The following is a 230,686-nucleotide window of genomic DNA, read 5'->3' as shown; positions in this document are numbered from 1 at the left end:
AGGACTGGAGCACAGAATATCTTGCTCCGATCCTGTCGATTAAAGTCGTTGCTGACATGGATGAGGCGATTAGCCATATCAATGCCTATGGCTCTCACCATACGGATGCCATCGTGACAGAAAACTATACGCTGTCGCGTCGCTTCCTGCGTGAGGTGGATTCCAGCTCGGTGATGATTAACGCATCGACACGCTTTGCAGATGGATTTGAGTACGGTTTAGGTGCTGAAATCGGTATCTCTACTGATAAGATTCATGCTCGTGGCCCTGTTGGGCTGGAGGGTTTGACCTCGCAAAAGTATGTCGTTCTTGGTGATGGGCACGTGCGTAAGTAACGGATGAAAAGCCCTTACGTAATGATGGGTGGGACCTTCGATCCTATCCATCATGGCCACTTGCGCACGGCGCTAGAGATCCAGCAATGGCTGAATGTTCCAAAGGTTAACCTTGTGCCTGCCAAAGTACCGGTGCATCGAGAATCACCCGGTTCTTCGGCTGAGCACCGCTTAGCGATGGTTCAACACGCGGTTGCAGACGAACCTGCGTTAGGCTGCAACGCGCTCGAAATTGAGTCCAGCCATGACTCCTACACAGTTTTAACTCTGGAAAAACTGCGTAAAGAACATGGCGAAGATACCCCTTTAATTATGATTGTCGGGATGGACGCGTTCCTGAAACTCCATACATGGTTTCGGGCTAGCGAGCTGCTGACGTTAGCCAATATTTTGGTGGTCGCTCGGCCCGGATATCAGGCGCGCTTTTGTGAGGTGTTGAAGGCGCTGGTGGATGGCCATATTACGGCTGATAAAGCGCTTTTGCTGGCGCGCCCACAGGGCGTGGTGTGCTTTCATGAGCTAACACCGTTGGCGATATCAGCAACACAAATAAGGAACCTGATTGACGATGGGTTGTCTGCCAGATACCTGTTGCCAGAATCTGTACGTCGTTACATCGATGACAATCAGCTTTATCGAACAACTTAAGAGTAAAGAAAAAATACATGCAAACTGAGCAACTGATCGAAATCGTGCGTAATGCACTAGATGATATGAAAGCACGTGATATTGATGTAATCGATGTACGTGGTAAATCGAGCGTGACGGACTACATGATGATCGCCTGCGGGACATCCAAGCGCCACGTGATGTCGATCGCCGAAGAGGTTGTGGTCAACGTTAAAGAGGAAGGCCTGCAGCCCATCGGTACAGAAGGCCAAGGTGTAGGTGACTGGGTGCTGGTTGATCTTGGTGATGTGCTTTTGCACGTGATGATGCCAGACGCACGCAGCTTCTATGACCTAGAGCGCTTATGGCGCTTTGATCCAATGGATGATGAGCAAAGCGCGGAGCAAGCTTAATGAAAATTCGCTTACTCGCTGTTGGCGGTAAAATGCCCAAGTGGGTTGAACAGGGGTATCAAGAGTATAGTAAGCGCTTACCGCGCGACCTAACGCTTGAGCTCGTGGAGCTACCTTTGGGGCATCGTGGCAAAAGCAGCGACAAAGCGAAAGCGATTCGCCAAGAGGGCGATGCTATGCTCGCGGCGATCGGTAAGAACGAGCGCGTTGTGGCGTTAGAGGTGCTGGGTAAACCTTGGTCGACTGAAGATCTTGCTGAGCACCTTAGCGGCTGGCAGATGGATGGCCAGAATGTGGCGCTGTTGGTGGGTGGGCCTGATGGGCTTGATCCACGTTGCAGCGCACTCGCTACCCAGAAGTGGTCGCTATCACCATTAACCTTGCCGCACCCTTTAGTGCGCGTGCTGCTGGCTGAGCAGGTTTATCGCGCTTGGACCGTCAATCAAGGTCACCCCTACCATAAATAACTATGTCTCGACCGGAACGCTTTAAAGATCACCATCAAGAGGGGCGCACATTCCGTTTTCGCGCCGTGCTTGCTTTCCTGTTTGTCTTGCTAATGATCGGCGTCCTAGTGGGGCGGATGTACTATTTGCAGGTGGTCGAGCATGATCGTTACGCGGCTATGTCGGACAACAATCGCGTGCAACTAAAGCCCGTGGCGCCAACACGGGGCCTGATCTACGACCGCAACGGCATTTTGTTGGCCGATAACCGGCCTAGCTACAGTGTCACCATCCTCAAAGAGGAGGTGGGTAAAGCGCTGGAGCCTACACTCGCAGAGCTGCGTAAACTGATCCCTATCACAGATAAAGAGGTTGAGCGCTTTCGTAAGCGTCTTAAGCAGCGCCGCCGCCCTTACGAGAGCGTGCCGGTGCGTTTTCGCCTCACTGAGGAGGAGATAGCACGCCTCGCTGTGAACTACCATCGCCTTCCCGGTGTGCAGGTGGAAGCAAACCTGATTCGCTACTACCCCTATGGCGAAAGCTTAGTGCATGCGCTCGGTTACGTTGGCCGGATTAACCAGCGTGAGCTCGCAACGGTAGACCCAGATAACTACGCCGCTACCCACTACATCGGCAAACTGGGTGTCGAAAAGTTCTACGAGCCGACCCTACATGGTGAAGTGGGTTGGCAGAAGGTAGAGACAAACGCCCGTGGGCGCGTGATGCGTGTCCTAGAGAGCACGGACCCTGTGCCGGGTGAGGATCTGCAGCTCACTATTGATCTGCGCTTACAGCTGATTACCGAAAAGCTGCTGCAAGGCGAGAAAGCCTCTATTGTGGCTATTGAACCGAAAACGGGTGATATCTTAGCGCTTGTTTCGACCCCCGGTTACGACCCGAATCTATTTGTTACGGGTATCTCTACAAAAGACTACAGCCGCTTACGTGACTCTCCGGATCTACCGCTGTTCAACCGAGCTTTGCGCGGCGGATATCCGCCGGGTTCGACTGTGAAGCCGATTACTGCGTTGGCGGCGATCGACAGTGAATCTGTTCCTGAAACCCACACCGTGCGTGATCCCGGCTGGTATAGCCTACGCCCGGGCGGGCGTCGTTATCGCGACTGGAAGCGTGGTGGCCACGGCAACAAGGTTGATCTGAAACTGGCGATGGCGCAGTCGTGTGATGTCTGGTTCTACGATGCTGGCTACAAAACGGGTATCGATAATATGTCTGACTACCTTGGCCGCTTTGGCTTTGGTCAGGTAACCAGTTTAGATCTACCAGAGGCGCTGCCCGCAGTGTTGCCGTCTCGTGAGTGGAAAAAACGTACGCGTCGCTTACCTTGGTATCCCGGCGATTCGTTGAACCTAAGTATCGGGCAAGGGTTCTTGGTGGCTACACCGTTGCAGTTAGCCACAGCGTCTGCTGTGTTGGCTAACCGTGGTAAGTGGGTGCAGCCAAAAATGTTGAAGGGCGTGCGCACACAGTTGGATGACGGTGGAGTAGGGCTTAATATGCCGGTGCTGGATAACCCCCAATCGCATCCTAAAGATGTTGAACTTAACCATCCTGAGTTTTGGGATTTAACGGTCGACTATATGGTTGAAGTGGTACACGGCGAGCGCGGCACTGCCCGTAAGATCGGCCTTGACGCGCCATACACTATCGCCGGTAAGACGGGAACTGCGCAGGTTGTCGGTATCAAGCAAGATGAGCGCTACGATGCAGATAAACTTGAAAAGCGTTTCCATGACCACGCGCTCTTTATCGCCTTCGCGCCCGCTGAAGATCCAAAAATTGCCTTAGCGGTGATCGTCGAGAATGGCGGAGGCGGCTCAAGCACGGCTGCGCCGTTGGCGCGCAAAGTGATGGATGCGTACCTGTTAGGTGATGATCTAGAGCCTAAACCGGAGGTGGCGAGTGAGTAGCCGCGATTTCGAACGCTCGATGCCTGAGTCTGGGCATCACCTTCAACGTAAGCCTAGTTGGTGGAGCTACACTCACCTTGATGGCTGGATGTTGGCGCTGTTGGCGCTGCTGTGTGGATTTGGTTTGTTTATTCTATACAGTGCATCTGGCAAAGATGTGGCTTACGTCTCACGTCAGGCGGTGCGCATGGGAGCAGGCTTCGTTGCGCTAGTAGTTTTGGCTCAGTTTAGCCCTCGTCTAATGGCGCGCTGGGCACCATGGGTGTACGGCATCGGCGTTCTGCTGCTCGTTGGCGTAATACTGTTTGGGGTTGGCGCAAAAGGAGCACAGCGCTGGTTGGCTTTACCCGGTTTTCGCTTCCAGCCCTCTGAAATTATGAAACTGATTCTGCCGCTGATGATCGCTGCTTATCTTGCGAAGCGGCCGTTACCACCGAGTTTGAAGCACTGTTTCTGGAGCCTGGTGATGATCGGCCTGCCTACGGTGCTGATCATGAAGCAACCGGATCTTGGTACATCACTTTTGATTGCCGCATCAGGCATTTTCGTGCTGTTGTTCTCCGGTATTCGTTGGCGCTATATCTTTGCGGCATTGGGCGCAGCAGGGGCTGCGTTGCCAGGCCTTTGGATGGTTATGAAAGATTATCAGCGCCAACGTGTACTGACGTTCTTAGACCCGGAAAGCGACCCATTGGGCTCAGGTTGGAACATTATCCAATCGAAAACGGCGATCGGTTCGGGTGGTGTTTGGGGTAAAGGCTGGCTGTCTGGCACTCAGTCGCAACTCGACTTTTTGCCCGAGTCTCATACTGACTTTATTATCGCTGTTATTGCCGAAGAGCTTGGCATGATCGGTGTCATCCTACTGCTAGCGGTGTATATCTTGATCATCGGCCGTGGGCTGTGGATGGCTGCGCAGATTCAGGATTGCTTTGGTCGATTAGTTGCTGGCAGTATCGTGCTCACGTTTTTTGTCTATGTTTTTGTCAACATTGGTATGGTGAGCGGGCTGCTCCCTGTTGTTGGGGTGCCGCTTCCGATGGTGAGCTACGGTGGTACGTCCATCGTGACCTTGATGGCGGGTTTCGGTATTTTGATGTCGATGCATACCCATAAACAGATGCTATTACGCTAGTGCGAATAAGGATGAATAGGATGTTGCAACGAGCAGGATGGTGGATTGGTGTATTGATGGCCTTTGCAAGTGGCGCGCAAGCGAGCTACCTGCAGCACCCCGAAGCTAAAGCTTGGATGGATACGTTAGTCTCTCAAGGTATCGAGAAGACAGAGGTCGAGAAAGTACTATCGGTGGCTAAAAAGCAACAATCGATTCTTGATGCGATGAGCCGACCTGCTGAGAAGCGTCTAGACTGGGGCGGCTATCGTAAGATCTTTATGACCAAGAAGCGGATCAGTCGTGGTGTGACTTTTTGGCAACAAAACGCTGCAGCATTGCAGAAAGCCGAGGCAACCTACGGTGTGCCTGCTGAGGTGATCGTCTCTATCATCGGCGTTGAGACCCATTATGGTCGCATCATGGGCAACTACCGCGCAGTGGATGCGTTGGCCACGTTGGGTTTCGACTATCCGCGTCGTGGTGAATTTTTTCGTGGCCAGTTGAAAGACCTGATGACCGTCGCGGCTCAAGAGGGCAAAGCTATTGATAGCTTTAAAAGCTCCTATGCCGGTGCCATGGGGTATGGCCAGTTTATTCCTTCAAGCTTCTTAGCGTATGCGATCGACTTTGACGGCGATGGTAAGCGCGATATGTGGCGCAATACTACCGATGCTATCGGCAGCGTTGCGAACTATTTCAAACAGCATGGCTGGGTCTCGGGTGAGCCAGTTGTGTTACCGGTAACAGTGCCGCGTGGCGAGCCCACTGATATTAATACGGGTTTAAAGCCGAGCCGTGCACTGGCTCATTGGTTGGCTGAAGGAGTCGTCATTGAGCAGAGCGAGATCGCCAACGATCCGGCGGTTTTGTTGGCGATGCGCAGCGGCGAAAAAACCGACTATTACCTGGGTTTTAACAACTATTACGTCATTACACGCTATAACCGCAGCCGACTTTACGCGATGGCGGTACATGAGCTTAGCCAAGCAATCGCACACGCTTATCGCGGAGGTTAGAGATGATTCGTTATGGAGTTTTGGTAACACTGATCGCCGTTGTGCTGGCGGGTTGTTCGAGTAAGCCCAAGAGTCGCTATAGCGTTGAACATGACTACGGGCCTAAGAGTCCTGTAGATGTGTCACATGTAAAGGACGCGGTGCCTCGCGTTGAGTCGAAGAGCCGTGGTGGTAACAAAAGCCCTTATCGTGTGCTTGGAAAAACCTATCACATCATGCCGTCATCGCTTGGTTATAAAGAGCGTGGCGGGGCCTCTTGGTACGGTAAGAAGTTCCATGGGCACCTCACTTCAAACGGCGAGCGTTACGATATGTATGCGATGAGTGCTGCTCACAAATCGTTGCCGCTACCCACGTTTGTCAAGGTGACTAACCTTGCCAATGGGCGTCAAGTGATTGTGCGTGTTAATGATCGTGGCCCGTTTCACCCCGGACGTATTATTGATCTCTCTTATGCCGCGGCTTCTAAGCTAGGTATGCTTGCTCAGGGAACCGCACAGGTTGAAGTCGAGGCGATCGATCCTGCGCGTTGGCAATCGAGCCAGCAAGTATTAACTGCAGAGCATCCTACACCAGCGCCCACGTTGGGCCGGTTCGTTCAAGCGGGCGCTTTTTCCAATGAGGTCAATGCACGGGCTTTAGCTGCGCGGCTTGAGCAGCAACTGGCCTTGCCTGGCAAAGTTGTTTCGACGCAAGCGGCACAAGGTTTGTTGTATCGTGTCTATGTGGGTCCGCTGAAATCTGACCCGCTTATTGAGCAAACATTAAAGCGCTTAGCAACGTTGGGTGTCACTGGCGCGCGTCTGGTGGACTTACCCCAATGACGCCGGTAGAGTAGAACTTTTCGCGTATTTCGCCGTCTATCTGAACTAATTTTGGTAAATGAATCAGGAATTTATTGTGCAACGAATGCCTTCTGCCTTGTTGAGTTTCTTCCTTTTAATCGTGTTTGCTGGGCATCTGCATGCGGCGACTGCGCTCATTCCGTCTGCGCCTACTGTTGCTGCGCGCTCGTACCTTGTAATGGATGCTGATACTGGCAAAGTCATTCTTGATGAAAAAGCGGATGAGCGTTTTGCGCCAGCCAGCTTAACGAAGATGATGACCAGCTATATCGTTGAGTATGAGCTAACGAAAGGCAATGTCAGCGAAGAGGATCTGGTACTGGTCAGCGAAAAAGCATGGCGCACACCGGGCTCGCGCATGTTTATTAAAGAGGGTACTCAGGTCAAGCTTGGGGATCTTCTGAAAGGTATCATCATTCAGTCTGGTAACGATGCATCGGTTGCTGTGGCAGAACATATTGCGGGTAGTGAGTCAGCTTTCGCAGACCTCATGAACCAGCATGCTCAGCTGCTGGGCATGACAAACACTCACTTTGCTAACGCAACGGGTTTGCCAGCGGAAGACCACTACTCATCGGCGGCTGATATGGCAATCCTAGCCAAAGCGATTATTCAGCAGTTCCCACAACACTACGGTATCTATTCTGAGAAGTACTTCACGTACAACAAGATTCGTCAGCCAAACCGCAACAAGTTGCTGTGGCGTGACCGTACGGTTGATGGTATCAAAACAGGCCATACTGAAGAGGCGGGTTACTGCCTTGTAGCCTCTGCCAAGCGTGATGGTATGCGTCTCATTTCGGTTGTGATGGGCACCTCTAGCGAGGAAGCACGCGCCCAAGAGAGCCAAAAGATCTTGGCGTATGCCTTCCGTTACTACCGTACTCACAAGCTTTACAATGCTGATGAGGTATTAAACTCAGCTCAGGTTTGGGGTGGTTTGCAAGATAGCGTGCGCTTGGGCCTTGGCAGTGAGCTTTCAGTCACTATCCCTCGTGGTCAGGCTGATCAGTTAGAAGCAACACTGGATGTGGACAAAGTCATCAAAGCGCCGGTGGTTGCAGGCGAGAACTATGGTGTTGTGCGCGTGATGCTCAATGGTGAAGAAGTGTCTGCGGTGCCATTGATTGCACTGGAAGATGTATCTGAAGGCGGTCTGCTGAAAAAGATCTGGCACTCGATCATGCTGTTCTTCATAAATCTGATCGGCTAAGTTAAATCCCTTATTGATTTTGCTCTTAGATGCCCACATCGTATGATGTGGGCGTTTTTATTTATGAGGGCTGCACTATGGAAATCGTCTATCTGGACGGTGCATTTCTGCCCGCTGATCAAGCGAAAGTATCGGTCTTTGATCGTGGTTTTCTGTTTGGTGATAGCGTGTATGAGGTTATCCCTTTTTATCAAGGCGTTGGTTTTCGTCTTGAGGAGCATTTAGCGCGTCTGGCGCATAGCCTTGATGCACTGCAAATCCCTCACAGTGACAACCTGGATGAAGCGCTCAATAAGCTTGTGGCTCAAAACGGCGGTGGAAACGTGTCTGTCTATGTGCAGATTACGCGCGGTAACGCAGGTAAGCGTAGCCACGCGGTAACAGCAGATATCACGCCTACGGTGTTTGCGTGCTGTCAGCCGATAGCGCCTATTTATGAAACCGGCCCTGAGGTGATTGAAGGCGCTCGTGTCATCGTAACCGATGACCTGCGCTGGCAACGTTGCGATATTAAAGCCAATGGCTTGTTGGCGAATATTTTGGCAATGCGACAGGCGCATGAAGCGGGAGCGGCTGAAGCGCTATTGCAGAAAGAGGGCTGGATTAACGAAGGCTCCAGCAGCAATGTATTTATCGTGGAGCAAGGGCATGTTATTACGCCGCCTCTGCATAAAGGAATACTCAGCGGCACAACGCGAGCGCTCGTATTGGAGCTTGCCCAGCAGCACGGCGTACAGGTTACAGAGAGTAACATCAGCTATGAGCGGCTGATTGGCGCGGATGAGGTATGGATTACCAGCTCAACACGTGGCGTGTTACCTGTGACCGCAGTTGACGAACACCTCATTGCTGGCGGCCAAAAAGGGCCACTTTGGTTACAAATGTTTAAGTTATTTACTCGTTATCAACAAGGCCTGATGACGGGGGAGTCCCTATGACAAATCAAGAACCACCAAAAATTGAATTTCCATGTGAAAACTACCCAATCAAGGTTGTGGGTAACAAGTCTGATGAGTTGCATGTTCTCGTTTTAGATATCGTGCGCAAGCATGCTCCTGACTTTGATGAAACCACCGTTACCTTTCAAGATAGCAGTAAGGGCAGCTTTCGGTCGGTACGCTTCTCCATCACCGCTACCGGCGAAGCGCAGTTAAAGGCGATGCATGAAGAGCTGATTGCTCATGACAGCATCAAGATCGTTATCTGATGGATAGCCAAGTCATTATTCGTCAGCTCGGTGTTGAACCTTATGAACCGACTTGGCAGAAGATGCAGCACTTTACTGATCAACGCGATGAAAGTACGCCTGATGAGATATGGCTGCTGGAACATGAGCCTGTGTTTACGCAGGGACAAGCTGGTAAAGCGGAGCACCTGTTAAACCCTGGCGATATACCCGTTGTGCAGGTCGATCGTGGCGGCCAAGTGACTTACCATGGCCCGGGGCAGCTGGTGGTTTATCTGTTATTGAATCTACGTCGCCACAAATTTGGCGTGCGTGATGCGGTTACGATGATGGAAGAGGCCGTTGTCGAAACATTGCGTAGCTTTGGTATTGAATCCTATGCCAAGCCTGACGCACCGGGTGTTTATGTAGATGAGCAAAAAATTGCATCGCTTGGGCTAAGGGTGCGTAAAGGGTGTACCTTCCATGGATTGGCTTTGAACATCGATATGGATATGGAGCCTTTTTTGCGTATTAACCCGTGTGGATACGCAGGTATGCAGATGGCCCAACTTGGGGCGTTGGTGCCTGGCGTTGATCCCCAAGAGGTGCGCCGCCGTATGATCGATTACTTTGTGAGCAGAATTGGTTATACTTTAGTATTGAATAAGAATAGTTTGGATGTGTAAAGCTTATGGCGAATTCTCTTGGTAAGACGACACCCAAAGGAACAGCAGAACAGGGAGTTAAGTTACGCGGTGCAGAAAAGGTAGCGCGTATACCCGTAAAAGTTATCCCCACTGAAAAAGACGAAATGCCGCGCAAGCCTGAATGGCTGCGGGTTCGAATGGGTTCGAGCCAAGAAGTAAAACGTATTAAAGATAAGCTGCGCCACCATAAACTATCTTCCGTTTGTGAAGAAGCTAGCTGTCCAAATATTGGCGAATGCTTTAGCCATGGTACAGCGACTTTCATGATTATGGGTGATATCTGTACACGCCGTTGTCCGTTCTGCGATGTGGCCCATGGTCGTCCTAACCCTCTGGCTGAAGATGAGCCACGTGAGTTGGCAGAAGCGATTACCGACATGGGGCTGCGTTATGTGGTCATTACCTCGGTTGATCGTGATGATCTACGCGATGGTGGAGCGCAGCATATCGCCAACTGCATCATCGAAACGCGTAAACGCTCAGACAGTATTCAAATCGAAACACTGGTGCCAGACTTCCGTGGCCGTATGGATGTAGCGCTAGAGATTCTCGCGGCAACACCACCTGATGTGTTCAACCATAACCTTGAAACAGTACCGCGCCTTTATAAGAAAGTGCGCCCGGGAGCTGATTATCAATGGTCGCTGGATCTGCTTAAAGGCTTTAAAGAACGCCAGCCAGAGATTCGCACCAAGTCGGGGCTTATGGTGGGTGTTGGTGAAACCAACGAAGAGATTATTCAAGTGCTCCACGATCTGCGGGCACACAACGTAGATATGCTAACGATTGGTCAGTATCTGCAGCCAAGCCGTAACCACTTGCCGGTTGATCGTTTCGTGACACCGCAAGAGTTTGATGAGTTCGCAGCCATCGCTAAGGAGCTTGGTTTTAGCCATGTCGCCAGTGGCCCATTGGTGCGCTCTTCCTACCATGCCGATCTACAAGCTAAAGGCGAGAAGGTAGGCTAACGGTTGTTTTAGCATCAATAGAGGAGCTTCGGCTCCTTTATTTTTAGCTTTTATATTAAATTGTACTAATTTAATATATTGCGCTTTATTCTAGAGACGAGGTTCCTATGTCAGTACTAAAAACAGTGCGTATTGAAGCGCAAATGACCGATTCATTTAAAGTAGCAGCCGATATTCGTGGTCATCAGATGACGATCGATCAGCCTGCTGCCGGTGGTGGTACTGACCTTGGCCCAACGCCGCTAGAGATGTTTCTGTTCTCTTTAGGTGGCTGCATTGCAACGATTGGCCGTATCGCCGCTAAACAGCAGAAGATTGAGCTGCGCCACTTTGCGGTTTCTGTTGAGGGTGATTATGACCCTGCTGCGTTATTGGGGCGTGAAACAGAAAGCCGTGCAGGCTTTCAAACCTTGCGTGTAACAGCTGAAATCGATGCTGATTTGAGCTCTGCGCAAAAACAAGCGTTCTTAGATGAGGTGTGTGATCGCTGCCCGCTGCATGATAACATCAAGCTTGCGAGTGAAGTGGTTCATACGCTCGCTGAGTAGGCTATTTAAACCTGCTCACGTACTCGGCAATAGCGTCCGTTTGTTGTTCAGTGAGATGTGCAAACATCGGTGTTCGATGCGCTGCAATTTTGTTGTTGCCGTAAGTCATTAAAAGCAGTACTTCGTGACTCTTTAACGGGGTATTGCTGCTACGTTTGGCAAGTTCTGCTCCCACCCCCGACTCCACATGGCACGCTTCACAATAGTAGGCGTACAGGTCATCGCCTTTACGTAAGGTGTTAGGGTCCTGTTCCCAGCATCCACTTAAAAGGATAGCAGTGGCCAAGAAGGCGAGGGGTTTAGCTAAGCGTGACATAGGATCACCCGTAGTCAGTGGAGGTGATCTAAGTATAGGAGAGTCTGTCTAATGGGGCATAGGGAGTTTAATCGGCCCACCACATAAGCGCACGCTAATATCGTTAAGCAATAACCAAGGTGAGCCTTGGCTGATGCCTTTAATAATACGATCCAACTCGTGGCAAGAGGTAATAAGCTGGTGCAGTGTTTGTGTGCTTAAACGATCAGCGCAGCGTTTCATTACCGCTTTCTTTTTGCCCCAAATACGCTCTTTCTTGCACAGCATATCGTAGCTTTGGCCGCGCTCGAGCCCCTGTTTAATGGCATATAAGGAGCGAATCTCTTTGCTCAAGGCCCACAGAATAATGGGCGGCTCTGTACCTTCTTGGTGTAGCACATTGATGATCTTGATACAGCGCTCGCTTTGGCCCAGCGCGATAGCGTCCATAAGGCCATACACATCGTAGCGCGAGCTATCTGACACGGTGGCGATAATATCGTCAGCCGTTAGCGTGCTTTGTGGGTGCAGTAGCGCTAACTTCTCAAGCTCTTGTTTGGCTGCGAGCAGATTGCCCTCAACGCGGTCACACAGTAGTTGAATGGCGCCATCATCAAGGCTGAGTTGTTGGCTTGCTGCACGATGGCGTATCCAGCCTGGCAGTTGGTTGATCTCAACCGGCCACACTTCAAGGAGTACCCCAGATTTTTCGATCAGCTTATACCAAGCCGACTTTTTGGTATTCGCATCTTGTTTATCCGCAATAATAAGCAGAACATTGTCTTCAGGTGCATGGGCGGCATACTCCTGAATGATCTCGCTCGCTTTTTTATTCACCTTTTGAGAGCCCAGGCGGATCTCGATCAGCTTTTGACTAGCAAATAAAGAGAGCGCATTGGCACACTCGAGCAGATACTCCCATGAAAACTGCCCGTCCACATGCAGGACCTCACGCTCTTCAAATCCTTTTGCGCGCAGCGCTTGGCGGATAAGATCGCAAGACTCTTCGATGATAAGGGGCTCATCTCCTGTGACTAGGTAGATAGGCGCAATGCCGCGTTTCAGCTCTGCACCTAGCTGCTCAGCGGAGAGCTTCATTAACGCGTCGCTTCTAGCTGGCGTATTTGGGCGATATATTGACGCAAGATCCGCGTCGAAAGGGTTTGCCACATCTCTTGCTGAATCTGCTGCTCTTGCGCAAGGCTGGCGGTTGCAGCATCGGCATCGTAGTCATAGATACGTTCCGTGCGTGCTTGCAGCTTCGTTGCAATAACCTTCTCTTCGCGATCCAGTATCTCAAAGCTAACGAGCTTCAATAGCTCGTACTCATCTACGTTCGCTTTTTCATCCAGCGTGATGGAGCGGCGATTCTCATAGATTTTGTCGATCTTGATCTGGTAATCCGCATCGCCTGTGATGCGGATACCTTGCTCAGCAATGGTGAGCATTAAAAAGTGCTCAAAGGCATCAGGTGTATTTTTGGGTAGCGTTAACCTTAGCTCGGTTGCTGCAATAGGCACATCGAGCGCCCCGCGCAATTTAAAACCGCAGCCTGCGATGATCGCGGTGATCAGCACCAGTGCGCTAGCCTTTAACCATACACCTGTCCTTTGCACGCTTTTTCTCCTACTTAACCGACAACAATGTTGACCAGCTTACCTGGTACAACAATTTTCTTACGGATCGTTTTGTCACCCATAAAGCGCTGTACGTTCTCGTTACCCAGCGCAGTATGTAGCACGATATCTTGGTCAGCGTCTGCAGCCACTTCGATCTTGGCGCGAACCTTACCGTTTACCTGTACCACCATCTCGATCGAAGAACGAACGAGCGCTGCTTCGTCAAAAGCAGGCCATGCTGTGCTAAGCAGGTCATCTTGATGACCAAGCTCGTGCCAAAGTTGGTGGGTGATGTGCGGCACAATAGGTGCTAGCAGTTGGATTGTTGCCTCCAGTGCTTCACGCATCACAGCGCGGCCTTGTTCGCTGTCATCAACGAACTTCGTAACGGCGTTTAACAGCTCCATGACCGCTGCAATAGCTGTATTGAAGGTTTGGCGACGCTCGATATCGTCAGAGACTTTTTTGATCGTCTCATGAACTTTACGGCGTAGCTCTTGCTGGGTGTTGTTGAGTTGCGCAGTGTCCAACGCGGCTACGTCCGCTCCGCCTGCTAGGTGGTCGTTCACCTGCTTCCATAAGCGACGTAGGAAACGGTTTGCACCTTCAACGCCTGAGTCCGACCACTCCAGCGATTGCTCTGGTGGGGCTGCGAACATCATAAATAGACGCACGGTGTCCGCACCATAGCGATCGATCATCACTTGTGGATCGATACCGTTGTTTTTGGATTTCGACATTTTAGTCACGCCAGCTGGCATCACTGCTTCGCCGTCGTCTTTGTGATGAGCGTTGATGACACGGCCCTTGTCATCTTTTTCAGTGATAACATCGGTTGGCGCAATCCAGATTTTGCCGCCCTTATCATCTTCGCGGTAGTAAGTATCGGCCAGTACCATGCCCTGACAAAGCAGACGAGTGAATGGCTCATCAGAGTTTACGAGGCCTTCATCGCGCATCAGTTTGTGGAAGAAGCGAGAGTAGAGCAGGTGTAAGATGGCATGCTCGATACCGCCAATGTATTGGTCGACAGGCAGCCAGTAATTAGCGGCTTCTGGATCAAGCATCGCATTTTCAGTGTGGCGGCTGGCGTAACGTGCGTAATACCAGCTCGATTCCATGAAAGTATCGAACGTGTCAGTCTCGCGTTCAGCAGCGCCGCCGCATTTCGGGCAGGTTGTTTCGATAAAGCTCGCCATCTTCTTGATAGGCGAACCGCTGCCATCAAACTCAACGTCTTCTGGTAGCACGACTGGCAGCTGATCTTCTGGCACAGGTACCGAACCACAGCTTGCACAGTTAATGACTGGGATTGGCGTACCCCAGTAGCGCTGGCGAGAGACACCCCAGTCACGTAGGCGGTAGTTGATCGTTACCTTGCCTTTCTTTTGGCGCTCGAGCTCAGATGCAATCGCTTTAAAGGCTACATCGAACTCTAGGTCATCGAAATCGCCCGAGTTGATCAAGGTGCCTTTGTCAGTGAAAGCCTCTTTGGTAAGGTCAACTGCGATGTTTTTATCCGTTGGCTGGATAACTTGCTTGATCGGTAGGCCGTATTTGGTCGCAAACTCCCAGTCGCGTTGGTCATGGCCCGGTACTGCCATCACGGCACCTGAGCCGTAGTCCATCAAGACAAAGTTGGCTGTCCATACCGGTACGTCTTCGCCGGTTAGCGGGTGCTTAGCGGTGAAGCCTAGCGCCATACCGCGCTTCTCCATTGTCGCCATATCGGCTTCTGCAACTTTGACGTTTTTGCACTCTTCAATGAAGGCCGCTAATTCAGGGTTATTCTGCGCAGCTTTCAGCGCCAGCGGATGCTGCGCTGCAACGGCTACGTAGGTGACGCCCATCAACGTGTCTGGGCGCGTGGTGAAGACTTCAAGGTCGCTGCCGTCTTCAACGTGGAACATCAGTTCAACGCCTTGGGAGCGTCCAATCCAGTTGCGCTGCTGAGTACGAACTTGCTCGGGCCACGCATCGAGTTTGTCGATGTCGTCTAACAGTTGGTCTGCATAATCTGTGATCTTAAGGAACCACTGTGGGATCTTTTTGCGCTCAACGAGTGCGCCAGAGCGCCAACCGCGACCATCAATAACCTGCTCGTTAGCAAGTACGGTTTGATCGACTGGGTCCCAGTTCACTTCCGCTTCTTTTTTGTAAACCAGCCCTTTTTCCATCAAACGCGTGAAGAACCACTGTTCCCAGCGATAGTATTCTGGGTGGCAGGTTGCAAGCTCACGGTTCCAGTCGTACCCAAAGCCCATCTGTTTGAGCTGGTTGCGCATGTACGCAACGTTCTCGTAGGTCCACTTGGCAGGAGCGACATTGTTGTTCATGGCCGCGTTTTCAGCGGGTAAGCCGAATGCATCCCAGCCCATTGGCTGTAGTACATTTTTACCCAGCATACGTTGATAGCGTGAGATCACATCACCAATCGTGTAGTTGCGAACATGTCCCATGTGCAGTCGGCCGCTTGGGTATGGGAACATAGACAGGCAGTAGAACTTCTCTTTACTGGTGTCTTCGGTGCATTTGAAGCTGTCGTTCTCCTCCCAGAATTGCTGTGCCTGGGACTCAATATCTTGCGGGTTATATTGTTCGTTCATGTTCGCTTTATTGATCTCTTGCCCATCTAAGTGGAAAGATTTTTTCACTTCAGAGGGGACTGCTGGAAAGTTAAAGTTATGGCGCATAGGATACATTATAAGGCCCGCCACAAACAGCGGCAGGCTGCTCAATTTTGAGCTGTTCCGGAGGTAATCATGGATAAAGATGACAACAAAACCCCCGTTTCTGAGGGGCAGGCAACCAAAGCATACCGGCGCGCTTTAGATCGCTTAACGGAGCGCTTGGAGAAAGCGGAGGAGCGATCGTGGGAGTTTATTCAGCAGCAGATCGAAGAGGCTGTTGAGATCGAGTTAACTGCGCAAGAGATGACGCGTGATGAAGTTGATCTCCTAAAAGCTTACCTCACAAGGGATTTAAAGCAGTTAGGTTATTACGCGCATGAAACCGGTGAAGGTATCGCGGCATGGCTGAACTTTGATCTGAATATCCTTGAGTCGGAGCTGGTGAACCGGTTAATTGCATTGGCGGATCAGACGCGGGTGGATCAAGAGCGCCTACGCGAGCAGCTTGCCAATGATAATGACGAGTACATGGCGGGCGAGATCGCGGCGATGGGCACCATGGAGTGTCAGCAATGCAAAGCGCAAGAGCAATTGCTCGATATCAGCTTACTGACGCCGTGCTCATCATGTGGAGGAACACTGTTTCGTCGTGTCTCAGATACATGGGCAGGCTAGCGCTGCTTCTATTGGCGGGGGTATGGCTGAGCGCCTGCCAGCCGCAAGGCGATTATCAACCTCTGTGGGTGCAGATCGCGAATCAAAGTAGCCAGCGTTTGGCGCGTGTCGAAATCCAGCACGGCAATGCGAATACGCAAGAGCAGATTACGCTATTGCAACTCGAATCTGGGCAGTCGCGGATGTTGGCACTGAACCATCAGCCCGGTCAGGGGTTTAGCTTAACAGTGGTGTATGCAGATGGGACATCATTTGAGATGTGTGTCGGGAAGTATATCGATGCACCCGTTATTACGGAGGTGATAACTGATGATGGTCTTGATGAGAGAGCAGGGCGCTAAAGTTGGTGTATCAAAAATTTGGGGGCCATTCGGCCCCAAATTCTTTGCCGGTTCAGCTTTAGTGATGCGCTGGACGGCGGATCTCGATGCTCGGTGTGCTGATGTGCAGTAACGCCTTAACTTTTTTCACGATAGCTGCAAATAGCTCAGCATGGTATTCAGCGCGCAGTTCACGTGCTTGATCCATGTAGTATTGTGTGTCGATTTGGCCTGAAGCGTCGGTTTTGATCTGAAATTCGTCGTTCATCTTGAACCTCGGTGGTTAATGGGTTGTTTTGATGGGTTTATACTAAGGTCGAATCGCGATTTGCACAAACGATCAAAATTCACCAAAATGCTGAGAAAAATTCAGCAATGGTGTTTTTATGCGTCGTTTACCTCCGCTCAAGGCTATTCGTATGTTTGAGGCTGCTGCACGGCACCAGTCGTTTGCTGCGGCTGCCGATGAGTTACACGTCACAGCATCAGCGGTTAGCCACCAAGTGAAAGCGCTTGAAACCTATCTAGGGATCGCTTTGTTTCGGCGTAACAAACGCCAAGTTGAGCTGACACCCGTGGGCGAGCAGTACCTGATTCCCATTAAGCACGCGCTTAACGAGATAGAAGTGGCGACGCAGCGGCTTGTTACCACAAGTGATCCCGCGCTGGTAACCATCAGCGTTGCGCCCAACTTTTTGACGCGTTGGCTGATGCCCCGTATGAACCGCTTTCAGGAGCAAAACCCTGATATAGAGCTACAGATCAGTGCTTCAACAGGCTTGATCGACTTCTCCACATCCAACACCGATATGGCGATCTACTTTGGCCATGGAGACTGGCCGGATATCGATATCCACTTCCTGCGCGATGTATTGCTGGTACCGGTTTGTAGCCCGGATCTTTTAACTGGGCGCAAACCGCTCGCCACGCCCGATGACCTGCGCCAGCACACCTTGATCAGTGTGTCGAAGCGCCTGCATGAGTGGCCTGAGTGGTTGCAGCTAGCGGGGGTAGATAGCGCGGGTCTTGGGCGCGGCTTGCAGCTTTCGAGTAGCCAGTTGGCAACTGCCGCAGCACAAGAGGGGCTTGGCGTTGCATTAGCGGATAGTACGCTGACATCCCGTGAGATCGAGGAGGGCAAGTTGGTTGTCCCCTTCGATATCCAGATGGATACCAATAAGAGCTTTTACCTCGTCTATCAGAAAGGCCGCTCGTTAACAGCCGGTATGAAGGCGTTTAAAGACTGGGTGATGGAGGAGATGCAGCACAGCGTTATTTGAGCTATTGGCAGTAAAGATCGATGCGTTGCTGCATCCGCTCCAGTGCCGGTTGTGCCTCAGGGCCGTCAACGCGAATGATTTTTCCTGTCGAAGCTTGATACGCTTTTACGCCATTGGCGCGCGCATTACGATACTGCTCCCGCGCTGCACGGCACGCGTTTTCATCATACGTATCGTGTTGGCGTGTGCGGTAATGAGAAGAGCGCTGCTGACGCTCTTTCAAGCGCTCTTTGCGGTTCAATTCATGCTTCAGCTTGCGGTTAACACGGTCGGAGTTGATACCGTGATGTTGCTTGGGAAGGTCCACCGCTTTTGCCTCGCCGGAGACCTCTTTGGGCGGCACTGTCGAAAAGTGTAGTTTGCCGTTCTCATCGCGCCACTTGTATACCTGCTCTGCCAAGGTATTGGTTGCAGGCAGTGCAATTAACATCATAGAGATAAGAACAAACGGCTTAAACGTCACAACTACAGTTCCCTTTGAAGTATTAGCGATAGATTGTGCCTCAACTAAGGCAAGAGTCTAAAGTTTACTGTCTCTCATTGATTACGCAAAATTTAATTCATCGGGCTTTCGTCCTATGAGTTGGCTCGGGCGCGATCGTTATTGGTATCGAGTAGCGGTGGCCGGTTATCCGCACAAATGGCGATCAGAAGGATTATCTATTGACTTTTTGTACTTTCATACTAGTATACTAGTACATGAGTACGGAAAAAGAATACATATCAGATTTAGTGACGCACCTGTTGCAGCAGCAAGATCCTGATGCGATGGAGTCTGCATTGCGCGCTTTACTAACCCCAACTGAGTTTACGGAGGTCACGAAGCGTTTGCAGATCTTCCGTATGCTTGAGCAAGGCGTGCCGCAGCGGCAAATTGCAGAAACCTTAGGTGTTGGTATCGCCACCGTGACGCGTGGCTCCCGTGCCTTACAAGGCAAATAGAGTACCGAAAGAGATGACTATGAAGGCCAAGCCAGAGCGCATTGATTTAGCGCGCAAACCCCATTACGTCACAATGTCAGCCGACTGTGACTTTTTTGCTCTTTTTAAAAAGATCGAGAAGCGCTTTAGCACCTGCTTTATGCTCGAATCCCTAGGTGAAGAGAGCTATATATCGCGCCACTCCATTATTGGTTTTGATCCCGAGAAAACCCTCTGGGCGCAAGGTAAAACGCTGTATATCGCTGATCGTGACGGTAATACCGAAAGCTATGAGAGCGATAACCCCTACTATCTATTGCGTGAGTTAGTACCGCAGGATGTTATCTCGCGTAAATATGCGGGTGGACTAACGGGTTACCTTGGCTACGATGCGATGAATTATTTCGAACCATCGCTCAGTCTGCAAAACAGTGAAATGTTCGATGCGTTCCGTTTTGGGCTTTATAAAGATGGCCTGATTCTAGATAAGATGACCGGTGAGGTGATCTACTTCTATTACGATGAAAACCGTTTGCCTCTGGTGGAGGAGATTCTTACCCAAGAGTACGAGGGCAACGGCGAGCTTAAGATTACTAACCTTGGTGACACCATGAGCCGCGCAGAGCATGAGCAAGCGGTTTTGAAAGTGAAGCAGGACATTATCGAAGGCAAAATTTTCCAGACAGAGGTGGGTTTTAAGAAGCGCTTTCACCTAGATGGCGACACCATCAACATCTATGAGCAGCTGCGCGACGTGAATCCGTCGCCACAGATGTACTACGTCAAGTTTGATGATCAAAAGCTGATCGGTGCTAGCCCTGAGCTGTTATTCCGCTTACGCCAAGGCGAGATGGAAACCTTCCCGCTAGCGGGTACGGCTAAACGTGGAGCAACCGAAAAGGAAGATCGAGCGTTGGCGCGTGCGCTTTTGAATGACCCTAAAGAGATTGCTGAGCACAACATGATTGTTGATCTGCACCGTAACGATATCGGCCGAGTGGCGCGCTTTGGTACGGTAAAAGTGCGTAGCTTGATGGATATTAAACGCTTTAGTCACGTACAGCATATCTCAAGTGAAATTGTCGGCATCATCTCTGAAAAGCACGATATGTTCTCGGCATTGGCGAGTAACTTCCCTGCCGGCACTCTCACCGGTGCACCAAAAATTGAAGCGATGAAGATTATTGATGATCTTGAAGCGGATGGCCGTGGCCCATATGGCGGAGCAGTTGGGCATTTCTCGTTTAACGGCGATTGCACCTTTGCGATTCCGATTCGTACTGTGTTTGCTAAGGGTGAAGACGCTTATGTGCAAACCTGTGGCGGTAACGTGTTTGATTCTAACCCAGAGGATGAGTACGAAGAGATTCGCCGTAAGTTCGCGGGTACGAAGAAAGTGCTGGATCAGTTTATGGTAGCGGAGGGTGAGGCATGAAAGTCCTGATTATCGATAACTACGACTCTTTCACCTACAACCTTTACCAATTTATTGGCGAAATCCTCAGCGCTGAACGTGGCCGCGGGCATATTGAAGCATTTGATGTGATTGTTAAGCGCAACGATGAGGTCACACTTGAGGATGTCAAAGCGATCGCTGCGGACCGTATTATCATATCGCCAGGCCCTGGCAACCCCGAAGATGCGCACTATTTTGGTGTATGCGCTCAAGTGATCAAAGAGGTAGGTAAGACGACACCGCTACTGGGCGTGTGTTTGGGTATGCAGGGTATTACGCACGTTTTTGGTGGTCGTGTTGTTAAGGCCGCGTTGCCGATGCATGGCAAAGTGAGCCCAATCACGCACGATAGCTCAGGTATTTTTGCCAGTATTCCTGATCAGCTTGAGGTGATGCGCTATCACTCGTTAGTGGCAGAGCCTGCTGAGTTACCAGCATGTTTGCGCTTAACGGCGGTAGTAGGAGAGCTAACAGCGGATCAGTTTGAAGATCGTCAGCGCGTTGCTGCCGGTGACGTGTTTGAAATTATGGGCATTCAGCATCGCGATTACCCCATCACAGGGATTCAGTTCCACCCAGAATCCTTTGCGACTGAGGGCGGTAAAGAGCTCATTAAGAACTTTTTGTTCGGCGCAGCCTAACAGCGCTAACGAGTACCAGTGCCAAGCTGGCCAGCAGCGTTGGCATGTTGCCCCACCGTTGATACGGCGTGAGTCCTTCGCGCCGTTCAATCTCCCCACGCAGTACCCCTTCTTGGTAAGAAGGAATGCTCTCAGTGATCTCACCATGGTGATTAATCAGCGCAGTAATACCATTGTTGGTGCTACGTACAATCCAGCGGCCATTTTCTAGAGCGCGCAATTGTGCAATTTGCAGATGCTGCGCCGGTGCGAGCGTATGGCTGAACCAAGTATCGTTCGAAACCGTTAAGATCCAATCCGCTTGTTGTGCCGATGCGGCGACTAGCTCCGGATAAGCAATTTCGTAACAGATCGCTGCGGCAATCTTATGTTGCGATGTGAAGAGCGGTTTTTGGTCGGCAGGTGGTAAGCTAAAGCTCGACATGGGTAGATCAAAAAACGCCGTGAGGCCACGTACCTGCTTCTCAAAAGGGACATATTCACCAAACGGTACAAGGCGCTGCTTATGGTAGGTGTTCATGATGCCAGTCAGCACCGATAAGCTGTTATGTACACGGTAGCCGTCTGGGTGGCTGCGGTCGAACTCAATGGAGGGGATACCGCTGATGAGGGTACGGTCTTGTGACTCGAGTGCCGATAAGAACGCCGCTAACATCGGTTCTGCGTTGTAGATGATTTCGGGCACCGCGGTCTCGGGCCAGATGATTAACTCTGCATCGGTGTGCTCTGCTGTAAGCTGTATATAGCGGTCAATAATCTCTGGTAGGTAGCGCTTATCCCACTTCATATCCTGTGGGATATTTGCCTGCACAACCGCAACAGAGTGGGGATTACCAACGGACTGAGTCCAGTTGCTTGGCAACAGGAAGGTCCCTAAGCAAGCGGATAATCCGAGCGCTATCCAGCCGCGTTGTCGGCGGCTTTTGGCGTTGTATAAACAAGCACAGGCAACAGAGATCGCCACCGCGATGAAACTGAGTAACCAGATGCCGCCAATGGGCGCCCATGCACGCAGGGGTGAATCCAGCAGAGGGTAACCTTGTAGCAGCCACGGAAACCCCGTAAATAACCAGCCGCGTAGCCATTCAAAGAGCACCCATAAGCCAATAAAAGTGAGAGCACCATATCGGTAAGGTTGGTTTAGACGTGCGTACAGCCAGCTTTGAGTCGCAAAGAACAGCGCCAGTGTTGCGACGAACACCGCCGTCATAGCCGCTGCGAGCAGTGCAGGTGTTGCGCTAAATTGACTGATACTGACGTAAACCCAGGACACCCCTGTGCCAAACAGTCCGGCGCCAAAGCTCCAGCCGGTCCAGAAGGCGGGTGTCGGTGCTTGGTAGCGAATGAGCCAGAAAAGGATGGCAGGGCTAATGAGCGCAATTGGCCAGAGGTGAAAAGGTGCGAATGCCAGTGGTGTGATTGCTCCGGCAAGCAAGGCAAAACCACACCTTTTGTTCAGCAGCCATTTGCGCATAGGATCAGGAGTCGAGCGGGTTACGTTTCACTTGTAATAAACGGATACGGCGGTTATCCGAAGAGAGCACCTTGAAGGTAAAGTCTTCGATATGCACCTCTTCATCCTTGCGCGGCAGGTGCCCAAACTGCTGTGTCACAATGCCGCCAATGGTATCGAACTCATCGCTTGGGAAGCTGGCATCGAAGTATTCGTTAAAATCATCGATCTCGGTGAGCGCTTTTACGATGTAAGCGTTGTCATCGAATGGGCGAATATTGCCATCATCCTCTTCAACGTCATGCTCATCTTCGATCTCACCAACGATCTGCTCTAAGACATCTTCGATCGTGACAAGGCCTGCGATACCACCGTACTCATCAACCACGATAGCCATGTGGTTGCGGTTAGCACGGAACTCTTTGAGCAGCACGTTGAGGCGTTTGCTCTCTGGGATGAAGGTCGCTTTGCGTAGCTTGCTATAGATATCAAACGCTTGATCGCCATCTTCGATAATCAATGGCAGCAGATCTTTAGCGAGCAGTACGCCGATCACTTCATCGGGTGATTCGCCAATAACAGGAAAGCGCGAGTGGGCGCTGGAGATAATAACGGGGAGGAACTCTTTTGGGGTTTGCTCGGCCTCAACAACGACCATCTGTGAGCGTGGGATCATAACATCGCGAACTTGCATCTCAGCGACTTGTATAGCGCCTTCAATAATGCTCAGGGCCTCGTGATCCAGAACGCTTTCTTCTGCTGCATCGCGCAAAACCGTCAGGACTTCCTCACGTGTTTTAGGCTCATCAGTAAACGCCTGGGCCAGACGCCCCAGCCAACTTCGCGGTTGGCCCGATCGATCTTCGCTCATGGTTGTTTCTTACTCTCCGTTTTCATAGGGGTTGGGAATATCCAAAGAGGCAAGAATCTCAACTTCGAGCGCCTCCATGGCTTCAGCATCTGCATCCTTTATATGGTCGTAGCCAATTAAATGCAAGACGCCATGTATGGTCATATGCGCCCAATGGTTGCGCAGCGGTTTACCTTGTTCTTGCGCTTCGCTGGCAACAACATCCGCGCAGATCGCTAAGTCACCTAGTAGGCTGACAGGAACCTCAGGCGGTGCTTCAAAGGGAAACGAAAGTACGTTCGTCGGCTTGTCTTTACCGCGGTAGTCATTGTTGAGCTGCTGGCTCTCCTCTGGCGAGACGATGCAGATGCATACCTCGCCCTCGGTTTTACGGCCCGTGAGTGCACAGCTGACCCACTGCTCGAAGTCGGCATTGGAGATAGCTTCGAGCTCAACTTCACGCTGTACATCAACGACGAAGCTCATGACTCGTTGCTCTCTTGAGTTTTCTCGAAGCGGTCATAAGCCTCAACGATATGCTGTACTAGCGGGTGACGAACCACATCTTTCGAAGAGAAATGGGTAAAGCCGATGCCTTTCACGCCATCGAGTACATGCAAAGCGTGCTTGAGGCCAGACTTGGTACCCTTTGGTAGATCGACTTGCGTAATATCGCCTGTGATGACTGCTGTAGAGCCAAAACCGATACGCGTCAGGAACATTTTCATCTGCTCGCGAGTGGTGTTTTGGCTCTCATCTAGAATAACAAACGCGCCATTGAGCGTACGGCCACGCATGTAGGCAAGTGGAGCTACTTCAATGATGTTACGCTCAATCAGCTTGCCCACTTTCTCAAAACCCAGCATCTCATACAGGGCGTCGTAGAGCGGGCGCAAGTAAGGGTCCACCTTTTGGGAGAGATCGCCCGGCAAGAAACCGAGCTTCTCACCTGCTTCAACGGCGGGACGAACCAGCAAGATGCGTTCAATCTCTTCGCGCTCTAGCGCTTCCACCGCACATGCAACTGCCAGGTAAGTTTTACCTGTACCGGCGGGGCCAATCCCAAAGTTGATGTCATGGCTCCAGATTGAGCGTACATATTTTTGCTGGTTGGGACCACGAGGCTTGATAAGTGCTTTGCGCGTGCGAATGGCGACTTCCATCTTTTCGTTGCCCGCGCTGGTGGCCGTGCGTTGTTCAACGCCAGATTGCTGCAGCAGCAGGTGAACGCTTTCTGGTGTGATCTGTGCGCCATCCAGTGCGTCTTGATAAAGGTGCTGTAGGATCTCTGCAACCGATGTTGCGGTGGCTGTGTCACCGCTTACATGAAATTCGTTGCTGCGGTTGTTGATCGTTACTTTAAGGCGTGATTCGATCAGCTTTAGGTGTTCGTTTAGCTGACCGCAAAGGCCCGCGAGGGCCTCTGCATCGAAGGGGCTGAGCAGGAATTTAATATCCTGCGTTTGCTGTTGGGTCATATAGGTTTGACGATCCTTGGTTACTGGAGCGTATCCAGTTCGGAGCTTTCCAGCTCACCGCGTAGGGAGTTAGGGAAAGCTTCTACAATTTTTACGTTAGCGAAACGGCCAATCAGGTCTGGATTATCGCTACGGAAGTTTACAACGCGGTTATTCTCGGTACGGCCAGAGAGTAACCCCGGATCTTTCTTGGAGTAGCCGTTTACCAGAATGCGTTGAGTGGTGCCTACCATACGGCGGCTAATCGCTTGTGCTTGCTGGATGATGCGGTTTTGCAAAATCGCTAGACGCTCTTTTTTCGTCTCTTCGCTGACATCATCGGGCAGGTCTGAAGCAGGTGTACCCGGACGGCGGCTGTAGATAAAGCTGAATGAGTTATCGAAACCGATCTCTTGAATCAGGTTCATCGTTTGCTCAAAGTCGAAATCTGTCTCGCCAGGGAAGCCGATAATAAAGTCGGATGACATGGATAGATCTGGGCGGGCCTTCATCAGCTTACGAATCTTGGATTTGTACTCGAGTACGGTATGGCCGCGTTTCATGGCCATCAGAACACGGTCTGATCCTGATTGTACCGGCAGATGCAGGTGGCTAACGAGCTCAGGTACATCAACATATGCTTCGATCAAACTATCGGTAAACTCAACCGGGTGTGACGTCGTAAAGCGGATGCGGTCGATGCCGTCGATCGCTGCAACCATGCGAATAAGCTCGGCAAGATCTGCGGTATCGCCATCGTGAGTAGCACCACGGTATGCGTTAACGTTTTGGCCTAACAGGTTTACTTCACGTACCCCTTGTTCGGCTAATTCAACGCACTCGGTGATCACGTCGTCTAGTGGGCGGCTGACCTCTTCACCACGGGTGTAAGGTACAACACAGAACGTGCAGTACTTGCTGCAGCCTTCCATCACCGATACAAAGGCTTCAGCACCCTCTACTTTCGGGGCTGGCAGGTGGTCGAATTTCTCGATCTCAGGGAAGGAGACATCCACAATACCAACCGAGCCTTTCTTCGTCTCTTCGATCATCTCGGGCAAACGGTGTAACGTTTGCGGGCCGAAGATCATATCAACGTAGGGCGCTCGGCCAAGAATCGCTTCACCCTCTTGGCTGGCAACACAGCCGCCCACGCCAATTTTTAGTGCTGGGTTTGCCTCTTTCAGCTTGCGCCAACGACCCAACTGGTGGAATACTTTTTCCTGCGCCTTCTCCCTGATGGAGCAGGTGTTGAGCAGTAAAACATCGGCCTCGTCCGGGTTGTCCGTCAGTTCCAATGCATGACTCTCGCCTAGTAGATCAGCCATACGGGCCGAATCATACTCGTTCATCTGACAGCCATGAGTTTTAATAAATAGCTTTTTAGCCATTACACACCTTAGTTGGATCGTTTAAAAAAAGACCGAAAATTATACAGCAGCCTTGGCGGTAATCATAGATTTGCAGGGCGTTGTAATTTCCGATTACGTCCCCATCAATGCGATCATAAGCTATCGATTTCAACCCTTTTAGAGAGCAGCTTGTTATGTCTAAAGACGATCGTATCTATCGCGTGATGTTCGTCAATCAAGATCAAGTGTACGAAGTGTTTGTAAAGCATGTTTTTCAGAGCGATATATGGGGCTTTTTGCAGCTTGAGGATTTTATCTTTGGCAGCCAATCCGATTTGGTGGTTGACCCGAGTGAAGAGAAGTTAAAACAGCAGTTTGCAGGCGTGGAGCGTAGTTACATTCCGATGCAAGCCGTGATTCGTATTGATGAAGTGAAGCAGGAAGGGGTGGCCAAAATTACCGATGCCAAAGGTAATGTGGCGGCTTTTCCTATCATGCCGCCACCCACTAAAAAGTGATCACTAGAGCCCCTGCTTGATGCGGGGCTTTGCCTTAGAAGCAAGTGCTGGTTGTAGCGTTCGCTAGCATCTTGCCTTGTGCCATTTCGATGCTGCCATCTTCAAAGATGATCTCGACCTGATCAACATCGATACACGCAACTTGATTGCCTGCCCAGGTGTTGTCCCAACGATGATTATCAACAACGGTTCCCGGCATAATCGGGCCCGGAACGCGCAGGTAGGCGCGCTCATCTAAGCTCTTGCGTGGTTTGACTACATTACCGTTCTTATCAAAAGCGGTCGCACGGAACAGTAAATACTGATAAGTCGCTGCAGAGGTGTTCGTAAAACCAATTTCAGCACCAGACGCCTTCGAGCGTTGCTTCAGAACTGGTGCCATGTTGTTTAAGCTGATCAGAGGCTCAGGCGCAGGTGGCGGCGGTGGCGGTGGTGCAACAACCACTGACTCGCGGCTACAGGCGGCAAGCAATGTTGCCGTTGTGATGATGGCGAACCATCGTGTCAGTTGCATCGTGCGCATGAATCCAAGCCTCTTCGTTTTTATCCTCGGGGTAGGATGTACTGTATAGCAAAAAGTTCCTTAACGGCACACTAAGGCGTATGAGCACCTAGCAGTGTTTTGGAGGGTCTGCCGGGTATCTCTCTGGCTAGGCGTGGCAGTAGGTAGCCCGGAACTTCGCGCTGGAGTGCTTGAACTAGCTGGATCGCTTCGCTGTCCGGTATATCAAAATGAGCGGCACCTGCCACCGCATCCAAAACGAATAGGTAGTAAGGTAAAACGCCTGCACTGAACAGCGTTTGGCTGAGCGCCTTTAGTGCCTCCACCGAATCATTAACACCCCGCAGCAGCACCGCTTGGTTAAGTACGGTTGTATTGCTGTTTTTTAGCGTTGTGATGGCAGCCACTACTTGATCATCCACCTCTTGGGCGTGATTGGTATGCAGCACCACAACCTTATTCAGGCGGCTTGCCTTTAATGTGTTGGCGAGTGCTTCGGTGATGCGGTTTGGAATCACAACGGGCAAGCGGGTATGGATACGCAGTGTTTGCAGGTGTGGGATCGCATCGAGATCCTTAATCATCCGCTCAAGTCGTGCGTCGCTGGTGGCCAGCGGGTCCCCTCCTGAAAAGATCACCTCGTTGATATCGGTTCGCTCGGTTAAATAAGCCAACACGTGCTGCCATTTCTCGCCGCCAAGCTGGTTGTCTGCATAGGGAAAGTGGCGCCGGAAACAGTAGCGGCAGTTGATAGCACAGGCACCGCTTAGCACCAACAACACGCGGCCGTGATACTTATGGATCAGACCGGGCAGTGGGTTGGAGGCCTCCTCCTCTAGTGGGTCTTGGGTATAACCTGGGTGGCTTTCAAGCTCCGCCGCTGCGGGTAAAACTTGTAGCAGGAGCGGATCGTTTGGGTCGCCTTTGCGAATACGCTTGAGATAAGCCGGAGGCACTAGTAGAGGAAACTGATTCGCCGCAGCACTTGAGGCGCTAACAGCGGCGCTGGTACCGGTTAACTCAAGATGTTCAAGGAGTTGCTGAATGCTGAGCTGTGACTGGCGTAGCTCGGTTTGCCAGTTCGCAGGATAAAGTGTTGCTTGCGGTGTCATGAGGCTGGTCTGCAATTGAATTGGCTCGCATTCTGCTTTCAAGTAGAATGACTGTCAATTTTCGGGCTAAGGCCCACTAATGAATCAGTTTTAGGACAGAAATATCATGGCAAATTACTCCGCAAACCAGCTGAAAAATGGCCTTAAGGTAATGATCGATGGTGACCCTTGCGCCATTATGGATTTGGATTTCGTAAAACCCGGTAAAGGCCAAGCGTTTACGCGTGCGAAGATGCGTAACCTGCTTACGGGTCGCGTTTGGGAGCGTACTTTCAAATCCAACGAAAGCGTTGAAGGTGCGGATGTAATGGACCGTGACATGGAGTATTTGTACTTCGATGGTGAGATGTACAACTTCATGGTGCCAGTAACGTTCGAGCAATACGCCGTTGATAAGTCAGCGATCGGTGAGGCTTACAAATGGATGAAAGAGAACGAAACGTGCATGGTGACCCTGTGGAACGATAATCCGATCTCTGTTCTGCCGCCTAACTTTGTTGAGTTAGAGGTGACAGAAACAGACCCAGGTCTGAAAGGTGATACGGCGCAAGGCGGCTCTAAGCCAGCAACACTGAGCACCGGTGCGATTGTTCGCGTACCGCTATTTATCGACCAAGGTGAAGTGCTGAAAATCGACACCCGTACAGGCGAATACGTGAGCCGCGCGTAATATCGACGCAACGCTTAATTTACGGCAGCTTCGGCTGCCGTTTTTGGTTTTAGGAGCATCAATCATGAGCTTGCACTGGCAGCCTTCCACAACAGTAGCCGCGCTGCACCAACGCGCCGCGATACTGGCACAGATTCGCCAACACTTCGCCAATGAAGCGGTTTTAGAGGTTGATACTGCGGTGCTGTCACAATGCGCCGTGAGCGACCCTTTTATCGACTCTTTTGAGCTGTCGTTTCGTAGCCATCCAGACAATGCCGGTCAAGCTTGTTTTCTGCAAACATCGCCAGAGTATGCGATGAAACGCTTACTCGCCGCAGGCAGCGGTTCCATCTATCAATTGGGTAAAGTATTTCGCAATGGCGAGGCTGGCCGCTTTCATAACCCTGAGTTTACAATGCTGGAGTGGTATCGCATCGGGTTTGATGAGCACGCGCTGATGGACGATATCGAGCGCCTGCTCACGCCGCTTCTACCAGACTACCGCTTTGAGCGTATCAGCTATGATGCGCTGTTTGAGCGCGAGCTTGGCATCGAGTTGGCGAGTGCCTCCAATGCCCAGTTAGCTGCGCAGATGCGCCAACATGTGGACGTGGAGCACCCAATGGATGATCGAGATGGTTGGCTCAACCTGCTGATGTCCCATGTGATCGAGCCGCGGCTGCGCGGTAGCGCTGTGTTCGTTACGGACTATCCAGCCAGCCAAGCTGCGCTCGCGCGTTTGAAAAGGTTACCAAACGGGCAACAGGTTGCGGCGCGCTTTGAACTGTTTGTTGATGGTATTGAGCTTGCAAACGGCTACCACGAGCTAACCGACGCCAACGAGCAAGAGCGGCGCTTTTTGCAGGATAACGTGCAACGCAAACAGCTTGGCTTGCCGCAACGGCCCTTAGATATGCGGTTGGTTGCTGCGCTGCAATCAGGGTTACCCGATTGTGCAGGTGTGGCTTTGGGGGTGGATCGGCTCGTGATGTTGGCTACAAAAGCTGCACACATAGAAGAGGTGATCCCTTTTATGTTTGAGCAGGCCTAGCGGCTATTGGCCCCCCTAAGAGGGCCAGACAGGTATTACGCAGGCAGGTGATTGAGCAGCGCTGTGCGAATGCGTTTTACGGCTTCCTCAAGGAGGGGGCGGGAGCAGCCAAAGTTAAGGCGCATAAAGCGGTCATCGCCAAAATCACGCCCCGGTGACATACCGACGCCTGCTTGTTCAAAGAAGCGTGCAGGGTTTTCCAGCTTCGCTGCAGATACATCAATCCATGCAAGATAGGTCGCTTCAATCGGTTTCAGGCTGAGGCCCGGAATCTTATTAATCTCTTGCAGCAGGTAATCTCGGTTTTCGCGCAGATAGTCGAGCTGTACCTTGTTCCACTCATCACCGGCTTCGTAAGCACCGATCGCAGCAGTGTAACCTAGCAGGTTGACGTCGGGCACAATGCCTTTGCGAACCCGGTTAAAGCGTTGGCGCAACTCCGCATTCGGAATGATAGCGAATGAGCAACCCAAGCCTGCAATGTTGTAGGTTTTACTCGGTGCCATCAGTGTAATTGTACGCTGCGCAATCCGTTCGTTCAGGCTGGCCAAGGGGATGTGTTTGAGATGAGGCTCCAGAATAAGATCACAGTGGATCTCATCAGAGCAGATAATCAGATCGTGGCGCTCGGCAAGTGCGGCTAACTGTTCTAGCTCGGGTTTGCGGTAAACCGTGCCCCCTGGGTTATGAGGGTTACAGAACAGCAGCAGCTGCGTTTGTGGTGAGATCGCCTCCTCAAGCTTGGTAAAGTCGATCACCATCCGGTCAGCCACTTCAGTCATCGGCACCTGTGTGACCACTCGGTCTGAGAGGTGTGGGCCAGTAACAAAAGGTGGATAGATCGGCTGTGGCGAGATCACGCGGTCGCCGGTTTCTCCCACCGAGCGGCAGGCTAGGTGTAAGCCGCACACCAAACCGGGTAGCCACACCAGCGCGTCTTTTTCAATCGACCAGCTGTAGATACGCTCCATGCGTTGCACCACCAACTCTTCTAAGCGCTTAGGTGTATTGGTATAGCCGAATACTCCGTGAGATACCCGTTCTTGGAGCGCTTCGATCACGCTTGCAGGCGCCATAAAGTCGGTATCTGCAACCCACATAGGCAGCACTTCGCTATCTTGATAGCGTTCCCACTTTTGGCTGGCGGTGTTACTGCGATCGATAGGGGTATCAAAGTCGTTAAATGTCATAACGTTTCCTGTTCTGTACCGGTGGTAAATTATCAGCTGATACGGGGTGTTTGCTTGCATCTAATCACACATGGCGGAGCTTGCAAATGGACCGAGCCGCTTTATAGTGACGCTTATTAGATGACGAAAACCCGTGAGAGTGCGCCTTGTGCTGATAAGTCGCGCTAATAGTGGTTACTAAAGGCGGCTGTTATCAGGATAGTTAATTCCGCAGCCGCTCATAATTACGATAAAATAGAACGCTTCGCACAGTGTTAAACATAGACTGTGCTCAGTGGGAGTTGGTTCAATGAGCAATAATCAGGTTATTATTTTCGACACAACCCTTCGCGATGGCGAGCAGAGCCCCGGCGCATCGATGACGCGCGATGAAAAGCTGCGTATTGCTAAGCAGCTTGAGAAGATGCGTGTTGACGTTATCGAGGCGGGGTTTGCAATCGCCTCTCCGGGAGATTTCGCCTCCGTTAAAGCGATCGCTGAAGCGGTGACAGAGAGTACCGTTTGCTCATTGTCTCGCGCGCTCGACGCCGACATCGATCGTGCTGGTGAAGCACTGCAGAACGCAGCTTCTGGCCGTATCCATACCTTTATCGCAACGTCGCCTATCCATATGAAGTACAAGCTACAGATGGAGCCAGATCAGGTGATTGAGAATGCGGTACGTGCGGTGCGTCGTGCTCACAATCTGATTAGCGATGTGGAGTTCTCATTAGAAGACGCGAGCCGCTCCGAGCTAGATTTTATGTGTCGCATCATTGAGAAGGTGATCGATGCAGGTGCCCGCACCATTAATATCCCAGACACTGTGGGTTACGCGGTACCAGAGGAGTTTGGTTACACGATTCGCCAACTGTTAGAGCGCATTCCAAATGCAGATAAGGCGATCTTCTCGGTGCACTGCCATAACGATTTGGGCCTAGCGGTTGCTAACTCATTGGCGGCAGTCTCTGCGGGTGCCCGCCAAGTGGAGTGTACGATCAACGGTTTAGGTGAGCGTGCTGGTAACGCATCACTGGAAGAGATTGTGATGGCGTTGCGCACGCGTCGAGATCATCTTGGTCTTGAAACGGGAATCGATACGACGCAAATCGTACCGGCTTCGCGTTTGGTTTCTAGTGTGACAGGCTTCCCAGTACAGCCGAACAAAGCCATTGTGGGCGCTAACGCTTTTGCGCATGAGTCCGGTATTCACCAAGATGGTGTGCTGAAACACCGTGAAACCTACGAAATCATGACAGCGCAGGATGTGGGCTGGAATACCAACCGCATGGTGATGGGTAAACACTCAGGCCGTAATGCGTTCCGCTCCCGTCTTGAGGAGCTAGGCACCAGCTTCAGTTCCGATGCTGAACTCAACAATGCGTTTGCACGCTTTAAAGACTTGGCTGATAAGAAACACGAAATCTTTGATGAAGATCTCGTGGCTTTGGTGTCAGATACCCGTGCTGCCGATGCGTATGAGAAGTTCAAACTCTCATCTTTGAATGTGACCTCCCAAACCGGCGAAACCCCATTGGCGCAGATCACCATGATGGTGGATGGCCAAGAGCACAAAGCTGAATCAACCGGTGGTGGCCCAGTGGATGCCGCACTGTGCGCCATTGAGCAAGTGGTGGCATCAGGTGCATCGTTAGAGCTTTACTCAGTGAATGCGATTACCAGCGGCACCGATTCCCAAGGAGAGGTCACCGTGCGTCTTGAGAAGGGCGGCCGTATCGTAAATGGCGTGGGTGCTGATACCGACATCATTATTGCTTCGGCGAAAGCTTACATTCACGCACTGAACCTGCTGGATGCGAACGTTCAGAAAGCGCACCCACAGGTTTAATCGCCCGTGCATTCTCAGCAGCGGCGCCACCAGTATTTAGCAGCGCTCGGTGTGACCAGTTGGTTACCCCGAGCAGAGCTTGCGGGTGCCAAGCGCTCGGCGGATTGGGTACATACCTTTTTACATCAAGATATTCCGTGGGATGAGTCCGATTACGAAGAGAGCACGCTAGCAGAGCCTGCCTCGCATACCGCTCCGGCGCCGGTCGCAAAATCAGCTCCGGTAACGGCAGCGTCTTTGCAGTTGACCGAACCGAGCCCAATTACTGCGCGTGTGGCTGAAGCATCCAGTGCTAAGCCTAATCAGCCAGTGGCGGATCCATCGCAGGGCTTAGCACCTGTCGCGCTTACGGCGCGCCAAACAGGTACGCCCGTTGCGCCATTTAGGTTGTGCTTTTGGCTGTTTAAGGAGCTTTGGGTGGTGGACAGTATGCCGCACCAAGGGCGAGGGCAGCAGGACCCTGCTTATCAGCGCTTGTGCGCTAACCTTGTGCGTGCTCTGGGTAAAGATGCAGCGTTAACTGTGCCCGCTTATACCCTGACGTGGCCGATGTTAGCGGGTGCTACGTTGGATCAAGGTTTGGAGCAGGCGCGTATTGCGGTGGAGCACAAGCTTAAAAAATACCGCCAAGCTCAGCCCACTCCAAAAGCGATTGTGCTACTCGGAGAGGCCGCTGCGCAGCTAGTTATGCAGCGGGATGAACCCTTGGACCAACTGCGTGGTTTGGCGTTTAGCTATACCAGCGATATCAATGCCATCGCGTCGCTGAGCCTTACCGAGATGCTACGCATCCCCGAGTGCAAGCGTGATGTTTGGCATGATCTTCAGCCGGTCTATCAAGGCTAACTATGGATGTTAAACGCGTCGTAACGCTCACGGAGGAGCAGCTACCTCAACTGTTGGCGTTGGGGGCTGACGCTATGCAAGAGGATGCTTGGAGTGGGACGCAGATCGCCCAGCAGCTTGCTCGGCCACGCAGTATCAATATTGGTGTCTTTGTTGAAGCGCAACTGGTGGGGTTTGTGTTTGCCACCTACCTCTTTGATGAGGCTGAACTTCTGCAGATCGGTACGACAGGCTCGATGCGTGGCAACGGGTTAGGCAAGGCGCTGTTATCGGCGCTGGCAGAGCGGCTGCAGGCAGAAGAGGTGACACGTCTAATGCTTGAGGTTCGATCTTCTAACACTGCGGCACTGGCACTTTATCAACGTGTTGGCTTTGCTCAGGATGGGCGGCGTAAAGGCTACTATGCGGCGCCAAATGAAAGTGGCGAGCGCGAGGATGCTGTACTCATGAGTAGCCCTGTTAGCGCGGTGTTAACGTCTCTTGGAAACTAACGATTCGGTTTCTGCCTTCGCTCTTGGCGTGATAAAGTGCTTCATCGGCGAGCTTAATCAGCTCGAGTGCCGTTTTCGGATTATCCTGTGTTGATGCGATCCCGATGCTGGCAGTGACTAAACCGTTGTGTGGTGAGTGACTATGGGGCAACTGAGCTTTTTTTAATGCCAGCACAATACTGCGGGCAATAACAAACGCACCCTCGGTTTTTGTGTTGGGTAAGATCACCAGAAATTCTTCACCGCCAAACCGAGCCAGCGTATCGGCTGGGCGTTTGAGTTGCTTTTTGATAATGTCACAAAACGCAATTAAGCACTCATCGCCTTGCTGGTGGCCATAGTTATCGTTGTACTGCTTGAAATAGTCGATATCGAAAAGCAGCACACAAAGCGGCGACTGTTCGCGCTGGAATAGTTTCCATGTGCGTTTGAGCTCCTCCTCCATTCCGCGCCTGTTGAGGACGCCTGTTAGAGGGTCAAGTTGCGTTAGCTGTTTTAAGCGGCGGTTGGCTGCATCGAGCGCGTGTTGCATCTCTGAAATACGCGCCATCGCTTTAATTTTCGCCTGTAATACGATGGCATTGACCGGCTTGGTTAGGTAGTCGTCGCCGCCTGCATTGATCCCATCCACGAGGTGCTGCGTATCTGTTTGTGCGCTAAGAAAGATAATTGGAATCCAACGGCTACCCATATCGGTCCGTATTTTTCGGGTAAGATCAAAGCCGTTAATTTCAGGCATCTCAACATCCATGAGGATCAGGTCTACATGTTTGTCGGCGAGAATTTCGAGGGTTTCTTGAGCACCTGATGCGAGCAAGGCCGTGTGGCCGACTTCATCTATGATTGCCGCGACGAGGTCCCGAATGAGCTGGTTATCATCAATGACCAATACTTGCATACGACTGACTGACCTGTATCAACTTGGCTGGGCGAACGCATACAATTGTATGCGCTTGGCGCTACAATACCAAGCTTCGTGCGAATTCGATCGTTTCTGGATGTGTTATGAGTATTACAACTGATCTTTTAAGTGGACTGTGGTTGTGGCTTGCGCATCTGCTCTTCGCGGGTGTTCTGGTGATCGCTGCATGGCGCGCACCATGGCGCGTTATCGTTGAGAATCGCGGTTTGCAGCACCTTTTTTTAGGTGCGACGGTTGTTCTGCTCGTGATGTGGAGCATGCGCGCTGGGATCTCTCCCGGTTTAAGTATCCACTTCCTAGGTTTAACGGCTTTGACTCTGATTTTGGGCTGGGATTTGGCGATCTTATCCGCCACGCTTGTGTTACTTGGAATGACAATAATCGGTACTGAGAGCTGGCAAGGTTTCTCGGTAAACGGTTTATGTTTGGTGGCAATACCTGCGCTGTTAACCCACGCTATTCAGCGGTTTGTTGAGAGTCGTTTTCCGAAAAACTTTTTCGTCTATCAGTTTTTATGCGGCTTTGTTGGCGCAGGTATTGTGATTGCCGTTTCCGGGCTATCAATGATGGCCGTGCTGTGGCTAAGCGGTGCGTACACGTGGGCCAAAATTACGGCAGAGTACATTCAATACTTGCCACTGATCATGTTCCCCGAGGGCTTGATGAACGGCATCCTGATGACCGGCATTATGGTGTTTTATCCCGATTGGATTCGCACATTCGATGCGAAAGTTTACATCGACGATCAGTAGCCGCTTATTTGCGAACGGGGTGCTTGGCCAACTTACGCTGTAGCGTGCGCCGATGCATCCCCAGCGCGCGGGCGGTGGCCGAGATATTGCCATCGTGCTCATTCAGAACTTTATTGATGTGCTCCCACTCCAGCCGGTTCACTGACATCGGCGTCTCTTCGATCTCGATATCGGCATCTCCCTCGTTTTGTTGAAGTGCGCTGAGAATATCATCAGCGTTGGCGGGTTTTGGCAGATACTGAGTAGCTCCGAGTTTGATCGCTTCCACCGCTGTTGTGATGCTGGCGTAGCCGGTAAGCACAACGATCCGAATCTCAGGATTGATCGCTCTAAGGTGCTCAATAATTGTGAGCCCCGAAGCTCCGTCCATTTTGAGATCGAGAGTGGCGTAGTCCGGATGCCATTCCGCTGTTAGCTCCAGCGCGCTTTCAGCGCTGCGGCACACCTTGGCATCAAAGCCCCGTTTGGTCATCGCACGTGACAAAACACGTGTAAAAACAGGGTCGTCATCAACGATCAAAAAACGCTCATTGTTATCCATGCACAGCTCTCCTCGATAAGCGCACCTCGGTGATGGTGCCTTGATGCTCGGCGTTATAAAGTTTCACGTCACCATCCAGTCGGGTGATGGTGGTGGAGGTTAGAAAAAGGCCGATACCTAGGCCGCGCCCTTTGGTGGTGATAAAGGGTTGTCCTAGTTGATTCACCTTGTCGATGGGTAAGCCTGGGCCGTAATCCCGAATCAGAATCCAGATGCTCTTATCGTCCCAATGAATGCTGATCTCAATCCCGTTGGGGTTGGCATCGGCGGCGTTGTTAAGCAGGTTCAGCAAGGCTTGGCGCAGCATTGTGGTGCTGCGCAGGTCCGGTGGTAGATCATCTTGCAGATGCAGCGTGTAACTGACATCAGGGCGTGCGATCTTCCATTGCTCGATCACCTCATTGATGAACTCACCAATTAAGCAGGTGCGCTCACTTTGGTACTCCTCCTGAACCGAGCGCGCCATCTCCTGAAGCTTCGCCGCACAGAGATTAACTTGCTGCTGAAGTAGCGCGATATCCTCCAGGTGCTCGTCGCTAAGCTCTGTATCCAATGACATGTCATGCAGCAGTACATCCATTGTGCTCAGTGGTGTGCCAAGTTCATGTGCCGTGCCGGCGGCAATCGTACCTAGTGCCAAAATTTGTTGGTTCTGAACTTTGCTCTCGCGTGCTGCAATAAGGTGCTCGCGGTGCTTTGCGAGTGTACGATTCATCGTGTAGACAAAGTAGGTGATGACTCCAACGGTCAGGGTAAAGTTTAGCCACATGCCCATCATGTGCAGGTTGAAGAGGGCTTCAACGGAGATGTTATGATCAGAGCGTGCCAGAGAAATGGGCACGTAGTACACGAGCAACGATCCATATATGGCGATCACTGTTAGGGCCATCAGCCATATATAACGCCGATGCAACGTAGTGACCGTGATAATGAGCGGAATTAGCAGCATGAAGATAAATGGGTTAGTCCCGCCACCCGTATGGTAAAGGATGAAGCCGTAGATGATGGTGTCAGCGAGCAGTTGAGAGAACAGTTCTGGCTGTGTCACCGGCCAGTGTGAATGTAGCCGTGCGTATGTGATGAGGTTAAGTATACCCAGCAACGCCAGTGCTGAGCCGGTATGCCATGGGTTAAGGTCTGCGTGCAGATACCAAAGCGCAAAGAGGATAGCCGCGCTCTGTCCAACCAGAATGATGAAGCGAATATAGGTTAGCTGCAGTAGCTGTTGATGATTTCCGTTCACAGTAAGCTCAGATCTTGATGCCGACGGGCAAGTATAACGCACAAGGGTGGTTTAGATCGTGAGGCAGATTGTCGCAGTAGAAACAAAAATGCCCCAGCTAAGCCGGGGCATTATCACAGGTGCTGCTAAATTATTTAGCCAGCTTCTGCATCTCTTCCATTGTGTTTTGACCAGCTTCAGTTGCTAGTGCAGTGAATGCTTCACCTTGGCTTTTCAGTAGTTCGAACAGCGCTTGGTTAGATTCAATGTTAAACTTCACAACTTCTTCAGGCGACTTCAGATCTTTCGCTTTTTCAACGCCGCTTTGGAAGAAGCTTGCTAGCTCTTCACCTGATTTCTTTTGCAGCTCTACTGACTTGTTCAGTGTAGCAGCTTGCAGTGCCATCAGAGTTTTCATTGCTTCAACTGGTTTTTGGAAATCAAGAGTGTTTGTCATGGTGTTTGGTCCTTTATGTTGCAGTGCACAATATTGGTTATTTTATAGCCAAATATATTAAAGTCAATCTTTTTTGTGCGGTGCACAATGAGATAATCCCTAATCTCTCATAGTAATATGACGAAGAGGTTAAGCCCTGATCGCTAGTGTGATTCACTAGATCAACAGTACCCCTTTCACACCCTATGAGCAGGCAAATTGTTAACGAAGCCTTGGGTAAGTTCAAGCTTATTGTTGGGTATATCTGACAAACCCTGCGCTACGGCAGTACTAGGAAATAGAAGAGGAATTATGCGCGTACTATTGCTATCAGCTTACGATGCTCAAAGTCATGCTCAGTGGCGGCGCGCATTACAGGCGATGCTTCCCCACTGGCAGTGGACTGAGGTTTGCTTGCCTGCACGTTACTTCGCGTGGCGAGTCCGAGGGAATAGCTTGTCGCTGGCGTTTGGCGAACATGCCGACACTTTGCGCGAGCCTTATGATCTAGTGGTGGCCACCTCGATGACTGATCTCTCCGCACTGCGTGGCTTTGTGCCCGAATTGGCACGCATACCAACGGCTGTCTATTTCCATGAAAATCAGTTTGCCTATCCGACCTCTTCGCACACGCACAACTCCGTTGAGCCGCAAGTCCTTAATCTGTACACCGCTTTGGCAGCGGACTATGTGCTTTTTAACTCTCACTTTAACCGGCGTTCGTTTTTGCAGGGTGTTAGTGCATTACTGAAGAAGCTGCCAGATTTAGTGCCGAAAGGATTACCTGAGAGACTTGAGAAAAACAGTGAAGTACTGCCGGTACCCTTGCCTGATCTAACCGATGCATCGGCATCAGACGCGTGTTGGTCTGAACAGGAAGATCCATTGCGGATTGTGTGGGCAGCACGCTGGGAGTTTGATAAGGATCCTGAGTTACTTAATGCCATTCTTATGGCGCTTGATAAGCGCAACATTGACTTTCGACTGGCACTTTTGGGGCAGCGTTTTAGGCACACTCCGCGCGTGTTTGATGACATCATTCAACGCTTTAGTGATCGTATTGATCAGCAAGGGTTTGTTGAAAGTCGGGCAGCCTACCTAAGCTGGCTAGCATCGGCTGACTATATCTTATCCACAGCGCAGCATGAGTTCCAAGGCCTTGCGGTGTTAGAGGCTGTGGCACTGGGTTGTTGTCCCTTGCTGCCGCAGCGGCAGGTATATCCCGAGTATTTCGCGCATGAGCACCTTTACAGTACAACCGGTGATGTAGCCCAGCAGGCTGAATCTGCTGTGGATAAGCTAGATGCCCTGCAAGCGATGGCGACTAAACCTGAGATATCGGTGGCGTCTTTTGCAAGTCAGCATCTGTGCCACACGTACGAAAGTGTCTTAACGCGTGTCGCGAATCGCTAGTGCCATAGTGGTATGTTGGAGTGCTCGTTATTTATTCGATTTAGGAATACACTTAGATTAGATAATCATAATAAAAGGAGTGTGTTATGCGAGCGGTTTTTTTAGCGTGCCTGCTGTTCAGTGGTTCTGTCAGTGCCGAAATTATTCCTGATAAATATCCCGAGTCCTTGCTCTATAGTGCGCCGGTCAAGGTGGCAGATGGCGTTTGGTCGGCGATTGGTCAGACTCAGTACTACAACTATGAAAATGCCGGTCACAATAACAATTTGAGCTTTGTTATCGGTAATGAAGCCGTGCTGGTCGTAAACGGAGGCTCCTCCTATCTGCTCGCAAAAGCGCTACACGATGAGATAAAGAAACATACCGCTTTGCCGGTGAAGTATGTGGTGGATGAGAATGGCCAATCCCATGCGGCATTGGGAAATGGATACTGGAAAGCATTGGGTGCCGAAGTGATCGCCCACACAGACGCGGCCGACGAGATCGAGAGCCACGGCTTAGATGGATTAACTAATCTGCAAGCGATCTTGAAAGAGCGCAGTGACGGCACCGAGGTTGTGGTCCTTGATCGTACTTTTGATGATCAGCTGGTGTTGGATCTTGGGGGGATAACCGCTGAACTGCATTATTTAGGCGCAGCGCACTCGCCTGGGGATATCTCGGTTTTGATTCCTGAACGCAATGTTGTGATCGCGGGTGATATCGCGTTCCATGAGCGGATGCTGCCCATTTTTCCAGATACCGATACGGCAGCATGGTTAGAAACTTGGCAGCAGAGCTTCACCGAGTTTGCTAAAGGCAAAGTGATTGTACCCGGGCACGGTGGCCCAACTGATTTTGCCACAGTAGATCGCTATACACGTGGTTACTTAGTGTTTCTGCGCGGTAAAGTGGGTGAGCTGCTGGAAGAGGGTGGCACATTGGAAGATGCGTACGCGATTGATCAGTCTTCCTACCGCCATCTTGAAACATTCGAGGAGCTAGCGGCGAAAAACGCTGGGCGCGTATTTGAAGCGATGGAGTTTGAATAGCCCCGCCGGCTGCTAACCATGCGGGGCTTGTAAGGCTACTTCAATAGCGAGCCGAGTAAACCTCGTACTAGCTTTTTGCCAATACTGCGCCCAAGGCTACTGCCGACGCTGCGAGCAACACTCTTGATCAGTGCTTCCCCAATGCTCTGGCGGTTGCTGCTGCGGCGTGGCTTCTGCTTCTCCTGTGCGGCGCGTTCAGCTGCTTCGCTTTCGGCAGCTAAGCGCGCTTTGGTGCGCTCCTCTAAAACTTCATGAGCTGAGTGTGGATCAACTGCCTGTGCATAGCGCCGTTGACAAGGTGAGCGGCTGATCAATGTCGTTCGCTCGTCTGCTGTAATGGGGCCCATACGTGACGAGGGCGGGCGCATTAGCGTACGTTGCACAATGGAAGGGACACCGTTCTCCTCCAGCACGGAAACCAGCGCCTCACCAACCCCCAGCGTTGAGATCACACTTTCCACATCTAAGTTAGGGTTGCTGCGGAAAGTCTGCGCGGCAACACGTACCGCTTTTTGATCTTTGGGTGTATAGGCTCGCAGGGCGTGCTGCACACGATTGCCAAGCTGGCCTAAAACGCTATCGGGTACATCGCTTGGGCTTTGGGTAATGAAGTAGATACCCACGCCTTTGGAGCGGATCAAACGCACCACTTGCTCAATCTTTTCTAGGAGGACTTTATTGGCGTTTTTAAAGAGCAGGTGGGCTTCATCGAAAAAGAACACCATGGTGGGTTTTTCTGGGTCACCAACCTCAGGAAGTTGTTCGAACAGCTCAGAAAGTAGCCAGAGTAAAAATGTGGAGTAGAGGCGCGGGCTCTGGACGAGGCGATCGGCGGCCAGTAAGTTAATCACGCCACGGCCATCACGAGCCACTTGCAAGAAATCATCGAGCTGCAGTGCGGGTTCACCAAAGAAGTGCTCGCCCCCTTCGCGCTCTAACATCAAAAGACGACGCAGTATTGCGTTAACCGAGGCTTTGGAAACTTTTAGCCCAGTATCAATATCGCCGCCGTGCTCAGCGATAAAGGACAGTGTTGAGCGCAGATCACTGAGATCAACAAGCAATAGCCCTTCATCATCCGCGTACTCAAATACCAGCGTCAGAATACTCTCTTGGGTCTCATTCAGGTCTAGCAGACGTGATAGCAGCTGCGGGCCCATCTCCGAGATTGTTGCCCGCACGGGTGTACCTTGCTCGCCAAACAGGTCCCAAAGCTCGACGGGATAACTGCTCTGTTGGTAGTTATCGATCTGTATTTGCGTTACGCGCTCAGCGATCTTGGCGTGTGGTGCACCTTTTTGGCTTAGGCCTGCAAGGTCCCCTTTGATATCGGCGAGAAATACCGGCACACCCAGATCAGAAAAGCCCTCAGCAAGGCACTGCAGGGTAACGGTTTTACCGGTACCGGTGGCGCCTGCGATGAGGCCATGGCGATTTGCATAACGAGCATTGAGAAAAATTTGGCCCGACTCATGCCCGCCCAATAGTAGCCCAGATTTCATAACACATTCCTTGCCGTTAGAGGCCTTGAGTCCGGCGTGAGCCGGTGCATCGACATTAATTTAGGTATATCGCATCTATTGCGAGATTAACACTATCCATGTGAGCCGCGTATTAAGATATGCTCAAAAAATAAGCGAATGATAATTCAGGTATTGTTGAAAATGATAATAAATATCATGTATTGTTTGGCGCGAATTGAACTTTGGAGAGTTTTAGATGTATCGCCACTCATATTTAGCTGTATGCATCTGCGCGGCAAGCCTAGGCGTAGCACCTAGTGCGCTGGCGGCTGATGCCGCTCATGTTGAGCAAACCGACAAGTTAACGATCGTGGGCAGTGATGGTCTGGCTGATGCGCCTGCCCTGATTAAACCTGCCTCGGTGGCAAAATCGGGCGCGCCCGTGAAAGAGCTGCCCTATTCGGTATCAGTGATCGACACTGAGTTTGCTATCGAGACGGGGGCCAAGAGTGTGCAGGACGCGTTGCTGTATAACGCAGGTGTCTATGCCGGTGGTTTCGGTATCGATACGCGTGTTGATGCTAGCAAAATCCGCGGTGCAGACCCTATCAAATACGTTGATGGCTTACGCTCGCACTACGGCAGCTACAACAATGTGCGCCCGAACCTCTTTGCTATGGAGCGTGTTGAAGTACTAAAAGGTCCGGCATCTGTGTTGTACGGCCAAGGCTCAGTGGGCGGTGTTGTCAATACGATCACCAAACGACCACAAGCGGAGCAAGCGGGTGAGTTCTGGGCGCAAGCGGGCTCATTTGAGCGTAAACAATTAGCGGCGGATTGGACCGGTGCGCTCGATGCTGAAGAGCGAGTGCTGGTGCGTATGGTTGGTTTGCTGCGTGATAGCGGTACCCAAGTTGATCACGTTGATGACGACGAAATCTTGATCAATCCATCGTTAACATGGCGCATTTCCGATGCGACTGATCTAACCCTAATCTACAACTATCAAAAGCGTGAAGGCGGTATCACTGCGCAGTTCTTACCAACGCAGGGTACGCTGCAGCCGGGCCCGTTGGGTTATCTACCCACTTCAACATTTATCGGTGAGCCGGGTTGGGATCGTTATGATCGCGAGCAGAACGCGGTGACACTCGATCTGCAACATGAATTCAACGATAGCTGGAAACTGGCCGCTATTGCGCGCCATGTTGATGCAGAAACTGAAACTCGAGAGCATTGGGCGAACATTGGCTATGCCCCAACGGCTGATGGCACGATTGGCCGTACCATCTATCAAGGTGACAAGAGTACCGAAGGGCTCAATCTAGATCTGCGCTTGCAAGGGCAAGTGGTGGTAGGTGAAACAGAGCACCGCTTATTGTTCGGCATTGATCGCCAAGATGTGAGAACGGACGAGAGTAACTTCTACCGCGGCGCGGGTACGCCAATCAATGCGTACAATCCAACCTATGGCAGCTTAGCTGTGATACCAGGCACCATCGATCGACCTTTCGTCGATACCGAGCAACTTGGCTTTTACGCAAGTGATCATATCAATTGGGGTGCATGGGTGCTGTCGGCTGCGCTGCGTCACGATACGGTGAAAACAACACTGGAAGGTAGCGACACCGCAGAGTCGAGCGCCACCACCGGTCACCTTGGCGTGATGTACCAGCTAGAGAACGGCTTATCACCTTACGTCAGTTACTCCGAATCCTTTGAGGCCAACACCGGTAGCGATGGTTTGGGTGGCACGCTAGATCCAACCGAAGGTGAGCAGGTTGAGGTGGGTATTAAATACCTCTCGGCGGATGAGCGCACCATGGTGACGCTATCGCGCTTTGATATCGAGCAGAAAAACCGTGTGATCAGCGGCAATATTCCGGGTGGTTTACAGCAGACAGCTGCCACGATCGATGGCTGGGAGCTTGAAGCACAGCAGAAATGGGACCAGCTGGATCTGCGCGTGAACCTATCAGCGCTAGACGCGCGTGACGGTGCTGGTAACCGCCTGCCTTACTTAGCAGAGCACCAAGCCTCGTTCTGGGGTACGTATAAGATCGATAACCACTGGCGTGTTGGTTTGGGTGTTCGCCGCACCGGTGCCAATGTTGGCTGGGGTGGGGCACCTGTCGTCGATGGTGTGACGTTGGCTGACGCTATGATTGGCTACGATATCGAAAATTGGCGCTTCTCCTTAGATGTGAAAAACCTAGCGGATAAGCGTTACATCGCATGGTGTCGTTCCAATGGCACCGACTGCGGCTTTGGTGAGCGCCTCAACGCAACGCTAAACGCACGTTACTCATTCTAAGAAGGGGTCATCCCGCACAAAGCCTTGTCGCTATCGGCAAGGCTTTTCTATTTACAAGGACAAGGGCATGACGATCGCTGTAAACCCCGAAACACAGCCTAAAGTGAGCCGCCGTCGACGCAAACTATCGCTGCAGTATAGCGCTTACTTTATCCACAGCCTGATGGGCTTAAAACTGACGTTATTACTCACCGTTGTGCTGTTAAGCGGCGCGTTGGCGACTGTGCAGCAAGAGATTGACTGGCTGCTCTACGATGAGATGCGAGCACAGGTGCAGCAGGAGCGCCTTGGCGCAGGTGAACTCTTGGATAAACTACAAGCCGCGTATCCTGATAACGGCATGTTCTTTTTCCGCACCGCAGAAGATTATCCACATCTCAATGCCTATGCTCGTTATATCGATAATCAAGGCGGCTGGCGTCAAGCATGGATTGATCCTTACAGCGGAGAGGTCACTGGCGATACCGTACTGTTAACGGTAGGACAGTTTATCGGTTTCCTGCACGCGACCTTGTTCCTACCTGCGATTGGTAACAGTGTGGTGAATGCGCTGGGCCTGCTGGTGCTGATCTCTCTGATTACCGGGCTCATTGCAGTACCTAAGTTTTGGCGCTACTTCCTAGTGTGGCCGCGCCGTGGAAATTTACGTGTTTTTCTTGGGGATTTGCACCGCTTAGTTGGGCTTTGGAGTCTTTGGATTGTATTGATTATTGGCGTGACTGGCAGTTGGTGGTTCTATCAAGACCCGTTTGTGAAGTACTTTGGCGTGCCTGACGTTGTGGCTGCTCATCGCGAGGCACCGGTGTTAGAGCCAAGCCAACTCAGTGAACTTGCGGTGGCAGGTGTCCCTGTGGCGTTAACCGCTGCGCAAGTTGTGGAGCGGGTAACGGCGGCTTATCCCGATCTGCAAATTAATGTGATTAATCCGCCAGAGCATAATGCTGAACCCTACGAGGTGATCGGTAAGCGCGATGAGTGGCTGCTCAGTGAGTGGAAGGGTGATCGTGTGTTTGTGCACCCTTATACCGGCGAGATCATAGTGACATATGCAACGGCGGAGTTCTCGCCAGTACAGCGCTTTGATCTGGCAATGCAGCCGTTGCACTACGGCACATGGGCGCATAAGAGCGCAGATATCACCGTGAAAGTGATCTACCTTATCGGCGGTCTCGCGATGAGCTTTCTGGCGATCAGTGGTTTGATCGTCAGCTATAAGCGTGTGCGCCGTGCTGCAAAAAAAGCACAGCGCTATAGCCTGCTGCGCAGGCGGCTGTTGGCTCTCTGGAAAGTTGTGCGCCCGTGGGGTGGTCCAATGGGCGTGTTCAAATATTTCAATCTGCTAGCACTCATTGGTATTTGCTACGGCACCAGTGTGGCGCTGACGTTGAGTGAACAGGGGACCCGTGGCAGCGGCTACCTTTATGCCGAACAATCCGTGGGGCCTTGGCAGGTATCCATGAATGCGGTGGCGGGTTTGCTAGAGAAAGACCTACCGCCCATTCGGCCAGGTGTCAGTACCGTTTTGAATGCATCGCTCTCTAGCGAAGCGTTGCAGCAGATCCAGTTTATATACGCCAATGTTGGTGAGCCGCTGGCGCTTGAGGAGGTCGAGGAGTTTATCCACGGCCCCATTGGCGCAAAGCATATGGAGCTGGAAGTACCGGAGCAGATTGATGAAGAGACGCTGCTTTGGGTCACCGCAGTGGATTGGCAAGGGCAGGTCTATCGTCGAGCATGGCCTTTGCTGCCAAACGGTGAGTTAACCTATAAAGCTCAGCAAAATTAGGTAAGAACGGAGCCTGCTTAGCAGGCTCCGATGGGTTTTAGGCGGCTTCAGCAAGCTGGGGTTGGATCAGTTCACACCATGCAGCGACACGCTCATCTGTGAGCTCACGTTGCGTATCTTCATCAATGGCTAGACCCACAAAGTGCTGTTTGTCTTGGGTCAGCGCTTGAGATTCATCGAACTCGTAGCCGGTGACAGGCCAGTGGCCAATCACATGAGCACCACGCGCCACCACCTTGTCGTGCAGCATGCCCATCGCATCTACAAACCACTCGGCGTAGCCGAGCTGGTCGCCAAGGCCAATAAACGCGGTTGTTTTGCCATTGAAGTCGTAGTTATCGACCTCCTCCCACACCTCTTCCCAATCTTCTTGGACTTCGCCGTAGTCCCACGTTGGAATAGCGAAAATGAGCTGATCAAAGGCATCGATAATTTCGAGCCCTACGTCTTTGACATCGAACAGCTCGACGTTTTCCGAGCCCAAGTGTTGGGCGACCTTCTCTGCAATATCTTGTGTATTGCCTGTTGTAGAACCATAGATAATAGCGATCATCGTTTCACCCTTGCGATATCAACATAGAAAACTTAACTAGACACTAAAACATACAAACAGCATGTAAATGCAATTGCATATGATAATGATTTGCATATAGTATTGTACCCCAGCGGGGCGGTTCAAGTCTGGAACGTGCTTTTCGCCGTTTTTTCCGTCTCTATTTTTGACAGCGCCGCATGGATGTAACAGATGTAAAGAGCGTTGCTTCTGTAAGGATATTTTTGATAATCATTCGCAATTAGTTTTGCTTTTAAAGTTGTTTGCTATGAATCTACTTCCCAAAGTTTTTCTAGCGGCGAGCCTATTTGGGCTGTCAGCCGCCGCGCCTGCTGTGGTTTCAGCAAATGAGCTGAGCCGCAGTGAAAAAGTCGCAAAAGACACCCATGAAGCGGCAAAGCGTTCGCAAACGCGTATCGATCAAGTTGACCTTGCTTCAAGTGAAGCGCGGGAAGAGTACTTGAGCAATGAGCGTTCTGCCGATGTGACCGAAGCTTACAACCGACAACTGGCGAAGCTAGTGGAATCGCAAGAGGCGGAACTGGCGGACCTAGATAAGCAGTTACTCTCACTGGAAGAGACAGATAAAGCCGTACTGCCGATGTTGGGACAGATGGTTGCAACGCTCGATAAATTTGTAGCAGCTGATTTGCCGTTTCTGCCTGATGAGCGCATCGAACGGGTTGAAAAACTGCACGGCTTACTGAATCGCGCAGATGTTTCTGTTGCCGAAAAGTACCGCCAGATCCTCGAGGCTTACTTGGTCGAAGCACAGTATGGCCGCACATTAGAAGCGTACAGCGGCCGTGTTGAACAACAAGGTGCCGAGCGCCAAGTGACATTCCTGCGCATTGGCCGTACAGCGCTTTACTATCAAACCCGCAGCGGAGATCAAAGTGCGCTTTGGGAACCGTCGCGTGGGGAGTGGCGCACGTTGAGCGAAGCACAGAATCTAGCGCTGAAAACAGCCATTGCCGTGGCGCGCCAACAGCAGGTGCCAAGCCTATTAGAGTTGCCTATGCCGAAGCAGGAGGCGCGATCATGAAATCACTCCTGGTCATTGGATTAACGGCTTCGCTACTCGGTGCGAGCGTCACCGCAGCCGCTGCCCCAGAAACCTTGAATGGCTTGTTAGAGCAGGTGCGAGGGTTTAGTGCTGCGGACAAGGTCACCAATCAAAAACGTGAGCAAGCTTTTAATCAAGACCTTGCCCAAAAGCGGGCCTTGTTAAGCAAAAGCCGAGATCGCTTAGCACTGGCCGAGGCCGAGCAAGAGCGCTTGAAAGAGGCGTTTGATGCAAACGATCTACTGCTGGCTGAAAAGGAAGCACAGCTCACTCAGCGTGCTGGCCAGTTAGGCGAGGTCTTTGGTGTTGCCAAAGAGAAAGCCGCTGAGTTGCGCCCACTGCTAGCGGATTCGCTCGTGAGTGCTCAACACCCCGACCGTGATCAGGTGTTGACCTTCGCAGACTCCAAGCGTGTCCCAACATTGCAAGACCTAGAAGCACTTTGGTACCAGTTGCAACTGGAGATGACGGCATCAGGCCAGATCAGCCAATTTAGTGCGCCGGTCATTGGCCAAGATGGTCAGCAGCGTGAGTTGGCAGTGACTCGCTTTGGGGTGTTCTCTGCTGCAGCCGAGGACCTGTATCTACAGTGGGATGCAGAACAACAAACATTGGCAGCGCTGCCAACGCAACCGCGCCAGGCGGCGTCTCAGTTAGCGGCGTATGCCAGTGGTACCGCGGCGCAAGTCACGATCGATCCATCACGAGGACAGCTATTTATGTTGCTGGATCGTGAGCCTCGCTTACTGGAGCGTATCCAGCAAGGCGGTAACGTGGGTTATCTAATTCTTGCGCTAGGCGCTCTGGGGTTATTAGTCTCGCTTTATCAGGTGTTGCGCATGGTGATGAGCGAGATCAAAGTGGCAGCGCAGCTGCGCCGCCCAGAAAAATTGAGTGTTAAAAATGCGCTGGGCCGCGTCTTGTTGGCCGCGCAACAAACCGGTTCAGCCGAGCAGCGCGAGCTGAAAGTGGATGAAGCCATCCTGCAGGAGCTGCCCGCTATCGAGCGCGGCCAAAGCTTTGTGAAGCTGCTGGCGGCGGTGGCGCCCTTGCTTGGGCTGTTGGGCACGGTGATCGGCATGATCGCTACGTTCCAGAGTATTACCCTGTTTGGCACCAGTGATCCTAAGCTGATGGCCGGTGGTATTTCGCAAGCGCTGATGACCACTGTGTTGGGGCTCGTGGTGGCGATTCCGCTGCTGTTTTGCCATAGCTATCTCGCGACTCGCTCACGTCGCTTAACCCAAATTCTGCAAGAGAAGAGCCTTGGCTTGTTAGCCGAGCCTGTTGCTGCAGCGCCGCAGCAGGAGTTGCCTCGTGCCGCTTGAGATGCCAAGCCTGCATGATTGGTTATTTGCACTGGGCCAGTTTTTCCAAACCGGTGGCTGGGTGTTGTACCCGATCCTGTTGATCGCGATTTTGATGTTCATCTTAATTACCGAGCGGTTGCTATATCGCTTAGTGAGCTACCCAAAGCAGAAACGAGCGACCTTGGCGCAGGTTAAGCAAGAGCCCACAACTGGCCGCCGTTTAGCGGTGTTGTGTGATCTGGATCTTGCCCTGAAAAAACAGTTCTCTTTGATCAAAACCTTGATCACGCTCTGCCCGCTGGTAGGGCTGTTAGGCACTGTGACCGGCATGATTCAGGTATTCGATAGCCTCGCGCTGTATGGCACGGGTAATCCTCGCTTGATGGCAGCAGGGGTGGCGAGCGCTACCTTCCCAACGATGACAGGGATGGCGGTGGCGGTGGCGGGTCTGCTGTTTCATAACCGTTTATTCCGCTGGTCCACAGCGGAACAGTATCAACTTTTATTGCTGCGTAGCCCGCAAGAGGGAGAGCCATCATGCGTCAGCGCTTAAACCTGACCCAAGCCCAAGAGGAAGCCGAGATCAATATGACACCGATGTTGGATGTCGTGTTCATCATGTTGATCTTCTTCATTGTTTCGACCTCGTTTGTGCGTGAAGCGGGTATTGACGTTAACCGTCCAGTGGCTGATAGCGCCAACAGCCAGAGCAAAACCGCGGTGATGGTTGCGATCTCAGCGGAGGATCAGATTTGGCTTGATCGTAAGCCGCTCGATCTGCGCATGGTACGCCCAGCGATTGAGCGCCTGCGTAGTGAGCAAGCCGAGATCAACGTGGTTGTGCAAGCCGATGAAGAGGCCTCAACTGGGCAGCTCATCAAAGTGATCGATCAGCTTCGTTTGGCGAATGTTCCCTACACTGTGGCAACAAAGGCGAGTGAGTAAGTCATGTTGCGGATGATGTTGGCTCTGCCGATTGGTGTTTTGCTCGCCAGCTTGCTGTTCTACTGCTTGGCGCTGACCACCACCATGGCTGCGCAGTGGGATGATACGCCAGCAGACACCGTGAACTTCGACTTCCTGCTGGTGGAGCGTAACAGCGAGGTGGAGGTGCGTCGCCGCCAGCGTCCCCCCGAGCCTGAGCAGGTGCTCGAACAGGTACAGCCTGATATCCCGCCGCCACCGAAGCCACCGCTACCGCAAGTCAGTGCGACCCGGTTAGATGTATCGGTTCCCGATATTGATGTATCGGTCAATGTCAGTCTAAACACGATGAATGCGTTGCCTGTGCCAGCACCTGCACCCGTGGTAGCCGCTCCTGCGCCGGCAATCAGTCTTGAGGCAAACCCCACCATTACACGGCAAGTGCCGCCCCGCTATCCGCAGCGAGCTTTGCGACGCAAGCAAGAGGGCCGCGTGGTGGTTGAGCTATTGGTGACAGCCCAAGGCACTGTGGAGCCGGGCAGTATCAAGATTGTTTCATCGACTCCCAAAGGGGTGTTTGATCGTGCCGTTCAGCGCGCCGTGCAGCGCTGGCAGTTCCAAAAGAAAGTGGTGAATGGTCAGGCGGTCCCGTTTCGGGTGCGTCAGGAGCTAGAGTTCAAACTGGAGAGATAATATGTGGCGTTTTGGAGTCGTTGTTCTATTGTTGGCATCTACCCTGAGTCATGGTCAGGAGAAGTTATCGCAGCATGATTACAAACAGCTAAAGAAAGCGTTTGATCTGATTGAAGCCTCGCAAACGCAGGCGGCGAAGCAGCAGCTGTTATCAGCCAGTGATAAAGTCACTAGCCCCTATGCCAAGGCGCTTGTGTGGCAGAACCTTGGCCAGCTTGAACTGCGTGCTGAGCGACATCGCACGGCACTTAAGTATCTGCAAAAAGCTCATGTTCTTGAAGCATTACCCGCCACTCAACAAAGTAACCTGTTAAAAACGATCGCCCAGTTGCATTGTATGGCGGAGCAATGGTCGGCATGTAGTACAAAGCTGAACCGCTGGATTAAGTCGGCCGGTAAGCAGGTGCGTGGTGATGATCATTTACTACTCGCACAGGCGTATAGCCAGCAAGAGAAGTGGCGCGCAGTCTTGCCATCTATCCGTGCTGCCATCGCGACTCGCAAAGTGGCACCGCGTAGCTGGTATCAGCTTGAAACCGGTGCTCAGATCCGTCTGAAGCGCTGGGCTGCAGCTGCAAAAGCGCAACAGCGTTTGGTGCGTATCTATCCAAAACGCAGCGCGGACTGGCGCCAGCTGACAGCGTTGCAGCTGCAAGCCGGTCAAAATAAGGCGGCGCTGGCCACTCAGCGCATGGGGTTTGAAAGCGGTTTACTGACCCAAGGGAAAGACTACCGTCAATTGGCGCAAATGCTGTTGCGCCAAGGCGCACCCTACAAAGCCGGTGAGGTTTTGGAAAGTGGGTTAAAAAGAGGTTCGCTAAAGGGGACTGCACGGGAGCTAACGCTGCTCAGCCAAAGCTGGCAACTGGCTAAAGAGAAACACAAAGCGATTGCCGCGCTGACGCAGCTCCAAAAGGTGACGCCAAGCGCGAAAAACTTGGCACGCATCGCTCAACTGCAGATCGATTTAGAGCAGTGGCGCAGTGCACAACGAACCCTCAGCGCTGCACTAAAAAGTGCGAAAGGCGATGACCGTGCCTCTTTGCAGCTGTTGTTAGGCATCACGCAAGTGAAGCTGGAGCAGTTTGTACTAGCGCGCAATGCGCTAAAAGCGGCGGCAGACTTCCCGTCTGTGTCGGGCAGCGCAAAAAGTTGGTTACGCTACCTTGAGCAGGTGGCTCCGAACGAGCAACTGGCAGTTGCTGGATAAGCAAATCATCACTATCGAGTGAGAGCCTGCTAGGTGCAGGCTCTCATTTTCGTTAGTCTCCTTTTCTGCGCAGTTTTACCTCCTTCATCACGCTGCGACAGTAGCGAGTAAAGTTTCTTTCTTGTTCGCGACGTTGAGCAATGGTTGCCGTATTGAACGCCTGCTCACGCAGGAGCTTTTGATAGTTCGCTAGGCGCCGTGCCTCTAGGCGGCCATCATCTATCGCGTTGAGTACCGCACATCCTGGTTCATTCGAATGCGTACAATCAGCGTATTTGCACTGTTGCGCGAGTGCGTCTATATCGGCAAATGCTTGTTGTACGCCCTGTTCGCAATCCACTAACTGTAGCTCGCGCATGCCTGGCGTATCTAGGATGAGTGCGCCAGAGCGCGTAGGGTGCAGTGAGCGTGATGTGGTGGTGTGGCGTCCCTTGCCATCATTCTGGCGTATCGCACCGGTGGTTTGCTGATCGACTCCGCTGAGTGTATTGACCAACGTGGATTTCCCCACGCCTGAAGAGCCGAAAAATGCGACGGTCTTTCCCTGTTTGCACCACGGCCGCAACACCTCGATGCATGTGCTGCTGCGTGCATCGACCGTCTCTACAAGCAATAAAGCATCGAGTTGTTGTACCTGCTCTTGGTAGTGCGCTGGATTATCACAAAGATCGGCTTTGGTAAGCACGACCACTGCTTCGGCATTGGCAGCCTTAACAAGTGCGAGGTAGCGTTCGATCCGATTAAGGTTGAAATCCTCATTAAGCGAGCAGGTGATAAACACGGTATCCACATTCGCTGCAAGATACTGTAACGAGGCTTGGCGACCCGCGGCTTTGCGAGTGAATTCTGATAGCCGCGTTAGCGCGCGATATACCTGATCTTCTGAGTCGAGCAGTAGCCAATCGCCAACGGTGATGGTTGGTAATTGTGAGCTGACGGCAAGGTTGATGTGGCCCTGTTCAGTCAGGAGTTCAAAGTGAGATCGGTGTTGCGCGGCGACTCTTGCCGGGCGGTAGTGTTGCCACTCATCAAGGGAGAGTTGTTGTTGAAAAAATGCTGACCATCCCAATTGGGACAGAGAATAGATCGTAGTCATAATTACCCCAGGCACAACAGTGCCTACGCTGTTTAAGCATATCGTCAGGGGGCATTGGCAGCCCCGGCTTAGCAACCGGGAGAGGCGTTATGGGCGAGTTAAATACCCGCAGCCTGCAACCCGGCAGGGATAATTACAATCATCAAATCCTCCGGTGTTGGTTAGTGAATCAACTACAGCAGCCGATGATAACAGCTTATGCACCATGGTGTTAGTTGCGGCGTGGGTTGTGGCTTAGGTTGTGGATTGTTTAGCTGGCTGTGAGGGGCGGCTCCAAACAAAAACCAGCGCAAAAATCACAGTTGCGCCGGCTGCTGCCTTGAGGCCCGGGTGGAAATCGCGAAAGATGAGCGGGTAGCTAACCATGATAATCATCATGCTGGTGGCCAGAATCTTTGCTTTTAATGGGATCACGCCATGCTGCTCCCAATCGCGAATTAAGTGGCCTACATAGCGGTTATTGAGCAAGGCTTGATGTAAGCGCTCGGAGCTACGCGAGAAGCAAAAGGCCGCCACCAGTAAAAAAGGGGTTGTAGGAAGCAGCGGCAATACCACACCTACCAATCCCAGCAGCACAAAGAAGCCTCCGGCGATTAGGTACAGTGTTTTAATGACAGTTTTTCGCAAGCGCGGCTCCTTGGGTCACCCTGTTTTAAGGCAGGTGTTGTTATCAAGATAGCAGATATCCGCACTTGAAACGATTTAGCCCGCGGCGATCAGTTGGTTCAGTTCCGGGATGCAGGAGCCGCAGTTGGAACCACACTTAAGCTGAGCCGCGAGGCTATCGAGGTCCTTACAGCCTGCTTCAATTGAGTTTTTGATCGCGTTTGCGCCAACCTGAAAACAGCTACAGATCATCGCGCCGCTATCGTCTTGGCTCCCGCCGCTGAGGCTCAATAACCACTGTTCCTCTTCGTGAGTGAGCTGAGGTTTCGCGAACTGTTCTGCCAGCCAGTCGGTGGGGGGAATTTGATCATAGGGGAGTACCGCTAGCAGCCATTCTAGCTGCCCATTTTTTACAGCCGCGGCTCGATAGATATCGTTATCGCTGCTCTCGATCACGCTGGTAGCGGGGCTCAGCTGAGCCGATAGTGCTGCGATGGTGGCATCCAGCGGTTGCTGATCGGCTAAGTAGTACTGATTGGCAGCGGCTTTCGGTACCCGCGCCCAATAGCCGGTTGTGGGCTGATATTTACAACCAGAACGCACCATCAAGAGGCCTTGCCACTGTGCAGTAAATGGCTTTAATGCCGCGCGACCATGCTTGGACTCAGGCTGTCCTGAGTAGGGGTCGACAACCGGTTCGATGAGGTTGCTGATATTGCCTTGGCTGGCAAATTGGCGGTTCCAGTGGATCGGGGCAAAGAGCTCCCCTACGCGTTGATCGTCGCTCACCTGCGCCCGCGCAATATAAACCCCTTGTGGGTGGCGCAGCTCAATGAGATCGCCGGTCTTGATCTGTTCTTTGATCGCATCTTGAGTGGCGATCTCGATAAAGGGTTCACTGCGGTGCTGAAACAAACCCTCAGCGCGGCCGGTAATGGCCATTGTGTGCCATTGATCACGAATACGCCCTGTGTTGACGATGTAGGGGAGTTCGGAGGTGGGTTGTTGTACGGCAGCGTGTTGGCTAGTGGGTATGAAGCGCGCTTTATGGGATGGCGTGAAGTATCGATGATCGGTAAAAAGGCGCGCGGTGCCTGTTGGAGACGTCGATGTCACAGGCCATTGAATAGGGGTTAAGTGCTCGTACTCGTGATCACTTAACTGAGCGAGTTGGCTGATGTTAAAGCAGCGTTGGCCGTGGTTCTCAAACCCCGATAGCGCTGCATGCTCGGTGAATATCTGCCTTGGGTTCTTGTAGTCAAACGCGTGTGAAAAGCCCATGCGCTTGGCAACGGAGGAGATGATCCACCAATCGGGCTTTGCTTCTCCGAGGGGTGGCAGCAGCGCACGTTGTCTGGATATGCGCCGTTCGGCGTTGGTCACCGTACCATCTTTTTCACTCCAGCCGGTTGCCGGTAAACAGATATCCGCATAATCCTGCGTGTCAGTGTGGGCGATACAGTCGGATACGATCACCAGCGGGCACTGCTTCAGTGCTGCACAGATTGCATCGGACTTGGGCAAGCTCACTGCGGGGTTGGTGCCCATGATCCAGATCGCTTTGATTTTCCCGCTCGCCACCGCATCGAACATATCCACCGCTTTTAGCCCCTCTTGGGTGGCCATATTGTAAGCGCCCCAAAAACGGCCCACGCGATCGACATCTTGCTCGTTGAACTCCATATGCGCGGCTAACTGGTTGGCTAAACCGCCGACTTCCCGCCCACCCATTGCGTTGGGCTGCCCTGTGATTGAGAAGGGACCGGCGCCTGCATAGCCCAAACGCCCAGTGGCGAGGTGGCAATTGATGATGGCATTGGCGTTGTTACTGCCTTGGCTAGATTGGTTAACGCCTTGCGAGTAGAAGCTCACCACTTTATGGTGCGTCAAAAATAGCTGATAAAACTGTTCAAGCGCGGCAAGCTCGACACCGCATGTTTGTGCCACGCTGGGTAGGTGTGCAGCGGTATCGTTAGCGATATTGAGTGCCGCGTCGAACTGCTCGGTATGTTGCTTGATAAAGGTCTCATCCAGAGCATCGTGTTTGGCTAGGTAGGCCAGTAGGCCCGTAAAGAGCAGTACATCTGTACCGGGCTGTATGGCTAAATGTAGGTCGGCAATATCGCACGTGGCCGTGCGGCGCGGATCGATTACAACAATACGCATTTCAGGGCGTTGTGCTTTCGCGTGGCGCATTCGCTGAAAGAGAATCGGGTGATTCCATGCTGCATTTGAGCCCACCAGCACCAACAGGTCTGCGCGCTCTAAGTCTTCGTAATTGCACGGCACCGCATCGGCACCGAAAGCCCGCTTGTAACCAACCACGGCCGATGACATACACAGGCGTGAGTTGGTATCGACATTTGCACTGCCGATAAAGCCTTTCATCAGCTTATTGGCGACGTAGTAGTCTTCGGTGAGTAACTGCCCCGATAGATAGAAGGCAATCGCGTCGGGCCCGTGCGTCATCATAGTGCGTAACAACTGTTCAGCGACCTCATTCAGCGCACTGTCCCAGTCGGTGGTGACACCATTCACCTTCGGTTGAGTTAAACGGCCGGTAGCGCCGAGCACCTTATCCAGTGATGAGCCCTTAACGCAAAGTTTTCCTGAATTGGCCGGATGAGAGGTATCGCCTGCCACACTAGCAACATGGTTGTTTTGGACATCGGCGACTACGCCACAGCCCACACCGCAGTAAGGGCAGGTGGTTTTATTCTTCATCAGTCTCTCCCATTTATTGGCCTATTCAGGCGGTACTGCCCAGCGCTTACAAAAGGCCGCTGCAATACCTGTTCTTGTGTGCAACTCCAACCGAAAGGTCAACGCGCCAGTGCGTAGGAGGGGCTCCTCTCGTGACGCTTCTTACGTGATCACCAGCAAAGCGTATGCCAGCTACGGAGGTGGAACGGGATTTGCTCAAAGCCCTTACGATTAAATAAAGATGGGCTCGTTATGGGTAAAAGAGTGAATTTACGAGTGTTGCTCGTTGATGGTGACGCACAGCGGATCAGGCAACTGACGTTAGCGCTGCACCAGCAAGGGCACCGCGTTATCTGTCACACCGCCGATATCGCTAGCTTGAATCAGCAAGTTGCTAAGGAGCAGCCCGATATCGTCATTATCGATATGGACTCGCCTGATCGAGATACGCTCGAGAGTATGGCGATGATGAGCCGCGAAAACCCGCGTCCCATCGTGTTTTTTGCCGAGCAGCAGAACGACCACCAAACGATGGCCGCGGCTATTAATGCAGGCGTGAGTGCCTATATCGCTGACGGTGTCCAGCCCGATCGAGTGACGGCCATTATCGATACCGCTATTGCCCACTTTAGTGCTCACGCGGCACTGCGTGAGGAGCTAGCGGAGATCAAAGGACAGTTAGCTGGGCGCAAAGTGGTTGAACAGGCCAAGGGGCTATTGATGAAGCATCAGGGCTGTGACGAAGCAGCAGCGTTTAAAACACTGCGTAAACTCGCGATGGATCGGGGTCAAAAGCTACCCGACGTTGCAGCGAGCGTAATTGACATTCTAAAGACGACCTAGGAGCAGATCATGGTAACAATAGATGCACTGGAAAAAACCGAACTGCAACTAGGCTTTGTGGCACTGGCGGATTGTGCCCCGTTAGTGGTGGCACGTGAGCAGGGCTTTTTCCGCCAGCAGGGGTTGCAGGTGGTGTTGAGTAAAGAGTCTTCGTGGGCATCGCTACGCGATAAGGTGAGCTACGGTTTGCTGGACGGTGCGCAGATGCTTGCTCCGCTGCCATTAGCGGCGACACTGGGACTCAATGGCAAACCGCAAAAGATGGAGACCCCCTTAGTACTGAGCCAAAATGGTATCGCGATTACGCTATCAAGCGCGCTACAACGCAGACTCAACATGGCTTGCGAGCCTGGGGAGGATCAACACGCACAAGGGAAAGCCTTTAAAGCGATGTTAGCCGAGCTTGGTTACCGCCCCATTATCGCCACGGTCTATCCCTTCTCGAATCACTACTATTTGCTGCGCTTCTGGTTGGCGCAGCATCAGATAGAGATTGGCCGTGATGTGGAGTTAATTGCCGCACCGCCTGGCAAGATGCTCAGTCTATTACAGCGCGGCGACATCGATGGCTACTGTGTGGGTGAGCCATGGAACAGCCTAGCGGTGCAGGAGGGTGCTGGTGAGCTGCTCGTGAGTAGTTACACGCTATGGGGAGCGCATATGGAGAAAGTTCTCGGGGTTACCAGCGAATGGGCGCGGTGCCATCCTAATACCTATCGGGCGATGACGCAGGCTATTTATCAAGCGTGCCAGTGGATTGGGCTGCCAGAACATCGGGACACGCTACTCAACTGGTTAGCTTTACCTCCTTATCTGGATGCTAGCCCGCAACAACTGCGTTCTGTGGCGTTACTGAGCACCTTAGAGCAGCGTTTTTCTGGGCGTGAGGTAAACCGGCCGAGTTTGCAACATGGGGAGTTTTTGTTGCAGCAGATGATGCGCTGTCAGCAGTTGAGTGCCTTGCCCGCTGATGCTCAAGCGCTGGTATCGAGCGTCTATCGAGAGGATCTTTTTACGTTATGGTGTGAACCTGCGGTAATCGATCAAAGGCTACGGGCAGCGCAATGATAAGCACTTTGTGCAATGCACCATGAGTGCGCACCGGTGCAGAAAATTGGCTTGTTGTTGTGCACCAGCTAAAGCATGAAATAGGACAAAATGCTGCTGGTTTTTTATTAAACTGTTGTTATTAAATGTTTTTTAATTTCTGGCACGTAGCCTGCTAGCTACCTAGCAACGGTAAAACGTTACAATCTTATCATGCTCATTATTAGCGTATAGGCAAAGGCGCCTGACTATCCTCTTCGGAGGTATGTCAGCGCCTTTTTTTTTAGCTGGAGGGTTAGATCGTGTTTAAACCTAAACAACGTGGAATGGCAAAGTTGGTCGCAACGGCCGCGCTAGGTTCGGTAATTGCAAGCGGTGCTGTGTGGGCCGAGATCGGCGAACCAGAAAAAGAAGATCTCAAGTTTGGTTTTATTAAATTGACCGATATGGCGCCTTTGGCGGTGGCTTATGAAAAGGGCTATTTTGAGGATGAGGGCCTCTACGTAACGCTGGAAGCTCAGGCAAACTGGAAAGTGCTGCTTGATCGGGTGATCGATGGTGAGCTTGATGGTGCGCATATGCTTGCAGGACAACCGTTGGGTGCGACGATCGGTTTTGGTACGCAGTCGCACATCATCACTGCGTTTAGTATGGATCTTAACGGCAATGCGATCACTGTATCGAACGATATCTGGAACCAGATGAAGCCTCACGTCCCTAAGGGTGAAGATGGTAAACCGCTGCACCCGATCAAAGCGGATGCACTGAAACCGGTTGTGGATAAATATAAAGAGGAGGGTAAGCCCTTCAACATGGGGATGGTCTTCCCGGTCTCTACTCACAACTATGAACTGCGCTACTGGCTGGCCGCAGGCGGAATCAACCCGGGCTACTATGCTCCGCATAAAGGCGATACTTCAGGCACTATTGATGCCGATGCGCTGTTGTCCGTGACGCCCCCGCCGCAGATGCCTGCCACAATGGAAGCCGGTACTATCTATGGCTACTGCGTTGGTGAACCTTGGAACCAACAAGCGGTATTTAAAGGGATTGGTGTACCGGTGGTCACCGATTACGAGATCTGGAAGAACAACCCAGAGAAGGTTTTTGGTGTCGCTAAGAACTGGGCTGATGAAAATCCCAACACACATATTCGCGTCGTGAAAGCGATGATCCGTGCGGCAAAATGGCTGGATGATAATGACAACGCTAACCGCCCTGAAGCCGTTGAGATCCTCTCGCGCTCTGAGTATGTCGGCGCAGACTATGACGTTATCGCCAACTCAATGACGGGCACCTTTGAATACGAGAAAGGTGACAAGCGCGCCGTGCCCGATTTCAACGTCTTCTTCCGCTATAACGCCACCTACCCATACTACTCCGATGCCATCTGGTATCTAACGCAAATGCGTCGTTGGGGACAGATCTCTGAGCCGAAATCTGACCAATGGTTCATGGATATTGCTAAGCAGGTGTACCGCCCTGATATCTACGCACAAGCGGCCCAAGCGCTTATCGAAGAGGGCAAAATGGATGCGAGCATGTTCCCTGACTTTGCAACGGAAGATGGCTTCAGAGCACCGCAAACCCACTTCATCGACAACATCGTTTACGACGGCACTCAGCCAAACGCTTACCTGCAGCAGTTCAAAATTGGCCTGAAAGGTGAGCAGGTCTTGCTATCGGATAATTAATCGTCAGCGCCCGTCTGTCGGGCGTTTCCTGTTCCCAAAAGGAAACCTGTTATGAGTACCTCAACATTAAGCCACCGCGTGTCTGATTCTATGGCTTTTGTCGCCCAACAGAGTAAACAGCTGGTGATTCCGCTGATCGGCTTACTCCTCTTTCTATTTATTTGGGAGGTTGGCGCTAAAAATATCCACACATCGCTGGGCACGTTTCCAGGCCCTGTTGCGGTCTATCAACAAGCGACCAACCTCATTGGTGAACATCAGCGCGAGCGCCAAAAAGAGCAAGCCTTCTATGAGCGCCAAGAGCAGCGCAATGCTAAAAAACTGGCGAAAAACCCTGATGCGGTGATTAAAGTCCGACCATACACCGGCAAGCCGACCTTCTTTGATCAGATCGGAACGAGCCTAGTCACTGTGATGGCAGGGTTCTTTTTCGCTTCACTGATTGCGATTCCTGCTGGCATCGTTATCGGACTTAATCAGACTTTGTATAGCGCATTTAATCCACTGATTCAGCTTTTCAAGCCGGTCTCTCCATTGGCGTGGCTGCCGCTAGTAACCATGGTTGTCAGTGCGGTTTATGTCAGTAAAGACCCGATGTTCGCGAAGTCCTTTATCACCTCGTTGGTGACGGTATCGCTGTGCTGTTTGTGGCCAACCTTATTGAACACGGCGGTGGGTGTCTCGGGAATCAGTAAAGACTTACAAAACGTCTCGCAGGTACTGCGTCTTAGCTGGCTCACTCATGTGATGAAAATCGTGTTGCCCTCTGCGATTCCCATGATCTTCACTGGCCTGCGTCTGTCATTGGGTATTGCTTGGATGGTACTGATCGCTGCTGAGATGCTGGCGCAGAATCCGGGCCTTGGCAAATTTGTATGGGATGAATTTCAAAACGGCAGTTCAAACTCGCTAGGCCGCATTATGGTGGCTGTATTGGTGATCGGTTTGATCGGCTTCCTATTAGACCGCTGTATGTTGATGCTGCAACGCAAAGTGTCGTGGGATAAGAGTGCAGTGCTGCGCTAATACCGTTGCTGAAAATGTTGCTGAATTAAAAGGAGAAAGGTTATGTCTCAGCCTCCGAAACACCTTGAACTAACCCAAGTTGATATCGACTTTCCAACCCCAAATGGACCGTTTAAAGCACTGAGTAATGTGAATCTGACGATCAACAAAGGGGAGTTTGTCTCCCTGATTGGCCACTCTGGCTGCGGCAAATCCACCGTGCTGAATATTATTGCAGGTCTTTACCAAGCCACGGAAGGTGGCTGTTTGCTCGACGGTAAAGAGGTGAACTCACCGGGGCCAGAGCGCGCTGTGGTGTTCCAAAACCACTCATTGCTGCCTTGGCTGAATGCCTATGAGAACGTTGAGTTAGCGGTGAAGCAGGTCTTTGGTAAGCGGATGAATAAAGCGGAAATGCGCGACTGGATTGAGCATAACCTCGCATTGGTGCATATGGACCATGCGCTTGATAAACGGCCCGACGAAATATCGGGTGGGATGAAGCAGCGGGTTGGTATCGCCAGAGCATTGGCGATGCAGCCAACGGTGCTGCTGATGGACGAACCCTTTGGTGCACTGGATGCGCTAACACGTGCCCATCTGCAAGACTCGTTAATGGAGATTCAGGCTGACCTCAACAACACCGTTATTATGATCACCCACGATGTGGATGAAGCGGTCCTACTCTCAGATCGTATCGTCATGATGACTAACGGGCCTGCAGCAACGGTGGGCGAGATTCTTAATATCGATCTACCGAGACCGCGTGATCGCATCGCGCTGGCAGATAACCCCGAGTACAACCAATATCGTCATCAGGTACTGAAGTTCCTCTACGAGAAGCAGCGCTCCCCCGATGCGCAACAAAGCACTAAACCCGCGTCAGGTGCGGCGGTTACCCTTGCGCTGACACCAAATCAAACGAACGACGATACGGAGCAAGCGGCATAGTTTGCACCATCATGGCACCGATGGTGTGAAAGGGTGCAAAAACAGCCCTAGGTTGCTGTTTAGAACGGCCTTTTTGTTTTTTAAATATTTGAAAAATAACAACATTTAATATCTGGCACACCATCTGCTAAAGATCTGTGTAGTCGCAATATAAAAATAATAACAGCGCCTAAAACAACTAGAACGAACACAATAAAAATAAGAACTGAACACGGCTTTAGTTAGCCTCGGACATAACAATTAGGCAGCGATGAACAAAGGCGTTCGTCACCACAGGTTTAAATGCCTGTGGTGCGTGCGCCTTTTTTATTGGAAAGAGCAATGAAACAACGACTGATTATCATCGGTAATGGCATGGCGAGTGGACGCTTGCTGCAGCTACTACAAAAAGCCGCGCCTGAGCGCTTTGCCATTAGCGTATTTGGCGAGGAAGCGGGCGGTAGCTATAACCGTGTGCTGTTATCGCCGCTGCTGGGTAAAGAGTTGAGCCTCAGCGATATCATGACGCTCACGCCGTCATGGTACGACGCAGCAGGGATCGCCCTGTATCAGCAGGAGCGTATCGTCGCGATCGATACCCAAGCGCGCCATGTGGTTAGCGACCAGGGGCGCACACTTGAGTACGACCAGCTTGTTATCGCAACAGGTTCTCACCCGCTGGCGCTAAACGTGCCGGGTGAGCAGTTGGGCAACCTCTATCGGTTTCGTACTCTGGCTGATGTGGATGACCTACAGCAACATGCGCAGCACCAGGGTAAAGCGGTGGTTGTGGGAGGCGGCTTTTTAGGTTTGGAGGCGGCTGAGGGGCTGCGTCGGCTAGGTATGGACGTTACCTTGGTCCACCGCAGCCGATACCTGTTAAACCGGCAGCTAGACGCCCAGTCAGCCCAACTGCTGCAAGAGACACTCGAAGCCCGCGGTATCCGTTTTGCGTTGGAAGCGCAGGTTAGCGAGTTTGTCGGTGATGAGTGTGTAACGTCTGTGCAGTTGGACAACGGCTTATCGTTAGCTGCGGAGTTAGTGGTAACAGCGATTGGGATTCGGCCTAACTGTGAGGTTGCCGCGAGCACGGAGCTGACCGTTAAGCGCGGCATCGTAGTTGATCAGCAACTGCGTACCTCTGATGCCAATATCTATGCACTGGGCGAGTGCTGCCAATTTGGCGACCACACCTACGGGTTGGTTGCACCCATCTGGCAACAGGCGCAGGTACTTAGCCAAGTACTGCTGGGCCAGCCGGCTGCTTACCAAGAGCAGCCTGTTGCGACGCAATTAAAAATCAGTGGTGTGGAGCTGTTCTCTTGCGGGGATATCGCACCGCCTCACGCAGAATTTCTTGTCTATCACGACCAGACTCATCGGGAGTATCGCAAGCTGTGGCTGCGCGATGGTCGTCTAATCGGCGCTGTACTTTATGGCGATGTCCGCCATGGTCAGTGGTATTTCGAACAACTTAATGCACGCACGGATTTAAACCCATGCAAGCAGCACTTGCTGTTTGGCGAGGCGCTTTGCCGTGCGTCACTGCAACCGGAAGATAAGAGGGAAGCAGCTATGAATGAGCAACAGAAACACCGCATCGTTGTGGTTGGTAACGGCATGGTAGGGCAGCACTTTGTTGAGCAATTGGTTGCCACCGCGAGCGACCCTACTGAAGTTCACGTACTCTGCGAAGAGCCTTGTGCCGCGTATGACCGGGTGCACCTCTCTGAGTATTTTTCGGGTGCGAGTTACGATGATCTTTGCTTGGTTGAGCCGGGTTTTTATGATCAACCCGGTCTGCACCTTCATTTAGGCCAAGCGGCACAGCGTATTGATCGTGAGAACAAGGCCGTGGTCACCGCATCGGAAACCTTCCCTTACGATACATTAGTGTTAGCAACGGGTTCTTATCCCTTTGTGCCGCCTATTCCGGGCAATGACGGTGAGGCCTGCTTTGTTTATCGCACCTTGGAAGATCTCGATAACATACGGGCCAGCGCGAGCGATGCTCAGGTTGGGGTGGTTGTGGGCGGGGGCTTGCTGGGGTTGGAAGCTGCCAATGCGCTGAAGTCGTTGGGGTTAAAAGCTCACGTGGTGGAGTTTGCGCCACAATTGATGCCTGTGCAGCTAGATCGTGATGGTGGGCAGTTACTCAAGCAGAAGATCACTGAACTGGGCGTGGATGTCCACTGTGATAAAGCCACCGCAGAGATTATTGCGGGTGAACAGCACCGTTACCGGATGAATTTTGCCGATGGCTCCTATCTTGAAACCGACCTGATTCTTTTCTCAGCGGGTATACGACCGCAAGACACGTTGGCAAGAGAGAGTGACCTACGCGTGGGTGAGCGTGGCGGCATCACGGTGAATGATCAGTGCCAGACATCTGATCCATCGATCTATGCCGTAGGTGAGTGCGCGCTTTGGAATAACCAGATTTTTGGGCTAGTCGCGCCCGGCTACACAATGGCGAAGACTGCAGCCGCCGCGATTGCTGGCCAACCGGCAGCCTTTACTGGGGCTGATATGAGCACCAAGTTAAAGCTGTTGGGCGTTGATGTCGGCTCTATTGGCGATGCGCACGGGAGAACCCCTGGTAGCATCAGCTATCGCTACTGGGACGAAGATGCGGTGGTCTATGCACGTATTGTTGTATCGGAAGATCGCACTAAGTTACTCGGTGCAGTGCTGGTGGGGGATAACAGCCGTTATGACACCCTCTTGCAATATGCGCTGAACGGCTTGGCGCTGCCTGAGCAACCACAGAGCTTAATCTTGCCCTCGGTTGAAGGCTCTGAGCCGGTGCTGGGTGCTGACGCTCTGCCAGATAACGCGACGATCTGCTCCTGCCTTAACGTCACCAAAGGCCAGATTTGTGGGGCGGTGTCTGAGGGCGCTCTCAACGTGGCAGATGTAAAAGCCGCTACGAAAGCGGCGACCGGCTGTGGTGGCTGTGCTGCGATGCTGAAAAACGTTGTCGATGCCGAGCTCACCAAACAGGGTATAGAGGTGAGCAATGACCTTTGCGAGCACTTCGCACATACCCGCGAGGATCTATACAACATTGTCCGAGTCGAAGGTATTCGCAGCTTTCAAGATCTGATTAGCCGCCATGGTCAGGGGCTCGGTTGCGATATTTGTAAGCCGGTTGCGGCCTCGATTTTAGCATCGTGTTGGAATGATCATATTCAAGAGACGCCGCTTGTGAGCTTGCAAGATACCAATGATACCTTCATGGCTAACATGCAAAAAAACGGTACCTATTCCGTTGTTCCGCGGATCGCGGGTGGAGAAATTACCCCAGATAAACTGATTTTGCTGGGTGAAGTTGCCAAAAAATATAACCTCTACACCAAAATTACGGGCGGCCAACGCGTGGATCTATTTGGTGCTCAGCTACACGAGCTACCGTTGATCTGGGAGGCGTTGATCGAGGCTGGATTTGAAACCGGCCATGCCTATGGTAAGTCTTTGCGTACCGTCAAATCCTGTGTCGGCAGTACGTGGTGCCGTTACGGTGTCAACGATAGTGCGGCCATGGCGATCTATCTTGAGAACCGCTACAAAGGGTTACGTGCGCCCCATAAAATCAAGATGGCGGTATCGGGCTGTACACGCGAATGCGCGGAGGCTCAGAGCAAAGATATCGGCGTTATCGCCACTGAACACGGTTGGAATCTATATGTGTGCGGCAACGGCGGTATGAAGCCCCGTCATGCCGACCTGTTTGCCACCGACTTGGATGACCAGACGCTCATCGCCTACATCGACCGTTTACTGATGTTCTACATCAAAACGGCTGATCGCCTGCAACGAACCTCGGTGTGGATGGATAACTTAGAGGGTGGCTTAACCTATCTGCAAGGCGTGGTGATTGACGATCGCTTAGGTCTTGCGAGTGAACTGGAGGCACAGATGGCGCACGTTGTTGGCACGTATCAATGCGAATGGCGTTCGACCTTAGCCGATCAAGAGAAGCTAAAACGCTTCCGCACGTTTGTTAACAGCGATGATCAGCAAGACCCGCAAATTGTTCACATCATGGAGCGGGATCAGATCCGTCCTGCCCCTTAATATCTGATAAGGAGATATCGCATGACTCAATCAGCTGCAACACAATGGATCACGCTGTGTGATCGTACTGACTTGATACCCTTCTCGGGCGTCGCTGCAAAGTGGGAACAGCAACAGGTGGCTTTGTTTTATCTGCCAGACTTTGAAAACGAGGTGTATGCGCTCTCAAACAATGATCCTTTCAGCCGTGCGAATGTGTTAGCTCGGGGCCTTGTTGGGGATCTGCAGGGGGAGCCTTGTGTGGCATCGCCGTTGTACAAACAGCACTTTTCACTGCGTACCGGGGCGTGCTTAGAAGATAGCAGTGTGCAGGTAACTCGCTGGCCAGCTCGTATCAGAGAGGGGCGCGTAGAGATCGGCCTTTAGCGGCGAATTGCAGGGCGGCAACGGTGGTGTTAGAAAGTGGCGCTTCCATAGGGGAGTCTGGAAGCGCCTTGGTCTGTGTCTAGCGGCCTAGCGCTTTAACTGACTTACCTCCAATACCGAAGTGTTGCTTGGGCATCTCATCGATAATGACACGGACGTTTTCTACGGGTGCATCGAGGGATCGCGCAATAGCTTGGCTCACCTCATCAATGAGGCGCTCCTTCTGTGCATCGCTACGGCCCTCAATAATGTTAATTTGGGCGATTGGCATAGTAGCCTCCTGATTATGTTCGATCTAGAACACCTTGGTGAGTGCGAGCCTAAACTTCATGCCTTCAAAACCATTATCGACGCTGACTTCATCATAAACACCCACATCAACTCCCAGCATCGCTTGTGGCCAGAAATAACCAACGGAAGCACCGACAGCATGTACCGACGCATCGCCGCTTTCGACATCCCAACGGCTGTAGCCCACGATACCAAGATCCAGTAGGCCTTGGTGTTTACCTAGTCCCCACTCGAGCACAAACTCATCGTTGGCTTTATCGGTATCGGGGATTTCATAGCGGGTCAATATGGACATGGATAGGTCTTTTTCGGGACGTAAGTAGTAAGTTCCGCCCAGCGTTAGCATCAGTTCAGCATGACCAAAACCGGGATCTGCTGGGCTGTCGCTGCTAGCGGTGTCGCTCCAGATGCCCGCAGCTGCAACACTATCCCAGCGCTCACCATGCCACCCGATCAAAGCCCCTACGAATAGGTCACCCACGCCGGTTTGCTTATCTTCCACGATACCGCCGCCAATATTGAGGTCGGTTTGCACCATCGGGAGGATCGCTTCAAAGCCGAGCTGACCGCCCAGCACCTCTTTTTCTGTTACCCAGATTAGGCGGTGTGCTAGGGCGTTAACCGTGACGCTGCTTTGTGGCGGCAGGCCGTCGCTTTTATCGGCATCGTAGTGAACGGCGTAGCCTCGATAGTAGACACCCGGTGGTGGCACGACAGCGGCTTTTACACCCTCGATTCCCGGCACATATTCACCGGCGATTGCGCCTGATGAGAGACAAGTTAACAGCGTCGCAGCGAGTGTTATTTTTATATTTCGCATCATTACTTCCTTTCTATAGATCTGTCATTGAAAACGTATTTTTAACTACACAAATCGGCCTGATAAACTGCCCAAACCCTGATAGCGCACGGTAAAGGCATCACCTTTATTGACGCTGACCGCGGCTGTGATGGCGCCAATCATCACCAGCGTTCCTGCCTCGAGATATTCATCTCGCTCGCTCAGCATATTGGCAAGCATCGCAACAGAAGCAGCAGGATGGCCAAGCACCGCAGCACCTGCGCCGGTTTGGACGACCTCGCCATTGATCTCCATAACAACACCCAAAGTTTTTAGGTCCAGCTCCGATACAGGAGACATCTGTCCACCAACCATGAAGCGGCTTGAAGAGGAGTTGTCCGCGATCACACTTTTGAGATCGAATCTGAAATCTTTATAGCGGGAGTCGATGACTTCGACAGCGGGCATTACGAAGTCGGTTGCTCGCAATACATCGCCTATGTGGACGCCAGGCCCTTTAAGATCCTCTTTCAGTACAAAAGCTAGCTCGGCTTCGATTTTAGGGTGAATGAGCTCATCGAAGACAAAGTCGCCACCTTCTGGCACGCTAAAATAATCAGCGAGGAAACCATAACACGGCTGCTCGACCCCCATCTGCGCCATTTTAGCCCAAGAGGTCAGGCCCATCTTCATACCAACAATTTTATTTCCGCGGCTCTCCTTGCGCTGTCGAATCTGCCACTGGATATCAAATGCATCACGATACGACATTTGGGGGAAGTCGTCTGTGATTTTGGTAATTTCATAGGCATTGAGCTCGGCGTTTTCGCAGTGGATCGCCAGCTCTTGAATCTGTGCCTCGGTCAGATGGTTTGTGTATTCGCCACTCATGCGGTTACCCCTTTCTCTTTCGCCATCGTTAGTGCGAGATCTTCGATCATATCTTCCTGTCCGCCCACTGTTCCGCGGCGGCCAAGCTCCACAAGAATGTCCCGCGCGGGGATGCCATATTTCTTTTCAGCGCGTTGCGCAAACAACAGAAACGAGGAGTAAACACCGGCGTAGCCGAGTGTCAAAGCATCGCGGTCAACCCGTATCGGCTGATCCATAATAGGGAAGACTCTGTCCTCGGCCACATCCATTATTTTGTAGAGATCGACACCGGTCTTTACGCCCATTCGATCCAGCACTGCACAGAAAACCTCTAGCGGTGTGTTACCTGCACCCGCCCCCAAGCCCGCTGCTGAGCCGTCGATACGCGTGGCGCCTGCATCAATCGCGGTTAGCGAGTTTGCGATGGCCATGCCCATGTTGTGGTGGCCATGAAAACCGATCTCGATACCGTCGGGGAGTTCGCTGCGCAGTAGGCCGATCTTTTCACTGACCTCATCGGGAAGCATGTAACCTGCCGAGTCAGTGCAGTAGATGCAGTTTGCCCCATAATCAGCCATCAGCTTCGCTTGTTGGAGTAGGGCTTCTGGCGTCACCATGTGGGCCATCATCAAAAAGCCCACGGTGTCCATCTCCATCTTCGCTGCCATACCGATATGTTGGGCGGAAACATCCGCTTCGGTACAATGTGTGGCGACACGTATGGTAGATACGCCAAGATCCTTCGCCATTTTCAAATGGTCCACTGTGCCGATGCCAGGCAGGAGCAAGGCTGAGACTTTGGCGCGTTTCATTTTTGGCACAACAGCGCTGAGGTATGCCTCGTCTGTGTGGGCTGGGAAACCATAGTTTAGGGAGCTGCCGCCGAGCCCATCTCCATGCGTGACCTCGATGAGCGGCATTCCCGCTTCATCCAACCCTGTAGCGATGTTGACCATCTCTTCTAAACTGATTTGATGGCGCTTCGCGTGCATACCGTCGCGAAGACTCATATCGTGTAGCGTGACCTGTTTATCTGTTAAGTTCATGATCTGATCCTCTGTTTAGCCACGCTCTGGCAAGGTAATAGAACCGGCTGCTGCTTTCTCTGCAAACATCTCTGCGGTACGAAGGCCAGCAGCCGTCATGATATCTAGGTTGCCTGCATACTTTGGTAAGAAATCACCAAGCCCCTCTACCTCCATAAACACGGTGACACGGTTACCATCAAAAATAGGGCCGTTCACCAGTGTGTAACCCGGGACATATTTTTGAACATCTTCAACCATCGCTTTTATGGAGGCGGTGATCGCCTCTTGATCGGGAGCGGTTTCAGTGAGGCAATGGATGGTATCGCGCATGATTAACGGTGGTTCTGCGGGGTTGATGATAATAATAGCTTTACCTTGTTTTGCACCACCGACGCGCTCTACGGCACCCGCGGTGGTGCGGGTAAACTCATCGATGTTCTGTCGCGTCCCCGGACCAACGGACTTGGACGATACCGTTGCAACGATTTCACCATATTCGACGGGCTGTACACGTGAAACCGCCGCCACCATTGGGATCGTTGCTTGGCCTCCACAGGTGACCATATTGACGTTCATTTCAAGGTTATCGGCATGATCGCTTAAATTAACGGGAGGAACGCAGTAAGGGCCGATGGCCGCCGGTGTTAGGTCAACCATGATGACCCCCAGTTCATTGAGCTTGCGGCTGTTCTCGGCGTGAACGTAAGCGGATGTCGCATCAAAAGCGATACGAATATCATCAGCTACAACGTGAGGTAAAAGGCCATCAATGCCGGTTGAGCAGGTTTTGATACCAAGCTCTTCGGCGCGTTTCAGCCCTTCAGACTGTGGATCGATCCCCACCATCCAGACAGGTTCTATCCACTCAGAACGCTTCATTTTCATCAGCAAGTCGGTGCCGATATTGCCGGGCCCAATAATGACGGCTTTCAGTTTCTTATTCATATTCTTATCCTTCTAATCGTCACGGCGCTGCTAAATGAAGCGCACCGACGCTTGACCAATGCCACCGATACTGACTTGCATAAAGTCACCTGCTTGCACCGGCTCTAGTGGAACCAGAGAGCCAGATAGGATGACCTCTCCGGCTTTGAGTGGAATGCCGAACTTGCCGAGGGTGTTGGCTAGCCAGGTAACGCAGTTCACGGGGCTGCCCAGCGCTGCGGCTCCAGCTCCGGTGCTAATTACGGAACCGTTTTTTTCAACAACCATGCCGCAGGTGGCTAGATCCACTTTACGTGGATCCACTGCTCGATCACCGAGTACAAACAATCCGCATGAGGCGTTATCCGCTACGGTGTCTTGAATTTTGATTTGCCAATCTTCGACGCGTGAATCCACAACTTCAAAGCAGGGGATTACGCAATCGGTGGCGGCGAGAACATCAGCGGCTGTAATGCCGGGGCCGAGTAGATCTTTTTTTAAGATAAACGCGATCTCCCCCTCTGCGCGTGGTTGAATTAAACGCTCGGAGATGGGCATCTCTTGGCCTTGGCTAAATGCCATATGATCGGTTAAGTAACCGAAGTCGGGTTGGCCAACTCCGAGCGTGTTTTGTACTGCTTTTGACGTTAAACCAATCTTTTTGCCAATGATGCGCTCGCCTGCGGCCAAGCGTTTTTCCAGCATATGCAGGGAGATGTTGTAGGCATCTTCGATGGTAATATCGCTGTAGCGCTCGGTTAGCGGGTGCGTCGGCGTGCGTGTCAGCATCGACTGATAGAGCTCATCACCGCACTGTTGAATGAGTTGCTTATCCATGGAAGCTCCTTATAGCTTGATGCAAATATTCTTCGTTTCGGTGTAGAACTCTAAGCCGTGCACACCGCCTTCGCGTCCAATACCTGACTGTTTTGCGCCGCCAAAAGCGGTGCGTAAATCACGTAAGAACCATGAATTGACCCACGCTAAGCCCACTTCCATTTGTTCCGCAACGCGCACGGCACGTGAGCTATTCTCTGTCCAGATCGCACAGGCCAATCCATAGTCGGTATCGTTAGCAAGTGTGATGGCCTCCTCTTCGGTGTCGAAGGGACGGATGTGGCAGCACGGGCCGAAAATCTCTTCGCGAATGACGCGGGCATCATCCGACAGGCCGGTCCAGATAGTGGGTTCGATCCATGCACCTGCATCGAGGTTGCCCCCCATTGTTGGAATGCCACCGCCGATCTCGACCGTGGCACCCTCTTCACGGGCGAGATCGTAGTAGCGTTTCACCTTTTCTCGATGCTCTAGGCTTACTAATGGCCCGAAGTTGGCGGTGGCATCATCGGGTGGGCCAAGCTTCAGTTTGGCAACTTCCTCTTTCATGCGCTTAAGAAAGGCGTCATAGATGGGGCGCTCCACGTAAACACGCTCGGTGCCGAGGCACACCTGTCCACAGTTCACGAAAGCTGAGCGCATAGTGCCTTCCACCGCTTTTTCGAGGTCGCAATCGGCGAAAACAAGGGCGGGATTTTTGCCGCCGCACTCCATTGATATATTCCGCAAACCCACAGAAGCCGCGCGCATAATCGCTTCTCCTGTGCGAGTTTCACCGGTAAAGGTGATGGCGTTAACCAGCGGGTGGCTAGTTAGAAACTCGCCTGCAGAGTTGGGCCCGAAACCGTGCACAACATTGAATACGCCGGGAGGAACACCGCACTCATTCATAACTTCACCGAGCAGTGTCGTGGTGGCTGGCGTTTCCTCAGAGGGTTTAACCACGACCGTATTACCGCAGGCAAGCGCGGGGCCGACCTTAAAGGTCATTAGTAGCAGTGGGAGGTTCCAAGGGGATATCACGGCGATAACGCCTTTTGGCACACGATGTCCCACATTTAGCGCGCCACGTCCATCAGGCGTATCTAGACGAAAACTCTCAGTCGGGTGGTTTGCCAGCGTCTCTGAGAATGCGGTGAAGTTGGCTGCACCACGCGGGATATCAATATGCTGTGCGATGGAGCGGGGCTTACCAGTATCAAGGCATTCTGCCTCAAGAAACTCATCAAAACGTTCGTTGATCCGTGCAGCGACTTTGTTAAGCAACGCCGTGCGTTGGGCTTGCGTGAGCTTCCCCCATGGGCCTGTGAGCGCTGCTTTTGCAGATCGAACCGCAGCATCGACTTCAGTCTCACCGGCTTCATGCACGATACCGATGAGATGGTTATCGATGGGGCAGCGGTTTTCAAAGGTTTTACCAGTGGCTGACGAGGTATACTCGCCATGGATAAAGTGTTTGAACTCTTTCATAGTCATACTCGAAACGGGTCGGAGCAGAGCCGTTAAGCAGCCCTGCTCGATGGACGTTAGGTTAGGGCGGTTAGGAAGCGCTCATTGAGCTGACGATCGTGATAGAAGATCGCCTTACCGAGCTTTTCCGTTGTCCAAGTCACTGGCTCGTGGTCGGGGTAGTGGTAGTCACCACCACAGAACACCTCTGAGCGATTGCCCGATGGGTCGAAGAAGTAGATGGTTTGGCCGTGAGTCAGGCCATGTCGAGTGGGGCCAATATCAAGGGATGTATCAGTCATTGAGATCAGGTCAGCGGCTTTCAAAACCTCTTCCCATGTATCTAAGTAGAATGATGCATGGTGGAACTTGTCTTTTTCTGGGTGCTTGATAAACGCAATATCATGCGCCTTCATGGAGGCGGTTAAGAACTGGGCGGCGCGTTGGTTGTTTTCATCCAACACTTGCTCGGCTAAGTCAAAACCGAGTACCTCGCAAAACAGGGTCAGCGTGTTGTCTAAGTCATCGCCGTATAAGAGGCAATGATCGAAACGTGTGGCTTTCATGCCCTTAAGATCCATCGGCCATGCTTCGGGGTTGACGTTAGATAAGCCCCATTTACCGGTTTGCTCTTTGGTCGCAAAAAGTTCAAAGGTGTGGCCTGTCGGCGCATCAAAGCGTACGCGGCGGCCGCAGCCTTTTAGCTCGCCCACCGGTATCTCTTGGACTTGACAACCAAACTCAACCAGATCGTTTTTAAGATTGTCGAGCGTCTCTTCGTTCAGACACTTGAAGCCCATGAAGTCCATGCCGGGTCGGTCGGATGGATTTAGTACTACGGAGAATTTATCGACCTCCGTCCATGCTTTCAGGTAGACGCGGCCTTGATCGTCGCGGTCTACTTCGATTAACCCTAGTAGGTCTCGATAGTGTTTGAGTGCCTCTTCGACATCGAGTACGCGAAGCTGCACGTGTCCTGGTCGCATTACACCTTTTCTCATGATCAGTACCTCTATATGTTGTTATTTTTGTATCAGGTTGTTGGGCCACTTCGGTTTTGGAAGTGATCCGATTCGATTTGCAGTGCGCTGGTGGGCCGTAAACGGCACGCCAGAGCAAAGCCTGCATGCTGTTCTGCCTCAGATACTTGGGCGCGACTCATCGGCAGGGTTTCGTATGTCCCCACTAACACGCGAACTTTGCACATTCCGCATCCACCTTTGCGGCAGCCCACGGAAATAGCTCGTTTACCTGCGCGCTCCATGGCAATCAGTAGGAGGTCCCCTTGGCGACAAGCAAAGTGTTCGCCCCGGTTACTCACTTCGATCAGAAATGTTTCTGCTTCCATGGTGTGTTTACCTGTATCTTGGTTTGGTGGCCTAGATGGCCCGAAACAGCGCGGATCGTGTTTCCCCGCTTTGTGCATCTGCCGCAGTGAGGAACTTTTCCATATGGATATCTCGCTCGAACAGGCGTCCAAGCATCAGCGCCGTCGTTGCCGCATCAATCATCGGCGGTGGCCCACAAAGGTAGGCTTTGTGGCCGCTGAACTTGCCTGAGAACTGTTCTGTGGCAGCGTCATGCACGTAGCCGTTGAAGCCCTCCCATTGGTCGCTTTCCCGCGCGGCGCTCAATGCTGGTGTGTAGTGGAAGTTGGAGTACTGGGTTTCTAAGTCTTCAAATAGTGAGCGGTTATAAAGCTCATCCAGCGTACGTGCCCCGTGAAACAGGTATATTTGTCGGCTATCTTGTTGCTCGAGCAGGTCAAGAATCATCGACTGGGGGCTCGAAAGGCCGGAACCACCGGCGATAAAAATGACATCTTTCGTATCGCTGGTGCGCACAAAGAACTGCCCGTATGGCCCGGAAACCTCGACGTGATCACCCACTTTCAACTGCGTATGAATATGCGTTGTCATAAGACCATCGGGAACATGGCGTATGTGCAGCTCTATCTGATCCGCTTGGCTAGGAGGGTTAGCGATAGAGAAGGCTCGGCTTCCCTCAATACCCTCGATCGATAGGTTCACGTACTGCCCTGCTTGAAACTCGATGGGCTGGTCTAGTGTTAAAACAACGCGTTTAATGGTGGGTGATAGGTCTGTGATCTCTGCAACGCTAGCCGAGAAATCGGCAACAGCGTAGCCCTTGAAATCGGGGTCGACATCGATATCTGCTTCGATCGTGAGGTCGGACTCGGGCATTGCGCAACAGGCGAGCACTTTGCCCTCATCTCTCTCCATATCCATCAATGCAAAAGGTGACGCGTTACCTTGATCAAACTCGCCATCCGTAACCTGTACTTTGCAGGTGGCGCAAGTGCCGTGACCACAAGCAAAAGGTAACCAAACACCTTGACGCAATGCGGCATCTAGAATGGTTTGCCCCTCTTCGACTGAGATTACATCGCCAGTGGGCTCAACAGTGACTTCATAGGTCATAGCAACCTCCTTAAACGCCCGCGCCTTGAAAGCCTTTCAGCTCGGGGGTGTGAAAACGTAGCAATGACTTATGGCCGATACCCTGTTGGTTCATCGGTAGGTCGGGCTGTGGCTGGAACGGTTTCCCATCCAAGAGCCACTCTGTTTTGCTCCAGTCGATCTGTTCCCATTCTGGGTGCTGGCCGAAAGCGTCTGGCATTACTTCAGACAGCAGTGCACCGAATGGCATCTCTGGCGGTAGGGGATAGGCGAAGGCTGCGCAAAACATCAGATGATGATCCCACCCGACATACACCACTTGGTTGCCATGGAAGTTAGCGAACTGGTCCTTCATTTCGCCTCGATAGTCGGGAGATAGAGCTTTGACAGGCATAATAGATCCTCTTCTTTCAGGGCAAGCCTCACGTTCATTCAGAGGCTTGCCGATGAAGTCGTTGTTGTTTTTATCGGGATAGAGTGAAGCGGCCTGCTTAAGAGGCGGCTTTCTTCCAGTCACGCCAGCGCAGATCGTCTGGGGAGCCGTCGAAATCCATGTTGTCGGCGCCAAGATTCATCTGGTAGTAGTCTTTCAGGATGTCTTCAACGCCCGGGCCGCCGCAGTTACCTTGGAAGATCTGATGTACAGGCAACCAGGATTGAATGTACTTTTCAGGCTCGTCATCAAAAATATGTTGGCAACCATCAGAGCAGAAGTGGTAGGTCTCCCCTTCGTATTGGCTGCTGCGATAGGCGATCTGGGTAGGGTCATCCATCTCTGTGAAGAGCATTGGAATTTGGCAGGTGGTGCACAGCTGCGGTAAGGCTTTGGTGTAGAAGCGGTTACCCTCGGCTTCCATCTTTTTCGCAAGCTCCCAGCGCGGGCGATAGTACTTATCGAAGGTGTCAGGATACTGCGCAGATAGCCAATCTAGCTCCTCATCGGATGGGATCCATGTGTGGAAGCCAGCTGCATGTCCATGGGTATAGAAGGTCCACCATGCTTGGTGCGAGATATGTTCTTTCTCTTTTTTGGCCAACTCAGCACTTTCTGGCATTTTGATGCCGTAGCGCGCTAAGTCTTTGAATAAGGCACCACCTGCTTCTTCAAAGTAGACCTCCCAAGCCTCTTTCCAAGACATCACTTTGTTAGGCAGCATGTAGTCCATCATCATCGCAACAATCGACAGCAGACGCGTACCCCGCCAGAACCACTTATCGATCCACTTCTGAATAACCGGTAAGTTGTCTTCGTGTTGCTCCAATAGGAACTTGATCACCTCAAGGCCTAAGGTCATATGGCGTGCTTCATCCGATTGAGCTGAGAAACCAAAGGTCACAGTGGCCATATCGCCATTGTGGGCCGCGCCAGACATAAAGGGCACGAAGAGCAAGTTAGTGAGCACATACTCGAAGCTGAAGCCTATCGCGATCATGAATTCGAACGGCCCTGCGGTACGCGCATCATTGAAGAACGACTTCGGCACCGAGAGGTACCAGACGCGATCATGCATGTGGCTAAAGTCTTGGAAACCATCGAAGAAACGGTTGTAGTGGCTCATCGCATGGATTTGCGTTTGCACGTGGCGTAACTCATCCAGAGATTGCATCTGACACGCAACGCGTGCTCCAACCCCGCCGAGTTGACGCCCAGTGTGGGCAAAACCTTGAAATGCTTGATACTCCAGAGGAGATACGCCAGTGAGAAAGAGCTTGAGAGCGTTAACATAGCGCGCATCCGTCACGTTAAGATGGCCATTGTTTTGCGCAAATGCATCAAAAATGGCATAGAGCTTTTTCTCTTTTTCAGCTTGGTACTTCCAGTAGGTGTCCATTGTTAAACGGAAAGGGTCTTCCCATTTGGACCAATCGGTAATTTTGATGCCTTCAAACTCTTCAAAGGGAAACGCTGCTTTGCGGTCGTGGTAGCTGAACTCCCAGTCCAGATCGCGCGTTAGAAGGCGGTATTTGTCTTTTAAGTTAAGCTTCTTGGTAGCCATGTTTCGTACCTTTTTATTCTTGTTCACTGTGCGGCTGAGTGCTTTAGTTCCACGTTAACGAGAGCTGCTCTTCATCTTCATCTACATTCCCACCGAGGGTAATCAGGTTGAGATGTAGCTCTTGAACGTCCCAGTCCCGCCCCAGTTTTTCTGTAACGGTATCGCGCTTAATGATGAGCGAGTTGTCTGCCTCAATTCGGATCAAGGCTGGCATGTATTGAATCGAGATATCAGGGTTATCCTCTTCGATTGCTTCAACGATGTAGCGGGAGACGTCGTTTTCTTGTAGAGCGATATAAACTTTTGACATGCTGAACCTCTATTGGCCTAGTCCGGCCTTCGTTAAGCGGGCTGATAGGCTAGTCAGTGCAGTGTCTAGGTCAGCTTGGGAAAGCACAGAACCGATTAGTGGCTCTAGTGCTTGCGTGGTTTTTTGTTGCCAAGTGCTGGCCCACTCAGTGAGTAGAGCGGCGTTTTCTGGCGACTCTTGGGCTGCAATTTTCAAGACGCTGTCACTCCAACGGGAGTTGTCTTTGAACCATACCTGCATTAACTCCGTCAGCATGGCGATATCAGCGCCGTTCATCTCAGACAATGTGTTGTCTAGGGCTTCGAAAAAGAGTGAGTAAACGAGGGTATCGGCAACCATGTTTTGTGCGATAAATAGCTCGAACCAATCCTCGGTTGTGAGCATCTCTTCGCAGAGTGCGCGCATCGGCTGCCAAGCCTTATCTTCCATCCATATCGTTTTTGCTTGGGTAAGGCTGTCGCCGGTATTACCGTCTAGTAGTAAGCCAATTCGTGATAAATACTGTGCAATGCCGAGTCGATCTGAGCCGCAAAATAGCATCGCTTGAGTGATGGCGGTTCCGTAGCCATAAGCGGAGCAATAGACATTGTTGAGGTTGGCGGTATGCTCAACATGGCGTAGTGGCAAAAGGTAGCTGATAACAATGTCGCGCACAGCGTTAGGGAGTTTCTCGGCTAAGCCACGCTTCTCAAAAAAGGCATAGTTACTCTCTGCGCTTTCCTGCATTTTGGCGCGCTGCTGCACGTAAGTGCCGTAGTAGTACTGCCGTGGATCTTTAAATGCGTACCAGTCGCTCATCTTAATCGCAGTACGGCGTGTGTCGCTTAACTCATACTCCGGTTGCCACAGCGGACGGTAGTGAAAGTTTTCTTCGGACTGTACATCATATGTTGCTTCTTGGTAGCGCGATGCCGGCTTATCACCAAAGCGCCGCTCGATATGAGCATAGGTGTTGCGTACGGGGTCCAACGTTGCTGTCTTGATTTCGATACTCATTGTTGCTTCCGGTATTTGTTTTTGTTGAAGGAAGTATTTGGTGAGCTGTTTGTTCTAGAAAAAACGCACTTCAGCAGCTCGTCCTATCGTGATTACTTGCCATAAGGGTTTCCTCGCCATAGCGCCATTTATTGAACTCACCATCGACAAGACTGGCTTGTTCTTCACTCATCATCTGAACCTGATTACGCTCACAAAATTGTTTGAATGCTTCGCGAGGCAGAATCAGCTCCACAAACAGCCGTGGATCATCGATGGCAAAGTCAAATTCCACAAAGCGCGCATCTGAGGCGCTTCGAACGCGAACCAGCTTTACTAGGCGCTCGATAGGTTGCTCAGAGGTGGAGCTAGCTGGATCTAGACTCCGGAGGTTCTGGGACATATCTGGATCTCCGCTTGGTTAACATGCCGACGAGGGTGTTTACACAGAGGGAGACATTGCAACTGGGGGGCCAACTAACAGAGGTTAAGTTTTATTTTTATTTAAGTGTTTGATTTTTATTTGTTTCTTTTTTTTGTTCTGGGTTAGCGTCTGAGTTTTTATCACTGTGGCGAGTGATCATTTGGTGAAGTGGAACTTTGGAGTTGATCAAATCATTAAATTTTGGGCTCGCAGATAAAATTGGGCTGTTGCGAGGGAGGACGACGTTATTGCCCGATGGTCTCAATAAAGGGGTAAAGCCGTGCAGATAAGGTGCTGATATGGTACAGATAGATCGCCTTTGCACTGTGAAAAACAAATATAAAAACGGATTTACACCATGCAGACACTTAACCCTCAGATGGCTCTGCCTGATCGCGAAGATCTGCTTCAGCACCTGCGCTTTCTGCCAGAAACAGGAAAAATCTGGCTTTCAGAGCACCGTTCGTTGCTACTTGATATCGCCGCAATGGGTAGCTTTCGTAAGGAGATTATCAATACGATGGGGTTAGAGCGGGCTAAGGGTTTTTTTATGCGCCTTGGCTTCTACTCAGGCTTAAAAGACGCCGAGTTTGCTCTATTAGTGAGGCCAGATAGCTCGCCCGAGGAAGCGTTTCTAACTGGCCCGCAAATGCATTGCCTTAGAGGCATGGTGAAAGCAGTACCGTTAAAACTAGAGATCGATCTTGATAATCAAGCGTTCTATGCGGAATTTGAATGGGAAGATTCGTTCGAGGTTGAGATTTGTCGCAGTAGCTTAGGTCAGCTCAGCGAGCCGGTGTGCTGGATGCTGCTGGGTTATGCATGTAGTTATTCATCGCATTTCTTGGGGATTGAAATTCAGTTTCGCGAACTAGAGTGCCGTGGTAAAGGTGATCACCGCTGCCATATTGTCGGCAAGCCGGCTCAGGAGTGGGATGATCATGAGTCTTTTCGTGCGCTATTCAGAGAAGCCCCTCTCATTGATGAGGTCTACGCTCTGCAGTCTCAGATAGCTGAGCTAGAGGAGCGTTTACCGGTGGAGGAAGTTGAGGGTGATGCACCGACGGCTATCGGTATTGCACCCCCTTTTACGAGTGCGCTCAAGATGATTGATCGTGGCTCGGATTCTGATGTCACGATGCTCCTGTTAGGGGAGACAGGCACGGGCAAAGAGGTATTAGCGCGGCGTATCCACAGTTTAAGTCCGCGGCGGGATAACGCATTTGTGGCGGTTAACTGTGCCGCCATTCCCCCTGAGCTTATAGAGTCTGAGCTGTTTGGCGTGCAAAAAGGCGCTTTTACTGGTGCCACGCAAGATCGAATAGGGCGTTTTGAAAGGGCGCATGAGGGCACCATTTTTTTAGATGAGATCATTGAGCTATCGCCGCGTGCTCAAGCTGCATTGCTGCGGGTTCTACAAGAGGGTGAGCTGGAACGCGTAGGTGACAGTAAACTCAGAAAAATTGATGTGCGCGTTGTTGCAGCGACCAACGAGAGCCTAGAAGAGGCGGTCGCGCAGGGGCGTTTTAGGCAAGACCTTTTCTATCGCATTAACGCCTACACCGTGATCATTCCGCCACTGCGTGAGCGCACAAATGATATTCCGCTGCTGGCGGATCACTTTCGTAAGCGCTACGAAGCGCACTATAAAAAGTGCACGTTGGGTTTTACAGGGCGAGCGATGGCAGCACTACAAGCCTATGAATGGCCGGGTAATATTCGCGAGCTAGAAAATACGATTGAGCGTGGTGTGATTCTGACGGATCCTCGCCAATCGATCAGTGAACAAAATCTATTTCATATACGTTCCCCTCTGGCAGAGGAAGCACATCAGCAGCTCAATCAGCATAGCGGCCGTGTGGAAAGCCAGCAGACGAAGTCAGCAATTGAGCAGTTTGCTGAGCAAGTGGTTGAGGAGGGAATCGACATGAATGAGCTGGAAAACGCGATTTTACTTAAGACCTTGGATAAATATGATCAAAATGTCTCGCAAGCGGCGCGTGCACTTGGCCTGACGCGCCCTGCCATGGCTTATCGGTTAAAGAATAAAGTGGATGCTAAAACGTAATTTTATTTGTGCGACTGCTGGGCAGGTCTTTTAGCAGAGGACAATTCTTACGGTTCGATTGTGTCTATCGGCAAGATCAGGGAAAATAGCTGCCATATTCAATTCATATGGTTAGGCAGCGTTTTCCTCGGTAAGGCGTTGCTGGCTCCTGCGCAACGCTAGAAGATAAACACAATGACAAACGGTACCACCGCTCAAGAGGTCGCTACGCGACGCACCTTTGCAATTATCTCTCACCCGGATGCGGGTAAGACGACGATCACTGAAAAACTGTTGTTGCTCGGCAACCTTATCCAGAAAGCGGGTACGGTTAAAGGTAAGAAAAGTGATCGCCACGCGACATCAGACTGGATGACGATGGAGCAGGATCGAGGCATCTCGATCACCTCATCGGTGATGCAGTTCCACTGGAATGATCGCGTCGTTAACCTACTCGATACCCCCGGACACGAAGACTTCTCCGAAGATACTTATCGTACGCTTACCGCGGTTGACTCTGCCTTGATGGTGGTGGATGGCGCAAAAGGTGTCGAGGACCGTACCATCAAGCTGATGGATGTCTGCCGTTTGCGTGACACGCCGATCTTCTCGTTTGTGAACAAGCTTGACCGTGATATCCGTGATCCTATCGAGTTGCTCGATGAGATCGAGGAGGTACTGAAGATTGAAGCTGCGCCCATCAACTGGCCGATCGGTATGGGTAAGTTCTTTAAAGGTGTTTATAATCTTTATACGGATACAATCCATGTGTTCAAACCGGGGCAAAATGCCGTATTACCGGACGATATTCAGATCCAAGGTCTTGATAGCGACGCAGCACGAGAGCTGCTAGATGATCTATACGATGACTTTATCGATGAGGTTGAACTGGTGCGTGGCGCTACTCATCCTTTTGATGAGCAGGCGTTTTTAGCGGGTAAGCTGACACCGGTCTTTTTCGGTACGGCACTAGCTAACTTTGGTGTGCGCGAAATGCTGAACAGCTTCGTTGAAGCTGCACCCGCACCGATTAGCCGTGCGACGACATCGCGCGAAGTTGCCGCTGATGAAGAAAAGTTCAGTGGTTTCGTCTTTAAGATCCAAGCAAACATGGACCCCAAACATCGTGACCGTATCGCTTTTATGCGTATTTGCTCGGGCCGTTATACACGGGGGATGAAGATGCGCCATACGCGTATCAATAAAGATGTGAAGATTGCCGATGCCGTCACCTTTTTGGCAGGTGACCGCTCTAACGTTGAAGAGGCGTGGTCGGGCGATATTATCGGGTTACATAACCACGGTACGATTCAGATTGGTGATACCTTCACTGAAGGCGAAGAGCTTAAATTTACCGGTATCCCTCACTTCGCGCCCGAGATGTTCAAAGCAGTACGTCCAACTGACCCGCTGAAGATGAAGCAGCTGCAAAAAGGTTTGCAGCAGTTATCAGAAGAGGGTGCGGTGCAGTTATTTCAGCCACTCAAGAACAATGATTTGATTCTTGGCGCGGTGGGTCAGCTGCAGTTTGAAGTGGTTATGTTCCGCCTTAAAGATGAGTACAAAGTGGAGTGTAAGTACGAGCCGATCTCGGTACAAACGGCACGTTGGGTCGAGTGTGACGATCAGCGCATGGTGGATGACTTCCGTAAGAAAGGTTATGAGAACCTTGCGATCGACGGAGGTGGTTTGCTGACCTATCTTGCTCCAACACGCGTGAACCTGAGCCTCACCGAAGAGCGTTGGCCCGATATCCAATTCCGCGCAACACGCGAGCACTAATCGGTGCCGAATAGAGGAGGCAGTGGAATATGTTGGTTGATACTCATTGCCACCTCGATTTTCTGATCTTAGCTGATCAAATCGATGCCGTTGTTGCCCGTGCGCAGCGGTGCGGCGTCACGCGTTTTGTCGTACCAGCGGTGGCGGCGGAGCACTTTGAGCGGGTCGTTACGTTGGCCAGCCACCACGCCTTTGGCTTTACGCTGGGCCTTCACCCCTGTTTTCTATCTGAGCACTCAGCCGCTTCTCTTGAAGCGTTAGAGCAAGCGCTGCAAACCTATCAGCCGCTAGCGGTGGGTGAAATTGGCCTCGATTTTTATCATGGTCTTGATACGTCCGAGCAACAGCTAGCGCTTTTTAAAGCACAGTTGAGGTTGGCAAAACGTTTTGAATTGCCCGTTATCTTGCATGTCCGTAAAGCGCACGACCAAGTATTAAAGGTGCTGCGGGAGCTACAGTTTCAGCAAGGTGGCGTTGTTCATGCGTTTAGTGGCAGTGCAGCACAAGCCGAGCGCTATATAGGCTTTGGCTTTAAGTTAGGTGTGGGTGGGGTTATCAGCCACGAGCGCGCTATGCGGGTCAAAAAGCTGTTTGCAGCACTACCGCTCGATGCATTGGTTTTGGAAACGGATGCCCCTGATATGCCGCTGCAAGGCGCTCAAGGTAAGCCTAACGAGCCGGCTGCGGTGGCGAGGGTTGCGCAGTTATTGGCGGATCTTCAAGGAGTGTCAGTTGAGGAGCTGGCACAGCGCACAACGGCGAATGCGTTAGCGCTGTTTCCGGGATTGCCGACTACATCTTAATAGCTGTCGTAGATACGGTTATAAAGATTGTTAAGTGTGGTCCAAGCCTTGTCTGTTTTGGCGTTACGCGGCAGCGCATAGCGCTTACCACTCTCATCCAGAGGCTTAGCAGTATAGCTACCGTCCTTAGGTGCAAGGAGCATGTTCATCAGACTGCGAGGGTAGTTTGGCCCGACGATACGCTGCCCGTAAGCACTTTCCACCGGAGCAAGAGAACCATTCTGGCTTGCCACAATGCTCAGGCGAATACACTCCCGTGAGCGTTGTTGGCAGATATGTCCTGAGCGAGTATCAATAACATAGTACGCCTGATTAGATACGGTTGGCTGGGACTGGCTTCCCATACAACCGCTCAGAATTGCTGCTGAAAGCAGTGTGGCTCCAATCGCGTGATACGTCATGATCTTTATCCCTATTAGTCCATAAAGTCGCTGAATGGGTTCTCTTCGGCCAAACTGATGCTGTTTGTATAGCCTGGGAGTTTGATACGCTCGGCGGTAATATCCAAGTCATATCCCTCCAGCACGTTGTTATCGTAACGATAGATGGGCAATGCTAAACCATGAGTTGCTTCATAGTTATACTGCTCCGCGCACTCGAGTGTCGCGGCACGTTTTTGTTCCCAAGCGGTGTAGCGAGCTTCACCGTATTTCTTACGCAGGAGTGCCTTCGCTACATGTGGCCCAAAGACTGGTGCACTGGCGTTGTTACCGCCAAAACCCTTGGAGTTGAGGATAACGGTGTCCATGCCGGTTTGGCCAACTTCAACGTGCTCTTGAGAGAAACGCAAGTTGCTTTGGTAAACATCATCCGCGATATGCGTGGTGGTTTGAATGCCCGGGATATAACCGTATGCCCAAGTACCTAGCGATGTGGTGAGCTGATCGCCACCGGCGGTTCCTTGGGAGTGCCCTAAATAGCATTTTACGGCAGCCACTGGCCACGCAGGAATATCGAACGCTGTGGCGATTTCGTTAATAACGTGCGATTCAGTAACGCGGTTTTGTGGGGTGCTTGTACCATGAGCTTGCACAAACGAGCGCTGCTGCAAAGACTCTTCACCCAGCACACTCTTGACCAACGACGCTGCCTTACCAAGGGTCATATAGTTACCGATACCCGGCGCGGAGATCGATTTTTTATGGCCATCTGCATTGACGAACACATCGGGTACTAGGCCGTAGACCTCAGCACCAAGCTCCATTGCCAGATCATCGCTCATGAGTAGGACAAACTGGCTCGATTCGCCGATCGTGAAGCCGCAGTTATCACCAAACGGACGACACGCCTTGCGGTAGTCCTCAGGTGTCAGCTGCTCTTTTTTGTCGAGCGCTTTTAAGTCTTTGTCTTCGGCAAGTGCACCCATGGCGCGGAAGCCTTCGATGACTTCGGGAGTCACAGGAGCATCACTGCCGCCAACCAATACCACTTTGCGCTTACCGCTGCGGATATCTTGTACGGCACTGCGTAAGTTATAGAGGAACGTAGCGCAGGCACCGAGTGCGCCACCGGTAGTACCGACGTTGCCAAGGATGTAAGCGTTAACAAAGTCAGCTGGCATCTGAGCATAGCCCAGCGGCATCTGCTTGGATGAGGTGCGTTTCCCGATAGAGGGGTATTTCGTTAAACCACCAAAGCCTAAGTCATCTAATTGGCCAATTGAGTTGCTAGCATAAACAGCCACTTGATCGGGCGCGACTTGGTTGAGGATCTCTTCAAACGGAATACCCACTGACGACAATGCATCGGATGCGGCGAAAACCGTCATCTGTAGATTGCGTGGGTGGTTACGAGATTGATAGAGAGTGCCTGGCTTGAAGCCGGTTGGTAGTTGGCCTGCCGCCTTAACCGGTGCTTCTTTGAAGTCGGGTAAAATGGCGTCCAGCTTTCCAGCAACGGTGATCTTTACCTCTTGCCCATTCGTTGGCTCGACGGTCCAATTGTCAGGGATCACATTAGGCAATTGGCGTTTGCGCAGTGTAAAGCTCAGTGAGTCTTCCGTGGGCTGCAGTGCTGCAGCTTTGTTCATCACCACCTTATTTACATCAAACGTGTCTGGCTCGATCTGGCGGATCAGGGTGCTATTTAGAATCTGATCGTTGATATCGCTTAGCAGAGCATCCAAGGCACACGCTTCACCGGCTTGGTTAAGGTATTGGCCGTCCTGATACTGTGCTAAACCCATCAATGTGGCGAGATTCAAGAGCGTTTGTTGCTGGGTTTGTACGTCTAGCTTATCCAGAATAATGCGGCGATAGGCATGGTGGAATGAGCCTCGTCCGGCGGGGTTTACGCCACCAAAACCGACGATAAGAGGTAGATGAGACAATGAAAACTCCTCGGCTGGAAACTAGCTGAATCTCGTGTGTAACGCATTATTCTAGCGATAGACGTAAGTCGTTGCTAGATAGGGAATAGGGAATATCCACAATAAATCATAGCGATAGACCCTGATTGCGGTGTTATGTCGCGTGAGTGAAGGAATTATTCGCCTGCTGGCAAGTCTTAAAGCGCGTAGTGTAGATTAATTGAGGTCCTTTAAGATGAAAAAACTTACCCCTGTGTTGCTGGTTGCGCTACTGGCAGGTTGCTCGACAATCGATCCCTACACGGGTGAACAGAAAACAAGTCAAGCAACAAAAGGCGCAGGGATTGGCGCAGTAACGGGCGCGCTCTTAGGCGCTGCTGTTTCTAGCCGCAGTGATCGTGCTAAAGGTGCTGCGATTGGCGCGCTGGTTGGCGGTGGCATCGGCGGCGGCATCGGCCACTACATGGATCAGCAGGAGGCGGTGTTGAGAGAGCGTTTAGCGGGTACGGGTGTTGGTATTCAGCGCCAAGGCGATGCGATTCGTTTGGTGATGCCGGGCCATGTCACGTTCAATACGGAAGATTATCAGATCGCGAATAGCTTCTATCCTGTGCTGGATTCGGTGGCGCTGGTACTGCGCGAATATGATAAGACGGTTATTCAGGTTGAGGGTTTTACGGATAGCAAAGGCAGCTTCGAGTATAACCAGACGTTGTCTGAACGCCGAGCGGCGAGTGTGGCTAACTTTCTAACTGGCGCAGGAGTGGAGCGTTTGAGGATCAGTACACAGGGCTATGGTGAACGTTACCCTGTAGCAGATAACACGACGGCTGCCGGGCGTGCGCTTAACCGTCGTGTCGAGATTAGCATTCGCGGAACGCGCGCTAATTAGTTCGCGTTACTCAGCAGCATCAAGCGTAGAGAATTTGCCTAGCAGGCGCTGCAGGTTATCGACGTTTGATTGCTGCTCAGCTTCTAGCGCAGCTTTGGCTTCTTTGAGCTCTGCGATCTCTAAGCGTAGCAGCTCGACTTCGTCGATCATGTTTTCAATTTTTGCTTCTAACTGATTGAACAGTTCTGTTTGCATTGCCGGACCCTTGTTACCCGTTGATATATAAGAGCCGCTGATTATAGAGGCGGCCCCAATGAAGTAAACCTTTACCAGAAGATTACAACGTCATCGATTTGGATATTGTGCTGTGATGTTGAGCCTTCGATAAAGCCAGAAGCCGACGTTGCTTGAACGTCGCTAATGGTCAGAGTCTGCTGGGTGTTAATCAGTTCCGTAGTTGCTGGGCCTGATGGGTTATACATGACGCTTTTACGGTAAACCGACAGCTTATCACCGACCTTTAAGCCACTGCGCTGGCCAGAGGCTATCCACAAACGGTTGCTGTCTGCAGCCGTAATCCGGGCAGAAAAGGGCATACAACGCAGTTTTTCAGTGATCTGCTTGGCGGCATCTTTTAAGAGATCGGCCACTGCCTTTCCGTACGCTTGCTCATAGAAAGCGGGGGTCGCAAAGCCGGTTTGTTGGTTGGGTTGTAACGTCCAGCGTCCCTGTGTTGCAAGGCTGAACTGGTCGATCAAGGCGCCGCTAAAGCCATCGTGAATATAGAGATCGATAGCAAAGTTACGCAGGTGTTTATCGCTTTTGTAGTCTAAACGATTGTAGGTGGATACGAAGAGGTTCTCCTCTTGCATAACGCTTGGGTCAACCATCGAAAGATCACGTACCACACCAGAGACGATATATTGCGTGTCCAACTGCTGGCTATGGCGCATGAGTGTGGTGAGAGCACCATTGTCTAATTGGTGAGTGGCTGCTGTGCTCAAGGGGTTTTGTAGCTGTAAGTGCCCGGCATTGAGTGCTGATAGGTTTGGGTGGCGGTTGATTCGCTCAACGAGCTGTTTGGCGAGGAGTGAATCGATGTGGCGAAAGCCCCCAAGGTTTTTCTGTGCAGGTTGTTCAACAGGAAAAGCTGACACTGCAACAGTTTTGCGAAAGCTATTGCCTGAACCGCCATTTTCGCAGGCGGTATCCACCTCTACCTCGGCGCGGATACGCACATGGAGCTTGTTGCCGAATAGCTTCTCATCCAACACTTCAACGTCGCGAATGGTACTCAGTGTAGAGACGCGCATATTATCGATCTCGAGAATGCCGTTGCTCAACTGTTGAGTGCTGCTGATGTAGGCGGCTGCTTGTAGCGAGGCCTGGCGCTTTGCATCGTTGATCGCTTGTTCCCGTGCTTTTCCTAAATCACCATCGACCAGAAACGCCTGTCCCGTCGCCTCAATGCTGGCGGCATGTGCCGTGGAAACAACACCGAGTAGAAGACACAGTAGAGTAGATCGAATATATCTCAACATGAGTGGGGCCCGACCGATATAGTTAATAGACGCTAGAAAGGTATGCAATTTGCCGGCGACATGCAATCTATCGTTGATCTGCTTACCGATGTGAAAAGTGTGATAAATTGGTCTGAAAAAGTGTATGAGCACAAAGCATGAAATATAAGCGATTTAGCCTTTTGTTGCTGTCGGTACTTGGGTTATCAGGATGCAGCTACCAGCAGCCTGTTGCGGTAACCATCGAGAAGCTGAGCCCGCAAGCGAGCAAGGCGGTGGTGAATCAGGCGCGGAATCAGGTCGTGGCTGAGCCTCATACCTATGGTTCCATTGAACAGCCGCGCTTGAGTGACCCGATCAGCCAAGCGGTGGAGCAGATGTCTGATCAGCTCATCAATGGCTTGAATCAAAGCCGAGTGAAGCGCTTCCCTGTTGCAGTGGTTAAGTTTATGCCGCTGCGCAACAGCGTGCCAGATCCACTATTGGGTGAGCGTATTTCAGAGAGTTTTATATTCCCGATGCAACAACGCGGCTATAACTTGGTTGACTATCGCGCGGTTAGTTTAGCCACGACGGTGAAGTCGCCGGTGTCGCGACAAAATATCTCGGCGTTACGGCAGCGTTATAAGATCTTTTTTGTCCTGACGGGGACCTACGCAAAACATCCCGATGGCATCACTTTGAATGCACGTGTGCTAGACACCACCACTCGCCAAGTCTTGGCGTCAGCACAAACGCATATCAGCAATGATCTGCTGGAGGGGATGCGTCCGGGGTTTGATCCGGTGAAAGCACTACAAAACGGATACATCATTGAAAATGGTGTTGGGCCATCAAGGGCAACGCGATGAAATATATTGGACTACTGCTTTTAACTGTTATGTTGGCCGGTTGTGAGACGGCAGGAAAAACAGCTGTTGAACTTGTTGAAGCATTGCCAGATCTTCCACCAACATCCGTTGAACCTGTGGAACCGGTTTGGGTGAGTGCAACCGGCTATGCACCTATTAGTTTGCAGCCTGGTGCAACGCGGCAGCAGAAAGTTGTGATGGCGATGCGGGCCTCTAAGCTACGGGCATATCAAGAACTGGTGGGTATTGTGCACGGACAGTATGTATTCGGTACCACAACGGTCAACGATATGGTGCTACAGAGCGATTCTTTTAAAACAGCTGTTGCAGGATTTGTGCGTGGTGCTCGAGTGGTCAAGAGTTATCCGGTGCAGGATGATACGTATGCGACGGTATTAGAGGTGGATATGAATCAACTGCAGCGCGCCTGGAGCGAGCTGCAGTGATCGCTGTTAGTTAAGCTTTGTCACTCGTGGCTTGGTTAAATGCTGCGAGTTGCTCAGCGGTTGCTTCCTGCTGATACTTGTCTTTCCATTGTGCGTACGGCTCGCCGTAAATCGCTTCGCGAGCGGCATCATAATCCATCTCTTCGCCGCGTTCTTGCGCTTCCGCTAAGTACCACTTAGATAAGCAGTTGCGGCAAAAACCAGCAAGGTTCATCAGGTCGATATTCTGGACATCTTTGCGGCTGTCTAAGTGAGCCACAAGGCGTCGAAATGCAGCGGCTTCGATTTCAGTTTGTGTTTTAGTGTCCATAAGGCTCCCGTTATTCGTCGCGGATCTGTTCGTCGAGTTCTTTGCAGACTCTACGTTGCAAAGTTTCGCACAGCTCAACATCACTGAAGGGCTGGCCATGCTCATCGGTAATAAAGAAGAAGTCCTCCACGCGTTCACCAACGCTGGAGATCTTTGCCTTGCGCACTGATACGTTCATCTCAGAGAAAATCTGCCCAATACGCGCCAGCAGACCTGGACGGTCGGGTGATTGAACTTCCATAACCGTCAAATGGTTGGTCGGGTCGTTGCTTAAGAAAACCCGTGTTGGCATAGCAAACAGTTTCATTTGCCTTGGCACGCGTCGATGAATGATCTCTGGATAATCTTCTGGATCATCCAATGCATCAATCAGCTTTTCACGAATGCTATTTAAATAGGCGGGGTTCTCTGAAAGAGGTTCATTATCGTCGGTCAGTACGGTGTACGTGTTTAGCGTGCGTCCGTCATCCGTCACGATGATGCGTGCATCTTGGATGTTTAAGCGCAGCTGGTCGAGTGTCGCGACGGTCGCCGAGAAGAGGTTCGGTAGATCTTTGCTGTAGATGAAGATCTCTGTGGCGCCTTCATACACGCGATAGGAGGTTTTCTGGATCAATACCAGCGGCAGCTCGTTATCACCGTGTTCTAGTATCGATTGAGTATGCCAAGCAATATTTTTAGCTTCCTCACGCAAAAAGTAGTCTTCGCCCAGCGTGTGCCAAAAGTCATCAACATCGTTTTCTGGTTTGCCGGCGCGCTTGAGGATGAACATCGCCTCGTGCTGCATCTGCTCAATCCGATCCTCTTTGTTGATCGGGTTCTCGAGGCCTCGGCGTAATACACGCTTAGTTTCCATGTAGAGCTGGCGCATCAGTGTGGCCCGCCAACTGTTCCAAAGGGTGTGGTTGGTAGCGTTGATATCCGCAACCGTCAGCACATAGAGGTAATCGAGGTGCACGATGTCACGCACCTGCATCGCGAAGGTATGTATCACCTCAGGATCCGAGATATCTTTACGCTGCGCCGTCATCGACATGAGAAGGTGGTTCTCCACCAACCAGGCCACGAGGTGGCTATCCCATTTGCCTAAATGGTGGCGTTCGCAAAATGCCATGGCATCCACGGCACCTAGCTCCGAGTGATCGCCACCGCGGCCCTTAGCGATATCATGGAAGAGACCTGCGATATAAAGCAGGTCGATCTTAGGTAGTTGGTTAACAACGCGATGGGCAATGGGGAACTGCTCACGATATTCAGGGTGGCGGAATTGACGCATCTTCTGAATAACTTTTAGCGTGTGCGCATCCACGGTGTAGATGTGGAACAAGTCGTGCTGCATCTGACCCACTATACGGCCAAACTCCGGTAAATAGCGCCCAAGGATGCCGTAGCGGTTCATGCGCTTCAGTTCGGTGGAGACGCCGTTCTGCGAGCGCAGTAACTCCATGAATAGTGTGGTGTTGCGCAGATCGTTGCGGAACTCATCATCAATAAGATGTCTGTGGTCACGAATCAAACGGATCGTTGAGGCGCGCACGCCAGTGATCTCATCGTTCTGAGCGATCAACACAAAAGATTCAAGCAGCGCAAAGGGATGGTGCTCGAATACCTTATCGTAGGTCACTTCGAGACGGCGGTTACGAATCTGAAAGCGTTTGTTAATCGGTGTAACGACCTGCTCATCTTCGGTTTTGAGGATCGCTTCATCGAAATACTGGAGCAACATATCGTTGAACTCGGCCATCGTCATGGCGACACGATAGTATTTGCTCATAAACTGCTCAACAGCCAGCGCGCCGTCTTGATCGGCGTAACCAAAGAACGCGGCCAGAGATCGTTGGTGGTCGAACAAAAGGCGGTCTTCACGGCGGTTGCACTGCAAGTGCAGCGCATAGCGCACGGTCCACAGGTAGAGTTCGCCTTTGTTGAGGGTTTCGAGTTCAGACTCGGTTACGAAGCCATGATCGACCAGATCTCGGATGTATGTTGCACCGAAGTGCCGTTTGGCAACCCAGCCAATGGTTTGCAGGTCGCGCAACCCGCCGGGTGAATTTTTGAGATTCGGCTCTAAGTTATACTCAGTGTTATTCGTTTTCTCGTGGCGATTTGTTTGCTCGTGCAGTTTGGCCAGAAAGAACTCTTTATCTGTCCAAGCGCCTTCCGAGGTAACACGGTCATACATGCGTTGGTGTAGCGTAGGGTCGCCGGTTAGGGGGCGTGACTCAATGAGGTTTGTAGCGATCGTGATATCGTCACGTGCTTCGGTGTAGCAGTCTTCAATGGTGCGTACGCTAGAGCCAATCTCGAGATTGATATCCCACAAAAGCGTGAGAAACTGGCTGATGCTCTCTTCAAATGCTTGTGGTTCGATGCCATCCACCAAAATCATGATATCGACATCGGAATGAGGGTGGAGCTCTCCTCGACCGTAGCCACCGACGGCAACCAGTGATACTTGCGCATCCGATGGCCAGTCAAAGATATTCCATGCTGATGTTAGCACCCTATCGATAACGCTCGCTCGCCCGTACACCAGCTTGCGAATATCTTCACCCTCGCGGAAACGTTCGTTCATCTCCTCGGTAGCCTGTGCAATGGTCTCTTTAAAAACCTTAAACGGAGGCTCTCCGGTGATGAGCCGCAGCTCCATCGTTTCGCTGTCGATATAGTCGCCGACATCGACGAGTTGCTGAAGGTGCGTTGTCATAGGTGCTTAACTCATTTTAATAGTTTTCTTCGCTACGCTTGGTCAGAACTTCGTAGCCATCAGCAGTCACGAGGATCGTATGTTCCCACTGAGCGGATAGGCGGCGGTCGGCAGTTTCCACGGTCCAGCCATCCTTCTTAGATAGTTTGACGTGGCGCTTACCTGCGTTGATCATCGGTTCAATCGTAAAAATCATACCCTCTTCGAGGGTGACGCCGGTACCGGGGCGGCCGTAGTGCAACACTTGAGGTTCTTCGTGGAACTCCTTGCCGATGCCATGGCCGCAGTATTCACGAACCACGCTATAGTGCTGGGATTCTGCATACTGCTGGATCACGTGGCCAATATCGCCAAGTTTGGCACCCGGCTTGACCAGTTCAATACCTTTTTGCAGGCACTCGAGTGTCACGTCAACGAGACGGCGAGCGTGAGGTTGCTCTTTGCCAACAAAGAACATTTTACTCGTGTCGCCATGGTAGCCATCTTTGATGACGGTAATGTCGATGTTAATTATATCACCGTCTTTCAGCTTCTTGTCATTTGGGATGCCGTGGCAGACAACTTGGTTGACTGACGTGCAGATTGACTTGGGAAAACCGTGATAGTTAAGAGGTGCTGGAATCGCCTGTTGCTCATTCGTGATGTAGTCGTGGCAAATTTGATTCAGTTCATTCGTCGTTACGCCCGCTTTTACATGGGGCTCGATCATCTCAAGCACCTCTGCGGCAAGGCGCCCCGCGACGCGCATCTTTTCAATTTCTTCAGCGGTTTTAATAACAATAGTCATAAAGTCATCACGTATTAGCTGCAGGCAGTGTGTGACTGCTGCAGAAGATTAAAAGGACTGTCGTGCAATTGTATCAACCTCGTTCGCTTGTGGAAAATATCCCATGCTCGGCGGCAGCTCATTGGGCAAGGACCTGTAGGGATTGAGTAATTTATCTTTAATCAAAGGGCGCTTTGTGGTATAAATCGCGCACCCGAAATCGCAGGTACGGTTTCGGAGTATATCCCACACACATACCGACACAGTTTCTGGGTGCCGCACTGCGGTTGGGAGCTGGGGTATGTGGAGGTAAAACCCAATAAACTACAGGAAATTGCTAAATCATGGCACAAGTTACAATGCGTGACCTGCTAAAAGCAGGTGTTCACTTTGGTCACCAAACTCGTTACTGGAACCCAAAAATGTCTCAATACATTTTTGGTGCTCGTAACAAAATCCATATCATCAACCTTGAGCACACGCTGCCAGCACTGAACGGTGCGTTGGACGTGGTTAAAGGTATGGCTCAGAACAAGAACAAAATCTTGTTCGTTGGTACTAAACGCGCAGCTAGCAAAATCATCAAAGAAGAAGCTCAGCGTGTAAGCATGCCTTACGTAAACCACCGTTGGTTGGGTGGTATGCTGACTAACTACAAAACTATTCGTCAGTCTATCCGTCGTCTACGCGACCTAGAATCTGCAGCGAACGATGGTACTTTCGCTCAGTTGACTAAGAAAGAAGCGCTGATGCGTCAGCGTGAAATGGATAAGCTAGAGCGCTCTATCGGTGGTATCAAGGACATGGGCGGTCTTCCAGACGCGCTATTCGTTGTTGATGTTGATCACGAGCGTATCGCTGTAAACGAAGCGAACAAGCTGGGCATTCCAGTTATCGGTATCGTTGATACGAACAGCAACCCAGATGGTGTTGATTACGTTATCCCAGGTAACGATGACGCACTGCGCGCAATCCAAATCTACGTTCAGTCTGTTGCAAATGCATGTGCTGAAGGTGGTGAAGTTGCTGGTGGCGAAAAGAGCGAATTCGTTGAAGTAGAAGAGTCTGCTGCAGAGTAATTACTCTGTCAAATGTGAAGTTTATCTTCTGCAGAGTCGTATATAAGGGGAGCCGCGCTCCCCTTTTTTAGATTTTGATTGAACCAATCAAGGGGTAATGAAAAATGGCGGGTGTATCAGCGAAGCTGGTTAAAGAACTGCGTGATCGTACTGGTCTTGGAATGCTTGAGTGCAAAAAAGCACTGGCTGAAAATGACGGTGATATTGAGAAAGCGATTGAAGAGCTGCGTAAATCTTCTGGTATGAAGGCTGCTAAAAAAGCAGGTCGTACAGCAGCTGATGGTGTTGTTGTTGCACGAGTTGCAGACGATAATTCTTACGGCATTATCGTTGAAATCAACTCTGAGACTGACTTCGTTGCACGCGATGAAGGCTTCTTGGCGTTTGCTTCTCAGGTAGCCGATGCAGTATTTGCTGCTAAGACAGAAGACGTTGCTTCTTTGATGGCTGGTGAGCTGGAATCTGCACGTGAAGCGCTGGTGCAGAAGATCGGTGAAAACATCGGTGTTCGTCGCGCAGTTGTAGTTGAAGGCGAAAACGTAGATGCATACGTACACAGCAACAACCGTATCGCTGCACTCGTTGCGCTAAACGGTGCTAATGCTGAAGCGGCGAAAGACGTTGCTATGCACGTAACAGCTGTTAACCCTCAGGTTGTATCTAAAGATGATATGCCTGAAGAGGTGATCAACAAAGAGAAAGAGATCATCATGGCTCAGCCAGATATGGCTAGCAAGCCTGCTGAAATCGCTGAGAAAATGGTTGTTGGTCGTATCAACAAGTTCTTGGCTGAAAACAGCCTTGTTGAGCAGCAGTTCGTTAAAAACCCAGACCAAAAAGTTGGTGAGATGGTAAAAGCTGCTGGTGGTAGCGTTGCTTCTTTCGCTCGTTTGGAAGTGGGTGAAGGTATCGAAGTTGAACAAGTTGACTTCGCTGCAGAAGTAGCTGCTCAGCTGAACGGCTAAGCTCTACTTTGTATCCGATGAATGTGCTGTATTGCAGCGCATTCATCGTTTAGACTCTAATTCCTCTAACTTCGTTCGCGGAGACTTCTTATGCCTACCGAAAACACTAAGCGTGCCCATTATAAACGTATTCTTTTAAAGCTCAGCGGTGAAGCGCTGATGGGCGAAGAGAATTTTGGTATCGACCCAAAAGTTCTCAACCGTATGGCCCTTGAGATTGGTCAGCTAGTCGGGATTGGTGTTCAGGTTGGTATAGTGATTGGTGGCGGCAACCTATTTCGGGGTGCGGCACTTAGCGCAGCAGGCCTAGATCGCGTCACTGGCGATCACATGGGTATGCTTGCAACTGTAATGAATTCTCTAGCATTACGTGATGCGTTGGAACGCTCCAATATTGCGACGCGCGTTATGTCTGCTATCCCAATGAGCGGTGTGGTTGATCATTACGATCGCCGTAACGCGATGCGTTATTTGAGCCAGGGCGATGTGGTTATCTTCTCTGCTGGTACAGGTAACCCTTTCTTTACAACTGATTCAGCAGCGTGTTTGCGTGGTATCGAGATTGAAGCTGACGTTGTGTTGAAAGCGACAAAAGTAGACGGTGTGTACACGGCAGATCCGATGAAGGATCCAAGTGCTAAGCGTTACCTACACCTGTCATACGATGAAGTATTAGAAAAGCAGCTCGGCGTTATGGATCTGACTGCTATTTGCTTAACTCGTGACCATGCGATGCCGTTACGAGTATTTAATATGAACCGCCCAGGCGCTCTTGTGAATCTGCTTATGGGTGGCGATGAAGGTACCCTCATTACTGAAGGTGAGGAAATAGGAGAAAAGTATGCTGAATGAGATCGCTCAAGATGCTGAAGCACGCATGAAGAAAAGTGCTGATGCGTTGGTTGAAAACTTTAAGAAGATTCGTACCGGGCGCGCGCACCCAAGCCTGCTGGACTCCATTCAGATCTCTTACTACGGCTCTGATGTGCCTTTGTCACAAGTGGCTAACGTAAGCGTTGAAGATGCGCGTACGCTGATGATCTCTCCATGGGAAAAGCAGCTTGTAACAGACATCGAGAAAGCGATTTATAAGTCGGATCTGGGCTTGAACCCTGCCACAAATGGTGGCGTGATTCGTGTTCCAATGCCTCCTCTGACTGAAGAGACGCGTAAAGGCTACATTCGTCAGGCTCGTCAAGAAGCTGAAACAGCGCGTGTATCGGTGCGTAACATTCGCCGCGATGCGAACAGCGACTTGAAAGATCTTCTTAAGGAGAAGGAGATCTCTGAAGATGAAGAACGCCGCGGTCAGGATGGCATCCAGAAATTGACTGATAAGTACGTTTCTGAAATCGATAGCCTGCTTGAGAAAAAAGAAGCGGATTTGATGGAAATCTAACAGGGTTTTAAGGGGCGTTGCGGCGCCCCTGTTGCTTTTATGTCCGTATATGAAAAGTTAGACATCCCCCATGATAGAAAGCTGCCCAAGCATATCGCTATTATTATGGATGGGAATAATCGCTGGGCTAAGAGCCGTCGTTTGCCAAGTCTGGCAGGCCATAAGGCGGGTGTTGACAGCGTGCGTAGCGTCATTGAAGGCTGTGTTGAGTATGGAGTTGAGTCATTGACGCTGTTTGCATTCAGTAGCGAAAACTGGAAACGACCGGAGCTAGAAGTTAAAGGGTTAATGGAACTCTTTATGCTGGCGCTAGATCGTGAGGCGCGCAAGCTGCAAAAGAATGGCATTCGTCTCAATGTTATCGGAGACAAAAGCCGTTTCAGTCCAGCTCTTCAAGAGAGAATCGCTAAAGTCGAAGCACTAACGGTTGAAAATACACGTTTGACGTTAAACGTTGCAGCCAATTACGGTGGTCAGTGGGATATTGTTCAAGCTGCCCAGCGTTTCGCTGAAGACTGCTTGTCGGGCGAGAAGAAGCCTGCTGATTTAACCGAAGCCTCGTTTGACCCTTACCTTGCCCTTTACGGTCAGGCCAAACCAGATCTATGCATTCGTACAGGTGGAGAGAGTCGCATTAGTAATTTTCTTATCTGGCAAATGGCATACACCGAATACTACTTCAGTGACCTGTTCTGGCCTGACTTTAGCAAGCAATCATTAGGTGAAGCGATTCGTGACTTCTGTACTCGGGAGCGTCGCTTTGGCAAAACCAGTGAACAACTAGAGGCCGATAAGTGCTAAAACAACGTGTTATTACGGCTGCGTTATTGGCTCCTGTTGTGCTCGCATGTGTTTTCCTGCTCCCCTTAGAGTATTTTTCGCTTTTCTTTGCTTTTGTGACGCTGCTCGGTGCTTGGGAGTGGGCAGCCTTAGCGGGGCTTCGCAACGTAGCGACTAAGGCGTTGTTTACCAGTGGTGTTTTTTTAGCACTAGCCGTTGCGCAGCAGCTCTTTTCGGCAGGCTCCAGTGTTACGGTTCTTCTACCTGCGGCGCTTGTCTGGGGTATCGCTTTTATCTGGGTGTATCGATACCCCATTCCCGGTGCATGGCAGTCAACAGCGATTCGTGCGCTCATCGGTTTGTTGCTACTCTCTGCCGCTTGGTTAAGTATGGTGGAGCTAAAAGCGTTAAATGCTGGTAATAGCTGGATTCTGCTTGTTCTTCTAGTCGTATGGGCGGCTGATATCGGAGCTTACTTCTCGGGTAAGCGTTGGGGTAGTCGCAAACTTGCGCCAAATGTCAGCCCGAAGAAAACTTGGGAAGGTGTGTTTGGTGGCCTACTAGCAGTGGCGTTAACCGCAGCAGGTTTTGCCTACTGGAATGAACTAAGTCTTTTGAATTTGGTCCTTTTAACGTTGCTATGTGTTGTTGTTGGCTTGGTCTCCGTAATGGGGGATCTGTTTGAAAGCCTACTGAAACGACATGCAGGTTTGAAAGACAGCGGTCGCATTTTGCCTGGGCATGGCGGTGTGCTTGATCGCATCGATAGTATTTTAGCTGCGGTGCCGTTTTTTTACATTGGCCTATCCGCGCTCTCGTTGGCATAGTTTATGGACTTTTTACACACTGTAGCGTCTTTAATTGTTACTTTGGGCATCCTTGTGACGATTCATGAGTGGGGGCACTTTTGGGTAGCTCGACGCTGTGGAGTGAAAGTGCTGCGCTTTTCCGTGGGGTTTGGTAAAGCGCTTTGGAGTCAACGCGGTAAAGACGGCACAGAGTATGTCGTTGCAGCTATCCCCTTGGGTGGCTATGTCAAAATGTTGGATGAGCGTGAAGGCGAAGTGCCGGAAGCGTTAAAGTCCCAAGCGTTTAATCGCAAGTCTGTCTACCAACGTTTCGCGATTGTTGCCGCCGGACCGCTCGTTAATTTGATTTTCGCTGTCATCGCATATTGGGCGATGTTTCTCTCTGGTGTATCGACCGTTGCACCTATCATTGGTGGGGTCGATTCAGCATCCATTGCAGCGCGCGCAGGCGTTCCTGTTAGTGCTGAAATTGTTTCCATTGATGGTCGAGATACGCGCTCTTGGCAGGAAGTTAATCTAGCGTTGGCTGCGCATGTAGGCGAAAGCAAGCAGCTAGATCTGGGTGTAAAAACATCGGCGAGTGCTGAGCCTCGAAATTACGTTTTAAGCCTTGAAAATTGGCGTGTCGATCTAGAAAACGAATCTCCACTAGCTGCTGTGGGAATTTCTCCATATCGCCCCGTTGTAAAACCGCAATTTGCTCGAGTGGTTGATGGTGGTTCAGCAAGCTTGGCTGGCATTCGAGCGGGCGATCTTGTTATGGCAGTTGATGGGCAGCCCGTTCAAGAGTGGGCCGCTTTTGTGGAAATAATAAAAGCGTCGGCAGGTAAGCCTCTTAGCTTTCTTGTTTTACGCGATGGGCGCGAGCTCGATATTATTGTTACCCCTGCGAGTCATCGCAGAGACGATGGCGTAACGGTTGGCTTAATTGGTGCCGAAGTACAGCTACCGGAGTGGCCCCAAGAGATGCAGCGTGAGTTGCGTTATGGCCCGGTTGATGCGGTAGCTGAGGCTGTTGGCAAAACCTGGTCGATGATCACCTTAACGCTCGATTCGATCTGGAAGATGATTGAAGGCGTTATCTCTGTCAAAAACTTGAGTGGCCCGATCACGATTGCTAAAGTGGCTGGCGCTTCTGCTGCCTCTGGTTTAGAAGATTTTATCAGTTTTCTGGCTTACCTAAGTATCAGTTTAGGGGTGCTCAATTTGCTCCCTATTCCTGTTTTGGACGGTGGGCACTTGGTTTATTACCTAGTTGAAATGGTGACCGGTAAGCCTGTTAGCGAACGAGTCCAAATAATGGGCTTCAAAATAGGGGCTGCCATACTGTTTTCCCTGATGAGCTTGGCGCTGATAAACGATTTTATGCGCCTCTAAAGCCAATAAGTGTTGTTTAGGAAAAAATAGATGCTTAAGAAATTAGGATTTGCTGCGGGCTTGAGCTTATGGGCCAGTGTCGCGAACGCGATGTTTCAGCCGTTTCAAGTGCAAGATATACGTTTAGAAGGGATTGAGCGCGTAGAGCCTGGCATCGTCTTTCGTAATTTTCCTATCGCCTCAGGCGATACCGTTGACCAGCAACGCTTATCCGATGCAACACGCGCGCTGTTTAAGTCGGGTTACTTTGAAGATATCTCGATCGCACGTGAAGATCAGTTTCTTGTATTAACGGTTAAAGAGCGACCTGCAATCAGTTTGATCCGTTTAGACGGCAATAAAGTCATCAAAGATGAAGCGTTGCTGGAAGGGTTGGAGCAGTCAGGTTTGAAAGAGGGTGATGTATTTAAACGCTCGGCTCTAGACCAAATTCGGCTCGACCTGTTACGTCTTTATGTAGGGCAGGGCCGTTACGGTGCAGCCATTGATACAGAAGTAGAACCACTGGCAGGAAACCGCGTAGCGCTAAACATTAATGTGAAGGAGGGCAGTGTTGCCTCTATCCAACATATTAATATCGTAGGTAATACAGCCTTTTCTGACGAGGAGCTAAAAAAGCTATTCTCTTTGAAGCTGCCTAGTTTCTGGTCTTTTTACACTAAAGATGATCGTTATGCTCGGGAGAAACTGTCAGGAGATCTAGAGCGTCTTAAGTCTTATTACATGGACCGCGGCTACGTGAACTTCGCTGTAAACTCCACCGATGTCTCGATCACGCCGGATAAGAAAAGCGTCTTTATCACGGTTAGCATCGATGAGGGTGAACAGTACCGTTTGAAGGATGTTGCGGTAACGGGTGACCTTGTACTTCCTAAAGAGCAGATCGACAACGCGCTGAGCCTGAAATCTGGTGAGCTGTTCTCGCGCCGAGATATGATCGATGTGCAGGACAAAATCACCAAGCTGTATGGCAACAGTGGTTATATGTTTGCCAATGTGAGCCCCATTCCTGAAGTTAACGAAGACGATAAGACCGTCAGCCTTAAGTATTTTGTCGCGCCGGGTAAATTAACGTACGTGCGCCGAATCAATATTAAAGGCAACAGCGATACTGCGGATCATGTTATTCGCCGTGAAATGCAGCAGATGGAAGCGGCTCTGGTCTCGGTCGAGAATATTGAGCGCACGAAAGAGAAGTTAGAGCGCACCGGCTACTTCCGTAATGTCAATTTAGAGACGACACCTGTTGCAGGTACGGATGACCAAGTCGATCTTAACTATACACTCGAAGAGCAGCAGTCTGGCCAGTTTACTGCGAGTTTAGGTTTCTCCCAGAGCGATGGGTTTATTATCGACTTGGGTGTACAGCAGGATAACTTTTTAGGATCGGGTAAAAAAGTAGGCTTTAATATCGCTAACAGCTCAACTAAGAAAGAGGTGAGCTTCAACTATCTTGATCGCTTCTACACGGTCAACGGCGTTAGCCGAGGTTTTGATGTCTTCTATCGTAAGCGTGACTTCGAAGAGGATGATGTCAGTAGTTACTCTTTGGATGAGTTCGGTGGTGGTATCACATTTGGTTACCCCATCGATGATTATCAGCGCTTGAGCTTCTCGTTTGGTTTAGAAAACATCAATATTAAGACGAACCCTTTCAAGCCCGTTGAAGAGATCAATGAGTTTATCAAGCAAGAGGGTGATGAATACTTCAACGTGAAGAGCACGCTGGCTTGGCAAGATAACCACCTAAACCGTGCCATCTTCCCGACTAGAGGTTATGAAAACCGTCTGAGTTTGGAGCTCGGTGTTCCCGTAGGTGATTTAAGTTATTACAAAGCATCTTATCGTGGAAAATGGTATCGCCCAATCACTGATGGCTCTAACTGGGTGCTTGGCTTTAAAGGCCGTTTAGGTTTCGCGGACAGCTACGGTAGCAATGCATATCCGTTCTTCAAGAACTTCTTCGCAGGTGGTATCCGTACCGTTCGTGGCTTTGACAACAACTCATTAGGCCCCCGTGACTCGAACAACGACCCATTTGGCGGCAATATTATGATGGTGGGTAGCGCTGAACTGATCTTCCCGCTGCCGTTTATTGAGGACCAATCGGCATGGCGTTCATTGGTATTTGTGGATGGTGGTAACGTCTTTGCTTCTGAGTGTGTCAAATCTTCGTCAGAGAACTCCTTCTGCCAAGAAGGCGTTAAGTTTGATGAACTGCGCTACTCCGCAGGTGTCGGTATTACATGGTTATCGCCAATGGGGCCTCTTTCACTCAGTGTGGGTCAAGCGTTGAATGATAAGTCTGGCGACGAAACACAGCTGTTCCAGTTCTCTCTTGGTCAGAGCTTTTAAAAGGATAGAAAATGATTAAAAAGACACTTTCTGCGCTGGCGTTAGCTTGCGGTGTTCTATTTGCAACAACGGCTATGGCTGACGGAAAAGTTGCGGTGTTGGGTGTTCAAGAAGCTTTGTTATCGACTAAGGCTGCGAAGCAGTATCGCGAAGAGCTCAAGTCAGAACTGAAAACTGATCAAGACCGCATCCTTGAGCTGGAAATGCAGGCTAAAAAGATTCGTGAACGCCTTCAGAAAGAGGGGAGCTCAATGTCTAAAGATGAAGCTGACCGAGCGCGTTTGCAGTTTCAGAAAGCCTTCGAAGAGTACCAGCGTAGCAGTCAGCAGATTCAGCAAAAGCAGGCACAGAAAGAGCAAGAGTTTCTAGAGATGATGCGCCCTAAAATGGACGCTATCATTCGCGAGCTGATCGACTCAAATGAGTACGACATTATCATCGCTAAGCAAGCGACTGTATATGCGCGTAAACAGCACGATATTACCAAACGTGTTGTTGATATGTTGAATAACCGCTAATGCCGAAGTACTACACTCTCTCTGAAATCGCACAGCATGTCGGCGGCCAAGTCGAGGGAGATGAACATCTGCAGATAGCAGGTCTTAGTACATTGGAATCAGCGCAACCTGGCAGTTTGAGCTTTTTAGCAAATCCTCGTTATGCGAAATATCTAAAGTCTACCGATGCGACAGCTGTGCTCGTTGCCGAGACTTTAGAACCCCCTAAAGCTGATATTGCTTACATTCGTGTGCCAAACCCTTATCTGGCTTACGCCAAAGCATCGGCGCTGTTTGATTGGCGCGACGATGTCACCCCGCATGTTGCGACGTCTGCCGTTATTCATTGTGAGGCGAGCGTCGCGCCAACCGCTTTTATTGCTGATGGTGCAGTAATCGGTGCTGGTAGCTCAATCGGTGAGGGCGTTTATGTTGGGCCTAACGTTACTATAGGTCGCTACTGCCACGTTGGCTCAGGCACACGTTTAGAGGCGGGCGTGGTGTTATACGATCACGTAAACGTTGGTGAGCGGTGCTTAATTCACAGTAATGCTGTGCTGGGGGCCGATGGGTTTGGTTTCGCGCCTTCAGCGAATGGCTGGGAAAAGATCCACCAATTAGGCGGTGTTCGGATTGGCCATGGTGTAGAGATCGGTGCCAATACCACCATCGATAGAGGTGCTCTTTCAGATACAGTGGTCGAAGACGGCGCTATTATCGATAACTTGGTGCAAATAGCGCATAACGTCCTTATTGGGGAAAAAACTGCGATTGCCGGCTGTACTGGTATCGCTGGAAGCACTAAAATTGGCGCCCGCTCGACACTGGCAGGTGGTGTAGGAGTCGCAGGGCACTTGGTCCTTGCTGAAAAAACCCATGTAACTGCAATGTCGCTGGTAAGCCGTAGCGTGACAGAGCCAGGTCAAGTTGTATCTTCTGGTACTGGTCAGGAAGGCCATACAAGCTGGAAGCGAAATGTGGTTCGATTTAAGCAGCTGGATAGCATGGCTAAACGAATCGCTCTATTGGAACAAAAAGTTGAAAATATCTCGAGTTAAAGGTTAATAAACACATGATGGATGTTAATGAAATCAGGGAATATTTACCCCATCGCTACCCGTTTCTTCTTGTTGATCGAGTGATCGAGCTCAACCCGGGTGAATCCATCGTGGCGATTAAGAATGTAACCGTCAACGAGCCTTTCTTTAATGGTCACTTTCCAGATCATCCGGTGATGCCAGGTGTTTTGATCGTCGAGGCCATGGCTCAAGCCGCAGGTGTGCTAGGCTTTAAGACGATGGATAAGAAACCTCAAGACGGTTCTATCTATTACTTCGTTGGAGCTGATAATCTGCGTTTTAAGCGCCCAGTTGTACCTGGTGATCAACTGCGCCTTGAGGCAAAGGTCGTCTCAGAACGCCGCGGTATTTGGAAGTTTGATGTCAAAGCAACTGTCGACGGTGACACTGTTAGCTCCGCTACTATCTTGTGTGCTGACCGAAAGGTATAAATCGTGATTGATCCCCGCGCTATCGTTGAACCGGGTGCTAAGCTTGCTGACAATGTGACTGTCGGGCCTTGGAGTTATATTGGGTCTGATGTTGTTATCGGAGAAGGGACCACTGTTGCGTCCCACGTGGTGATCAAGGGGCCGACTACCATCGGGACCAATAACCGGTTCTTTCAGTTCTCATCGATTGGTGAGGAGTGTCAAGATAAGAAGTACGCTGGTGAGCCAACACGCCTCGAAATAGGTGATGAAAACGTATTTCGTGAAGGTGTTACCGTGCATCGTGGAACGGTGCAAGACAACTCGCTGACAAAGATCGGCAGCGATAATTTGTTTATGGCCAATGCTCATGTCGCGCACGATTGTGTGGTTGGAGATCACACCATCATGGCGAACAACGTGGCTATTGCAGGACACGTGCATGTGGGTGATCATACCATCCTAGGTGGCTTTACAGCGGTGCATCAGTTTTGCCGCATCGGCTCACATGTTATGTGTGGGGCTGGTACTGTTGTGCTTAAAGATGTACCTGATTATGTCATGGCAACAGGTAACCCTGCATCTCCTCACGGCATTAACGCTGAGGGGCTCAAGCGCCGTGGTTTCAGCCCTGAACAGTTGCGCGTGCTAAAGCAGGCGTACCGTTTGGTTTATCGCCAGAAGCTAACGCTTGAACAAGCCTTGGAAGCGTTGCTGCAACTGCCAGAAGCTGCACTTGTCCAGCCATTGATAGCAACGCTTCAAGCCTCTAGCCGAGGCATTATTCGTTAAGGATCTACAGTGCCCAGTTTACGTATTGCAATGGTAGCTGGAGAGGCTTCCGGCGATATTTTGGGGGCTGACCTCATTACCCATCTCAAACAACGCTACCCCGATGCCGAGTTTTTCGGTATCGGCGGCGACTTGATGATATCCAAAGGTTTCCGGTCTATCGTGCCGATAGAGCGCCTCTCTGTCATGGGATTAGTTGAGGTCTTAGGGCGTTTGTGGGAGCTGTTACGTTTACGCCGTGACCTTGCCAACGACTTGATCGCTAATCCCCCTGATCTGTTTATTGGTATCGATGCGCCAGACTTTAATCTTGGTCTCGCTGAACGCCTCAAAGCGTCTGGGATTAACACAGTTCATTATGTGAGCCCCTCAGTGTGGGCTTGGAAGCGTAAGCGCATTTTCAAGATTAAGCGCGCTGTGGATCTGTTGTTGACGCTGTTCCCGTTCGAGCCGAAGTACTATCGCGAGACTCAACAACGTGTTGAGTTTGTTGGCCATCCCTTGGCAGATCAGATCGCGATAGCAGCGCTGACAAAAGCTGATTGTCGGGATGCACTGGAGTTACCACATAATGCTACAGTCGTTGCACTGATGCCGGGTAGTCGAGGCAGTGAGGTCAAGTACTTAGCAGCGCCTTTTCTTGCCGCGGCAAAACGGCTTCAAGCGCAGTTATCCGGCGATATACAGTTTGTTATTCCTGCCGCTAATCAGAAGCGCTTTGATGAGTTGTCACAGCTGTTGTCACACCATCCTGAGCTGCCAGCACGATTAGTCATGAAGCAATCGCGAGAAGTTCTCAAAGCTGCCGATGCTGTATTGATCGCTTCAGGCACAGCAACTCTTGAGGCGACGTTGCTGGGCTGTCCGATGGTGGTGGCCTATCGTATGTCGCCTATCACATTTCGCATTTTTTCTCGGCTCGTCAAAACTCCTTACGTTGCACTACCGAATATTTTGGCCGGTGAATCGTTGGTGCCGGAAATCTTACAAGACGACGTTGAACCAGAATGTTTAGCAGAGGCACTCGTGCGAGCGCTGCAAGATAGAGATTACCGGCAACATGTCGAGGCTCGTTTTGTGCAATTGAGTGCTGAACTGCGTTGCAACGCTGGTGAGCAGGCAGCGAATGCGATTGAAAAACTCCTTCACGATATGCGCCCTAAGGAGGGTTAAATGCAATCAGAAGTATTTGATTTCTCTGCGGCTGCACGTGTTGCCGGTGTTGATGAAGTGGGACGTGGCCCCTTAGTGGGAAATGTTGTCGCCGCTGCGGTAATACTCGATCCAGAGCGCCCAATTGACGGGTTAGCCGACTCAAAGAAGTTGTCAAAGAAGCGTCGTGAAGCGTTATTCGTTGAAATTCAAGAGAAAGCGTTGAGTTGGTCGGTCGCTTGCGCCACACCTGCCGAAATCGATGAACTCAATATCCTTCATGCCAGTATGCTAGCTATGCAGCGCGCTGTGATGGGCCTAGAAGTGAAGCCCGAGTATGTCAAAGTGGATGGTAATCGCTGCCCAGAGCTGCCTTATCCATGCGAAGCGGTGGTCAAAGGTGATTCTAAGGTTGCTGAGATCAGTGCCGCTTCCATTTTGGCGAAAGTGGTGCGAGATCGTGAAATGCATGCGCTGCATCAGCAGTTCCCCGATTATGGTTTTGATCGTCATAAGGGCTACCCCACCAAAGCGCACCTAGAGGCGCTGGCCACTCTTAAAGTGCTTCCAGAATATCGACGCTCATTTAAACCGGTGAGGAATCTTTTGGAGGGGCACACCTCATGAGTGCGGCTAACTTTGTCCATCTACGTGTTCACACTGAGTTCTCTTTGATCGATGGCTTGGTGCGTGTAAAGGGGCTTCTCAAGGCGGCGGCAGCGAACAATATGCCAGCCGTTGCGATTACTGATCAGGTTAATTTATTCGCACTGGTTAAGTTTTACAAAGCGGCATTAGGTGCTGGGGTCAAACCGATCTGTGGTGCAGATCTGTTGGTTCTGAATGAGCATGATCCTGAAGGGGAGCCGCACCGGATAACCTTGCTGGTACAAAACGCACAGGGTTATCGAAATCTGATGGAGTTAATCTCTCAGGCGTATGCTGAGGGACAAAACTACATTGTGGATAAGGCGCTGGTCCACAAAGAGTGGGTCACTGAAAAGTCAGCAGGTTTGATCTGCCTATCCGGAGCGCGAGACGGTGAAGTGGGTCGAGCGATGATCTCGGGTAATGGGACGGCTGACGCATTGCTTGATGAGTGGATGACTCGCTTCCCGGGGCGTTTCTACTTAGAGGTGCAGCGCACTGGGCGGCCAAGCGAAGATATTGTCGTTAGCGAAAGTGTGCGGCTGGGTATCGAAAAGCAATGCCCGCTGGTGGCGACCAATGAAGTGATGTTTCTGGATGCCGAGGATTTCGAGGCTCACGAGGCGCGGGTTTGTATTAACCAAGGCCGCACGCTTGAAGATCCGCGTCGCCCGCGTAACTACTCCGAGCAGCAACACTTTCGTTCAGCCGAAGAGATGGCTGAGCTATTTAGCGATATTCCAAGTGCAATAGAGAACACAGTAGAGATCGCCAAGCGCTGTAATATCGAGCTGGATCTAGGCATCTATTATCTACCGAAGTACCCCATTCCTGAGGGTATGACGATGGATGAGTTCTTCTGCAAGGTTTCAGAGGACGGCCTAGAGGAGCGGCTATCGGTTTTACTGGATAAAGAGGATCCAGAGTACGCCCAGAAACGACAAGCGTATGATGACCGTCTCAAGTTTGAGCTCGATATCATTACGCAGATGGGTTTCCCCGGTTATTTCTTGATCGTCATGGACTTCATCCAGTGGGCGAAAGACAACGGCATTCCAGTGGGCCCTGGACGGGGTTCTGGTGCGGGCTCTTTGGTCGCTTATGCGCAGAAGATTACCGATCTTGATCCTTTGGAATATGACCTCCTGTTTGAGCGCTTCCTAAACCCAGAGCGGGTTTCCATGCCTGACTTTGATATCGATTTCTGTATGGAGAATCGTGATCAGGTCATCGACTATGTTGCTCAAACATACGGCCGTGATGCGGTATCGCAGATCATTACCTACGGTACGATGGCGGCAAAAGCGGTGGTGCGTGACGTGGCTCGTGTTCAGGGTAAAGCGTTTGGTTTGGCTGATAAGCTCTCGAAGCTGATCCCCTTTGAGGTGGGGATAACGCTGTCCAAAGCGATGGATCAAGAGCCTGCCCTTAGCGAGTTTGTTGAGGGTAGCGAAGAAGCTCAAGAGATCATGGAGATGGCGTACAAGCTTGAGGGCGTGACGCGTAACGTCGGTAAGCACGCCGGTGGTGTTGTTATCGCCCCCACCAAGCTAACTGATTTCTCTGCGACCTATTGTGATGCCGAAGGGCAGGGCCTAGTCACTCAGTTTGATAAGGGAGATGTTGAAGAGGCGGGCTTGGTTAAGTTCGACTTCTTGGGGCTGCGAACCCTGACCATCATTGATTGGGCGCTGCAAACCATTAATGCAAAGCGTGAAAAGATGGGTGAAGAGCCGCTCGATATCGCGCGCATTGACTTAGAGGATAAGCCCACCTTCGATCTGCTGCAATCGGCTGAAACAACCGCTGTATTCCAGCTTGAGTCCAGTGGTATGAAGGATCTGGTAAGACGCCTGCTACCATCGCGCTTTGAAGATATTGTCGCCCTCGTGGCGCTGTTTCGTCCCGGCCCTTTGCAATCGGGAATGGTGGATGACTTTATCAACCGTAAGCATGGCCGCGCCGAGCTTGCTTGGCCGCACCCTGATTACCAGTTAGATTCATTGCAACCCGTTTTGGAGCCGACGTACGGCATCATCCTCTATCAAGAGCAGGTTATGCAGATCGCTCAGGTGATGGCAGGCTACACGTTGGGCGGTGCGGATATGCTGCGTCGTGCGATGGGTAAGAAAAAGCCTGAAGAGATGGCGAAACAGCGGGCGATCTTCCTTGAGGGCTCTGAGAATAATGGCATCAATCGTGATCTTGCAGGCAACATCTTTGATCTTGTAGAGAAGTTTGCGGGCTACGGCTTTAACAAGTCTCACTCGGCGGCTTATGCATTGGTCTCTTACCAAACCGCGTGGCTAAAGAGGCACTATCCTGCGCCTTTCATGGCAGCGGTCATGTCTTCGGATATGCAAACTACCGAGAAGGTGGTTATCTTCATTGAAGAGTGCCGCAACATGGGTATCGCGCCCGTATCGCCTGATGTGTGTGCGGGCGAGTACATGTTCACGGTGAATGACGCAGGCGAGATCGTTTATGGCCTTGGTGCTATTAAAGGTGTGGGTGAGGGGCCTATCGAAGCGATTGTAAAAGCACGCCAAGATGGCCAAGGTGATTTCCAGAGTTTGTTCGACTTTTGCGAACGTGTAGGGCCTAAAAACCTAAACAAACGTGTGTTGGAAGCGCTGGTGCGCTCTGGAGCTTTAGATAAGCTCGGTCCTGATCGCGCCACCTTGTGGGCAGCGATCAGTGATGCGTTGCTAGCCGCCAATCAGTCGGCTAAGAACCAAGACGCGGGTATGTTTGACCTCTTTGGTGAGGTAGAAGCTGAGGCGCCTCGTAATCCTTATGAGGACTACCGTAATGTCCGCCAGTGGTCGGACAAAGAACGGCTTACCGGAGAGAAAGACACCTTAGGTCTTTATCTGACTGGTCACCCCATTGATGAATATGAGCAAGAGCTCAAGCACTTTGTGGGTAAAAAGATCGTGAACCTACAGCCTGCGCGTGGTCGGCAGCAGCGCTTCGCAGGGCTGATAGTCGACTTGCGCTTGAAGAAAACAAAACGCGGCGATTCGCTCTGCTTTTTGACGCTTGATGATCGCTCCAGCCGTATCGATGTGACCTTGTACGGTGAACTTTATGATCAATCGCGTGACTTAGCTACCAAAGATACGGTCGTGGTTGTCGAAGGTGAAGTGGCTCAAGATGACTATTCTGGCGGGCTTAAGGTGCGTTGCAGTAAGGTAATCAATATTGCTCAAGCGCGCGCCGCATATAGTCAAGGCGTGCAAGTAGCGGTTGACGAAGCTCAACTGAAAGGGCGTCGTTTTAATCAGTTTAAAGAAACGTTGGCCGCTCACAAAAACCCAGATGGAGTGCCGGTGTTGGTACGCTATCAAACCGCGACAGAGGCGGGTAACGTGCAGCTTGGTGATACTTGGCGCGTTGACGCAAATGATGATCTTCTCGTGGCATTGGCAGAGCAAGTAGGAACCGATAACGTCGCGGTGAAGTATTAAATCCGGCTGGTTATCAAAGCCTGCTCACGGTAGAATTCCGTGCCATTGTCAGAAAATAAATTAATGTTAGGGCGGATAGAATCGAATGAATCCGAATTATCTGGATTTTGAACAGCCGATTGCTGAGCTGGAAGCTAAGATTGAAGAACTTCGACTGGTCGGTGACGACACAGAGATCAACATTGGCGACGAGCTGAATACGCTGTTGGATAAGAGTAAATCCTTAACCAAGTCGATCTTTTCAAACCTATCTGATTGGCAGATCTCTCAACTATCTCGCCACCCTCAACGTCCGTATACACTCGATTACATCGAGCATATGTTTACTGACTTTGAAGAGTTACATGGCGACCGCCATTTCTCAGACGATGCTGCGATTGTTGGCGGTATAGCGCGTCTAGATGGCCGCCCAGTTATGGTGATTGGCCACCAGAAAGGACGTGAAGTTAAAGAGAAGGTACGCCGTAACTTTGGTATGCCTCGTCCGGAAGGTTACCGTAAGGCACTGCGCCTGATGGAGATGGCCGAGCGTTTCAAAATGCCAATCCTGACCTTCATTGATACACCGGGGGCATATCCGGGTATTGACGCAGAAGAGCGTGGTCAGTCTGAAGCGATTGCCTTTAACCTGTTGAAAATGTCGCAACTACGCACACCGATTATCTCGACTGTTGTGGGTGAAGGCGGTTCTGGTGGTGCATTGGCCATTGGTGTCTGCGATGAGCTGATGATGCTGCAATACTCGACTTACTCGGTTATCTCGCCAGAGGGCTGTGCTTCTATCCTGTGGAAGAGTGCAGATCGAGCGTCTGATGCGGCGAAAGCGATGGGCATTACTTCACATCGTCTGCATGAACTGGGTCTTGTGGATAAGGTGGTTGAAGAGCCTCTGGGTGGCGCGCACCGTAACCCCGAGGTGCTCTGTGCTGCATTGAAAGAGCAGCTCAGCGCAACGCTAGAGCGTATGGAAGCACTGTCTGTTGAGGAACTGCTTGAGCGCCGTTATCAACGCTTGATGTCATACGGTATTTCCGAGGCATCATGACCTTTTCAGCACTGATCTCACCTCTGCGTGAGTTCTGTGTTGTATACCCCGCTCGGCGGCGTTTTATCGCCCTGAGCGGCGGCCTAGATTCGGTTGTGCTGCTCCATTTAGCCGCACAAGCATTTCCTGACGAACCTCTCTATGCGATCCATGTTAATCATGGTTTGCAGGTCGAAGCCGATCAATGGCAAGCGTTTTGCGAAAGGCTGTGTGCTCAGTTGAATGTGCGGTTGTTCACACATCGTGTAGTGCTCGCATCCGCCAGTGAGCAAGCCGCGCGAGACGCGCGTTATGGCGTTTTTGCCTCACATCTTGAAAAGCATGATCAATTGCTATTGGCGCATCATCAGAATGATCAAGCGGAAACACTGCTGTTTCGATTGATGAGAGGTGCGGGTTTGCGTGGCTTGAGCGCTATGGCACCTCATCGAAGGCTAGGTGAAGCATTATTGCTACGGCCATTGCTGGGGTATTCCCGCCAAACGCTTGAGGCGATCGCTCAGGAGCAAGGTTACGATTGGTGTGAAGACCCAAGCAATCGCAGCGACACCTACGCGCGAAACTATCTTCGTCATCAGATACTACCGCGTCTTTCTGCTCGTTGGTCTGCGGTTTCGCAGCTAGCGCATGTCACCGACCTCTTACGTGATGACCTCTACCTGCTCGAAAGCTATCTGGATGATGAGCTTGCTCTGGTGACCACGAGTGCGGAGCAACTAAATCTGGATCTGCTGGGTAACGTTCCTGAACCGCGCCAACTGCCTCTACTGCGTCATTGGATATACCGAGCAACGGGTGTGTTAATCAACGTCAAGGACTTAACAGACATCGCGCACATGTTTTTGGACTCCAAAGGTGATGCGCAACCGCAGCGTCAATTGGCGGGCTGGGTATTGCGCCGTTACCGCCAGAACTTATACCTTTTACGCCCTGCAACGCCATCGCATATATCGCTACCCGTGTTTACTGAAGGCCAGTTTCAGTTGCCGCATGGTGAGCTTGAGGTGGCACGCTCAACCGGTGGATTAAGTATTCGCAGCGCAGAAAACTTGACGTGGGCGCTTGCTGGAGAGGGGCGCTCATGTCGTCCAGCAGGAAGGCCCAATAAAACGCTAAAGAAGCTCTTTCAAGAAGCTGGAGTTCCACCATGGCAACGCCGGCATTGGCCCGTTCTCTTAGATGGCGAGCATGTTGCGGCAGTTGCGGGTATTTGCGTCTGTGATGGGTATCAGATCAGTGAGCAAGGAATCGTTGGATTTCAGATAAAATGGCAACCATTCTGATTGTCTCAGCAGCGCAATTTTGCTATCCTGTAGCCCCATCTTGATACAGTTTTTCCCTCTATTTTTTACAGCCAATACAGGTTCCACATGACGCGCTATATATTCGTCACAGGTGGTGTCGTGTCCTCTTTGGGCAAAGGCATCGCATCCGCCTCGCTTGCCGCCATTCTGGAAGCGCGCGGTCTTAAAGTTACAATGCTGAAGCTAGATCCGTATATCAACGTTGATCCGGGCACAATGAGCCCTTTCCAGCATGGTGAAGTTTTCGTTACGGAAGATGGCGCAGAGACTGACCTCGATTTAGGTCACTATGAGCGTTTCATCCGTACGACGATGACTAAGCGCAACAACTTTACAACGGGGCGTGTATACCAGCACGTACTGAGTAAAGAGCGCCGTGGTGACTACTTGGGTGGAACCGTTCAGGTTATTCCCCACATCACCGACGAAATTAAGCGTCGCGTTATTGAGGGAGCTGGCGATGCGGATGTGGCGTTGGTTGAGATCGGCGGTACCGTCGGTGATATTGAGTCACAACCTTTCCTTGAAGCGGTGCGTCAACTGAAAGCTGAACTGGGCTTTTCACGTGCGATGTTTATGCACTTAACGCTTGTGCCGTACATCGCAACTGCGGGTGAAATCAAAACGAAACCATCCCAGCACTCGGTAAAAGAGCTGCGCTCTATCGGCATTCAGCCAGATATTTTGGTGTGCCGTTCTGAGCAAGCGATCCCGGATTCATCTCGTCGTAAGCTGTCATTGTTTACAAATGTAGAAGAGCGTGCCGTGATCTCAATGCCAGACGCTGACACTATCTACAACATTCCAAAAATGCTTTGCGACCAAGGGCTTGATGATATCGTCGTTGAGCGCTTTAACCTGGATGCTGCACCGGCAGATCTAGGTGAGTGGTCGGCTGTGGCTGATGCACACTTAAACCCTGAAGGTGAAGTGCGCATTGCCATGGTAGGTAAGTACATGGAACTACTTGATGCTTACAAGTCGCTGATCGAAGCGATCTCTCATGCGGGTATCAAGCTGCGCCGCAAAGTCAAAATTGAGTATATCGACTCCGAGCGTGTTGAGCGTGAAGGTGTTGAAATCCTTAAGGATATTTCGGCAATCCTAGTGCCGGGTGGCTTTGGTGAGCGTGGTGTTGAGGGTAAGATCGCAGCAGTAAAGTATGCGCGTGAAAACAAGGTTCCTTACCTAGGCATCTGTTTAGGTATGCAAGTGGCGGTGATCGAATTTGCTCGCCACGTAGCAGGGCTGGAAAACGCGACATCTACAGAGTTTGATCAAAACTCTGCTCATCCAGTGATTGGCTTAATCACCGAGTGGACAACGTCTGAAGGTGGTGTTGAAACACGCGATGCGGCAACTGACTTGGGTGGAACCATGCGCTTAGGTGCGCAGGTATGCCACTTGGTAGAGGGCTCTAATGCTGCGCGTAGCTACGGTGCAACAGAGATTACAGAGCGTCACCGTCATCGCTATGAAGTGAATAACAATTACGTGCCACAACTGGAAGAGGCAGGGTTATTGATCTCCGGTCGTTCTGTTGATGGTGAACTCGTTGAAGTGGTTGAAGTACCAGACCATCCTTGGTTTGTGGCGTGTCAGTTCCACCCTGAGTTCACATCGTCACCACGTGATGGTCACGGCTTGTTTACAGGTTTTATCGAAGCTGCGCTGGCTGAGCAAACACGCCGTCAGGGCTAGTCTAAGCCGGCATCGCTCACATTTGGTTTCAAGTATTATCGGTTCAGGACATATTGGAGAGAAAGAATGACGCAGATCGCTGATATTAAAGCGCGCGAAGTGTTGGATTCACGAGGTAACCCAACAGTAGAAGCTGATGTAATCCTAGCATCAGGTGTAATTGGTTCTGCTTGTGCACCGTCTGGTGCTTCAACAGGTTCTCGTGAAGCGCTAGAACTGCGCGATGGCGACAAAGCACGTTACCTAGGCAAAGGTGTTCAAAACGCAGTTGCTGGTGTTAACGGCGTTATTCGCGATGCCCTGAAAGGTATGGATGTAACTGACCAGCGGGCACTTGATAACAAGATGCTTGAGCTGGATGGTACTGAGAACAAAGAGAAGCTAGGTGCAAACGCAATTCTGGCTGTTTCTTTGGCTGCAGCAAAAGCGGCGGCGGTTGAAAAGGGTGTGCCTTTGTACGCGCACATCGCTGATATCAACGGCACATCTGGCCAGTTCTCTTTGCCTGTTCCGATGATGAATATCTTGAACGGTGGTGAGCACGCGGATAACAACGTTGATATCCAAGAGTTCATGGTTCAGCCGGTTAATTTTGATAAGTTCTCTGAAGGTTTGCGTTGCGGTGCTGAGATCTTCCATGCCCTCAAATCAGTGCTGAAGGCAAAAGGCCTAAACACTGCAGTGGGTGATGAAGGTGGTTTCGCACCAAACCTGGCTTCTAACGAAGAAGCGCTTGTGGTTATCAAAGAGGCGATCTCTAACGCTGGCTACGAGCTAGGTAAAGACGTGACTCTAGCTCTGGACTGTGCCGCTTCTGAGTTCTACAAAGACGGTAAGTACGACCTGTCTGGCGAAGGTAAAGTGTTCGATGCAGAAGGCTTCGGTGACTACCTAGCTAACTTGACTGAGAACTACCCGATCGTTTCTATCGAAGACGGTCTGGATGAGTCTGATTGGGATGGTTGGGCATACCTGACTAAGAAGGTCGGCGATAAAGTCCAGTTGGTTGGTGACGACCTGTTCGTAACCAATACTAAAATTTTGGCACGTGGTATCGAGCAGAGCATCGGTAACTCCATCTTGATCAAGTTCAACCAGATCGGTTCTCTGTCTGAAACTCTGGACGCGATCAAAATGGCGAAAGATGCAGGCTTCACTGCAGTTATCTCTCACCGTTCTGGCGAGACAGAAGATACAACGATTGCCGACTTGGCTGTGGGTACTGCTGCTGGACAAATCAAGACCGGTTCCCTATGCCGCTCTGACCGTGTAGCGAAGTACAACCGCTTGCTGCGCATCGAAGAAGAGCTAGGTGATGCTGCAATCTACAACGGCCTGTCCGAGATCAAAGGCCAAGGCTAATCGCTGTAGGTTAAAATATTTGTTATAAAAAGGGGGCTTGTCAGCCCCCTTTTTTGGCTCAGAGGTACACAGTGTTTCGTTGGATTCTGCTACTCTTATTGATCACTTTTGGCGCTTTGCAATATCGCCTGTGGTTTGGTGAGGCCAACTTGAAGGAGGTCTGGTCGCTTAAAGAGCAGATTCAAGATCAACTAAGAGAAAACGAGCGCTTACAGGCCCGCAACCGCCAATTAGAAGCCGAAGTAAACGATCTGCGCGATGGACTCTCTGCACTAGAAGAGCGGGCGCGCAGTGGGCAAGGCATGATTAAAGAGGGGGAGACCTTTTATCAACTGGTCGAGCCTTTACCCGATAGTCGTAGTGAGTAGAGCATGGAACTGCCAACGCAGTATCAATATTTGTATGGTAAGCCGCAAGTAACGGCCAAAATTCGCCAGCAACCTGAAGATTTTCAGGTGACTGAGATTCCATCGTTTGAGCCAGAGGGCGACGGCGAGCACGTTTTTCTTTATATCCGCAAAGTGGGTGAGAATACAGATTGGGTTGCCAAGCAGCTTGCCAACTTTTGCCAAGTCCCTGTTAAAGACGTGGGTTACGCCGGTAAAAAAGATCGTCATGCTGTTACCGAGCAATGGTTCAGTGTACGTGTTCCGCTAACGCGCGTTGTGACGTGGTCGTTATTTGAAACCGAAACCATTAAAGTGCTCAAGGCTGTGCGCCATCCGCGCAAGCTTCGTTTAGGATCGCTCGCGGGTAACCGTTTCACACTGCGGCTGCGCGATGTTAGCGATGCTGAGGCGTTTAAAGCCCGCCTTGAAAAAATTGTGGATGGGGTTCCAAACTACTTTGGTGAGCAGCGCTTTGGTTTTGAGGGTGGCAACCTACACAAGGGTTTAGCGTTGTTGAGCGGCGAGCTAAAAGAGCGTCAGCGTCACAAGAAAGGCCTGTATATCTCTGCGGTACGCTCTTGGGTGTTTAACCATGTGTTATCTCAGCGTATTACCGAGGGGTTATGGGCCAAGGTTGTGACGGGTGACGTCATGATGTTGGCAGGGACTCAGAGTATTTTCAGCGCAACTGATCCTGAGCTAACCGATCTGCAAAATCGCCTTGATAGCTTTGATATCCACCTTACCGGTCCGCTTTGGGGGCGTGGGGCATCAGGTGCAGCAGATGAGTCGTTATTGTTTGAGCAGCGTACCCTTGATCCATGGGAGAGTGTTTGCGAGCGTCTGGAGCACGTTGGGTTGCGCCAAGAGCGCCGCGCACTGCGTTTAGTGCCGAAGCACCTGAGCTTTGAGCAAGAAACATCGGATAGCTGGTTGGTGAGCTTTGAACTTCCCGCTGGTGCGTTTGCAACCAGCGTGTTACGTGAATTGTGTGTAGTAGGGCAGGAGTCGAACTGAAGCCTTATGAAGAATATTCTAATCTCAAATGATGATGGTGTTTTTGCACCGGGTATTGAGGCTTTAGCCGCTACTTTGGCAAGCGTTGCCACCGTGCAAGTCGTTGCACCTGACCGCAATCGCAGTGGCGCGAGCAATGCGCTGACGCTAGATCGCCCTGTGGAGGCACATCATCATACCAATGGTTTTGTGAGTTTAACGGGCACGCCAACCGATTGTGTCCACATGGGCGTGGCTGGGCTGTTTAGTGATGTACCGGATATTGTGATCTCGGGTATCAATGCCGGTGCGAACATGGGTGATGATGTGATCTACTCTGGCACCGTCGCAGCGGCTATGGAGGGGCGTGGTATGCGTTTGCCTCCGATCGCTGTATCGCTGGCGGGGAGCCATCCTCAACACTACGATACTGCGGCGCAAATCGTTGCTGATCTTTTGCCGCACATCGATTCGTTGCCGCTCCCGCGTAGGGCTCTGTTGAATATTAATGTACCCGATCTACCGTTAAGTGATATCAAAGGAGTACATATCACTCGTTTAGGGCATCGAGCAGCAGCCGGTAAACCGGTGGCGGCGGCTGACCCGCGCGGTAAAGTGCGTTACTGGGTGGCTGGTGCTGGAGATGCAGTGGATAAAGCGCCTGGAACTGATTTTTATGCGATCGAGCAAGGTTTTGTTTCTATTACACCGATCCATATCGATATGACGCTCAATAGTGCAATGGATGATGTCGCCCAATGGTTGGAGGCTGTGTTATGAGCGACCTCATACTTCAAGGGATCGGGATGACGTCCCAGCGAACACGTGACCGATTAGTGGCGCGTTTACAGCAGCAAGGCATCTCCAACGAAGCGGTGCTAGATGTGATCGGCGCAACGCCGCGCCACATTTTTGTCGATGAGGCGCTGGCGCATAAAGCTTATGAAGATACTGCGCTTCCTATAGGTTTCAACCAGACGATCTCCCAGCCCTATATCGTTGCGAAGATGACAGAGGAGTTGCTTGCCTCTGGCTCGCTGGAAAAGGTACTCGAGGTGGGGACGGGGTCAGGGTATCAAACCGCTGTTTTATCGCTGTTAGTTGAGCGAGTCTACTCAGTTGAGCGGATTAAACCCTTGCAACAAAAAGCCAGTACTCGGTTTAAGCAGTTGGGTCTGCGTAACATCACGCTGCAGCATACTGATGGCGGGATGGGCTTAACATCTCACGCCCCTTACGATGGCATTATTGTGACAGCTGCTCCTGATGCCGTTCCGGCGGAACTATACGCGCAACTGGCGATTGGTGGGGTCATGATTATCCCTGTCGGTGGCGAGCAGCAAGAGTTGTTGCGCATTACGCGTATAGATGAGTTCCGTTATGATGAAGTGCGTATTGAAACAGTGAAGTTCGTCCCACTTTTGAGTGGCACAATTAGTTAGGAGAAGCTTTTGGAACAGAAGCAGCGCTCGATGCGGTCTTATTTGAGCATCGGTGGTAAAGGGATGATGATGGGAGCCGCTGATGCGGTACCGGGCGTATCCGGGGGAACTGTCGCGTTTATTACTGGCATTTACGAGGAGCTAATCCACTCCTTACGCCAAGTCGACCTGAGTGCGGCGAAGATCTTATTCAGTGACGGCCCTAAGGCGTTTTGGGCGCACATTAATGGCAGCTTCCTGTTAGCTCTGGTGGGCGGGATTATTTTTAGTCTGGCAAGCTTTGCGCACCTTATTGTTTATCTGCTCGATACCTACCCAGAGATGCTTTGGTCTTTCTTTTTCGGACTGATCTTGGCGTCGACATGGAGTGTGATGCGCCATATCCCCCGCTGGGATATGAATACGCTTTCCTTCTTTATTCTGGGCACGCTAAGTGCTTATGTGATCACCTCTATCAGCCCAACGCAAATTGAAGCGACCTCCTTGATGATCTTTCTCGCAGGCTCCATCGCTATTTGTGCGATGATACTTCCGGGGATATCTGGAAGTTTTATTTTGCTGATTATGGGGCTATATGGGCCTATTTTAGGCGCCGTTAAATCTTTTGATCTGCCCGTCATTCTCTTATTTATGTCGGGGTGTGTGGTAGGGTTGTTAAGCTTTGTCCGTGTGCTAGATTGGCTGTTCTCGAACTACAAGGCACTGACGCTTGCTGTGTTATCTGGTTTCTTGCTGGGATCATTGAATAAGGTGTGGCCGTGGAAATACACGACGGCGTATACGGTTGACCGGCATGGCAAGGAAGTCCCTTTAGTGCAAGATAATATCTCGCCGTTTGCATATGAGGCGCTCACTGGGCAAAACTCCTTTATGGTGGCATCGCTGGTGCTGCTGATAGTCGGAATGGCACTGGTGCTGTTGCTGGATTCACGAGATACGCAAAGCGGCTAGTGTCTTCATGGGTCGAGCTAGATACGGATTAGTCTACGTTGCACTTCTTTCTGCCCTAGCTCTGCTTGGGGGGTGTTCCTCTGGTTACGCCCCTGTATCTGACCGCTCTATTTCACAAAACCGTAATGTCGAAATTGTAAGATCCCAACGTGGTAGACCAAGTTCGGCAAAAACATATCAAGTGAAGCGTGGCGATACGCTTTATTCAATTGCGTGGCGTTATGGAAAGGATTATCGCACGCTCGCTAAAATCAACGGCATTGGCAAAAGTTATCGTATCTATTCTGGGCAAGTAATTCGTTTAGAGCCGCAACCTACATCTCCAATTAAGCCAACATTAAGCAAGTCTAATGTTAAGGTGAAAAGGGCTGAAGCGGATGGTGTTTTAGTGCCAGTAAATCAAAATAGCCGTTTTGATGATCCACCAGCAGGTAATAATCCACCTAACAAAGCTGTTAAAACTGAAACGGTAAGTGTCAATAAGCCCGTGGGAGTAAAGCCGCGTGCGGTCTCTGTAAAAAAACAAAATGCCGGAAAAATTACTTGGAAATGGCCCGCAAAAGGCCGAGTTCTCAGTGGGTTTTCTAGCAAAGGGAGCCGTAATCGTGGCGTTAATATTGCCGGAAAACGCGGTGATCCGGTTTATGCAGCGGCGTCAGGAAAAGTTGTTTATGCGGGAAGCGGACTACTGGGTTATGGAAAGTTGATCATAATCAACCATAACCAAGAATACTTGAGCGCATATGCACATAACAGTCGCATATTAGTAACAGAGAATGATAATGTTAACGTGGGAGATAAAGTTGCCGAAATAGGTAGGAGCGGTACAACACGGAATATGCTCCATTTTGAAATACGTAAGGATGGTAAACCTGTTAATCCGCTAAAGTTTTTGCCGAAACGGTAGATAAAGAAAATTATAATTAAAGCGACGTAAGGTGATGACAGTGATGACTAATATCGAAAAGAAAGACGTTGAAAGTGGTGAGGACTTACCGCTGGAGTCGGTAGATCAGGAGTTGTCAAACGAGCATCTGGAAGCTGAGTCACAGGACGACGATACCCCCGAGTTTTTAAACAGTGGTAGAGGCCGTGGAAGTCTGGCACATAAAGACTTGATGAACGCCAAGTCTTTAGATGCAACACAGCTCTATTTAAATGAGATTGGCTTTTCTCCATTATTGACTGCCGAAGAGGAGGTTTATTTTTCTCGCTTGGCACTGAAAGGAGATGAGAAAGCCCGCAAGCGTATGATCGAGAGTAACCTGCGCTTGGTTGTTAAAATTTCCCGCCGCTACATTAATCGAGGTTTGTCGCTACTCGATCTTATTGAAGAGGGAAATTTAGGGCTCATTCGTGCTGTAGAGAAGTTTGACCCTGAACGCGGTTTCCGTTTCTCAACATACGCTACATGGTGGATCCGCCAAACAATAGAGCGCGCCATCATGAACCAAACGCGCACGATTCGTTTGCCTATCCATGTTGTCAAAGAGCTCAATGTCTACCTGCGTGCTGCCCGGGAGCTGTCGCAAAAGCTTGATCATGAGCCAACCGCAGAAGAGATTGCAGCGCTGGTGGATAAGCCCGTAGAGAATGTGCAGAAGTTGCTCGGTCTCAATGAGCGTGTGGCATCGATTGATATGCCAATGGGTGACTCTGACAAGCCGGTTATCGAAACGATTGCCGATAAAGAAACCTCTGATCCAGGTGTATTGCTGCAAAACACTAATATCAGTGGCAACTTGAATAAGTGGCTAGATATGCTGCCTGAGAAGCATTCTGAAGTACTATCGCGCCGGTTTGGTTTGCGTGGCTATGAGATGAGCACGCTTGAAGAGGTCGGCAATGAGATTGGCCTCACGCGTGAGCGTGTCCGTCAAATTCAAGTTGAGGCGCTACGTAAGTTGCGCGAGATTGTTGAGAAAAACGGCCTTTCTGGCGAAGATCTTTTGCGCTGAAAAACCGCTTATTTGATCAAAAAGGCGAGCTTTCCAAGCTCGCCTTTTTTGTTCTCCGCATCTGGCATGGGCGCTTTACGCTCACTAATGTTTGGCCAACGCTCTGCCAACTGCGCATTCAGATCGATAAAGATCTGCTGATCTTCTGGAATCTCATCATCTAGATAGATCGCTTCAGCTGGACATTCGGGTTCACATAGGCCGCAATCGATGCACTCATCAGGGTGAATCACCAGAAAGTTCTCACCCTCATAAAAGCAGTCGACTGGACACACCTCAACACAATCGGTGTATTTACACAGAATGCAGTTTTGCGTCACCACGTACGTCATGGCTGGTCCTCCCCGTTGGGGTTAGCTACAAACGTTCTTTCAACGAATATAGCACTTCTAACGCTTCGCGGGGGGATAAGCTGTCAGGATCAATAGACTCCAATGTGTCGATCACGGGGTGAGGCGTTGTGTTGAAAAGGTCATTCTGCAAAGGAGGAGCCGGTGGTGCTTGGTGTACGGTCACGGCTTCCTGCTCTAGCTGGACGAGCTTCTCTTGTGCGGTTGTGATGACATGCGACGGTACACCAGCCAGTTTAGCGACCTGTAAACCGTAGCTTTGGCTAGCTGGGCCATCTTGCACTTCATGCATAAACACGATCGCATCATTGTGTTCAAGGGCCGTGAGGTGAGCATTAAAAACCCCAGCTTGCTGCTCAGGTAGCGCTGTAAGCTCGAAGTAGTGCGTTGCAAAGAGCGTAAACGCTTTGACTTGGCTCGCAAGGTGCTCGGCGGCAGACCATGCTAAAGAGAGTCCATCGAAGGTGCTTGTACCGCGGCCTACCTCGTCCATCAACACCAAACTCTGTTCGGTGGCGTTGTGCAAAATATTGGCGGTTTCCGTCATCTCAACCATAAAGGTGGAGCGCCCACCTGCTAGGTCGTCGGAGGATCCCATTCGCGTGAAGATTCGATCCAAGATACCGATCTCTGCCGCTTGTGCAGGTACATAGCTACCAATATGAGCTAACAAGGCGATGAGCGCAGCTTGGCGCATATAGGTTGATTTACCGCCCATGTTCGGGCCAGTAATGATCAGCATTCTTCGCTCGGGGTCTAAGATGAGATCATTGGCAACAAAGGGTTTATCGGTCACCGCTTCAACAACGGGGTGGCGCCCTTGAGTGATGTGTATCTGTGGCGATGTGTGTAACGTGGGGGCACAGAAATTCAGGGTATGCGCGCGCTCCGCTAAGTTTGCCAACGTGTCTAGCTCGGCCAAGGCATTGGCTGAGTCTTGTAAGGCTGGTAAGTATGTTTGTAGCTGGGCAATCAGCGCATCATAAAGGTGTTTTTCACGTGCGAGTGCACGGCTTTTCGCGCTGAGCGCTTTATCTTCAAACGCTTTTAGCTCCGGCGTAATAAAGCGCTCGGCATTCTTTAGTGTTTGTCGGCGTATGTACTCCGCTGGTGCTTCGGCGGCTTGCAGTTTGCTGATCTCGATAAAGTAGCCATGTACTCGGTTATAGCCCACTTTCAGGGTGGATATGCCGGTACGTTCGCGCTCTCGAACTTCCATCTGTACCAGAAACTCGCCCGCATTCTCGCTCATATTACGCAGCTCATCGAGCTCGTCGTCGTAGCCTTCTGCAATAACGCCGCCGTCACGAATCACCACCGGTGGGTTATCCTTAATCGCGCGTTGTAACAGTGCTGCTTGGTCAGGAAACTCGCTGATCAGGTGGCTTAGCTGTTGAACCGCTGGGGGCCGTTGCTCTTTTTGCAGCAGCGTTTGCAGTATTGGTAGCTCTGCTAATGCATTACGCAATCGTTCGAGGTCGCGGGGGCGTGCACTGCCTAAGCCCACTCGCGTGAGGATCCGCTCAATATCGCCGATACGCTGCAAAGGTTCGGCAAGCGCTTCATATAGATAGTCTTGTTGCAACCACTGAATAGCGGCTTGGCGGGCCGTCAATATTTTGAGGTCGCGCAGTGGGTTGTTGAGCCAGCGCGTTAACATACGGCTGCCCATGGGGGTTGCTGTGCGGTCGAGTACACTGGCCAGCGTATTTTCTTTACTGCCGGCTAGGTTCTGGTCGATCTCAAGATTACGCCGTGTTGCCGCGTCTAAGATAACGGTTTCGCTGCGCTGCTCAACCTGAAGGCGGCGAATATGCGGCAGTGCTGAGCGCTGGGTATCTTTAGCATACTGCAGTAGGCAGCCCGCAGCGCCGATAGCGCAATGTAGATCGGCACAGCCAAAGCCACTTAAATCTTTGGTATCAAATTGCTGGCAAAGTAGGCGCTCTGCGGTATCGAGCTCAAAGTGCCATGGCGCTTGTGGCCGTGTACCTTGCCGCTCTTTAATCAGGTGAGCGATCGGTTGATCGTCGTTGTATAGAATCTCCGCCGGTTTAAGACGCTCGATCTCTGCTAAAAGAGCCTCCTCTCCTTCCACCTCGAGTAACGCAAAACGGCCAATACTGATATCCATAATCGCCAGCCCCATTGTTTGGTCACGCTGATCGAGTGCAAGGATAATGTTGTCTCGTGAGGCATCCAGAAAAGCCTCATCGCTTAACGTACCTGGCGTTACAATGCGTGCAACACGGCGCTCAACAGGCCCTTTGCTGGTGGCGGGGTCGCCAAACTGCTCACAGATCACTACCGACTCGCCGGCACGCACAATTTTGCCAATATAGGCTTCTGCTGCGTGATAGGGGATGCCAGCCATGGGAATGGGTTCTCCGCCTGACTTACCGCGGGCAGTCAGCGAGATATCCAAGAGTTGAGCGGCTTTTTTCGCATCATCATAAAACAGCTCGTAAAAGTCGCCCATACGATAAAAAACCAGCTGGTCTGGGTACTCCACCTTGATTTTGAAGTACTGCTGCATCATCGGTGTGTGTTCGGATTTTTGAGCGGTTTTACTTAGCTTCTTGGTCATGATCTCTTTTGCTATTTGAGGTAACAGGCAGGCTCGATTAATACTTTTAATACCGCCTCCAAGCAGTTGCACACACATGTGATGCAACCTAATGGATGCGGCGAAAGCAAGCCGAACAGACTAACAAATCAGCCCCAAAATCGCTAATGCCAAGAGCGCTCTGGTGGTTATTTCAACGGGTAGTTTCCTCAAGATCACTCAACCGTGGGCGATGGGATTCGGTGATCCTTACTAAGACAAGAGATTAAGAGGCTTAAGGTCGTCAGATCGACGACAAAGCGCCTAATAAACGTCAAGATGACGCTATTTATCGGCTATTGATCAGGGGAAACTGAAGGCCCTATTTCAATCTGAGCGAGCCAGAGATGACAACACATGATAAGAAAAGCTTGATCGCGGCTTTAGGTGGATTACTGCTGGGTGCTACGGTACAGGCTAACGCCGAGGCGATTCGCATTGCTATTGATGGTTCCTACGCGCCTTTTGCGGTGGTGGATAACGAGGGACAGCTACAAGGCTTTGATGTGGATATCGCCAACGCCCTTTGTGAACAGATGCAGGCGGACTGTGAGATCGTATCTCAACCGTGGGAAGGCATTATCAGCGGTTTAAAGGTGAAGAAGTTTGATGCCATTGTCTCCTCTATGTCGGTGACAGAAGAGCGCGCTCGGGCGGTCGATTTTTCATCCCACTATTACTCCAATGTACTGACCCTATTAGGCGCCAAGTCGTTGCAATTAGGAGCATTGCCCGAGGCGATGTATGGCAGGAATGTGGGAGCTTATCGCTCTACGGTCTCTAGCCAATACCTAGAGGACAACTTTGCCGATAAGGTGAATATCAAGCTTTACGACAATCAGGAAAATGCCTATCTCGATTTAACCGCGGGCCGCATTGATTTGTTGGTCTCGGATAAATTCCCTGCTTGGAATTGGTTGCAGAGCAAAGAGGCACAGGGTTTTGAGTTCAAAGGGGACGATATCGATATTCAGGACAAGGTTGCCGTGGCGGTGCGTAAGGGGTCAAAGCTTAAAGAGGCGTTTAGCAAGGCGATAGCCGAGATTGTTGCCAATGGGCGCTATCAAGAGATCAATCAACGCTACTTCCCCTTTAGCATCTACTAGGAGCTGTGATGAAGTATCAAGGTGTGTCGGCGCTAGGGGTGCCATTGGATTTTAACTCTTCCCATTTGCGAGGGCCTGCAGAGGCTCCCCCCGTTATTCGTCGTATACTTAATAATGGCTCGGCTAATTTAACGTCTGAGTTAGGGCTGAATATCGGCCGCGATTCGCGCCTTCAGACGTTAGACGACCTTTGTTGGCAAAATGAGGCAGCCGCGTTTGATGCTATTAGTCAGGCCGCCCATGACTGTTATGCTCAAGGGCGCAAACTGCTGACGCTAGGCGGCGATCACTCTATCAGTTATCCGCTTATTAAGGGGCTACAGGCAGCAGGGCACCAAAATATAACGATCTTGCACTTTGATGCCCACCCAGACCTCTATGACGAGCTGTTGGGCAACCGTTATTCCCACGCGTGCCCGTTTGCTCGCACTATGGAAGCAGGATTGGCTGATCGTTTGATTCAAGTGGGTATTCGTACGCTAAACCAGCACCAGCGCGAACAAGCAGAGCGCTTTGATGTGGAGATTCACGATATGCCCTCGTTAGTCTCTGGGCTACCTCTGTTGGATATTCAAGGGCCGGTGTATATCTCGATCGACCTAGATGCGCTGGACCCGGCTTTTGCCCCGGGGGTGTCTCATCATGAGCCCGGAGGGCTCTCGGTACGTGACATACTTAGTTTGCTGCAACAGCTGAAAGGGCCAGTCATTGGTGCGGATTTGGTTGAGTACAATCCACGGCGTGATCTTAACGAAATGACAGCGATGGTATGTGCAAAGCTATACAAAGAGCTGGCGGGGCTATTGCTTAGAGACTGTGCCTAATGTTTTTAGACTTCGCGGCGGAAAAACTCTCTAAGTACTATTGCCGATTCAGTGCTCTCAACTCCGTTGAGCGCACTGACCTTCTCGATGACCCAATCCAATTCAGCCGTATCCTGAGTTCTTACCTCAAGCATGATATCGAAGCTGCCACTGATGGTTTCGCAGGCGTAAACTTGGCTAAAGCTTTCCAGCTGACGCAACACCGCTTGCTGTTGCGGTGCCTTAACAGTTATCGCGACGCGGCTTAGCAAGGCTGGGCGCTGCAACTGTTTGTTATCTAAGCGCACTTTATAGCCCTGAATAATACCTTTTTGTTCTAGGCGCTTAATACGCCCATTGACCGTCGTGCGAGCCAGATGCACTGCACGAGCGGTCTCCGATGCGGGTATGCGGGCGTTTTCAGCTAGTAGTGAGAGGATCTTTTGGTCTTTGCTGTCCAATTACGTTCATTCCAGCGCTGAGCTAAACAGAAGGCGCTCGGCTAGACCGGCGCCGCTTGGCTTACCATAAACCAAGTTGAGATTAAGCACATCCACACTTAGGGCTTCCCCATTCTATATAAGCTTGGTAGCGGCTCGTGACGTGGGTGATACCGTCACTCCAAACCTCGGCGGCTTAGATACGGCCTATACTGAAAACAGCATGGCCTAATCAAAGTGGTTAGGTGCAGTGATTCTCAGATGCAAGGAGCAAGCGGATGCAGGTAGACGTACTACTGGTGGATGATGAGCAGCCAATTCTAGCGGCTTTGAAACGAGTGATGTATCAAGCAGAGCTCTCCTTTGCGGCTGTTCATTCAGGACAGGAAGCCCTGCATTGGTTACAGAATCATCAAGCCCGCTTAGTACTATCTGACTATAAAATGCCGGGTATGAGTGGCACGGAGTTGCTCGCAAAAGTTGAGGCCACTTGGCCACAAACCGCACGGATTATTTTAAGCGGCCATGCGGATTTCGATACCGTGCTTGAAGCGGTTCACAGCGGCGTAGTGCATAAGTTTCTTGCTAAGCCTTGGTCAAATATTGAGCTGATTGAACACCTCAAAACATCGTTAGCGAGTCTCCATGCGGCGCATTCATGGGATAGCGTGAATACAGCAGAATTAGAGGTTGCAGCTGACCTTGAAAAAGGCTTTGACCATCAGCGGCAGAGCCTGTTGGATGCGCTGATCGATGGCGTGATTATGATCAACCGCCAAGGTATTGTTACGTCGGTTAACCAGTCTCTCTCATCGATTTTTGGCTATTCGGCGCGGGAGCTGCTGGGTAACAACGTCTCGATGCTGATGCCAGAGATTTACAGGCGTCAACATGATCACTATCTAAGCGAGTATCGTAGTCCTGGATTAAAAGGCATTTTGGGCAGTCGGCGGCGGCTGGTTGGGCAGCGTAAAGATGGTGAAGTTTTTCCGATTGAACTGAGTGTAAACCCGATACAACAAGAGGGTGAAGCCTGTTTTATGGGAGTGATCCGCGATATCAGTGAGCGTGTGAATGAAGAGCGCCACAATCAACTCTTGGTGGATGCCCTTGAGATCGCGCAAGACGGCGTTGCACTCTTCGGTGCAGGCGATCGCCTTGTTCACTGCAATCGGCAGTTTCGTCGACTTTACTCAAGTCTGGGCGAGGCGTTTAAGGTTGGTATTACTTACCAGACCTTCTACTACCTGTGCGTCTCCAAAGGTCTGTTCCCACAGGCCAATGATAATCCGACGCAATGGCTAAATCGGCAACTGGATATCCATAAAAACCTGCCGGTCGTCCAAGAGTATGAACTGGCCGACGGACGCTGGATCGAGATCCACGAGACGCGAGTCGAAAATGGCTCCGTCATCGTGTCGCATCTGGACATCAGCAAGCGAAAGCAAACCCAGCTGTCACTACAGCAAGCGGTAGCGGAGGCGGAGCATGCCAACAGCGCACGCGGACGTTTTCTGGCCATGATGAGCCATGAAATCCGTACGCCGCTCAATGGTGTTCTGGGCTTGTTGCAGCTGCTCGAAGAGACCGCGTTGGCTCCTGAGCAGGCGAATTACGTTGAACACGCGCTTAGCTCTGGGCGCGGTCTGATGACGGTTATTTCAGATATTCTCGATTTCTCAAAAATCGAAGCGGATAAACTCGAATTAGTGCCCACGCCTTATCAGTTGCAAGTTTTGGTTGATGAGTTAAAGCAGCTATTTATGCTCCGAGCAGAAGAGAAGTCGATTCAGTTGATCACGCAGGTTTCTGAGCATGTGCCTGAATGGGTGCAGCTGGATGGTCAGCGCTTGCGGCAGATATTGCTCAATCTTGTGGGAAATGCGGTGAAGTTTACCGATTACGGCAGTGTGACGCTCTCACTCGATGCTGATGACAAAAACCTCTATTTTCGTGTGCAAGATACCGGCATCGGCATTCCGAAAAAGGCGCAAGATCAGATCTTTTCGGAATTCATCACCATCAATCAAACGTCACAAAATGCGGTGAGTGAAGGCACAGGACTTGGCCTATCTATCAGCCAAAAGCTGGTGCACTTAATGGGCGGGGCGATCCGTTTCTCCAGCGTCGAGGGTGAAGGCAGTGAGTTTTGGTTTCAACTGCCGTTAGAGCATAGTGACCCCAGCCAAGTGCATGAGAATACGCAACAGAAGCGATTAACGGGCCATGTGCTGGTGGTGGATGATAGCGAGATCAACCGTTTGGTTGCGAAAACCATGTTGGAGAAGTTCGGTGTGGCTGTCACCAGCGCGAGTAGCGGTTATGAAGCGCTTGAGATATATCCCCAGCATGATTTTGATTTGATCTTGATGGATATCTCTATGCCAGGGATAAGTGGCGTAGAGACCTTTGCACAACTACAGACGCTAGAGGCCTGGCAAGCGACTCCGGTGATCGCGTTTACCGCCTATGCTCAGGATGAAGACCGCCGCCGCTACAGCGAGGTGGGTATGGCTGGGTTCTTGGAAAAGCCTCTTGAAAGGACCCAGATGTTGCAAACCATCTCGCCGTATCTGAAAACCCGCGAGGTGGCTGTGGTTAAAGAGGTCGCTGTGGATGATCATCCGCCAACCGCGAAAACTGATCTTTTTGATCGCTCCAAACTAGATCAATTGGCAAGAGATACCTCGGAAGAGGCGCTTCCCTCGTTAGTTACCGTATTTATCAACGATGCGAATGCGCGCATCGAGCAGTTAAATGATCCCAGCCTTGCGGCAGAGGTCGCTGAGCGCCATGCGCATACACTCGGCAGTAGTGCGCTTTTATATGGGCTCACGGCGCTGTCAGCGCAGGCGCGTAAAGTGGAAGCCTGTTACCGAGAGGGTAAGCGTTTAGATCAAGAGCAAGACCTCTTATGTGACATCGCCAAAGAGAGCTTGCACTTGTTAAACCAACATCTGATACAACGCGCCTCGCGTTAATGCGAGGGCGTTTGGTCGAGCTCTTTCCAGCTATTGCGCTTGCGATAGATGGTGGCGGCGCTGATCTCTAAATAGTGTGCGGCCGTGGGGATATTGCCGCCGCACAGGTCAATAGCGCGCTCGATCGCTTCACGCTCTACCTCTGCCATCGGCCGAATAAGCTGGGCCAACTGGTCGCCCACTGCTGCAGGGGGCGCAGAGGATACAGCTGGTGGAGCAATGGGCGCTGCCGCTTGGGTAACTGCCGGTGAAAAACTGGCAGGCGTTTGTGCATGCGGCTCGAAGCGATCCAAGGGCGCTGGCAACATGGATTGCGTGACTTGGTCACCATTGTGTAACACCACAATATTGCGAATCACGTTTTGGAGCTGGCGCACATTACCGGGCCAATCATAGCTACTCAGCATCAGCTCGCATTCGGGGTCAAAACCGCTGAACCCTTTTCCTTCCTCTTTGGCATACTGCTCAAGAAAGCTTTGAGCGATCTCGATCACATCATTCTCCCGCTCCCGTAACGGAGGCAGGTGAATGGGCAAAACATGTAACCGATAGTAGAGATCTTCACGGAAATTGCCTGCTTGCACCTCAGCTAGTGGGTCTTTATTACTGGCACAGATAATACGTACGTCGACTTTTTCAGTTCGATCACTGCCGACCTTTTGCAGGGTGCCGGTTTGGAGGAAGCGCAGCAGCTTTGACTGCAATGATAGCTCCATCTCACAGATCTCATCGAGAAACAGCGTCCCCCCTTGTGCAGCACTTGCGGCGCCGTCACGGTCTTTTAACGCGCCGGTAAAGGCCCCTTTCACATGACCAAAGATCTCGCTTTCAATGAGGTCTTTCGGGATCGCTCCGCAGTTAAGCGCGATAAAGGGGTGACCCTGGCGTTCACTACGTTGGTGGACGGCATCGGCACATACCTCTTTGCCAGTGCCACTTTCGCCGGTAATAAAAATCGTCGCTTTCGAGCTGGCAGCGCTATCGATCACTTGGTAAACCCGTTGCATGGGGAGCGATGAGCCGATGAAACCACAAAACTGGCGACGATCAATTTCATCGCGGTACGTGTCCACAATACGTTTGAGCTTTTGGTTTTCAAAGGAGTTGTTCAGCGTTGTAACAAGGCGGTCTTTGCTAAAGGGCTTAACAAGGTAGTCACGGGCACCCAGTTGCATCGCTTCGATCGCGGTATTCATTGAGCAATCGCCGGTGGTGACGATCACCTCTATATCAAGCGCTTCTTGGTTGACCTTCCTGAGAATCTCAAGGCCATTCATATCAGGCAAGGTGAGGTCGAGGAGGATGCCGTCAAATGCCTCTTTCGCCATAGCATCCAGCGCACCCTGACCGGTTTCCTCGTGATGTACACGGTACGGTAAACCTGTGAGGTAGCTACGGTAGACGGCTGCCATCGATACATCATCTTCGATGAGCAAAATTCGAGTTACAGCAGTTCCTGGCATAAGTAGGGCCTCCTATCCATCCAAACAGCGCCTGTTTTTAGCCTATGCTACAGGGTAGAGTGTGACAAGTTACACATACAGCATAGCAGCGAAACACCGGTATTTTGGCATGATGCAAAGATTAGCACAGTGGCATTTGCAGCCGAGCTTAGCAGAGGCAAGGCGCGTGCGTGAGCGGCTCACAGAAGTATTAGAGCGTGAGAACGCGCCGTTTATCAGTGCCTTTCAATTGGCGTGTGCAGAGCTCATTGTAAACCTAAGCCGCTATCCTGATCCGCCGCCTACAAAAGTAGAGCTCTTGCTCAGTAGAGACGAGCAACATTGGTGGTTGGAGTTAAAAGATAATGGGCCAAGCTTCAATAATTTCAGCCAGCTCATCAATGATCCCGATCCGCTAGCGGCGGCTGAGAGCGGGATGGGGCTGAAACTGTTAGCGCAGATGTTTGCTGATATTCGCTATATCCCCGCCTGCTTTCGTGAGGATGCCCAGAACGTCATGGTGTTGCGCCAACCGCTGTCTGATCAGCAGCCGACCCGCAAAACGCTGCTGGTGGTGGATGACGACCCTAGCTATCGCGCCATCGTGACTGCGTACCTGAGCGATCGTTATCAGGTTGTTGAGGCGCAAAGCGTGAGTGAGGCCTTTGCGCAGGTGTTAACGTATCAACCGGAGCTGGTGATCTGCGATGTACAGATGCCCGATGAAGATGGCCCGGTGCTGTTCGACAAGCTCAGTCATATTCCAGATGCTGCTCACACGGCATTTATCTACCTCTCCGGTAGCCAAGACAGCGAAACGTTAAGTCGTGCGCTCAGCCGCCCTATTGATGATTTTCTTGCGAAGCCCGTCACCCGCGAGCAGTTGGTGCAAACCATTGAACGTGTGCTGCAAAGACGTAACTACTTAAACCAACAGATTCGTCGCGAGCTAGAGGAGCGGGTGACATTAGGGTTGCAGCCCTCGCTCCCCGAACAGATTCCCGGTTATCGGGTAGCGTTGCGCAGCTTTAACCCAGAACCTGGCGGTGGCGATCTGGTGCAGCTACAGCAAGTGGGCGAGCAGAGCATGATATTGATGGCTGACCTTATGGGGCACGGCCTATCAGCTAAAGGTTATAGTTACGCATTGGCGGGGTATCTGCGGGGGCTAGGTGCAGCGGCGTTCAACGAGCAACTCGATTTAGAGGCGCTATTTGGTCTGCTTTCGCAAAGCTTCCAATCTGATGCTGTGCTGCAAGAAACTCTAGCTACATTGATCGCGGTGCAACTCGATGCCTCTGGGCAGTTACAGTGGGTCAACGCTGGGCAGCCATTTCCGTTGCATATTAGCCAAGCAGGCGTCGTGCCGATTGAGGTGGAAGGCGCGCTACCGGGTTTGGGTGTGGGTAACTACACCTCGTTAACGATGCAGCTAAAGCGCGGTGAGCGGCTTTTGATCTACTCGGATGGCTTTCTTGATGCAGGGCTGCCTGTCACAGAGGCGCTGCGCCAAGCGGTGTTAGCAAGCTCCGCGCTACCGCTCGCTGCCGCAGCGGATCAATTGTTGGCGCTCGGTTTATCGGGCCCAGCCAGCGCCGATGATACGACGCTGATCCTGATTGAGAAAACTTAGTATTACAGCTCCTGATTGAGCAAAACCATTTTATCTAGGCGCGCACGCAAGCGCTGCATCAGCTTTGGGAACACCCGGTTAAACCGATACGTCTCGCGGATAAGCTCCTGTTTGAGGCCGGGCGCGTGTTGGTCATTCATAATGACACCACACAACTGGGCGCCACTTTGATGCAGAATATCCCGCGCTTCGTCCACTTGCGACTCGGTTGTTTGCCCTGTGACCACATTAAGCAGCGTGGTTTCGCTAGCTGCACAGATAATATCCACAGGTAGGTTATCACCTGATTCAAACGCCTCATTGATTTTGCCGCTGCTGATCAAAGGCTCGGTATCGCAGATGACCATATCGAACTGACCTAGGCAGCTTTGGAAGAACAGACGCAGCGTTTCTTGATCGCGAAACTCGACACAGTGGCCGGTTTTCTCCGGGCTACAAAGCAGCATTAAGCCCGCTTGCTCGCTCTCTTGTGCGGCGTGTTCCCAGTGCCCCGTTAATGGCAGCCATTCGGGTGAAGCGTGACTTTGCTGCTGAGCAAAGATGGGACTGCACCGGTTGAGCTCGATAAGGAGCACCCGCTTACCCGACTGCGCAGCACGTTTTGCCAGTGCCCAAGCGATACTACTATTACCCGCTTCATGCTGTGTGCTGCAAAGCGCCAACTGGCGTATATTTTGGCGCTGTATACGGGCATAAACGGTTTCAATGGCAGCATTGTTGTAAAGATACATAACACAACTCCTATTACAGACCGACAAGGCGCGCGAAGGAGAAAATGGTCAGTGACTCCTGCAAGGTGGTGACAAAACGATACCAACTGCTTTGCTCTTTGCTGGGCACGTAGACAGTATCGCCTGGGCGCAACACCGGTAGGCGGCTGAAGTCGCCTGATTTGGCAAAATCCACCAAGTCGAATAGGCGCGAGTGAGCCTCACCGTCGATACGGTTGATGACCATGATGCGGTCTTGCAGAGCGCTATTTTTAGGTCCACCCGCTTCAGCGAGCAGATCGAGAACCGTCATGCTGGTATCGAAGCTGTAGCGGCCCGGGCGGTTAACCGCACCTAGCACGCGAACCACTGTCTCTTTCGGGCGCTCTAGCCATTCACGATCACGTTTTGGAATGAAGATCACATCCTCATTTTTAACCACCGGTAGCATCGACTCATCACCGGTCTGGAAGTAGGTATGCAAATTCAGGTGCGTGACCTCTGTTTTACCGTTGCGACGATGGGTAATGCGTACACCTGATAGATCCGCTAGTCCTGTTGGGCCTTGTGCAGCCGAGAGGATATCCAAAAAGTTCAGTTCATTATTGAAGGCGTAGCGTCCCGGCGCCCCCACTTCGCCAAAGATGTAGATAGAGCGGTCGCTCGATTGGCGTACCCATTGCGAGCGGTTGTCGTTTGGATCTTTTGGTAGCTCGGGGACTACTACGGTGTCGCCGGCGCGGATGCTGGGAATCTTGCGAATATCGCCGCCGTTATCAAGAAAGGCTTTGAGATCGAAACTCACAGACTCGGTATGACCGCCTTCACGCTGTTGCAGAATTTGTAGGTGGGCAGTATCTGCACTCGCGATAGGGCCGCCCGCATGGGCGATCAGGTCCATCAGGGACATCTCGGCTGCCCACTCATAACGACCCGGGCGATTCACCGCGCCGATGATACGCACCGCGCGATTCGGATGTACCTTGAGCCAGCTCTTTTCATTCATATCTGTTTTCTCGGGTACTAAAATGGCATCACCCGGCTCGATTTTTGGCATATTTCTGCGGCTGCTACCATCGACATAACCCTGCAGATCAAATGCTTGGACGCTGCCATTGGCGCGGATAATACGAATCTGGCGGGTTTCAGCAAAGCGCGTTGGTCCGCCTGCTGTAGCGAGTAGGTCGTAAAAACCGCTGTCCTCACCCATCTCCATAGCACCGGGCTTAAATACTTCACCCATCACGTACACCGTACGCGCCCCACTTTTTACTTGCTCTGAGGCTTGAGGAATAAAGATAACGTCGCCTTGGTGGATTTTAGGCATCAACGCCGGATTACCGGTATCAAGGTACTCGCGCATGTTAAAGGGGAAGGGTTGGCCGTTGTGGATAACACGGATCTGTTCAATACCTGCGTAGCGTGTTACACCACCCGCGCGCATAATAAGGTCCATCACCGAGGCATCAGATTTGTAAGCGAAGGTACCCGGACGGTGTACTTCACCAAAAACTTTGACCGCCTCGCCATCTTTACCTGCATCACCTGAGGCTGTCAGGGTGCGGGCATCAAACTCGACTTGTACATTACCGATCAAGGGGGATGCCGGTACAAAAATCACATCCATCGGTTGTAGTGCCGGTAGTGCACTTGGGTTACCGCTATCAAGATAGTGTTTGTAGTCAAACTCAATCATCTTACTGGCACGGCGAATCTGTAGTTTGTCTAGCTGCGCACCTTGAGCGAGCCCGCCAGCACTGTTGATTGCCATCTGGACATTGGCGCGCACAGGCAGATCGACGGGGCCTGGTTGCTTGACGTATCCCAGCACCGTGACTGATAGACGGCGTTCTTGCAAGACTAAGTCAAACTTGGATAGGTCTTTGTATGCGTTGCTAAGCTTTTGTTTTAGCAATGCTTTAGCTTGGGATAATGATTGGCCGCTAAGCTGCAACGACCCCACTTCGGGAACCGTGATCATGCCATCGTGATCGAGCTGAAAGCTCTGTTCAAACGCCGTCTCACCGGGTAGCTTGATCTGCAGACGGTCGCCTGGGCGTAGGTTATCAGCATGGGCGAATAGCGGTAGCATCAGTAGGCAGAGTATTCTCAGTACGTAGTTCATAAACAGATCTCCCTGTGAGTTTGTTGCTGGCACAGCTGAGAGAGCGCACTGCGTTGTTGCTCCTGATGCATCAGCTTTAATACGGTTTCCACCGATTCCAATGTCACTTCGGCCTGTTGATAAAACTCGGCCTGATAGAGACGGCGGCTTTCGATAAGTTGGCTTTGAGTTTGTTGGTAGAGGGCGGGATAGCGCTTCGCGTTACCGGCATGGGTATGGCGATCTAACGTGGCTTCACAGTGTTGCAAGCGCTCCGAAAGCTGTTGTTGATAAGCAGCGATGGGAAAGCGCTCAGCAACGCCGCCTTTGCCCTCTGTCACCATATAGAAGCAGCCAGCTTGTGAGGCTAAGGCGGCTATCAGCAGTGTGCGCAATGCAGACATAGTGCAGCCCCTTTTATTCGTTTACTTGGATCGATTGATCGATACGCAGGTGCTTAAGCAGCTCTAATGGCTGCCCGTGCACACCGTTCAGACAGAGCTTGCGGCCGAGTGCGCGCAGGCGTTTGAAGAGAAACACGATGGCTCCGATACCGGAGGAGTCGATGAAGTTGATCTCACTCATATCGATGGTCACATCATGCTCCTCCTGAACTAATGTATCGAAACGGGGGCGCAGGATCTCGACGGCTAGGGCGTCGAGCGAACCTTCGATCTTTAAATAATGTGCATTTTCTACTTTGGCTAAAATCGACATGACAGCACTCCTTTTGTTGCTTTAACTGGAATAGAGCAAGGGGTGTGCCATGTATCTATATTATTGAATATTAAAGACTTTTTATTTTGGTGTGTTTAGCTATCCACATGTCTCAGCTTGCGCTTCGCAATTTGCGAGTCGATCTGAGAGGGTCGCTGAGCCGCCAGCAGCCTGTTGCAATTTGCGATGCAGACGCTTAAGCCGCTACCCGCTGAAGCCTTTCTAGTCGGTTTTCGCTGTAGCGAGTGAGTAGAGTAAACAGTGCGACGCCAAACACGCTTGCACTGTAATCCAGAAGATCAAATGTGCGGTTAGGAAGCAGAAATTGGCTGAACTCTTCGCACGTTGTGAACAGTAAGACCAGTAATGATCCTCGGTAGATCATAACGCCACGCAGTTCCACGACACGGTAGCGGCTGCATAGGTTGAAAAGCAGGGCTAATGTGCCAAACAGTACAATGTGACTCAGTTTATCCCCGTTGGGCACACGACGTGCCCAGACAAAGAACAGCGTATCTTGGCCGGTATTGGCCATGTAGATAATCCAGCCGATAAACAGCGTAAAAATTAGGGTGATCGAAAGCACGATGCGATGGATCACCCGTTTGATTTTTGACGAGAGCACACTCATTGGCCTCGGCCACCCACCATAACCAGAACCGTGCGCAGCATGATGGTGAGGTCCGAGCGTAACCAAGTGATAAAACCGCTCAAGCTCATGGCATAGGCGTGGTCAAATCCCACTTTGTTGCGCACATCCTCGATATCACGGTCGTAGCCCTGATTGACCTGAGCAAGCCCTGTAATACCCGGCTTTAGCCCCCATGTACGTTCGGCGAAGAAAGGTATGGCGAGCTCCAATTTTTGATAGAAGCCTGGGCGCTCAGGGCGGGGGCCAATTAAGGACATATCACCCTTGAGTACATTGAACAGCTGCGGTAATTCATCCAGCCGTGTTTTACGTAAAAAGCGGCCAACTGCAGTGATGCGCGGGTCTTTTGCCTGTGCCCAAACCGCACCCGTGGAGGCTTCGGCGTCAAGGCGCATGGTTCTGAATTTGTACATCCAAAATATCTCGGTACGGTCGCGGCTGGCATGGCCAATGCGCATCTGCTTGAACAGAATGGGGCCGGGGGAGTTGAGGTAGATCGCGGCACCGATCAATGGCAGCAGGCATCCGCACAGGGCTAAGCCGATCAGCGCAAAAAAGATATCCATTGCGCGCTTGGTGACACGGACAGGGGTTGGGATATATGAGTTCATGGTTCAAGTCCTCAGTGAGAATGAGCGAGTAGGCAGCGGTTACGATTTAGGCACTGATTGCCACGGCCCACGGTCCATTCCTAATAGATAGCGAACCGTACCGATTAAACTGCTGTAGTAGCCGTTGATTAAGTAGAACGCGAGCTTGAGCGGTTTCAGTACTTTGTGCGATGGCAGCTCGCCTGTTGGTAAGTACAAACTCAAGCGCGCCAGCACAATGCCGCCTAGCTGCAGTAGCGTGATCACAAGAAAGAGCGCCTGATAGTGAGTCAGTAGTGAGCAGAGCACGAGTTGGGCCAGTAAGATCAGAGGCATCACTGCGCGCAGTGCTTTACCGGATAGAAAGCTCCATGCGGTGCCGCCAAGGCGTGGTGAGAGCAGTTTAGGGAGGCGCAGTAGCTGCTGGAAATTGCCTGCGGCGATGCGTACGCGGCGCTGTTGGTCCATCGCAAGGCTAGCTTGCTCAAGTTCAAGCGCGATCAAATGGGTATCATAGCGAGCCTCGTAGCCGCGGCTCACGATCTCCATGGGCAAGATAAAGTCGTCATTAATAGTATCTGCTGGGAGCGGTTGAAAGAGGGGCTGGCGGAAAAAATAGAGCGCGCCATGCACACCAATAGGGCTGCCGATAGCGGCTTCTCCACGCTTGATACTCACTTGGTAATCCCAGTATTTTTGCTCGCCTGCGCTACCTGGGTTGAGCAGTGTATAGGTCGCTGCCACCACACCGACATTCGGGTCCACGAAATGTTGGCTGGCGATGTTGAGCGCGTCCATTGAGATCAGTGCCGAAGCATCGCTCAAGGCGACGATATCGGTTTTGATGGTTGGAATCAGCAGGTTAAGTAGCGCCACTTTACCGCGGTTGGCTTGGAACTCGATAACACGCACATTGAGTTCGCTATTGTTCCACTCTTGCGCGGCCTGCCGAGCGAGAGCTGCGGTATCGTCTTGGCAACCATCACACACGATGAGTAGCTCAAGCTTATGGCTCGGATAATCTAAAAAGGCAACATTACGGATCTTATCGGCGATGACATCGGCCTCGTTATATGCAGGCACGAGGATGGTCACACTTGGTTGGTAGTGGGTGTGGCGTTGTTGCGCCGCAGGCACAGATGTCGGGCGCGCTTGCAGTTTGACCATCAGCAGCGGATAGACAACATGATGGTAAACGATAAGCGCCCAAAGGATAACAAGTAGTGATATAAGCCAGATAAACATGACGTATCTCCTATGAATGGGCCAGTAAGTTGAAGTAAGCCGCGGCGGTTTTTTGTAAGTTGCCGGTGCTCACCACAAAGTCGCGTGGATTATGCTGTGAACTCACTTGATAGGATGAGATGGCATCCGCCAGTGCACCTGCGCTACCGGGCGGAACTAGCTGAGACGATTGCGGGCAGACAACACTGCGACAACCACCCACATCGGAAACAATCGCAGGTACGCCACATGCTTGAGCTTCAAGAGGTGACAGAGGCAGCCCTTCGTTAAATGAAGGTAGGCAGAACAGGTCGATGGCGTGATAAAAGGGCAGCGTATCGTCTAAGTGGCCTAGGAAGAACACTCGATGGTTGAGACCAAGGCGTGTGGTTTCGTCTTGTAGTTGGTGGCGCAGGCTACCATCGCCGGCTAGCACAAGGCTGACCCCTGAGTGGGCTTTACGTAGTGCTTCTAGGAGCAGGGCGTGGCCTTTCACCGGCTCTAGTCTGGCGGCGCAGCCTAACAGCAGGCCTTCCTGAGGTAGTCCAAGCTGGGCGCGGCACTGGCGCTTCTCCAATAAGCTCGGTGGCAGGAAACGCTGGGTATCCACGCCATTCATAATGACGGTGGGACGAGTGAATGGATAGAACTGCTGCAGTGCTTCAGCCACTGCGCTACAGTCGGCTACCAGCTGAGGCTTCAGAGTGCGGATTAGCATATTTTGCAGATTGCGGCTGCTCTCAATATTAAGATGCCAAGCGTCATGTTCAGTGTGGACATGATTCAAGCCGGCTAAACGCGCCGCAGCGCCGCCATAAAGGAGTGGACCAATATGGTGAGTGTGAACGGCACTCGCGCCAACGCGCTTCAGGGCGTGTGCTAATCGGCCTATCAGTGCCGGTTGTAGCCCCGACTTTTTGTTGAAAAAGTGCAGTTGATGTTGCACGGCATAGAGGCGTGGCCACGCGTTGAGAGTTGTAGGTGCATCGCCTTCCAAGCTAAAGATGTGAACTTCGGCTTTAGCTTGTAACTGCTGGAGAAGGTCCAATGCCATTGTTTCGATGCCGCCGGGGCGCAGGTGTTGTACGACCTGAACAATTACGGGTTTCATGATGGTGACTCCTCTGAATCAGTGGATAGACGTCCCATGGCGGGGATGCGCGCTAATACGGGAACGTTGAGCATCTCGCTAAGGGTGTCCTTGCGACGGATGCTGGTATCTAGTAGTTCGGCAATGACCGCCAAGCCCAGCCCTAAGCCGATGCCTGCAGCTAAACCTGCGATCACGAAGATCGGGATAGGCATGTTGATAGGCGCAAGCGGCTCGAAGGGAGGGTCGATCAGTTTCACGCGCTCGCTCTCTTCATTTTTACCCAGCGAACGGGTCACGCGTGCCATCTCGTAGCGCTCAGCCAAGTCTTGATAGATCTTTTGGCGCACTTGAATATCGCGCTCTAGCTCTTTTAATCGGCGCTCATGCTGGCCATAGCCGTTCACCTTTTTTTGCAATGCCTCGATCTCGGTGGAGAGGGAACCCACCTCCTTGTTGAGGCGTTCAATATGGTCATCGGCCTGCTGCAGTCTCTCGAGTTGTGAGATCAGCAGCGGATGCTGGTTGGCGCCGTTCTCGCGCTCTTGGGTTGTTGTCGCGATAGCCCAGAGGCGCTCTAAACGTACCTTTTTCAGATCGCCTTGGTTGAGTTGCTGCATCTGAGCGAGGATGCGATTGCGCTCCTTCTCTAGTGATTGCAAGCGCGCCAGTACATTTTGCACTTGGCTATGTTGGTCGGTGTAGCGGGCGCGCAGTTGAGTCAGCTCCGCCATGACGTGAATAATCGACTCTTCGATCTTCCCCACCACGGGGTTTGTTTGAGAAAGGCGCAGCGCTAGACTGGCTTGGGCGGCTTTCGCACCGTCTAACTCAATCCGGCGCTCCGCCCGGTAAGCTTGTAGCTCAGCAAGGCGTGCCACATTGGCGCTGTGCAGGCGCGGGAGTTCACTGGCAAAGCGGTTCTTGTATTCGGCCAGTGCTTGCTCTGCGGTTTGCAGGTCTGCACGGCGGCCTTCGAGCTCTTTCGAGAGAAAGCTCTCTGACTGGATAATGGAGGAGCGCTGAGGGGCCAGAACGCGCTCGACAAAGCGCATACTCACCATCGCCAGTGTCTCCTTCATCGCGCTTTTTTCTTGAGCGTGATAGGAAATTTTGATCAGGTTATCGCCAACGAGTCGAGCCGTCAGTGAGCGTGATAGCTCTGCTATCACCGCTGCTTTTTTCTCCTCATCCATCTCTTCGCTGATGAGCTTTCGCTGCCAAGCGACGCTTGCCAAAATATGGCGGCTATGCAGCAGCGCGTTGAGTGCTTCCATCCGGTCACGCAGGTTGGTGGCGATTGAGAGGTCTTCTAAGAAGGGGTTATGCTCTGCGGCTTCTTGGAACAGTATTGTTGTGCTGGTTTCATACTTTTTGGGCGAAAGAATGCCAACGGCTAAACCCACAAACGGCATCAGCAAGATCGGCATTGCGATCAGATAGCGGCGTCGCCATGCAGCCCAAAGCAGGGATGAGATGTTTTTAACCAGCGAACTGCGAATCATGGTCTGCTCCTTCTCTCGCGTGTTGATCGCTTAGCGATGCACTCTGACTTGGTCTGCTTGCAAGCGCGGCGATAGCATCACTTCGTTGTGGAACGTTTGTTGGCTGAGAAATACACTGATGTGCTGGCAACGCTGTATCGCGATAGCCGCTGCGGTATAACGGTTTTGATGCGCAGCTGGAGCGCATGCGAGATAGAGCGGCGTCGCTTGTTGTTTAGCGAACTCCAGTAGGCGCTGCTGTTCGGTTGGCTTTAGCTCGTGACGATCAGGCTCGAAGGAGAAATAGAGATCTGTTGATGTGGCATTTGATGTTTCACTGCGCGCACTGGCCAGCAATTGTTCAATGCTGATCGGGCCTTGGCTGTCAGGCGCGATCTCCGTAAGCGCTAGTTGAGATGGCTTTAACTGTGTCATGCAGCCGGCTAGTGGTAGGGTGCCGAGCAGGAAGATCACGTGTTTGGTGTGGTGTCGTAGCAATTTCATCGCCTGCGTCCTCAGAATTTTTATCTTGATTGAGTTAGTGCAGGCTTTGGGCCAAGTCGTGTTGTTTGGTTGGAAACGCAGATATGGCGGGGTCTGTAGAGGTGTGGGCGCGGATCTTTAGGTGCTGTGTTTCGCCATTGAAAAACCGCTGCTTTCAGCTTGCATCGCAAAATGCGAAAACAGGAGCAAAAAAAGAGCCGCTGGCGTAGGCGACTCATTTTGAGAATTTAAAGTGCGCGCAGAATATCCTTTAACTCATCTGCACGGCGGGTCCAGCTCTCAGATTGAACACGAGCTTGGCGCTGCTGACGCGTAACCTGTTGGTAGTGGTGCTGATCGTGGATATTGTTTAAGGCTTGTGCAAAGTCGCTGGCGCTTTTACCTGTATGCACTAAATCACGATAGCCCTCGAGTGCTGGAAACTCGGTTGTCACCACCGGGCTGCCTGCGGCAAGGTACTCGCGTAATTTAAGTGGGTTACATGCCGCAATCTGCTGATTGTCTTTAAAGGGTAGCAGCCCTGCATCCCAGTGCTGGCTGTAGTGGGGGAGTTCATCATGTGGTTTAGGGCCTAGCAGTTGCACATTGGGCTCGGCGCTAAGGACGCTCGTATCAACAGTAGCAGGGCCGATGAGAATAAACTTCCAATGCGGGAGCTTACGCGCTGTTGCGACCATCAACTGCTGATCAAACCATCCGGCGATCGCACCATAAAAACCGGCCACGGGGCCTGTGGGTAGGTCGCTAGCGGCGTCACATGGCGTGGCGAACAGGTCGTAATCAACGCCATGGGGCAGTGTCATCGTTTTAAAGGCAGGAAACTTCTGCGCCAGTTTGCTGCTGGCCGCAATAATCAGCTGGCTCTTTGCTGCAAGCTCCTGCTCCATCCGAGCTACGGGTTCATGATCAACGCCGTCGAGTGCTGCGAAGTCGTCGCCGCAATAGTAAACAGTGGCGCGCTCACCGAGCTTTCCCACAACATCGACCGCTGAGGGAAGTGAAGTCCAGAGTAAATGCCCTCGTGATTGCCCAATGACGGGCGCGAGTGTGCGCGTTAGCAACTGGCTGTTGACCCGGCGCGCCGTGGCACTGCCGGGAAATGGCAGTGCAAGTGGATTGACAAGGTGTGGGGTGAGCGTCGCTGGGTGTATTGGGCGTTTCTCTCTCAATGCCCACAGTTTATGCCAAGCGCGTTTAAGGTCTCGTGAGTTCAAACGTGGGCGACGCAAGCCCAATGAATTAACCCAAACAATCTCTTGTTCGTGCAGCATCTGCTTGATCAAGTGTTGTGTGCTACTTGGGTGCTGCCCCCAATCTTCGCCAAACACCAGCATATCGATACTCATGCCGCACGCTCCTTAGCTGCTGCTAACGCGGTTGCGCGGCAGGCAGGCTGATCTCGATCGGTGACATCCAACGGTTTTAGTACTTTGGCTGGCACGCCGCCCGCCATAACAAAGGGCGGTAAACTACGAGTCACAACGCTGCCAGCGGCAACAATCGTACCTTCGCCAATCGTAACCCCTTTCATAACGGTGACCCCAGAGCCTAGCCAAACATCACGTTCAAGGATGATATCGCCGACTTGGTCATCGGTATCGGGGAGGCCCTGCGCACGAGTGGTTGGGTCGATGGGGTGGCCCGGATACCCAGCTAGAAAGCCGCGCCCCGCGATACGTACGTTGTCGCCGATCACCACCTTTGTACCAACGGCGATGGTGGTTTGCCACGCAATCCCAACATTGTTACCGATGATGAGCTGCGGCGTTTCTTGGCTACGCCAGCGACCCGAGAAGGTTGTTTGGCCGCAAATGCGGCAATTGCTACCCATCTTGATGATTAAACTCCCTTGCACTAACGGCAGACCGCCATAGAGGTAAAGGCGTTTGCATGTGCCCGCCAAACGGGTTTTGAACAGCGGTGTCCAGTAGCAGACGCGCGCAACACTGGCACTGAGTGTGGCAAGTGCATGATGCGCCACCCACAGTGGTTTAAACAGCCAGCGCGGGGCTGGAATCTCAAAGTGATGGAGTGTGTTGTGGCTGTTTTTCAGAATAATAGCCAGTGGGTGGTCAGCGCTTTTTACCCACTGTTTTAGCTGCTGTAATCTATTCATTCGACGGTCACCGATTTAGCTAGGTTGCGGGGCTGGTCCACATCTGTACCAAGGGCTAATGCTGCGTGGTAGGCGATCAGCTGAAGCGCGATGGCATAGAGAATCGGACTGAACGGGCTTTCAAATTCCGGTAGCTGTAGCGTTTCAATATGAGCGGGAAGGTTTTGTAAGCTTTGCTGCTCGCCAAGCACGATACAGCGTGCGCCGCGTGCCGCGACCTCCTCCATATTGGCAAGTGTTTTTTCGAGAAGCTGATTCTTAGGTGCTAACACAAATACCGGCACGCCCTGCTCGATGAGTGAAATAGGGCCATGTTTCAGCTCTCCCGCCCCGAAGCCTTCCGCGTGTAGATAGCTGATCTCTTTGAGCTTGAGTGCCCCTTCCAGCGCGAGCGGAAAGTGTGCGCCACGGCCGATGAAGAACGCGTTCTTACAGTTTTTCAGGCTTTGGCCAATATGCTTGCAATGCCCTTCTAGTGTTAGCGCGTGTGCGGCTAACCCAGGGAGGGCTGTGAGGTCTAGCTGTAGTTGATAGTTTTCTGTGAAGGTATGTTGGTTGCGGCAACTGGCGGCATACACGGCCAGTGTGGCGAGCACAACCAGCTGGGCGGTGAAGGCCTTGGTCGAAGCTACCCCTATCTCCGCGCCTGCGTGCGTTTGTAGGTGAAAGCGGCTTTCACGGGCAATGCTGCTTTGTGCGACGTTAACAATGCCGCCTGTTTTTTGGCCCAAAGTGTCTGCGTATCGCAGCGCTGCTAGGGTATCTGCGGTTTCTCCGGATTGTGAGATAAATAGCGATAAGCCCTGCTGACTCAATAGCGGAGCGCGATAACGAAACTCCGATGCAATATCCACATCAACTGGGAGCCGAGCTATCTGTTCAAACCAGTATTTTGCGATCATCGCGGCATAATACGAGGTGCCACAGGCGACGATATGCAGGCGTTCCAGACGGTTGAAGTCGAACGGTAGGTCGCTTAGTGAGCGGCGCGTATGACGTAAGGTGTCACGAATGGTTTCGGGTTGCTGGTGGATCTCACGATGCATATGATGCTGGTGGGTGTGCGTTTGCTGTGCGCTTTGGTCAGCACTGAACGCCTGCATGGTGCGTGTGATGACCTTGCCGTGTTGATCGGTGAGCTCGAAACTATCGGCGCTTAGGCACGCGATCTCATCCTCTTCTAGGTACATAATGCGATCAATGTACGCTGGTAAGGCCATGGTATCGGAACCCAAGCAGAGCCCCTGATCGCCTTGCCCGATTACCAGAGGGCTACCGCGGCGTACAGCATAAAGATGCTCGGGATCATCGCGAAACAGCACGCCGAGTGCGAACGCACCTTCGAGCTTGCTGAGGGCGTGGCATAGAGCTGCGCGTGGTGATTCACCTTGGTGTAAGAAGTAACTAATGAGATGAGGGATCACCTCAGTATCAGTATCGCTACTGAAGTTGAACCCCTCCGCGCAGAGCCACTGGCGCAGGGTAAGATAGTTTTCGATAATGCCATTATGCACAACCGATACTTCGGCAGTGCTGTGGGGGTGGGCGTTAGCCTCATTCGGCTTACCGTGTGTCGCCCAGCGGGTGTGACCAATACCAACATAGCTGCGTAGTTTGTTTTGGCTCAACTGGTCGCGTAAGCACTGTAGCTTGCCTTGGCGCTTCACTGTAATGAGCCCTGCCTGATTGGCAATAGCGATACCAGCAGAATCGTAGCCGCGATACTCAATGTTACTCAGTCCCTGTAACAGATCAGGCACGATGTTGTGGTGGTTGATTGCTCCAACTATTCCGCACATAACGACCCTTCCTGTAATGATTTGTTATTCGTGAACTAGATATTGCAGATGGTGTGCCAATATTTTTATCTTTCTAATTCAATGACTTATTTTTTGGTGGGCGCTATCGAGGCTGGCGGCTCGCATTTTGCGAGTCGATTTGCTTCGAGTATCGCTGCTGCGATAACGCGATCGCGAGGGAGAGCAAAATATAGATCGGCCACGTAAAGCCCATGGTCAGAAATGTGCCCGAGACGCAGAACCCCGCCAGACCCGCCTCGACCGATTGGGCGCAGGCATACAGGGTGGGTGAGTAGGTTCTATCGGGTTGGGGCTTAAAGTAGGTCACGCTTTTCATGCCGATGCGCAGGATCTGAATGATCAGGGTAATAAACAGCATTAATCCCAGCAGGCCTGTTTCTGCCATAACGCCAAACCAAGTGCTATGTACGGCGTGGTTTTGCCCATCCCAATGGGGGCTATATTCAAAGTAGTTAGAGATAAAGTTATTGATGCCGACACCCGTTAACGGGTGATGTAAAGCCATACCGAAGGCGGCTTGCCAGGCGTAGATACGCCCCATCGCTGATTCATCGATACCCTCTTCGTGGGCGCCGCCTGATGCGCGATCACTCACGCCCGCTAAGACAAACAGGACGGAAAGCGCTGCGACCCCAGCGGTGATCAGTAACGCTTTATTCTCAACGCGGCGCCACGCATACACGCCACTGACTGCACAGATGCCCAGCAAGCCGCCACGGCTTTGCGTGGCGATAATCGCACACACGACGACAATGAACCCCACGAGCCCCAGCATCTTCCATAACCTCCCGATGTTGGGTGTGAGCAGCACGGCAAGGGCGAAAGCTGCGGGGAAGAGCAGTACCAAAGACAGGTCATTTGGATCGCCGAGCATCGAGCCGATATCACGGCCAATGGTTACACGGGTTCCCTCGACGAGCCCGATACTGTTTGATTTGTTGTAAAGAGCAACGATCCCCACGCTGATCCCGCAGACAATAACGCTCAACAGCACTGCTTTGAACTGGCGCTCTTGGCGTAACAACCAACTGATCGCCAGTACCATAATCGCCACTTTGATATAGGTGCCATTGAGCGTATGCATGGCTGCTGCACGGTTGGTAGCGAGCGCTGCGCCAATCACCACCAACACAAAGAAAATTAAGAAGGTGCTGTGCTCTTTACTCCAGAACATATCGATACGTTGGGTAATCAAATTAGCAGCCAATGACCCCAGTGTGCCGATGGCCAGCAGCTGAGGGATTTTTAAGGGATATAGGGCTGGAAATACTTCATGTAAACGAAAGAATGAAAACGCAACAAACGCTAGACAAAGAATAAATGGCATGCGAAGCCCCGCCACAATAAGTAGTGGTAGTAGCGCGGCTGCAGCAACGAGTGGATGAGGCAGCTTGTACCAGAGCAGCGCCAGCAGCAGAATGAGACTAATTGCTACGCCAACCTGCTGCAAGCGTTGATTGAAACTGACCAGCTGCATCATGTTAGAGCCCCTTAACGCGGGTGATGAAAGCGGCTGAGCGCTTGGGTAACGGCACAATACCAAGCATCACGCTGCAAACGACAAAGCTGATGAGCAGGGCAATGGATTGCAGCACCACACCGAACGAAAGTGGGCCGCTTGGCAGCAACGAAAGCCCCCCCAAACCGATACCTGCCAGCATAATAAGGCGGCGAGTTTTATAGGGCAGCTGCAGTGCTTGTTGGCTTAGCGTATAACTGATGACCAAGCGAATGCTCAGAGCAATGGATGTGGCTGCAATGGCACCCCAAGCGAAATAACGTGGAATCAAGAGCCAGTAGAGCAGCAGAGCGATGGCCGCAGCAATGCCATCGATAACCGCTGGACGAACCGTGGTGTCTTGGCTCATCAGTCCAAAGCTAAGCGTTGCGTTAATATTGTGAATAGCCGCTAATGCCGCCAGCCAGGGGATGAAGGCAATTGAGGCATGGTAGGTTTCTGGAGTTAGCCAGCGCACAAGTGTTGGACCGATGGCAGCGACGATCAAGGCGGCGAAGATTGCAACGCAGATACCGATGCTCGCGTAGTGGGCACAGCGCGCTGCACCGTTTTCCTCTTTCAGACAGCTAAACCGTTTTGGGTGCCACCAAAGATCAAAGGGTTGAATGAATACCGCTGTTATCAGACCAAACTTAGCGGCCAGTGCGTACTGAGCCATCTCGGCGGTACCCGCAGCTCCGGCTAAAATCCAGCGATCAAAGCTCCCGAGTATGAAGCCTGCGATACCCACAAAAATCAGCGGCCCTCCGTAAAACGAGTAGGCTTTAAAGCGGCTGAATTCGAAGCTGATACCGGTGTCGCGCCATTGGCGAAAGATCAGCCAGCCTGATAGGAGTAGTGCGGATGCAAGTGTGGCGCTGAGCACGCCGAGTACGCCAAATCCGAGAAACAGCAAAGGCACAGCCATCAGCACTTGTAGCAGCACGCGGACTGCGCTACCTAAAAAGTAGTGCCAAGGTTGGCCTTGCATTCGCAACCATGAGAGCGGCACCAGAATCGTACCGACCAGCGATAAGCTTGCCAAAATGAGTCGGGCTTCAAGTACTGCGATATCGCCTGGTAGCCACACGGCAATCGTGCTTGCGAGTATTTGCCCCGCCACTAACGCGAACGCGCCTAAGCAGATCGCTAAGCCAAAAATATTGGCGCAGGCGGCACGGCGCTCTTGCTCATTGTCTGCGCTGCCAGCAAACCGAAACAGCGTTTCGGCAAGACCCATTCCGATAATAATGCTCAGTAGATCTGCAAGAGTTTGTAGAACATCGAGCCGGCCGTAATCGGCTGGCGTTAGAAAGTGTGTAGCAACCGGCACCATGACTAACGCCATCGCTTTAGATAATGCGAGTGCAGAGGCATAGATGAGGCTGTGTCTCAACGCTGTGGGTAGTTGTTGAATTCGTTCCAGCATGGTGCGATCTCCTGAATAGGCAACCTTGCTAGAGCTATTGCGAGATATGGGCCAACTTTTAATTTGTAATTAATTCAGTAAGTTATGACTTATGCGGTGGCTGTTTTTCGGGAAGGCGTGCAAGGTTTGAAAAATTGCGTCGCAAGATGCGAAAAAAACCGGTGCGTGTATGCACCGGTTTTTAGTGGGTGTTTTATTTTGCTTTGCGGCGCAAGCCAATGAGCCCCAGCGATAGCGCGAATAGACCTGACAGCCCGCCACCGAAACTTGGCCCTGGTGCAGCTTGCAAAGAGATAACCTGTTCGGTGCTAGGCACATCGGCGAATAGGGCCTCGACAGGGTCCGTGCGTACGACAAAGACCGCATCATTGAAGTCATTATCTCCGTAGGGCCTGACGAGATCCTCAAAGCCGAGAATCACTTCGTTCTCCCCAGACACAGAGCTCATCATAGCGACATGCCGAGAGTAGGTTGCGGCATTGTCTATGGTATTTGAAGCGCTGTTCTCGGGATTGAGGAAGTCGATGGTATACATGGTGAGTGGATCTCGGTAGGTGTTATCCCAGCCGTTAACTTGATAACCGTTCCAAGCATTTTGCAGCAAGAAGAAACCGACATTCGTGCCAGCCTCAAATTGTGTGCTACCTACCATATCAAAGCTATCACCGTCGATGTTGACGATCTCTGCACCGGTCAGAGTGACAGTATCCCCCGCATTCAACGAACCGCCTCCTCCTCGTTCTGAAGCGTTATTGAACACCATCCCGGCCTCCACACCTTCAACATCCTTAAGCTCCTGAATACCGATATGACCTGAACCGTCGAGATCGATATCGCCAAAGGTTAGGTCATCGAAGGTGGTTGAGTCGTAGGTAAAGTAGCCAAGTGAGTTACGGTAGCCGGCCCCTTCGTCTAGAAAGGTAACAGATACGTTTGCATTGTCCTCCAGATAGATATTTGGGTCGTAGCTTGGGTTGAGAAACTCCTGATTCACATCTTGGCTCTCGGGTAGCGCTTGAGTTACTTCGTTAAGCAGGGCTGGGCTGAAGTCTATGTTGACCAGCGTGTCGGTGGCATCATCAGCGGCCCATGCCTGGATAGGTATGGCGCCAACAATGCCAGATATTAAAACGTAACTTGCGAGACGTTTCATAAGAACCTCCTTTAGGTCGCGAGAGTATGTAGTGAGCGAGCTCTGCGACATTTACGTTTGGTTACAGCACATTGAGTTAAAAGGTATGGGCAGCATGAGAGGCTGTCCGGCGAAAGAGATCGAGGGATGCATGTTGTTCGGCAAGCTTCTCAGCGATCTTGCAAGGGCCTTGCTCAGCAAAAGCCATAATCTGTAACGAGGCGTTTTGCTCGATGCCCAATAAGCGCTGAGTGCCCTTTATCAGCTTTTGTTTGGTGTAGTTTATCTGTGGAAATTGATCATAAAGCTGACCTTGAAATATCACGCCGTAACGGGTGCCTTGGGCTGAAATCATCTGCTTGAGAATCTGTGCGCCTTCAGCATTTCGGTACAGGGGCAGGAGTGCAATCGAACCAAAGCAGGTTGGATGACGAAATCCCCGAACGACATAGGGGCCTTGGTTGGCGGCTTGTATCTGTCCGAGAGCGGTCAAGCCAGCGTGCTGCGCGATCCACGCATCATTTTGTGTCGAGGCTTGATCGGGTGTCAGTGAACTTATCACGCGGCTAAGAGGCGCGAGAATCAACGTTACTGACAGTATCAGGACAATCAGAATGGCTTTCATATGGGTTACTCCTTTTAACACTCAGCAGTGCAATGCCGATGCTGAGGCACTCAAGAATCTCTTCAGAGTGCTCGCTGTGTAAGGTTTCGTACCAGAAAGGGTCTAGGGTCATCATTGCAAGCCGTAGCGAGTTGGTGGCAAAGATCAGCACCAGCATCACTGCAGCTCTCAGCATGTCTTGGTGGGTGATGGCTCCGTGTCGAAAGAGGGTGAAGCTCATCCATAGCAGCAGGGCATAGGAAAGATTAGTAAACGCTGAGCAGCCCGTTAATACCAGCAAACTATGGCCACTCTCTTGGGTGATAGTATTGCCGGCAACCGTAGCCGGAATGGCTAAAAGCTTGAGAAGAGCGCCGCTAACCCAAGCATCGACATGGAGAATCTGCGCGGCGAAAAGGTGCAGAAATGATTGGCAGATAGGTTCTCGGCTCGCAGTAGCAGCTAAGATAAAAATCGCCAGGTCTGCGTGGCGGTGGCGCTCAGCTTGTGTGTACCAAAGTGCGCAAAAAGCGATGCATGTGAGCCAAGCAACAATAGCACTAGGAATTAGCAATAGAGCGCTCAATAGTAGTGTCAGCAACCACGCTCCGTACGACATAGAGAGTCGTGTGGGGTGCAGGCTTAGGCGCACGGCCAGCCCTAAACAGATCCAGACGACGAAACTATGCCCTAAGCCAGCAGTCAATGCGCCGATAAGTCCGCTATTTGTCGCCGCCTCGATAGCACCCGGCAAAAGAGCATTAGCGGCCGCCCCAAAACAGAGAATAGGTAGCAGAGAGCGCTCAAGGCTTTTCTCGCTGATGACCATTACGTTGGCCCCGCTTTTCTTGGTGATGTTGAGCGGCGTTGGCTGATGGCGTGTTCATAAAGGTCCACAATCTGCGGGCAGATGGTCTCGTCACTATAGAACTTGATGATATGCCGATGAGCACGCATGGCGATTGCGGCTTTCTGCGTAACGCTTTTATCAGTCCAGTTTTTAACGATGCTGCGTAGGGCTTTTTCGTTACGTGCCGGTGCCAACCAACCGTTTTGGTGGTTCTTGATTAGATTTGGTAGCTCCCCAACGGAATAGCTGACCACAGGAATACCGCGGATCATCGCTTCCAATGCGACCAGAGGTAAGCCTTCAAAACGGCTGGTGATGCATAACAGACCGATGGCTCTCCAATGTTTTTCCATATCAACATGCCCGAAGAAGCGCAGGTGTGAATAGGCTTTTTGCAGCTCGTTCTTTAATGGTCCGTCGCCATACACGTGACAAGGTAGTGGTAGATCACGGGTAACTCTGGCGAAACTGTGAGGGTCTTTTTCATGGGATAGCCTGCCTACAAAGGCCACAGCGTTCCCATGTGTTGAGGGCGCTACTTTATTCGCAACAAAATTGGCAACTTTGTGAGAGCGTACAGGTAAGCGCTCAGCGATCTCGTGGCTAACGCAAATCACTTTGTTTGCAAGAAAGGCTGTAGCTTCATCGAGCTGGCTATAGAGCCACACGCGCCCTCGACCGCGGTCGCCTGAGTGGTAGGTGGAAACAACCGGCACGCGATACCACCAACCGATCAGACGGCCAAAAATACCCGCCTTGTAACCGTGTGTGCACAGTAAGCTGGGTGATTGTTGGAGCAACTTGGGAAGATCTGAGTACCTTGCTAAACAGCGCCACTTAATGTGCTCTGCATCCAGTGCATCTTTGAGTGGATGGCTGCCATGATCCTCCAAAAACAACACTTCATTGTGGAAACCATTCTCGTGTAGCCAGCAGGATAAGTTGAGCACGTGGCTTTCGATCCCGCCCGGTCCACGACTGTCGAGCAATTGGTAGATAGTTTGCTGATGCATTGTCATTGTCCCCTCCGTACAGGCGCGTCTGATACAGCAATAGCGAGCAAATTAGTCGCCAGAAAAACGCAAAGTTATATAAATCAAATAATTAGGTGAGCTGTTAGAGGATGTGTTGCCTAGATAGAGCGCGATTCTCTCAAACGACGGGGAGCTTTATCAGTCTGCGACCTGAGTTTCGCAATTTGCGACTCAATATGTGGTTTTTTTTTGTTTTTATTTCGCTAACCGTTTGATTAATAAGCGTTATTTGGATTGGCCGAGTTTTTGCGAGTACCTCATTAAAATGAACAAGCGAGGGACAAAGCGATGAAGTTTTTAGTGACGGGTGGCTGTGGATTTATTGGCTCTCATCTGTGTGATGCACTGATTGAGCGTAACCATGAAGTGGTAATTTTAGATGACCTCTCTACAGGCGTTGTTGACTATTTGCCCCAGTCAGCAGAGTTGGTGCTGGGTGATGTTGCCGACCCCGGCATTGTGCAAGCTGCAATGCGTGACGTGGATGGGTGTTTCCATCTGGCGGCGGTTGATTCGGTAGAGCGCTCGAGGTTGGATTGGTGTGGAACCCATCGCGTTAATCAACAGGGTACAGTGAATGTACTGAACGCCGCTCGACTTGGCAGGGCTAAGCCTGTTCCGGTGGTCTATGCCTCCTCTGCGGCAGTGTATGGCGACAACGCAACAGTGCCGCTGGATGAGTCCTCTACGCCGAGGCCAATCAGCGCATATGGTGCTGACAAATTGGGTAGTGAGATGCACGCGCGTGTCGCATGGATCAACCATCAGGTCGCGACGGTTGGGTTGCGCTTCTTCAATGTCTACGGGCCAAGGCAGAGCCCTGCTTCTCCCTATTCAGGCGTGATCTCAATCTTCATTGATCGAATCAAGCAAGGTTTGCCGCTGACGATATACGGGGATGGCAGCCAAACTCGGGATTTTATCTATGTTGCGGATGCAGTGAATCACCTGATCGCGGCAATGTTCTCGCATCGTCCTGAGGCATCGGTTTATAACGTATGCAGCGGACAGCCAACCTCGATCATTCAGTTGGCTAAAACGCTAGCCGTGATCTCGGGTGCGGAAACTGACATCGAATATGCAGCGGCTCGAAGTGGCGATATCGCCATCTCCTTAGGCGGCGCTCATAAAATGAAAAAGCGCTTTGACCTTGGCCAAGTTGTGCCGCTCTCTGAGGGGTTGCAGGCCACAATGATGGCGTTAGAGGGCGAGATAGCTTAATGCGATACGCATGTTATCTTCTTTTACGTTTCTATAAACGAGGCACCAATTAGCGAGGCACAAACAAGCTGATGGTCTGATCTAGTGATCTGATTGACGATATGGCGCCAGAAGCACTATAAAGAAGTCAGAGCTAGGGCTGTAAGGTTGATTCTGGCCTCAGGCGCTATCACTTTACTAAAGCAAAGAGATAAGAGGATAACATGCTGAATCTTGCAGATCAGGTGGGTAAAGAGCTGATGGCTCGCGGAGCAAAACTGGCTACTGCGGAGTCGTGTACAGGAGGATGGGTAGCAAAGGCGGTAACCGAAGTTCCCGGCAGCTCAGCTTGGTTTGATTGCGGCTTCGTTAGTTATTCGAATACCGCTAAGCAGCGCATGCTCGGTGTTGATCCGCAGGTGTTAGAGCAAAGTGGTGCTGTTAGCGAAGCGGTAGTGGCACAAATGGCGGAAGGTGCCGTAGCGAACAGTGATGCTCATATCGCTGTAGCGATCAGCGGTGTTGCTGGCCCCACCGGTGGTTCTGATGAGAAACCTGTCGGTACAGTGTGGTTTGCGTGGGCGATTCAAGGCCATCCAACGGTCACTTGTTTGAGCTATTTTAACGGTGATCGGACCTCCGTTCGTGAGCAAGCGGTCGAGCAGGCGCTAGAGGGTGTTTTGGCATATATCCCTAAATAATCTGCTTGCATTCGAATTGGTATCTGCAATAATACTGTCCATCTATACAGTATTTGTCACCTCAGACTCAAAGGGTTGGAAATGGACGATAACAGAAAGAAAGCGCTTGATGCAGCTTTAAGCCAGATTGAGCGTCAATTCGGTAAAGGCGCTGTTATGCGCATGGGCGATCAGCCGCGTGAAGCGATCCCATCTGTATCGACGGGCTCGCTAGGCTTAGATATTGCGCTGGGTATTGGCGGTCTGCCATTCGGTCGTATTGTCGAAATTTACGGCCCTGAGTCTTCAGGTAAAACAACGCTAACACTGCAAGTTATCGCAGAAGCGCAGCGTGAAGGTAAAACATGTGCATTTGTCGATGCGGAGCACGCGCTAGACCCTAACTACGCAGAGAAGCTTGGGGTAGACGTGGATAGCTTGTTGGTATCCCAACCAGATACAGGCGAGCAGGCGCTTGAAATTACCGACATGCTGGTTCGCTCAAACGCTATTGATGTCATTATCGTTGACTCTGTGGCAGCGTTGACACCTAAGGCCGAGATCGAAGGTGAGATGGGTGACTCTCATGTGGGCTTGCAGGCGCGTTTAATGTCGCAAGCGCTACGTAAGCTCACAGGTAACGTTAAACAATCTAACTGCTTGTTGGTTTTCATCAACCAAATCCGTATGAAGATCGGTGTGATGTTTGGCTCACCTGAAACAACAACAGGTGGTAACGCGCTGAAGTTCTACGCCTCGGTTCGTTTGGATATCCGCCGTATCGGTTCTGTTAAACAGGGCGATGAGATCGTCGGTAACGAAACACGGGTGAAAGTTGTTAAGAACAAAGTGTCGCCGCCCTTTAAACAGGCTGAGTTCCAAATCATGTATGGTAAGGGTATTTACCGTATGGGAGAGGTTATCGACCTCGGTGTTCAGCATGGGCTGGTGGATAAGTCAGGTGCTTGGTACGCCTATAACGGCGATAAAATTGGTCAAGGTAAAGCCAATGCTTCACGCTACTTAGAAGAGCATCCAGAGGCAGCTCAAGCGATTGAAGGGGCGCTGCGTGAAAAGTTGCTGGGTTTGCCAACAGCTGCTACAGAAGATGAGGCGTCTGATGCGCCACAGCTTGACCTGTAAGAGTTCCCCAAAGAGCGGCGTTAGTGCTGCTCTCATATTAGTCGGGCCGCATTGCGGCCCTTTTTGCGTTTAAAGGTTTGTCTTTTGAAATACCTTGAGTCTGAAAGTGAGCTACGTAAAGCGCTTATTGCACTGCTATCTCGCCGCGAATATAGCCGCGCTGAAATTGAGCATAAATACAGCAGTCGCTGCGATGCAAAGTTATTGGCAGCGGTATTAGATGACTTTCATGAGGCGGGTTATCAAAGTGACCAGCGCTGTGCAGGCATGATTGTCCGCAGCAAAGCGCAACAAGGGTATGGCAAAATGCGTGTGTTACAGGACGCACGCCGGCGTGGAGTCTCTGATGATCTTGTTGAAGACGCGCTTCGTGAGGAGGCGATCGACTGGTTTGAAAATGCACGTCGTGTTTATCGTAGTAAGTTTGGTATGCCCTTAAAGGATTACGATAGAAAAAGTTACGAAAAGCGGATGCGTTTTATGTTGTCCAGAGGCTTTTCTTTTGAAGAAATTAAATTTGCCACAGAATTTACTGATGAAGAGTGCTAATAGCTAACAAAATACTCACCAACCGTCCTCCCTTAGTCCATTAAAACTCGAACAATTTTTAACCGCGATATATACTAGGTCGCCATTTTGCTCGGCGTTTGAGTATCACCGCCTTGCAGAGCAAGTTTTATTAGGCATGTAACCATCCAGCGGAACGAACAATTCATATGAAATACATGACAAGTGCCGAAATTCGTCAGGCTTTCCTGAGTTATTTCCAAAAACAGGGCCATGAGGTTGTAGCGTCTAGCTCCCTTATTCCGGCAAATGATCCAACGTTGATGTTCACCAACGCCGGGATGGTGCAGTTTAAAGATGTGTTCCTTGGCACCGATAAACGCAATTATAACCGTGCTACTACATCTCAGCGTTGTGTACGTGCTGGCGGTAAGCACAATGATCTCGAAAACGTAGGTTATACGGCGCGTCACCATACATTCTTTGAGATGCTGGGTAACTTCAGCTTTGGTGACTACTTCAAGCCAGAGGCGATTCGTTTTGCATGGACCTTCTTAACTGAGGTGCTTGGTCTTCCAAAAGAGCGCCTTTGGGTTACGGTTCACCACTCTGATGAAGAAGCTGAGCGTATCTGGAAAGAGGAAATCGGTGTAGATCCTGAGCGTTTCTCGAAACTAGATGAAGATAACTTCTGGTCAATGGGTGAAACCGGCCCTTGTGGTCCCTGTACTGAAATCTTCTTCGACCATGGAGCTGATGTATGGGGTGGCCCTCCAGGATCACCAGAAGAGGACGGCGATCGCTACATCGAGATCTGGAACGTGGTCTTTATGCAGTATAACCGTGATGCAGAAGGCAACATGACTCCGTTACCTAAGCCATCGGTTGATACCGGTATGGGCTTGGAGCGTATCGCTGCAGTGATGCAAAACGTGCATTCCAACTATGAAATCGACCTCTTCCAAAACCTTCTCAAGGCGACAGCGCAAGCAGTGGGTAACGATGATACGAGTAACAAATCGTTACGTGTAATCGCTGACCACATCCGCTCCTGTGCATTTTTGATCATCGACGGTGTCGTGCCTTCGAATGAAGGTGCAGGTTACGTGTTACGTCGGATTATCCGTCGCGCGGTACGTCATGGTAACAAGATGGGAGCAAACGGCCCATTCTTCCACAAGTTAGTAAAAGCACTGGCCGATGAGATGGGTGCTGCTTATCCAGAGCTTGTTTCGCAGCAGGCACGTGTTGAGAACGTGTTGCTGAAGGAGGAAGAGCAGTTCGCCAAAACGCTAGATCACGGGATGCGTATTCTGCAGGAAGCCATTGATGGGCTCGAGGGTACGGTGATTCCAGGTGAAACAGTATTTAAGTTATACGACACCTACGGCTTTCCGGCAGATCTCACAGCCGACGTGGCGCGTGAGCACGAGCTGACGCTAGATATGGAGGGCTTCGAGCGTGAGATGGAGGCGCAGCGTGCGCGAGCTCGTGCTGCTGGTAAGTTCTCAGTTGATTATAACGATGCAATCCAGTTAGATGGTGAGACCCTCTTCACAGGTTACGAAGCATTGCATGGCGATGCTGCAAACGTTGTTGCGCTGATCAAAGGCGGCGAAGAGGTCGGTAACTTGAATGCGGGTGATGATGGTTTAGTCGTACTGGATAACACCCCCTTCTATGCCGAGTCAGGTGGTCAGGTCGGGGATACTGGAACGCTGCAAAACGGTTCCATGAGTGCTCAGGTGACGGACTGTACAAAGGAAGGTAAGAATAACCTCCATCATGTCCGCATTGAGTCTGGCTCGATCGCTGTGGGTGACAGTGTTGCTGTTCAAGTGGATGAGGCACGCCGTCATGCGATCGCTTTGAACCACTCCGCGACGCACTTACTCCATGAAGCACTGCGCGTCGTTCTAGGCGACCATGTTCAGCAGAAAGGCTCCTTGAATGATGACAAGCGCTTGCGCTTTGACTTCTCTCACTTTGAAGCTGTGACACGTGAGCAGCTCGCTGAAGTTGAACAACTGGTAAATGATCAGATCCGCCAAAACTCCCCCGTAGTCACTGAGGTGATGGGAATCGACGCGGCGAAAGAGAAGGGCGCTCAGGCTTTGTTCGGCGAGAAGTACGATGATGAAGTTCGTGTTTTGACCATGGGCGATGGTTTCTCGATTGAGCTATGTGGTGGCACGCACGCTGAGCGTACCGGCGATATTGGCTTACTGACGATTGTATCTGAAGGCGGTATTGCATCAGGTGTACGTCGGGTAGAAGCTGTGACCGGTGCGGCTGCATTAGCACACTTTGCTCAGGTTCAAACGGAGCTCGAGGCAAAACTGAATGATCAGCAGGCAAAAGGCCGCCAGCTAGAAAAAGAGATTGAACAGCTGAAAGGTCAGTTAGCTGCCGCAAAGGGCGCTGATCTGTTGGGCCAAGCTATTGAGGTTAATGGTATTAAATTGCTAGCAGCTCAGCTTGATGGCGTGGAGCCTAAAGCGTTGCGCGACACGATTGATCAGCTCAAGAACAAGCTTGGCTCTGGTGTTGTTGTGTTGGCGACTGAAGCCGAAGGTAAGATCAGTTTGGCAGCAGGCGTAACTAAAGATCTAACAGGCCGTGTTAAAGCGGGCGATATTGTGCGTGATTTGACAGGAAAGATCGGCGGTAAAGGCGGCGGTCGTCCTGATTTTGCGCAAGGTGGCGGTACCGATAGCGCAGCGCTAGCGGGTGCTTTGGAAAGTGTTAAAGAGATCGTTGCAAATAGTTAGCGGTAATAGGGCTGGCTAAGCCAGCCGATGGAGACAAAAAGACAAATGGCTCTGTATGTACAGAAGTATGGTGGAACATCCGTTGGGTCTGTCGAGCGCATAGAGGCGGTCGCTGATAAGCTCAAAAAGTTCAAAGACCAAGGGCATGACTTGGTAGTTGCGGTTTCGGCCATGAGCGGCGAGACCAATCGCCTGATTTCGTTAGCGAAAGAGGTTCAAGAGACGCCGAGTCCTCGTGAAATGGACGTGCTTGTCTCAACAGGTGAGCAAGTGACCATTGCACTATTGTGTATGGCGTTGGAAAAACGAGGCATTCCTGCGCGTTCTTACACTGGTTCTCAAGTACGAATCTTGACGGATAGTGCGCATACTAAAGCACGAATTCAAGATATTGATGTCGAACGTATTCAAGGCGACTTAGCGCAAGGGCGCGTCGTCGTAGTGGCAGGTTTCCAAGGCGCGGATGCCGAGGGGAATATCACTACGTTAGGCCGTGGTGGCTCTGATACGACAGGCGTTGCGCTTGCTGCAGCGTTGAAAGCGGATGAGTGCCAGATCTACACCGATGTTGATGGTGTATACACGACCGACCCGCGTGTCGTTGAAGGTGCATGTCGTTTAGAGCGCATCACTTTTGAAGAGATGCTTGAAATGGCAAGCTTGGGGTCAAAAATTTTGCAAATTCGCTCTGTCGAGTTTGCGGGCAAATACAAAGTGCCACTGCGTGTCTTATCAAGCTTTGAAGAAGGCCCAGGAACGCTGATTACGATAGAGGAAGAAGAAACAGTGGAAAAACCAGTTATTTCCGGTATTGCATTTAACCGTGATGAAGCAAAGCTAACGGTGTTGGGTGTTCCTGATATTCCGGGTGTTGCCTCTAAAATCCTAGTACCGGTCAGTGATGCGAATATCGAAGTGGATATGATTGTGCAGAATATTGCTGCCGATCAAACGACTGACTTCACCTTCACTGTTCACAGAAATGACTATAATAAAGCTGAAGAAGTGCTTCGCGCGGTCGCGACCGAGCTAGAAGCCCGTGAAGTGATGGGCAACAATAAGATTGCTAAGGTCTCGATCGTTGGCGTTGGAATGCGATCACATGCAGGTGTAGCGAGCAAAATGTTTGACGCGCTAGCAAACGAGGGGATCAACATTCAGATGATCTCAACCTCTGAGATTAAGGTGTCAGTAGTTATCGCAGAGAAGTACCTTGAACTAGCAGTGCGTGCGTTACACTCAGCATTTGACTTGGATAAAGTTGATACTGTCAGCGAATGACGACGTTACGTAATTGGTCTATAGTAGTAGACTTGGTAACTGCTTTGTCATGAAGCGTCTGAGCCAGCGTGGATGTGCTTGCTCAGTCGTTTTGGTGGTATCAAGGGAAGATTAGGAGATCCTAGAATGTTGATTTTAACTCGCCGAGTCGGCGAAACTTTGATGGTCGGTGACGATGTCACAGTGACTGTACTTGGTGTTAAAGGTAACCAAGTGCGTATTGGTGTAAATGCCCCTAAAGATGTTTCAGTGCATCGTGAGGAGATCTACCAGCGCATTCAGCGCGAAAAAGGTGAGTCTGAGCGACAGGACTAACTTTTTGTTACTAAACTGGTTTTTTTTGAAAATAAAGCTTTCTTTTTAAAAATCAGTTTAGTATAGTACGCGCCGTTGATTGGTGAGATGGCCGAGTGGCTGAAGGCGCGCCCCTGCTAAGGGCGTATAGGGGAAACTCTATCGAGGGTTCGAATCCCTCTCTCACCGCCATTTACGCGCCCGTAGCTCAGCTGGATAGAGTACCTGGCTACGAACCAGGCGGTCAGAGGTTCGAATCCTCTCGGGCGCGCCATAAATATCAACGAGTTCTGTTATAAGTGTTGCGCCCGTAGCTCAGCTGGATAGAGTACCTGGCTACGAACCAGGCGGTCAGAGGTTCGAATCCTCTCGGGCGCGCCATCACACTTATACTTCACGCGCCCGTAGCTCAGCTGGATAGAGTACCTGGCTACGAACCAGGCGGTCAGAGGTTCGAATCCTCTCGGGCGCGCCACTCCCCCTCCTTTCTTAGATTAATTTTCAATTAAGTCCAAATCGTCATGAAATTTATCGTTAAGCTTTTCCCTGAGATTACGATCAAGAGCCGTCCTGTTCGACGCCGCTTTATTCAGCGTCTCCAAAGTAATCTTCAGATTCTTCTAAAGCGCATCCATCCTAAGGTCACGGTGAGTGGGTTCTGGGATAAGATTGAGGTCGTTGTGCCTGAGTCGGCTTCGATGCTGGAAGTTGATGCAGTGGTCGAGACGATGAAGATGACTCCGGGTATTGCTCACTTCTTAGAGGTGGCTGAGTATCCGCTCGGGTCATTCCATGATGTTTTTGAAAAAACGCTGCCAGTCTATCGCGATAGGATCGAGGGTAAGACGTTCAAAGTGCGCGTGAAGCGCACCGGTGACCATGACTTCACATCGGTTGATATGGAGCGCTATGTTGGCGGAGGGTTGCTGCAGCACGCCCAGCCATTGAGAGTTGATGTCAGAAAGCCTGAGGTCTTCGTTGATCTTGAGATAAAGAACGAAAAACTCTTTATCGTTGAAAAGCAGCATAAGGGGCTTGGTGGATATCCGCTAGGTTCTCAAGAGCCGGTACTTTCGCTGATATCAGGGGGGTTTGATTCCGTTGTTTCCTCCTATATGACGATGCGCCGTGGCGCTAAAACTCACTTCCTGTTCTTTAACTTAGGCGGAAAGGCGCATGAGGTAGGTGTTAAGCAGGTTGCGCTACAGCTTTGGCAGGGTCTTGGTGCTTCTGCGCGAGTTAAGTTCGTAACCGTGCCCTTTGAGGAAGTGGTGGGTGATATTCTCCAGAATGTGCATCACTCCCATATGGGGGTTGTGCTTAAGCGTCAGATGATGCGAGCGGCAGAGCGTGTAGCTGATGAGATGAAAATTGACGCGATTGTTACTGGTGAAAGTATTGCTCAGGTTTCGAGTCAAACGATCCCTAACCTAAATGTAATTGATCGTGCGACGGATAAGCTCGTAGTGCGCCCTTTGATTACGGTAGATAAGCCAGAAATTGTTGAACTCACTAAGCGATTAGGCTGCTTCGATATTGTTAAGATGATTCCAGAGTATTGTGGTGTCATCTCAGATCGTCCGACAACGCGAGCTAAGTTATCACGTGTGCTGGAGGAGGAGTCTCAGCTAGACGAAGAAGTTCTGGATCGTGCGATCAGTCAGTGCAAGGTGATCAAGATCGATGATATTGCTAAGAATTTAGACATTGAAAGTGATATCGAAGCGCTGAGCAAAGTCTCTGAGAATCAGGTTGTTGTCGACATTCGTGCTCCTTTGGAAGTAGAGCGTAAGCCTCTTAATATGCCAGGTTGTGACGTTCAGGTGATACCCTTCTATGAGCTTGAGAGCAAAGTTGCTACGCTTGATAACAGCAAGGAGTATCTGCTGTATTGTGATAAAGGTGTTATGAGCTCTTTGCATGCGCAAAGCTTGCAAGAAAAAGGTTATCTCAATATTAAGGTGTATCGTCCCTTAGTCTAATGTGCCAGCCCTCACTCTCCTTGGTGAGGGTTTTCTAACTCTTTGATTTAGATAGAGTATCAAATTGTCGACAATTTCTTTGTTGACGTCTATTTATTGACCTGTGTTTCCCATCTTAAGTTGCCCCGCTGGGCTATTTGCGGTTTAATTGCTATGTCGCAAAAACTGCATTTGTGGTCATATTCCCTAAATTCAGGGAAATTAGATAATAAATTGCAGAAAGCGAGCATTTTTTATTAACAACTAGGAGCTGCCGCAGATGGATAATCTGTTATCAGAGGGCCTCACACTGATGGTCTTTGGTATGGGCTTTGTTTTTGTGTTCCTAACTTTGTTGGTTGGAATTACGACTGGGATGTCGAAGTTGGTGACGAAATATACACCAGCACCCCAGCCTAAGGCTGCGAAGCCGGCACCTGCTGCCGCAGCGCAAAGTGGGAATAACGATGAGCTTGTTGCTGTTATATCAGCAGCTGTTCATAAATATCGTTCATAAGAAACGATTAGCAACTATAAATTCGTGCACTATTATCGACAGAAGGCCTTTTACCCATGTCCGATGCTAAGAAACCGCTTGGTATAACTGATGTAGTACTGCGAGATGCACATCAGTCTCTCTTCGCTACGCGTATGCGTATCGATGACATGTTACCTATCGCTGAAAAGCTGGATAAAGTCGGCTACTGGTCCCTAGAAAGTTGGGGCGGAGCGACTTTTGACTCCTGTATTCGTTTTATCGGCGAAGATCCTTGGGATCGCATTCGCGAACTAAAAGCTGCAATGCCGAAGACTCGACAGCAAATGTTGCTGCGTGGTCAAAACCTACTTGGTTACCGTCACTATGCTGATGATGTGGTAAACAAGTTTGTTGAACGAGCAGCTAAAAACGGCGTAGATGTATTCCGTATCTTTGATGCCATGAACGATCCTCGTAACCTTGAAACAGCCATTCGCGCTGTTAAAGCGACGGGTAAGCACGCTCAAGGTACGATCTCTTATACCAAGAGCGCTGTACACACCAACGACATGTGGGTTGAGTACGCTAAAACGCTTGAGGATATGGGCGCTGAGTCTATTGCTATCAAAGACATGTCTGGCATCCTAACGCCTTACGATGCATTTGATCTGGTTTCCCGTTTGAAAGCGCAAACGGATCTCGAAGTTCAACTGCATGCGCACGCAACGTCTGGTCTTTCGGACATGACTATTCTGAAGTCTGTCGAAGCGGGTATCGACCGCGTTGATACGGCAATCTCCTCAATGTCGATGACTTATGGACATACGTCTACCGAGTCAGTTGTAGCTGCATTACAAGGTACGGATCGCGAGACAGGTTTGGATCTTGAGTTGCTTGAAGAAATTGCAGCTTATTTCCGTGACGTACGTAAGAAGTACGCACAATTCGAAGGATCGTTGCGTGGAACTGACTCCCGTATCCTGATCGCTCAGGTGCCTGGAGGCATGCTGACGAACATGGAAAACCAGCTTCGTGAGCAAGGTGCTTCTGATAAGTTTGATGAAGTGCTGGCTGAGATTCCGCGTGTGCGCGAAGATTTGGGCTTGATTCCTCTGGTAACGCCAACATCTCAAATCGTTGGTACTCAGGCAGTTATCAACGTCTTGATGGGGGAGCGTTACAAAACGATCTCCAAAGAAGTGCAGGGTATTCTGAAAGGTGAATATGGCGCTGCGCCAGCGGCTTACAACGCAGAGCTGCAGGCTCGCGTTTTAGATGGTGCTGAGCCGATCACTTGCCGTCCTGCTGATTTGCTTGATTCGGAAATGGACAAGCTAGTTGATGAACTAAAAGCGGTGGCAAGTGAGAAGGGTATTACTCTGACTCAAGGTGAGAACGAAATCGACGATGTACTCACTTATGCACTATTCCCGCAAGTCGGACTCAAGTTCCTTGAGAACCGCAATAATCCTGATGCGTTCGAACCTGCCCCTACTCTAGAGGATGCTAAAGCTATGGCTGCGCCGAAAAATACTGGTCCAGAAGTCTACACAATCACTGTTAATGGTCAGAACTATGTTGTTCAAGTGGCTGAAGGTGGTGATGTTTCTTCAATCTCTGCAGCACCTGCTCCAGCAGCAGCGCCAGCAGCAGCTCCTGCTGGTTCAGGCGAGCCTGTAGCTGCGCCGTTGGCAGGTAATATTTGGAAGGTTCAGGTTTCTCAGGGGCAAGCTGTTCAAGAAGGTGACGTATTAGTCATTCTTGAAGCGATGAAAATGGAAACTGAGGTGCGTGCTGCAAAAGCAGGTACTGTTACATCCGTTGACGTCAAAGAAGGCGATGCGGTTCAGGTCGGCGATACGCTCCTGACGCTAGCTTAAGAGGTTTTTTGGATGGATAAGGTTCTAGAGCTTTGGTACGCATCAGGTATTTATAATCTGGGCGGTGGCCAGCTGGTGATGATCATCGTTGGTTTGCTGCTGTTGTACCTGGCAATTCGGAAAAACTTTGAGCCATTGCTACTCGTACCTATCGGTTTTGGTGGCATCTTGGCGAATATTCCTGAGGCGGGCTTAGCTTTCTCTGCAGTAGAGAACGCTATCCACTTTGCGAAGCCTGAGGTGATGGCAACATTAGCCAACACGCTTGGCGTATCTGGTACGGTTGATGCTCATGCACTACTTGAGGCTTACAATACTTCTAATGCGAGTACTCATGCAGCTGCAACGCTAGCGGCAAATGACTACGGCTATAGTAGCGGCATGCTTTACAACTTCTATACAGTTGCTATCGCTTCCGGTGCTGCACCACTGGTCATTTTCATGGGTGTTGGCGCAATGACCGACTTTGGTCCGCTGTTAGCCAACCCCAAAACGCTATTCCTAGGTGCGGCTGCTCAGTTTGGTATCTTTGCCACTGTGCTAGGTGCCGTTGGCCTCTCAGCGATGGGCTTGATGGATTTCTCCATCCAAGATGCGGCAGCGATTGGTATTATCGGTGGTGCTGATGGCCCAACTGCGATCTATGTTGCGAGCTTGTTGGCGCCACAGTTGCTTGGTGCGATTGCGGTAGCTGCGTACTCTTATATGGCACTGGTTCCTTTGATTCAGCCGCCTATCATGCGTGCGCTAACAACTGAATCTGAGCGCAAGATCGCAATGGTTCAGCTGCGCCATGTATCGAAAACAGAGAAGATTCTTTTCCCGATTCTACTGTTGGTACTGGTTGCTCTGTTGCTGCCGGATGCAGCTCCGCTGCTGGGTATGTTCTGTTTCGGTAACTTGATGCGTGAGTGTGGTGTGGTAGATCGCCTAAGCGATACTGCTCAGAATGCTCTGATCAATATTGTTACCATTTTCCTAGGTCTGTCAGTCGGCTCTAAGCTTTCAGCTGACAAGTTCTTGGATGTTCAGACGTTAGGTATTCTTATCCTCGGTATCGTTGCATTTGGCATTGGTACTGCGATGGGGGTATTGATGGCGAAGCTACTCAATAAGCTGGAAGGCGGTAATGCAATTAACCCGCTTATTGGCTCTGCTGGTGTTTCCGCTGTACCTATGGCCGCGCGTGTTTCTAACAAGCTTGGTTTAGAGGCGAACCCTCAGAACTTCCTGCTTATGCACGCAATGGGTCCAAACGTGGCTGGTGTTATCGGTTCTGCGGTTGCAGCGGGCGTTATGATTAAGTTTGTTGGCTAACTTGCTGGCTATAAATAAAAAGGCTGCCTCTTGGTAGCCTTTTTTGTTTCTTATTTAAGCTCAGCTTACTGTTGGTTATTAAATACTAAGTTGCTCAATAGCCGACTAGTGTCTCTAAGTGAGCTTCCACGCTAAATGCCAATGCAACAGGGTTATATCCACCCTCTAAAACCGATACGATTTTACCGCCACTATAGGTGCGCGCCACGTCCATCAGTAGCTTTGTAACCCAGCGGTAATCCTCTTCATTTAGGTTAATATCGGCCATTGGGTCTTCATGGTGTGCATCAAAACCCGCTGAAATGAAGATAATGTCCGGTTTATGGTTTTGAAGCGCTGGAAGCCAGTTACTCTCCACCATGTTACGGAAAAATTTGCTGTCGCTGTGTGCTGGCATTGGGCAGTTGACAATATTTTGTCTGCTGATGTCGGTATAGCGTTCAGGGTAGTAAGGGTGCTGAAAAGTTGAACATACCAGAACTTCTGGGCGATCCTTAAATATGTCGACAGTGCCGTTACAGTGGTGTACGTCAAAATCAACAACTGCGACGCGGTTAACCGAGGGATGCTCGAGCGCTTGCATTGCACCTATCGCCACATTATTAAAGAAGCAGAAGCCCATGGCGGCATTATGCTCAGCATGATGGCCGGGCGGACGAACAGCGCAGAAGGCGTTATCGGTTTTGCCTGCAAGTACGCGGTTGGTGGCTAAAATAGCAGACCCTGCAGCTAGGCTTGCTGCATGAAGAGAATCAGGGCATAGAGCTGTATCTTCATCAGCGTAAAAGACGCCCTCGCTGGGTAGTTTCATTTCTAGGCGCTTTTGGTGTAAGTCTGCGTGCGCTAGTGAAATTTGCTCGCGTGTGACGTGTACCGACTCCATGCACTCCATATGCTGGATAAGTCCAGTTCGTTCGAGTACTTTGCGGATTGCCAGCAGGCGAATAGGGCTTTCTGGGTGCTCTGGCCCCATATTATGAAGCCCGCAATCATCATGCGTAATAAAAGTGGTCGCCATTTCCTTCTCGCTTTATATTTTTATTCCAGTTTAAAGGAAAGGTAGTGATATGCTCGCTTAGCATAAAGTATAAGATTGCACTTTGTAGAGTGTTTTTTGATCTGCATCATGGGGCTAGATGAGGGGCAATTATAGTATGCACCTACAGCATAGAACTGTATTAAACACCGTGCGGTCACCCTCGCCGGTGTTTTTTTTTGCATGTAATTCCTTTCCGCTGCCTATACTAGCCTTTTATACTAAGAGGGAGTTTTTGCACAAGGCGGTGTCTCCTCGGTGAGCCTATTTACTATCGACTATTCAGACAAGCAGGTGCTCTTGATTGAGAGTAGTGGCAACATGCGCGCCACCATTGTTTATATGCTCCGCCAGTTGGGCGTGTCTAATATCCATGCTGTCACGATTAATGATCAGTTGATGGAGCTTATTCAGGAAGAAGCCTTTGATATTGTGCTGCTTGGGCATAACGCGAGTGACTCTTTTAGCGGTATGCAAATTCTTGAGGAGTGTCGTTTTCGGGGCTTTATGAAGGCTTCGTCCTGTTGGGTATTTATGACCAGCGACTCTTCCCAAGAGGTCATTCTTCACGCTATCGACTCTAAGCCAGATGTGTTGATCACCAAGCCGTTTTCTATGGATGAGCTAAAGGCTCGGTTAGATTTGGTCATGTACCGTAAGCTATCGCTGGTTGAAGTTGATGAGGCAGTGAGCCGCGGCCAGCTAGATCGTGCTGTTAAGCTATGTGATCGCGTTGAGCTAGCCGGCAAAAATTACGATTACGTACAGCTCGTGAAAGGGCGGTTATTGCTGGAGATGGGGCGCTTCGAAGAGGCCGAGCATTTTTTCAAGTACCGCTTCGTGCATCTCAGTGAGAAGGAGAGTGGGTTGTGCTTGGCTGAGGCCCTGATTGGCCAGGGTAAGCTACAGGAGGCTAGTGAGCATTTAGGCGAGTTGCTTAGCCACTTCCCTTTATTAATGGCGGCTCACGATCTCTACGCGAAAGTTAAAGAGTCGATGGGGGAGGTGGAGGAAGCGCGTCTTGCGCTGCGAGATGCCACGCAGAAGAGCCCATTGAGTATCCCGCGGCATATGGAGCTTGGACGTGTTTCGGTACATAGCAATTCGCTAGATGTTGCTGATCATGCCTATCGGAAATCGATCTCGCTGGGTAAACATAGTTGCTATCGCTCGCCGGAGCCGTTTCTTCGGTTGGCGAATGTGAAGCGCCTGCAGATGAAAAACTCCTCAAATGATGAAGCGATCAAACTCCATAATCAGCTCGATGAAATACTTAATCACGTTACCTACCGATACCCTGACGATCCAGCTGTTCGGCTAGAGGCAGAGCTGCTGCGAAGTGAGCTCGAGAGAGATTTAAATAACCCTGAAGAGGCTAAAAGGCATCTGCAAAAGGCGGTGGTTTACGCGAAGCAGATGGAGGTGCCTGTGGATATTGATGAGCAGCGGCGTATCGTGAAGGGAGAGCCGTTGCCGAAGTCTACGGAAGATGTGGCGGGTGTCGCGCGTGCTGCGGCGGTTAAACATGATCCAGAGATGAGCATGCGAGTTAATCGTTTGGGAGTGAAGCACTACCTTGCTGACAAAGCGGCTCAGGCGATTCGCTATTTTGGTCTGGCAATTGAGCACGACCCCAAGAATACAAAAGCCTTGTTGAATTTAGCACAGCTTTTCTTGGAGTCAGCAAAGCAAGAATCTGCGCGTCGAGATGAGCGTTTGAAAATGGTGAGTCGATACTTAAAGCTTACCGAGCGGATGCCGCTTGAACCCGCTGAGCGCAGTAAATTACTCTTTCTTAAGCAGAGTTTAGCCTTACCGTTAGAGGAGCTGCCCTCAGGTAGTTTGGGGGCGCTGCTGCGTTAGTGGCGCCTGAGTTGGTTAGACACATATCCAGCTATTAACTTTGCCTCACTGAGCTTTAGCGTCGGGAATGTCGGCATCTGGCTGTGTGGGCGTCCGTAGTAGATAAGCTGTAAGATCTGCTTTTCAGTAAGTCGGGTGTGTTTGGCTGACGGAACGCCTTTTAGAAAGTTTCCTCCGCCACTCGATTTGTGGCAGCTGGCGCAGTATTTGAGGAAGAGTTGCTCGCCGTTGCGGTCGCCTGTTTCGGGCTCAGTACATGCGGCAAGCCCCGTTATGGCGACAATAACCATAGCGGCAGAATAGTGACGTGGAGTTTTCATGCTGAGGTCTCCATAGGCATCCGATCTAGATAAGAGATACTCAGTTCCATCTGGGATATCAGTTATGTACTGAGTATAGCGGCCTTCAAAAGAGTGCGCTGGCGTATAGGTCTAAAAGGTTATCGATGGCGTCCCAGAGAGGATTCGAACCCCTGGCCTGTCCCTTAGGAGGGGACCGCTCTATCCACCTGAGCTACTGGGACGTTTTGGGTGTGAAAGCGTTATGAATCAATATTTTAAGATTTTTGTGGCGGAAGGCAAGTAGTCACGCTTTTCCGATGCGGGATTGGCTTGAGTAATCGCCTTTTCCGCCTTTTGCATCATAAAGGGTGTTTTTAGGATTCTGGCCGCGAAGTAAGCTGATCAGCTTTTCAACGTTTTGCTTGCTACGAGCTAAGACAATTTCATTGCGCTTGTTTGCACTCATTGCGCGCTCTAACGTTTGCTCGATTTGCTGCCAGTTATTACTAAACTCTTTTGCTAATAAGCTATCCGTCGCGCTCTTCTGAAGCGCTTGTATACCCTGCTTATCTATCGGAAGATTGCGCGATTCCAGTAATTGGTTGCGATCATGGTTGTTCTTATCAAAGGCTAGTAGAGCGTGCTGCTTGTCTTGATTGATGGCGTTGATAGCATCTAAATCTCGATTTTGCAGAGCTTCTAGCTCGTGGTCGAGCAGCGTTATGAGAGTGTCTAAAACGGAAATGCCCTCTAGGGTGAGGGCATTAAAATCTGATAGGGCTTGGTTATCGCTAAGCATAATTACTCAGATAGCTGAGACTCGAAACTCAGGATTTTTTCTGCAACGCGCTGGGCGTCAACATTGTAACTACCGTCTTCTATTGCTGCCTTGATGCGCGCCACTTTCTCGCTGTTAACTTCAGGCGTGTTAGACAACTTAGCATCAATGGACTTTAACGCTTTTGCTGTATCACTTAGTTGTACTGTGTCGCGAGGTGCAGACTTTGCCGGTGCAGCGTCAGTACGTGCGGCAGCTCCCCCGTTACCTTTTTGGGTGCTGACCTTATCACGAGCACTTATCGCTGTTTGCGATGCAGAGCTGTTCAGATCAATAACCATGACGTTAACCTCAAAATGTTTTCCATATATGGATTAACGGCTAGCTTACCGTAAACTTTAGAAAAAAAGTTAAAAAAAATAAATTGAGGCAAAATATTTTTGAAGTATAGCAGGCGTCTTAATTTATGCTAATAAAAAACAGTAACTTGGCCGCGTTTTTTAATGTAGGCCTTGATAACCTTTTGCGAGCGGTTGTTAACCACACGGATTTGATCCCCAGCTAAACCTGCATCCAGCGCTGTGCCTTGAGTGCGAATGCTCATGCCATTTTTCTGTGCAATGATGATGACACTATCGCCTTTGTTGACTAAGTTGGGCAGTTTGATATGGCTACTGTTGATCACTCTTTGCGAGGTAATTGTTCTTCTGACCTGTGCACCGATAAGTGTATCGGGCGTGAAAAAGTACCCGGGCTTAAGCGTAGTCAAATCATGGCGTTGGAATGCTAGATCAACTGCTTGGATGAGCTTTCCTTTGGGGAGTGTGTTGCGTGCAGTGGCAACTGAGCTAAAAGCTTCTACCTTGCCGGTGACATGCGCTACCCAGCGTTGGGGGGTGCTGCATTGCACTCTCACCGTTAAACGGCCTCCTCGTGGAAGCTTTGCTGGCGGTCTTGTCGATAAATCGCGGCATTTTTTTTCTTTAAGCTGATCATTTATCGAGTTTAATACTATATTAATAGCTGCATGCGGATATCTGCTGGCAAAGTGTTGATAGATTTGAGATTTAATTTGCTCTTCGATTGGCGCTGCGAAGGCAGGCACCGCACACGTAAAAAAGCTAAATAGAAGTGAAGTTATGCCGACAAAGCGCATAGCTTTAAAAGAACTCACGGTATCACCTGTATGAGCAGGGTAAGAGGATAGCGTTGAGCCACTCAATAAGTGACATTGGACTTGGTGCTGATCATGTCAGGTATTCTAGATACTGTAAACCTACGCACACAGATGGTAGGTCAAAACCGTTTAGAGCTGTTGTTGTTTAATCTTGAAACAGATCAAACCTACGGCATCAATGTATTTAAAGTCCGCGAGGTGCTGCAATGTCCCGAGTTGACAGAAGTGCCGCGCCAAACAACTGCCATTAAAGGAATGGCCCACATTCGGGGCGAGACAATCCCCGTGCTGGACCTCTCTGAAGCTATTGGCCGAAACGCGATACCAAAAGAGCAGCAACAAGTCTGTTTTCTTATCGTTGCCGAGTACAACAAGCGAACGCTTGCGTTCTTGGTGCGCAAAGTCGATCGAATTCTTAATACCCACTGGGATCAGATTATGGCGCCGCCTGCTGAGATCGGTGTTGAAAACTACCTGACTGCCGTTTTTGAGCACGAAGGTAAGTTGATTGAAATTCTCGATGTAGAGCAAATTTTGGCCGACCTTTACCCAATGGCAACCAAAGTAAGCGATGATGTAGCGACGTCTGAAGTGCGTAGCAAAGCACGAGAGCATCACGTACTTTGTGTTGATGACTCTAGTGTGGCGCGCAACCAGATGCAGCGCAGTTTGGAAGACCTTGGTTGTAAGGTAACAACGTGTAATAACGGTCGAATTGCTTGGGATCTGTTAGTACAGCTTGCGGAAAAAGGTAACGATGTCACCGAGCTGTTCTTGATGGTGATCTCCGATATCGAGATGCCAGAAATGGACGGTTACACCTTAGCTGCGATGATTCGTGAAGACCCTCGTATGGAGCGTATGCATATTGTGCTGCACTCTTCGTTGAGTGGTGGCTTCAACGTATCTATGGTTAAAAAAGTCGGTGCGGACGGGTTCTTAGCCAAGTTCAACCCTGATGACCTAGCGGGAGTTGTCATCGAGCGTATCAAAAAAGTCGAAGGTCGATAACTTGGGAGACTCTATGACGGATGGCTTAAAACAGTTTCGCATTACCCCTGAAGAATTCCGTGTCTTTAGTGAGTTTTTAGAGCGTAGCTGCGGAATTGTTCTGGCTGAGCACAAGCAATACTTAGTGCAAAGCCGCCTAAGCAAGATCATGAGCGAAAATACCTTTAGCGATCTGAAGGCGCTTGTCAGCGCGCTTCAGCGTCCAGGGGCTAACCAATTAAAAGAGAAAGTCATTGATGCGATGACAACGAACGAAACGCTTTGGTTTCGGGACATTCATCCTTATGACATTCTCAAAAATCGTTTACTGCCGGAACTACACACAGAGCAGAAAAAGAAGAAGATTCGTATCTGGTCTGCGGCCTGTTCTACCGGACAAGAGCCATACTCGCTGAGTATGGTGATTGACGAGTTTAAGAAAGCTAACCTTGGCGCGTTTGGATTGGGCGAGGAAATCATCGCAACCGATATCTCCACCAGTGCGTTACAGCAAGCACGATCTGGACGCTACGAAATGTTGGCGCTTGGGCGGGGGTTGGATAAAGACCGTTTGATGAAGCATTTTGCCGAGAACGCCGACGGGTCTTGGACGATCAGCCCAGCCCTCAAATCCCGAGTACGCTTTCAAAGTATTAACTTGCTTGGACAATATTCGGCGATGGGGCAGTTTGACATCATCTTTTGCCGAAACGTACTGATCTATTTTTCCGCTGACGTCAAAACTGAGATCTTGCGTAAGATGCGCCGCCAGCTCAATATGGGAGGCTACTTGATTTTAGGGGCATCAGAGTCGCTGCCCGGTCTATCTGATTGCTACAAAATGATTCATTGCCGACCCGGCATAATCTATCAGGCTATCTAGCCATACCGAGACAACAGCGGCAAAGAAGCGGCAATGGTATGCCGCTTTTTTATTGTCTAGTGTAACTCCCTTGCCTTTAGTCGCTCTGTAGCCCCCTTAAATCGGTACCATACCTTTTTGTTTCTCTATGGCACGTCTTTTGCTTGAAGTAGAGCAGATTGATAGAGGTGTGTTATGGCAATTTCATTTGATAAAGCATTAGGGATTCATCAGCAAGCGGTTGCTGTGCGTGAGAAGCGTGCAGAAGTGCTTGCTAATAATATCGCGAATGCTGATACACCAAACTACAAAGCGCGTGATATGGATTTTAAAGAGATCCTTGCAGGCACTCAGCCGCTTACTCAAACACCGCTAAAAATGTCCATGACTCACGATTCGCACTATGCAGACGTTATCAACCCAGATTTTGCGGCTGACTTAATGTACCGCACTCCTATGCAGCCATCGGTAGACGACAATACTGTGGAAGTGCAGGAAGAGATGGCGCGATACACCGAGAACGCACTGGACTATCAAGCGTCTTTTGATTTTTTGAACCGCAAATTTAAAGGCTTATCAAAAGCCTTGAAGGGTGAGTAAACATGTCTTTAACGAATGTCTTTCAAATAGCCGGTTCAGCGATGAGTGCGCAAACTGTACGTTTGAACACGACCGCAAGTAACTTAGCTAACGCTGAAAGTGTCAGCTCCAGCGTTGATGAGACATATCGCGCGCGCAAACCGGTGTTTGAGCTGAAAGCACCCACACTAGAACAGATGACGGATGTCGACGCAGGCTTGCTGCCCGGTCAGGGCGTGCAGGTGGCAGGCATCGTTGAGAGTGATGCGCCGTTACGTAAAGAGTACAACCCGAACCACCCATTGGCTGACGAGGGTGGCTATGTGCATTACCCAAACGTCAATGTGGTTGAAGAGATGGCGGATATGATCACTGCATCTCGTTCGTTCCAGATCAATGCTGAGGTAATGAACTCCGCTAAACAGATGGTCCAGCGTGCCCTTACGCTGGGTCAGTAATTAGGGTGTTGAGGTAGTCCTATGGCTGATGTTAACAACGTTAGCGGCTCGCCGTCGGTTTATGAGCAGATAAACCAAGCTAACCAAAATGCGAGTACGCAAAAAACGCAGTCGGAGAGCGATAGCGATATGTTTATGAAGCTGATGATCGCTCAGCTTCAAAATCAGGATCCGACGAGCCCGGCAGATACCAATGATTTCATGCAGCAGATTTCGAGCATGAGTCAGGTTGAAAGTATCAACAAGCTAACGCAAAGCGTCGAGAGTATGAGCGCTCAATTGATGACAAGCCAAGCAGCGCTGCAGGCTTCATCGATGGTGGGGCAAAAGGCGTATATCAACACGCAAGTGGCGTCTATCGGCGAGAGCGATGAGATTCGCGGAGTCGGCTCAATCGAGAAAACGGTAGATGATATGCGCGTTAGTATCACGGATCTGAGTGGCAATGTGGTCGATAGCTGGTCAATGGGCTCTCGTCGAGCGGGGGATCATGAGTTCGTTTGGAAGGCGAGCGAAGATCTACCCAAAGGCAGCTACCGCGTGGTGATCGAAGCGGCAGAAGAGGCCGGTGGAAATTATGAGCCGGTCGATACTTTTATTGCACATACAGTGAATAGCGTGACCCTTGGCCAGAATGGTGTGGGTATGCGCGTAAACACCGATGCGGGCTCAGCCAGTATCAATGACATCAAGCAGATAGGATAAGAAGAGGATCATAATATGGCAGGGTTTAATACTGCAGTGACTGGGTTGAAAGCATCTTCCACCATGCTTGATGTAACGGGTAACAACATTGCCAACTCCAGTACTATTGGTTACAAAACATCGCGTACTGAGTTTGGCGATATCTATACAGCATCAGTGGTTGGTGCGGGTAGTAGTAACACGCCGGGTTCAGGTGTAACGGTATCTGATATCGCGCAGGACTTCAGTGCTGGTACGTTAGAATTCACGAATAACAACCTCGACTTGGCGATCAACGGTTCCGGCTTTTTCCAACTGAATGATGGTCAAGGCGGTACGACGTACACACGCGCAGGTGCGTTTGAGCTGAACAAAGATGGTTTTATCGTTTCCAAGAACGGTAAGTTCCTGCAAGGTTACGGTTTGGACGACAGAGGTAACCGTCTGCCGATTGGTAACTTAGCGGTAACTGAGAAGGAATTTCCACCGAAAACCACAGAAACAATGGATCTTTCTTTCAACATTGACTCGCGTGAAGATGCCAATACGCTGCTGCCGAACTACGACAAAGATAAAGCGGGCTCTTTTACCTACAGTACCACAGTGCGTACGTTCGACAGCCTCGGTAATGAGCACACTATTAAGTACAACTTTGCTGAGCAGCGCCCAGAGAACGAGTACAGCAATTACCAAACGACACCGGGTGATCGAGTGTATATCTCCGGCATCGGTACTGCTGCAGATACAGACGGGATGCTCTTGCCGCTTTATGATGAGTCAGCAAACGGTGACTTCGTTCTGAAAACGGCAACGGCTAAAGCTGTGGATAATGGCCAAGACTTGAAAGTGTTTGAGCTGGGTGGGCAAACACTCGCTGATCTTCAAGAAGCTGATCCACGCATCAAATCTGTTGAGTATCGCGTGGATGATGCGGGTAACGGTACATTACGTATTTTGAAGCTATCTGACTCGCGCGAATTTGGCGATCTGCTTGTGACGGATAACTCGGCGCCTGACCGTGTCGCGTTGACGCCAACCACAACCGATGCGTCGGGTTTTGTTTCGAGCAATGAGAAACACTTCTTCGAGTTCCAAACGGGCACATTTGCGGCCAATGAGCAGCTCGACCTTGAAGTAGCCGGTGTTGAGATCGCGATCTCAACAGGTGACAACGGTATGACATCCGAGCAGGTTGCCTTGGCTATTCGTGATCGTGAGTCCGATATCCTTGAGGCAAATCCGGATATCTTATCCGTAAGCTGGGATCCTGATCAGGGTGCGAACGGTTCGTTACGTATTGAGTTTAAACCGGATGTAAACCCTGCCAACCTTGGCGCGCGTTCGGCCCAGGTGATCGATGATGCCGCATTGATCGGTAGTGCTAACCAAGTCTTTATCGGCTCTGAGGTGGCAACGGGTAAGGTTGATGCCAACTACGAGATCGATGGTGACAATTCCTACAACGGCGTTTATCTAATGTATGCCTATCTCAATGGCGAGGAAGCACTCGATATCGGTAAGTTGAATGATGCGGGTACGGGTACAGATACAGAACCGGGTCCGATTCTGGTTAAGTTCAATCCTGAAAATGGTTTGCTAACCGAGATTAACGGTGAAGAGATCCGTACAGGAGCAACGATACCTGAGATCATTATTAAAGGCGCAGACCCTGCCAACAAAAACAACAATATTGCGTTGAATATTGGCGGCTCAACTCAGTTTGCATCAGAGTCGATTATCAAAGCATCGGATCAAGATGGTTATGCTAAGGGCGACCTAATTGGTGTTTCATTCGGTTCCACAGGTGAGATGATTGCATCGTTTAGTAATGGTGAGCAGCTCAATATCGGTATTGTGGCCGTGGCTACCTTCGAGAACCAATCAGGTTTACAGCCCAGTGGTGACACTGAGTGGACGGCAACATTGGATTCGGGGTCTGCGATCCTTAACCCTCCGGGTGCTGGCTTGAACGGATTGTTACGTTCGGCATCGCTGGAGCAGTCTAACGTGGATCTATCTGCGGAGCTGGTAAAACTGATCGAAGCGCAGCGTAACTTCCAGGCGAACTCTAAGACACTGGAAACGTTGAACACCGTAACGCAGTCGATTCTGCAGATCTAAACGTTTTTTCCTCTCTTTAAGGGCTGCTTCAGCAGCCCTTTTCTTTTTGGCATATCAATTGCTTGTCTCTACTTAAAGTAGCCCAAACCGGCGCAATAAGAAGAGAGAGTTTCTATGGATAAAGTTGTTTACCTTGCTATGAGCGGCGCGCGCGAAAATATGCGCGGACAGCAGGCTCATGCCAACAACTTAGCCAACGCCAACACCACCGGCTTTAAGCACGATTTGTCCCAAGCCCGCGCTATGCAAGTGTTTGGCGAGGGGATGCCGAGCCGGGTTTATGCCATGAGTGAGCGTCCAGCAACAGATATTAGCGATGGTCAGCTCATCGAAACCGGCCGTGATCTGGATATCGCTATCCTTGGAGATGGCTGGATTGCTGTTATCGGCCCAGACGGCAACGAGGCCTACACGCGCTCAGGCGAACTGCAGATCAATGCCGCTAACCAGCTAATAACTGGCAGCGGTTTGCCGGTCATGGGCAACGGCGGCACGCCTATTGTTATTCCGCCTGCCGAGAAGATCGATATTGGCGTGGATGGTTGGATTAGTATTCGACCGCTGGGCGAAACTGCCGCCGAGGTTGCGGTGGTTGATCAGATCAAGCTAGTCAATCTGGGCGACCAGAGTATCTTCAAAGGAACCGATGGCCTTATGCATATCGACGGTAACGCCGAGATAGGGCCGGATCTCAACCAGCGCTTAAAATCTGGCTTTTTGGAAGGTAGTAACGTCAATGCAGTCCATGAGCTGACGAGCATGATCAGCTTGTCGCGCCAATTTGAAGTTAATTTGAAAATGATGAAAGCGGCTGAAGAGAATTCTGAAGCGGCTACAAAAATTCTACAGCTAAGCTAAGTGTCAGGAGATTAATACGATGCACGGTGCACTCTTTGTTGCGAAAACAGGTCTATCTGCTCAAGACACCTCGCTTAAAGTTATTTCCAACAACCTTGCTAATGCGAGCACCACGGGCTTCAAGAAAGACCGTGCGGTTTTTGAAGATCTGCTCTATCAAATCCAGCGCCAGCCGGGCGCTGAGAGCGCGGCTGAAACCCAACTGCCATCTGGTTTGCAATTGGGCACAGGTGTGCGGGTTGTGGGCACGCAGAAGATGTTTCAAGAGGGAAACATTGAAGTCACAGAGCAGCCGTTTGATATCGCCATCAATGGCCGCGGTTTCTTTCAAGTTACGCTACCCAACGGTGATCTAGGTTACACCCGTAACGGTCAGTTTCAGATCAACCAGAATAACGAGCTGGTGACCAGCGAGGGTTACTTGGTGGAGCCTGCGATTGTCTTACCCGCCGAGGTGCAAACCTTTACAGTGGGGGTTGACGGCATAGTGACGGCGGTCGTGGCTGGCGATCCCAACCCGGTACAGCTGGGCCAGTTGCAGTTGGCTGATTTCGTTAATCCAGCGGGTCTGCAGGCGCTGGGTCAAAACCTGTTTAGTGAAACTGTAGCCAGTGGTGCGCCTCAGTTGTCTAACCCAGGTGATGCAGGTGTCGGCACTACCAATCAGGGGATGTTAGAGGCGTCTAACGTCAATGCGGTTGAGGAGTTGGTCAATATGATCACTACCCAGCGCGCCTATGAAATGAACTCCAAAGTGATCTCGACCGCAGACGAAATGCTGTCGTTTGTGACCCAACAACTTTAATAGCTGAGGTGTTGAGATGAAGCGTTTACTGGCTCTTTGTGTGTTTGCGGCCGTGCTGGTTGGCTGCGTGAACAAGCCTAAGCAACCGGGTAACCCCTACTATGCGCCGGTTGCGCCTCAACAGCTACAGCAGCCTCGCCCAATCAACGGGGCTATTTTTAATGCTGCAACGAGCCGTGACCTGTACAGCGATGGGCGCGCTAATCGGATCGGTGACATCATCACCGTGGTGCTGAGCGAGCGTACGCAATCGTCCAAGTCAGCTAAAACGTCAACGGATAAAGAGAGCGAACTATCGCTGCCGCAGCCAACGTTGTTTGGTAATCGTCTGGATGTATTTGGTGCTCCTATTAGTGCCAGCAGTGGTGCTTCTACTAACACCTTTGAGGGTGAGGGTAAGTCGGATATGAGCAACAGCCTAACGGGGAACATCACCGTGACTGTCCATGACGTGAGACCTAATGGTGTCATGCTAGTGCGCGGTGAGAAGTGGCTGACGCTTAACCAAGGTGATGAGTATATCCAGATCAGCGGCCTTGTACGCCCGCAGGATATCGCCGCAGATAACACCATCTCATCGACGAAACTTGCCGATGCACGTATCGGCTATAGCGGTACTGGCGGTGTGCACGATACCAATGTGATGGGTTGGTTGTCGCGTTTCTTTGTTAGCCCGCTGTGGCCACTCTGAGGGGCTTAAAATGCGCTATCTTTTTGTTCTGATCACCTGTTTTCTAGCAAGTATTGCTCACGCAGAGCGTATCAAAGACATCAGCTCTGTTGCTGGTGTACGTTCGAACCAGTTGGTGGGCTACGGTTTGGTGGTCGGTTTGGATGGTACGGGGGATAAGACCTCATTCACATCGCAAACATTCCGTAACATGCTCAACAACTTTGGGGTGGCGATTCCGGCGAATGTGAGTCCATCGTCGAAGAATATTGCGGCAGTGGCGATTCACGCTGATCTGCCGCCATTTTCGAAGCCGGGCCAAACCATTGATATCACGGTTTCTGCCATTGGCGATGCCAAGAGCCTGCGAGGGGGGAGCTTGCTGATGTCGCCGCTGAAAGGGGCTGATGGCAACGTTTATGCGCTCGCTCAAGGTAATCTGGTGGTGTCAGGCTTTGGTGCCGAGGGACGAGATGGATCGCGGCTGTCGGTCAACGTGCCGAGTGTCGGGCGGATCCCCAACGGCGCGACGGTCGAGCGTACCGTGCCTAACGCGTTTAGCCAAGGTGATAGCTTAGTGCTGAACCTAAACCACCCCGACTTCACAACATCACGCCGCGTTGCGGAAGAGATCAATAACCTATTAGGCGCTAACACGGCGAAAACGATCGATGCGACCTCCATTCGGGTGCGCGCACCTCGTGATGCGGGGCAGCGTGTATCTTTTATCTCAGTGCTGGAAAACCTAGAAGTTACGCCAGCTAAAGAGACGGCCAAAGTGATTATCAACTCACGCACAGGAACAATTGTGATTGGGCAAGATGTGCGTGTGTCCCCTGTAGCGGTGACGCATGGTGGCCTAACGGTTGCGATTACCGAAGAGCTCGAGGTTAACCAGCCGAACGGTTTGACTGAGGGCGAAACAGTGATTACGCCGCGCACGGGCATTCAAGTGGATGAAGACTCTGGCCACATGTTTGAGTTCTCGCCGGGGGCTTCCCTGCGCGACATCGTTGAAGCGGTTAACCAAGTCGGTGCAGCTCCGGGTGATCTAATGGCGATCCTTGAGGCGCTGAAGCAAGCCGGTGCACTGAAAGCAGAACTGATAGTGATCTAGCGATGGCAATCAAGAGCATAACTGAACAGCATCCACAGGTTTATACCGACCTCAACGCGCTTAACAAAATTAAGCGTGAGGCGAAAACCGATAGCCCCGAAGCACTGAAGCAAGTTGCGCAGCAGTTTGAGCAGATGTTCATGGATATGCTCATGAAAAGTATGCGCGAAGCTAACGCCACGTTTATCGATGAAGACTCGCCTTTTAACAGCAGCGAGGTGAGCTTCTATCAGAACATGCTGGATAGCCAGATGACCACGAATCTGGCGCAGGGACAGGGAATTGGGCTGGCCGATTTGTTAGTTAAGCAACTGGGTAAACAGTTTGATATTCGAGTGGAAAGTGATGCGAAGCCGAGCGAGTCCCTGAGCGAAGCTGAAGCGCTGCTCAATCGCGCTTTCAATAAAGGCAGCAGCGCGGCAGTGAATAACGTGTTTGAGCAGCTCAAAGCCCATCAAGTGATCGCGAATGCGGCGCAAGCACCGACCGATGGCGAGACCTTAGAGCAAACCATGGCGCGGCTTAAAGACTCCTTTGTCGATGCGCCACAGCCTACGCGATTTGACTCACCACAAGCGTTTGTGGATGCACTGCTTCCTATTGCGGAAAAAGTAGCGGGTGAGTTGGGTGTCGATCCCAAAGTGTTGGTTGCGCAGGCTGCTCTGGAAACGGGTTGGGGTAAACATATTATCCAAGAGGGTGAGCAGAGTAGCTTCAATCTTTTCAACATCAAGGCGGATAGCCGCTGGGGTGGTGAAAATATGCGCAAACTCACGCTGGAGTACCGCGATGGTGTGGCGCAGAAAGAGCAAGCGTTCTTTCGCTCTTACGCGTCCTACGAAGCAAGCTTTCGTGATTACGTTGATTTTTTACAGAGTAACCCTCGTTATCAGCAAGCACTTGAGGTGGTTGCCGATCCAAAAGCGTATCTGCAGCAGCTGCAAGCGGCTGGTTATGCAACAGATCCCGCATATGCTGAGAAAATCACCTCAATCTATGAAGGCCGTTTGCAAGCGTTGGCCGACAACGATGCTAAAGAAGGCTAGACCTTCGCCGCTATAAAAGAGATGCAATAGAGGTGTTGCTAAGTACTGCTCAGCAGCGCCAGGAGAGTAAATATGTCCAGCTTTAATCTGCTAAATATCGGTAACCAAGCGTTGCGGACAAATCAGTCGGCACTGGCGACCATCGGGCAGAATATCTCGAATGTTAATACGCCGGGTTACAGCCGCCAGACAACTGATATCACATCGTTGCCGGATCGCACCGGTGCCAAAGTTGATAGCGTCAGCCGCATTACCGATCGCTTTTTGACGGAGCAGATGTGGGGAGATCTATCGGCGTACCAGCACACGTTAACCTATGCTGGCCTCTCTTCTGATCTGGATAACTTGCTGGCCACGCAGGTTACCAGTGTCTCTGATGGTTTAGACAACTACTTTAAAGCGATGCAGAATGTGGTTGATGATCCTGTATCGATCCCAAATCGTGAGTTGCTGATTGCGGAATCCGATGCGTTGGTTAAGCGCTTTAATGATCTTGATCGCCACATTGAGCAGCAGAGCGATACGATCAATGCGCGTGTTGAAGACCTGTCTCATCAAGTGAATACCATTTCACGGGGCATCGCTGATCTAAACGATGCGATCCGTATCGCCAACGCGAGCAATGATCCAGCCAATGAGCTGCGCGATCAGCGTGAAGAGCTGGTAAACAATCTATCGAACCTGATTGGTGTGAAGGTGGTGGAGCAGGGCGAAGAGTTCAACATCTTTGTCGGCAACGGTCAGCCCCTTATTACCGGTCAAACAGCTAATAAATTGGTGGCAGTGCAGGGTAATCCAGACTACCGCCAGAGTGACCTTCAGCTTGTGGTTGCAGGTAACGCGGTTGATGTAACTGAAGAGCTGAGCGGTGGGCAGATTGGTGGCTTATTGCAGTATCGCGAAGAAGCGCTGAACGATGCGCGGGACGAGCTGGGCCGTATTGCCATCGGTGTTGCTGCTAGCATGAATGAGGCGCACAAAAACGGCATCGACCTAAACAACGATTTCGGGAAGAACTTCTTCACAGATATCAACGCCGACAGTGTTCAGCGGGGGCGTATTCATGCTGACGCGAATAACCAAAGCGTTATTTCCCAAATGCGGGTTGAGATTCAAGATGTAGGTCAGTTAGAGGCGTCCGATTATGAACTGATCTATGAAAACGACCGCCAGATCACGCTGATCCGTAACAGTGATGGTAAACAGTTCACGATTAATCAGCTTCAGGATGTTGGGGCTGATCGCACCATAGATGCCAATCTATTAAACTGGGGCGGCAATACAGCGCCGGTCGTGGATGGCGATGGCTCCACTGTGCCCTCGGCACCCTTAACACCGGTCGTAAATGGTATTGCCGGTGGGGCTACGGTGGTGAACTCTGCACAAGGCATGGCTGATTTTATGAACAGCCAGCCTGGTCTATCCGGCGTCACTGCCGAGACTGCTATCAATATCAGCGGTGTTACTGAGGCTGGTGGTGATGGCGTGAGCTTTGATCTTAAGATCAATGATGCGACCGGCACCACGCAAACAATTACAGTGAACTTACCCACCGGTGCTACCAGCAATGACAATGTAGCGACGGCAATTAATGCCGCGCTGGCTGCTGAAACAAGCGCCAACGGCACCGACTTTAGCAACTTACAGTTAAGTGAAGCAGACGGCGGCGTTAAACTGCTGGACCGGACCGGCGGAAACATTACCGTTGATGCCAGTGGCGGCGCGAACGCCGATATCATCGGCATTCAGAACTATGCAGCGAATGGAAGTTTGGTTGCTGGTGGCCCAGTGAATGTGCAGGCGGATCTAGCCGGTAGCGATACCGGCACGGTTGTTGGTTATTTAACGAATGCGCAAGCGGAGGCCGACAGCAGCGTTGATAGCTTCTCTATTAGTTCACCCGGCGGTGCGCTTATTGGTGGCACCAGCCCTGCTGTGTTGGTGGATGGCAGCAACAACGTTGCCTCGCTTGCGAGTGATACGACCTCTAATATTGCCGCGCTTGATCAAGGTGAGTACTACCTCGACCCAGATCGCGGCACGCTCGCGTTTGCGGTGGATGGGTTTAAAGTTGTCATCGATACCACCCAGCAGTTGGTGCGTGGAGATCGTTACCTGATTCAACCAGTGCGCACAGGTGCCGAGGATTTAGGGCTAGAGATCCAAGATGGTAAACAGCTGGCGTTGGCTTCTCCTATTCGCATTACATCGGACAACACTAACCAAGGTACGGGGGTCGCAACGGCGAAGGTCACTAACCCTGATGCGCTTGCTTTCGCACAGCCTGCAACGCTGACGCCGCCGGTGGATATTGTTTTCAATGGTGGTCAGCCGACGACCTACAATCTTTATGATATGAGTAACCCAGACAATCCAACTTTGCTGAGCATCGACGGTGTTGTGCAGTCTAACCGCGCCTATGTGCCCGGTGGTGAAATCGCGCTGGATGGTTACTCGGTGACCATCTCAAATGAACCAGAGGCGGGTGATCGTTTCTCGTTCACGTTTAACAAAGACGGTGTTTCAGACAACCGCAATGCGATTGAGCTATCTGACTTGCAAAACGCCGATGTCTTCAACGATGGTTCTTATCAAGATCTGTACGGCAGTTTAGTTGAGCGGGTGGGAACGCGCACAGCGACCAATAACATCACCGTCGAGGCGAATAAGTCGGTCCTTGATTCAACCACCAGCGCGAAAGCGGGTGTTTCTGGCGTTAACTTAGACGAAGAAGCGGCTAAATTGGTGCAGTATCAGATGGCGTATCAAGCTTCGGCACAGTTGATCAGCACGTCGCAAACGGTATTCGATACCTTGCTAAGCAGCATATAACGGGAGTAGATGATGCGAATTTCAACACAGCAGCAATATCTGCAAACCATTGATCAGATGCAGCGAACCCAAGCAACGCTGGCTGACAAGCAAAATGAGATCAACACGGGTAAGCGCTTGCTAACACCCTCTGATGATCCTGTTGCGGCAGCGCAAGTGGTGAAGCTCGAGCGCGAATTAGCTCAGTACGAAAAGTTTGACGACAACATCAATGTCACTAAACGCCGTCTACAGCTAGAAGATTCACTCCTTGACGATATTAATATCGCGATGGACCGCATCAACGAACTGGCACTAAAAGCCGGTAACGAAGCCACGCTAACGGATCAAGACCGTAAAGGGATTGCCAACGAGCTATACGAGCTGACTGACTATGTTGCGGGGCTTATGAACACGCAAGACTCGGAAGGTGAATATATCTTTGCCGGTAGTAAAGGCAGTACAAAACCTTATGAGGAGTTAGCGAACAACCGTTTTGCCTATCGCGGTGACGACGGGCAGCGCTCGATTCAAGTAGGGGGTGACCTTTACATCGCATCGAATGATTCGGGGCAATACCTGTTCGAAGCAGTCGAGGGCCCGCTTGAAATAAATATGACTGGGGTTGCGATTGCTGAAGCAAATGCCACCAACACCCAGCCGTTTATCCGCGAAGCGAGTTTCAGCAGTACGGCGCTTGAAGAGCAGTTCCTACAAGCCACAGAGGGCGTTGGGGATATCACGATTCGTGTGGATGAGCCGCAGCCCAACGTCTTTGAATACAGTGTTTTGGATGCCGCAGGTAATCCGGTAGCGGATACCGATGGTACTCCACTGCAAAATATTCCAGCAGGTGACCTTAGTACCACGCCGCTGGCGGTTAACATGTTCGGCTTAACGTTCGAACTGCACGAGCCGAGCAATGGCGTGAACGGGAATGAGATCACGCTAAATATCGAGCGCGAGCGCCAAAATATTCTCGATGTTGCTGTTGATCTGGCCAAAGTGCTGGAGCAGCCTGTTGATGGCCCTGAAAGCAAAGCAGAGCTGTCTGAAGCGGTAGCAACGGCATTGAATGGTGTGCAACAAGCGCAAGATCGTAACAACGAAGCCCGTACGACCTTGGGTTCTCGTTTAAGTACGCTGGAGAAGATTGCGGAATCCAATATCGATTTTGAGCTTTTCACCAAAACCGCTATTTCGCGTCTTGTGGATACTGATATGGCCGAGGCGATCACTGAGTTCCGTTTTGCGGAAGCAACGCTGCAAGCGTCGCAAGCGACATTTGGCCGGGTTGCGTCGCTCTCTTTGTTTAACTACATCAATTAACAACAGCGCTTTGGCTTACCAGCGTTAAAGTTGCTGGTAAGCTTTGGCCATCTGCTTTCCCTTATTCGCTGCTTGTTGCTCTTTGCGCAACTCCTCTTGGCGCGCACGGATGAACTCTACGTTCTCGCTGTCTAGTTGGCGAATGTCATTCAACGCTTTATCAACGGCCAAGCTTTCCTGTTCTGAAGAGGGAGGTGTTGCTGTGGCGGCTTGAGCTAAGATAGCCTCTCGTTGAGCAAGCATCTCTTCTACCTCATCCCATGTTTTTTCTTCTACAGCTGCGCGAATCTTTTGGCTTAGAGCCAGCGCTTCTTTAACTAAATCATGCACTTGGACCACCTCTCGTAAAAGTCAGATATTTGCTAAAGGAACTATTGCAATAGTCGATAACTTTAAGTACCGAGGCAGTAATCTGCCAGAGAAAAATAAAATTAAAGCATCTGAAAATTTGGTCGATAAACAAATCATAACCGGTAGCAATTAGAGACAAAACCGGAAGTGAACATAAAACAGCCAGTCGCACCTGGTTGATATGAGGAGAGAATCTCATGGCAATGGTAATCAATTCAAACATCATGTCGCTTAACGCACAGCGTAACTTGCAGGCGTCTTCTAACGAGCTGAACACTGCGATGGAACGTCTTTCCAGTGGTAAGCGAATCAACTCTGCTGCAGACGATGCTGCGGGCCTTTCGATCGCCAACCGTATGACATCTCAGGTTAATGGTCTTAACCAAGCGATGCGTAACGCGAACGACGGTATCTCTTTGATTCAAACAGCTGAAGGTGCGCTGGACGAGTCGACTAACATTCTGCAACGTATGCGTGAACTGTCTATTCAGTCTGCCAACGGTACTTACGACAGCGGTAACCGTTCTACGTTGAACGCAGAGGTTAAGCAGCTGGTTGCTGAGCTGGACCGTATCTCTGAAACAACAGCGTTTAACGGCCAGAACATCCTTGATGGTTCGTTGGGTAAGGTTGATCTGCAAGTAGGTTCTGAAGCGAACCAAACTATCGGTTTGGAAATTCAGGCGATGGACTCTAAAACACTGGGTCTAGGTTCTACTAGTGGTGACGTATTAGGTGCCGAGAACACTCTAGCGGCTGATACAACTGCGCTGACAAACAACTCTGTAACGATCAATGGTCAGTCTGTACTGGCGATTGGTGAGACTTGGACTGGCGGTACAGATTCACTGGGTGAGCTGGTTGAGAAGATCAACACGAACGTACGTGGTGTTACTGCTTCTACATACAGCGAAGTTGAAGCAGATAAAGCGGGTACAGGTGTCCTAGTTGAAGGTACTGATAGCTTAACTGTTGACGTGGTTAAGCTAGATGGCGAAACACTATCTTTCAGTATCACTGGTACAGAGAGCATGGAAGAGGTCGTAGATAAGCTGAACACTGAGGGTGGTGGCTTGATCTCTGCATCGCTAGATGATGGCGGTAAGCTCGTTGTTAGCGCAGAAAATGTAACTAGTCTAGAGCTGACAGGTGCGGGTGCTGCTGCAAATACTGGTGATGACGTATTAGGCTTGGGTGCAGGCGCTGATGGTGTGGTTAACACTGCATCTATCTCACTTGCATCAGAAGATGGCAGCGACATTATTATCGAGCGTGGTAGTACTGGTACAACGGCTGACCTTAAGTCGCTAGGTTTCCGCGAGAACAACGTGGGTGGTGTGATTGAAGGTGGTGCTTGGGATGGTTCGACAGCTCTAGCAGTGGGTGATCTGAGCATCAACGGTGTTGACGTTGGCGCCGCTGAGAGTGCGAAACTTTCTGACAATATCGCCGCAATCAACAAGGTCAGTGACCAGACAGGTGTTACTGCAAACGCTTTCACATCGGTAGAGATTGACACAGCGACAAACTCCACTGGTGCGGGTACTGCTGCGGCATTCACTCTTAACGGTGTGACTATCGCTGCGGGTGCTGATGCCAAGATCTCGACTACAGTGACACAAATTAACGCGAAGTCGGATGAGACAGGTGTGACAGCTGTTCTTGAAGGTGATCTATTACGCCTAGAAGGTGATGTCGCTTCTATCACGTTCGGTGACGCATCAGGTGCTAGCGATAACGGTGCTGAACTGGCCGGTGTCCTCGGTGCAGGTCTTGCAGCGGGTACTGATGTCCAAGACACAGACGGTGGTGTGAAGCTGACATCAGACAGCGGCGCCCCTATTAGTGTTGATGTCACAACTGATGGTGCGAATGCAACAGGTCTTCTGGATGCAAACACAACATCGGGAGGCAAGTTCGGCGCAGCAGTAAATAGCATCGATATCTCGACAGCTGCGGGTGCGCAAAAAGCGATCGGCATCATCGATAACGCACTAGAAACTATTAACGAAACACGTGGTGATCTGGGTGCGGTTAACAACCGTCTGGACTTCACAATCAGTAACTTGTCTAACGTTGCTGAAAACGTATCAGCTGCACGTTCACGTATCGAAGATGCAGACTTCGCAGCAGAATCTGCTAACCTAAGTCGTGCGCAGGTTCTACAACAGGCAGGTACTTCGATGTTGGCGCAAGCAAATGCGGCGCCTCAGCAGGTACTGTCACTACTTCAGTAATATTTCTCTGGATTAAACAGCCAGTTGTAAATCCCTCACCACCTTCGGTGGGGGATTTTTGGTTAAGGAGGTAAACAATGTCAGTCGAATCAATGAACGCCACAAGTATGGTGTCGACTACTACCCAACCGGCCAATACCCAGCAGGTTAATCAGAACCAGCAAGCCGCGATAGCAGAAAAGCAATCGCAAGCGGCAGAGGCCCAGGAAGCTCAAAAGCTAACAGCTGAAGAGGTTCAAGATGTGGTCGATAAGCTGAATGATTTCATGCAAGGGCAGCAGCGTAACTTGAATTTCTCTGTGGATAAGGATACTGATAACCTTATTGTTAAGGTGATGGATACCCAAACGGAAGAGGTCATCCGCCAGTTCCCTTCTGAGGAAACGCTGAAGCTTGCGAAGCACATTGAAGGGATGCTTGGGCTAATCTTTAACGACAAAGCCTAGTACGTTTTAGCTTCTTAGGGAGGGCTTATGGATACTAATATTATTTCGGCACTGGGCGGTGGCTCGGGTATCGACACTAAAAAACTGGTCAGTCAGCTAGTTGAAGTTGAGAAGGCGCCGCAACAAAATCGTATCGACTCCCAAAAAGAGAAGCTGCAATCACAAATTTCGGCATATGGCTTACTGAAAAGTAGCTTGTCCGAGTTTCAAAACGCACTAGCGCCACTCAGTAATAACGATACGTTCAATGCGCGTTCCGTGGCCTTCCCTGAAACCGGCACGGTGACGCCTAACTCGTTAGACGCTAACGCTCAGGTTGGTACTTACCAACTCGGTGTTGAATCAACAGCACAATCGCAGTCTTTGGCTGTGAATGCTTCGTTTGCAGATGCCAATGCTGCAATGAATGTGGCGGGCAACCTAACAATAAAGCTGGGTGAATGGGCCTATGATGGCAGCAATAACCCGCAGTCCTTCACCGAAAATGAAGCGCAGAAATCTCTAACAATAGAAGTTGTCGCAGAGGACTCGCTGCAAGATTTGGCGGATAAAATTAACGCTGCCGATTCTAATGTGCAAGCGTCTGTATTGTTAGTTGATGGCGAACATCAGCTGCTTCTATCGGGCCCGTCTGGTAAGGCGAATGCGCTAGAAGTCACGAACGACAATAGCCAGCTCGATATCTTCTCTTACAATGCTTCGAATCACGCGAATGTAACCCAAACACAGCAAGCTCGGGATGCTGAGATTACAATCAATGGCTTAACCGTTTTCCGGGAGAGTAATGAGATTGATGATGTCATTCCTGGGTTAAGTTTTACATTGAACAAAGCTGAACCTGGTGAGACGTTCACATTCTCGATCAGCCAAGACAAGGGGACCGCTGAACAAGCGATTCGTGATTTCGTGACGGCGTATAACTCGCTTTACGAGACAGCGAAAAACCTAACGGGGCTGACAACAGACGAAGAGACCAACGAGACAACAGCAGGGAATTTATCCACAGATGGTGCGGCAAAGGCCGTCATAGCACAGTTGCGTTCGATGATGACGGGTGCTGTGGCTGGGGTAGATGGTTCAAACTCTTTGTCGAGTATCGGTATTCGTACCCAGTTGGATGGAACACTGGAGCTGACCGATGATTTCTCGAATGCAGTGAGCGATAACTTTGCTGTCCTACAGAATATTTTTGCACCGCAAACCTCCTCGTCTACCAATCAGGTGGATGTCACCATCGGTAATTACGCTGGGAACACTGTACCCGGCAGCTATACTGGCACAGTGACCGCGCCGCCAACGAAAGGCACCGTCAGGAGTGATATTCCCTTTGCTGCGTTTACGACAGGCGCTGGGGATAATACTTTCTCTATCGCGGTAGATGGCACGACGAGCGGCGTGCTTGAGTTGTCTGGTACGTTCAATACGGCAGAAGAGTTACGGGTTGAGCTACAGTCGTTGATTAACAATGATAAGGCGCTCAAAGATGCGGGTAACTTTGTTGATGTCGTCGTTGATGGCGGCCAGATACAGCTAGTCTCTCGTACTTATGGCAGTTCATCAAAAGTTGTCTTTGAAACAGCGGGTGCTGAGTTTGCCACTAATACCGGCCTCAGCGAGACTTCAAGTTCGGTCATTGGTAACGATGTGCAAGGCACAATTAATGGTGAGCCGGCATTCGGTGCCGGTGAAATCTTATTGGCAAAGATTGATAGCGACCCTTACGGGCTTAACTTTGCCGTGAAAGAGGGGATGACGGGGGATTTCTCATTTACATTCTCGCGCGGACTATCCAGTGAGCTCAATCGGCTGATCGACGGCTTCTTGGGTGATAACGGAGCCATCAATAGCCGCGAGGAGAACATCAACCGACAAATTAAAGGACTAGCAACCGATCAAGAGAACCTTGATCGACGTATGACGATCTACCAAACTCGTCTAACTCAACAATACCTAGCGATGGAACGGGTTGTTGCGAGTCTAAACACAACATCAGACTCGTTAAACGGCCTAACTGATCGATTACCTTTTACGGCGAAGTCCTCATAATCTTGAGAGCAACGCTACTTGGAGTAAAACATGTCTGTTAATTTAAGTGCCCTAAAACAATATCAGAACGTTGATGTGCGGGCGTCAGTCGAAACAGCTTCCCCTCATGAGCTGATTACCATGTTATTTGACGGTGCATTAACGGCGATGGCGAAGGCCAAGGGAGCGATAGAACGTGATGATATTAATGAGCGCACCACACATCTAAATAAAGCAAATGATATTGTTCTTGGCTTGAAAGACTTCCTGGATCATGAAAAGGGTGAGGACATTGCAGCCAACTTAGATCTGCTTTACGACTATGTTGTTCGCGCGTTGTTGCAGGCTAACCGTGATAATGATGCTGAGAAGGTTCAAGAAGCGATGGATCTTATTTTGCAGGTAAAATCCGGCTGGGTACAGATGGAAGTCCCTGAGTCCTAAGTCTTAAACCCACTATCAAGAACCCGAGCAGCGCCTCGGGTTTTTTGTTGGCTGTTGATAAGTATTAATGATGTGCCATTTTTTTGGCATAAAAGTTCCAAGTCTGCTTGTTAAATCACGTTTCTTTGCTAGTATGTCAAAAAAATGACGTGCGATAGAGTACGGAAATGGCAGCTAATTCACATGTTTTACTCGTAGATGACGAGGAGCAAAGGCGGCAAAACTTGGCCGCTGTATTTAGCTTTTTGGGCGTCTCTCACGAGGTCTCCAGTTTCGTTGACTGGTTTCAAACTTCTCAGCCGAACCCCTGCACTTTAGCCTTTATTGGTAAAAGTGCCCTACCGGTATCCCTCGATAAATTGGTGTCACGGTTTCGTGATCAGATGCCAGCAGTGCCTTTATGCCTGTTAGATGGCTGGGACGAGGCTGAGTTGCTCTCGGCTGCGGCAAACGCGCAAATTCTCAGCGTGCTCGAAGAGCCGCTTTCAGAGCGTGTGCTAGCAGAGCTACTTTCGCAAGCGGAGCGCTTTGGTGCTAGCCACCGTGCCTTGGAGGAACCTAGCTTCCCGCTTCTAGTGGGCGAGAGCGCTGCCATGAAGCATCTTAAGCTCGTTATGGGGCGTGTTGTCGAGCGGGACGCGAGTGTGCTGATCACCGGTGAGTCGGGTACGGGAAAAGAACTGGTTGCGCGTAGCTTACATGAACTATCGCCACGTAACGGTGAACCCTTTGTACCCGTTAATTGCGGTGCCATTCCTCCTGAACTTCTCGAGAGCGAGTTATTTGGCCATGAAAAGGGCGCTTTCACTGGCGCCGTCTCGGCTCGTGCTGGGCGTTTTGAGATGGCCAACAACGGCACGCTATTTTTAGATGAGATCGGTGATATGCCGATGGCGATGCAGGTTAAGCTGTTACGTGTGCTTCAGGAGCGCTGCTTTGAACGTGTGGGTGGTTCCAAAACGGTGCATGTGGATGTTCGTGTGATCGCGGCAACCCATAAAAATTTAGAGCAGATGATTGCAGAGGGTAAGTTCCGCGAGGACCTTTTCTATCGTCTCAATGTTTATCCCATAGAGACGCCACCGCTGCGCGAGCGGGAGGGTGACGTCGCACGGCTGACAGACTACCTCGCGAATCAGGCTCAGCAAGTGGGTCTAGGGCAGCTGATACTCTCGGGGCCAGCGCGTATGGCACTGGATCAATATGATTGGCCGGGAAATGTGCGTGAGCTTGCCAACCTTGTTGAACGTTTGGCGATTATGCACCCTGATGAGGAGGTAAACCTTTTAGACCTTCCGGATAAGTATCGTGCTGGTTTAGACCTTGGTGACTTTCCGATGAGCTCCAGCGTCGTTGCGGAGCCTCCAACGACTGAGCAACCCTATCTAAGTCGAAACGATTTGATGTTGCCGGAAGATGGGATTGACCTGAAAGCGCAGCTTGAGAGTATCGAGCAAGACTATATTCGGGTCGCTTTACAGCGCACTAATCAGGTTGTTGCCCGAGCGGCCAAGCTACTCGGCGTACGGCGCACAACATTAGTTGAGAAGATGAAAAAATATGGTATCCAGCGAGGCGATGATGAGTGAAGTTGAGGCGCTCAAACAAGCCCTAGCTGATAAAGATGTTGAGCTGACAGAGCTGCGAGATCAGCTTGCCGAGCAGAGCGCACTCGAGAGTATGTTTGCTAGGCGAATGGCCCAAGTGCTGAAGGTGATGCCTGCGGGTGTCATCGTTATTGGTAATCAAGGGCGAGTGGCGCTCGCGAACCCTGCTGCTGAAGCGCTACTGGGTAAGCCCTTGATTGGCGAGCTATGGATGCAGGTCATCAATCGCTCATTCGCGCCCAAGAATGATGATGGGCACGAGATCTCGCTGCGTGATGGTCGGCGAGTGAGCTTGCTGACATCTGCCATGCAGGATGAAGCTGGGCAGCTAGTACTGCTGACCGATCAAACTGAGACACGCTTATTGCAAGGCCGTCTGTCGCAGTATCAGCGATTATCGGAGATGGGGCGCATGATGGCATCGTTGGCCCACCAAATTCGCACGCCACTGGCGGCTGCAACACTCTATGCAAGCCACCTAGAGCGCGACGCGATTACAGATGCACAGCGTAAGAAGTTTGCCGCTAAAGTATCCTCACGCCTTGCGCACCTTGAGCAGCAAGTGCGAGACATGCTGGTCTTTGCGCGCGGCGAGATGCAGTTAGAGGACCGTATTAGTGTTGCTCAGCTATTGCGCTCTATTGATGAGATGTTGGATGTGCCACTTGCCGAGTTTGATGCCGACTGTGAGTTCGATGATCGAACTGAAAGTGCTTGGTTGCAGTGCAATCTGGAGATGTTGCTCGGCGCACTACTTAACTTGATCAACAACGCGCTACAGGCGTGCGGCAAAGGTGCAGAGCTGGTGATTTTGGCGGAAGTCTGTCAAGAGATGGTGTGCTTGCGTGTGGTCGATCATGGCCCAGGTATGACGCCTGAGCAATGCCAGAAAGCCACAGAACCTTTTGTCACGACCAAGTCCCACGGCACGGGGCTTGGCTTAGCCGTTGCCAATGTCGTTGCTCAAGCCCATAACGGCCGTTTCGAGCTCTCTTCGGTGGCAGGGGAAGGCACAATTGCAACGGTGTGTTTGCCACTTATTAGCGATTTAGAAAAGGAAAATGAATGATGTCTATCCGTGTCCTCGTGGTTGAAGACGATAGCGAACTACGTGAAGCGCTGGTGGATACCTTAGAGCTGTCTGGTATGTCGGTCAGTGAGGCTGAGCATGGTGAAGCCGCATGTGAAGCACTGGCGCGCGCCAGCTTTGATATCGTCATTACCGACGTCAACATGCCTGGTATGGATGGTCATGCCTTGCTAGGGGTTATTCGGCAAAAGTACCCGTTGCTGCCTGTTTTGTTGATGACGGCGTTTGGGCAAGTGAGTAAGGCGGTTGATGCCATTCGCAGTGGTGCGGCCGATTATCTGATGAAGCCTTTTGAGCCGGATGTCTTGATTGCAGCGGTCGAGCGCTTTGCGCGGGGCGAGGTAGCAGAACAGCAAGCTCCGGTTGCCAGCGATGAGCAGAGTATCCAATTACTTGAGCTAGCAAGGCGCGTCGCCGCGACAGATTCGACGGTGCTGATTGCTGGTGAATCTGGGACCGGTAAAGAGGTATTAGCGCGCTATATACACAATCACTCCAGCCGAGCTGAACAGCCTTTCATTGCGATCAACTGTGCTGCGATCCCTGAGAACATGCTTGAAGCGATGCTGTTTGGGCACGAGAAGGGTGCATTTACCGGTGCTATTGCAAGCCAACCCGGCAAGTTCGAGCAGGCGAATGGCGGTACCTTACTGCTGGACGAAGTCACGGAGATGGATTTAGGGCTGCAAGCGAAGCTTCTGCGCGTGCTGCAAGAGCAGGAGGTGGAGCGTGTTGGAGGCAAAGCGCCGATTAAGCTGGATGTGCGTGTGCTTGCCACAACGAACCGTGAGCTGCGCCAGTATGTGAGTGAAGGCGCATTTCGCGAGGATCTCTATTACCGCTTGAATGTTTTCCCATTGCACTGGTCGCCACTGCGTGAGCGGCCTGCGGATATTGTGCCGCTAAGCGAAGCGATATTACAGCGCCTCTGTTCGAAAATGCAGCGCCCCGTCGTGGCGCTTTCCGATACAGCAAAAACTAAATTAACCGACCATACATGGCCAGGTAACGTGCGGGAGCTGGACAATGTGTTGCAGCGCGCCCTTATTCTACAGACGGGCCCTGAGATCTATGCTGAGGACCTCTTTATCGAAGAGGGCAATATGACGCTGCGTATGGAGCCTGCCGTAACGCCCGCTGATGTTGATGAAAAAGCGGCTGGGGCGCTTGAAAACGATCTACGTGAGCATGAGTTTCAGTTGATTATTGATGCGCTAAAAGAGACGGGTGGTAGCCGAAAAGAGGCGGCTGAAAAGCTCGCTATTAGTCCGCGAACCTTGCGTTATAAACTTGCAAAAATTCGTGAAGCTGGCTTGGATCTGGATGCCCTACTCAAAAGGTAGAATGTGACGAAAAACGGTTTGTAAAACATAGATTTAATGGTCTTTTAGTAGTGGGTCTAAAGCCCGATAGACCAATGTCTAATTCAGAGCAAAGCAGCCCGTTGGGTATAACAAAGGCTGATCATTCCTTACTAATCTGCAGCGAAAAAATAATAACAATGCGCTAGTGGGTAAAACGGGCAAATAATTAAAACAAGCAAGCTAAGGGCATCACCATGAGTGAAAAGGTATATCCAGTCTATCCAGAGATCGCAGCAGGCGCGCACATCGACAGCGCGAAGTATGAAGTCATGTATGAGCAGTCGGTCAATGATCCTGATGCATTTTGGGGAGAGCACGGAAAGCGAATCGATTGGTTCAAACCCTACACGAAAGTAAAGAACACAACCTTCGATCCACACAACGTTGATATCCGTTGGTTCGAAGATGGGACGCTAAACGCTGCATACAACTGTTTGGATCGCCACCTTGAGACCCGCGGAGATCAAGTAGCGATTATCTGGGAAGGCGACGACCCAAGCGAGTCGGAGAACATCACATATCGTCAGTTGCATGAGCGTGTTTGTAAGTTCGCAAACGCCTTGAAAGGTCAAGGTGTTGAACAAGGTGATGTTGTCACGCTCTACATGCCGATGATTCCAGAAGCAGCTATTGCAATGCTCGCGTGTGCGCGTATCGGCGCCGTGCATTCAGTGGTATTCGGTGGTTTCTCTCCAGAGGCGTTAGCAGCACGCGTGGAAGGCGCTAACTCTAAAGTTGTTGTTACGTCCAACTACTCGCTACGTGGCGGTAAAGTTGTGCCACTTAAAGAAAACGTAGACAAAGCGCTGGAACATGCAGGTGCTGCGGCTTGTTGTCAAAGTGTTATCGTCGTTAAGCGCGTTGATCAAGATGTGGCATGGGATGGTGCACGTGATAAGTGGTACGAAGATCTCGTTGCGGATGCATCTGCAGACTGTCCTGCAACTGAGTTAGACGCAGAAGCGCCGCTATTTATTCTGTACACGTCAGGTTCTACTGGCGCACCAAAAGGTCTAAAACACACGACTGGCGGTTACATGGTTTACGCATCCATGACGCATGAGTATGTTTTTGACTACAAAGAGGGTGATATCTACTGGTGTACAGCGGATGTGGGTTGGGTCACCGGTCACAGTTACATCGTTTACGGCCCGTTGGCTAACGGCGCAACAACTCTGATGTTTGAAGGTGTTCCAAGCTATCCTGACAACAGCCGTTTTGGCCGTGTTATCGAAAAACATAAGGTCAATCAATTCTATACAGCGCCAACGGCTATTCGTGCGCTGATGCAGCAAGGTGAAGATGTTCTGGGTGATGCAGATCTGTCTTCGTTGCGTATTTTGGGTTCTGTGGGCGAGCCAATTAACCCAGAAGCGTGGGAGTGGTACCACCGTATTATCGGTGACGAGAAATGCCCAATCGTTGACACATGGTGGCAAACCGAAACGGGGGGGGTGATGATCGTTCCGTTACCAGGTGCAACGGCTGCGAAACCGGGTTCTGCTACGCGTCCATTCTTTGGCGTACAGCCAGCGCTGTTCGACAATGAAGGCAAAGCGCTTGAGGGTGCTACTGATGGTAACTTAGTTATTACAGACTCTTGGCCATCGCAAGCGCGCTCTATTTGGGGGGACCACGAGCGCTTCATTCAAACGTACTTCTCAACATTTAAAGGCGTTTACACCACGGGTGACGGTGCACGTCGCGATGAGGATGGCTACTATTGGATCACAGGGCGTGTTGATGATGTTATCAACGTTTCTGGCCACCGTATGGGTACAGCCGAGGTTGAGTCAGCATTGGTTGCTCACCCGGCGGTTGCCGAAGCGGCAGTAGTGGGCTACCCGCATGATGTGAAGGGCCAAGGTATCTATGTATACGTAACGCTACAAGCTGGCTTCGAGCAGTCGGATGAGCTGATGAAGGAACTACGCAACCATGTGCGTGGTGAGATCGGTCCTATCGCGTCACCAGACCTTATCCAGTTTGCGCCAGGTATGCCGAAAACACGCTCCGGTAAGATCATGCGCCGTATCCTGCGTAAGATTGCCGAAGATGATTTTGGTGCGTTGGGTGATACATCTACGTTGGCTGATCCAACGGTGGTTGACGACCTGATCGAGAATCGCATGAATCGAAAATAGCTAATATAATCGTTTAGCTACAGTCAATTCGTCGAAAACTCCCCCTATAGCGCAAGCTTAGGGGGAGTTTTGCGTTTAAAGAGATGGTATTATCGAAGCATTCAAAAAAGAACCATAGAGTTTTGGGTGTGGGTTCACCTGGGGGATACAGCATGCAACTAGCAAATAAGATCATAATCGCTGACGACCATCCTTTGTTCCGAGCAGCGTTACGCCAAGCTGTTGGTCAAGCCATTGAAGGCGTTGAAATAGTGGAAGCCGACTCGCTGGCGGCAGTACAAGAGGCGGTTGTTGAACACAGTGATGCTGATCTTGTGTTGTTAGATCTGCATATGCCGGGCACGAATGGCTTTACTGGACTGGTATTCCTGCGGGGACAAAACCCCGGTATGCCGGTTATCGTTGTTTCGGGCAGCGAAGAGGTCAGCGTGATGCAACGCGCAATGGATTACGGTGCATCTGGCTTTATACCGAAATCGGCACCACTTGAAGTGATCTCTGAAGCGATTGTTGCAGTACTTGAGGGCGAAGAGTGGCTTCCACGTGAAATCACTGAGAGCACCGAAGATGATGTCACAGAGGAGGAGCGTAAGTTCGCTGCCGCTCTTGCATCGTTAACGCCTCAGCAATTCCGCGTCTTGACGATGCTAACAGAAGGTTTGCTCAACAAGCAGATCGCATATGAACTCAACGTTTCTGAAGCGACGATCAAAGCACACGTGACAGCGATCTTGAGAAAGTTAGGGGTTCATAGCAGAACTCAGGCCGTTATTGCTGCGCAAAAACTCAGTGTTGACCCAGCGCGCACTGAGCTCGACTAAAAAGACAAAACAAAAAAGGGCCGTTAAGGCCCTTTTTTATGACTGCTGATTACGACTTACTGGTTGCGATCAGCTTGTTGATCATCGCTCTCAGTGCCGCTGGCTTAATAGGTTTGGTTAGCAGTTGAGCACCAAAGGTATCAACCTCCTCTTTTACTGCTTCTGTTCTATCTGCAGTAATCACAAGCGCAGGAACTTCTTGCTCCCAGCACTCGTAAAGCGCTTTTAATGCCATGATGCCGGTATCTGTTTCACCGAGATGGTAATCGGCCAGCACAATATCTGGTGGTGGCGCTCCGTTTCGGTAATTTTCAAGAGCATCGCTGATTGATAGTGCGGTAGCGGTTTCACAGCCCCAACCTTGTAGCAGTGCGCACATACCTTCGAGGATCTTGGGCTCGTTATCAATCACCAGTGCCCGGGTTCCATTAAGCGCTTTACTGCGAATCCAGCCACGCTGCTCAGGCTTAGCGCTAACCGCTTTTGTCTTATCGCCTAGCGGCACCTCTACGCTGAACACGGTACCCGTACCAACCCACGAGCGCACATTGACGCGATGCCCCAGCATCTTAGCAATCCGTTCAGTAATCGCCAGTCCGAGCCCCAGCCCTTGTACTTGTGAGTGTTTTGGGTTGTCTATGCGCCGGAACTCCTCGAATACTTCCGCAAGGCGATCTTCTGGAATACCGACGCCGGTATCCCACACTTCGATACGAAGGGCGGAGTCTATGCGTCTGCAGCCGAGCAAAATACGTCCACCTTGGGTATAGCGCACAGCATTTGATAGGAAGTTTTGTAATATTCGGCGGAGTAGTTTTTGGTCAGAGACAACGTATTGTTCAGATTCTACGTAACGGAACCCTAGCCCTTTCTCTTGAGCGAGCGCGGTGAACTCGGCGCTGAGGTTGGAGAATAGGTTGCTCAGTGCAAAGTGGCTGATAACTGGTTCAAGCGCCCCAGCATCGAGCTTGGAGATATCCAGTATGGTGGTGATGAGCTCCTCTGCTGCCTTTAGAGAGCCGTCGAGATTTTCAACGAGCTGTTTTGTATCTGGTGAGTCATGGCTTTGTTGAGCCAGTGCAGAAGTAAACAGCCGTGCAGCATTGAGTGGTTGGAGTAAATCGTGGCTTGCTGCTGCCAAAAAGCGTGTTTTGCCAATATTGGCGGCGTCTGCATCGCTTTTCGCTTGGCGCAGCTCATCCTCCATGAGTGCACGAATGGTGTTTTCTTTACGCAGCTCTTTATTCACAACAGATAGTGCATGTGTGCGCTCTTTGACTCGGTGCTCCAGAGTCTCATTGGTGACTTGCAGTGCCACTTCAGCCTCACGTCGCTCCGTAATGTCTTGATAAAGCGTGAAGTAGCCGAGTATTTCGCCGAACTCGCCAATATGCGGAATGTAGGTTACCTCGGCAAAGCGTTGAATATCGGGGTCTGTTGAGGGCAGATCGGTCTCAAATTTTTGGCGCTTGCCTTGGAGTACCGCCTGTATATAAGGGCTGCGCTTAGTAAACTCGGCCTCGCTTAGCACTTTTTTAGCGTGCATTCCGACCACCTGATAGCGGCTCATGTTAAATGCATCTGCATAGGCTTTGTTGACGAATAAGTAGTGTTGTTCCGTATCTAGGTAAGCGATCAACACCGGTACGTTGTCCGTGTAAATGCGGATATTTTGCTCGCTCTCTCGCAACGCTTCCTCGACTTGTTTGTGTTGCGTGATATCCATGTAGGTATTGATGTAGCCGCCATTGGGCATGGGGTTGCCGCGCACTTCTAGAACACTGCCATCTGGGCGATAGCGCTCGTAACTGTGCTGCTTGGCTGAGCGAATGCTTTGCAGGCGTTTCTCTACCTGATCGTCTGGATTTCCGGGGCCGTATTCGCCTTTTAGCGCGTTGTAACGAAAGATCTCTTCAATCGATCGGCCGACGCATATCAAACCGTCTGGATAGTTGAACATCTCAACATAGTTGCGATTCCAAGCGACTAGTCGCATCTGTTGATCGACGACGCTGATGCCAAGGCCAATGTTCTCAATCGTGGACTGCAATAAAGAGCGATTGAAGCGCAATGCTTGCGATGCTTCATCTACGATGGAGACAATATCGCCTATCTGCATCTCTTTGCCTCGTATGGTGGATGCAAGGACGATACGCGCCGATGAGGCGCCAATGACGCCAGCTAGTAGGCGTTCGGTAAAGGAGATAAGCTCGGGAGTCGCTTTGTCACCAGAAAGTGGGGGCTCTTCATCGCGTTGAATGGCGTAGCCAGTGAAAGCATGTTGGGTTCTGCTTAGTCCGAGAAAGCGCTCTGTGAGCATTTGGAGGTCACCCACTGTCACAGTGCCTTGATGGCGAGAGGGCTCGTTCAAATTCTGGTTATAAACATCAACGAATGCGCTGGCTTGCAGCCGATCAACGAGTCTCTGGTTGGTGTATCGGGAGATAAGTACATACAGCATCACATTGGCCGACAAGCTCCATACAACGCCATGGGTCAGTGGGTCTAACCCCGATAGGCCGAGCAAGGCTGTCGGGTTTAAGATGCCGCTTGCGAAAATGCCCACCTTAAGGAATGAGGGATCGATGATTCCGCCATCGATCATTGTGGGAAGTACCAGCGTATAGATCCACAAGAGAAAGCCGACCCACATGCCCACGAGGACGCCTTGGCGATTACCTTTTTTCCAAAAGATGCCGCCGATAATCGCGGGTACAAACTGAGCTGCCGCGACAAAAGCCAGCAAGCCAAACGAGGCTAGCGGACCTTGATTGCCCAGAATTCGATAGTAGAAGTAGGCCAGTAGTAGCAGCGTAATAATGGTAAAGCGGCGAACTTTTAATAGTAAGGCGCCAAGGTCATTCGTTTCGGCTAGGCGCAGGCTACGAATGCGGAAGAGCAGCGGCATCACGATGTCATTACATACCATCGTCGAAAGCGTTAGGCTGGCCACGATAACCATGCTGGTCGCCGCAGATAAGCCGCCAATAAACGCAAATGTAGCCAGCTTTTCAGAGCCTGCGGCTAATGGCAGCATTAAAACGAACGTGTCGGCATCAATATCCACACCGGCAAAGTAAAGCGTACCGGCTGATGCGATAGGCAATACCAGTGCGCCCATCAGGATCATATAAAAAGGAAACACCCAGCGTGCTGTGCGTAAATTGGACAGTTTGGTGTTTTCCACAACAGTGACATGGAACTGTCTTGGTAAACAGATAACAGCCATGCAGGCGAGCATGACCTCGATGAGAAAGCTCCCCCCGAGGAAGTTATGGTATTTATTCTCGGTGTAAAGCTGTTGGATGGTGTGCTGCACGGCATCGTTGACGCCATCGAAAACCTCAGTTGACACGAATAGGCCAACGGCGAGAAATGCGCTGAGTTTTATGATCGATTCGAACGCAACAGCCAGTACCAAGCCTTCATGGTGCTCTGTGGCGTCAATATGTCGGGTACCAAAAAGGATAGCGAAGATCGCCATTAAAATAGCTACAAAAAGCGCAGTATCACTTCCCTTACTGAGTGCTTCTGTGGCCCCAGGAGCGAGTGCATTATAACTAATGGCAACCGCTTTGAGTTGCATAGCGATATAGGGAATCGTTCCCATAACCGCAATAACAGTAATCAGTACTGCGAGAGATTGGCTTTTCCCGTAACGGGATGAAACAAAGTCTGAAATACTCGTAATATTTTGCTGCTTGCTGATGAGTATTATTTTCTCAATCACTTGCCATGCAAAAATATAAACAACGACAGGGCCGATATAGGTTGCTAAAAACTCCCAGCCGGAATTAGTGGCACGCCCTACCGCACCATAAAAGGTCCAAGAAGAACAATATACAGCCAAAGAAAGAGAGTAGATAAAAGGGTTGTTAGCGTAGCTTCTGCCGCGGCTAGTTTTATCGCCGTAATAAGCAATGGCAAACAATAAGCCAACGTAAAGAAGCGATATGAGGATGACTGACCAGCCCGACAACATAAGGGTAAACCTTTATTTTAATTTGAGTGACTTAAATATTAGTTTACCTCAACCAATAAGCGAGCCGAATCGTTTCTTATACCTTTGTATAAACTGTTGTTCGATAAGGACTTTAGCGCTTGCTTCTTTAGCCCTTTACTATTGCGTGCTGCGTGGGATTAGGGGTTAAAAAAGCGATGGTTGTACCGACTAAAGTCGGGGCTTTGTTTGCAGAAAGTCTTTGATAGATTCAGCTTGTCTACTTAATCACAATTCCGATAAAAAAAATTAAGGGAAAGTGCCATGTCAATTAGTAGTGAAAACGCAAAAGCCTATTGGGGCGAAAATTTGCGCATTATCGTAACTTACCTCGCTATCTGGTTTGTAGTGTCTTACGGCTGTGGGATTCTATTTGTCGACCAGCTTGATCAGATCCAGTTCTTTGGTTTTCCATTGGGCTTCTGGTTTGGGCAGCAGGGTTCAATCTTTGTCTTCGTTGGTTTGATCTGGGCATATGTGTTCAGCATGAACAAACTTGACGAAAAATATGACGTTCACGAATAAATATAATAACTTTTAAGGACGGCGCTAATATGAGTGTTGATATGTTATCTTACCTATTTATCGGGGGCTCTTTCCTCCTTTATATAGGTATCGCTGTTTGGGCTCGTGCGGGCTCGACAAAAGAGTTCTATGTAGCAGGCGGTGGTGTACCACCAATCGCAAACGGTATGGCGACAGCCGCTGACTGGATGTCTGCCGCTTCGTTTATCTCTCTAGCAGGTTTGATCTCTTTCATTGGTCGTGATGGTTCAGCTTACTTGATGGGCTGGACAGGTGGTTACGTTCTGTTGGCGTTGCTACTAGCGCCTTATCTACGTAAGTTCGGTAAGTTCACTGTGCCTGACTTCGTAGGTGACCGTTACTACTCCAACACTGCTCGTACAATTGCAGTTATCTGTACGATTGTTATCTCCTTCACTTATGTTGCTGGACAGATGCGTGGTGTAGGTATCGTATTCTCTCGCTACCTCCACGTTGATATCAACACGGGTGTTGTTGTGGGTATGGCCATCGTATTCTTCTACGCGGTGTTGGGTGGTATGAAAGGTATCACTTATACACAGGTAGCTCAGTACTGTGTTCTTATCCTTGCTTTCACTGTTCCTGCATTCTTCTTGTCTGCTCAGGTAACAGGTCACTTCCTGCCGCAAATCGGTTTGGGTGCAACACTAGAAAGCGGCCAATCTGTACTTGCGACGCTGGACCAGTTATCTACTGACTTAGGTTTTGCGCAGTACACAGCAGGTAAGAAATCGACGGTTGATATCTTCTTCCTAACGATTGCTTTGATGTGTGGTACAGCAGGTCTGCCTCACGTAATCGTACGTTTCTTCACGGTACCGCGTGTTAAAGATGCACGTACATCTGCAGGTTACGCGCTTATCTTTATCGCTCTGCTTTACACTGCGGTGCCTGGTGTTGCTGGTTTCGGTCGTGTAAACCTGATCCAAACACTTAATGGTGCTGACAACGCTGGTACAGCATACGCTGATCTAGGCGAAGACCACTGGTTCAAGAACTGGGAAAATGCGGGTCTGCTAGCGTGGAATGACCGTAACGGCGATGGCAAAATCCAGTATGCTGCTGGTGCTGCATTCGACGGTAAAGGTGGTAAGCCTGCGCTGACTGAAGAGCGTGGTGAGTTTGGCCAGCGTGTTGCAAGCAACGCAAAAGCGGGTGCTGAATTTGACGCTGCGAAACAGCCGTTTGCTAACGAAGTATACGTAGACCGTGACATCATGGTACTGGCTAACCCAGATATCGCTCAGTTGCCTGCTTGGGTTGTGGCGCTGGTTGCAGCCGGTGCTGTAGCAGCCGCTCTTTCGACTGCTGCGGGTCTTCTGTTGGTAATTTCAACAGCCATCTCGCATGACTTGATGAAGAAGACAATCAATCCGAACATCACCGATAAGCAAGAGCTCATGTACGCTCGTCTTGCTGCGGTTGTTGCGATCTGTATCGCGGGTTACTTCGGTATTAATCCGCCGGGCTTCGTGGCTCAAGTAGTCGCGCTAGCATTCGGTATCGCATGTGCATCGGTATTCCCGACAATCATGCTAGGTATCTTCTACAAGCGCATGAACACGCAAGGTGCAATCGCAGGTATGCTGGTTGGTTTGATCTCAACTGTTGCTTACATGTGGTACTTCGTATGGGGTGGCGGTACAGCAGACGAATACTTCTTGGGTATCTCTCCAGGTGGTTTCGGTACTGTTGGTATGATCTTGCACTTCATCGTAGCGATCGTTGTAGCGGGCATGACGCCTCCACCACCACAAGAGATTCAGGATATCGTAGAAGACCTACGTATCCCTCGTGGTGCGGGTGAAGCTCACGCTCACTAAGATATATCTATCTTGATAGTAAAAGGGCATACCAAACATGGTGTGCCCTTTTTGTTTGTATAAGGAGATTCACGTATGCCTTCTTCATTTAATATGAACAATTTGCCGTTTAGCCTTCTTACTGAGGAGGAGCAGAGCATGCTGCGGCAAAACCTTGATATTGGCTACTTCCAAAAGGGAGAGGTGCTGATGGCGGCCGGCTCTGTGCCAGAAGGGGTGTATGTAATTTACAAGGGCCTCGTTTCTGAAAGTGAGGCGGTAGATGGTGAAGATGATGGCCAAGAGCATGTCTTCGTGCAGTACCAAGAAGAGGATTACTTCGGTGGATGGTCCGCTATTAAAGGTAAAGCGATCCATGACTTTACCGCTGTAGAGGAGACTATTTGCCACATTATTCCGACTAAAACCGTACTGGACCTTGTAGCAACAAATTCCCTTTTTGCTGACTACTTCACGCAAAATTTAGCGGCGAAAGCGGAAATCATGGAACAACACAGCGAAGACCAAGATATGGCGGAGTTTATGCTCGCTAGGGTCTGTGAAGGTGTTATTCGAGAGCCCCTTATTGTCGTTGAAGGGACATCTGTGGCAGAGACCACCAAGATGATGCGCGAGAAACATGTTGACTGTGTCTTGGTAAAGCGTGGTTCGCGCTACGGAATGGTGACAGGTACAGACCTGTTGGATGCTGTGGTAATCAACTCACTGCCTCTAGATGCTGATGTGGCTGAGATTGCCTCGTACCGTTTGATATCGATCGATCCGGATGATTACCTGTTTAACGCTCTGATCATGATGACGCAGCAGAAAATCGAGCGAATCGTGGTTATTAAGAGTCAAGAGTTGGTCGGTATTGTCGAGTTGACAGATGTGTTGAGTTTCTTCTCCAGCCATTCACATGTCATTGGCCTGCGTATTGAGCGAGCTAAGTCTGTTGAGGGGTTGCATCAGGCGGCGCAAGGTTTAAACAAGCTGATCAAGTCGCTGGTGTCGCACGGTGTAAAAACGCGTTTTGCGATGGATCTGCTCGCAGCGATGAACGGTCGTATTATGGCCAAGCTATTTGATTTGATGGTGCCACCCGATATTCAGCCTCATGTGTGCTTGATCGTGATGGGGTCTGAGGGACGCGGTGAGCAGATCATGAAGACAGATCAGGACAACGCGCTTATCTATCGTGATGGCTTAGCTTGGCCAGAAATGCATGAAGTGATGCAGCGCTTCAGTAAGCAGCTTATAGAGTTTGGTTATCCGAAATGTCCGGGAGATATCATGGTATCAAATCCTGAATGGGTGAACTCATTGGGGGATTGGACGCAAAAACTTTCGGATTGGTCATCGAGCTGGGAAGAGCAGGACCAAATGAACCTTGCGATTGCTGTGGATGCTAAGCCTGTTGCAGGTAATCCAGCACTCTTTAAAGCGGGGCGTAACTGGTTCTTTAAGTCTTTAAAAAATAACGACCTGTTTTTCTCTCACTTCGCGAAAGTTGCATTGGACTTTGATACACCGCTGACTTTCTTCGGCAACCTAAAGGACAAAGGCCAATTGGATGTGAAGAAAGGTGGCATTTTTCCGATTGTCCATGGTGTAAGAACAATTGCGCTGGAACATCGTATATTGGCGACAAACACCTTTAAGCGTCTTGAAGCATTAGCGGAAGCAGGCGTTATCGAAGAGCGCCATGCGAAGGACTTAACCGAAGCTTTAGGCCTGTTCATCCAACTGCGTTTGCGCCAGCAAATTAAACGCGCTGATGAACAGGAAGCGGGTGTTGATCTAACGCCTAATACCCTCGACCTGCAATCATTGAATAAGATGGAGCGTGACCTTTTACGGGATGCGTTTCATATCGTTAAAGGCTTTAAGAAGCATCTTGAGTTGAAATACCACTTAGGGGGCAGGTAATGATAATTCCTCGCACAATAAGAAGAATGAAAGAGAAGTTAGAGCATAAGACTGGACCTTATGCTCATCTTTTCGAGCCGTATCAAGGGGATGAAGTGGTTTCTCTTGATTGTGAAACGACGGGCTTGGATGTAAAAAACGCCGATATTATTTCGATCGGCGCAGTACGGGTTAAAGGTAATAAAGTGCTTACGAGTGAGCGCTTGGATATCAAGTTGAAACCACCTAAAACGCTTACGGGTGAGTCAATTAAAGTCCATAAGATAAGAGCTCAAGACCTAGCCGACGGTATTGAGCTAGAGGAAGCGCTGAACCAGGTGCTGGACTTTGTAGGGAATCGGCCGATTCTGGGCTATTACGTTAACTATGATATCCGCATGCTGGATAAATTTATCCGCCCGCGCTACGGATTCGGTTTACCTTCCAAGGCAATCGAGCTATCTCATGTTTACCATGACATTATCAAGTGGCGCTCGGTTGGGGGCAATATTGATCTGCGTTTCGACACAATCTCGAAACACTTAGATATCCCCATGTTGGAGCGTCATACTGCATTAGGAGATGCGATTACGGTTGCGTTGATGTATGTGCGCTTGAAGTACGGAGATCCACCTGAGGTATCTTGTTAGTCGGTTTAGAAAGGCGAGCTTTTGGCTCGCTTTTTGCTTTCTATATAGGTGCGAAAGATAAAACGCCGCTCTTACCGCCATAATAATGACGATAAAGGTTTTTCTGACGCTTGTTTACAAAGCAAAGTTACTTATAATGCCAATAAACCGACGATTCTTGGGTTAGCTATGATCGAACGTGCTGATATCAATAGTGTTCTTATGCAGATGCGTGCAATGAAAGCAGATGCACAGCAAGGTGTTATGGATGTCAATAAATTGACTCCTAATATGGCGCCTCAGCCTGTAGAAAAGACGGAAGGGTTCGGCACGCTTTTAAAGACCGCGGTGGATAAGGTTCACGAAACGCAACAGACGGCATCGCGTATGGCGACTGCATATGAGCAGGGCGATCCTAGCGTTGAGCTTACACAGGTTATGGTTCAATTGCAGAAAGCATCGGTCTCTTTTGAGGCTATGACTCAGGTTCGCAACCGTTTGGTTACAGCGTACGAAGACATCATGAAAATGCCTGTATAAGGCTGATAAGAATTAAAAACAGCAGCTATGGATAACAATACTGTCACTGTTCAAACAGGGCCCGGAAGTTTAATGGAGGGCTTTAGCAAGCTCACTATTCTGCGCCAGTTTGGCTTGATGGTAGGATTGGCCGCCAGCATCGCGATCGGTTTTGCTGTTGTGCTCTGGTCTAAAGCTCCTGATTATCGTGTGCTTTTCTCCAATCTTGAGTTTGTCGATGCGAATGAAGTCATCGAACAGCTCAAGCTCTATAACATTCCTTATAAATTTGAAGGTGATGCGCGTGCGGTCTTGGTGCCCGAAGCGTATGTTCATCAGGCCCGTTTAAAACTGGCATCCGAAGGTTTCACTGCTGATAAAACCGTGGGCTTTGAACTGCTCGACAAAGAGCAAAGCTTGGGTGTGAGTCAGTTTATGGAGAATGCCCGCTACCGGCGTGGGTTAGAGGGTGAGTTAGCGCGTACTATCTCTAGTATGGTTGCAGTACGTAGTGCTCGGGTACACCTTGCGATACCGAAGGAAACTGTTTTTGTCAGAGATCAGAAGCCGGCGAGTGCTTCAGTTTTTTTAGAGCTTTTCTCGGGACGTAAGCTTGAGCGTACACAGGTAGCTGCTATTGCTAGCCTCGTCGCATCTTCAATTCCAGCGCTGGATGTTAAAGACGTGACTGTCGTCAACCAGCGTGGTCATCTGCTTAACACGCGCGATGAAGATGAAGATGTGGTGCTGGCTGCCAAGCAGTTTGAGTATGCTCGTAAAGTCGAAGAGACGCTGTTAAACCGTGTAAACAGTATTTTGCTACCGGTTGTTGGGCAAGGGCGTTTCCGCGCTGAGGTCTCAGCGGATGTGGACTTCACCTCCGTTGAGCAAACCGATGAGTTGTATAACCCCGATCTGCCGGCGTTACGCAGTGAGCAAACTGTAGATGAGAACCGTGTTGGGGTTGCGGCTGCTCAGGGAATTCCCGGCGCACTATCGAACCAGCCGCCAGGTCCTACTGCCGTGCCTGAAGTTGCCGGTGAGGGTGCGGCGGCGCCTAACGCTCCTGTGCCCGGCAGCTCGAAAAAGCAAGCGACACGCAACTTTGAGTTAGACCGCTCTATCTCTTACACGAAACACCAGAGCGGTAAAGTTGAACGAATCACCGTCGCCGTGGTGGTTGATGATTTAGTGTCTGTGGATGCAGCATCTGGGGATTCTGTTAAAACTCCTTGGACTGAAAATGAGCTACAGCGCCTACGAATTCTCGTACAGGATGCCGTCGGTTATATGGCTGCGCGTGGCGATAGCGTTAACGTCATTAATTCTCCATTTGTTCCCGAGCAGCCGATCACAGATGAAGATGTACCAATCTGGATGGAGCCTTTCGTTTGGGATATTGCAAAGAAAGTGGGTGCTTTCTTGCTAGTGATTATCCTGATCTTCGCAGTATTGCGGCCTATTATGAAAAGCTTAGCTGCGGCGGGTGGAACGCCAGTCGATGGCGATGCTGATGGTTCTGGAGGGGTTGCTGCTGAACTAGAGGGTTTGGATAGCGGCGAGCTTGCCTCTGATAAGGTGACGTTTGGTACTGGCGGTGATGGCATGATGCCCACCCCGAATGAAAGCTTTGAATATCAGCTCAACGCTGTGCGCAGCATGATTGCTGAAGACCCAGCGCGTGTCGCGCAAGCGGTAAAACAGTGGATTGGTGACGATGAGCGATGAAGAGCTAACGGACATTGAAAAAGCTGCGATCTTGATGATCAGCTTAGGTGAAGAGGATGCAGCTGAAGTCCTTAAACACCTCGGGCCTAAAGAGGTCCAGCTTATCGGCGAAGCCATGACTCAGCTTGATAATGTCCCTCAATCGCGTGTCGAGGGTGTGGTGTCGGATTTTATGCACCTTGTCAGCGATCAAACTGGTATTGGTATCAATAACGATCGCTATATTCGCGCTATGTTGAACCAAGCGCTTGGTGAAGAGAAGGCGAAGACTTTGCTTGATCGAATCCTTGCAACCACCAACACCTCCGGCCTTGATACGATGCGCTGGATGGAGCCGCGTCAGATTGCAGAAACGATTCGCTTTGAGCACCCCCAGATCCAAGCTGTGGTGGTTTCTTATCTCGAGCCAGATCAGGCTGCCAGTGTATTGGCGTTTTTCGATGACAAAGTGCGGCTCGATATTATGATGCGGGTTGCTGCACTGGATCGAATACAGCCTCAGGCGCTGCAAGAGTTGAACGATATGCTCGAAGTACAGTTCACCAGCTCTCGTTCTGGGCAGTCCCGTGTGTTGGGTGGTGTGAAGCAAGCGTCTGAGATTATGAACTTCATCGAAAGCTCAATTGAAGCTGAGTTGATGGAGAATATTCGTGAAGTGGATGAAGGACTTGCGAATCAGATTCAAGATCTGATGTTCGTATTTGATAATCTTATCGATGTGGATGATCGGGGTATTCAGGTGATACTGCGGGAGATCTCCACAGATGTGCTTCTGCTTGCCCTGAAAGGTGCTGATAGTGCGCTGCAGGATAAGATCTATCGCAATATGTCTAAACGTGCTGCGGAGCTGCTTAAAGACGACCTTGAAGCGAAAGGTCCGGTACGTGTTAGTGAAGTGGAAGAGGCGCAAAAAGAGATTCTGGCGACGGCGCGACGCTTGGCGGATGATGGTGAAATCATGCTGGGTGGCGGCGATGATATGCTCTAGGGCTGTATAGATGGCTAGGAATGTCTTTGGGGAAAAGCTCCCTGTACGAATTAAAGCGTCTGATGTGCAGGTCACAACAGAGATATGGCAATTGCCAGAGGTTGGCCGCCATAGCGGCGTTGGTCTGCACGCAAAGACTGTTGATACCCCCGACCCCGTATCGGTTGTTGAAGAAGAGATCGTTGCAGAAAAGGTGACCTTAGCTGAGCTTGAGAGTATCCGTGAACAAGCTCGTGAAGAGGGTTTTGAAGAGGGTAAGAAAGCGGGCTACGATGCGGGGTTTCAACAAGGCCAAGAGGCGGGGCAGACACAGGGTCTTAGCGATGGTCAGCAGCGCATAGATGCGCAAATTCAACGAGTACAGGCATTGCTCGCCACTCTAGATACCCCACTGCAAGCGCAAGAAGCGTTGCTAGCAACGTTAGTTACTGAGATGGCGATTGAGGTTGCTCAGGCGGTTGTGGGCCACCAAATATCGAGCGAACCGCAAACGATACAGCTCGCTATTAGTGAGGCGGTTGCAGCCCTTCCTGAGGCATCTGGGCAGTTGATGGTGTATGTTGCATCTGAAGACTATGAGATTGCACAGCGCTTCGCTGAGCAGCAACCTACCCGCGTGACTGTTGCGGCTGATGCCTCGATTGCAGCTGGCGGTTGTAAAGTCGCGACCGATACCAGTGTTGTTGACTACTGTATTGAGCAGCGTTTTGCTAACGTAGTTGGGCAGGTCCGTCAGCGCTTACAAGGCGCTCTGCACAACCCAGCGCAAGGTACGCAAGATGAAACATCATCGCAACCTGAATGAGATTATCCAGCAGGTTCGGCAAGCTCCGCTTAAAACTCCTACACCTACTATAGAAGGCAAAATCACGCGCCTTATTGGTCTGACGATTGAGGCGGTAGGCTTACAGGTTGCTGTGGGCGATAACTGCCTTATCCATGTTTCGGACACTCAAAACATTGAGGCTGAGGTCGTCGGTTTCTCTGGAGATCGTATCTATTTGATGCCATTGCAGCCTGTTGAGGGGCTGTCGGCAGGCGCTAAAGTGACGCCGCTTGGGGCTGAGCGCAATGTACCTCTTGGGGATAACTTACTCGGGCGCATTCTGAATGGTGTAGGAGAGCCACTAGATGGACGCGGGCCTCTCAACTGCAGCGACTCCGCATCGCTAGCGGGCGAAGTGATTAATCCGTTGGAACGCCACCCTATCGACACCACATTAGATGTGGGCATTCGCGCGATTAACTCGTTACTGACTGTCGGCAAAGGTCAGCGCTTAGGTCTTTTTGCCGGTAGTGGTGTGGGTAAGTCGGTATTGCTTGGGATGATGACCCGAGCAACAGAAGCGGATATCACGATCGTGGGTCTGATCGGTGAGCGTGGCCGGGAGGTAAAGGAGTTTATTGAGCACAACTTAGGCCCAGAAGGGTTGGCGCGCTCTGTGGTGGTTGCCTCGCCGGCTGATGACTCGCCGCTTATGCGTTTACGAGCATCGCAGCTGACAACACGGATAGCCGAGTATTTTCGTGCTCAGGGTAAAAGTGTTCTACTACTCATGGACTCCCTAACACGTTATGCACAAGCACAGCGTGAGATTGCGCTTGCCATTGGCGAGCCCCCTGCCACCAAAGGTTATCCACCGTCGGTATTTGCTAAGTTACCAAAGTTGGTTGAGCGAGCCGGAAACGATGCAACGGGGCAGGGTTCAATAACCGCATTCTATACGGTGCTGACGGAAGGCGATGATCAACAAGACCCTGTGGCCGATTCGGCGCGTGCCATCTTGGATGGTCATATTGTGTTATCACGTCGTCTAGCGGAGCAAGGGCACTATCCCGCTATCGACATAGAGGCTTCGATCAGCCGTGCGATGCCGCAAGTGGTACCATCGGAGCACTTGGCGGCTGCGATGCGTTTTAAGCAGCTGTTCTCTAAATATCAGCAAAATGCTGACCTCATCGCTGTGGGGGCTTACGTGCGAGGCAGTGACCCTGATACCGACTTTGCGATTGAGCGTATGCCGACACTGCGGCAGTTTTTGCAGCAAGGGTTGCATGAGGCGATGAACATAGAGCAAAGTCTGCAATTGATGGCCATGGCGTTGCAGCCTGCTGAACCGCCTGCACGAGGTAATGGATGAAACGATCAAAACGTTTAGGCGTGGTACTCGACCTTGCTGAGCGTAAAAAAGCTGAGGCGGAGCGCTTTTTAAGCGAGCAGCTGCAGCGTGTGGAAAACGACAAGGTTCAACTTGAGCAGCTGGAGTCCTATCTGGCGCAGTATCAGCAGGAATACCAGCTTGCCTTGGCGCGCGGGCTAGCGCCGGATCAGATTCAAAACTATCAAGCCTTTCTCGGAAAACTGGCGGCCACTATCGGACAGCACAAAAAGACCATGGTGGTACACGAGGAGCAGCTCGCACAGGTTAAACAGTATTGGGCCCAGCAGTATGCTCGACACAAGGGGATTGATGCCCTGATCGAGAAGGCCAAAACTGAAGAAGAGCAGGCTGCGGACAAGGCATTCCAAAAACAGCTGGATGAGCTTAATCAACGCGCTAAACCAGCCTTTCTCTAAATTGGCCTTGTTTTTGCTGTCCCTGAGTAGAATAAAACTCAACGGGTGGCTATATGACTCCTCAGCTCAATCAAATTAGCTCGCTTTTGCAGTTGTCTAGTGGACAAGGCGGCCAGACGTTTAATCAGCTGTTACTCGGCGCAGGGGGTGCGCAGGGCGCTACGCCGCAGTTTGGCCAGATCATGTCACAACTCGGTTTTGCTCCGAATGCTGTCACACCTGAAGCGTTGGCGGAGCTTAAAAGTCAGCTTGTCGGCGGAAATCTATTGCCTGAAGGTGGCGAGCTTTTGCCGCAGGCTGCCCCGTTGAGTGCCGATGTGGCGCCAGAAGAGGGGGCGACACTCCCGCTTAGTGAGGAGCTGTTGGCGGCCATTGCGGCCTTTGCTGCGCAGTTAGAGCGCTCAGGCGAGCAGCCCAGTCGGCCCTCTAGCCCAGTCACAGATGGTGTGGTGCAAACGGCGGTAGCGGATAGTTCCTCGCAGGGAGTGTCGCCCACCACCCAGGTGCCGTCCTCTCAGTCATCTGAGTCTGCAAAAGATAGCGCAGTAACAGGCCCTCAAGCGCAAGACGTGCGCAGAACGGTTGAAACGGCGGGTCGCGGATCAGATGAGCAATCCGTTACGCCGCAAGAGCCTGATCTTTCAAAGGACGTACCTGTTTTGCCAGCGACGCGAGCTATCGAGCCGAAGGGACAGCCGATACAAGCGTCCGCTGATCAGCTTCAGCCGGACAAGAAGCCGGCACCTATCGCAGCAGCTACTGTCGCGCCAACTCCAACGACCGCTAAGGTAGCGCCTGATCAGGCAGAGCCAAGCATCAGAGCAGAGGTGTCTGTTGAGAGTCCTGTGGCTCAGGAGCGCGACGTTGTTGATACAGCGCCAAAGAGTGCACCTAGCGCACAAACTACCGAACAAGCAAGTACAGCGCCTGCTAAGCAAGATATAGCCCAAAATACGGAACCAGACACTCGTGGTGATGAGTCTGCTGTACACGAACAGGGCACTGCTGCTGAGGCGCAAGCGGCTAAATCACCTGTAAACGAAACGGCATCAGTAGCGGGTACTTCTGCCCCACAATCAGTTGTCGCAACACCTTTGCCACCACGTGAAGCAGGAAGGGAATCAGGTAAAGATGCGAGCCGCACCGAGCGCTCGCAAACGGATCGCGTTAATGTAGCGAGTTCAGCGACTGCGCAGCAAGACGTGGTAGCAAAGCCGACCACTGATAATCGGCCAGAACAATCCATTCATCGCCCTACTCAGTCTGGCATTATCAATAACCAGCCACAGGGCCCTCAAAATACTGCAGCGCCAGAGCTGTTGGTCGCTGAACGCGAGTCGACCTCTGCCGCAAAAACAGCCGAGCCTGCAAGCAAAGATACAGGGCTTAGCAAAGTGTTAGAGAGCTTTACGCTCGGTAGCTCGCATCAGCCGACCTTAGTTAGGCCGAGTGCTGAGGTTCAAGCACGTATGCCGCAAGGGATGTTGCCAACACATCCTCAGTGGCAGCAGGCTGTATCTGAACGCGTAGTTTGGGCCGCCGGACAGCAAGTTCAAACGGCGACGATTCAGTTGGATCCGCCTGAATTAGGGAGTTTGCAGGTTAAGTTACAAGTCACCCAAGAGGGTGTGAACGTTAGCTTTACCTCTCCTCATGCGAATGTGCGTGATGCGGTGGAGCAAAGCATTCCGCGTTTGCGCGAAATGATGGCAGAGCAGGGGCTTGATCTTGCTGAATCTTCTGTAGGAGATCAGTCATCATCGCAGGATCGAGGTGCGCAGAATGGTGAATCTGGCGGCCAGTATGTCGAGGGAGGAAGTGGTGCACCTGACACTGGCCAAAATGCACCGATGAATCGCGCTCAAAACCTGAATTTAGTCGACTATTACGCGTAACTCAGTTCGCGCTATCTCTATGTTATATTTATACTATCCTAGTATGTTCGTGGATGAATGAGATAATAGGTTAGGAGATTTAGCATGGCAGAAGAGCAGGCAGCAGAAGAAGCAACTGAAGGCGGTAAGTCGAAAAAGAAGATGATCATCTTTATCGCTCTAGGTGCAATTCTTGTAGCGGCACTTGGTGCTGGCGGCGCCTTTTTCTTTTTGAGCGGTAATAGTGAGGAAGCGGCAGCTGAGGTTCCAGCGGAGCCAGTGCGTCAAGCAGCGATTTACACCAAAGTCCGTACCTTGGAAGGCAAGCCCTCTTTTGTAGCAACGCTCCAGTCTAGTGATGGCAAACGTCATTATATGCAAGCATTTGTTGAGGCTAAAAGCCGTGATCAGGCAGTAGCCGATGCGCTGACCTTACACATGCCGCTTATCGTGTCGCGGTTAAATGCGCTTTTTGCAAGTCAGCAGTTTGAAACCCTGCAAAGTGTTGAGGGTAAGCAGCAACTGCGTGACGCATCCACTGAGCTTGTGCAAAGTATTTTGCAAGAGAAGATTGGTAAGCCAGGCATCGAGATGATCCTGTTTACCAATTTCGTGATGCAGTAACCCAGCTGGGATAACGTTGTAATGTCGGTTAAAGACCTTCTCTCTCAAGATGAGATCGATGCGCTTCTTCACGGTGTAGACGATGGTGATGTCGAGACCTCTGAAGAACCTGAAGAGCTCGAAGAGGGGGAGGTTCGTCCCTATGATCTAGCGAGCCATGAGCGAATCGTTCGTGGCCGCATGCCAACGCTCGAAATGATCAATGAGCGCTTCGCACGCCATACTCGCAATAGCCTTTTTAATTTGCTACGTCGCCCCGCTGATGTCACCGTTGATGGTGTGCAGGTGATGAAGTACGGAGACTATATCCATACACTTTATGTTCCTACGAGTATGAACCTTGTGAAGGTTCAGCCGTTGCGGGGCACTGCATTGGTGATCATGGATGCCAAGCTCGTTTTTAAGTTGGTGGACAATTTCTTTGGTGGTGATGGGCGTCATGCCAAGATTGAGGGGCGCGATTTTACGCCGACGGAAACACGCCTAGTTCACAAAGCGCTCAACCTCTTTTTTACTGACTTAGAAGAGGCGTGGCGTCCGGTGATGGGGCTTGAGTTTGAGTATATCGGCCATGAGATGAACCCAGCGATGGCAAATGCCGTCAGCCCCAGCGAGGTTGTGGTGGTGAGTACCTTTCAAGTCGATCTTGAGGGTGGTTCGGGCGAATTTCATATCACTATGCCTTACTCCATGCTGGAGCCGATCCGCGAGGTACTGATTTCCGGCTTCCAGCCAGCCGAAGACGAGAAAGATTCCCGTTGGGAGCATGCATTGCAGCGCGATATTATGCTTGCACCATTGGCGATCAACTTGGCTGTTGCTGAGCGCGAGATGACATTGCGCGATATCATGGAGTTTGAAGCGGGCGACATCATCCCAATTGAGATCCCCGAGCATCTAACACTCAAAGCCAATTCAGTACCGCTTTTCCAGTGTAAAATGGGCACATCTCGCGGTAATCTAGCAGCAAAAGTAACCAAGCAAATATCTAATAACGACTAAACGAGTCTGAGTGAGTTCATATGAGTGATGAAAATGTCGATCAGGAAGCGATGGCTGATGAGTGGGCAGCAGCGATGGCGGAGCAGACGACAGCAGCGGAGTCTGTTGATCTTGATGAACTGACAGATGACTCCCAGCAAGTTGCTGATCCAAAGCTAGATGTCATTCTGGATATTCCTGTGACGTTGTCGATGGAAGTGGGTAATACAGATATCTCTATCCGCAATCTGTTGCAGCTAACGCAGGGGTCAGTTGTTGAGCTGGATCGCGTCGCTGGTGAGCCATTAGATGTGATGGTGAACGGCACGCTGATCGCACATGGCGAGGTGGTGGTTGTGAATGATCGCTACGGTATTCGCCTAACCGATGTTATCAGTCCGCAAGAACGCATCAAACGCTTGCGATGAGAGCTTTCACGCGCTTCATTGCTTCACTTGGGGCTTTGGGATCAACAGCAGCTCTTGCTGCTGAGCAGCCAACGCTTGCAAAAGGGCAGGAAGTTTTGACAGGCTCGTCGATAGCTCAGGTCATACTGGCGCTAGGTGTTGTGTTGGCGGCTATCTTTTTGCTTGCTTGGTTAGCTAAACGGATTAACGGCGTGCATGCCGCGCATCAGCAAATGAAGGTAGTGGCCACGTTAGCTGTAGGTACTCGTGAGCGTGTCATGCTTGTTCAGGTTGGCGAGAAGCAAGTGTTGCTCGGCGTAACCGCAGGCAGTATTTCCCATCTTGCCTCATATGATGAGCCGGTCATCCCTCAAGACACTCCCAAAGAAACGTTTGCCGTGAGCCTTAGACAGGCGATGCAGCGGGAGGATAAGCCGTGATCAGGTTGTTATGGCTGCCTCTATTCCTGTTATCCCCGTTAGCTTTTGCTGCTGATGTTGGCATTCCGGCTGTGAGTGTTACGAACACCGAGGATGGAGCAAACTATAGTGTAACGCTGCAGATCCTGTTCTTGATGACGATGCTGACGTTCCTACCAGCCATTGTCATGATGATGACCTCCTTTACACGCATCATCGTTGTTTTTGCGATTTTGCGCCAAGCGCTGGGCTTGCAGCAAACGCCATCGAATCAAGTGTTGGTGGGGCTATCGCTATTCTTGACCTTCTTTATTATGAGCCCGGTGCTTGAGGAGATTAACCAGCGCGCAGTGCAGCCTTACATCAATGAAGAGTTGGCGCCACTAGAGGCGGTGAAGCGCGCGAGTGAGCCGCTGCATGATTTTATGATTCACCAAACGCGTGAGAATGACCTGAATCTATTTATGCGTCTGTCTGATTCGCCGCCGGTTGCCAGTGCCAGTGAAGTGCCTTTCTTTGTGCTTGTGCCAGCGTTCGTGACCAGCGAGTTAAAAACAGCTTTCCAGATCGGTTTTATGATCTTTATCCCGTTCTTGGTCATTGATTTAGTGGTAGCCAGTGTTTTAATGGCGATGGGTATGATGATGCTGTCGCCTGTGATTATCTCATTGCCGTTTAAAATCATGCTGTTTGTACTGGTGGATGGTTGGGCGATGATTATCGGTACGCTGGCAGCGAGCTTCGGGCTATAGGAGGCGGTATGACACCACAGTTAATCCTTGATCTGTTCGGTGAAGCACTATGGTTAGTGGTGCTGCTGGTGTCTGTCATTGTGTTGCCAAGTTTGTTGGTGGGTTTATTGGTTGCGATTTTTCAGGCGGCCACACAAATCAACGAGCAAACCTTGAGCTTTCTGCCGCGTTTGATTGTTATCTTGTTAATCGTCATGGGGATGGGGCCGTGGATGGTCAATAAATTGACGGATGAGTTTAACAGGATTTTCGAAGCCATCCCTATCATGATCGGCTAGCGTATGTATGAGATCAGCCTGATCGAGATTGAGCGCTGGGTTGGTGCTTTTTTGCTCCCGTTTTTTAGAGTAGCTTCGTTTCTGATGGCGATGCCCGTCATTGGCACCCGCATCGTTTCGATGAAGATTCGCCTTGGCGCTGCCGTTGCTATTACGCTAGTGATTTTGCCTGTACTGCAGATGCCGCCCGTGCTGGTCGGTATCGAGCTCAATACCATGCTACTGGTGGCTCAACAGGTGCTTATCGGTTCGGCGCTAGGTTTTGCCATGCAGGTTTTCTTCCAGATCTTTACGGTGGGTGGTCAGTTAATATCGAACCAGATGGGTTTGGGTTTTGCCTCGATGACGGATCCTGCTAATGGCGTATCAGTGGTCGTGCTTGGCCAATTCTACCTGATGATGGCGACATTGATGTTCTTGGCAATGGATGGGCACTTGGTGATGATCACCGTGCTTGCAGAGAGCTTTGATATCATGCCGGTGACAGAGTTGCGTCTTGATGCCATGAAAATGAGTCAGTTGGCGCTGTCGGGCTCATGGATGTTCGCGGGTGCGTTGTTGATGTCGTTGCCGATTGTGGTGGCCCTTCTGGTGGTGAATCTATCCTTCGGTATTATGGTTAAGGCGGCGCCGCAGTTGAATATCTTTGCCATTGGTTTTCCATTCACGATGATGCTGGGTCTTTTCTTTACGTGGATGAGCTTATCCGGTTTTCTGGGGCAGTTTGAGATTTTGGCGGCAGATGCGCTGGAGCGTCTTGCTGGTTTGATGGGAGGAGCGTAAGTGGCAGAGGAAAGCGGCCAGGAGAAGACCGAAGACCCCACCCCCAAACGCTTGCAGGATGCTCGTGAGAAGGGCGATATTCCGCGCTCGAAAGAGTTAAACGCTACCGTTCTTTTGTTGGTTGCAGCGGGTGCCTTGCTCATGTTTGGCTCGCAGATCGCGACGGCGGCGATGACGCTTGTATCGGATAACCTTGCGCTTAGGCGTGATGAGCTATTTGACTCTCGTTTAATGATCTCTCACTTCACCAATGCTCTTATTGATGGCTTTCTAGCGATGGCGGGATTTTTTGCCGTTGTGTTGCTTGCTGCGCTTCTCGGGCCCATCGGTTTGGGAGGGTGGAATTTCAGTACGCAAGCTATCCAGCCTAAACTCAATCGGATGGATCCGTTAGCCGGTATCAAGCGGATGTTCTCGTTAAAGTCCCTTATCGAGTTGATTAAGGCGTTTGCGAAGTTCTTGCTGGTTGCTGCATTTGCGATTGGCGTATTGCTCTATTTGCAGCCTGATCTGTTTTCGTTGGGTAACAAAGATGTTAACCGCGCGGTTGCCGAGTCGCTTCATCTTGTGGGGATCGCATTTTTAATTATCTCCACAAGCTTAATTCTGATCTCCTTAATTGATGTGCCATTTCAGATCTATGACTACACGCAGAAGTTGAAAATGACGCTGCAGGAAGTGAAAGATGAGATGAAAAATACCGAAGGTAAACCTGAGGTAAAAGGGCGTATTCGTCAGTTACAGCGTGAAATAGCCCAGCGCCAAATGATGCAAGAAGTGCCGACGGCGGACGTCGTTATTACCAACCCGACTCACTATGCGGTTGCGATCAAGTATGTTGCTGATGGTGACGGAGCGCCAATTGTGGTGGCAAAAGGGGCTGACTTTGTCGCGCTAAAAATCCGTGAAATCGCGCAGGAGCATAATGTGGTGATCTTATCGGCACCGGCGTTAGCGCGTGCTCTTTACCACAACTCCGAGTTAGATCAGGAAATTCCAGCAGCTCTTTATAAAGCGGTCGCGCAAGTGTTGGCGTATGTGTTTCAGCTACGACGCTATCAGGAGGCACAAGGCCAAGCTGATAAGCCTCGCTTGCCGAATGAGCGTGAGTACGAGATACCGGATGACTATCGAGTGGATCCTTGAATGGCGTACATATTGCATGGATTAGCTGCTGAGTCGTAAAATCGCCACAGGTGGACGGTCATTCCGTCAAATAAATGTCATTTATTTTTTAGTGTCAATATTTTGGCTTTTGGGGTTGTGTTGGATAGAGCTGCACTCATTTCGAACGTGAAGGGGCTAAGCCAAGGAAACTTGGGTGTGCCTCTGCTTCTGCTCGCCATTATGGCGATGGTGACGCTACCCGTTCCGCCATTTCTGTTGGACGTTCTGTTTACCTTCAATATTGCGCTTTCTATCGTGGTTTTGCTTGTGAGTGTTTACTCGTTGCGCCCATTGGATTTCGCTGTTTTCCCGACCATCTTGCTGGTGGCTACGTTGATGCGTCTGGCGTTGAACGTCGCCTCAACACGGGTTGTCTTGTTGTATGGACACGAAGGTGGTGATGCTGCAGGTAAGGTGATCGAGGCGTTTGGCTCGGTTGTTATCGGCGGCAACTACGTCGTGGGTATCGTGGTCTTCTTGATCCTTGTGATCATCAACTTTGTGGTCGTTACCAAAGGTGCTGGGCGTATCTCCGAAGTGAGTGCTCGCTTTACGCTAGATGCTATGCCTGGTAAGCAGATGGCGATTGATGCCGACTTAAACGCAGGGTTGATTAACCAAGAAGAGGCAAAGGAGCGCCGTCAAGACGTTACACAAGAGGCGGACTTTTACGGTGCGATGGATGGTGCTTCCAAGTTTGTGCGTGGTGATGCTGTTGCGGGTATCCTGATTCTTGTCATCAATATCTTAGGTGGTTTGATGATCGGTATGGTGCAGCATAACTTGTCGTTTGATCTGGCCGCCGAATACTACTCTTTATTGACGATTGGTGATGGTCTGGTTGCACAGATTCCATCCCTGTTGTTATCCACTGCTGCCGCTATTATGGTGACGCGACAAAACTCCTCGCAGGATATGGGTAAGCAGATCTTCTCGCAGATGTTTGGTTCGCCCAAAGCGCTTACTGTCGCGGCTGTCATCCTGTTTATCATGGGTATTGTACCGGGTATGCCACATGTCGCGTTCTTATCGCTGGCGGCATTGGCAGGTGGTGCAGCATGGTTATTCCACAAGCGGAGCTTGGAGCGTCAAGCCGCTCAAGAGGAGCGTGCTTCCGCCGAAACAGAACAGGCGGCTGAGCAGGCGGAAGAGGCTAAAGAGCTGGATTGGGATGATGTAATGCCTGTGGATATGATCGGCCTAGAGGTCGGTTATAGACTGATTCCGATGGTGGATAAGTTGCAAGGTGGGCAGTTGTTGAACCGAATTAAGGGCGTGCGCAAAAAGTTATCTCAAGATTTGGGGTTCCTTGTGCCCTCTGTGCATATTCGCGATAACTTGGATCTCATGCCGGGCGCCTACCGCATTACGCTGATGGGGGTAGTAGCTGGCGAGGCTGAAATCTACCCAGATCGAGATTTGGCGATTAACCCAGGTCAAGTATTTGGCACATTGAAAGGTGTGGAGGTTAAAGACCCCGCTTTTGGTTTGGATGCTACCTGGATTGAGTCAGGACAGCGTGAACACGCGCAAACACTGGGCTACACCGTGGTTGATGCGAGTACGGTGGTTGCTACGCACTTAAACCAGATATTACAAAATCATGCACACGAACTGCTGGGGCATGAGGAAGTACAGCAACTTCTTGATATGCTGGCGAAAAGTTCGCCTAAACTCGTAGAAGAGCTAGTGCCCGGAAAGTTGTCGATTAGTGCGTTGCTGAAAGTATTGCAAAGCTTGCTAATGGAACATGTTCCGCTGAAGGATTTCAGGAGTATCGCGGAAGCGCTATCAGATGCGGTCACGCGAACTCAAGATCCAGTTGTGTTGACGGCTGCGGTACGGGTGGCGATATCGCGCTTGATTGTGCAAACCATCAATGGCTCAGAGCCAGAGCTGCCGGTCATCACTATGGATCCGCAGTTAGAGCAGTTGTTATTGGGCTCTGTACAGCAGAGTCAGCAGGCTGGCGAAGATGGCATGGTATTAGAACCGGGTATGGCTGAGCGGCTGCAAAGCTCTTTGATTGAAGCTGCGAAGAAGCAAGAGATGTTAGGAAATGCGGCGGTTCTGCTAGTCGCTGCACCCGTTAGGCCGTTGATGGCTAAGTTTGTTCGTTACGGCGAGCAGGTTATTCATGTTTTGTCGTATCAAGAGATACCGGAAAATAAGCGCATCACTATCGTAGCGACAGTCGGTGGTCAGAATGGATAGGTGGGGTGCTGAGGTGCTCTTTTTGAGGGAAGCGAAATGAAGGTGAAACGTATCTTTGCGCCGGATATGCGGCAGGCTATGCGGCGAGCTCGTGAAGAGATCGGTCCGGATGCAGTGATCGTTTCTAACCATCGTGTGGCGGGTGGTGTTGAGGTTGTTGCGGCTCACGAGGAGGAGTTTGAAGCAGCCCAGGCGGCGTTTAAGCGCGATCAAGCACGGCAGGAAGCACGAAATGATAGTACCGCTGGTTCATCGCAAGAAGCGCTTTCGCGGGAGCTGCAGAACACGCGCCTTAAAATAGCTGAAGCTAATGAGCGTATGGCAGGTGGCTTATATCAGCCGGAGCCGACGCGCAACATGCAGGTCGAGTCTGAAGATGACGAGGACTTGCAAACCATCCTCTCTTCTCTGCGCGAGCGCCAGAAAAAGCAGCAGGTTCAAGCGGATGTTAACGAGGGTTATGGCCTTGATGATTCCTTTGTGGCCGCACCGGAAGTTGATGAGGTCACACCAGCTGCAGGCTTGAGTGCTCAGCCGCTTGATCATCATGCTGCAAACCAAGAAACGATTGTTTCTATGCAGGCAGAGATTGCCCAGCTCAAACAGTTACTCGAAACCCAGCAAGCGCAGGAGCGCTCGCCTCAAGGTAAAGTTTGGGTAGAGGAGTCTGTTCCAGCGAAGACGGCCGCTGCTGGGCTAGTAGGAAAGCTGACACGTCGTTTTGAAAAAATTGGTTTGGGTGAGCACGTGATTACGCAGTTAACGCGTGGTTTAGAGTCTGATCTTGATGTAGCTAAAGCGTGGCGGGTGACGTTGTCAAAGTTAACCGAAGCGATTCCTACGATGAGTGAAGATTACATCGATCGTGGCGGCATGATCGCTTTTGTTGGACCAACTGGTGTGGGTAAAACGACGACAATCGGTAAGCTAGCAGCACGCTATGTGCTGCAGCATGGCAGTGCCGGATTGGCGCTGGTCACAACTGATTGCTACCGCATCGCGGCTCACGAGCAGTTGCGTACCTTCGGGCGTATTCTGGATGTGCCGGTGCGTGTTGTGGATGAAAATCACACCTTGGACGAGGTGTTAATGTCGCTGCGAGGAAAACGGCTTGTGCTTATCGATACCGCCGGTATGAGCCAGCATGAAGGCCCGAGTGAAGCGCAAAAAGAGATGCTTAACGACGTTTCGGTACGCTTGAAAAAGCTATTGGTGTTGTCCTGCTCGAGTCAACGTCAGGTGCTAGAAGATGCCTATGACAACTATCACAGTGTGGGTCTTAATGGCTGCGTCCTGAGTAAGATGGACGAGTCTGGAAGCTTGGGTGAGGCGCTGACCGTTGCTATCGAGCGTGGTTTGCCAATCGCTTACGTGACTGATGGCCAGAAAGTGCCGGATGATATAGAGGTCGCGCAACGAAATGAACTAGTGAGTCGCGCTGTTGTGACGGCTCAAAAAACGTTAGAGCGCGAGCGGGAGCGTGCTCGTTTGGCTGCCGAAGGAGGTTCTACGTTGCCATCGGCTGGCTAGCGTAGAGATATCGCATGAATAGTAAGCACGCTGTAAAAGTTATCGCAGTCACCGGGGGTAAGGGCGGGGTGGGTAAAACCAATGTTTCCGTTAACTTATCCATGGCTATGGCTCAGATGGGGCATAGAACACTGCTGATGGATGCTGATTTGGGGTTGGCGAACGTTGATATTATGTTGGGGCTGCGTCCTAAAAGGAACATTGGCGATGTGTTGGCCGGCGAGTGCACCTTGCGTGACGTTATGATTGATGTCTCTGACAATATGAAAATTGTTCCCGCGTGCTCTGGAACGCAAGAGATGACAGCGCTGAGTGCCCATGAACATGCTGAATTGATCTATGCTTTCAACGAAGTGGCGGATGAAATCGACGTTTTGGTGATCGACACGGCCGCTGGAATATCCGACTCTGTTGTCAGCTTTGTGCGTGCAGCACAGGAAGTGCTGGTGGTTGTGTGCGATGAGCCTACGTCTATCACGGACGCCTATGGTTTGATTAAGCTGCTTAATCGCGATTACCGGATGACGCGCTTCCGAGTGCTTGCCAATATGGTGGCCACCGACACTGAGGGGCGAAATATGTTCAATAAGCTGCTCACTGTGACGGATCGCTTCCTTGATGTTACGCTTCAATACGTCGGTTCAATACCTTATGATGAGAATGTTCGAAAGTCTGTTCAGCGGCAAGTGCCTGTTCTGAAAGCCTTTTCGAAGTCAAAAGCCTCTTTGGCCTATCGCCAATTAGCGACAAAAGTTGATGCGTGGCCTATTCAAAATGTGCCACGGGGGCATTTGGAATTCTTTGTTGAGCGTTTAGTTCAAGGTGTTTAATTTTTGGGGCTGGGAAGGGGTTCCATGTACAACCCACTAGAAACTACTTCAAGCCAGGATTTAATTGAGCAGCATGCGCCGCTGGTAAAGCGCATTGCTCACCACCTCATGGCGCGTTTGCCTGCGAGCGTTGTGGTTGATGACCTCATCCAAGCCGGCATGATCGGCTTATTGGAAGCTGCCAAGAAGTATGATGCTTCCAAAGGTGCGAGCTTTGAAACTTATGCAGGTATTCGCATTCGTGGCTCAATTATTGATGAAGTGCGTCGGGGTGACTGGACACCGCGCTCTGTGCATCGTAATGGGCGCCGTATCTCTGAAGCGATCCAAAAGGTGGAGGCTGCCACTGGGCGAGATGCGTCTGATACTGATATCGCTCAAGAGATGGGTGTCTCTGTAGGCGAGTACCATGATCTTCTGAAAGACTCTGTTGAGAGCCGCCTGTTCAGTTTTGAAACGCTCACCGGAAACGATGAAGAGGGACCGGGAGAGCAGCTTTCGGGCGATGATCCTGGCCCAAGCATCCATGCTGAGAAAAATGCTTTCATGAGCGCACTTGTCGGCGCGATTGATTCCCTTCCTGAGCGTGAAAAACTCGTATTGTCGCTATATTATGACGAAGAGCTAAACTTGAAAGAGATTGGCGAAGTACTAGGCGTTAGCGAATCACGCGTCAGTCAAATTCATAGTCAAGCTGCACATCGACTCCGTGGTCGATTAAGAGATTGGCAATAAATTTCTTTCCGTTCCACAAAACTCTGAAATTTGGTCTAGATTTGAAACAGGCAAATTAAGGTTTGGATTCAAGCCCGTTTTGTTTTTGTTTCCGAATTGGGGGATTCTGTCTTGAAGAAAGACATCAAGATTCTTGTAGTAGATGACTTCTCTACCATGAGACGAATTATAAAAAACTTATTGCGAGACCTAGGTTTCAATAATGTGATTGAAGCTGATGACGGTAAAACTGCACTGCCGATATTGAAGCAAGGTGGTATCCAGTTTCTCGTGACAGACTGGAATATGCCTGGAATGACGGGAATCGATTTGGTACGTACCGTACGCGCCGATCCCGAAATGGCAGGTTTGCCTATCCTGATGGTGACAGCAGAAGCGAAGCGCGAACAAATTATTGCTGCTGCTCAAGCTGGAGTGAATGGGTATGTAGTTAAGCCTTTTACTGCCGCAGTGCTAAAAGAAAAGCTCGATAAAATTTTCGAACGCATCGAAGGCTGATTATCGTCAAGGGAAATCTCCGTATGCCAGAATCAGATATTACAGTTGGCTTGGATTGCATCGATGAAGTATTGCAAGCCAAAGCTGAGGAGCTCACGTCGTCGTTAAAAAATGGTGACATGGCTTCTGCTTTCAACATCATCAATGACCTGCAGCAGGTAAAGCACCAAGCATTTTACAACGAGGTCGGGCATCTAACGCGTGGCTTGCATGAAGCGATTAAGTCGTTTTCTGACGGCGTTAACTTTGATGACTTAGGCGGCGGCCAAGCGATCGAGTCTATTCAGGGAATGGCCGATGCGTCCGAACGATTGTCCTATGTGATTGAACTGACAGAAAAAACTTCTCATGAAACGATGGACAGAGTCGATAAGTCTTTAGCGCTTGTCGATAAAATGGATGACCAGGCTGCGCGCTTTCAAGAGCTACTCTCTTTGGTTGGACAGCTTGAAGCCGAGTTCGAAGGGTTGCGTGGCGTTTACGATCGCACTTGTCAGTTGAAAGAGGAATCTGAGCAAACGGTAGCGGAGATGCGAGTTCAACTGACTGACATCCTTGTGGCGCAAAGCTATCAGGACATCACCGGTCAGTTGATCCGTCGGGTGATTACGTTGGTCACACAGGTGGAGTCGAGCTTGGTTCAGCTGATGGATATGGCTGCCAAAATTGATCTGATTCGCGGTATCGAAGATGACACCCAAGAGCCGGAAGCTGCTGCCCAAGATAAAGCGCAGCAAGACCCCATTGCGGCAGAAGGCCCGCAAATTGGATCGAAGCGAAACAAAGGCGACGTGGTTGAGAGTCAGGACGACGTGGATGAGCTACTTTCGAGCTTAGGCTTTTAATAGGAGTTTCCTATGAGTTTGGACGTTGATAACGAGATTCTTGAAGACTTTCTTGTTGAGGCAGGAGAGATTCTAGAGCAATTATCTGAGCAATTGGTTGATCTGGAGAAAAGTCCTCAGGATTCTGATCTTCTCAACGCAATCTTTAGAGGGTTCCATACCGTTAAAGGTGGTGCGGGATTCTTGCAATTAGAAGCCATGGTGGACTGTTGCCATAACGCAGAGAACCTGTTTGATCTGTTGCGTAATGGTGAGCTCCATGTGACGTCTGAGCTTATGGATGTCGTGCTGCAGTCACTCGACGCTTTGAATGTCATGTTCGATTGTGTACGCGCAGGTGAAGAGCCTGAGCCTGCTGATCCTCAGTTACTTCAGCAGCTTGCTGCGTATGCTCGTGGTGAGGTTGCTCCCGCGGCGGCGCCAGCTCCAGTTTCCGCGCCGGAACCTACGCCTGTTGCGCCACCGGTGGAAGAGGTATCAGCACCTGTGGCTGAAGAGACCGCTGCCGGCAGTACTTCTGCTAATGATGAGTTCGACATGTTACTCGGCTCAGAGCCTGAAGCGTCTAGCGCAGCTGATGATGACCTGATTACCGAAGATGAATTCGAAGCGCTGTTAGATGATTTGCATGGAAAAAATGGTGCGCCGGGTAAAGATGCTGGCGAGCCAGCGGTTGAACCTGCTGGCGTCGCTGACGGTGGTGAGTTGATAACCGAAGACGAGTTTGAGCAACTACTGGATGACCTCCAGTCGCAAGGGAAAGGGGCGTTTGCTGCGTCATCTGAACCGGCTGCCGCACCTGTCGTTGAAGAGCCTCCTAAAGAGGTTGAGCCTGCTGCTCCTGCAGCACCTGCCACTGCGGCGAACACTGGCGCTGCAAAGCCTGCCGCAAACAAAGCTGCGACTCCTGAGAGTAATGTCCGTGTTGATACGCGTTTGCTCGATAAGATCATGAATATGGTGGGAGAGTTGGTACTCGTTCGGAACCGTTTAGTGCGGTTGGGTGCGATGCGCGAAGATGAAGAGATGACCAAAGCGCTTGGCACGCTGGATATGGTCACTGCTGACCTGCAAATGTCAGTTATGAAAACGCGAATGCAGCCAGTTAAAAAGGTATTTGGTCGCTTCCCTCGTTTGATTCGTGATCTTTCCCGTAGTTTGAAGAAAGAGATTCGTCTGGAGTTGCGTGGTGAAGAGACAGATCTTGATAAAAACTTAGTTGAAGCTTTGGCTGATCCACTGATTCACTTGGTGCGCAACTCGGTGGATCACGGTATCGAGTCGCCGGAAATTCGTGAAGGTCTAGGTAAGCCTAGAGAGGGGCATGTGCTGCTCTCTGCTGAGCAAGAAGGCGATCACATCCTACTGGTTATTCAGGATGACGGCGCCGGTATGGACCCTGAAAAGCTGCGTAGTTTGGCTGTTAAGCGAGGTATGCTTGATCAGGAGGCTGCTAATCGCCTATCTGAGCAAGAGTGTTTCAACCTGATTTTCCAAGCTGGTTTCTCGACAAAGACAGAAGTGTCTGACGTATCTGGGCGTGGCGTTGGGATGGATGTTGTTAAAACCAAGATCACTCAACTTAATGGCACGCTAAGCATCGACTCTGTGATGGGGCAGGGCACCCGAATTGCTATACAAGTGCCGCTAACACTGGCAATCATGCCAACGTTGATGGTCATCTTGGAAGGTCAGGCCTTCGCGTTGCCACTGGTTAACGTAAACGAGATTTTCAATCTTGATCTGACGCAAACCAACGTGGTCGATGGTCAACAAGTCATTATTGTCCGCGACCAAGCGTTACCGCTGTTCCATATGAAGCGTTGGCTTGTTGAAGGGCAAGAGTACGCGGATCTTCCAGAGCAGGGGCATGTAGTTATAGTGACTGTCGGTACACTGCGTGTTGGCTTTGTTGTGGATCAGTTGGTTGGGCAAGAGGAAGTCGTGATTAAGCCGCTAGGTACAATCTTACACGGCACCCCGGGTCTATCGGGCGCTACAATCACAGGTGATGGGCGTATCGCGCTCATAATCGATATTCCAAACTTACTGAAGCATTACGCTTCTTAAGTTGATCAACTAAGCGAGTATTCATGCCCATCAAAGTACTTATCGTGGATGATTCAGGCTTTTTTAGGCAACGAATTAGCGATATTTTGTCGGCAGACTCACGATTAGATGTGGTTGGAATGGCGAGCAACGGCCGTCAAGCGGTTGATATGGCTCGCCAGCTCAAGCCAGACATCATTACTATGGATGTCGAGATGCCGCAGCTTAATGGTATCGAGGCGGTCAAAATCATCATGCGAGAAAGCCCCACTAATGTGTTGATGCTTTCATCGTTGACGCATGAAGGGGCGCAAGTCACCTTGCAAGCTCTGGATGCGGGTGCTGCAGACTACCTAACGAAAGATATCAGGGCTTGGATTGATCAGTCTAACTCGATGCGTAATGAGCTTGTTGAGCGGGTAGTGGCGTTAGGCGGCAGTAAGCGTTTTATCCGCAGTTCTGTATTCAGCCAGTCGCGTGGCGCTTCGGCGCAATCATCTTCAATTCACACCTTTAAGCCTGAAACCGCTACTAAAGCGCCAGCACGTTCAACGGCATCGGTGTCTAGCAGACCAGCATCCGCTCCTGTAACACGTCGTAGCTCGCCGGCGGCCGGTGGAGCGAAGTTTCCTGATAGTTGCCGGATTGTGCTAATCGGTTCTTCAACGGGTGGTCCTGCTGCGCTGCAGAAGATTTTAATGGAGCTTCCTGCGAATTTCTCGCTACCGATTTTGTTGATTCAGCATATGCCTAAAACGTTTACGTCGGTGTTTGCTGCGCGTTTGAATCAGCAGTGCAAGATCGAAGTGAAAGAAGCGGAAGATGGTGATCAGCTGAAGCCCGGCAGAGCGTTGTTGGCACCTGGTGGGCAGCAACTGATCTTAGACCCTCGTCTCCATGATCGAGTGAAAGTTCTGCCTGGCGATGAGCGCTTAACGTATCGGCCGAGTGTTGATATTACGTATGCGTCTGCGGCGCGAGCTTTCGGTAATCGTGTGTTAGCCATAACACTCACCGGTATGGGAGCTGATGGCGCAGATGGGGCCCGTTTGCTGAAGCAGTCTGGTAGCACTGTTTGGGCGCAAAATGAAGAAAGCTGCACTATCTACGGTATGCCTCAAGCCGTCGTTAAGGCTGGCTTGGCTGATAGTATATTGCACCTAGATGATATCGGACGTCATCTATCAGCGCGCGGCAAACGATAGCTGCTGCGCGCTCCAATCTTGCTACAGTTAACTATACTTTTAATCATCTTTTAGAATGTGTTTCAGATTCAGGTAGCTGTTATATGCAGGTATGGTCTATTGCAAATCAGAAAGGCGGTGTTGGAAAAACCACAACCGTTGTGACACTAGCCGGGCTCTTAGCTGAGGTGGGTTACAACGTGCTTTTGGTGGATCTGGATCCGCACGGTTCATTAACGAGCTACTTTCATTATGAACCTGATGATCTTGAGCATAGTGTCTACGACCTTTTTGTTGCGACAAAAGATGTGACCGAAAGTCAGGTTAACGCACTCATTCGCCCAACCAATGTCGAAAAGATTCAGATCCTCCCCGCCTCTACTGCGCTTGCAACACTTGAACGGCGCGCGGTAGAGCATGAAGGGATGGGCTTACAGGTAGCGAAAGCTCTGCGCCACTTAACGGATAGGTACGACTACGTATTGATCGACAGTCCACCTGTTTTGGGTGTGCTGATGGTGAATGCTCTCGCAGCGTGCCATCACTTACTTGTGCCGGCACAAACCGAGTTTTTAGCGCTCAAAGGCCTAGAGCGAATGATACGCACCATCAGCATGATCAATCGGGCGCGAAAGAAGAAGTTAACCTATACGATTATCCCGACATTTTATGATAGGCGCACGCAGGCGTCAGTGCGTTGCTTACGAGAGCTACACAAGTGCTACCCCGACGAATTAGCGAGCGCAGTTATTCCGGTTGATACCAAATTCAGAAATGCCAGCATGAAGGGCGTTGTGCCCTCTGAACTAGATTCCGGCAGCCGCGGCGTTCATGCTTATGCGCGGCTGTTACGTTCTTTGATAGAGCAACGAGGTTAAGTAGATGTCAGAAAAAGAAAATGGCGGACGTCAACAGCAAGTTGTTCTTGAGTACTTAGAAGCGCTTTTGCTAGATCCTGCTGATGAAGATGTTCAGGCATCAGCGGAAAAAGAGAAACAATTAAGCGAAGCAGAAGTGCAGGACGAGCACGCGTCTACTCCTGTTGCGGAAGTGGCGGCTAGCGAAGATACGCATGATCAAAGTGATGCTCTTATTGAGGATCAAACAGAAGGTAGTGAGGTCTCTGAGAGCGTTGCAGTTGGCTTGAGCGAAGATACACTTGCTAACGAGCCAGAGCCAGAGCCAGAGCCAGAGCCAGAGCCAGAGCCAGAGCCAGAGCCAGAGCCAGAGCCAGAGCCAGAGCCAGAGCCAGAGCCAGAGCCAGAGCCAGAGCCAGAGCCAGAGCCAGAGCCAGA

The 230,686-nt window shown here is 50.9% G+C and carries 218 protein-coding genes and 5 tRNA genes (1 of these 223 running past the window's edge); 147 read left to right on the top strand and 76 right to left on the bottom strand.

Annotated features, from left to right (window positions below):
- The 14 genes from E4L36_RS09530 to E4L36_RS09465 all read left to right on the top strand — a co-directional run.
- Positions 1–335, top strand: the 3' portion of a protein-coding gene (locus E4L36_RS09530; protein ID WP_136680398.1) for a glutamate-5-semialdehyde dehydrogenase. It extends 922 nt beyond the left edge of the window; only the last 335 of its 1,257 coding nucleotides appear in the window; its start codon lies off the left edge, out of view; it ends in the stop codon at positions 333–335.
- 3 nt (positions 336–338) lie between these two features.
- The gene (gene nadD, locus E4L36_RS09525; RefSeq protein ID WP_240770698.1) at positions 339–983 is read left to right on the top strand and encodes a nicotinate-nucleotide adenylyltransferase; all 645 of its coding nucleotides are present in this window, start codon (positions 339–341) and stop codon (positions 981–983) included.
- A 17-nt stretch (positions 984–1,000) separates the two neighbouring features.
- On the top strand, positions 1,001–1,357 hold the full coding sequence (rsfS, locus tag E4L36_RS09520) for a ribosome silencing factor (protein WP_127693248.1): 357 nt from the start codon (positions 1,001–1,003) through the stop codon (positions 1,355–1,357).
- Complete coding sequence (gene rlmH / locus E4L36_RS09515; RefSeq protein ID WP_127693247.1) at positions 1,357–1,824, top strand: 23S rRNA (pseudouridine(1915)-N(3))-methyltransferase RlmH; 468 nt, start codon at positions 1,357–1,359, stop codon at positions 1,822–1,824. The genes rsfS and rlmH overlap by 1 nt, the downstream gene beginning before the upstream one ends.
- A 2-nt stretch (positions 1,825–1,826) precedes the next feature.
- On the top strand, positions 1,827–3,734 hold the full coding sequence (gene mrdA / locus E4L36_RS09510) for a penicillin-binding protein 2 (RefSeq protein WP_136680397.1): 1,908 nt from the start codon (positions 1,827–1,829) through the stop codon (positions 3,732–3,734).
- Positions 3,727–4,869 carry a rod shape-determining protein RodA gene (rodA, locus tag E4L36_RS09505; RefSeq protein ID WP_136680396.1) on the top strand — a complete coding sequence of 381 codons (1,143 nt, stop codon included), beginning with the start codon at positions 3,727–3,729 and terminating at the stop codon, positions 4,867–4,869. The genes mrdA and rodA overlap by 8 nt, the downstream gene beginning before the upstream one ends.
- Before the next feature lie 20 nt (positions 4,870–4,889).
- Complete coding sequence (gene mltB / locus E4L36_RS09500; RefSeq protein WP_206064537.1) at positions 4,890–5,867, top strand: lytic murein transglycosylase B; 978 nt, start codon at positions 4,890–4,892, stop codon at positions 5,865–5,867.
- A gap of 2 nt (positions 5,868–5,869) precedes the next feature.
- Positions 5,870–6,691, top strand: coding sequence for a septal ring lytic transglycosylase RlpA family protein (locus E4L36_RS09495; RefSeq protein WP_136680394.1), 822 nt, complete (start codon positions 5,870–5,872; stop codon positions 6,689–6,691).
- 85 nt (positions 6,692–6,776) lie between these two features.
- On the top strand, positions 6,777–7,925 hold the full coding sequence (locus E4L36_RS09490; protein ID WP_127693681.1) for a D-alanyl-D-alanine carboxypeptidase family protein: 1,149 nt from the start codon (positions 6,777–6,779) through the stop codon (positions 7,923–7,925).
- Positions 7,926–8,002: 77 nt separating this feature from the next.
- Positions 8,003–8,863 carry a D-amino acid aminotransferase gene (locus E4L36_RS09485; RefSeq protein WP_136680393.1) on the top strand — a complete coding sequence of 287 codons (861 nt, stop codon included), beginning with the start codon at positions 8,003–8,005 and terminating at the stop codon, positions 8,861–8,863.
- A complete protein-coding gene (locus E4L36_RS09480; protein ID WP_127693241.1) occupies positions 8,860–9,132 on the top strand; it encodes a DUF493 domain-containing protein in 273 nt (90 codons plus the stop codon). The genes E4L36_RS09485 and E4L36_RS09480 overlap by 4 nt, the downstream gene beginning before the upstream one ends.
- Positions 9,132–9,779, top strand: coding sequence for a lipoyl(octanoyl) transferase LipB (gene lipB / locus E4L36_RS09475; protein WP_136680392.1), 648 nt, complete (start codon positions 9,132–9,134; stop codon positions 9,777–9,779). Before E4L36_RS09480 ends, lipB begins: the two co-directional genes overlap by 1 nt.
- 5 nt (positions 9,780–9,784) lie before the next feature.
- Positions 9,785–10,768: a lipoyl synthase gene (gene lipA / locus E4L36_RS09470; RefSeq protein WP_127693239.1), complete on the top strand. Its 984-nt coding sequence runs from the start codon at positions 9,785–9,787 to the stop codon at positions 10,766–10,768.
- A gap of 107 nt (positions 10,769–10,875) precedes the next feature.
- On the top strand, positions 10,876–11,316 hold the full coding sequence (locus tag E4L36_RS09465) for an OsmC family protein (protein WP_127693238.1): 441 nt from the start codon (positions 10,876–10,878) through the stop codon (positions 11,314–11,316).
- Position 11,317: 1 nt separating this feature from the next.
- Here the strand turns inward: E4L36_RS09465 and E4L36_RS09460 are convergent, their stop codons facing one another.
- Genes E4L36_RS09460 through leuS form a run of 4 tightly spaced genes read right to left on the bottom strand, consistent with a single transcriptional unit; the run spans position 11,318 to position 15,836 of the window.
- Positions 11,318–11,632, bottom strand: a complete 315-nt coding sequence (locus E4L36_RS09460; RefSeq protein ID WP_136680391.1) for a c-type cytochrome — start codon at positions 11,630–11,632, stop codon at positions 11,318–11,320.
- Between the two features lie 48 nt (positions 11,633–11,680).
- Positions 11,681–12,709, bottom strand: a complete 1,029-nt coding sequence (gene holA, locus E4L36_RS09455; RefSeq protein ID WP_136680390.1) for a DNA polymerase III subunit delta — start codon at positions 12,707–12,709, stop codon at positions 11,681–11,683.
- Positions 12,709–13,227, bottom strand: coding sequence for an LPS assembly lipoprotein LptE (gene lptE, locus E4L36_RS09450; protein ID WP_127693235.1), 519 nt, complete (start codon positions 13,225–13,227; stop codon positions 12,709–12,711). The genes holA and lptE overlap by 1 nt, the downstream gene beginning before the upstream one ends.
- A gap of 14 nt (positions 13,228–13,241) precedes the next feature.
- Positions 13,242–15,836 (bottom strand): leucine--tRNA ligase, encoded by a 2,595-nt coding sequence (gene leuS / locus E4L36_RS09445; RefSeq protein ID WP_136680489.1) that lies wholly within the window; start codon positions 15,834–15,836, stop codon positions 13,242–13,244.
- 156 nt (positions 15,837–15,992) lie between these two features.
- On the opposite strand from leuS, the gene E4L36_RS09440 reads away from it, so the two are divergent.
- Both E4L36_RS09440 and E4L36_RS09435 read left to right on the top strand, forming a co-directional pair.
- Complete coding sequence (locus tag E4L36_RS09440; protein ID WP_127693234.1) at positions 15,993–16,535, top strand: zinc ribbon-containing protein; 543 nt, start codon at positions 15,993–15,995, stop codon at positions 16,533–16,535.
- Complete coding sequence (locus E4L36_RS09435) at positions 16,523–16,876, top strand: hypothetical protein (protein ID WP_136680389.1); 354 nt, start codon at positions 16,523–16,525, stop codon at positions 16,874–16,876. The genes E4L36_RS09440 and E4L36_RS09435 overlap by 13 nt, the downstream gene beginning before the upstream one ends.
- A gap of 58 nt (positions 16,877–16,934) precedes the next feature.
- Here the strand turns inward: E4L36_RS09435 and E4L36_RS09430 are convergent, their stop codons facing one another.
- A complete protein-coding gene (locus tag E4L36_RS09430; protein WP_136680388.1) occupies positions 16,935–17,123 on the bottom strand; it encodes a hypothetical protein in 189 nt (62 codons plus the stop codon).
- A 118-nt stretch (positions 17,124–17,241) separates the two neighbouring features.
- Here E4L36_RS09430 and gcvA point away from each other — a divergent pair, with 118 nt between their 5' ends.
- The gene (gene gcvA / locus E4L36_RS09425) at positions 17,242–18,135 is read left to right on the top strand and encodes a transcriptional regulator GcvA (protein WP_136680387.1); all 894 of its coding nucleotides are present in this window, start codon (positions 17,242–17,244) and stop codon (positions 18,133–18,135) included.
- A 1-nt stretch (position 18,136) separates the two neighbouring features.
- Here the strand turns inward: gcvA and E4L36_RS09420 are convergent, their stop codons facing one another.
- Positions 18,137–18,598 carry a DUF4124 domain-containing protein gene (locus tag E4L36_RS09420; protein ID WP_136680386.1) on the bottom strand — a complete coding sequence of 154 codons (462 nt, stop codon included), beginning with the start codon at positions 18,596–18,598 and terminating at the stop codon, positions 18,137–18,139.
- Positions 18,599–18,834: 236 nt separating this feature from the next.
- Between E4L36_RS09420 and E4L36_RS09415 the strand changes: the two genes are divergently transcribed.
- The 3 genes from E4L36_RS09415 to E4L36_RS09405 are packed head-to-tail and all read left to right on the top strand — an operon-like array spanning position 18,835 to position 21,153.
- A complete protein-coding gene (locus E4L36_RS09415) occupies positions 18,835–19,077 on the top strand; it encodes a Trp family transcriptional regulator (protein WP_127693229.1) in 243 nt (80 codons plus the stop codon).
- A 19-nt stretch (positions 19,078–19,096) separates the two neighbouring features.
- Positions 19,097–20,491: an anthranilate synthase component I family protein gene (locus tag E4L36_RS09410; protein WP_136680385.1), complete on the top strand. Its 1,395-nt coding sequence runs from the start codon at positions 19,097–19,099 to the stop codon at positions 20,489–20,491.
- Positions 20,488–21,153 carry an aminodeoxychorismate/anthranilate synthase component II gene (locus E4L36_RS09405; RefSeq protein ID WP_136680384.1) on the top strand — a complete coding sequence of 222 codons (666 nt, stop codon included), beginning with the start codon at positions 20,488–20,490 and terminating at the stop codon, positions 21,151–21,153. The genes E4L36_RS09410 and E4L36_RS09405 overlap by 4 nt, the downstream gene beginning before the upstream one ends.
- Here E4L36_RS09405 and lnt read toward each other — a convergent pair.
- Genes lnt through miaB form a run of 5 tightly spaced genes read right to left on the bottom strand, consistent with a single transcriptional unit; the run spans position 21,125 to position 26,304 of the window.
- Positions 21,125–22,627, bottom strand: a complete 1,503-nt coding sequence (gene lnt, locus E4L36_RS09400; protein WP_136680383.1) for an apolipoprotein N-acyltransferase — start codon at positions 22,625–22,627, stop codon at positions 21,125–21,127. The two genes, E4L36_RS09405 and lnt, sit on opposite strands and share 29 nt — an antisense overlap.
- 4 nt (positions 22,628–22,631) lie before the next feature.
- Positions 22,632–23,477, bottom strand: a complete 846-nt coding sequence (locus E4L36_RS09395; protein WP_127693225.1) for a transporter associated domain-containing protein — start codon at positions 23,475–23,477, stop codon at positions 22,632–22,634.
- Positions 23,478–23,486: 9 nt separating this feature from the next.
- Positions 23,487–23,942 carry an rRNA maturation RNase YbeY gene (ybeY, locus tag E4L36_RS09390; protein WP_136680382.1) on the bottom strand — a complete coding sequence of 152 codons (456 nt, stop codon included), beginning with the start codon at positions 23,940–23,942 and terminating at the stop codon, positions 23,487–23,489.
- Positions 23,939–24,934, bottom strand: a complete 996-nt coding sequence (locus E4L36_RS09385; protein WP_136680381.1) for a PhoH family protein — start codon at positions 24,932–24,934, stop codon at positions 23,939–23,941. The genes ybeY and E4L36_RS09385 overlap by 4 nt, the downstream gene beginning before the upstream one ends.
- 20 nt (positions 24,935–24,954) lie before the next feature.
- On the bottom strand, positions 24,955–26,304 hold the full coding sequence (gene miaB, locus E4L36_RS09380; RefSeq protein WP_127693222.1) for a tRNA (N6-isopentenyl adenosine(37)-C2)-methylthiotransferase MiaB: 1,350 nt from the start codon (positions 26,302–26,304) through the stop codon (positions 24,955–24,957).
- A 155-nt stretch (positions 26,305–26,459) separates the two neighbouring features.
- On the opposite strand from miaB, the gene E4L36_RS09375 reads away from it, so the two are divergent.
- Positions 26,460–26,783 (top strand): DUF1820 family protein, encoded by a 324-nt coding sequence (locus E4L36_RS09375; RefSeq protein ID WP_136680380.1) that lies wholly within the window; start codon positions 26,460–26,462, stop codon positions 26,781–26,783.
- Positions 26,784–26,817: 34 nt separating this feature from the next.
- On the opposite strand, the gene E4L36_RS09370 is transcribed toward E4L36_RS09375, so the two are convergent.
- A complete protein-coding gene (locus E4L36_RS09370; RefSeq protein ID WP_136680379.1) occupies positions 26,818–27,306 on the bottom strand; it encodes a hypothetical protein in 489 nt (162 codons plus the stop codon).
- A gap of 71 nt (positions 27,307–27,377) precedes the next feature.
- Positions 27,378–28,397, bottom strand: a complete 1,020-nt coding sequence (epmB, locus tag E4L36_RS09365; protein WP_136680378.1) for an EF-P beta-lysylation protein EpmB — start codon at positions 28,395–28,397, stop codon at positions 27,378–27,380.
- 106 nt (positions 28,398–28,503) lie between these two features.
- Here epmB and efp point away from each other — a divergent pair, with 106 nt between their 5' ends.
- Together efp and epmA are read left to right on the top strand one after the other, a co-directional pair.
- A complete protein-coding gene (gene efp / locus E4L36_RS09360) occupies positions 28,504–29,067 on the top strand; it encodes an elongation factor P (RefSeq protein WP_127693218.1) in 564 nt (187 codons plus the stop codon).
- Between the two features lie 64 nt (positions 29,068–29,131).
- On the top strand, positions 29,132–30,100 hold the full coding sequence (epmA, locus tag E4L36_RS09355; RefSeq protein ID WP_136680377.1) for an EF-P lysine aminoacylase EpmA: 969 nt from the start codon (positions 29,132–29,134) through the stop codon (positions 30,098–30,100).
- Between the two features lie 35 nt (positions 30,101–30,135).
- On the opposite strand, the gene E4L36_RS09350 is transcribed toward epmA, so the two are convergent.
- Positions 30,136–31,290: a PatB family C-S lyase gene (locus tag E4L36_RS09350; protein ID WP_136680376.1), complete on the bottom strand. Its 1,155-nt coding sequence runs from the start codon at positions 31,288–31,290 to the stop codon at positions 30,136–30,138.
- A 289-nt stretch (positions 31,291–31,579) separates the two neighbouring features.
- On the opposite strand from E4L36_RS09350, the gene E4L36_RS09345 reads away from it, so the two are divergent.
- From E4L36_RS09345 to rimI, 3 genes are read left to right on the top strand one after another with little or no spacing between them, the layout of a single operon-like run.
- Positions 31,580–33,118 carry a 2-isopropylmalate synthase gene (locus tag E4L36_RS09345; RefSeq protein ID WP_136680375.1) on the top strand — a complete coding sequence of 513 codons (1,539 nt, stop codon included), beginning with the start codon at positions 31,580–31,582 and terminating at the stop codon, positions 33,116–33,118.
- Positions 33,119–33,124: 6 nt separating this feature from the next.
- Positions 33,125–33,964 carry a hypothetical protein gene (locus E4L36_RS09340; protein ID WP_136680374.1) on the top strand — a complete coding sequence of 280 codons (840 nt, stop codon included), beginning with the start codon at positions 33,125–33,127 and terminating at the stop codon, positions 33,962–33,964.
- Between the two features lie 2 nt (positions 33,965–33,966).
- Positions 33,967–34,455 carry a ribosomal protein S18-alanine N-acetyltransferase gene (gene rimI, locus E4L36_RS09335; protein WP_136680373.1) on the top strand — a complete coding sequence of 163 codons (489 nt, stop codon included), beginning with the start codon at positions 33,967–33,969 and terminating at the stop codon, positions 34,453–34,455.
- Here rimI and E4L36_RS09330 read toward each other — a convergent pair.
- The gene (locus E4L36_RS09330) at positions 34,424–35,353 is read right to left on the bottom strand and encodes a diguanylate cyclase (protein ID WP_136680372.1); all 930 of its coding nucleotides are present in this window, start codon (positions 35,351–35,353) and stop codon (positions 34,424–34,426) included. The two genes, rimI and E4L36_RS09330, sit on opposite strands and share 32 nt — an antisense overlap.
- A gap of 107 nt (positions 35,354–35,460) precedes the next feature.
- Between E4L36_RS09330 and E4L36_RS09325 the strand changes: the two genes are divergently transcribed.
- Positions 35,461–36,129 carry an energy-coupling factor ABC transporter permease gene (locus tag E4L36_RS09325; RefSeq protein WP_127693211.1) on the top strand — a complete coding sequence of 223 codons (669 nt, stop codon included), beginning with the start codon at positions 35,461–35,463 and terminating at the stop codon, positions 36,127–36,129.
- Positions 36,130–36,133: 4 nt separating this feature from the next.
- On the opposite strand, the gene E4L36_RS09320 is transcribed toward E4L36_RS09325, so the two are convergent.
- The 3 genes from E4L36_RS09320 to E4L36_RS09310 form a co-directional block, all read right to left on the bottom strand.
- On the bottom strand, positions 36,134–36,670 hold the full coding sequence (locus tag E4L36_RS09320; protein WP_127693210.1) for a response regulator transcription factor: 537 nt from the start codon (positions 36,668–36,670) through the stop codon (positions 36,134–36,136).
- Entirely contained in the window at positions 36,663–37,913 is a 1,251-nt protein-coding gene (locus E4L36_RS09315) for an ATP-binding protein (RefSeq protein WP_136680371.1), read from the bottom strand. The genes E4L36_RS09320 and E4L36_RS09315 overlap by 8 nt, the downstream gene beginning before the upstream one ends.
- Before the next feature lie 130 nt (positions 37,914–38,043).
- Positions 38,044–38,349 (bottom strand): hypothetical protein, encoded by a 306-nt coding sequence (locus tag E4L36_RS09310; RefSeq protein WP_127693208.1) that lies wholly within the window; start codon positions 38,347–38,349, stop codon positions 38,044–38,046.
- Positions 38,350–38,640: 291 nt separating this feature from the next.
- Between E4L36_RS09310 and E4L36_RS09305 the strand changes: the two genes are divergently transcribed.
- Positions 38,641–39,741, top strand: coding sequence for a DUF3524 domain-containing protein (locus tag E4L36_RS09305; RefSeq protein ID WP_136680370.1), 1,101 nt, complete (start codon positions 38,641–38,643; stop codon positions 39,739–39,741).
- A gap of 86 nt (positions 39,742–39,827) precedes the next feature.
- A complete protein-coding gene (locus tag E4L36_RS09300) occupies positions 39,828–40,772 on the top strand; it encodes an MBL fold metallo-hydrolase (RefSeq protein ID WP_136680369.1) in 945 nt (314 codons plus the stop codon).
- A gap of 35 nt (positions 40,773–40,807) precedes the next feature.
- Here E4L36_RS09300 and E4L36_RS09295 read toward each other — a convergent pair whose 3' ends face one another.
- Positions 40,808–42,274, bottom strand: coding sequence for a helicase HerA-like domain-containing protein (locus E4L36_RS09295; protein WP_136680368.1), 1,467 nt, complete (start codon positions 42,272–42,274; stop codon positions 40,808–40,810).
- Positions 42,275–42,491: 217 nt separating this feature from the next.
- On the opposite strand from E4L36_RS09295, the gene E4L36_RS09290 reads away from it, so the two are divergent.
- The gene (locus E4L36_RS09290; protein WP_136680367.1) at positions 42,492–44,549 is read left to right on the top strand and encodes a TonB-dependent siderophore receptor; all 2,058 of its coding nucleotides are present in this window, start codon (positions 42,492–42,494) and stop codon (positions 44,547–44,549) included.
- A 67-nt stretch (positions 44,550–44,616) separates the two neighbouring features.
- Positions 44,617–46,335 (top strand): PepSY-associated TM helix domain-containing protein, encoded by a 1,719-nt coding sequence (locus tag E4L36_RS09285; protein WP_136680366.1) that lies wholly within the window; start codon positions 44,617–44,619, stop codon positions 46,333–46,335.
- A gap of 37 nt (positions 46,336–46,372) precedes the next feature.
- Here the strand turns inward: E4L36_RS09285 and fldB are convergent, their stop codons facing one another.
- Positions 46,373–46,888 carry a flavodoxin FldB gene (gene fldB / locus E4L36_RS09280; RefSeq protein WP_127693202.1) on the bottom strand — a complete coding sequence of 172 codons (516 nt, stop codon included), beginning with the start codon at positions 46,886–46,888 and terminating at the stop codon, positions 46,373–46,375.
- A gap of 268 nt (positions 46,889–47,156) precedes the next feature.
- Between fldB and E4L36_RS09275 the strand changes: the two genes are divergently transcribed.
- The 6 genes from E4L36_RS09275 to E4L36_RS09250 are packed head-to-tail and all read left to right on the top strand — an operon-like array spanning position 47,157 to position 52,091.
- Positions 47,157–47,933 carry a DUF3450 domain-containing protein gene (locus tag E4L36_RS09275; protein ID WP_136680365.1) on the top strand — a complete coding sequence of 259 codons (777 nt, stop codon included), beginning with the start codon at positions 47,157–47,159 and terminating at the stop codon, positions 47,931–47,933.
- Entirely contained in the window at positions 47,930–49,282 is a 1,353-nt protein-coding gene (locus E4L36_RS09270) for a MotA/TolQ/ExbB proton channel family protein (protein WP_136680364.1), read from the top strand. The genes E4L36_RS09275 and E4L36_RS09270 overlap by 4 nt, the downstream gene beginning before the upstream one ends.
- Positions 49,272–49,817 carry a MotA/TolQ/ExbB proton channel family protein gene (locus E4L36_RS09265; RefSeq protein ID WP_127693199.1) on the top strand — a complete coding sequence of 182 codons (546 nt, stop codon included), beginning with the start codon at positions 49,272–49,274 and terminating at the stop codon, positions 49,815–49,817. Before E4L36_RS09270 ends, E4L36_RS09265 begins: the two co-directional genes overlap by 11 nt.
- On the top strand, positions 49,802–50,209 hold the full coding sequence (locus E4L36_RS09260; protein WP_127693198.1) for a biopolymer transporter ExbD: 408 nt from the start codon (positions 49,802–49,804) through the stop codon (positions 50,207–50,209). Before E4L36_RS09265 ends, E4L36_RS09260 begins: the two co-directional genes overlap by 16 nt.
- Before the next feature lie 3 nt (positions 50,210–50,212).
- On the top strand, positions 50,213–50,881 hold the full coding sequence (locus E4L36_RS09255) for an energy transducer TonB (RefSeq protein ID WP_136680363.1): 669 nt from the start codon (positions 50,213–50,215) through the stop codon (positions 50,879–50,881).
- Position 50,882: 1 nt separating this feature from the next.
- Positions 50,883–52,091 carry a hypothetical protein gene (locus E4L36_RS09250; protein WP_136680362.1) on the top strand — a complete coding sequence of 403 codons (1,209 nt, stop codon included), beginning with the start codon at positions 50,883–50,885 and terminating at the stop codon, positions 52,089–52,091.
- Between the two features lie 52 nt (positions 52,092–52,143).
- Here E4L36_RS09250 and rsgA read toward each other — a convergent pair whose 3' ends face one another.
- From rsgA to E4L36_RS09235, 3 genes are all read right to left on the bottom strand, one after another.
- Positions 52,144–53,187, bottom strand: coding sequence for a ribosome small subunit-dependent GTPase A (rsgA, locus tag E4L36_RS09245; protein ID WP_136680361.1), 1,044 nt, complete (start codon positions 53,185–53,187; stop codon positions 52,144–52,146).
- A 234-nt stretch (positions 53,188–53,421) separates the two neighbouring features.
- Positions 53,422–53,814 carry a YbaN family protein gene (locus tag E4L36_RS09240; RefSeq protein WP_136680360.1) on the bottom strand — a complete coding sequence of 131 codons (393 nt, stop codon included), beginning with the start codon at positions 53,812–53,814 and terminating at the stop codon, positions 53,422–53,424.
- A gap of 75 nt (positions 53,815–53,889) precedes the next feature.
- Positions 53,890–56,517 carry a nitrate reductase gene (locus E4L36_RS09235; RefSeq protein WP_136680359.1) on the bottom strand — a complete coding sequence of 876 codons (2,628 nt, stop codon included), beginning with the start codon at positions 56,515–56,517 and terminating at the stop codon, positions 53,890–53,892.
- Positions 56,518–56,748: 231 nt separating this feature from the next.
- Between E4L36_RS09235 and E4L36_RS09230 the strand changes: the two genes are divergently transcribed.
- From E4L36_RS09230 to nirD, 7 genes are all read left to right on the top strand, one after another.
- A complete protein-coding gene (locus tag E4L36_RS09230; RefSeq protein ID WP_127693192.1) occupies positions 56,749–57,339 on the top strand; it encodes an ANTAR domain-containing protein in 591 nt (196 codons plus the stop codon).
- A gap of 9 nt (positions 57,340–57,348) precedes the next feature.
- The gene (locus E4L36_RS09225) at positions 57,349–58,407 is read left to right on the top strand and encodes a CmpA/NrtA family ABC transporter substrate-binding protein (RefSeq protein WP_136680358.1); all 1,059 of its coding nucleotides are present in this window, start codon (positions 57,349–57,351) and stop codon (positions 58,405–58,407) included.
- Positions 58,408–58,712: 305 nt separating this feature from the next.
- Entirely contained in the window at positions 58,713–60,080 is a 1,368-nt protein-coding gene (locus E4L36_RS09220; protein WP_136680488.1) for a CmpA/NrtA family ABC transporter substrate-binding protein, read from the top strand.
- 90 nt (positions 60,081–60,170) lie between these two features.
- On the top strand, positions 60,171–61,106 hold the full coding sequence (locus E4L36_RS09215; RefSeq protein WP_240770708.1) for an ABC transporter permease: 936 nt from the start codon (positions 60,171–60,173) through the stop codon (positions 61,104–61,106).
- A 42-nt stretch (positions 61,107–61,148) separates the two neighbouring features.
- Positions 61,149–62,036 (top strand): ABC transporter ATP-binding protein, encoded by an 888-nt coding sequence (locus E4L36_RS09210; RefSeq protein ID WP_136680356.1) that lies wholly within the window; start codon positions 61,149–61,151, stop codon positions 62,034–62,036.
- 321 nt (positions 62,037–62,357) lie between these two features.
- Positions 62,358–66,092: a nitrite reductase large subunit NirB gene (nirB, locus tag E4L36_RS09205; RefSeq protein WP_169051518.1), complete on the top strand. Its 3,735-nt coding sequence runs from the start codon at positions 62,358–62,360 to the stop codon at positions 66,090–66,092.
- A 21-nt stretch (positions 66,093–66,113) separates the two neighbouring features.
- Positions 66,114–66,458 (top strand): nitrite reductase small subunit NirD, encoded by a 345-nt coding sequence (gene nirD, locus E4L36_RS17830; RefSeq protein ID WP_169051517.1) that lies wholly within the window; start codon positions 66,114–66,116, stop codon positions 66,456–66,458.
- Between the two features lie 79 nt (positions 66,459–66,537).
- Here the strand turns inward: nirD and E4L36_RS09200 are convergent, their stop codons facing one another.
- The 15 genes from E4L36_RS09200 to E4L36_RS09130 form a co-directional block, all read right to left on the bottom strand.
- On the bottom strand, positions 66,538–66,729 hold the full coding sequence (locus tag E4L36_RS09200; RefSeq protein ID WP_136680355.1) for a 2-hydroxymuconate tautomerase: 192 nt from the start codon (positions 66,727–66,729) through the stop codon (positions 66,538–66,540).
- Positions 66,730–66,753: 24 nt separating this feature from the next.
- Positions 66,754–67,569 carry a transporter gene (locus E4L36_RS09195; protein WP_169051516.1) on the bottom strand — a complete coding sequence of 272 codons (816 nt, stop codon included), beginning with the start codon at positions 67,567–67,569 and terminating at the stop codon, positions 66,754–66,756.
- Positions 67,570–67,614: 45 nt separating this feature from the next.
- Complete coding sequence (gene dmpH / locus E4L36_RS09190; RefSeq protein WP_136680353.1) at positions 67,615–68,421, bottom strand: 2-oxo-3-hexenedioate decarboxylase; 807 nt, start codon at positions 68,419–68,421, stop codon at positions 67,615–67,617.
- Positions 68,418–69,449, bottom strand: coding sequence for a 4-hydroxy-2-oxovalerate aldolase (dmpG, locus tag E4L36_RS09185; protein ID WP_136680352.1), 1,032 nt, complete (start codon positions 69,447–69,449; stop codon positions 68,418–68,420). The genes dmpH and dmpG overlap by 4 nt, the downstream gene beginning before the upstream one ends.
- A gap of 15 nt (positions 69,450–69,464) precedes the next feature.
- Positions 69,465–70,376: an acetaldehyde dehydrogenase (acetylating) gene (locus E4L36_RS09180; protein ID WP_136680351.1), complete on the bottom strand. Its 912-nt coding sequence runs from the start codon at positions 70,374–70,376 to the stop codon at positions 69,465–69,467.
- Between the two features lie 30 nt (positions 70,377–70,406).
- Positions 70,407–71,192, bottom strand: a complete 786-nt coding sequence (gene dmpE, locus E4L36_RS09175; RefSeq protein WP_136680350.1) for a 2-oxopent-4-enoate hydratase — start codon at positions 71,190–71,192, stop codon at positions 70,407–70,409.
- Positions 71,193–71,201: 9 nt separating this feature from the next.
- Positions 71,202–72,662 (bottom strand): 2-hydroxymuconic semialdehyde dehydrogenase, encoded by a 1,461-nt coding sequence (locus E4L36_RS09170; RefSeq protein WP_136680349.1) that lies wholly within the window; start codon positions 72,660–72,662, stop codon positions 71,202–71,204.
- Positions 72,663–72,718: 56 nt separating this feature from the next.
- Positions 72,719–73,642, bottom strand: coding sequence for a catechol 2,3-dioxygenase (locus tag E4L36_RS09165; RefSeq protein WP_136680348.1), 924 nt, complete (start codon positions 73,640–73,642; stop codon positions 72,719–72,721).
- A gap of 32 nt (positions 73,643–73,674) precedes the next feature.
- Positions 73,675–73,989, bottom strand: coding sequence for a 2Fe-2S iron-sulfur cluster binding domain-containing protein (locus E4L36_RS09160; protein WP_136680347.1), 315 nt, complete (start codon positions 73,987–73,989; stop codon positions 73,675–73,677).
- 31 nt (positions 73,990–74,020) lie between these two features.
- Positions 74,021–75,082, bottom strand: a complete 1,062-nt coding sequence (locus tag E4L36_RS09155) for a phenol 2-monooxygenase domain-containing protein (RefSeq protein WP_136680346.1) — start codon at positions 75,080–75,082, stop codon at positions 74,021–74,023.
- A 10-nt stretch (positions 75,083–75,092) separates the two neighbouring features.
- Positions 75,093–75,455: a phenol hydroxylase subunit P4 gene (locus tag E4L36_RS09150; RefSeq protein WP_136680345.1), complete on the bottom strand. Its 363-nt coding sequence runs from the start codon at positions 75,453–75,455 to the stop codon at positions 75,093–75,095.
- Between the two features lie 97 nt (positions 75,456–75,552).
- Complete coding sequence (locus tag E4L36_RS09145; RefSeq protein WP_136680344.1) at positions 75,553–77,058, bottom strand: aromatic/alkene/methane monooxygenase hydroxylase/oxygenase subunit alpha; 1,506 nt, start codon at positions 77,056–77,058, stop codon at positions 75,553–75,555.
- A gap of 43 nt (positions 77,059–77,101) precedes the next feature.
- Entirely contained in the window at positions 77,102–77,368 is a 267-nt protein-coding gene (locus tag E4L36_RS09140; RefSeq protein ID WP_136680343.1) for an MmoB/DmpM family protein, read from the bottom strand.
- 9 nt (positions 77,369–77,377) lie between these two features.
- Positions 77,378–78,364, bottom strand: coding sequence for an aromatic/alkene monooxygenase hydroxylase subunit beta (locus tag E4L36_RS09135; protein WP_136680342.1), 987 nt, complete (start codon positions 78,362–78,364; stop codon positions 77,378–77,380).
- A 70-nt stretch (positions 78,365–78,434) separates the two neighbouring features.
- Positions 78,435–78,746 (bottom strand): phenol hydroxylase subunit, encoded by a 312-nt coding sequence (locus tag E4L36_RS09130; protein WP_136680341.1) that lies wholly within the window; start codon positions 78,744–78,746, stop codon positions 78,435–78,437.
- Positions 78,747–79,125: 379 nt separating this feature from the next.
- Between E4L36_RS09130 and E4L36_RS09125 the strand changes: the two genes are divergently transcribed.
- From E4L36_RS09125 to E4L36_RS09115, 3 genes are all read left to right on the top strand, one after another.
- Positions 79,126–80,835, top strand: coding sequence for a sigma-54-dependent Fis family transcriptional regulator (locus tag E4L36_RS09125; protein ID WP_136680340.1), 1,710 nt, complete (start codon positions 79,126–79,128; stop codon positions 80,833–80,835).
- Between the two features lie 174 nt (positions 80,836–81,009).
- Positions 81,010–82,596, top strand: coding sequence for a peptide chain release factor 3 (locus E4L36_RS09120; protein WP_136680339.1), 1,587 nt, complete (start codon positions 81,010–81,012; stop codon positions 82,594–82,596).
- A 29-nt stretch (positions 82,597–82,625) separates the two neighbouring features.
- Complete coding sequence (locus E4L36_RS09115) at positions 82,626–83,399, top strand: TatD family hydrolase (RefSeq protein ID WP_136680338.1); 774 nt, start codon at positions 82,626–82,628, stop codon at positions 83,397–83,399.
- Here the strand turns inward: E4L36_RS09115 and E4L36_RS09110 are convergent.
- Positions 83,396–83,800 (bottom strand): hypothetical protein, encoded by a 405-nt coding sequence (locus tag E4L36_RS09110; RefSeq protein ID WP_136680337.1) that lies wholly within the window; start codon positions 83,798–83,800, stop codon positions 83,396–83,398. The two genes, E4L36_RS09115 and E4L36_RS09110, sit on opposite strands and share 4 nt — an antisense overlap.
- A gap of 14 nt (positions 83,801–83,814) precedes the next feature.
- Positions 83,815–85,728: a beta-ketoacyl synthase gene (locus E4L36_RS09105; RefSeq protein WP_136680336.1), complete on the bottom strand. Its 1,914-nt coding sequence runs from the start codon at positions 85,726–85,728 to the stop codon at positions 83,815–83,817.
- Between the two features lie 214 nt (positions 85,729–85,942).
- On the opposite strand from E4L36_RS09105, the gene E4L36_RS09100 reads away from it, so the two are divergent.
- Positions 85,943–86,599, top strand: a complete 657-nt coding sequence (locus E4L36_RS09100) for an OmpA family protein (RefSeq protein ID WP_136680335.1) — start codon at positions 85,943–85,945, stop codon at positions 86,597–86,599.
- A gap of 6 nt (positions 86,600–86,605) precedes the next feature.
- On the opposite strand, the gene zapB is transcribed toward E4L36_RS09100, so the two are convergent.
- Positions 86,606–86,794 carry a cell division protein ZapB gene (gene zapB, locus E4L36_RS09095; protein ID WP_127694382.1) on the bottom strand — a complete coding sequence of 63 codons (189 nt, stop codon included), beginning with the start codon at positions 86,792–86,794 and terminating at the stop codon, positions 86,606–86,608.
- A gap of 71 nt (positions 86,795–86,865) precedes the next feature.
- Positions 86,866–88,080 (bottom strand): flagellar assembly protein T N-terminal domain-containing protein, encoded by a 1,215-nt coding sequence (locus E4L36_RS09090; RefSeq protein WP_136680334.1) that lies wholly within the window; start codon positions 88,078–88,080, stop codon positions 86,866–86,868.
- 137 nt (positions 88,081–88,217) lie between these two features.
- Here E4L36_RS09090 and E4L36_RS09085 point away from each other — a divergent pair, with 137 nt between their 5' ends.
- Positions 88,218–88,910 (top strand): FlgO family outer membrane protein, encoded by a 693-nt coding sequence (locus E4L36_RS09085; protein ID WP_136680333.1) that lies wholly within the window; start codon positions 88,218–88,220, stop codon positions 88,908–88,910.
- Complete coding sequence (locus E4L36_RS09080; protein ID WP_127694385.1) at positions 88,907–89,356, top strand: LPP20 family lipoprotein; 450 nt, start codon at positions 88,907–88,909, stop codon at positions 89,354–89,356. Before E4L36_RS09085 ends, E4L36_RS09080 begins: the two co-directional genes overlap by 4 nt.
- A gap of 10 nt (positions 89,357–89,366) precedes the next feature.
- Here E4L36_RS09080 and E4L36_RS09075 read toward each other — a convergent pair whose 3' ends face one another.
- From E4L36_RS09075 to map, 3 genes are read right to left on the bottom strand one after another with little or no spacing between them, the layout of a single operon-like run.
- On the bottom strand, positions 89,367–89,666 hold the full coding sequence (locus E4L36_RS09075; RefSeq protein ID WP_127694386.1) for a DUF1244 domain-containing protein: 300 nt from the start codon (positions 89,664–89,666) through the stop codon (positions 89,367–89,369).
- A gap of 10 nt (positions 89,667–89,676) precedes the next feature.
- Entirely contained in the window at positions 89,677–92,373 is a 2,697-nt protein-coding gene (locus tag E4L36_RS09070; protein ID WP_136680332.1) for a [protein-PII] uridylyltransferase, read from the bottom strand.
- Positions 92,374–92,389: 16 nt separating this feature from the next.
- On the bottom strand, positions 92,390–93,160 hold the full coding sequence (map, locus tag E4L36_RS09065; RefSeq protein ID WP_127694388.1) for a type I methionyl aminopeptidase: 771 nt from the start codon (positions 93,158–93,160) through the stop codon (positions 92,390–92,392).
- Between the two features lie 323 nt (positions 93,161–93,483).
- Here map and rpsB point away from each other — a divergent pair, with 323 nt between their 5' ends.
- From rpsB to rpoS, 26 genes are all read left to right on the top strand, one after another.
- Complete coding sequence (gene rpsB / locus E4L36_RS09060) at positions 93,484–94,218, top strand: 30S ribosomal protein S2 (protein ID WP_127694389.1); 735 nt, start codon at positions 93,484–93,486, stop codon at positions 94,216–94,218.
- 104 nt (positions 94,219–94,322) lie between these two features.
- Positions 94,323–95,183, top strand: a complete 861-nt coding sequence (gene tsf, locus E4L36_RS09055) for a translation elongation factor Ts (protein ID WP_127694390.1) — start codon at positions 94,323–94,325, stop codon at positions 95,181–95,183.
- A gap of 90 nt (positions 95,184–95,273) precedes the next feature.
- The gene (pyrH, locus tag E4L36_RS09050) at positions 95,274–96,035 is read left to right on the top strand and encodes a UMP kinase (RefSeq protein ID WP_127694391.1); all 762 of its coding nucleotides are present in this window, start codon (positions 95,274–95,276) and stop codon (positions 96,033–96,035) included.
- The gene (gene frr, locus E4L36_RS09045; protein WP_136680331.1) at positions 96,025–96,582 is read left to right on the top strand and encodes a ribosome recycling factor; all 558 of its coding nucleotides are present in this window, start codon (positions 96,025–96,027) and stop codon (positions 96,580–96,582) included. Before pyrH ends, frr begins: the two co-directional genes overlap by 11 nt.
- A gap of 39 nt (positions 96,583–96,621) precedes the next feature.
- On the top strand, positions 96,622–97,383 hold the full coding sequence (uppS, locus tag E4L36_RS09040; RefSeq protein WP_136680330.1) for a polyprenyl diphosphate synthase: 762 nt from the start codon (positions 96,622–96,624) through the stop codon (positions 97,381–97,383).
- Positions 97,377–98,189, top strand: a complete 813-nt coding sequence (locus E4L36_RS09035; RefSeq protein ID WP_136680329.1) for a phosphatidate cytidylyltransferase — start codon at positions 97,377–97,379, stop codon at positions 98,187–98,189. Before uppS ends, E4L36_RS09035 begins: the two co-directional genes overlap by 7 nt.
- Positions 98,190–98,192: 3 nt before the next feature.
- Positions 98,193–99,548, top strand: coding sequence for a sigma E protease regulator RseP (gene rseP / locus E4L36_RS09030; RefSeq protein WP_136680328.1), 1,356 nt, complete (start codon positions 98,193–98,195; stop codon positions 99,546–99,548).
- Between the two features lie 30 nt (positions 99,549–99,578).
- Positions 99,579–101,903, top strand: a complete 2,325-nt coding sequence (gene bamA / locus E4L36_RS09025; protein ID WP_136680327.1) for an outer membrane protein assembly factor BamA — start codon at positions 99,579–99,581, stop codon at positions 101,901–101,903.
- Between the two features lie 11 nt (positions 101,904–101,914).
- Positions 101,915–102,421 carry an OmpH family outer membrane protein gene (locus tag E4L36_RS09020; RefSeq protein ID WP_127694397.1) on the top strand — a complete coding sequence of 169 codons (507 nt, stop codon included), beginning with the start codon at positions 101,915–101,917 and terminating at the stop codon, positions 102,419–102,421.
- The gene (gene lpxD / locus E4L36_RS09015) at positions 102,421–103,458 is read left to right on the top strand and encodes a UDP-3-O-(3-hydroxymyristoyl)glucosamine N-acyltransferase (RefSeq protein ID WP_136680326.1); all 1,038 of its coding nucleotides are present in this window, start codon (positions 102,421–102,423) and stop codon (positions 103,456–103,458) included. Before E4L36_RS09020 ends, lpxD begins: the two co-directional genes overlap by 1 nt.
- A gap of 14 nt (positions 103,459–103,472) precedes the next feature.
- A complete protein-coding gene (gene fabZ / locus E4L36_RS09010) occupies positions 103,473–103,910 on the top strand; it encodes a 3-hydroxyacyl-ACP dehydratase FabZ (protein WP_127694399.1) in 438 nt (145 codons plus the stop codon).
- Positions 103,911–103,913: 3 nt separating this feature from the next.
- Entirely contained in the window at positions 103,914–104,681 is a 768-nt protein-coding gene (lpxA, locus tag E4L36_RS09005) for an acyl-ACP--UDP-N-acetylglucosamine O-acyltransferase (protein WP_136680325.1), read from the top strand.
- A 9-nt stretch (positions 104,682–104,690) separates the two neighbouring features.
- Positions 104,691–105,854 (top strand): lipid-A-disaccharide synthase, encoded by a 1,164-nt coding sequence (gene lpxB / locus E4L36_RS09000; RefSeq protein WP_206064536.1) that lies wholly within the window; start codon positions 104,691–104,693, stop codon positions 105,852–105,854.
- A complete protein-coding gene (rnhB, locus tag E4L36_RS08995) occupies positions 105,855–106,460 on the top strand; it encodes a ribonuclease HII (RefSeq protein ID WP_136680324.1) in 606 nt (201 codons plus the stop codon).
- Entirely contained in the window at positions 106,457–109,951 is a 3,495-nt protein-coding gene (dnaE, locus tag E4L36_RS08990; protein ID WP_136680323.1) for a DNA polymerase III subunit alpha, read from the top strand. The genes rnhB and dnaE overlap by 4 nt, the downstream gene beginning before the upstream one ends.
- An 85-nt stretch (positions 109,952–110,036) precedes the next feature.
- On the top strand, positions 110,037–110,996 hold the full coding sequence (accA, locus tag E4L36_RS08985) for an acetyl-CoA carboxylase carboxyl transferase subunit alpha (protein WP_136680322.1): 960 nt from the start codon (positions 110,037–110,039) through the stop codon (positions 110,994–110,996).
- Positions 110,993–112,279, top strand: a complete 1,287-nt coding sequence (tilS, locus tag E4L36_RS08980; RefSeq protein WP_136680321.1) for a tRNA lysidine(34) synthetase TilS — start codon at positions 110,993–110,995, stop codon at positions 112,277–112,279. The genes accA and tilS overlap by 4 nt, the downstream gene beginning before the upstream one ends.
- Positions 112,280–112,366: 87 nt before the next feature.
- On the top strand, positions 112,367–114,001 hold the full coding sequence (locus E4L36_RS08975) for a CTP synthase (RefSeq protein WP_136680320.1): 1,635 nt from the start codon (positions 112,367–112,369) through the stop codon (positions 113,999–114,001).
- Positions 114,002–114,067: 66 nt separating this feature from the next.
- Positions 114,068–115,363 carry a phosphopyruvate hydratase gene (gene eno, locus E4L36_RS08970; RefSeq protein ID WP_136680319.1) on the top strand — a complete coding sequence of 432 codons (1,296 nt, stop codon included), beginning with the start codon at positions 114,068–114,070 and terminating at the stop codon, positions 115,361–115,363.
- A gap of 71 nt (positions 115,364–115,434) precedes the next feature.
- Positions 115,435–115,731: a cell division protein FtsB gene (ftsB, locus tag E4L36_RS08965; RefSeq protein ID WP_127694407.1), complete on the top strand. Its 297-nt coding sequence runs from the start codon at positions 115,435–115,437 to the stop codon at positions 115,729–115,731.
- A gap of 3 nt (positions 115,732–115,734) precedes the next feature.
- A complete protein-coding gene (truD, locus tag E4L36_RS08960; protein ID WP_136680318.1) occupies positions 115,735–116,769 on the top strand; it encodes a tRNA pseudouridine(13) synthase TruD in 1,035 nt (344 codons plus the stop codon).
- A 6-nt stretch (positions 116,770–116,775) separates the two neighbouring features.
- Positions 116,776–117,528 (top strand): 5'/3'-nucleotidase SurE, encoded by a 753-nt coding sequence (gene surE / locus E4L36_RS08955; RefSeq protein WP_136680317.1) that lies wholly within the window; start codon positions 116,776–116,778, stop codon positions 117,526–117,528.
- Complete coding sequence (locus tag E4L36_RS08950) at positions 117,525–118,190, top strand: protein-L-isoaspartate(D-aspartate) O-methyltransferase (protein WP_136680316.1); 666 nt, start codon at positions 117,525–117,527, stop codon at positions 118,188–118,190. The genes surE and E4L36_RS08950 overlap by 4 nt, the downstream gene beginning before the upstream one ends.
- Before the next feature lie 9 nt (positions 118,191–118,199).
- The gene (locus tag E4L36_RS08945; RefSeq protein WP_240770697.1) at positions 118,200–119,141 is read left to right on the top strand and encodes a DUF368 domain-containing protein; all 942 of its coding nucleotides are present in this window, start codon (positions 118,200–118,202) and stop codon (positions 119,139–119,141) included.
- Positions 119,142–119,148: 7 nt separating this feature from the next.
- Positions 119,149–120,048, top strand: a complete 900-nt coding sequence (locus E4L36_RS08940) for a peptidoglycan DD-metalloendopeptidase family protein (RefSeq protein ID WP_136680315.1) — start codon at positions 119,149–119,151, stop codon at positions 120,046–120,048.
- A 43-nt stretch (positions 120,049–120,091) separates the two neighbouring features.
- Positions 120,092–121,099 (top strand): RNA polymerase sigma factor RpoS, encoded by a 1,008-nt coding sequence (rpoS, locus tag E4L36_RS08935; RefSeq protein ID WP_127694412.1) that lies wholly within the window; start codon positions 120,092–120,094, stop codon positions 121,097–121,099.
- 8 nt (positions 121,100–121,107) lie between these two features.
- On the opposite strand, the gene fdxA is transcribed toward rpoS, so the two are convergent.
- Positions 121,108–121,431, bottom strand: coding sequence for a ferredoxin FdxA (gene fdxA / locus E4L36_RS08930; protein WP_127694413.1), 324 nt, complete (start codon positions 121,429–121,431; stop codon positions 121,108–121,110).
- A 25-nt stretch (positions 121,432–121,456) separates the two neighbouring features.
- Positions 121,457–124,036, bottom strand: a complete 2,580-nt coding sequence (gene mutS / locus E4L36_RS08925) for a DNA mismatch repair protein MutS (protein ID WP_136680314.1) — start codon at positions 124,034–124,036, stop codon at positions 121,457–121,459.
- A 365-nt stretch (positions 124,037–124,401) separates the two neighbouring features.
- On the opposite strand from mutS, the gene E4L36_RS08920 reads away from it, so the two are divergent.
- On the top strand, positions 124,402–125,160 hold the full coding sequence (locus E4L36_RS08920; RefSeq protein ID WP_136680313.1) for a transporter substrate-binding domain-containing protein: 759 nt from the start codon (positions 124,402–124,404) through the stop codon (positions 125,158–125,160).
- Between the two features lie 8 nt (positions 125,161–125,168).
- Positions 125,169–125,984 (top strand): agmatinase family protein, encoded by an 816-nt coding sequence (locus E4L36_RS08915; RefSeq protein ID WP_136680312.1) that lies wholly within the window; start codon positions 125,169–125,171, stop codon positions 125,982–125,984.
- Positions 125,985–125,989: 5 nt separating this feature from the next.
- On the opposite strand, the gene E4L36_RS08910 is transcribed toward E4L36_RS08915, so the two are convergent.
- A complete protein-coding gene (locus tag E4L36_RS08910; protein ID WP_136680311.1) occupies positions 125,990–126,424 on the bottom strand; it encodes an Lrp/AsnC family transcriptional regulator in 435 nt (144 codons plus the stop codon).
- Between the two features lie 257 nt (positions 126,425–126,681).
- Here E4L36_RS08910 and E4L36_RS08905 point away from each other — a divergent pair, with 257 nt between their 5' ends.
- Positions 126,682–129,384 carry a response regulator gene (locus E4L36_RS08905; RefSeq protein ID WP_136680310.1) on the top strand — a complete coding sequence of 901 codons (2,703 nt, stop codon included), beginning with the start codon at positions 126,682–126,684 and terminating at the stop codon, positions 129,382–129,384.
- Here the strand turns inward: E4L36_RS08905 and E4L36_RS08900 are convergent.
- Entirely contained in the window at positions 129,381–130,847 is a 1,467-nt protein-coding gene (locus E4L36_RS08900) for a sigma-54 dependent transcriptional regulator (RefSeq protein ID WP_136680309.1), read from the bottom strand. The genes E4L36_RS08905 and E4L36_RS08900 overlap by 4 nt on opposite strands.
- A 109-nt stretch (positions 130,848–130,956) precedes the next feature.
- Between E4L36_RS08900 and E4L36_RS08895 the strand changes: the two genes are divergently transcribed.
- Positions 130,957–132,459 carry a SpoIIE family protein phosphatase gene (locus E4L36_RS08895; protein WP_136680308.1) on the top strand — a complete coding sequence of 501 codons (1,503 nt, stop codon included), beginning with the start codon at positions 130,957–130,959 and terminating at the stop codon, positions 132,457–132,459.
- Positions 132,460–132,461: 2 nt separating this feature from the next.
- Here E4L36_RS08895 and E4L36_RS08890 read toward each other — a convergent pair whose 3' ends face one another.
- The 19 genes from E4L36_RS08890 to E4L36_RS08800 form a co-directional block, all read right to left on the bottom strand.
- Positions 132,462–133,190, bottom strand: coding sequence for a CpsD/CapB family tyrosine-protein kinase (locus E4L36_RS08890; RefSeq protein ID WP_136680307.1), 729 nt, complete (start codon positions 133,188–133,190; stop codon positions 132,462–132,464).
- Positions 133,191–133,203: 13 nt separating this feature from the next.
- Positions 133,204–135,294 carry an SLBB domain-containing protein gene (locus E4L36_RS08885; protein WP_136680306.1) on the bottom strand — a complete coding sequence of 697 codons (2,091 nt, stop codon included), beginning with the start codon at positions 135,292–135,294 and terminating at the stop codon, positions 133,204–133,206.
- Positions 135,291–135,677, bottom strand: a complete 387-nt coding sequence (locus E4L36_RS08880; RefSeq protein WP_136680305.1) for a hypothetical protein — start codon at positions 135,675–135,677, stop codon at positions 135,291–135,293. The genes E4L36_RS08885 and E4L36_RS08880 overlap by 4 nt, the downstream gene beginning before the upstream one ends.
- Before the next feature lie 13 nt (positions 135,678–135,690).
- A complete protein-coding gene (locus tag E4L36_RS08875) occupies positions 135,691–135,990 on the bottom strand; it encodes an STAS domain-containing protein (RefSeq protein WP_136680304.1) in 300 nt (99 codons plus the stop codon).
- A 196-nt stretch (positions 135,991–136,186) separates the two neighbouring features.
- Positions 136,187–136,621 carry a VanZ family protein gene (locus tag E4L36_RS08870; protein ID WP_136680303.1) on the bottom strand — a complete coding sequence of 145 codons (435 nt, stop codon included), beginning with the start codon at positions 136,619–136,621 and terminating at the stop codon, positions 136,187–136,189.
- Positions 136,618–137,253: a sugar transferase gene (locus tag E4L36_RS08865; RefSeq protein ID WP_136680302.1), complete on the bottom strand. Its 636-nt coding sequence runs from the start codon at positions 137,251–137,253 to the stop codon at positions 136,618–136,620. Before E4L36_RS08865 ends, E4L36_RS08870 begins: the two co-directional genes overlap by 4 nt.
- 39 nt (positions 137,254–137,292) lie before the next feature.
- Complete coding sequence (locus E4L36_RS08860) at positions 137,293–138,477, bottom strand: glycosyltransferase family 2 protein (RefSeq protein WP_136680301.1); 1,185 nt, start codon at positions 138,475–138,477, stop codon at positions 137,293–137,295.
- A gap of 10 nt (positions 138,478–138,487) precedes the next feature.
- Positions 138,488–139,567, bottom strand: coding sequence for a glycosyltransferase (locus E4L36_RS08855; RefSeq protein WP_136680300.1), 1,080 nt, complete (start codon positions 139,565–139,567; stop codon positions 138,488–138,490).
- Positions 139,564–141,051, bottom strand: coding sequence for a capsule biosynthesis protein (locus E4L36_RS08850; RefSeq protein WP_136680299.1), 1,488 nt, complete (start codon positions 141,049–141,051; stop codon positions 139,564–139,566). Before E4L36_RS08850 ends, E4L36_RS08855 begins: the two co-directional genes overlap by 4 nt.
- A 30-nt stretch (positions 141,052–141,081) precedes the next feature.
- Positions 141,082–141,534: a hypothetical protein gene (locus E4L36_RS08845; protein WP_136680298.1), complete on the bottom strand. Its 453-nt coding sequence runs from the start codon at positions 141,532–141,534 to the stop codon at positions 141,082–141,084.
- 227 nt (positions 141,535–141,761) lie between these two features.
- Positions 141,762–142,880 carry a glycosyltransferase gene (locus tag E4L36_RS08840; protein ID WP_136680297.1) on the bottom strand — a complete coding sequence of 373 codons (1,119 nt, stop codon included), beginning with the start codon at positions 142,878–142,880 and terminating at the stop codon, positions 141,762–141,764.
- A complete protein-coding gene (locus E4L36_RS08835; RefSeq protein WP_136680296.1) occupies positions 142,877–143,650 on the bottom strand; it encodes an acyltransferase in 774 nt (257 codons plus the stop codon). The genes E4L36_RS08840 and E4L36_RS08835 overlap by 4 nt, the downstream gene beginning before the upstream one ends.
- Entirely contained in the window at positions 143,647–145,449 is a 1,803-nt protein-coding gene (gene glmS / locus E4L36_RS08830) for a glutamine--fructose-6-phosphate transaminase (isomerizing) (RefSeq protein ID WP_136680295.1), read from the bottom strand. The genes E4L36_RS08835 and glmS overlap by 4 nt, the downstream gene beginning before the upstream one ends.
- A gap of 103 nt (positions 145,450–145,552) precedes the next feature.
- Positions 145,553–146,950 carry an O-antigen ligase family protein gene (locus E4L36_RS08825; RefSeq protein ID WP_206064535.1) on the bottom strand — a complete coding sequence of 466 codons (1,398 nt, stop codon included), beginning with the start codon at positions 146,948–146,950 and terminating at the stop codon, positions 145,553–145,555.
- 1 nt (position 146,951) lies between these two features.
- Positions 146,952–148,397, bottom strand: a complete 1,446-nt coding sequence (locus tag E4L36_RS08820; protein WP_136680294.1) for an oligosaccharide flippase family protein — start codon at positions 148,395–148,397, stop codon at positions 146,952–146,954.
- A 193-nt stretch (positions 148,398–148,590) separates the two neighbouring features.
- On the bottom strand, positions 148,591–149,550 hold the full coding sequence (locus E4L36_RS08815) for a DUF4114 domain-containing protein (protein ID WP_136680293.1): 960 nt from the start codon (positions 149,548–149,550) through the stop codon (positions 148,591–148,593).
- A 76-nt stretch (positions 149,551–149,626) separates the two neighbouring features.
- Complete coding sequence (locus E4L36_RS08810) at positions 149,627–150,154, bottom strand: hypothetical protein (protein WP_136680292.1); 528 nt, start codon at positions 150,152–150,154, stop codon at positions 149,627–149,629.
- Complete coding sequence (locus E4L36_RS08805; RefSeq protein WP_136680291.1) at positions 150,096–150,962, bottom strand: archaeosortase/exosortase family protein; 867 nt, start codon at positions 150,960–150,962, stop codon at positions 150,096–150,098. Before E4L36_RS08805 ends, E4L36_RS08810 begins: the two co-directional genes overlap by 59 nt.
- Positions 150,962–152,002 carry a glycosyltransferase family 4 protein gene (locus E4L36_RS08800; protein WP_136680290.1) on the bottom strand — a complete coding sequence of 347 codons (1,041 nt, stop codon included), beginning with the start codon at positions 152,000–152,002 and terminating at the stop codon, positions 150,962–150,964. The genes E4L36_RS08805 and E4L36_RS08800 overlap by 1 nt, the downstream gene beginning before the upstream one ends.
- Before the next feature lie 303 nt (positions 152,003–152,305).
- On the opposite strand from E4L36_RS08800, the gene E4L36_RS08795 reads away from it, so the two are divergent.
- The 15 genes from E4L36_RS08795 (at position 152,306) to E4L36_RS08725 (ending at position 165,529) form a co-directional block, all read left to right on the top strand.
- The gene (locus E4L36_RS08795; RefSeq protein ID WP_136680289.1) at positions 152,306–153,238 is read left to right on the top strand and encodes an NAD-dependent epimerase/dehydratase family protein; all 933 of its coding nucleotides are present in this window, start codon (positions 152,306–152,308) and stop codon (positions 153,236–153,238) included.
- Positions 153,239–153,441: 203 nt separating this feature from the next.
- Entirely contained in the window at positions 153,442–153,918 is a 477-nt protein-coding gene (pncC, locus tag E4L36_RS08790) for a nicotinamide-nucleotide amidase (RefSeq protein WP_127694416.1), read from the top strand.
- Between the two features lie 81 nt (positions 153,919–153,999).
- Entirely contained in the window at positions 154,000–155,040 is a 1,041-nt protein-coding gene (gene recA, locus E4L36_RS08785; protein ID WP_127694417.1) for a recombinase RecA, read from the top strand.
- A gap of 84 nt (positions 155,041–155,124) precedes the next feature.
- Entirely contained in the window at positions 155,125–155,589 is a 465-nt protein-coding gene (locus tag E4L36_RS08780) for a regulatory protein RecX (RefSeq protein ID WP_169051514.1), read from the top strand.
- A 176-nt stretch (positions 155,590–155,765) separates the two neighbouring features.
- The gene (alaS, locus tag E4L36_RS08775) at positions 155,766–158,318 is read left to right on the top strand and encodes an alanine--tRNA ligase (RefSeq protein WP_136680484.1); all 2,553 of its coding nucleotides are present in this window, start codon (positions 155,766–155,768) and stop codon (positions 158,316–158,318) included.
- A gap of 45 nt (positions 158,319–158,363) precedes the next feature.
- A complete protein-coding gene (locus E4L36_RS08770; protein WP_136680287.1) occupies positions 158,364–159,599 on the top strand; it encodes an aspartate kinase in 1,236 nt (411 codons plus the stop codon).
- Positions 159,600–159,725: 126 nt separating this feature from the next.
- The gene (gene csrA, locus E4L36_RS08765) at positions 159,726–159,914 is read left to right on the top strand and encodes a carbon storage regulator CsrA (protein ID WP_127694420.1); all 189 of its coding nucleotides are present in this window, start codon (positions 159,726–159,728) and stop codon (positions 159,912–159,914) included.
- Between the two features lie 81 nt (positions 159,915–159,995).
- Positions 159,996–160,085 (top strand) — tRNA-Ser (locus tag E4L36_RS08760).
- A 5-nt stretch (positions 160,086–160,090) separates the two neighbouring features.
- Positions 160,091–160,167, top strand: a tRNA-Arg gene (locus E4L36_RS08755).
- Positions 160,168–160,197: 30 nt separating this feature from the next.
- Positions 160,198–160,274, top strand: a tRNA-Arg gene (locus E4L36_RS08750).
- Positions 160,275–160,291: 17 nt separating this feature from the next.
- Positions 160,292–160,368 (top strand) — tRNA-Arg (locus E4L36_RS08745).
- Between the two features lie 46 nt (positions 160,369–160,414).
- Entirely contained in the window at positions 160,415–161,875 is a 1,461-nt protein-coding gene (gene thiI / locus E4L36_RS08740) for a tRNA uracil 4-sulfurtransferase ThiI (RefSeq protein WP_136680286.1), read from the top strand.
- A 259-nt stretch (positions 161,876–162,134) separates the two neighbouring features.
- Entirely contained in the window at positions 162,135–162,371 is a 237-nt protein-coding gene (locus tag E4L36_RS08735; protein WP_136680285.1) for an OadG family transporter subunit, read from the top strand.
- 56 nt (positions 162,372–162,427) lie between these two features.
- Positions 162,428–164,212: a sodium-extruding oxaloacetate decarboxylase subunit alpha gene (gene oadA, locus E4L36_RS08730; protein WP_127694423.1), complete on the top strand. Its 1,785-nt coding sequence runs from the start codon at positions 162,428–162,430 to the stop codon at positions 164,210–164,212.
- Positions 164,213–164,224: 12 nt separating this feature from the next.
- Entirely contained in the window at positions 164,225–165,529 is a 1,305-nt protein-coding gene (locus tag E4L36_RS08725) for a sodium ion-translocating decarboxylase subunit beta (RefSeq protein ID WP_136680284.1), read from the top strand.
- Positions 165,530–165,623: 94 nt separating this feature from the next.
- Here E4L36_RS08725 and E4L36_RS08720 read toward each other — a convergent pair whose 3' ends face one another.
- Positions 165,624–166,547, bottom strand: a complete 924-nt coding sequence (locus tag E4L36_RS08720; RefSeq protein ID WP_136680283.1) for a histone deacetylase family protein — start codon at positions 166,545–166,547, stop codon at positions 165,624–165,626.
- A gap of 276 nt (positions 166,548–166,823) precedes the next feature.
- On the opposite strand from E4L36_RS08720, the gene E4L36_RS08715 reads away from it, so the two are divergent.
- Entirely contained in the window at positions 166,824–168,428 is a 1,605-nt protein-coding gene (locus E4L36_RS08715) for a response regulator (protein WP_240770696.1), read from the top strand.
- Here E4L36_RS08715 and E4L36_RS08710 read toward each other — a convergent pair.
- The 5 genes from E4L36_RS08710 to flgA form a co-directional block, all read right to left on the bottom strand.
- Positions 168,425–168,748, bottom strand: coding sequence for a cytochrome c (locus tag E4L36_RS08710; protein WP_136680282.1), 324 nt, complete (start codon positions 168,746–168,748; stop codon positions 168,425–168,427). The genes E4L36_RS08715 and E4L36_RS08710 overlap by 4 nt on opposite strands.
- A gap of 126 nt (positions 168,749–168,874) precedes the next feature.
- A tRNA-Arg gene (locus tag E4L36_RS08705) sits at positions 168,875–168,951 on the bottom strand.
- A gap of 62 nt (positions 168,952–169,013) precedes the next feature.
- The gene (locus E4L36_RS08700) at positions 169,014–169,508 is read right to left on the bottom strand and encodes a flagellar protein FlgN (RefSeq protein ID WP_136680281.1); all 495 of its coding nucleotides are present in this window, start codon (positions 169,506–169,508) and stop codon (positions 169,014–169,016) included.
- A 2-nt stretch (positions 169,509–169,510) separates the two neighbouring features.
- Positions 169,511–169,828: a flagellar biosynthesis anti-sigma factor FlgM gene (gene flgM / locus E4L36_RS08695; protein ID WP_127694431.1), complete on the bottom strand. Its 318-nt coding sequence runs from the start codon at positions 169,826–169,828 to the stop codon at positions 169,511–169,513.
- 128 nt (positions 169,829–169,956) lie between these two features.
- On the bottom strand, positions 169,957–170,661 hold the full coding sequence (gene flgA / locus E4L36_RS08690) for a flagellar basal body P-ring formation chaperone FlgA (RefSeq protein ID WP_136680280.1): 705 nt from the start codon (positions 170,659–170,661) through the stop codon (positions 169,957–169,959).
- Positions 170,662–170,736: 75 nt separating this feature from the next.
- Here flgA and E4L36_RS08685 point away from each other — a divergent pair, with 75 nt between their 5' ends.
- The 13 genes from E4L36_RS08685 to flgL all read left to right on the top strand — a co-directional run bounded on the left by E4L36_RS08685 (position 170,737) and on the right by flgL (position 184,994).
- A complete protein-coding gene (locus E4L36_RS08685) occupies positions 170,737–171,675 on the top strand; it encodes a chemotaxis protein CheV (RefSeq protein WP_136680279.1) in 939 nt (312 codons plus the stop codon).
- A 13-nt stretch (positions 171,676–171,688) separates the two neighbouring features.
- Complete coding sequence (locus E4L36_RS08680; RefSeq protein ID WP_136680278.1) at positions 171,689–172,537, top strand: protein-glutamate O-methyltransferase CheR; 849 nt, start codon at positions 171,689–171,691, stop codon at positions 172,535–172,537.
- Between the two features lie 174 nt (positions 172,538–172,711).
- Positions 172,712–173,116 (top strand): flagellar basal body rod protein FlgB, encoded by a 405-nt coding sequence (gene flgB / locus E4L36_RS08675; protein WP_127694435.1) that lies wholly within the window; start codon positions 172,712–172,714, stop codon positions 173,114–173,116.
- Between the two features lie 2 nt (positions 173,117–173,118).
- Positions 173,119–173,553: a flagellar basal body rod protein FlgC gene (gene flgC, locus E4L36_RS08670; protein WP_127694436.1), complete on the top strand. Its 435-nt coding sequence runs from the start codon at positions 173,119–173,121 to the stop codon at positions 173,551–173,553.
- Positions 173,554–173,574: 21 nt separating this feature from the next.
- Positions 173,575–174,258, top strand: a complete 684-nt coding sequence (locus E4L36_RS08665) for a flagellar hook capping FlgD N-terminal domain-containing protein (protein WP_136680277.1) — start codon at positions 173,575–173,577, stop codon at positions 174,256–174,258.
- A 15-nt stretch (positions 174,259–174,273) separates the two neighbouring features.
- Positions 174,274–176,358: a flagellar hook-basal body complex protein gene (locus tag E4L36_RS08660; protein WP_136680276.1), complete on the top strand. Its 2,085-nt coding sequence runs from the start codon at positions 174,274–174,276 to the stop codon at positions 176,356–176,358.
- A gap of 114 nt (positions 176,359–176,472) precedes the next feature.
- Positions 176,473–177,216 (top strand): flagellar basal-body rod protein FlgF, encoded by a 744-nt coding sequence (gene flgF / locus E4L36_RS08655; protein ID WP_127694439.1) that lies wholly within the window; start codon positions 176,473–176,475, stop codon positions 177,214–177,216.
- A gap of 19 nt (positions 177,217–177,235) precedes the next feature.
- The gene (gene flgG, locus E4L36_RS08650) at positions 177,236–178,021 is read left to right on the top strand and encodes a flagellar basal-body rod protein FlgG (RefSeq protein ID WP_127694440.1); all 786 of its coding nucleotides are present in this window, start codon (positions 177,236–177,238) and stop codon (positions 178,019–178,021) included.
- 16 nt (positions 178,022–178,037) lie between these two features.
- Complete coding sequence (flgH, locus tag E4L36_RS08645) at positions 178,038–178,712, top strand: flagellar basal body L-ring protein FlgH (RefSeq protein ID WP_136680275.1); 675 nt, start codon at positions 178,038–178,040, stop codon at positions 178,710–178,712.
- A gap of 10 nt (positions 178,713–178,722) precedes the next feature.
- Complete coding sequence (locus E4L36_RS08640; protein ID WP_127694442.1) at positions 178,723–179,808, top strand: flagellar basal body P-ring protein FlgI; 1,086 nt, start codon at positions 178,723–178,725, stop codon at positions 179,806–179,808.
- A 2-nt stretch (positions 179,809–179,810) separates the two neighbouring features.
- The gene (gene flgJ, locus E4L36_RS08635) at positions 179,811–180,854 is read left to right on the top strand and encodes a flagellar assembly peptidoglycan hydrolase FlgJ (RefSeq protein WP_136680274.1); all 1,044 of its coding nucleotides are present in this window, start codon (positions 179,811–179,813) and stop codon (positions 180,852–180,854) included.
- 72 nt (positions 180,855–180,926) lie between these two features.
- Complete coding sequence (gene flgK, locus E4L36_RS08630; RefSeq protein ID WP_136680273.1) at positions 180,927–183,686, top strand: flagellar hook-associated protein FlgK; 2,760 nt, start codon at positions 180,927–180,929, stop codon at positions 183,684–183,686.
- A gap of 12 nt (positions 183,687–183,698) precedes the next feature.
- Positions 183,699–184,994, top strand: a complete 1,296-nt coding sequence (gene flgL / locus E4L36_RS08625; RefSeq protein WP_169051513.1) for a flagellar hook-associated protein FlgL — start codon at positions 183,699–183,701, stop codon at positions 184,992–184,994.
- Positions 184,995–185,018: 24 nt separating this feature from the next.
- On the opposite strand, the gene E4L36_RS08620 is transcribed toward flgL, so the two are convergent.
- A complete protein-coding gene (locus E4L36_RS08620; RefSeq protein ID WP_127694446.1) occupies positions 185,019–185,324 on the bottom strand; it encodes a flagellar protein FliT in 306 nt (101 codons plus the stop codon).
- 218 nt (positions 185,325–185,542) lie between these two features.
- Between E4L36_RS08620 and E4L36_RS08615 the strand changes: the two genes are divergently transcribed.
- From E4L36_RS08615 to E4L36_RS08575, 9 genes are all read left to right on the top strand, one after another.
- A complete protein-coding gene (locus E4L36_RS08615) occupies positions 185,543–187,582 on the top strand; it encodes a flagellin (protein WP_136680271.1) in 2,040 nt (679 codons plus the stop codon).
- A gap of 77 nt (positions 187,583–187,659) precedes the next feature.
- The gene (locus tag E4L36_RS08610; protein ID WP_127694448.1) at positions 187,660–188,028 is read left to right on the top strand and encodes a flagellar protein FlaG; all 369 of its coding nucleotides are present in this window, start codon (positions 187,660–187,662) and stop codon (positions 188,026–188,028) included.
- A gap of 27 nt (positions 188,029–188,055) precedes the next feature.
- The gene (gene fliD, locus E4L36_RS08605) at positions 188,056–190,074 is read left to right on the top strand and encodes a flagellar filament capping protein FliD (protein ID WP_136680270.1); all 2,019 of its coding nucleotides are present in this window, start codon (positions 188,056–188,058) and stop codon (positions 190,072–190,074) included.
- 30 nt (positions 190,075–190,104) lie between these two features.
- On the top strand, positions 190,105–190,497 hold the full coding sequence (gene fliS / locus E4L36_RS08600) for a flagellar export chaperone FliS (protein ID WP_127694450.1): 393 nt from the start codon (positions 190,105–190,107) through the stop codon (positions 190,495–190,497).
- A gap of 167 nt (positions 190,498–190,664) precedes the next feature.
- Positions 190,665–192,086 (top strand): sigma-54 dependent transcriptional regulator, encoded by a 1,422-nt coding sequence (locus E4L36_RS08595; protein WP_136680269.1) that lies wholly within the window; start codon positions 190,665–190,667, stop codon positions 192,084–192,086.
- Positions 192,058–193,173: an ATP-binding protein gene (locus tag E4L36_RS08590; RefSeq protein WP_240770695.1), complete on the top strand. Its 1,116-nt coding sequence runs from the start codon at positions 192,058–192,060 to the stop codon at positions 193,171–193,173. Before E4L36_RS08595 ends, E4L36_RS08590 begins: the two co-directional genes overlap by 29 nt.
- A complete protein-coding gene (locus tag E4L36_RS08585; protein WP_136680481.1) occupies positions 193,173–194,537 on the top strand; it encodes a sigma-54 dependent transcriptional regulator in 1,365 nt (454 codons plus the stop codon). Before E4L36_RS08590 ends, E4L36_RS08585 begins: the two co-directional genes overlap by 1 nt.
- A gap of 215 nt (positions 194,538–194,752) precedes the next feature.
- Positions 194,753–196,702, top strand: coding sequence for an acetate--CoA ligase (gene acs / locus E4L36_RS08580; RefSeq protein WP_136680268.1), 1,950 nt, complete (start codon positions 194,753–194,755; stop codon positions 196,700–196,702).
- Positions 196,703–196,854: 152 nt separating this feature from the next.
- A complete protein-coding gene (locus tag E4L36_RS08575; protein ID WP_127694453.1) occupies positions 196,855–197,523 on the top strand; it encodes a response regulator transcription factor in 669 nt (222 codons plus the stop codon).
- A gap of 49 nt (positions 197,524–197,572) precedes the next feature.
- Here the strand turns inward: E4L36_RS08575 and E4L36_RS08570 are convergent, their stop codons facing one another.
- Positions 197,573–201,505, bottom strand: coding sequence for a NahK/ErcS family hybrid sensor histidine kinase/response regulator (locus tag E4L36_RS08570; protein ID WP_136680267.1), 3,933 nt, complete (start codon positions 201,503–201,505; stop codon positions 197,573–197,575).
- 282 nt (positions 201,506–201,787) lie between these two features.
- Between E4L36_RS08570 and E4L36_RS08565 the strand changes: the two genes are divergently transcribed.
- The 29 genes from E4L36_RS08565 to E4L36_RS17905 form a co-directional block, all read left to right on the top strand.
- On the top strand, positions 201,788–202,048 hold the full coding sequence (locus E4L36_RS08565; protein WP_206052673.1) for a DUF4212 domain-containing protein: 261 nt from the start codon (positions 201,788–201,790) through the stop codon (positions 202,046–202,048).
- 29 nt (positions 202,049–202,077) lie between these two features.
- The gene (locus E4L36_RS08560) at positions 202,078–203,892 is read left to right on the top strand and encodes a sodium:solute symporter family protein (RefSeq protein ID WP_136680266.1); all 1,815 of its coding nucleotides are present in this window, start codon (positions 202,078–202,080) and stop codon (positions 203,890–203,892) included.
- Positions 203,893–203,967: 75 nt separating this feature from the next.
- Positions 203,968–205,800, top strand: coding sequence for a DUF294 nucleotidyltransferase-like domain-containing protein (locus E4L36_RS08555; RefSeq protein ID WP_136680265.1), 1,833 nt, complete (start codon positions 203,968–203,970; stop codon positions 205,798–205,800).
- Complete coding sequence (locus tag E4L36_RS08550) at positions 205,800–206,429, top strand: 3'-5' exonuclease (RefSeq protein ID WP_127694457.1); 630 nt, start codon at positions 205,800–205,802, stop codon at positions 206,427–206,429. The genes E4L36_RS08555 and E4L36_RS08550 overlap by 1 nt, the downstream gene beginning before the upstream one ends.
- Positions 206,430–206,597: 168 nt before the next feature.
- Positions 206,598–206,948, top strand: coding sequence for a flagellar hook-basal body complex protein FliE (gene fliE / locus E4L36_RS08545; RefSeq protein WP_127694458.1), 351 nt, complete (start codon positions 206,598–206,600; stop codon positions 206,946–206,948).
- A gap of 27 nt (positions 206,949–206,975) precedes the next feature.
- Entirely contained in the window at positions 206,976–208,655 is a 1,680-nt protein-coding gene (fliF, locus tag E4L36_RS08540; protein ID WP_127694459.1) for a flagellar basal-body MS-ring/collar protein FliF, read from the top strand.
- Positions 208,645–209,643: a flagellar motor switch protein FliG gene (gene fliG, locus E4L36_RS08535; protein ID WP_127694460.1), complete on the top strand. Its 999-nt coding sequence runs from the start codon at positions 208,645–208,647 to the stop codon at positions 209,641–209,643. Before fliF ends, fliG begins: the two co-directional genes overlap by 11 nt.
- Positions 209,644–209,653: 10 nt before the next feature.
- Positions 209,654–210,448, top strand: a complete 795-nt coding sequence (locus tag E4L36_RS08530) for a flagellar assembly protein FliH (RefSeq protein ID WP_136680264.1) — start codon at positions 209,654–209,656, stop codon at positions 210,446–210,448.
- Positions 210,423–211,784: a flagellar protein export ATPase FliI gene (gene fliI / locus E4L36_RS08525; RefSeq protein ID WP_136680263.1), complete on the top strand. Its 1,362-nt coding sequence runs from the start codon at positions 210,423–210,425 to the stop codon at positions 211,782–211,784. The genes E4L36_RS08530 and fliI overlap by 26 nt, the downstream gene beginning before the upstream one ends.
- Positions 211,781–212,221: a flagellar export protein FliJ gene (gene fliJ / locus E4L36_RS08520; RefSeq protein ID WP_136680262.1), complete on the top strand. Its 441-nt coding sequence runs from the start codon at positions 211,781–211,783 to the stop codon at positions 212,219–212,221. Before fliI ends, fliJ begins: the two co-directional genes overlap by 4 nt.
- A 53-nt stretch (positions 212,222–212,274) precedes the next feature.
- Entirely contained in the window at positions 212,275–214,116 is a 1,842-nt protein-coding gene (locus E4L36_RS08515) for a flagellar hook-length control protein FliK (protein WP_136680261.1), read from the top strand.
- Between the two features lie 84 nt (positions 214,117–214,200).
- Positions 214,201–214,719, top strand: a complete 519-nt coding sequence (locus tag E4L36_RS08510; protein WP_136680260.1) for a flagellar basal body-associated FliL family protein — start codon at positions 214,201–214,203, stop codon at positions 214,717–214,719.
- Positions 214,720–214,740: 21 nt separating this feature from the next.
- The gene (gene fliM, locus E4L36_RS08505) at positions 214,741–215,721 is read left to right on the top strand and encodes a flagellar motor switch protein FliM (protein WP_136680259.1); all 981 of its coding nucleotides are present in this window, start codon (positions 214,741–214,743) and stop codon (positions 215,719–215,721) included.
- Between the two features lie 20 nt (positions 215,722–215,741).
- The gene (gene fliN / locus E4L36_RS08500) at positions 215,742–216,128 is read left to right on the top strand and encodes a flagellar motor switch protein FliN (RefSeq protein ID WP_136680258.1); all 387 of its coding nucleotides are present in this window, start codon (positions 215,742–215,744) and stop codon (positions 216,126–216,128) included.
- Positions 216,125–216,547 (top strand): flagellar biosynthetic protein FliO, encoded by a 423-nt coding sequence (gene fliO / locus E4L36_RS08495; protein WP_136680257.1) that lies wholly within the window; start codon positions 216,125–216,127, stop codon positions 216,545–216,547. The genes fliN and fliO overlap by 4 nt, the downstream gene beginning before the upstream one ends.
- On the top strand, positions 216,544–217,278 hold the full coding sequence (gene fliP / locus E4L36_RS08490; RefSeq protein WP_127694469.1) for a flagellar type III secretion system pore protein FliP: 735 nt from the start codon (positions 216,544–216,546) through the stop codon (positions 217,276–217,278). The genes fliO and fliP overlap by 4 nt, the downstream gene beginning before the upstream one ends.
- An 8-nt stretch (positions 217,279–217,286) precedes the next feature.
- Positions 217,287–217,556 carry a flagellar biosynthesis protein FliQ gene (gene fliQ, locus E4L36_RS08485; protein WP_136680256.1) on the top strand — a complete coding sequence of 90 codons (270 nt, stop codon included), beginning with the start codon at positions 217,287–217,289 and terminating at the stop codon, positions 217,554–217,556.
- 3 nt (positions 217,557–217,559) lie between these two features.
- Positions 217,560–218,339, top strand: coding sequence for a flagellar biosynthetic protein FliR (gene fliR / locus E4L36_RS08480; RefSeq protein ID WP_136680255.1), 780 nt, complete (start codon positions 217,560–217,562; stop codon positions 218,337–218,339).
- Positions 218,340–219,485, top strand: coding sequence for a flagellar biosynthesis protein FlhB (gene flhB / locus E4L36_RS08475; protein ID WP_136680254.1), 1,146 nt, complete (start codon positions 218,340–218,342; stop codon positions 219,483–219,485).
- 120 nt (positions 219,486–219,605) lie between these two features.
- Positions 219,606–221,720: a flagellar biosynthesis protein FlhA gene (flhA, locus tag E4L36_RS08470; RefSeq protein WP_127694473.1), complete on the top strand. Its 2,115-nt coding sequence runs from the start codon at positions 219,606–219,608 to the stop codon at positions 221,718–221,720.
- 36 nt (positions 221,721–221,756) lie between these two features.
- The gene (flhF, locus tag E4L36_RS08465; RefSeq protein ID WP_136680253.1) at positions 221,757–223,250 is read left to right on the top strand and encodes a flagellar biosynthesis protein FlhF; all 1,494 of its coding nucleotides are present in this window, start codon (positions 221,757–221,759) and stop codon (positions 223,248–223,250) included.
- 14 nt (positions 223,251–223,264) lie between these two features.
- The gene (locus E4L36_RS08460; protein ID WP_136680252.1) at positions 223,265–224,080 is read left to right on the top strand and encodes a MinD/ParA family protein; all 816 of its coding nucleotides are present in this window, start codon (positions 223,265–223,267) and stop codon (positions 224,078–224,080) included.
- Positions 224,081–224,104: 24 nt separating this feature from the next.
- Complete coding sequence (locus E4L36_RS08455; RefSeq protein WP_127694476.1) at positions 224,105–224,815, top strand: RNA polymerase sigma factor FliA; 711 nt, start codon at positions 224,105–224,107, stop codon at positions 224,813–224,815.
- Between the two features lie 111 nt (positions 224,816–224,926).
- Positions 224,927–225,313 (top strand): chemotaxis response regulator CheY, encoded by a 387-nt coding sequence (cheY, locus tag E4L36_RS08450; protein WP_206052674.1) that lies wholly within the window; start codon positions 224,927–224,929, stop codon positions 225,311–225,313.
- A 23-nt stretch (positions 225,314–225,336) separates the two neighbouring features.
- Entirely contained in the window at positions 225,337–226,158 is an 822-nt protein-coding gene (locus E4L36_RS08445; RefSeq protein ID WP_136680251.1) for a protein phosphatase CheZ, read from the top strand.
- Positions 226,159–226,170: 12 nt separating this feature from the next.
- Positions 226,171–228,228, top strand: a complete 2,058-nt coding sequence (locus tag E4L36_RS08440) for a chemotaxis protein CheA (RefSeq protein WP_136680250.1) — start codon at positions 226,171–226,173, stop codon at positions 228,226–228,228.
- A gap of 23 nt (positions 228,229–228,251) precedes the next feature.
- Positions 228,252–229,412: a chemotaxis response regulator protein-glutamate methylesterase gene (locus E4L36_RS08435; RefSeq protein WP_136680249.1), complete on the top strand. Its 1,161-nt coding sequence runs from the start codon at positions 228,252–228,254 to the stop codon at positions 229,410–229,412.
- 83 nt (positions 229,413–229,495) lie between these two features.
- The gene (locus tag E4L36_RS08430) at positions 229,496–230,269 is read left to right on the top strand and encodes a ParA family protein (protein WP_127694480.1); all 774 of its coding nucleotides are present in this window, start codon (positions 229,496–229,498) and stop codon (positions 230,267–230,269) included.
- A gap of 4 nt (positions 230,270–230,273) precedes the next feature.
- The coding region (locus tag E4L36_RS17905) for a hypothetical protein (RefSeq protein WP_206064534.1) at positions 230,274–230,686 on the top strand (413 nt) is incomplete at its 3' end.

It is taken from the genome of Neptunomonas sp. XY-337 (assembly GCF_004959845.1).
Lineage (GTDB): Bacteria > Pseudomonadota > Gammaproteobacteria > Pseudomonadales > Balneatricaceae > Neptunomonas > Neptunomonas marina.
This window is presented reverse-complemented; position numbering and strand designations above follow the sequence as displayed.

What these genes read in the sequence shown, in the direction of transcription:
- nadD (WP_240770698.1), top strand. Translation starts at nt 339, where the DNA reads ATGAAAAGCCCTTACGTAATGATGGGTGGGACCTTCGATCCTATCCAT.
- rsfS (WP_127693248.1), top strand. Translation starts at nt 1,001, where the DNA reads ATGCAAACTGAGCAACTGATCGAAATCGTGCGTAATGCACTAGATGAT.
- rlmH (WP_127693247.1), top strand. Translation starts at nt 1,357, where the DNA reads ATGAAAATTCGCTTACTCGCTGTTGGCGGTAAAATGCCCAAGTGGGTT.
- mrdA (WP_136680397.1), top strand. Translation starts at nt 1,827, where the DNA reads ATGTCTCGACCGGAACGCTTTAAAGATCACCATCAAGAGGGGCGCACA.
- mltB (WP_206064537.1), top strand. Translation starts at nt 4,890, where the DNA reads ATGTTGCAACGAGCAGGATGGTGGATTGGTGTATTGATGGCCTTTGCA.
- E4L36_RS09495 (WP_136680394.1), top strand. Translation starts at nt 5,870, where the DNA reads ATGATTCGTTATGGAGTTTTGGTAACACTGATCGCCGTTGTGCTGGCG.
- E4L36_RS09490 (WP_127693681.1), top strand. Translation starts at nt 6,777, where the DNA reads ATGCCTTCTGCCTTGTTGAGTTTCTTCCTTTTAATCGTGTTTGCTGGG.
- E4L36_RS09485 (WP_136680393.1), top strand. Translation starts at nt 8,003, where the DNA reads ATGGAAATCGTCTATCTGGACGGTGCATTTCTGCCCGCTGATCAAGCG.
- E4L36_RS09480 (WP_127693241.1), top strand. Translation starts at nt 8,860, where the DNA reads ATGACAAATCAAGAACCACCAAAAATTGAATTTCCATGTGAAAACTAC.
- lipB (WP_136680392.1), top strand. Translation starts at nt 9,132, where the DNA reads ATGGATAGCCAAGTCATTATTCGTCAGCTCGGTGTTGAACCTTATGAA.
- lipA (WP_127693239.1), top strand. Translation starts at nt 9,785, where the DNA reads ATGGCGAATTCTCTTGGTAAGACGACACCCAAAGGAACAGCAGAACAG.
- E4L36_RS09465 (WP_127693238.1), top strand. Translation starts at nt 10,876, where the DNA reads ATGTCAGTACTAAAAACAGTGCGTATTGAAGCGCAAATGACCGATTCA.
- E4L36_RS09460 (WP_136680391.1), bottom strand. Translation starts at nt 11,632, where the DNA reads ATGTCACGCTTAGCTAAACCCCTCGCCTTCTTGGCCACTGCTATCCTT.
- holA (WP_136680390.1), bottom strand. Translation starts at nt 12,709, where the DNA reads ATGAAGCTCTCCGCTGAGCAGCTAGGTGCAGAGCTGAAACGCGGCATT.
- leuS (WP_136680489.1), bottom strand. Translation starts at nt 15,836, where the DNA reads ATGAACGAACAATATAACCCGCAAGATATTGAGTCCCAGGCACAGCAA.
- E4L36_RS09440 (WP_127693234.1), top strand. Translation starts at nt 15,993, where the DNA reads ATGGATAAAGATGACAACAAAACCCCCGTTTCTGAGGGGCAGGCAACC.
- E4L36_RS09435 (WP_136680389.1), top strand. Translation starts at nt 16,523, where the DNA reads ATGGGCAGGCTAGCGCTGCTTCTATTGGCGGGGGTATGGCTGAGCGCC.
- E4L36_RS09430 (WP_136680388.1), bottom strand. Translation starts at nt 17,123, where the DNA reads ATGAACGACGAATTTCAGATCAAAACCGACGCTTCAGGCCAAATCGAC.
- gcvA (WP_136680387.1), top strand. Translation starts at nt 17,242, where the DNA reads ATGCGTCGTTTACCTCCGCTCAAGGCTATTCGTATGTTTGAGGCTGCT.
- E4L36_RS09415 (WP_127693229.1), top strand. Translation starts at nt 18,835, where the DNA reads ATGAGTACGGAAAAAGAATACATATCAGATTTAGTGACGCACCTGTTG.
- E4L36_RS09410 (WP_136680385.1), top strand. Translation starts at nt 19,097, where the DNA reads ATGAAGGCCAAGCCAGAGCGCATTGATTTAGCGCGCAAACCCCATTAC.
- E4L36_RS09405 (WP_136680384.1), top strand. Translation starts at nt 20,488, where the DNA reads ATGAAAGTCCTGATTATCGATAACTACGACTCTTTCACCTACAACCTT.
- lnt (WP_136680383.1), bottom strand. Translation starts at nt 22,627, where the DNA reads ATGCGCAAATGGCTGCTGAACAAAAGGTGTGGTTTTGCCTTGCTTGCC.
- E4L36_RS09395 (WP_127693225.1), bottom strand. Translation starts at nt 23,477, where the DNA reads ATGAGCGAAGATCGATCGGGCCAACCGCGAAGTTGGCTGGGGCGTCTG.
- ybeY (WP_136680382.1), bottom strand. Translation starts at nt 23,942, where the DNA reads ATGAGCTTCGTCGTTGATGTACAGCGTGAAGTTGAGCTCGAAGCTATC.
- E4L36_RS09385 (WP_136680381.1), bottom strand. Translation starts at nt 24,934, where the DNA reads ATGACCCAACAGCAAACGCAGGATATTAAATTCCTGCTCAGCCCCTTC.
- miaB (WP_127693222.1), bottom strand. Translation starts at nt 26,304, where the DNA reads ATGGCTAAAAAGCTATTTATTAAAACTCATGGCTGTCAGATGAACGAG.
- E4L36_RS09375 (WP_136680380.1), top strand. Translation starts at nt 26,460, where the DNA reads ATGTCTAAAGACGATCGTATCTATCGCGTGATGTTCGTCAATCAAGAT.
- E4L36_RS09370 (WP_136680379.1), bottom strand. Translation starts at nt 27,306, where the DNA reads ATGCGCACGATGCAACTGACACGATGGTTCGCCATCATCACAACGGCA.
- epmB (WP_136680378.1), bottom strand. Translation starts at nt 28,397, where the DNA reads ATGACACCGCAAGCAACACTTTATCCTGCGAACTGGCAAACCGAGCTA.
- efp (WP_127693218.1), top strand. Translation starts at nt 28,504, where the DNA reads ATGGCAAATTACTCCGCAAACCAGCTGAAAAATGGCCTTAAGGTAATG.
- epmA (WP_136680377.1), top strand. Translation starts at nt 29,132, where the DNA reads ATGAGCTTGCACTGGCAGCCTTCCACAACAGTAGCCGCGCTGCACCAA.
- E4L36_RS09350 (WP_136680376.1), bottom strand. Translation starts at nt 31,290, where the DNA reads ATGACATTTAACGACTTTGATACCCCTATCGATCGCAGTAACACCGCC.
- E4L36_RS09345 (WP_136680375.1), top strand. Translation starts at nt 31,580, where the DNA reads ATGAGCAATAATCAGGTTATTATTTTCGACACAACCCTTCGCGATGGC.
- rimI (WP_136680373.1), top strand. Translation starts at nt 33,967, where the DNA reads ATGGATGTTAAACGCGTCGTAACGCTCACGGAGGAGCAGCTACCTCAA.
- E4L36_RS09330 (WP_136680372.1), bottom strand. Translation starts at nt 35,353, where the DNA reads ATGCAAGTATTGGTCATTGATGATAACCAGCTCATTCGGGACCTCGTC.
- E4L36_RS09325 (WP_127693211.1), top strand. Translation starts at nt 35,461, where the DNA reads ATGAGTATTACAACTGATCTTTTAAGTGGACTGTGGTTGTGGCTTGCG.
- E4L36_RS09320 (WP_127693210.1), bottom strand. Translation starts at nt 36,670, where the DNA reads ATGGATAACAATGAGCGTTTTTTGATCGTTGATGACGACCCTGTTTTT.
- E4L36_RS09310 (WP_127693208.1), bottom strand. Translation starts at nt 38,349, where the DNA reads ATGACAAACACTCTTGATTTCCAAAAACCAGTTGAAGCAATGAAAACT.
- E4L36_RS09305 (WP_136680370.1), top strand. Translation starts at nt 38,641, where the DNA reads ATGCGCGTACTATTGCTATCAGCTTACGATGCTCAAAGTCATGCTCAG.
- E4L36_RS09300 (WP_136680369.1), top strand. Translation starts at nt 39,828, where the DNA reads ATGCGAGCGGTTTTTTTAGCGTGCCTGCTGTTCAGTGGTTCTGTCAGT.
- E4L36_RS09295 (WP_136680368.1), bottom strand. Translation starts at nt 42,274, where the DNA reads ATGAAATCTGGGCTACTATTGGGCGGGCATGAGTCGGGCCAAATTTTT.
- E4L36_RS09290 (WP_136680367.1), top strand. Translation starts at nt 42,492, where the DNA reads ATGTATCGCCACTCATATTTAGCTGTATGCATCTGCGCGGCAAGCCTA.
- E4L36_RS09285 (WP_136680366.1), top strand. Translation starts at nt 44,617, where the DNA reads ATGACGATCGCTGTAAACCCCGAAACACAGCCTAAAGTGAGCCGCCGT.
- fldB (WP_127693202.1), bottom strand. Translation starts at nt 46,888, where the DNA reads ATGATCGCTATTATCTATGGTTCTACAACAGGCAATACACAAGATATT.
- E4L36_RS09275 (WP_136680365.1), top strand. Translation starts at nt 47,157, where the DNA reads ATGAATCTACTTCCCAAAGTTTTTCTAGCGGCGAGCCTATTTGGGCTG.
- E4L36_RS09270 (WP_136680364.1), top strand. Translation starts at nt 47,930, where the DNA reads ATGAAATCACTCCTGGTCATTGGATTAACGGCTTCGCTACTCGGTGCG.
- E4L36_RS09260 (WP_127693198.1), top strand. Translation starts at nt 49,802, where the DNA reads ATGCGTCAGCGCTTAAACCTGACCCAAGCCCAAGAGGAAGCCGAGATC.
- E4L36_RS09255 (WP_136680363.1), top strand. Translation starts at nt 50,213, where the DNA reads ATGTTGCGGATGATGTTGGCTCTGCCGATTGGTGTTTTGCTCGCCAGC.
- E4L36_RS09250 (WP_136680362.1), top strand. Translation starts at nt 50,883, where the DNA reads ATGTGGCGTTTTGGAGTCGTTGTTCTATTGTTGGCATCTACCCTGAGT.
- rsgA (WP_136680361.1), bottom strand. Translation starts at nt 53,187, where the DNA reads ATGACTACGATCTATTCTCTGTCCCAATTGGGATGGTCAGCATTTTTT.
- E4L36_RS09235 (WP_136680359.1), bottom strand. Translation starts at nt 56,517, where the DNA reads ATGAAGAATAAAACCACCTGCCCTTACTGCGGTGTGGGCTGTGGCGTA.
- E4L36_RS09230 (WP_127693192.1), top strand. Translation starts at nt 56,749, where the DNA reads ATGGGTAAAAGAGTGAATTTACGAGTGTTGCTCGTTGATGGTGACGCA.
- E4L36_RS09225 (WP_136680358.1), top strand. Translation starts at nt 57,349, where the DNA reads ATGGTAACAATAGATGCACTGGAAAAAACCGAACTGCAACTAGGCTTT.
- E4L36_RS09220 (WP_136680488.1), top strand. Translation starts at nt 58,713, where the DNA reads ATGGCAAAGTTGGTCGCAACGGCCGCGCTAGGTTCGGTAATTGCAAGC.
- E4L36_RS09215 (WP_240770708.1), top strand. Translation starts at nt 60,171, where the DNA reads ATGGCTTTTGTCGCCCAACAGAGTAAACAGCTGGTGATTCCGCTGATC.
- E4L36_RS09210 (WP_136680356.1), top strand. Translation starts at nt 61,149, where the DNA reads ATGTCTCAGCCTCCGAAACACCTTGAACTAACCCAAGTTGATATCGAC.
- nirB (WP_169051518.1), top strand. Translation starts at nt 62,358, where the DNA reads ATGAAACAACGACTGATTATCATCGGTAATGGCATGGCGAGTGGACGC.
- nirD (WP_169051517.1), top strand. Translation starts at nt 66,114, where the DNA reads ATGACTCAATCAGCTGCAACACAATGGATCACGCTGTGTGATCGTACT.
- E4L36_RS09200 (WP_136680355.1), bottom strand. Translation starts at nt 66,729, where the DNA reads ATGCCAATCGCCCAAATTAACATTATTGAGGGCCGTAGCGATGCACAG.
- E4L36_RS09195 (WP_169051516.1), bottom strand. Translation starts at nt 67,569, where the DNA reads ATGCGAAATATAAAAATAACACTCGCTGCGACGCTGTTAACTTGTCTC.
- dmpH (WP_136680353.1), bottom strand. Translation starts at nt 68,421, where the DNA reads ATGAGTGGCGAATACACAAACCATCTGACCGAGGCACAGATTCAAGAG.
- dmpG (WP_136680352.1), bottom strand. Translation starts at nt 69,449, where the DNA reads ATGAACTTAACAGATAAACAGGTCACGCTACACGATATGAGTCTTCGC.
- E4L36_RS09180 (WP_136680351.1), bottom strand. Translation starts at nt 70,376, where the DNA reads ATGAATAAGAAACTGAAAGCCGTCATTATTGGGCCCGGCAATATCGGC.
- dmpE (WP_136680350.1), bottom strand. Translation starts at nt 71,192, where the DNA reads ATGGATAAGCAACTCATTCAACAGTGCGGTGATGAGCTCTATCAGTCG.
- E4L36_RS09170 (WP_136680349.1), bottom strand. Translation starts at nt 72,662, where the DNA reads ATGAAAGAGTTCAAACACTTTATCCATGGCGAGTATACCTCGTCAGCC.
- E4L36_RS09165 (WP_136680348.1), bottom strand. Translation starts at nt 73,642, where the DNA reads ATGAGAAAAGGTGTAATGCGACCAGGACACGTGCAGCTTCGCGTACTC.
- E4L36_RS09160 (WP_136680347.1), bottom strand. Translation starts at nt 73,989, where the DNA reads ATGGAAGCAGAAACATTTCTGATCGAAGTGAGTAACCGGGGCGAACAC.
- E4L36_RS09155 (WP_136680346.1), bottom strand. Translation starts at nt 75,082, where the DNA reads ATGACCTATGAAGTCACTGTTGAGCCCACTGGCGATGTAATCTCAGTC.
- E4L36_RS09150 (WP_136680345.1), bottom strand. Translation starts at nt 75,455, where the DNA reads ATGCCTGTCAAAGCTCTATCTCCCGACTATCGAGGCGAAATGAAGGAC.
- E4L36_RS09145 (WP_136680344.1), bottom strand. Translation starts at nt 77,058, where the DNA reads ATGGCTACCAAGAAGCTTAACTTAAAAGACAAATACCGCCTTCTAACG.
- E4L36_RS09140 (WP_136680343.1), bottom strand. Translation starts at nt 77,368, where the DNA reads ATGTCAAAAGTTTATATCGCTCTACAAGAAAACGACGTCTCCCGCTAC.
- E4L36_RS09135 (WP_136680342.1), bottom strand. Translation starts at nt 78,364, where the DNA reads ATGAGTATCGAAATCAAGACAGCAACGTTGGACCCCGTACGCAACACC.
- E4L36_RS09130 (WP_136680341.1), bottom strand. Translation starts at nt 78,746, where the DNA reads ATGTCCCAGAACCTCCGGAGTCTAGATCCAGCTAGCTCCACCTCTGAG.
- E4L36_RS09125 (WP_136680340.1), top strand. Translation starts at nt 79,126, where the DNA reads ATGCAGACACTTAACCCTCAGATGGCTCTGCCTGATCGCGAAGATCTG.
- E4L36_RS09120 (WP_136680339.1), top strand. Translation starts at nt 81,010, where the DNA reads ATGACAAACGGTACCACCGCTCAAGAGGTCGCTACGCGACGCACCTTT.
- E4L36_RS09115 (WP_136680338.1), top strand. Translation starts at nt 82,626, where the DNA reads ATGTTGGTTGATACTCATTGCCACCTCGATTTTCTGATCTTAGCTGAT.
- E4L36_RS09110 (WP_136680337.1), bottom strand. Translation starts at nt 83,800, where the DNA reads ATGACGTATCACGCGATTGGAGCCACACTGCTTTCAGCAGCAATTCTG.
- E4L36_RS09100 (WP_136680335.1), top strand. Translation starts at nt 85,943, where the DNA reads ATGAAAAAACTTACCCCTGTGTTGCTGGTTGCGCTACTGGCAGGTTGC.
- zapB (WP_127694382.1), bottom strand. Translation starts at nt 86,794, where the DNA reads ATGCAAACAGAACTGTTCAATCAGTTAGAAGCAAAAATTGAAAACATG.
- E4L36_RS09090 (WP_136680334.1), bottom strand. Translation starts at nt 88,080, where the DNA reads ATGTTGAGATATATTCGATCTACTCTACTGTGTCTTCTACTCGGTGTT.
- E4L36_RS09085 (WP_136680333.1), top strand. Translation starts at nt 88,218, where the DNA reads ATGAAATATAAGCGATTTAGCCTTTTGTTGCTGTCGGTACTTGGGTTA.
- E4L36_RS09080 (WP_127694385.1), top strand. Translation starts at nt 88,907, where the DNA reads ATGAAATATATTGGACTACTGCTTTTAACTGTTATGTTGGCCGGTTGT.
- E4L36_RS09075 (WP_127694386.1), bottom strand. Translation starts at nt 89,666, where the DNA reads ATGGACACTAAAACACAAACTGAAATCGAAGCCGCTGCATTTCGACGC.
- E4L36_RS09070 (WP_136680332.1), bottom strand. Translation starts at nt 92,373, where the DNA reads ATGACAACGCACCTTCAGCAACTCGTCGATGTCGGCGACTATATCGAC.
- map (WP_127694388.1), bottom strand. Translation starts at nt 93,160, where the DNA reads ATGACTATTGTTATTAAAACCGCTGAAGAAATTGAAAAGATGCGCGTC.
- rpsB (WP_127694389.1), top strand. Translation starts at nt 93,484, where the DNA reads ATGGCACAAGTTACAATGCGTGACCTGCTAAAAGCAGGTGTTCACTTT.
- tsf (WP_127694390.1), top strand. Translation starts at nt 94,323, where the DNA reads ATGGCGGGTGTATCAGCGAAGCTGGTTAAAGAACTGCGTGATCGTACT.
- pyrH (WP_127694391.1), top strand. Translation starts at nt 95,274, where the DNA reads ATGCCTACCGAAAACACTAAGCGTGCCCATTATAAACGTATTCTTTTA.
- frr (WP_136680331.1), top strand. Translation starts at nt 96,025, where the DNA reads ATGCTGAATGAGATCGCTCAAGATGCTGAAGCACGCATGAAGAAAAGT.
- uppS (WP_136680330.1), top strand. Translation starts at nt 96,622, where the DNA reads ATGTCCGTATATGAAAAGTTAGACATCCCCCATGATAGAAAGCTGCCC.
- rseP (WP_136680328.1), top strand. Translation starts at nt 98,193, where the DNA reads ATGGACTTTTTACACACTGTAGCGTCTTTAATTGTTACTTTGGGCATC.
- bamA (WP_136680327.1), top strand. Translation starts at nt 99,579, where the DNA reads ATGCTTAAGAAATTAGGATTTGCTGCGGGCTTGAGCTTATGGGCCAGT.
- E4L36_RS09020 (WP_127694397.1), top strand. Translation starts at nt 101,915, where the DNA reads ATGATTAAAAAGACACTTTCTGCGCTGGCGTTAGCTTGCGGTGTTCTA.
- lpxD (WP_136680326.1), top strand. Translation starts at nt 102,421, where the DNA reads ATGCCGAAGTACTACACTCTCTCTGAAATCGCACAGCATGTCGGCGGC.
- fabZ (WP_127694399.1), top strand. Translation starts at nt 103,473, where the DNA reads ATGATGGATGTTAATGAAATCAGGGAATATTTACCCCATCGCTACCCG.
- rnhB (WP_136680324.1), top strand. Translation starts at nt 105,855, where the DNA reads ATGCAATCAGAAGTATTTGATTTCTCTGCGGCTGCACGTGTTGCCGGT.
- dnaE (WP_136680323.1), top strand. Translation starts at nt 106,457, where the DNA reads ATGAGTGCGGCTAACTTTGTCCATCTACGTGTTCACACTGAGTTCTCT.
- accA (WP_136680322.1), top strand. Translation starts at nt 110,037, where the DNA reads ATGAATCCGAATTATCTGGATTTTGAACAGCCGATTGCTGAGCTGGAA.
- tilS (WP_136680321.1), top strand. Translation starts at nt 110,993, where the DNA reads ATGACCTTTTCAGCACTGATCTCACCTCTGCGTGAGTTCTGTGTTGTA.
- E4L36_RS08975 (WP_136680320.1), top strand. Translation starts at nt 112,367, where the DNA reads ATGACGCGCTATATATTCGTCACAGGTGGTGTCGTGTCCTCTTTGGGC.
- eno (WP_136680319.1), top strand. Translation starts at nt 114,068, where the DNA reads ATGACGCAGATCGCTGATATTAAAGCGCGCGAAGTGTTGGATTCACGA.
- truD (WP_136680318.1), top strand. Translation starts at nt 115,735, where the DNA reads ATGGAACTGCCAACGCAGTATCAATATTTGTATGGTAAGCCGCAAGTA.
- surE (WP_136680317.1), top strand. Translation starts at nt 116,776, where the DNA reads ATGAAGAATATTCTAATCTCAAATGATGATGGTGTTTTTGCACCGGGT.
- E4L36_RS08950 (WP_136680316.1), top strand. Translation starts at nt 117,525, where the DNA reads ATGAGCGACCTCATACTTCAAGGGATCGGGATGACGTCCCAGCGAACA.
- E4L36_RS08940 (WP_136680315.1), top strand. Translation starts at nt 119,149, where the DNA reads ATGGGTCGAGCTAGATACGGATTAGTCTACGTTGCACTTCTTTCTGCC.
- rpoS (WP_127694412.1), top strand. Translation starts at nt 120,092, where the DNA reads ATGACTAATATCGAAAAGAAAGACGTTGAAAGTGGTGAGGACTTACCG.
- fdxA (WP_127694413.1), bottom strand. Translation starts at nt 121,431, where the DNA reads ATGACGTACGTGGTGACGCAAAACTGCATTCTGTGTAAATACACCGAT.
- mutS (WP_136680314.1), bottom strand. Translation starts at nt 124,036, where the DNA reads ATGACCAAGAAGCTAAGTAAAACCGCTCAAAAATCCGAACACACACCG.
- E4L36_RS08920 (WP_136680313.1), top strand. Translation starts at nt 124,402, where the DNA reads ATGACAACACATGATAAGAAAAGCTTGATCGCGGCTTTAGGTGGATTA.
- E4L36_RS08915 (WP_136680312.1), top strand. Translation starts at nt 125,169, where the DNA reads ATGAAGTATCAAGGTGTGTCGGCGCTAGGGGTGCCATTGGATTTTAAC.
- E4L36_RS08905 (WP_136680310.1), top strand. Translation starts at nt 126,682, where the DNA reads ATGCAGGTAGACGTACTACTGGTGGATGATGAGCAGCCAATTCTAGCG.
- E4L36_RS08900 (WP_136680309.1), bottom strand. Translation starts at nt 130,847, where the DNA reads ATGCCAGGAACTGCTGTAACTCGAATTTTGCTCATCGAAGATGATGTA.
- E4L36_RS08895 (WP_136680308.1), top strand. Translation starts at nt 130,957, where the DNA reads ATGATGCAAAGATTAGCACAGTGGCATTTGCAGCCGAGCTTAGCAGAG.
- E4L36_RS08890 (WP_136680307.1), bottom strand. Translation starts at nt 133,190, where the DNA reads ATGTATCTTTACAACAATGCTGCCATTGAAACCGTTTATGCCCGTATA.
- E4L36_RS08885 (WP_136680306.1), bottom strand. Translation starts at nt 135,294, where the DNA reads ATGAACTACGTACTGAGAATACTCTGCCTACTGATGCTACCGCTATTC.
- E4L36_RS08880 (WP_136680305.1), bottom strand. Translation starts at nt 135,677, where the DNA reads ATGTCTGCATTGCGCACACTGCTGATAGCCGCCTTAGCCTCACAAGCT.
- E4L36_RS08875 (WP_136680304.1), bottom strand. Translation starts at nt 135,990, where the DNA reads ATGTCGATTTTAGCCAAAGTAGAAAATGCACATTATTTAAAGATCGAA.
- E4L36_RS08870 (WP_136680303.1), bottom strand. Translation starts at nt 136,621, where the DNA reads ATGAGTGTGCTCTCGTCAAAAATCAAACGGGTGATCCATCGCATCGTG.
- E4L36_RS08865 (WP_136680302.1), bottom strand. Translation starts at nt 137,253, where the DNA reads ATGAACTCATATATCCCAACCCCTGTCCGTGTCACCAAGCGCGCAATG.
- E4L36_RS08860 (WP_136680301.1), bottom strand. Translation starts at nt 138,477, where the DNA reads ATGTTTATCTGGCTTATATCACTACTTGTTATCCTTTGGGCGCTTATC.
- E4L36_RS08855 (WP_136680300.1), bottom strand. Translation starts at nt 139,567, where the DNA reads ATGAAACCCGTAATTGTTCAGGTCGTACAACACCTGCGCCCCGGCGGC.
- E4L36_RS08850 (WP_136680299.1), bottom strand. Translation starts at nt 141,051, where the DNA reads ATGATTCGCAGTTCGCTGGTTAAAAACATCTCATCCCTGCTTTGGGCT.
- E4L36_RS08845 (WP_136680298.1), bottom strand. Translation starts at nt 141,534, where the DNA reads ATGAAATTGCTACGACACCACACCAAACACGTGATCTTCCTGCTCGGC.
- E4L36_RS08840 (WP_136680297.1), bottom strand. Translation starts at nt 142,880, where the DNA reads ATGAGTATCGATATGCTGGTGTTTGGCGAAGATTGGGGGCAGCACCCA.
- E4L36_RS08835 (WP_136680296.1), bottom strand. Translation starts at nt 143,650, where the DNA reads ATGAATAGATTACAGCAGCTAAAACAGTGGGTAAAAAGCGCTGACCAC.
- glmS (WP_136680295.1), bottom strand. Translation starts at nt 145,449, where the DNA reads ATGTGCGGAATAGTTGGAGCAATCAACCACCACAACATCGTGCCTGAT.
- E4L36_RS08825 (WP_206064535.1), bottom strand. Translation starts at nt 146,950, where the DNA reads ATGATGCAGCTGGTCAGTTTCAATCAACGCTTGCAGCAGGTTGGCGTA.
- E4L36_RS08820 (WP_136680294.1), bottom strand. Translation starts at nt 148,397, where the DNA reads ATGCTGGAACGAATTCAACAACTACCCACAGCGTTGAGACACAGCCTC.
- E4L36_RS08815 (WP_136680293.1), bottom strand. Translation starts at nt 149,550, where the DNA reads ATGAAACGTCTCGCAAGTTACGTTTTAATATCTGGCATTGTTGGCGCC.
- E4L36_RS08810 (WP_136680292.1), bottom strand. Translation starts at nt 150,154, where the DNA reads ATGAAAGCCATTCTGATTGTCCTGATACTGTCAGTAACGTTGATTCTC.
- E4L36_RS08805 (WP_136680291.1), bottom strand. Translation starts at nt 150,962, where the DNA reads ATGGTCATCAGCGAGAAAAGCCTTGAGCGCTCTCTGCTACCTATTCTC.
- E4L36_RS08800 (WP_136680290.1), bottom strand. Translation starts at nt 152,002, where the DNA reads ATGACAATGCATCAGCAAACTATCTACCAATTGCTCGACAGTCGTGGA.
- E4L36_RS08795 (WP_136680289.1), top strand. Translation starts at nt 152,306, where the DNA reads ATGAAGTTTTTAGTGACGGGTGGCTGTGGATTTATTGGCTCTCATCTG.
- pncC (WP_127694416.1), top strand. Translation starts at nt 153,442, where the DNA reads ATGCTGAATCTTGCAGATCAGGTGGGTAAAGAGCTGATGGCTCGCGGA.
- recA (WP_127694417.1), top strand. Translation starts at nt 154,000, where the DNA reads ATGGACGATAACAGAAAGAAAGCGCTTGATGCAGCTTTAAGCCAGATT.
- alaS (WP_136680484.1), top strand. Translation starts at nt 155,766, where the DNA reads ATGACAAGTGCCGAAATTCGTCAGGCTTTCCTGAGTTATTTCCAAAAA.
- E4L36_RS08770 (WP_136680287.1), top strand. Translation starts at nt 158,364, where the DNA reads ATGGCTCTGTATGTACAGAAGTATGGTGGAACATCCGTTGGGTCTGTC.
- csrA (WP_127694420.1), top strand. Translation starts at nt 159,726, where the DNA reads ATGTTGATTTTAACTCGCCGAGTCGGCGAAACTTTGATGGTCGGTGAC.
- thiI (WP_136680286.1), top strand. Translation starts at nt 160,415, where the DNA reads ATGAAATTTATCGTTAAGCTTTTCCCTGAGATTACGATCAAGAGCCGT.
- E4L36_RS08735 (WP_136680285.1), top strand. Translation starts at nt 162,135, where the DNA reads ATGGATAATCTGTTATCAGAGGGCCTCACACTGATGGTCTTTGGTATG.
- oadA (WP_127694423.1), top strand. Translation starts at nt 162,428, where the DNA reads ATGTCCGATGCTAAGAAACCGCTTGGTATAACTGATGTAGTACTGCGA.
- E4L36_RS08725 (WP_136680284.1), top strand. Translation starts at nt 164,225, where the DNA reads ATGGATAAGGTTCTAGAGCTTTGGTACGCATCAGGTATTTATAATCTG.
- E4L36_RS08720 (WP_136680283.1), bottom strand. Translation starts at nt 166,547, where the DNA reads ATGGCGACCACTTTTATTACGCATGATGATTGCGGGCTTCATAATATG.
- E4L36_RS08710 (WP_136680282.1), bottom strand. Translation starts at nt 168,748, where the DNA reads ATGAAAACTCCACGTCACTATTCTGCCGCTATGGTTATTGTCGCCATA.
- E4L36_RS08700 (WP_136680281.1), bottom strand. Translation starts at nt 169,508, where the DNA reads ATGCTTAGCGATAACCAAGCCCTATCAGATTTTAATGCCCTCACCCTA.
- flgM (WP_127694431.1), bottom strand. Translation starts at nt 169,828, where the DNA reads ATGGTTATTGATCTGAACAGCTCTGCATCGCAAACAGCGATAAGTGCT.
- E4L36_RS08685 (WP_136680279.1), top strand. Translation starts at nt 170,737, where the DNA reads ATGTCAGGTATTCTAGATACTGTAAACCTACGCACACAGATGGTAGGT.
- E4L36_RS08680 (WP_136680278.1), top strand. Translation starts at nt 171,689, where the DNA reads ATGACGGATGGCTTAAAACAGTTTCGCATTACCCCTGAAGAATTCCGT.
- flgB (WP_127694435.1), top strand. Translation starts at nt 172,712, where the DNA reads ATGGCAATTTCATTTGATAAAGCATTAGGGATTCATCAGCAAGCGGTT.
- flgC (WP_127694436.1), top strand. Translation starts at nt 173,119, where the DNA reads ATGTCTTTAACGAATGTCTTTCAAATAGCCGGTTCAGCGATGAGTGCG.
- E4L36_RS08665 (WP_136680277.1), top strand. Translation starts at nt 173,575, where the DNA reads ATGGCTGATGTTAACAACGTTAGCGGCTCGCCGTCGGTTTATGAGCAG.
- E4L36_RS08660 (WP_136680276.1), top strand. Translation starts at nt 174,274, where the DNA reads ATGGCAGGGTTTAATACTGCAGTGACTGGGTTGAAAGCATCTTCCACC.
- flgF (WP_127694439.1), top strand. Translation starts at nt 176,473, where the DNA reads ATGGATAAAGTTGTTTACCTTGCTATGAGCGGCGCGCGCGAAAATATG.
- flgG (WP_127694440.1), top strand. Translation starts at nt 177,236, where the DNA reads ATGCACGGTGCACTCTTTGTTGCGAAAACAGGTCTATCTGCTCAAGAC.
- flgH (WP_136680275.1), top strand. Translation starts at nt 178,038, where the DNA reads ATGAAGCGTTTACTGGCTCTTTGTGTGTTTGCGGCCGTGCTGGTTGGC.
- E4L36_RS08640 (WP_127694442.1), top strand. Translation starts at nt 178,723, where the DNA reads ATGCGCTATCTTTTTGTTCTGATCACCTGTTTTCTAGCAAGTATTGCT.
- flgJ (WP_136680274.1), top strand. Translation starts at nt 179,811, where the DNA reads ATGGCAATCAAGAGCATAACTGAACAGCATCCACAGGTTTATACCGAC.
- flgK (WP_136680273.1), top strand. Translation starts at nt 180,927, where the DNA reads ATGTCCAGCTTTAATCTGCTAAATATCGGTAACCAAGCGTTGCGGACA.
- flgL (WP_169051513.1), top strand. Translation starts at nt 183,699, where the DNA reads ATGCGAATTTCAACACAGCAGCAATATCTGCAAACCATTGATCAGATG.
- E4L36_RS08615 (WP_136680271.1), top strand. Translation starts at nt 185,543, where the DNA reads ATGGCAATGGTAATCAATTCAAACATCATGTCGCTTAACGCACAGCGT.
- E4L36_RS08610 (WP_127694448.1), top strand. Translation starts at nt 187,660, where the DNA reads ATGTCAGTCGAATCAATGAACGCCACAAGTATGGTGTCGACTACTACC.
- fliD (WP_136680270.1), top strand. Translation starts at nt 188,056, where the DNA reads ATGGATACTAATATTATTTCGGCACTGGGCGGTGGCTCGGGTATCGAC.
- fliS (WP_127694450.1), top strand. Translation starts at nt 190,105, where the DNA reads ATGTCTGTTAATTTAAGTGCCCTAAAACAATATCAGAACGTTGATGTG.
- E4L36_RS08595 (WP_136680269.1), top strand. Translation starts at nt 190,665, where the DNA reads ATGGCAGCTAATTCACATGTTTTACTCGTAGATGACGAGGAGCAAAGG.
- E4L36_RS08590 (WP_240770695.1), top strand. Translation starts at nt 192,058, where the DNA reads ATGGTATCCAGCGAGGCGATGATGAGTGAAGTTGAGGCGCTCAAACAA.
- E4L36_RS08585 (WP_136680481.1), top strand. Translation starts at nt 193,173, where the DNA reads ATGTCTATCCGTGTCCTCGTGGTTGAAGACGATAGCGAACTACGTGAA.
- acs (WP_136680268.1), top strand. Translation starts at nt 194,753, where the DNA reads ATGAGTGAAAAGGTATATCCAGTCTATCCAGAGATCGCAGCAGGCGCG.
- E4L36_RS08575 (WP_127694453.1), top strand. Translation starts at nt 196,855, where the DNA reads ATGCAACTAGCAAATAAGATCATAATCGCTGACGACCATCCTTTGTTC.
- E4L36_RS08570 (WP_136680267.1), bottom strand. Translation starts at nt 201,505, where the DNA reads ATGTTGTCGGGCTGGTCAGTCATCCTCATATCGCTTCTTTACGTTGGC.
- E4L36_RS08565 (WP_206052673.1), top strand. Translation starts at nt 201,788, where the DNA reads ATGTCAATTAGTAGTGAAAACGCAAAAGCCTATTGGGGCGAAAATTTG.
- E4L36_RS08560 (WP_136680266.1), top strand. Translation starts at nt 202,078, where the DNA reads ATGAGTGTTGATATGTTATCTTACCTATTTATCGGGGGCTCTTTCCTC.
- E4L36_RS08555 (WP_136680265.1), top strand. Translation starts at nt 203,968, where the DNA reads ATGCCTTCTTCATTTAATATGAACAATTTGCCGTTTAGCCTTCTTACT.
- E4L36_RS08550 (WP_127694457.1), top strand. Translation starts at nt 205,800, where the DNA reads ATGATAATTCCTCGCACAATAAGAAGAATGAAAGAGAAGTTAGAGCAT.
- fliE (WP_127694458.1), top strand. Translation starts at nt 206,598, where the DNA reads ATGATCGAACGTGCTGATATCAATAGTGTTCTTATGCAGATGCGTGCA.
- fliF (WP_127694459.1), top strand. Translation starts at nt 206,976, where the DNA reads ATGGATAACAATACTGTCACTGTTCAAACAGGGCCCGGAAGTTTAATG.
- fliG (WP_127694460.1), top strand. Translation starts at nt 208,645, where the DNA reads ATGAGCGATGAAGAGCTAACGGACATTGAAAAAGCTGCGATCTTGATG.
- E4L36_RS08530 (WP_136680264.1), top strand. Translation starts at nt 209,654, where the DNA reads ATGGCTAGGAATGTCTTTGGGGAAAAGCTCCCTGTACGAATTAAAGCG.
- fliI (WP_136680263.1), top strand. Translation starts at nt 210,423, where the DNA reads ATGAAACATCATCGCAACCTGAATGAGATTATCCAGCAGGTTCGGCAA.
- fliJ (WP_136680262.1), top strand. Translation starts at nt 211,781, where the DNA reads ATGAAACGATCAAAACGTTTAGGCGTGGTACTCGACCTTGCTGAGCGT.
- E4L36_RS08515 (WP_136680261.1), top strand. Translation starts at nt 212,275, where the DNA reads ATGACTCCTCAGCTCAATCAAATTAGCTCGCTTTTGCAGTTGTCTAGT.
- E4L36_RS08510 (WP_136680260.1), top strand. Translation starts at nt 214,201, where the DNA reads ATGGCAGAAGAGCAGGCAGCAGAAGAAGCAACTGAAGGCGGTAAGTCG.
- fliM (WP_136680259.1), top strand. Translation starts at nt 214,741, where the DNA reads ATGTCGGTTAAAGACCTTCTCTCTCAAGATGAGATCGATGCGCTTCTT.
- fliN (WP_136680258.1), top strand. Translation starts at nt 215,742, where the DNA reads ATGAGTGATGAAAATGTCGATCAGGAAGCGATGGCTGATGAGTGGGCA.
- fliO (WP_136680257.1), top strand. Translation starts at nt 216,125, where the DNA reads ATGAGAGCTTTCACGCGCTTCATTGCTTCACTTGGGGCTTTGGGATCA.
- fliQ (WP_136680256.1), top strand. Translation starts at nt 217,287, where the DNA reads ATGACACCACAGTTAATCCTTGATCTGTTCGGTGAAGCACTATGGTTA.
- fliR (WP_136680255.1), top strand. Translation starts at nt 217,560, where the DNA reads ATGTATGAGATCAGCCTGATCGAGATTGAGCGCTGGGTTGGTGCTTTT.
- flhF (WP_136680253.1), top strand. Translation starts at nt 221,757, where the DNA reads ATGAAGGTGAAACGTATCTTTGCGCCGGATATGCGGCAGGCTATGCGG.
- E4L36_RS08460 (WP_136680252.1), top strand. Translation starts at nt 223,265, where the DNA reads ATGAATAGTAAGCACGCTGTAAAAGTTATCGCAGTCACCGGGGGTAAG.
- E4L36_RS08455 (WP_127694476.1), top strand. Translation starts at nt 224,105, where the DNA reads ATGTACAACCCACTAGAAACTACTTCAAGCCAGGATTTAATTGAGCAG.
- E4L36_RS08445 (WP_136680251.1), top strand. Translation starts at nt 225,337, where the DNA reads ATGCCAGAATCAGATATTACAGTTGGCTTGGATTGCATCGATGAAGTA.
- E4L36_RS08440 (WP_136680250.1), top strand. Translation starts at nt 226,171, where the DNA reads ATGAGTTTGGACGTTGATAACGAGATTCTTGAAGACTTTCTTGTTGAG.
- E4L36_RS08435 (WP_136680249.1), top strand. Translation starts at nt 228,252, where the DNA reads ATGCCCATCAAAGTACTTATCGTGGATGATTCAGGCTTTTTTAGGCAA.
- E4L36_RS08430 (WP_127694480.1), top strand. Translation starts at nt 229,496, where the DNA reads ATGCAGGTATGGTCTATTGCAAATCAGAAAGGCGGTGTTGGAAAAACC.